A 229,033-nucleotide genomic window follows, 5' to 3' on the forward strand; every position below is an offset into this window, starting at 1 on the left:
CGGTGCTGGTCAGGGTGCCGCCGTTGCCGGCGTGGCTGCCGCTGGCACCGCCTCCGTAGGCGCCGTTGCCCGCCTTCGTGCTAGCGCTGGCACCGGCGCCGCCGGCGCCGCCGATGCCGAGGATGCCGTCACCGCCGCTGCCGCCCGCGCCGCCCGTGGCCGGGCCGCCGGTGCCGCCCGATCCGCCGATGCCCCCGAACGTGCCGCCGCCGGGCCCCCCGTTCGCGCCCGTCTGCGTGCCGCCAGCGCCGCCGTTGCCGCCCGAGGCATTGCCGCCGGCGCCGCCAAGGCCGCCGGCGCCGCCCGCGGACGCCGCCACGCTCGCGCCGCCCGCAGCGCCTGCGCCGCCTGCGCCGCCTGGGCCGCTGGCGGCACCGGCCGCGATGCCGCCCGAACCGCCGGCGCCGCCCGTCGCGAAGCCACCGAATGCCGGGCCGTTGCCGGCACTGCCGTTGGTCGCGTTGCCGCCCGCCGCGCCGGCCGCCCCGTTGGCGCCGGCGGCCGTGCCGCCGAAGCCGCCCACCGCGGTCACCGAGCCGCCGGTGCCGTTGCCGCCGTTGCCGCCCGTACCGGCCGCGCCGTCGGCGCTACCGATGTTGGCGGCCGAGTTGCCGACACCGAGGATGGTGTTGCCGCTGACGCTGCCGCTCAGCGAGCTGATGGCGTTGGCCGTCGAAATGTTCGTCGTGGTGTTCGTGGTCGAGGAGAAATGCAGGCTGTCGTCGTTTTGGGTGACGGTCGATGTGGAGTGGTCGTACGTCGTGTTCGTGCTCGTGTTGGGCCCGGCGTATGCGCTCAGGGAGAAGGCGAGCGACAGGGCGCTGGCAATCAAAGTCTTCTTCATTCGGTGTTCCTCTTTGGTTTTGGGTCGGTGACGTGCCGGTGTGTGGACCGGTACCCATCCATTCGCAGGAACGGTGCCAGGCCCCGGACTCGCGGCCTAAGCCATTGATTTTTGTTGGGCCTGTAGTAACTTTCTGAAGGGCTCATCGGAATCCTGGTCAGGGCGGCTGGCGCCGCCTGCCGATAGGCTGTGCCTCGTGCGTTACAGGTGCGTCACCCGACCGTTTGCCACGCACGAGGCCGTGTGGACACCGTCCTGCGCCGGCAGGGGCGCGGGCGCTCACCGCTGCATGCCGTGCTTGCTCAGGAGCCGGTACATGGTGGTCCGCGACACGCCCAGGTCGCGCGCGGCGCGGCTGACGTTCTGCCCGTTGCGCTGGAGGCATTCGCGCAGGGCCAGCCGTTCGGTACGGGCGCGCACGTCGTCGAGGGCGGCCGTCGCGGCGAGCGGCGCGTCGAGGCCGAGGTCCTGCGGGGTGATCAGGCGCCCGTCCGCCATCACGAGCGCGCGTCGCACCCGGTTGATGAGTTCGCGCACATTGCCCGGCCAGTCATGGTCGAGCAGGGCCGCGACGGCGCGGCTGGAAAACCCCGTCAGCCGCGGCGACCGCTCGTCGGCGTACAGGTGGTAGAAGTGCTCCGCCAGCGTGACGACGTCGTCGCGCCGTTCGCGCAGCGCCGGCACGGTCACGGGCAGCACGGCGAGCCGGTAGTACAGGTCTTCGCGGAAGGTGCCGGCGGCAACGGCACGCTGCAGTTGCACGTGCGACGCGGCGATCACGCGCACGTCGACGTGGATGTCGCGCGTGCTGCCCACGCGGCAGATCGTCTTTTCCTGCAAAAAGCGCAGCAGGTTCGCCTGCAGGTCGCGGGGCAGGTCGCCGATCTCGTCCAGGAATAGCGTGCCGCCGTGCGCCGATTCGATCAGGCCGGCTTTGGCGCGCGTGGCGCCCGTGAAGGCGCCCCGTTCATGACCGAACAGTTCGGACTGGATCAGGTTGGGCGGGATCGCGCCGCAATTGATCGGCACGAAACGCCGGCTCGCGCGCGGCGATTGCGCGTGAATGGACTGGGCCGTCAACTCCTTCCCGCTGCCGCTCTCGCCCCAGATCAGCACGGGCGCGTCGACCCGCGCCACGCGCCCGACCTGCGCGCGCAGGCGGACCATGGCGTCGGCCCGGCCGACCAGCAGGCTCGCGCCAGGTTCGGCGTCGGCGGGTGTGGCTGGACGGCGCAGCATTGCCCAGCCATGCGCGTGGCCGAGCGTGTACGCCAGCCGGCGCGGATCGACGGGGTCGGTGTGGTAGTCGCACAAGTGTTCCACGACGAGGTCGCGGCAGGCCCTGTTGTCGAGGTCGTGCGGGCGGAATACGCCGATCCATTGCGTGTCGCGGTGGCGGCGCAGGAAGCCGTCGAGATCGGTGGTCCGGTGCAGGGCCCGCGCCCGCATCAGGAGGCCGACCCGGTAGCCGCCGCTGCGCAGCTCGCGTGCCGCATCGCCGAGGCCGGACACGCAACAGAGCTCCCAGTCGCGCATCGCGTCGTTCATGAGCGCGACGGGATAGGCGTCGTCGGGGGCGATGCAAAGCAGGCGTTTGCGCATGTCCGTCTCCAGGAGGGAGTGGTCGCACGGCGCGCGAGCGGCGCGCCGCTCATGTCTCCTGTGCGGCATGTCGGTGTACTGCCGCCGCTGAACCCATCTTATCCGGACTGCCGCGCGCACCGCAGGCGGGCGCATCGCGGAAGCAACAATTCGTCAAAGCGGCTCAGCGGATGCGGCGGACCTTCGGCGATGCGTTGGTGCCCTCGATTTCCAGGAACATCGTGCCGAACAGATTGCGCACGATTCTCACCGGCGGATCGTTCACGGGCTGCAGGTCGGCCTGGCTGCCGTCGACGATTTTCCACACCTGGCCGTTGGCGAGCGTGACGAGCGTGGCCGGGCCCCAGCCGGAGAAGGTGCCGACGATGTTGCTCTGGACGGATGCGGGCGGCGCCTCCGGTTTCTTCTGCTCGAGACCGAAGGATTGCTCGCGCGCGCCGGCAGGAATCGCATCGTAGCAGGCCAGGCGGGCGGCGGATTCCGTCAGTGCGCGGCAGGCCAGCAGGGCGGCGTCGTCGGCCAGCGCGGCGCCTGCCGCGCCCAGCAGCAGCGCGGAAAGCAAGGTGGCGCGGACGGTCATCGGGTCAGGCGCGCGGACGCTGGCGGTGGAAGACCAGCGGGCTGTACGGAATGGCGGACGGCGGCGGCGAATTCAGGATGCCGGGCTTCATCGCGCCGATCACGTGCATCTCGCACGGCTTGCAGTCGAATTTCAGCGTGTAGCGTTCGTCGCCGCTGACGAGGGTCATCGGCTCGGCGCGGACCTGGCCCTGCACGCCCTGCACACCCTTCGCTTGTTTCGGACACAGGTTAAACGAGAAACGCAGACAGTGCTTGGTGATCATCAGCGACACTTCGCCCGGCTCTTCATGCGACTCGTACGCGGCCGCGATCAGTTGCACGCCATGCTTGTGATAGAACGCCCGCGCCTTGTCGTTGTAGACGTTCGCCAGGTAGCTGAGCTGCGTCTCCGGATACGCGGCCGGCGGTTCCACCGCTCGCGCGCGCTGCGGACGCTGCCAGGCGGCCAGGCGCGCCGCTTCCTGGGCGGCGACGGCGTCGCGGCGCAGGCCGTTGATCGCGCTGGCCGGCACGAACCACGGCTGCGACAGGGCGACGTCGATCGTGCCCGCCGCGAACATCGTGTTCCCGAGCTTGCCCAGGCTTGCGCGCAGGCCCGCGACCGCCTGCTCGGCTTGCTGGGCCGGCTGCAGGGCCAGCGCCGCCTCGGTCGTCGTCGTGATGCCGTCTTCGTCCGTGACGGTGAGGCGCAGGCCGCCTTCGACGTCTTCCAGGCGCAGGTCCGCGCGCACCTTGCGTTCAGACGATTTCTTCGTGAGCGCGGCTTCCCACTGGTGGTCGCGGTTGCGGTGGATGACGGTGCCGACTTTCAGGCCGGCCAGCGTGCCGACCGCCTCGTTCGGAAACACGCGCCAGCGCTGGCCGTCCGCGTCCTCGCCGAGCTTTTGCACGGTATTGGCCTGGATGCCGACCGTGTCGCGCTTGTGCATGTAGTTCAAGCCGTCGCCGTTGGCCATCGCGTCGTGCGTGAGGAGATCGAAATTGTCGCCGCCGATGCGCACGACCGTGCCCAGTTCCACGCCGACGTACTTCGGCGAGTCGAAGGCGCCGATGGTCTGCTGGCGGCCCTGGGCAAAATAATCCGTGTGGCCGCGGTGGAAATTCTTGTCGACGTCCGGCGTGAACATGATCTCGGTCCGGCCGCTCGACGCGCGCGCCAGTTCCGGACGGCGTTCCAGGATCTCGTCCAGCAGCAGGCGGTAGTGGGCCGTGATGTTCTTCACGTACCCCATGTCCTTGTAGCGGCCTTCGATCTTGAAGGAGCGGATGCCGGCGTCGACGAGCGCTTCCAGGTTCCGGCTCTGGTCGTTGTCCTTCATCGACAGCAGGTGCTTTTCGTAGGCGACGACGCGGCCCTGGCCGTCCGACAGCGTGTACGGCAGGCGGCATGCCTGCGAGCAGTCGCCGCGGTTGGCGCTGCGGCCCGTGTCCGCGTGCGAGATATAGCACTGGCCGGAGAACGCGACGCACAGCGCGCCGTGGACGAAGTATTCGAGCGGGGTGTCGACCTGGGCGCGGATCGCGCGGATCTGTTCGATGGTCAGCTCGCGCGCCAGCACCAACTGCGAAAAGCCCACCTGCGACAGGAATTTCGCCTTCGGGACCGTGCGGATGTCGCACTGCGTGCTGGCGTGCAGCTGGATCGGCGGCAGGTCCATTTCCAGCATCGCCATGTCCTGGACGATCAGCGCGTCGACGCCGGCGTCGTACAGTTGATGGATCTGGCTGCGGGCCGTTTCCAGCTCTGCGTCGTGCAGGATCGTGTTCATCGTCACGAAAATGCGCGCGCGGTAGCGGTGCGCGAATTCGACGAGGCCCGCGATGTCTTCCAGCGTATTGCTCGCGTTATGGCGCGCGCCGAACGCGGGGCCGCCGATGTAAACCGCGTCGGCGCCGTGCAGGATGGCTTCGCGGCCGATCTCGGCGGTTTTGGCGGGGGACAGCAGTTCGAGCTGGTGGGCGAGCAGTGACATGGCGGTAATTCCTGGCTGGCGAAGGAGGGCATGAGAAAACCGTCGCGAGCGCCAGCGCAACGCGCAGCAGGTATTCTCGTCCCCGAAAGGCCGAAATTATAGCCAGATCAAGGGTTTATGTCACCGCTCCGCGTACGCCTCGCCATGCAGGGCCGCTTCGACGGCGGCCCGCAGCGCGTCCGGCGCGACCGGTTTCGGCAGTACCGGGATGTCCTCCGGCAATCCCATCGCCCGGATCGTCGCCGGATCGAGTCCGCTGATCACGACGATGGCCATGTCCCGGTACGCCGGACTCGCGCGCAACGTGCGGATCATGCGCAGGCCGTCCACGCCTGGCATGCTGAGGTCGCCCACGAGCAGGTGCGGCCGCGTTTCGCCGATGCGGAGCAATGCCTCGAAGCCGTTGCCGGCCCGGACGACGTCGAGCGGCATGTCCCGGCCGGAGATCGCCGCCTCGTACAGCGCCAGCATCGCCGCGTCGTCGTCCACGAGCAACACCTTGTAGCGGGCCGGCGCCGCCCGGTTGACCATCGCCTGGTGGCGGCGCGCGATGTGGCGTTCGATCGACGCGAGGGCGATGCGGCGGTGTCCGCCGGCCGTTTTCCACGCCTCGAGCGTGCCGCTTTCCACCCACAGTTGCACGGTGCGGTGCGATACGCCGAGCAGGGCCGCCGCCTGCCGGGTGGAGCAGTATGCGGCGGCATCGAAATCCTGGTCGGCAAAGGTTGGGCTGTGGGGTGATGTCATGGCTGTCGTCACGTTGCGATGATTGATTCTCGTGATGCATGCAGGAATCTATCAAATAATCACAACGTGTGACAGCAATATTTACGAAACGCTATGTGATCAGTGCAGCGGCCGCTTCGGACCGCCCGTGCGTTCGATGCGGATGGCGATCGATTTCGCGGCCGGCACCTTGCTTTCCTTCGCGTAGTGCCACAGCGGGATCAGCGGATTGCACTCCGGGTAATAGCCCGCAACGCAGCCTTGCGGCACGCCGTATTCCATCACGGTCAAGCCCTCCACCTTGCGCTCGATGCCGTCGTCCACGGCCGTGCTGGCCGTCACGACGTCGCCGTCGGCGAGGCCCATGCGGGCCATGTCGGCGCCGGCCATCAGCAGGACCATGCGATCGCGCGTGCCGCGGAAGCGGTCTTCCAGACTGTAGATCGTCGTATTGAACTGGCCGTCGCTGCGTACCGTGAACAGGCGCAGGGCGTCGGCCGGGACGGGCATGTCCGGATCGGTCGACAAGGTGTCCGGCACCGTGAAATTGGCCTTGCCGGTCGGCGTCTTCCACTCGCGTTTCGATGCGGCCACGGGCTTGCGGAAGCCGCCCGGCGTCCACATGCGCGCATCGAAGTCGTGGAAGATCTCCGGGTACGTCGCGGCGATGGCCTCGCGCACCTTGGCGTAGTCGGCCACCCAGGCATCCCAGTCGACTTTCGGATTCGCATCCAGCGTCGCCTTGGCGATGCGGGCCACGATGGCCGGTTCCGACAGCAGCGTGTCCGCCGCCGGCTCCGCGCGCCCGCGCGAGCCGTGCATGCACCCGGTCGAATCCTCCATCGACACCGATTGCTCGCCGCTTGCCTGGCGGTCGATCTCGATGCGGCCCAGGCACGGCAGGATGTACGCCGTCCGGCCATGTACGAGATGGCTGCGGTTCAGCTTGGTCGAGATCTGGACGGTGAGAGGGATCTTGCGCCAAGCGGCGTCCATCAGGCCGTGTTCCGGCACGGCACGCACGAGATTGCCGCCAAGGCTGATCAGCGCCTGCACCTTGCCGTCGCGGATCGCCTCGCAGGCCTCGACCGTGTTCATGCCCTTGTCGCGCGGCGGCTCGAACCCGTACAACGCCTTCAGTTTGTCCAGCGGCGCCAGTTCCGGCTTTTCCGTGATGCCGACCGTGCGCTGGCCCTGCACGTTCGAGTGGCCGCGCACGGGACAGATGCCCGCGCCCGGCTTGCCGATATTCCCGCGCAGCAGGAGCAGGTTCACGAGCATCTGCACGTTCTGCACGCCGTTGCGGTGCTGCGTGAGGCCCATGCCGTACACGCCGATGACGGTCTTCGCGTGGATGTACGTGCCGGCCGCCTGTTCGATCTGGCCGCGCGTCAGGCCCGCTTCGCGCTCGATCTCGTCCCAGCCGCACGCGCGCACGGCGGCCGCGAATTCGTCGAAGCCGTGGCAGTGCTCGGCGATGAACGCGGCGTCGATCGCGCGCGGACCGCCTTCCTTGACGGCGCGGTCGTCCGCTTCTAGCACGGCCTTGCACAGGCCCATCAGCGCGGCCGTGTCGCCGCCGGCTTTGACCTGGTGGTACTGGGTGCTGATCACCGTCTCGTGGCCGCTCAGCATTTCGGTGGGCGATTGCGGGTTGACGAAGCTGACGAGGCCCCGCTCGCGCAGCGGATTGAACGTGACGATGGGCACGCCGCGCTTGCGCGCCTCCTGCAACTGGTGCAGCATGCGCGGGCTGTTCACGCCCACGTTCTGGCCGAAGAAGAACAGGCAGTCGGTCTGGTCGAAGTCGTCCAGCACGACGGTCCCGATCGGCACGCCGATGGTCTTGGGCAGCGCCACCGACGTGCTTTCGTGGCACATGTTCGAGCTGTCCGGCAGATTGTTGTTGCCATACATGCGCGCCAGCAACTGGTACATGTACGACGTCTCCAGCGAGGCCCGGCCGGAGCTGTAGAACACGACGCTTTTCGGGTCCATCTTGCGCAGCTCGGCACCGATTTCGGCGAAGGCACGGTCCCAGGTGATTTCCACGTAGCGGTCGAGGGCGCCGTCGTAGCGCATGGGGACGGTCAGCCGGCCCGCTTGTTCCAGTTCGTGGTCGTGCCAGCCCTCCAGCTCGCGCAAGGTGTGGCGCTTGAAGAAGTCCGCGCCGATCTGCTTGCTCGTCACTTCCCACGCCGTCGCCTTGGCGCCGCTCTCGCAGAACTCGGCCGGGTGCGGATGCGCGGGCTTGGCCCAGGAGCAGCTGACGCACATGAAACCGTCCGGCTTGTTCTGGTGCACCAGCAATTGCGCCCCCTCGAACGGGACACGTTCCTTGAGCAGGATCGTGCTGACCTCCTTCAGCGAGCCCCAGCCGCCGGCCGGGATCTGCGGTTCATTGGGTTCGCCGGTCTGGCCGGGGGCCTTGCCGCCTTGCTTGCTCATATCATGACTCCGTGTCGTTCAAGAGACGTATTGGCTCAATAGTTTTTAGCTTGATCCCGGCATGCGGCCGTGTCTGTTCGACAGCGCACACGCGGTTCCGGCAAATCCCGGCGGCTTGCAGGGTCTGATATGATCGGCCATCGCTTTTTCCGCATGGCTAGAATCGATGACCGCCCCAGATAGTCCGGACGACACCGTCTTACCCCCGCCGGCGCAAAGCCGCCACGTGCTGCGCATGCGCGCGGGCGCGCTCGCGCGGGTGGACGACATGCTCGTCGACGAGGTGCCGATCGCGCTCGTCTACAACGGCATCTCGCACGCCGTCATGATGGCCACGCCCACCCACCTGGAAGAATTCGCCCTCGGCTTTTCGCTGTCCGAAGGGATCATTACGGGACCGGCCCAATGCTACGGGATCGAAGCCGGGCGGGACGCCGGCGGCATCGCCGTCCAGATCGACATCGCGAGCGGCGCCTTCATGGCGCTCAAGGAGCGGCGCCGCAGCCTGGCCGGGCGCACGGGGTGCGGGCTGTGCGGCGTCGACAGCCTCGACCAGGTTTGCCGTCCCTTGCCGACGCTCGCGCCGGCGCAAGGTTTTCACGCGGCCGGCGTGCGCCGCGCGCTGGGTGCGATCGGCGCCGAACAGGCACTCACCCGCATGACGGGCGCCGCCCACGCGGCCGCCTGGTGCGGCATGGACGGGACCATCGCCATCGTGCGCGAGGACGTCGGCCGCCACAATGCGCTCGACAAGGTGGTCGGCGCGATGGCGCGCGGCGGGATCGACCCCGCCGCCGGCTTCCTCTTGATTACCAGCCGGGTCAGTTTCGAGATGGCGCAGAAGGCGGCAGTCGCCGGCGTGCCGGCGCTGGTCGGCATGTCGGCGCCGACCCTGGCGGCGGTCGACCTGGCCGAGCAGGCCGGCATGACCCTGCTCGCCTTCGCGCGCGGGCAGGACTTCGTCTGCTACACCCACGCCGACCGGCTGGAACTCGATTAGCCGGTGGATCAGCCGGAGACGAGCGCGAGCAGCGCCGCGCGGTCCGCCGCCTGCTGGCGCTGGGCCGTGACGCGGTCCCACAGCAGGAACATGCCGTACGCCCACTGCGTCACCAATTCCGCCTCCCCGGCCGGCCGCGCCGCGGCGCCGCCCAGCAGGCGTTCGATTTCCGCGCGGGCGAGCGCCGTCACCTGGTCATAGTTCCAGGCGCCTTTCGGCAACATCTTCTGGCGCGCACGGTAGCGGCGGGCCCGCTCCGCGTCGCTCATCTTGTCGTCCTTGGGCGGACGGCCGCGTTTTTTCGCCAGCGCCGCATCCAGCGGCAATTCGATCGTGCTGAGGTCTTCCGGTTGCTTCATGGTGCGGTCGAGAGTGGGCCTGCCGCCATTATTCGTGACGCATTTCAATAAAGCAATAGAAAGCAAATGCGATCCGATGCCGGCCCAGCCGGGAACCTGCCGGGCCGCCTCCTGCCTAAGGGTGCGGGAGGCATCAACGCGGCCGTCAAGGAGGTCATATGGCAACGAACCACATCGCAATCGCCTGCCAGGGCGGCGGCAGCCACGCCGCCTACACGGGCGGCGTCCTTCCCGTCCTGCTGGAAGAATTCGACAACCTGCCGCCGGCCCGTGCCGACGACGAGCTCGGCACCGACCGCAAGGCGCTGGTCGCCATCAGCGGGACGTCGGGCGGGGCCATCAGCGCGCTGCTCGGCTGGTATGGCTTCATCACGGGCGGCGCGCCCGAGGCCGGACGCCGGCTGGACGCCTTTTGGAAGGGCAATTCCGCGCTCGGCGTCGTCGAGGCGTCCGTCAACCAATTCTGCCGCGGCCTGGCCGACCTGGCATCGATGGGCGGCTGGGACATCAAGTCGAGCCCGTACGTGCTGCCGCTGGCCGGCATCGAATGGTGGAACGCGACCGTCTGGCCTGCCGTCGCCCGCCTGTTCGGGCCGGACAACGCATGGATGCGTCCCGATTTCTTTTCCCTGCCGGCGCAGCTCGCGCCCGGCGTGGACTGGCCGCTCGTCGCCTTGCTGGGCGAGTTCGCCAGCATCCCGCTCGAGGTCGAACGGTGGCTGCGCAGCGATCTGGAAGCGGCCATGTTCCCGCCCGGCGCGCCGTGCCAGGGGCGTTACCGCGCCGAGCGCGAGACCGTCGAAAGCCGGATCATGGACAAGCTCGGCGCCGCGGACCGCCTGCGCGCGCGCATGGCCAATCTGGGCATCGCCGAGGGCACGCTGCTGCACGCGGCGGTGGACGGCTGGCATCCGCCCGCCCTGCGCTTCGACGCGGACGCGCTGGGCCAGCTGGCCGACAGCGTGCGCCAGGCCTTGCGGCCGATTCCGCGCCTGTTGCTGGGTGCCGTGGAATTGCACGAGGGCGAATTCGTCGCGTTCAGCTCCGAGCGGGCGCCGGGCGACGGCGGCATTTCGATGGATGCCGTGCTGGCCTCGGCCGCCGTGCCCTGGCTGTTTCGCGCGCACGAGATGCGCGGCACCGACGAATCGACCTTGGCGCCGCGCCAACTGACCTTGTGGGACGGCCTGTTCTCGCAGAATCCGCCGATCCGTAACTTTCTGTCGGGCGTGACGGACGACGAGCGCAAGCCGGACGAGATCTGGGTCGTGCAGATCAATCCGACCCAGGCCAAGTCAGAGGCGGGCGGGCCGAACGCGCTGTCCCGCATCGCATTCTCGGGCAGCGACATCTGGGATTTGCGCAATGCGCTGGCGGGCAATCTCGCGCTGAACCAGGAACTGGGCTTCGTCGATGCGATCAACCGCCGCATGGAGACGGCGCGCGGCGGCGACGACGCGCCGGCCAGCGCGGCCGCCCAGCGGCGCGACAAGCTCGTCCAGGTCGACCGCATCGTCATGGACGGCAATGCCGTCGAGGCCGCGGCTCGCATGCCGCTGGGGGCGAATTCCAAGCTGGACCGCGACCCCGGCCTGCGCATCGCCCTGTGGGAGCACGGCGTCGTGCAGGCGCGCCGCTACCTGGCGCTGCGCCGCGACGTCGACAAGCTGTTCGCCGGCCTGGACGGTGCCTTGGCGGGCGCCTGCGCCTGTACCGGCGGACTGCCGCCGGACGACGCGGGTGGCGGTTTCCGGCCGGACGGCGCGGCCCGGCTCGGCGAACTCGTCGTCGATGGGGCCACCCTGCACGGCGTCTCGCCGTACGACCCGGGCGTGCCGCAGGCGCTCGTGCAATGGCGCTCGGCGCATACCCGCATCAACGGCCGGCCCGTGCGCATCGAAGGCCGGACGGAGCTCGCCATGGGCGACGGCGTTGATGCCGGCTGGCACTTGAAGGACGTGCAAATCACCGCTGTCGTGCCGACCGTGCCCGCGCAACCGGCGCCGACGCCGGCTCGCGTGCGGGCACGCCGCCAGGCCGGGCAGCCCGTGCCGGTGCGGCCGCCGTCGGAGGTGCGGCATTGAGCATGCATCGGTAGGCATGTCGCGACGATAGGGCTAGAATGACAAGATTGCGTCTTCGTTAATTCTTGCCGCGAGTCCGGAATCGTGGCGTTACCATTCAACAGGACGGCGGCGGCCATCGCCGCCGTCTGCTTGCTGGCGGGCGCCGCCTGCGTGGCGCAGGAGGCGGGTCCGCAGAGTATCGTCGTTACGGGCCAGCGCGGCACATCGTCGTGGATACGGGCCGAGAGCGCCCACGTGATCGTCCTGTCCGACGCGCCGCGCCAGGACGTCGGCCGGCTCGTCGAGCACCTCGAACGCCTCGACAACCTGCTGCGCGTCTACACCGACGATTATCGGGCGGCGGGCGCGGAATCGAAACTGCACCTGGTCTATCTGAACGATGTGCGCGACCTGGACCGCGTCGGCGCGGACCGGCCGGCGGACGGCATCGCGCTGTTCCGCGACTGCGCGGACGGCGGCCAGGGTTTCCTGGTGCGCACGGCGCCGCTGGCAGCCATCGAGGACGACACACTGGCCAAGGCGCCGTTGGACGAGGGCCTGTCGTACGTGTCCGAAGCCTACGCGCGCCACTTCCTGTACCGGCACACGGACGTCCGCGGTCCGTCGGCCTGGATCGAAGGCTTCGCGAATTATTTCGCGGGCGTGCGGTTCGGCGCCACGCAGATGGCAATCGGCCGTACGCCGCCCGGCGTCGGCCGTTACTTCGCCTACCTCGACCAGGGCCATCGCCACCACCTCGACTACAACGACGTCCTGGGACCGCGCCCGCTGGGGAATTTCTCCGGGTCGCGCGCCGTGGCGGCGGGCATGGAATTCCAGGCGCGCTCGTGGATCCTCGCGCACTACATTCTCGGTGCCGGTGAACGGCGCCAGCGGCTCGGGACGTTCCTGAACGCCGTGCACAAGGGGGGCGACCCCGCCGCCGCGCTGCACGACGTCTTCGGCCTGGACGCGGGCGAGGCGTCGATGGCGCTGTGGCGCTACCGGTTGCGCGCGGCCGAGGTCATGCGCGTGGAGCAGCCGCCGGGCCCGCGGCCGGAGATCGCCTTCACGACCATGTCCGCGACGTCCGGCGGCTTCCTGCTGGCCGACGCCACGCTCAAGGCCTGTCCCACGCGGGCCCAGGGGGAAGGGCTGCTGCGCACGTTGACCACGGAGGCCGGCGCGTTGCCGAACGTCGACGCCGCCCAACTGGCGCTGAGCCGCGCCCGCGTCGACTGGGGCGATCCGGCCGCCGCGCTGCCCTGGCTCGGGCGCGTGGCGCGCGGCGCGGACGCCGGCGCCGACGTGCTCCTGCTGCTGGCGCGGGCCAACCTGAAACTGGCCGCCCGGATGGATGCCGGCGCGCGCGGGCCTTACCTCGACGCCGCGCGCGCCAGCCTCGCGCGGGCGCGCGGGCGCGACCCCGGCTCGGGCGCCGTCGCGCTGGCGCAGCTCGACTTGTCCCTGCTGGCGGACGGCGCACCCAGCCGCGCCGCCCTGGACGACGTGCTGGCCGCCTGGCGCACGGCGCGCGATTCGGCGGCGCTGGCGCGGGCCGCGGTCCTGGCGTACTGCTACCTCGTCGATGCGCCTCACGCCGAACACATCCGCGCACGCTGGCGAACGATACCCGCGATCCGGCCACGGCCGCGTGGGCCGCGCAATTCCAGCGGCGCCTGGACCGCGGCCTCACGCTCGCCGACATCCAGGCGGAGATGCGCGTCGTCTCGTCCGGCGCCGGCGTCAGCGAATGGACGATGGACCAGCTGAGCGTGATGCGCGACGTCGAATACAATGCCGGGCTGGAGGACGCCCAGGGCATCATCAACGGGCTGATGCAGAATCCCGACGCGGCGAAGGCGCTGACGAATGCGCCTGTGCGCAGGTGACGGTGAAGAAGCTGGAACTTTAACGGGGTGTCGCGGGAATACCGGTGAAGCACCCGGCATTCACGACAACCCGATTCCACCGATGATTCTTACTACGTACGCCGCCCGCGATGCGCTGGCGCTGAAAGTCCTGCCCGCATTACTCCTGAGTTGTTTCGCCGCGCAGCCGCTGTTCGCGCAGACGGCCGCGCCTGCTCCCACGGACCGCCCGGCGGCGACAGGCGCCGGGGCCGGCGACGGCGTCGCGACCGTGGAAGTGGTCGCGTCTCGTCCGACCAACAAGGTCGACCGCGACGTGTACGATCTCAAGAACGACATCAGCGTCAGCAATGCGTCCGCCGCCGATATCTTGAACAACGTCCCGTCCGTCACCGTCGACCAGGACGGCAACGTGGCGCTGCGCGGCAACCAGAACGTGCAGATCATGGTCAACGGCAAGCGCGACGCGCAATTCCAGGGTCAGAACCGCGGCGACGCGTTGAACGCGTTCCCGGCGGAGGCCATCGAATCCGTCGAAGTGATCAACGTGCCGGGCGCCGAATTCGGCAACGAGGGCGGCAACGGCCCGATCATCAACCTGGTCCTCAAGCGCAACCGCAAGGCCGGTTCGCGCGCCAATCTCAGCGCCAACAAGGGAACGGAAGGGCGCGGCAACGCCTTCCTCAACGGCGAGCATGCGGAGGGCCCGTATTCAATCAGCGGCAACGTCGGCGTGGCCGAGCGGGTGCGCAACAGCGACAGCGAGTCGCGGCGCCAGGACCTCGACCCCGCGACGGGCGCCGTCAGGGACGCGCAGAACACGGTGGGCAACCGGCAGATCCGCTCGAAGTCGCTGAACATGTCGTCGACGTTCACGTACAACGTCGGCGAACGGGACCAGGCTGGCGCGACGGCCAGCTATTCGCGGATCAGGAACGAGACGGACGGTACCGCCTCGACGCAGCGCTACGCCGCGGACATGGCGCCGCTGGCCGATTACACGAGCCGCTCGCGCAGCCGGTCGCCGGCCGAGAACTTCGGCATCGGCGCGTCGTACGACCACAAGAGCGGCGCACCGGGCGAAGACCTCAAGTTCGACCTGCGCTACACGGGCCAGAACAGCAGTCCCGATTCCGACGTCGTCTACGATTACCGGCTGCGCCCGACGTCGTTCATCGCGAACAGCCGGCGCTCGTCCGACCCGCGCAACCGCATCCTCGACATCTCCGTCGACTATGAGCGCAATCTGTGGGACACCTGGCACCTGAAGGCCGGGGCCAAGGTCGCGGACAGCAAGAACAGCAACCCCACCGATTACCTCGCCCAGGACCCCGTGACCGGCGACTACGTGCCGGTGGCGAGCCGCATCAGCGATTTCGAGTCGAACGACCGCAACGCGGCCCTCTACGGCATCCTGAGCACCAAGCTGTTCACGAACCTCAGCCTGCAGGGCGGCCTGCGCGGCGAGTACACGGCGCTCGACGTGCGCCAGCCGCTGCTGAACGAGGACGACAAGTATCACTACATGAACTGGCTGCCGAGCTTTTACGCGACCCGCGACATCGGCAAGGACGGCATGCTGCAGCTGCGCGCGGCGCGGCGCATCGCGCGGCCGAACGAGCGCGACCTGAACCCGAACCTCGTCTACCTGAACGACGTCAGCGCGCGCCAGGGCAATCCGCATCTGCAGCCCGTGAACAACGACCTCGTCGAGCTGGCGTAACGCGACCGCCTCTTCGGCGTCGACAGCAGCTTCGTGCTGTTCAAGCGGCGCGAGTCGCCCGTGATCGGCAACCGCAGTTATGCGCTGGCTTCCGATCCGAACGTGATCGTCACGTCGCCCATCAACTTCGGCGCCAACGACTCGGTGGGCGTCGACCTGAATTTCAACGTGCGGCAGCTGTTCCTGCCCGGCCTGTCCGCGAATCTGGGCGCGACGCTCGCGAACGAACAACGCCAGCGCATCTCCAATTTCACGTCCGGCGCGACGGGCGTGCAATCGAACCACCGGGAAAACGTCAAATTGCGGCTCGCCTACCAGGTGGGCATGGAAGCGCTGCAGCTGAGCGTGAACCGCAACGGCGCGTCGTTGAACGGGCAGGGCATCAACAGCGCTGTCACGATGACGAATTTCACGTGGCGCCACAACATCAGCCAGCGCCTGTCGCTGAACCTGAACGTGAACAACGTGTTCCACACCGGGAATATGGAAAGCGACGTCGAGAACGAGGTGCTGCGCCTGCACACGCTGAACGCCGGCCAGCCGCGCGTCGTGCAGATCGGCCTGCGCTATCAATGGGGCGGCGTGACGGGCGACGACCGCATCCGCAACGGCGGGCGCGGCATGTTCCGCGGCGGCCAGGGCGAGCGGGGCGAAGGTGGCGGCGGCTTCGGCAATCGCGGAGGCGCGGGCGGCTTCTGATGTCATGCGCCGGCGCCATGCGGGGCGGCCGCCGCCGGGCGCGCCGCGAGCAGCATGTACGCGCCGGCGATGATGACGGCGCCCGCGACGTAGGGCGCGGCCGGATGGCGCTCGTACAGGTACGCGGCACACAGGGGCGCGAGCACGCGTCCGACGGCTTGCCGGCCCTGGTTCGCCCCTTGCACCTGTCCACGCTCCCGTTCGGGGGCAGCGTTTGCGATCATGCCGCTCATGGCGGGCTGGAACAGTCCATCGCCAAGCGTGAAGACCGCGATCGCGGCGAACAGGAAAGCGATGGACGGCACGAACGGAATGGCCGCGATCATCAGGAAGCCGCATGCGTTGAGCGCCAGGCCTGCGCGCGCGAGCCCGTGTTCGCCCATCCTTGGGAGCAGCAGGCGGGTGGCGATCCCCTGGCTCAGGACATCCATGACGCCGACCGCGAACAGCACCATGCCGATATGCGCCGGGTCGAATTGTTTGACGTCCTTGAGAAACACGGACACGTTCGCCTGCAGCATGGTGCCCGCAAGGTAGAACAGCAGCGTCGTGGCCAGCGCCCGGCGTAGCGCCGGGGCGCCGCGTGCACGCGGGGCGGATGCGGCGTGGCCGATGCCGCCGGCCTGGGGATCACGCGGTCTGCCTGCACCGCGACGACCACCCACGCCGCGTTCGTCAACGCCAGTGCGGCCGCGAGAAACAATGGCGCGCGCGGCGACCACGACGTGGCCGTGCCGCCGATGACGGGACCGAGCATGAAGCCCAGGCCGCCCGCCGCGCCGAGCAAGCCGTACACCCGGCTGCGCTCGCCCGGTGGCGTGACGTCGGCCGCATACGCGCACATCGTTCCGACGCCGCCCGCCGTCAGTCCGCCGAGGATTCGCCCGAGCCACAGTGTCGGCAACGAGTCGCCGAGCCCGACGACGAGATACCCGAGCGCGGCGCCCACCAGGGACGCCAGCAGGACGGGCCGCCGCCCGTAGCGGTCGCTCCACGCGCCGAGTACGGGAGCCGCCACGCATTCGCACAGCGAGTAGGCCGACATGATGAGACCAACGGCGAGGGCGACCCCGGCATCGCCCGTGTAGCGGCTGACGAGAAACGGCATGACCGGATCGATCAGGGTGAAGCCTGCGGCATTCAGGAAGACGGAAACGAACAGCCCGCCGATGCGGACATGCGATGACGTGAGAGGTGAGACGCGACGGCCCGTGGTATCCATGCGGTGGCTCCGATCCTTCAATGAGGATTCATCCGGAGCGGCGTTTTCACGAGCACCACGGACGAATCCAGACGCGATTGCGACGGAATCGTCGGGGGATCTCATGCATGGCACGGAACAGAACTTCCTGAGCGGAAGGGCTTGGGCCTACCCAGACCAAGCCTGCCTTTTTCGACCTGCGGAGTATGGAAGGGCGTCCTCGGGTTTGTCAAGGATGCTATGGCGACGGCCGCAGCGCGATGCCGTGTTCGAACAGGCAGCCACGCTTGTTCGAACAGCCGGCGAAAGCCGAGATTCGTCGGATGTATTTCGTTGGGCCAGTCACCTATTGTGCACTGGCCGGCATCACGGCGGCGCATCGATGTGCCACGAGCTTTTATTTTTGTGATGCGTCACGGGATCGATCCGACCAGCGCCAACGGCGACTATTTGTTGTATTAATGCGAATCATTCTCATTCTGATTTACGACAAAATTGACCTGCGGTAAGATTCGGGTTTTCTTTCTACTAACATTCAATGATGGTTTTCCGTAAGAAGACGGTTGTCCTCGCCGTAGGCATGTGTTTTGGCCTGTCGGTCGACGCGCAGGACATGGCCGAAAGCACCGCGACGCCCGCGATGACGGTGGGCGTGGTGAAGGTGGTGGGGCGGACGACGGGGCCGCTCGGCACGCGCAACGTGCTGACGTCGGTCGATGTCCTGGATGAGAGCAGGATCGCGACTCAGGCCGTGAACCACAACTGGCAGCTGTTCGGCCAGCTCCCTGGCGTCATGCTGACGCAATATGGTCAGGGCACGACGTCCGGCAAGATTTCGATCCGCGGCTTCACCGGCGAAGGCGAGATCAATGCCGTCAAGCTGTTGATCGACGGGGTGCCCAGCAACAGCAATGACGGGATGATGCCGTACCTCGACCTGGTGCCGCTGCTGGACATACGCGCCGTCGAGCTCGTACGCGGCACGAACGATCCGCGCTACGGCCTGCACAACATCGCCGGCAACGCGAACGTCATGACCAAGGTCGGCGGCAATTACGGGGCGGCCCGCTTCGGCTACGGCAGCTTCGACACGCGCGATGCACAGGCGGCGCTGGGTATCGACCGGAACGGCTTTTCCCAGAACTATGCCGTCGGCTATCAACAGACCGGGGGCTACCGCGCCCACTCGGATGCGGAGAAGTCCAGCTTCTCCGGGAAATGGTTTTATTCGCCCGACAATGGTACGAGCCGATACGGCTTGATCGTCCGGCATCATGAGGTCCGCGCCGACGAACCGGGCTTTCTGACGTATGCGCAAGCCCGCGCGAACCGGGAACAGTCGATGCCGCACAATGCCACCGACGGCGGCACCCGCCGGATGAACCAGGCCGCCTTGCAGGCCGAGACTGATCTCGGCAGCCAAGTGTTCTGGACCGCGCAGATCTATCGCAATGAACTGAACGACCACCGCTACGTGACGTTTTCCGCCGCGGTGCGCCAGCAGGAACGGACGATCGTGGAAAACCACACCGGCGCGTCCACGACATTGACGTGGCGTCCGGCGGCAACGCCGATCGGCCAGTTGAGAGTGGTAGGCGGATTGGACACGGAACGCCAGGACAACGCGAGCCAGCGCTACTTCACGTTGAACCGGGCGCGGCAATCGCAAACCCGGGACCAGCAATTCGACCTGAACACCGCAGGCGGCTTCGTCCAGGCGATCTACAAGCCGTTTGCCGACCTGACCATTACGCCGGCTTTACGCGTCGACAAGCTGTCCGGCAGCTACACCAACTTGCTGAACGGTCGTGTCTACGGCATCAATCATTACGGATTGATCCGGCAACCGAAACTGTCCGCCGTATATCGGCTCGACGACGCATACTCGGTTTATGGCAACTTCGGCCGCACGTTCCAGGTCGGTATCGGCACCGCGACCTATAAAGTCAACCAGAGCAGCGACCTCGCGCCCTCGATCAACGACGGCTGGGAGACTGGCGTCAAATTCCGGCCGGTGCACGGCATCGAAGGGCGCGTGGCGGTGTGGCAGCAGTATGCGTCGAACGAAGCCCGGCGAAAGATGAACGATCCGGGCAACGACGCGGAGAATATCGGAGAAACGCGGCGCCGCGGCGTGGACCTGCAAGTGAACATGCAGCCGACGTCGCGTCTGGGCGTCTGGATGGGCGCCGCCGTCCAACGCGCGCTCATCGTCAAGGCCGACGCCGCGTCGCTTGCCACGCAGGGGAACGAGATCGATCATACGCCCCATTTGTTGTACAACGTCGGCGCCGATTACACGGCCAGCGACGTGCTGCGGCTGTCCGGATCGATCAACGGCCAGAGCAGCTATTTTCTGGACCGGACCAACACGACCGGGAAGTTCGGCGCGCATTCGATCGTGAACGTCTCGGCCACGTACAGTGTCGGGAAACATCTGGATGTCGAGCTTCAGGTGCGCAACCTGGCGAACCGATACTACGAATACGTGTGGCACGACGGAACGCAGTCGCTTCATGCACCCGGCAATCCGCGTAGCGTCGACCTCATGCTGACCAGCCGCTTCTAGGCAGAGCATGCGCTCTCGGAAGTCATGTTGTTAGACGCGTACATGGGACCTCATCGGAGATGCAACGTCTAGGTGCGCTGCATCCAACGGTTTTACTTCCGGAATGTGTAAGCAAAACTGTCGGATGGCAGTCATTCAAGCGAATCTGTTACTTCGGTGGGGAAGGATGCACGTGGGACGGTGCCCGACCTTGGCGCGCACGCTGGCCATGGCCTTCTTCCTTCGGCGGACCCGAATCAAGCGCCGTTTCTATCGTGCAATCCATATCGATGGGATTTGATATCGTGCTCATCAGTACGCGGGAGGGTGAACCGGGCGGAACGGGTCTGCCTGGCCTGCCTGCGCGCCACAGGAGAAAACGTGATGAGAACGAAGTGGTCTGTTTTGCCGCTGACCCTGGCGGTGCTGTACTCCGGGCTGCCCGGCCTCGCCGGCGCGGCGACGCCGGCGGCGGGCACGGTCACCGACCGTAACACGTCGACGACGTACGCGGCCGGTCCTTTCCTGGTGCCGAATACCAGCGGTCTGGCCGGCCCCGTCACTTGCAACGCCGTCCTGCCTTGCGACGACTTCAAGCTGACGGTGGACGTCCCGGCCGCGTACGCGGCGGACCATAACCTGACCGTGCGCGTGCAATGGGCCAACAGCACCGCCGACTTCGATCTCTATGTGCTGGACGAGGGCGGCAACGTCGTCGGCTCGGCCGCGTCGTCGAGCGATCCCGAGGTGGCCGTGCTGCCCGCGATCGCCGGCACCTACACCGTGCGCGTGGTCCCGTACGCCCCTCTGGGCGACAGCATCGCCGCCGCCATCGAACTCACGCCGAAGCCCGTGCCGGCCACGCCGGGCAGCGGCACGCCTCCCAGCTATACGAGCTACCAGCCGCCGGCCGGCAGCGGCCTCGGAACGACGGCGGGCGAACCTTCCATCGGCGCGAACTGGAAGAGCGGCAAGGTGATGTTCCAGTCGAACACCCAGACCTTGCGCGTCACGTTCAACGATAGCGTCAGTCCGGCCAGCGCCGTCTGGGAAGCCAAGAGCGCCGCACCGCCCGCGTGCACGGCGGTCACCGGACTCGACCCGATCCTGTGGACGGACTCCAAGCTGGGACGCACCATCGAATCCCAGCTGCTGGCCAACCCGCTGGTCAACAGCCTGTCCTGCTATACCGACGACGACGCCGAAACATGGACCCCGACCCAGGGTGGCGGCGTGGGACAGGGCGTCGACCACCAGAGCATCGGCGGCGGCCCCTACGTGAGCGGCATGGCGCCGGTGCTGGCCACCTTCCCGCACGCGGTCTATTACTGCTCGCAAAGCATCGCGCTGGCGACCTGCGCGCGCAGCGACAACGGCGGCCTGACCTATGGTCCGTCGATGCCCGTCTACACGATCGAGCAATGCGGCGGCCTGCACGGCCACGTCAAGGTGGCGCCGGACGGCACGGTCTACCTGCCGAACAAGAGCTGCGGCGGGCGCCAGGGCGTCGCCGTGTCGACCGACAACGGCATGATCTGGACCCTGCGCACGATCCCGAACAGCACGGCGGGCGAAAGCGACCCATCGGTCGGCATCGGCAGTGACGGCACCGTTTATTTCGGCTACCAGAACGGCGACGGCCATCCGCGCGTCGCGGTGTCGCGCGACCGCGGTGCCACGTGGACGGACGACCAGGACATCAGCGCCCCATTCGGCGTGCAGAACGTCGCCTTCCCGGCCGTGGTGGCGGGCGACGGCGACCGCGCCGCGTTCGCCTACTTGGGCACCACGACCGCGGGCAATTACCAGGACGCCGGCTTCAGCGGTCTTTGGCACCTGTATGTCGCCCATACCTACGATGGCGGCAAGAGCTGGATCACCACGGACGCCACGCCATCCGATCCGGTGCAGGCGGGCTGCATTTGGCTGGGCGGCGGCTCGAACCCCTGCCGTAACCTGCTCGACTTCATGGACGCCACCGTGGACGCCCAGGGCAGGGTGCTGGTCGGCTATGCGGACGGCTGCACGCAGGCTTGCGCCACCAACCCGTCGCCCAACGACGATCCGGCGAACGGCTATCACTCGGAACTGGCCACGATCGCCCGCCAAGCGGACGGCAAGCGGATGTTCGCACGCTTCGACCAGCCCGACCTCGTCGTGACGAGCGTTCGGTCGAGCCAGCTGAACTCGAAGGCGATCCTGAGCGCGACCGTGGCCAACAAAGGCACGAGCGCGGCCAACGGCACCGTCGTGCAGTTCATGGAAGACACCTCGATCGTCGGCAGCAGTGCGCCGGTGAACCTGGAGCCTGGCGCCAGCACCGAGGTCAGCATCGTCTGGCCGACGACGCGCACCCGCGGCACCCACGTGATCACGGCGATCGCGGACCCGGGCAACACGGTGTCCGAGTCGGACGAGTCGAACAACAAGACCCAGGCCAGCGTCTACTTCAAGTAAGTGCCCGGGTGACGCCGCGGCCCTGCGCAAGCGCTGGCGGCATTCCGTGACGGGTCACGAAATGGCCGGCGCCGCCATGCGCGCGCCGGCCATTTTTTTTATTTCCGCTTGCAGTGGCAGCACGATCGGTGCGGGAGGCAGGTGATCACCTTGATCTCGAAGTCGCATCCGTAGAGCCATGTGACGCCGACCGCCGTGACGTTCGGGCAAGGCGCCTCACCCCAGTACTTCTGGGCCACGCTCGTCTCAGCCGCCAGGCGAGCGATGGAACGTAGGCCCATGGCGGGTAGATCGCGATCTGCGCAATGCCGACCGGACCTGCAGGGAAAACTGCGTGGCAAAGTTCATGGATGCCGCCGGCCTCAAGGTCAGGCATAACCGGCACCGCGCACCCGGGCAATTGGAGTGCGTGTCGTTTCGGCGCATGGAGTGACATCAAGCCTGCGCGGCGCTCGAGAGCTTACTGCGCTCGTCTGTATGCGAAAAACTGTTCCTCGTCGCTTACCTCCGTAGGCGGCTAAGTTTGGAACAAAATCACGCGTAGATCGTGTACGTAAATTTGTGTCCGAACCGACGGACCTCACCCTGGTGCACCAGCTGGACGCTTTCGCGTGAAGTCGCGCCGTGGATGAACCGTCACGACCGACCGCTTCGACCCCGGGCGGTCTGTCATGTGCATACGGTACTTGGGGGTAGCTTATGAAAACGGCCCGGTCCTCAGGGCGCTGCTACCAACTTGCCGTCCTTGACGATCTGTACGATCGCGCCGTAGTAGGGCTTGCGGTTGGTCTGGTTCCACAGGCCCGAGCCGCCGAGGATGGGCACGTCGCGCAGCTTGAAGTAGGCGTCACGAACCTTTTCGCGTGTCGGGTTTGGACCCGCTTCGCGCAAGGTGGCGAGGGCGACTTGCGCCAAAGTGTAGCCAGTCGCGGCCCACGAGTCAGGCTCGACGCCATAGCGGGCCTTGTAGGCTGCCTCGAACGATTTGTTCAGTGGGCGGTTGATTCCCGGCATATAGTCGCCGACAGTAATCGTGCCTTCAGCCGCCTTGCCGGCCAGGGAAATGAACTTAGGCGATGCCAGCGTGATGGTGCCGATGAAGCGCACCGATTCGGGAACGCCTGCCTGGCGCAGCTGCTGGATGATGTTGGCGGCCTGATCGGTATAGGTGCCCAGATAGACGGCATCCACTTGCTGCGCCTTGAGCTTGGTGGCCAGCGGCAGGAAGTTGGAGTCGCTGCTGACGACAGCCTCCTCGGAGGTGATGACGCCGCCGCCGGCCTTGAACGGGTCGCGGAAAAAGGTCTTGGACTCGATCAGAGCCTCGTTGGTGCGGTCGAAGACGATGGCTACCCGTTTGATGCGCGTCTTTTCCAGTACGTACTTGGCGATCAGCGGATTGATGACCGAAGGTGACTGCTGCATCTTGAGGGACCAGGGGCCAGCGTTGAGTACCGCATCCGAAGTGGCAAAGCTCAAGTTGGGTGTCTTCCGATCGTTAAAGATCGGCGCGCTCGCAACGGCATTGGCGGTGGAGGAGGGGCCAAGCACCAGTACCGCGCGATCGCGGTCGACAGCCTGGTTGGCAAGGTTGATCGTCTGGCCCTTGTCGCTCGCATCGTCGCGCTCCATCAGCTTGATTTTTTGGCCTTGGACGCCGCCCTTGGCGTTGAATTCATCCACTGCCAAGCGGATCGCGTTTTGATAAGCGACGCCGGAGAATGCCCCAACGCCGGTTGCGTGTTGAATGGACGAGACAGGAATGTCCTGCGCCTGGGCCTCGGTTCCAAGCGACAGAAGCATCGCTGCTAAAAAAACGAGGGGGTGTTTGATTAGTTTCATGGATGTCTCCCTTTAAGAATGAGTGGATCACGGCGCCTTGACGAGCGCGTCGTCGTTTATATAGACCACGAGTCCACCAACATTCGGACTGCGATCAGCGACTTTAAAGCTCGGTGCCAACGATAACTGGTAAGCCATGCAGCTTCTGGTGGGTGTCACGATCTTTTGCCCCGGGTCGCGCCCCCTCTTTGATTGTCGTAAGTGCCGCTTGGACCAGCGAGCGACGTTGGCGGTCGATAATCGGGATGATGTACGTAATGATCTTTTCTGGTTATGCGGAACAAATCAGCCCGCACGTATTCGGATAATCGCGGAAGGCCGCTTTGACTCGAATTCAAAACAGGAAAACGTTCCTGTCACCGGACTGGGCGCCCAACGTGCGGTAGGTCCGCTCGGTCTGTTCCAGCTTTCGGTGGTCGGTACACACCTTGTTCATTTCCGCGCCGTGGTCGGCTATGAAGGTGAACCGGATCTTGCCTTCGATGAAGGGCTTAATGTACTTTTCCTTTTGTGCTCGCGTGCCAAACTTGGCGATATTCATCGCAGTAAAAGTGGGGACAAGGATGGCAGCAGCAAAGTCGAAGCCAAACTTTCCCAAGCCTTCGGCCATCAGTGTGTAGTCAAAAATATTGCCGCCGGCGCCGCCTTCTTCTTCACTGAACAGCAGTCCCAACCAGCCTTGCTTGGCTATCTTTTCATAAGCTTCGTAAGGATAGTCGCGATTCATGTCGCATTTACGGATGTACTCGACGGTAATTTCGTTATCCATGTACCGGTTCACGCTATCGAGCCACATCTGCTGCGATTCATTCAGGAAATTTGCCATATTAGATTACTCCAGGTTGCGGTGAGTGCGCCTGTCAGTCGGCGCGTGTTGGATATCACAGGTTGGTAGATTATGGAAAGCCGATGCACAATCCAAGTCGGAAATTTCGAAATCCGAGTTCGAAGAAGGCGAAGTTCAGTCGTTCCCTATCCGATTCGGTGTTCGCGAATCCCGACTTCGGAAATTTGCAGCTAGACGTATTCAAGGGTCCGGTAAAATTGGGCGCAGGCGAATCGATGGCCGGCTTGATTGTCCGCGAGCTGAATTACACAAGTAGAGGTATTCCATGAGCGAAAAAGAAATCGCGGGCGAATCCACGCCGGAGAATGACAGTAAGACGTTCGACGGCGGAGTGACACGCGAAGAACTTCACGTCCGCCAAATCGAGTTCCGTGGCTTTCGACGCAGTGATGGCCTGTTTGAAATTGAGAGCCAACTGGCGGACCGCAAGACGCATGACTTCACCCCCCCAGCGGTGGGCGGTCGGTCGCGGCCGGCGCAGCTATCCATGACCTTGCCTTACGCGTGGTTTTTGATGACGCGATGATCATTCGCGCGATCCACACCAGCATTCGCGCATATCCGTATGCGCAGTGCGTGCGCGGCGGGGAGTCACTCCAGGCCTTGGTCGGTCTACGTATTGGCCCGGGCTGGAGCAGCGAACTGCGCAAGCGCCTCCCGCCGGGCGATACCTGCACCCATCTGAAAGAAGTGATGGTTCCCCTGGCGAGCGCCGCTTTTCAAACCGTATATTCCGTGAGCACACTGCGCGTAGCCGAGGTGGATGCGAGCGGCAAGCCGCGAAAGATCGATAGTTGCTACGCCTATGGCGCGTCGCGAGAATTGGTACGGATACACTGGCCGTCGTTCCATCGGCCGGAATAACATTCAATTAGGGGGAAGACATGCACGACAAGAAGCGGGGCCCCTTGGCCGGCGTTAAGATTGTTGAATTGGGCGGTATTGGCCCGGGACCGTTTTGTTGCATGCTGTTGGCGGATATGGGAGCGGAAATCATTCGCATCGATCGCCCGCCTGGGCACGATGGCGGCGCTCCGATCGATCCACGCTTTGAGCTGCTCAATCGCAGTCGCCAAAGCGCGATGATGGACCTGAAAAAGCCTGAGGCCGTTGCTGCCGTGTTGCGTCTGGTCGGGCAGGCTGACGCATTGATCGAAGGATTCCGGCCCGGCGTAACAGAGCGTCTCGGGCTGGGCCCGTTGGAGTGCATGGCAGTCAATCCGCGTCTGGTGTATGGCCGCATGACTGGCTGGGGCCAGACCGGGCCGTTGGCGCAAATGCCGGGACACGACATCAACTACATCTCACTTTCCGGTGTTCTCAATTCGGTAGGCCGCGCAGGTGAGGCGCCAGCCATTCCTCTGAACCTCGCCGGTGACTTTGGCGGCGGCTCGCTCTACCTCGCGCTCGGGGTCGTCAGCGCGATCCTGGAAGCACGTGGTAGCGGTCTGGGTCAGGTCGTGGATGCCGCCATGGTCGATGGCTCGGCTTCACTGATGACGCTGTTCTACGGTTTTCGCGCCGCCGGGTACTGGAACGATGCGCGTGGCACGAATCGCCTCGATTCCGGCGCGCCATGGTACAACGTCTATCCAACCAAAGACGGCAAATACATCAGCATTGCCGCCAATGAACGGCGTTTCTACCGTGCCGCGCTGGAAGTCATGGGGTTGCAGGCTGCTCCATTGACGGAACAGCATGACCAAAGTGGCTGGGTTGCCATGCGTGAGCAATTCGCCGCTGTATTTCGTACCCGAACGCGCGATGAATGGGTCGCGGCGGCGGCAAATACGGAATCTTGCATCACGCCGGTTCTTTCGATGAGCGAGGCCCCACAACATCCGCATTTGAAGGAACGCGATACTTTCGTGGAAATCGAAGGCGTTGTACAACCGGCACCGGCGCCACGTTTCAGCCGGACTCCTGCGGCTATTCAAAGTCCGGCGGCGCGGCCTGGTCAGCACACCCGCGAAGCCTTACGAAATTGGGGCTTTTCCGACGCCGATGTTAATGCCCTACATGCTGCAGGCGCGGCTCACTCCCCCGACGCTGCTTCATGACGCCGCCGGCTTCACGCAAGAGCGCGTCGGCGATGTGATGAACGATCGAGCCGACCCGCTGTATCGCGCGCGCTCGTCGAACGGCAGCGCGGCCGCAGCCTGATCGTCTACGACCCGAACGTGCGGCTGACGATCGAGCCCGACGTCGAGAAATGGCGCGATGCCCTGCGCTGGGTGCAGCGCCACAGCGACGGGCTCAAGGTCAGCGGGGAAGACATCCAGGCGCTGTATCCGGGCATGCGCGTCGACATGTTCATCGACGAGTCGCTGGAAGCGGGCGTGGCGCTGGTCGTCGTGACGTGGCGCGAGCGGGGCATGGGCGCGGTCACGCGGTCGCAGCTGGGGGTGGAAGTGCCGGCTGTTCCCGTCACGGTCGTGGACACGGTCGGCGCGGGCGCCACCTTCGAGGCCGGCTTAGCTGGCCTGGCCGCAGCGCGCCAGCAAGCTCACGCGGCACGCGGTGGAAGGCCTGGTCCAGGACGACCTGGTGGAGGCGTTGCGCTTCGCTGTGCGTGCACCGCCATCGCAGAAGGTCATCACACACAGCACAGTGCCCTGTGCAGAATGGCATGGTGCAGCGCGTGACCCGAACGCTGCAGGAGCAATGCGTGCATCGCCACCGCGTTGAGACCTTCGAACACGCCAGCCGGAATGTTGGCGGTTGGATTAGGTTTTACAACAACCAGCGTCCGCACCAAGCACTGGGCGGGGAACCACCCATTGAAGTGTCTAGATTTGCAGCCCAACTTGAGCAGGAATCGCTCCGTCAAGACATGCCGATAATGTCGCAGGCGACTTAGGCAATAGGCGAATCGAAACGAAGTCGATTTTTTCGAGGCAGGCTTTCTGTCTTGCGGGACAAGACGGCCATTTCATTTCACGAAATCCGAAGTGTTGATTCAAGGCTTTTCAGTTGATGCAGCGCTGACGCGTTCCTAATATATGCCGAATTGCTCTCCACCTGAAAGTCCGCTAACGGCCATTGATGCGCGCGACCGGCAACAGGAATACACACTTACTCGTGTCATCAAGTCAGGCGCTCAAGCGCATGGCTTGGTGTCGGCGCCATGGAAAGACCAAGCTACGTGTACAACTTACTTAATTACCTGCGCATCGTCGAATGCGCGTCTTTTATTGCTGGCCCCTCGTGTGCCCTTCATCTACATCAGTTCGGCGCCGAAGTGATCCGTATTGACCCGATTGGTGGCGGCCCCGACTTCAAGCGCTGGCCGCTCTCTCCAGAAGGAGACAGTTTTTATTGGGAAGGCCTGAACAAGGGAAAGCGCTCCGTAGCAATTGATCTCACCAAGCCGCAAGGCCGGGAGCTCGCTACGGAAATTATCACTGCTTCCGGGCCGGAACGCGGCTTGTTCGTCACGAATTTTCCAAAGAATGGATTCCTAGCGCACCATGCTTTGAGCAAGTTGCGTCCGGACCTGATCACCGTGCGCGTTGCCGGCTGGGCTGACGGTTCGTCGGCCCTGGATTACACAGTCAATGCGGCCATCGGCTTGCCTTATATGACGGGGCCAACGGAAACGCCGGATCAACCGGTGAACCACGTGCTTCCTGCCTGGGATCTGCTGACCGGCGCTTATGCCGCGTTCGCAACTCTGGCCGCCGAGCGGCATCGGCGCATGACCGGCATTGGTCAGGAAGTCACCGTGCCCTTGTCCAACATGGCGATGGCGTCGTTAGGTCACATGGGGCAGATTGCCGAGGTCCTGACCGGCGGCGACCGCCCCCGCATGGGGAATGCGCTGTTCGGTGCGTTTGGCCGCGATTTTGTAACCGCGGACGGCGAGCGCGTGATGGTCGTGGCGATCACCGCCAAACAGTGGTCCGGGCTACTGGAGGCGCTGCAACTGCACGCGCAAATCGCACAGATTGAAGCCACCTACAATGTATCGTTTGCACGCGATGAAGGCGTGCGCTTCAAGTTTCGTACCGTGCTGTTTCCTGTCTTTGAGCGCGCAATTGAGGTGCTGACGCTGCCGGCGTTGAAATCCGTATTTGAACCGAATGGCGTATGTTGGGGCGCTTACCAGTCGTTGAGCCGCAGTTTGCGGGAGGACCCGCGGCTTTCCTTGCAAAATCCGTTGTTCCAGATGCTCGACCATCCCAGCGGGCACGAATATCCTGCGCCAGGTGCGGCTGCGTCGCTGAACGGCTCGCAGCGCTGCGCCGTGCGGCGTGCACCGAGGCTGGGGGAACACACTGACGAAGTGCTGGCCGAAGTGCTGTCCATGAGTGATGCGCAAATCGGCGCATTGCACGACGCGGGTATTGTCGCCAATGCGTAACTTGGCAACATTGTGTGGGTGCGCGTTCCATTGGAAACGGTGATGAATACAATGGATAACGTGGTGGGGCGACAGCGGTTTTCTTGAGCGTATAGTGCTGGGTGGAAAGCGCTTCAAATGCAAGGTTTTCAAGGTTTGCGTCAAGGAAGGCTTTCCACAGGACAGTACCTCATGACCTTCAAGGACAACGTATCATGACTTTCAATCGCGTACACCTTATTCGGCAGGTAGACCTCTTTACACTCAGGCTTTACCTGTCTGCAGTGGAAGAACAGCAGATCGGTCGCGCGGCGATCCGCGAGAATATTGCCGCTTCCACGGCGACGAAGCGAATTCAGGATCTCGAGGAAATTGCCGGCATGCCCTTGCTGGCTCGCACGCCTAAAGGCGTGGCGCCGACACCGGCCGGTGAAGTACTGGCGCGCTATGTGCGCGCGATCCTTGGAAACCTCGATGATTTGCGTTCCGAGTTCGCAGAGTTCTCGGAGGGCATGCGGGGGGAATTGACCATTGCATCGGCCCGTTCAATCATCTCGCCATTCCTGGCGCGCGAGCTGGGAAGCTTCGCAGACGACTACCCATTGGTGGACCTGGTCGTGCGTGAGTTGGAAAACGCCGACATTGTCCCGGCGGTGGCGCAGGGCGAGGCGGATATCGGAGTATTTGCCGTGGCACGGGACATCGACCTGAGTGGAGTCGACACTGTCGCCTATCGCAATGACCGGATCGTTGCGCTGGTCCCAAACCGGCACCGCCTGAGCCAACGAGCCACTGTTTCTTTTGATGATCTGTTACCGGAAAACCTGATTGCCATTGGCTCTCTTAATGTCGTGTTGGCAAACGCCGCCAAAAAGCTCGGCAAGGACTATAAACCGAAATACAGCGTGCGGACTTCCGGTGTGGCCATCAGTCTCGTGCAGGCGGGCTTGGGGGTAACCGTTCAACCCGAGTGTCTGGTGGGGCGTGAGGTGCTTGATGATATTACGATGATAGAACTGACCGAATCGTGGGCCAATCGTGTGATTCAGATCGCCACGCCGCGTAATCGGGCCCCTTCGCCAGTGGCAAAGGCACTGATGAAACAGCTGTTGGAGCGTCCGGCAATGCAAGGGTTGCAGGCCTTCAAGGAAGCAAAGCAAGTCGATATGTGACGTTGGTTGAAATCCAAACGAACCTCAGACGGGCGCACACTGGACCATCACACGCGCCAGGGTATGCGCCAACAGGTGATCAAAGCGGCGCGTGACGGGCAAACGGCGGCCGATGTGGCCGCCGCGTTTGGCATGAATGTCAACATGATTCCGGTGGCTGGACCAATTTTCGCCTGATTGTCAGCCTGCTCCGCTGGCTAAGCTCGTTTCAGGGCCGTCCCCCAAGATCGGCGACGAGGAAATGCACTGGATTTCCAGGGGAGGCCAGACGGCGCAACAGTTCAATTTTCGATGTGGTGTGTGAACGTTGTCGGTGTTATACGAATTCTCATTAAGCAATAGCCTGCCAACCTCGACGGCCCACTCAAACTGCTCTGCCTGCTTCTCGACTTGCCGCATCTTAATCCTGCCGAACAGGTCAGAGTGCGGTGGAGCAGGAGGTCAGCAAGCAGTCTTTATAAATGAGCAAGACATGAAGTAACCGCACTTGGGGCTTGCGCCGTATTCAAAAACCGCCGGCGATGGTCAAGCCATTTTTTCGCCAACAAGGTCGTTGCTGCGCTGCTTAATTAATAGCTTCATTTTCTTGATGTTAGTGCCAAGGCAGTGAACTCGGACATCTTATCCCGGTTGCCTGATAGGGCGCTATTTGGACGCACGCTGATGGGGACCGGAGCAATTTTGACGGGCAGGGGGGATTCTTGTATATCGCGTTTCTGAGTTAATCTTATGAGTTTCTTGTCACTGGATTTGAACCTGTTGAAGGTGTTTGACGCGATTATGAGCGAGCAAAACCTCACCCGTGCTGCCGATCGTCTAAGCATGACACAGCCGGCAGCATCGAATGCGTTGCGCCGGCTGCGAGCCGCGTTGGATGATGAACTATTTATACGCGGTCAGCACGGCCTAAAGCCCACAACGTACGCGGAATTGCTGTGGCCCGCAGTGCGCCAGGCCTTGACTACCCTCGAAGTCGCACTGACACCACGACAATTATCTGCATCGGAAGCGCACGCAACATATCGCTTGATGATGGCTGATTCGGCCGCGGCGCTTTTGATGCCGCCATTAATGCACGCCATCCGGCAAGAGGCGCCGGGATTGGATGTTCGCATGTTGCCATTGACGACGCGCGATCCGCGGCCATTGTTATTGCAGAACGATATTGATATCGCTATCGGGTCGTATCCGGGTGTCGTTCTGCAACTGAACGTCGAACAAGGTGAGCTGTCGCCAATTCGTCATCAACAGTTGTATAGCGGGGAATATCGATGCATTATGCGGAAGAATCACCCGCTGGCTCGTGGCGAATTAACCCTGGACAGTTATTGCGATGCCCTGCATGTATTGATGAGTGTGTCCGGGCGCGCCCACGGTGCTGCCAATGTCGAGCTGGCGAAGCTCGGACGAACCCGGCGCGTTGCGCTGACGGTGAATCAGTTTTCAACCGTCGGTCGGATTGTCGCGCAAACAGACCTGATTTCCATTGTGCCACAGCATGTGATTGCGTCGATTGGCATGGCCGATGTGTTGGCAGTTAAAGCTGTGCCATTCGAATTGCCGACTGTGCAAGTGGATCTACTCTGGCACGATCGTGACCGGCGTAATCCATCGCATAGATGGATGCGTGAAACACTGAGCGTACTGTCCAACGAACAGTCACCCTCCGGCAACCACACGAAATCTTTGCACACCATGCCATTGTCGCCGGCACCGTAGTTTCGTAAATAGTGACTGTTCCTGGAACTCTCTCCTTTTGTAACGAGGTATTCGCGTGAGATTACCCGTTTCAACGCGCTGGCCTTGTCTTCGATCGATAGCATGTTCGCCCTCGTTCTCCAACGCCAGCTTCGACACCGAAATTCAGCAGCGTCGCGAACACCGGTCCGGTGTTCAAGGAGAACGGCGATAGACGATAAGGCCGACTAATCCTTGGAGCGCCTGCGAGGCGCCTGCACGGGCTCAAGGGAGTCAGAACAGTGAAAGTGACGCAAACCGGTTATTTGGCCGGCAGTGCGCCATTTGCATACAGGGCCATCGGACAAACAAGGCTAGGAACGAGCTGTTCAGAGCACGAAGCTATCGCTAAAAAGCGCAATTTGGCGCACGGGCTCTGTTAGAGCACTTGCTGAGCCGGTCCGCAGACGCGGAACCGGCAGGCTGAACAAGCTGCGGTATCCGCTCGGGCGCCGCCTGACTGCAGCAGATCTTCGATTTCGTCCTGGCCGAAACCATACTCACGCAGCAGCTCCTGCGTGTGCTCACCCAAGCGCGGGGCTGGGTGCCGCAGCGTGGCCGGGGTCTCGCTCCATTGCTGTGGGATGCCGATGGTGCGGATCGTGCCTTCGCTCGGGTGCTGCTGCTCGCTAAAGAAGCCCACGGCCCGCCAGCAGCAGCGAGGCATACGGGCCCATGAAGTTGGATGTCAGGTCGAGGATACGCAGGCCTGCGAGAGGGCCGTTCATGTGGTCTCCTGGTGTCAATGGATGGTGAGGCCGCCGGTTGGGCTGATGACAGTGCCGGTGAGGTAGGCCGCATCATCGGAGGCGAAGAATGCCACGACCTTGCCGATGTCCGCCGGACTGGCCACGCCCAGCGGGCTGCGCGCCACGATTTTTTCGTACTGCTTGCGGTGCATGTCCGAGACCGTGCTGTCGGGGGAGAACACCGCCTCCCACGAGGGGGTGTCGCGCACCACCGTCACGCAGACGCAGTTCACACGGATGCGCTCCCGCGCCAGGTCCTTGGCCAGCACCTTGCTCGCGGCGATCAGTCCACCTGAGAAACTGGCGATGGCCGTCTGCCCCGGTGTGGGGGTGCGTCCGCCCTCGGAGATGACGAACACCACGCTGCCGCCGCCACGCTCGCGCATCGCGGGCACGGCGGCCTGTACCACCAGCAGCTTGGCCGCGAGGGCTTGGTCGACGAAATGGGTCACGCGCTGCAGGTCGACGTCGGCGAACGGGCCGCGTACTTCGGGCGAGCGCGCCTCGTCGTCGTTGCCGCCCGCATTGGGCACGACGATATCCACACCGCCGAACTGGCGTACCGCCTCAGCCACCACGGCCTGCATGTCGGCGCGGGACCGCACATCGCCCGGGGCGAAGCACGCCTGGCTCCCGTCGGCGCGTATCTCGCCGAGCACGGCCTGGGCTTTGTCCGCGCTCCTGCCGTTGATGACGACATGCGCGCCGCGCGCGGCCAGGTGCAGCGCCACGCCCTTGCCGATGCCTCCCGTACCGCCAGTAACGATGGCGACCTTGCCATGCAATGAGTCGATGGCCGATAGTGTTGACATATTGCATTTCTCCTCTTGACATCGAATGCAGTGTAGGTGGCCCGCCATGTGGGCTCAAGTGCGGATTCTCGAAGAGCAGATTGCCGAAAACGAAAGCCAACTAATCGAGGAGAAAGGCAGCGCATCGCAATCTGCAAACCGAATTGCAGCGCCTGCTTCGACACTTGTTGCAAATAGAGCGCATCTGCGGTTGCGAAGAACTAGTTCGACAGATAGGAGACAAACATGCCGCAATTTTGTGGAAAGCATTTGGCATCGACCGCTCGATGACCAAGCTATTTGCGGCCGTCAGAAAGGCCAGTCGCGTCGATATCATTTATTATGAACGGAACCAAGCTCGGACTTGCTTTCGCATACGCCAGAGTTTCCCGAACGATGTCTCGCCGCGAACGGGCTGCGTGCCAGAGTGACGCCGGGGAAGGGCGCCTTTTCGGGGCAGCGAAAAAAATAAAATCGCAAAATGACCTGAATCGCCTATCTTGATTGGTTGTTGACGAGCTACGGAACAAACGGAAGCAGATAACGAAATTTCCGTGACGCGACGACAAATTCCACGGCGAGAAGCATGAGCGCTGTCGCCGAGTGGCCTACAGACGAGTGTCCCGGCATCTGGCCAATCTAACAAGGTACGCTCCTGGAAATCGAAATTACATGCATGGTTGCAACGACGCTTTATAGGCCGTTCGGAGCACGCAAGCTGAGTCAGCGTGCGTCGACGGAAAGGTAGCTCTGGAAATCGTCTAGCGGTCGTCACAACAGATTCGTTTGCTGTTAGCGCAGCTCAGACATTGAACGATGAGCGGTGCCGAAAAATGCGGTGTCGTAGGTGAGCACGGTTGCCTCATCGCCAGTGCCTCGATTTTTCGAGTCTGCTAACTACCGATGTACGGACGGATCGGCAAAGATAACAGTCGATCATGCAGACCTGCCGAATGAACTGCAGGTCGCAGCGGGCGAGACGGTGGCGGCGCTCTGGACGTCGGCGCAGACGAGGTCGTGGGACGCACTGACCGAACTCGGCATGGAATCAGTGGCGGCTGTGGACGCTGCAAAAGCTATCGAAACGCAGCGCCGAACTGCGTACGCGGCGCACTCGAAGATCTCAAGCAAGCCCGAGCGAGTAAATCAGGAGATCGTTGATCAAATGCGTCGCGAGCTTGTAGCTGCGATCGCGACAAATGTTGGCATTGAAGGCGATTGTATGACGTTCGGCAACAGTTTTACACAAACAATCTGCGCTTTTTCGTGACACGTTACACCAGCGATCCTCTTTCGCATAATTTATATTATGTCAAATACCATGTTTGTTGTCGGGCGGGCTCGTGCTTCCCTGGCGGGGTAAACGGTTAGCCGACCGTGTCGGCTTGTTTATCCCGGCCTTCTCCTGCGCCGCTGTTTCGACGCGCTGGCCTTTATCGCAACGCCGGGTTCGGTCCCGCGCCCAGGATGAGTCGGCAGTGTCCATGCAAGGCTGTAACGGTAGCCTCCCACGTCGCAGATCGCAAGCGCGAGGCGTGTCGACGCGAATCGGAGCATTCGTGCGCTGCCAGTCGTCCGGGCGTTCGTCGTCCGGTTGGCTGATCGATGCGCCAGCCGGGCCGCAGGCGGACGCGCACGGTCCTCGCCGCCTGCGACGCGGGCGGCTGCGTTCGTCGAGGACGTGTCGTTTGTCCGGGTTTTGTGGAAGCTACATTCGCCTGACGGACATCGCGCTCTTGCATTGGCTCGATATTGGGTCCAACCAGAGCCGGCCAATCCGTATTCAGATCGCCTGCGCCGCAGGCGTCATGCGTTCGTCGAAGACGTGCCGTTTGTCAGGGCTTTGTGGAAGCTACATTCACTTGACGAGCATCGCGCTCTTGCATTGGCTCGATATTGGGTCTACACAGAGCCGGCTAATCCGTATTCAGATCGCCGCGCCGCACGCGTGGCCGGTGCCATGCGTGCGGCGCGGACTTGCCGTCTGTCAGGGTTTTGTGGAAGCTATACTCGCCTGAAGAACAGCGTGCTCTTGCATTGGCTCGACATTGCGCTTGAACCGGAGCCGGCTAATCCGGATTCAGATTCAAATGGCCATCCTGGTGAAATTCCGGAATGGCGCGACAGAGAAGCTTATCCATAAAAAGAGGCTTATCCGTAAAATTCAAACACACCTTTTGGCCCCAGATAAACCACGCGGCGACGTTTTATAAACTCGACATTACACTTCATAATGTCGATTTAACTAAAATTCGGGCTTGGCGCCATAGTCCGCCAATAAAGATCCTCAGAATCGGCACGTTAGGAGCCGATCCGCCACGTTTTCACGCCCGAGTCTACAGGTTTTGCTAACAAAACGTCTCCATTTGCGCCCGCGAAATAGTCTTTCGCGTGCTTGCGCTACATCACGCCAACCCCTCCCTTTCAAAAACGGCGCTTTCCCTGCTGATTTCCCGCCCTGACCCCTGTCAAGAACGTCGAGCCCGTTTATAACGATAGTGGATGCGCGGAATTCAGAGCAGGACGATTGTTCCAGCGCCGCAAGCCATTTCAATGGAAAGGAAAAATGCCGTGAAACATTCTTCAATCGAAGTCGGGGCCCAGCTCGAGGCCGCGGCGCCGCAGTTCAGGACTGTGGAGACCATGCTGCAGGACATGCAAAACAACGTCTCACCTTCTCCCCGCGCTGTCGCGCAAGGAAAATCGAAGCCCTTCCTGCCCACCATGCCTGCCGATCAGTACGAAGAGCTCAAGACGCAATTGCGGGCGCAAGGTCCGGCCGCCGAAAAGCACGTCGCCGCCGAATTCGAGGCGGAAGCGCTGCCGCATGCGCCGGTCACCCTCACCGGGCCGAACGTTCCCGGCGCGACGGATGTGGATGGACTGATTCCGCCCGATACGCACGGCGCGGTGGGGCTCGATCATTTTGTCGAAGTCACCAATTCACACATCGACATTTTCGTCCGGACGAATCCGAGCCAACGCACCAGTATTTCGCTGGCGGCCTTTTTCGGCTATACGACGCGCGTACTGTTCGATCCACGCGCGGTCTATGACAGCGTCTGGAATCGCTGGGTCATCACCGCCGATGCGTTCCAGGAATCGACGACCCGCCAACTGTATTTCGTCGCCATTTCCACGACGTCGAACCCGCTCGGCGCGTATTTCATCTACGCGCTGAACGTCACCTTCAACGCCGGCGATTTCTGGGATTATCCGCAATTGGGAATGGACCAGGACTCGGTCATCTTCACAGCCAACGTGTTCACCTCGTCGGGCGGATTCCGCGGCGCCGATATGTTCGCAGTCGCAAAGGCGCGTCTGTACAACGGGCTCGGATTTTCCGTGCCGGTCTTCACGGGCCTGCGCGCGACGCTGGCCCCGCCGATCGTACTGGACCAGAACGCGCGGACGTTCCTGATCGCCGCGTCGGGCGGCAGCAGCCTGTCCCTTTACACGCTCACCAATTCGAGCCGGCCGAACGGCATCCAGCTGACGGGGCCGGTGAACGTCTCGGTGCCGTCGTACACCGCTCCGCCCGACGCCCCGCAGCCGGGCACCAATGCCGTGCTCGACACGCTCGACGGCCGCTTCGTCAACGCCAGCACGCAGACCGGCGACTTCCTGTGGCAGGTCCATACCGTGAATCTGGTCGGGTATGCGGCGCCGAAGTTCTACCAGATCAACACGGCCACCAATTCGCTCGTGCAGAGCGCATTCTTCTTCGGGACGTCGACGTCGTTCGATTTCAACGCGTCGATCGCGGCCAACAGCGCCAACGACATCTTCGTGACGTGGACGCTGACCGATCCGCCGCGCGGCACCAACGCCCAGGTGCGGTTCTCCGGCTTCGACCACAACGACGGTGCCAAGTATGTCCTGAGCCCGGGCATGGCGGCCTTCACGAGTCCGACGTGGTTCGGCGGCGGCCGCTGGGGCGATTACTCCGCGGTGACGGTGGATCCGAGGAACACCCGGCGCGCATGGCTGGTCAACGAGGATATCCTGTCGAACCACGACTGGGGCAGCCGGATCGTCGGCATCGGCTTCGCGTGATGCACCGGCGAAGGGCAGGCAAGCTTGACCGCCCTGCCCTGCGTCACGTTTAACGCATACCGCTGTCGTAGACGATATGGACCGGCGTGACGTGGTCTTTGACCACGGTCACCGTTTGCGGCGCAGCGTGCGGGTAAATGGCCTCCGATTGCGGATGCAGGACATAAGTGCCGGGCTCGAGAATGATCTCGAACCGGCCGTCCGGTCCGCTGCGCACTTCGGCGACGGCCTGCCCTGCTTGGTTCGTCACGCCGATCAACGCCTGATAAGGACGTTGGTTGATCGAGCCGGGCCGTTCGATCGGGCTGACCGGCCGTAGCACCACGTCCCCCGCTATGCCGCTGGCGATGTCGTGAGCTTGCATCATGATGTCACACGATCCCGCGCCGGTTCGCCGACGCCATGATTTCATCATAGCGCTCATTGTCCGTCTTGTGCAGGTAGGCCGCCGTTGTCGCGATGTTCGCGTGGCCGGCGGTGTCCTGCAGGGTCTTGAGCTGGACGCCGTTGTTCGCGTGGTTCGTCAGCATGCTGTGACGCAGCCAGTGGGCCGAGGCCTGGCGCAATGTGGCGGCCGTGTCGGTGTCGCCACGGGCCTCCGCGACGTGCGCGGCATCGGCGAAGACCGCCTTGATCGCTTCCGAGGCCGCTTCGTCGGTGATGCGCGCGAGACCGCGGCTGCGGCTCGACAGGACCAGCGGCGTGCGGTCGGTGCGGCTCGTCTGCGGCAGCAGTTCGAATGCCTGGCGGTAGCTGCGGAACGCATCCAGCATGTCGGGCGGAACCGGCAGGCGGCGCGGCTTGTTGCCTTTGCCGACGACGTCCAGCCACCAGCGGCCGTTGCCTTCCGTGTAGATGGAGCCCATTGCCGCGCCGACGATTTCATTCAGGCGTGCGCCCGTGTGCGCGAACGCGACGAGCAGGAAGCGGTCGCGCGCGCGCCGTTTGACCGCGGCCGGCGTGTCGGCCGGGCGCGCCGCGACGGTGTCCATGGCGAGCGCGATCGCGCCCTGGGTCAGGTAGCGCGTGATGCGGCTGGCCGACGGCGCCCGCACGTTGCGCACGAGCGCGGCCGGATTGCGGCGCAGATAGCCCGTCTGTTCCGCGAATCCCAGCAGCCCCTTCACGGCGATCATGGCCTGGCGCCGGCTCGGGTCGGACAGCGGGCCCGTGAACGGCCGGTAGCGCGGGTCGGTGCGCGGCCACTTCGTCGTGGACACCCATTCGGGTGGCGGATTCTTGAGGAATTCCTTGTACGCGTTCAGATCGGCGACGTTCAGCTGGCCCAGCGTCTTGCGGGCCTCCTCGCGGCACCAGGTCAGGAAGCGGAACAATTCCTTCTGCGTGTTCTGGATCGATTTTGCGCTGAGTTCGCCGTGCGCGATGAATTCGCGCGCCAGTTCGATGTCGGTCGTCGCCTCCGTGATCGCGTCGTCGGCCTGGCGGTACAACTTGACGTGCAGCCGGCCGCTCGCGCCGGTCGAGATCTCTTCCGGAAGGGCTGGACCAAGGTCGATGGGCGTAAAGTTCGGCATGGTGGGACTGATGTCACTGTGTTTTTATACAGTATATCATCCCGGCCGGTTCCCGGACCACCCTTTGCATCAATCCGTAAGCCCTTGCCGCGCCGCCGCCAGGATCTCGTCGCCGAGGGCCGCGTCGTCCACCGCGCGGGCGAGAACGACCGCCCCGACCATCGCGCTCAGCGCCAGCATGGCCTCCGCCCGCGCGTCCTTCGCCCCGCGGCGCTTGCCGGGCAGCGCATGCACGAGACGGTCGATCGCGCCCTTCACATGGGACGTGAACGCGGACCGGGTCGCCGGCTCCTTGCCGGCGTCGGGCGCGAGCGCCGTCATCAGGCAGCCGGCACCGGCGTGGTCGACGTGGCGCCGGCTCAGGTACAGGTCCAGGTAGGCGCCGATCCCCTCCTCCGCCACGATGCGGTCGAAATCAGCGTGCGTCTTGCGCGACAGGTCGGCCAAGGCCTCGGCCATCAGCGCTTCCTTCGACGCGAAATGGTTGTAGAACGGGCCGTGGGTGAGGCCGGTCGCCTTCATGATCTCGCTGACGCTCACGCCGGCGAAGCCGCGTTCGCGGAACAGCCGGCCCGCCTCTTCCAGGATACGGCGGTGCTTTTCGGCGGTCTCTTCAGGTGGATAGCGCATGACTATCGCCTCCTTAGAAATTGTTGGGTTGACGTCAAACATTATATCCATCATGCTTCTTGCGTCCAAACATGACATCCATCATGTTTGATGGCCAACCCCCACGACAACCATCAAGGAGCACATCATGAGCAAAGCACAGCAAGGCACCGCCATCGTCACGGGCGCCTCCGCAGGCCTCGGTAAGATCTATGCGGACCGCCTTGCGCGGCGCGGGTACGACCTCGTCCTCGTCGCCCGCCGCGGCGACAAACTGGCCGCGCTGGCCGATACGCTGCGCGCGACGTATGGCGTGCAGGCCCGGCCATTCGTCGCCGACCTGAGCCAGGCTGCCGACGTCGAGCGCCTGGCCGCCCTGATCCGCGAAGACGACGGCATCACGATGCTCGTCAACAATGCGGGCGTGTCCGTGATGGGCACGACGGCGACCGCCGACCCGGCGAAACTGGTGTGGCAGCAGGCGATCAACGTGGATGCCGTGACCAGGCTGAGTCTGGCGGCGCTGCCGACATTTATCGAACGCGATCGCGGCACGCTCGTGAACGTGTCGTCGGTACTGGGCTTCGGCTTCCTGCCGCCGAGCGCGTTCTACAGTGCCGGCAAGGGCCACGTGGCGAATCTCACGCGCGCCCTGCAGAACGAGGTACAGGGTACGAACGTGCGCGTGCAACTGGTGGCGCCGTCGGCGACGGCGACCGACATCTGGGACGCGGCAGGTATCCCGCTGAGCACGATGGATCCGCAGATCGTGATGAACGCCGAGGATTGCGTCGACGCGGCGCTGGCCGGCCTCGACCTGGGCGAACAGGTCACCTTCCCCTCCGTCGAGGACGGGCAGCTGTGGAAGAATTTCGAAGAGGCGGCCGCGAAACTGTTCCAGGGCGCGATGCGCGGCAAGCCGGCATCGCGCTACCGGGTCGGCTGATCCGGCGGGCGCGCCGCCGCGCACGCTTGAACCGTGTTTGCAGTGCGGCCGCGCCTACGGGACAATGGCCACAACGAACTGCCAACCGAAAGGAGCATGCATGAGCATCACCGTGAAAAACACGACGCCCGACACGACGAAGGTGACGCTGTTCGGCGAACTGCGCGACGGTAGTTTCGACGCGAAGATCATGGCCGAGACCGACGTGCCCTATACCCGCTGCTGGGATGACGAGATCGAGCAGCGCATCGTCTACATCCAGCCCGATCCGGAGCAATTGAAAGCCATCCTGGCCGCCCTCAACGAGCGCCGCCTGTCGATCGAACAGTTGCAGGAGTTCGGCAGCGTGAGCGGCGGCACGTCCGAGATCCCCATCTGACATCAGGAGACCACATGAACGCACAATCGACCAGCGCGGGCGGCAAAGGCCAGCAGAACGAGCAATCGTCCACCATCGGCGTCGGCAACCCCACGAGTGGCGAAGAAGGCAGTACGCTCACCCACGAGACGATGGCCGAGACGGGCGGTAGCGGCACGCAGCCGCGTGCCGAGGAAATCCCGCCGTCGCCGCGCCAAGCCGGCAAGGAAGGCAACCGTCAGGGACCGCTCGACGCCGACGCGGAAGGCGCCGACACGGCCGCGACGGCCATCAACCGCGGCTACCAGGATACGCGCAGCCGTCAGGCGAGCCCCGGCTCGACCGGGTTGGGTGCGCCGGAAACAGGCGGCAACCAGACCGAAGACGACCTGGCGCCGCCGCGGCGGGACTGACCGCTCAGGCGGCCATGCGCCGGCACGCGTCGGCGCACGCGCGGCAGGCCTGGGCGCATGCCTGGCAGTGGTCCATCGGATGTTTGCCGCACTCGTCGCCGCACGCGGTGCAGATGGTCGCGCACAACCGGCACAGGTCGCGGGCGACATCGCTGCCGCGCGCCATGAAGGCGGCTGCCGTCCGGCAGATCTGGGCGCAATCCATGTCCAGCGCGATGCAGCGCGCCATCATCTTGACGTCGTCTTCCTGCAGGCAGGCGGTCGAACAGCGGTCGCAGGCGGCCGCGCAGGCATGGCAGGCGTCGATACAGGCCGTGAAATCGTCGAAAGACATCGCGTTCCTCCCGGTGGATGTTACGTGCCCCCGGCGTTCCGCTGACGACCTGGCCGGGGCCGCCTAATTTGTCACCGTATTCCGGACGATGGCGCCACCCTTCATGACGAAGTTCACGCGGGTCAGTTCGGCCGGATCGGCCAACGGATCGCCGGCGACGGCCACCACGTCCGCGTACTTGCCCGGCGTGATCGAACCGACGCGGTCCTTCCACCCCAGCAGGTCGGCGCCGTTGATGGTGGCGGCCTGGATCGCCTGCATCGGTGTCATGCCGTATTTGACCATGTAGAAGAACTGCTTCGCGTTGTCGCCGTGCGGGTAGACGCCGGCATCGGTGCCGAACGCCATTTTCGCGCCGGCCTTGTATGCCTTGCGGAAGTTGTCGCGTTGCAGTTGCCCGACCATGCGTTCCTTCTCCAGCGATTCCGGCAGCATGCCGGCCTTGGCGCCTTCCTGCAGGATGAAGTCGTCGTTATAGATTTTACGGACAAACACTTCGCTGTGTCAGATGAAGCGTGTCGGCATTGCCTTAGCCGCATGCCCGTCAATGCCATTTTGCAAACCGTTTTTGCAGGGTTGAGTATTCTGAACGGTTATTCTTCCGCCGCACAGCTGGCGTAGCCACTCTCTTGGTAAACCGGTTTTGGATGTTTGGTTAGTCTGAGCCGTCACTCTTCAACCGCGCAGCTACTGTCCCTGTGATCCGGTTTTGGACGGTTTAACATCTTAAGCAGTCACTCTGGCCTTCCCCCATGGATACGGACACTTCCGTTAGGCGCATTGTAGATTTTCAAACTGTACTGGGCTAATGTAGGCGAGAGTGGAATGACGCCGGCGTGGATTGTAGAACCTTTCAATGTAGTCGAACACGTCGGCGCGTAAATCATCCCTGGTCCGATAATGCTTTTTGCTCAGGCGCTCAGTCTTGAGCGTCGAGAAGAAGCTCTCCATTGCAGCGTTGTCCCAGCAGTTGCCACGACGGCTCATGCTGCAAACGATGCCATGCGATTCGAGCAGGCGCTGAAAGTCCTCGCTCGTGTATTGCGAACCCTGGTCGGAGTGATGCAACACAGCGCGGGGCCGGCCACGACGGAAAATAGCCATCAATAGGGCATCCATGACGAGTTGCGCCGTCATCGTCGGTTGCATCGACCAGCCCACCACACGTCGTGAGTACAGGTCCAGGACGACAGCGACGAATAGCCAGCCTTCGCCGGTCCAAACGTAGGTAAAGTCCGCAGCCCATTTCTGATTCGGTCCTGTGGCTTCAAACTGCCGGTCCAGCAGATTCGGCGCGATCGCGTGGATTGGAGAGTCAAGCTGGCCTGGCGCCCGACGCCGCTTGTGACGGGCCTTGATGCCGGCTGCTTTCATCAATCGCGCTACGCGGTTCTCGCTGCAGGAAAAACCAGCGTCGATAAGGTCTCCCACTACGCGCGGCGAACCAAATGTGCCGTCGCTGGCTTCGTGGCTGTGCTTGATTGCCTTGAGGAGCTCGGCATTTTCGCGTTCGTGAGCACTCGCCGGCCGTCCAAGCCAATCATAAAAACCACTGCTCGATACGCCGAGTACACGGCACATCGTTCGCGTTGGTCAGATGGTTCGATATTTGGCGATGAAGCCGTATTTCACTTGAGGTCGGCTGCGAAGTAACCCAATCCGGACGTTCGCTGCAAACCACCTACCTTATCGTGCAGCGGTAAGCATTGCCACGCCTCAAGCATACTAACCGTGCGCCTTTGTTGTGCCTTTACCCATACCCTAATTGAGCAAAATGACGGGCCGTGCTCTGAGCCATAGATGCTACTTCTGGAAATTGTGCTATGCCGGCACTACCTTGTTCGATAACGCTTCGCTGCATTTCCGGGAAGAAGTTTTCTGGGCATAACGGAGCTATACCACTCTCAACAATTTAAAGGAACACAATGCGTATAAAATCGATTCTGTTGCCAGCAGGTGTGCTGCTTATGACGGCAGGCCTAGCGTACGCACAAACTAGCAAATCCCCGGAGCCACCAAAGGCTGACCCACAGATGCAAAAGGTGTTGGATGCGCTAAAGTCGCTCGGCGTCAAACCAATCGAGAAACTGTCTCCGGAGGAAGCACGCAAGCAGCCAACACCTGCAGACGCAGTCAAGAAAGTGCTCAAGGAGCAAGGCAAGAGCACTGAGCCCGATCCTGGCGTGACCGTAAAGGACATGAGCATACCTGGTCCGCATGGTGACATTCCAATCCATGTGTTCACGCCAGAGGGCAATGGTCCATTTCCTGTCATGTTGTATTACCACGGTGGTGGCTTTGTAATCGCCGATACAAAGACCTACGAAGCGTCTCCGCGTGCGCTGGCAAAAGGGGCCAAAGCGATTATGGTGTCGGTCGATTATCATCAAGCCCCAGAACATAAATTCCCTGCAGCTGCAGATGATGTGAACCGCCCCGGGTTTTGTAGAGGCTCCATTGTTTGAGAAAATGGAGCTATGAAGAAGCAACCCAAGTATTCCCCAGAAGTCATCGAGCGCGCCGTGCGCATGGTCAGCGAGGCCGCCAGCGAGTACAACTCGCAGTGGGCAGCCATCGAATCGATCGCAGCCAAGATCGGCTGCACACCTGAAACCCTACGTCGCTGGGTACGCCAGCAGGAGCGCGATACCGGCCAGCGTCCAGGGCCGACCACCGCCGAGGAGGAGCGCATCAAGGCGCTGGAGCGTGAAGTGCGCGAGCTGCGCAAGGCAAACGAGATCCTGCGTCTGGCGAGTGCGTTTTTCGCCCAGGCGGAGCTCGACCGCCGCTTCAAATCGTGAGGGCATTCATCGACCAGTACCGCCATGCTTACGGTGTCGAGCCGATCTGCCGGGTGATGCAGGTCGCGCCGTCGGGCTACTGGCGACACGCGGCGCAGCAGCGCAATCCGGCACTGCGCTGTTCACGAGTCCAGCGCGACGACGTGCTGAGCGTCGAGATCGAACGGGTCTGGCAGGCGAACCTGCAGGTCTACGGGGCCGACAAAGTGTGGCGCCAACTGCGGCGTGAGGGAACCGATGTGGCCCGCTGTACGGTGGAGCGCTTGATGCGCAAGGCCGGCCTGCGAGGCGTCATGCGCGGCAAGGTCGTGCGCACCACGGTAGCGGATGCGAAGGCGCCATGCCCGCTCGACCGGGTCAACCGCCAATTCAAGGCGCAGCGGCCGAACCAGCTGTGGGTCAGCGATTTCACTTATGTCTCGACCTGGCAGGGCTTCGTCTACGTAGCTTTCGTCATCGACGTCTTTGCCCGGCGCATCGTCGGCTGGCGTGTCAGCAGCTCGATGCGGACAGACTTCGTCCTCGACGCCTTGGAGCAGGCCTTGTACGCGCGTCAGCCGGAACGAAACGCGTTGGTACACCATAGCGACCGCGGCTCGCAATACGTGTCGATTCGGTACAGCGAGCGTCTGGCAGAAGCCGGCATTGAGCCGTCTGTGGGCAGCAAGGGCGACAGCTACGACAACGCTTTGGCCGAGACCATCAACGGACTCTACAAGGCTGAGTTGATCCACCGCCGCGCTCCTTGGAAGACGCGTGAGGCCGTCGAACTGGCCACGCTGGAATGGGTGTCCTGGTTTAACCACCACCGCCTGCTTGAGCCACTCGGCTATATACCGCCGGCCGAAGCTGAGGCAAACTATTACAAGCAACTGAGCAGTCAAGCCATCCCGGCCTGACTCACACTAACCGGCCTCCACGAAAGCCGGGGCGGTTCAATGCGTATACGGCGTATACATGGGTGCTCCAGCATGCAAGTGAAATCAATGGCGATCCGAAACGTGTCGCGGTTGGTGGTGAAAGCGCCGGCGGCAACTTAGCCGCAGTCGTATCGCAGATGGCTCGTGATAAGGGGGCTACCCTTCCGGTCCACCAGCTACTTGTCTACCCGATGGCCGGACACGACTTCAACACGCCCTCCTATAAACGCAATGCTGAAGCCAAGCCGCTGAACAAGCCGATGATGGAATGGTTTTATAAGCACTACCTCGGCAAGCCACAAGACGCGAACAATCCTTACGCGGTACCGCTGGCCGCTAAATCGCTTAAAGGCTTGCCGCCTGCCACCGTCATAGCTGCTGAAATCGATCCATTGCTATTCGAAGGCAAGACCTATGCTGACCGATTGAAAAACGATGGCGTCAAAGTAACTTACAAGGAATATCCTGGCGTCACGCACGAGTTCTTCGGCATGGGCAAAGTTGTCGATAAAGCAAAGGATGCCGAAGATCTGGCAGCACGCGAATTACGTCAAGCCTTTGGCAACCAATAAGCTGCTGGCGACCTGTCCGGCTGGCAGCGACCGGCCGGAATTAGAAGTGCTTGGGCCATGTGATCAGTCCGTCTGCGAACACGGCCGCCGTTTTAGTTTCAGAACTATGGTCGTGTACGTCACTATCGACCGATTGCAGACGTTCGGACTGGCGCAGTGTACGGGCACACGGCTCTCATAATTAAGATTCTGTTCGGCACTCTAAGCTGGATGTCGCGTCAGTTCGATGGCAAAAAAGTCAGAAACGATGTGCGAGTGTCAGTCGCAAAGATCGAGGCTCGACCGGATGAAAATGGATATCGTTTACGCCGTCCGGACCTTCGCCAGTCAAGCGCGACTGATAGTAGTAATCGATGTCGCTGGCCTTTTTGTCGAACAGGTTGAAGATGTCGAGGCTGAGACTGGTATTCCGTCTCAGCCGATAGCCCGCGCGTAGATTGACCAGCGTGGTCGAGGCGGACGAGACGCTGCCGTCTTCGATGAGCGGACGCGGGCCGAAATGCCGCAGCTCGACGGCGGCCAACCACGGCCCGGGCGCGTCCAGCGTCACGCCGAAGGACGCAACGCGGTCGAGGGAACCGGGAATGGCGTCGCCCGCCGGGTCAACCCGGGTGTAGCGGGCGCGTGAAGCGGCCAGGTCCAGGTCGAGCAGGAGTCCCGGCCTGACGATGTAGTGGTTGTTCCACTCGATGCCCGTGCGCCGGCTCGCGCGGCTCGGCGCCGTCTCGCCGGCGTCGCCGACGAACACCAGCTCCGAATCGATATCGAGACGCCACAGCGCGAGCGAGCTTTGCAGGCCCGGGATGGCTTCGCTGCGGACACCCAGCTCGCCGCCCCGGGTCGGCACCAGCGGCGTCACCGGCGAGGACGGGCCGCCGTCGGGCAGGCGCGTCTGGGTCGTCCCGCGCGCGTCGTTGCTGTGGAAGCCCCGCCCCACGTTGACAAAATATTCGGTCTTGTTCCAGGGGCCGAACACCAGCGACAGCTTGGGCGAGACGATATGGTCGCGCGCCCTGCCGCTGTCGCCGGCGATGCTGCTGGCGATGCGGAAGCGATAGGCGTCGTAGCGCACGCCCACGGCGCTGCGCAGCCAGGCATTCCAGCGCACCGCGCTCTCCGCGTACAAGCCGGCGCTCGCCTCGCGCACTTGGTCTTCGCGGACGGTGGCCGTGCGCGTGCGCGCGGCGGTGACGTGGATGGCGACCGGCGCCAGGCGGTCGTAGCGTGTCTGCAGGCCGACCTTGTTGCGCATCTCGAAGCCGCCCAGGGTCGCGCTCCAGGACTGCGCGGCATCCAGGCCTGCCATCGTGCGCCGTTCGCTCTGCTCGAACTGGTCGCCGCGCTCTGGGTCGGCGAGGAAGTAGGTGAAGTCGCTGAACAGGTCCAGCGTCGAATGCAGCACGTAGGCATTCAGCTCGAGCTGCCCGTCACCGTCGCGCTTGCGCATGCCGTAGGCCAGGCTGTAGCGCGCGCTGTCGCCGCCGTCGGTCGGATCGAGATTGCCGAAGCGGCCCACCTGCCCCGACTCGACCGCGCGCAGCGGGATCTGGTCGGTGGCGTTCCAGCGATTGCGATAGGCCATCGCGGTGAGGTCGAAGCCGTCGTCGCGCGATCCCTGGCTGTAGCGCAGTTCGCCGGCGTACTTGCGCACGCGCTCGGGCAAGTCCCACGGCCCATCGTTGCGGTTCAGTTCCAGACCGTACAGCAGGGTGCCGTTCGCGGCCTTGACCGAGTCGGCCAGGACGCCGCGCAGGTAGCCGTAGCTGCCCAGCGACAGGCTCGCCAGCCCTTGCGGCAGGCTGTTCGCCAGCCGGATGTGCGCCGCCCCGGCCGAGGCGAAGTCGCCCTCGTCGGCGAAATACGTCCCTTTCTTGTAATCGATGCGCTGCACCAGTTCCGGGATCAGGCAGTTCAGGTCGGAATAGCCCTGGCCATGCGCGTGCGTGCGCATGTTGACCGGAATGGCATCGACGTAAGTCGCGAAATCGGTGCCGTGGTCCAGGTTGAAGCCGCGCAGGAAATACTGGTTCGCCTTGCCGTCGCCGCTGTGCTGGGTGACGATCATGCCGGGCACGAATTCGAGGATCTCGCCGGTACGCAGCGCCGGGCGGTTGGCGATCAGGTCGGCCGTGATCGTGCCCTGGCTGGCGGCGTCGGAGGTGCCCACGGCGTTGTCGTAGTGGCCGCCGACCCTGACCACCGCGGCCTCCGGCACCTCGGGTTCCTCCGCGTGGCAGGGCCGCGCCAGCGCCAGCGCGCCCGCCAGCGCGGCCAGAATCGGCTTGACCCTCATGCCAGCAGCTTGATGTCCAGGCCGCGCTCGGCCAGCCAGACCAGCGCCAGCAAGGCGATGGCGAGCGAGCCAGCGCCGAGCACGCCCCTGCGATACACCATCGAATGACGCGCCAAAAAGGCCAGCGGCAGGAACAAGGCCACGATCGTGATCTGCCCGATCTCCACGCCGAGGTTGAAACCCAGCAGCGATAGCGCCAGCGCCGCCTTCGGCAGGCCGAGGTCGAGCAGCACGCTGGCGAAACCGAAGCCGTGGATCAGGCCGAAGGCGAAGGCCACCAGCGCGCGCCGGCCATGAAAGATCGGCCACAAGTTGTTCAGTGCCGCCAGCACGACCGAGGCCGCGATCGCCGATTCCACCAGGCGCGAGGGCAAGGCCACGACGCCGAGTGTGGCAAGGGTCAGCGTGATCGAGTGCGCCAGCGTGAACGCCGTGACGATCTTCAGCACGTCGAACGCGGCCGAGCGGAAGGTGGGACGGCTCTGCCAGGCGCGCGCGTGGTACACCAGCACCGCCGGCAGCAGCAGCGAGAGCAGGAACAGGATGTGGTCGAAGCCGATCCAGATATGCCAGATGCCGTGCCGCACGTAGTCGCCGAACTGCTGCCAGCCGGATGCGCCCTGTACGCGCACGCTTTGGTGCGCGCTGTCCGGCGCAAAAATCGCCGTGCTGACCTGGCCGTCGTGGCGCAGCTGCAGCAGGCCTTTGTGCTGGGGGTCGATGTCGAACAGCAGGCCGTAATCCAGGTCGAGCAGCGCAACGTCCGCGGCGCAATCGCCGCTCAGGCGCAGGACCGCGTAGGCGCCGTCGCTGTGGTCGTCCAGCAGCTGCCCGGTGACGCGCAGGGAACAAGGCTGGCCGCCGCTGGCGACCCGCAGCCGCGACAGCGCATAGGCCGCGATGGCCGGATGGCGGGCGCGCACCTCGTTCCAGGTCAGCTCGCCATTGCCATCCTGATCCAGGCCGATCGCCATGTCGAGGTCGCGCAACGCGATGTCCCACTGGCCGTCGATGTGCTTGCCGCGCACGTCGAGCGTCAGGTAGCTGTCGCTCGGCTTGTGCGCCCAGGCCGGGGCGACCGACAGCAGGGCCAGCGCCAGCAGGAAGACCACGCGTGCGATGCGCCTCATGCGGCCACCTTCAGTCTGGCCACGCTGGCGGCGATCGTCCTGTCTTCGATGTGCGAGCTGCGCAGCCAGTCGCGCACCAGCGCGGTGGCCTCGGCGTCGCCGCTGGCGGCCGCCGCTTCCGCCAGGATGCGCAGGTCGCCCGGTTCCTTCTGCACGGCCCAATTGGCCTTGGCCAGGCTGACCGCGGCCTTCGGGTTCTTGCGCAGGACGAGTTCGAAGCGCGCCTGCTCGCGCCGATGCACCGAATCGCCGCGCAGCATGGCGGCCTCGAAACGGTCGCGCAGTACGTCGGCCTCGGCGCCGGCTTCGGGCGAGCCGGTGGCCTGCAGCGCCAGGGCGTAGCGCAGCAGCAGCGCGTCGACCCGGGTCTTGTCCTTCAGCAGGCGCACGACTTCGGGCGCGCGTCCGTGGTCGAGCAGGAAGTCGGCATAGGCGCCCAGCAGGTAGCCATCCGGGTCGCCCAGCGCCAGCGCCTGGCGGAAATGGGACTCGGCCTCGGCGTCGGCGCCGGCGCGTGCGGCCATCTCGGCCAGCAGGGTCTCGACCCAGACCCGGACCGCCGGGTCGGCGAGCGGATGGCGCGCCTGCGCATCGAGCAGCTGGCGGTAGCTGGCCCCGAGCTGGCCGCTGACGCTGCCGACATTCGACAAACAGGTCTGCACGACGAGGACCGGCGCGCGCGAGTACAGGCGCACGCAGCTCGCGCGCGCGGCGGCGAAGTTGCCGGTGACCGTCTGCACGGTGGCGCGGGTCAGCCAGGCTTGCACGTTGTCGCTGTCGCGCTTGACCGCCTGGTCGAGGTCGGCCAGCGCGGCCGGGAACTGGTGCGTGCTCTGGCGCAGGGTGGCGCGCAGGACCAGCACCGGTTCGGGCGGCGCCGGCTGCTTCCACCAGGGCGCCAGCGCCGCCTCGGCGTAGCCCAGGTAGCGCGGGTCGCCCTCGATCCGCGCCCGCTCGATGTAGCGCCGCGCCAGGTCGCTGGCCAGGTTCAGGTCATTGGGCGCGGCGTTCAGCGCACCGCGCAAGCGCCGCAGGTCGCGCTGGACCGGATCGGCGCGGCTGGGCAGGCGCTCGACGACCTGGTTGCCGTCGGCCGGGATGTAGGGCGCCGCGCACGCCGGCCCTAGCCACGACAGGAGCGGCAGCGCGGCCGCGCACAGCCAGCGCATGGACACGATGCGCGCGGCCATCAGGGCCCGGTCAGCGCGATCGGCTCGACGTCTTCCGGCGTCGTCACGGTGACGCCGTCGGTCGCCGCCGGCTCCGTCGTATCGCTCTGGGTCGCCACCACCTGGCTCACGTAGCTGACGAAGGCATCGGTCACGGCCGGCGGCGGCGTGTTGCCGGTCGGCGGCGGCATGCTGCTGTTGTTGTTGTCGTCGTCATGATGATGACAGGCCGCCACCAGGGCCGCTGCCGCCAGGATGACGATCACGGACCGCTTTCGTGCAATGGAATAGGTCATGATATTCCCCCATGTTTATTGGTTGCCCGGCAGCGGCGTGTTCAGGTAGGGGAAGGCCGCCTTGAAGTCGTTCGCGGTCTTGCGCACGCCATCGGTCAGCTTGAGCCCGCCGGCCGGCGCATCGCTCGGCTTGCAACCCACGCCCAGGGCGTCGCCGGTGCCGGTCAACACGCACAGGGCGCCCATCGCCACCCGCAGCGACACGTCGACCACGTCGTCACCCGGCCGGCGGCCGTTCGGGAAGCCGGCGTTGTCGCCACCCGCCACGCCGAGAGGATTTTGCGAGGCTTGCGGCGTCGGCGGCGTGCTGGTGTTCAGGCGCAGCATTTCGGACGGCACCACGTTCTTCGGCTGGTTGACGCCCGGCAGACCCTTGAGGAAGACGGTGACCAGGTCGTTACGCGGGAAGTTGGTCGGCGCCTTGGCGGACGGGAACAGGGTCTCGACCACGGTCGGCAGGACCGGATTGGTCACGTAGTTGATGAATTGCGCGTCGTCTTTCGGCTTGGAGGTGTTGAAGCGGTCCTTGTCGTCCATGCCGATGACGACTTCGTTCACCAGCGGCATGCCGACGCGCGACACCTGCGCCCACGGGCCGCCTTCCTTGGTCGCGGTGTTGATGCCCGAGGCCGGCGCCGGGTTCAGCAACCGGCCCTGGCGCAGGCTGGCCGTCGCGTAGGCGCCGATGACCGGTTCGCCTGCCGCGGTCAGGCAGGCGATCGGCACTTCGAGCGCGATGCTGCTGACATTCTTGCCTTCCAGGTCGTTCTTGTTGCCGCTGACTTCAGGGCCGAGCGGGTCGAGGTTGAACAGGTCGAAGATCTTGCCGACCGCGATGTAGAAGGGTTCCTTGCGCTGGCCGACGAATACGCGCCCGGTACCGCAGCCTGGGATGTTGATGCTGTACATATGCTGGTTCGCATAGGTCTCGTAGCCGCTGGTGCCACCGAAGGTCTTGTCGCCGATGTTGTCGACCGGCTTGTCGAACGTAGTGTTGCCGTTTGCGGCGGCAAGGCGGGTCCGGGTACCTGCGCGGCGATCACCCTTGACCATGTCGATCGTGTAGGTCTCGCGCACGTTCAGCGAGGCAGGATTGACGCCTTGAATCGTCGAGGAATTGATCAAGGGGATCATCACCTGCTTGCCGCCTACGGTCAGCGCCGTATGTTTCGACGTGTTCGTGAAGCGAAACTGGAAGGTGATCTCTTCCTTGGCATCGCCATTGTTGTCGATGTGGATCTCGTAAAGCGCATTCTGGTCGAACTGGTAGAAGTTCGGGCCGCCTTGCGGATCCTGGAAGGGGATGAAGTTGGCGATAAGCGTCACATAATCCTGACGCCCAGATTCATAACTGCGGAACATGTAGAAGTCGGTACCGTCGACCTTCGGGTTATTGGTCAGGAATGGCGCTTCGCGGTGGCTGGATGCCTGGACCGGTCCGAAAGCTGCCGTAAGCACGAGCGCGGCTAGGCATACGGTTGGACGTAATGCTTTCTGCTTGTTAAACATAACTCTCCTCCTCCAAAATTGGTAGATTTGCTTACATTTGTATTTATTACACATAGATTGTGCGGCAATGCGCAGTCCGCACGATTGGATTTGACAGAAATATTTACAACGGCGGCGACGCGTTTGCCTGCGGCTTGTTCGCGTCGGCCTCCGCTACTCACCTCGGCATCAGTACCCGGTCGATGACTTGGATCACGCCGTTCGACTGGTACACGTGGCTCTGTTGCACAAATAAAGAAAAGGCGAGTTTGGTTGTCGGTCGACGCACTTATGGCATAGAGACCGTAACGGGCGTGCCGAGGCGCGTAAAGCGATTCAGCACTGCAGCGCGCACTTGCAGCTCAGCGACCTGACGATCGAAGTCTCGCGCCATGATGCGTTCACCGAGCAGCTTGAAGCAACGCATTTTGGTCTCAACCAAACTTCGTCGGTGGTAGCCGCTCCACTTTTTCCATATGGCCCGCCCAAGGCGACGCGTCGCCCGCAGGATCTCGTTTCGCGCCTCGGCACCGCGGCGGTTTGTCTTCCAGGGTTTGGCATTCCTCCTGGTCGGGATGACGGCCTGAGCCAAGCGCTCGGCAATGGCTTCATGACAGGCTTTGGTGTCGTACGCCCCGTCACCGCTGACGGCAGAGATCTGCTCGTCGATAGGGATCTGATCCAGTAGATCCGGCAGCACAGGCGCGTCGCCAATACTGTTGTCCGTCACTTCCATCGCCCGAATCTCGAGCGTGGCCGCATCAATCCCCAGATGCACCTTACGCCATTGGCGGCGATAGTCGGCGCCATGCTTCTTTGTCTTCCATTCGCCTTCGCCCAGCATCTTGATGCCTGTGCTGTCCACCAGCAGATGCAAGCCCGTTGTGGTCGGGGCGACTTCGATCGTCACCTGCAGCGTCTTCTGCCGACGGCTTACCGTGCTGTAGTCTGGCACCGGCCAGTCAAGCCCTGCCAGATGCAAAAGGCTTTCTGTCATCCCCATGGCCTGACGTAACGGTAAGTTGAACAAGCATTTGATGCTCAGACAGAATTGAATAGCTTGGTCACTGAAGGTCGGACTACGTCCACGCTTGCCACTTGCCTGGCCGTGCCAGTTCATCGTTGGGTCGAGCCAGATGAGTAGTGAGCCGCGTGACTTCAGCGCTGCGTTGTACGCCTTCCAGTTCGTTGTTCGGTACTTCCGAGGAGCGGGTTTCATGCACCAAGGCTACCTGACTCTCTGATGCCATGTCGTCTCACTGGATTTATGTAACAGAGCCCCGGCAAAGCGTAAACGATGTTTTCCGGTTGCGCTTAGCCTCCGAGACGACGCGAATTACGAACGTCTCATGCATTTCCCGATACTGTCGCAACGTTTTGCTGGCGTCAAACCTCAGTGCATCCTTCTCTTACCCGTTGGTGGCTCCCATATTCCGGCATTCCTGGGCGCAGCGGTGGCAAACCGACGCGCATTCCTGGCAGTGCTGTGCCTGGTGTTTGGCGCACTCGTCCGCGCAAGCTTCGCAGATCTCAGCGCACAGCTGGCAAATTTGCATGGCGTGCTCGCTGGACCGGCTCATGAGCTGGGCGGCCAGGCGGCATACTGCCGCGCATTCATCGTCCAGTTCAATGCAGCGCGCCATCATCTTCGGATCCGGCTCATGCAGGCAGGCTGCGACGCAGGTGTCGCAAGCCTGGGCACACTGGTAACAAGCCTGGATGCACGATTGGAACTGATTTTGATTCATGATCTTTCTCCTTGAAGGTTGGTTGACAGGTCACCTCATTCAGGACTTCGCACGCCTCGTGACGTGTCGCGTGTTTGCGGATGTCGATAGTGTCCGTAGGCGCCGCCGCGCTGCGGCGGCACCATTCGCGACGGACGATGCCGAGTACGGTCCATCCGTCGTGCCTGCGGCGCTTACTTCACCGCCGCAATAACGTACTTGCCATCTTGCTGCACGATCTCGACGTCGACTTTCTTGCCGACCGAAAGCTTGTCGAACAGAGCATTGTCTTTCACGGCAAAGCCCATCGTCATGGCCGGCCAGTTCAGGCTTTTGACCGGACCATGCGCGAGCGTCACAGTTCCCTCGGTCGGGTCGGCCGATTTCACCGTACCGATGGCCTCATGGCGGGTCGTCTTTGCATCGTTGGCTGCCTGCTGCGTGTTCATGCTCTTCATCATGTCCGGACACGACTTGGCATCCGTGTTGTGCATGTCCATGCCCTTCATATTCATGCCTTTCATGTCCATGCCCTTCATCATGTTATGGCACGATTTCTTGCTCATGCCGGTTTGGCTCGGCTGTGCTTGTGCTGCGCTTAGGCTAGATACGGAAACGGCGAGCATCGTCGCGATCAAGGTGTGATATTTCATCATATTTCCTTTCAAATATCAGTTGAGGTGAGAGTAAGGTCGCAGACCCAGCTGCGCAGATGCCGCATGCCCGCCGCACTATTTCGCATGAGTCGTTCGCTCCTCCGTTGCAGGTGCCTGGCGCCTCGCGTGCATGCGCCGTGCCTGGCGGCGGCGCAGCAGCAGGTAAGCCGCAGGCACCACGAACATCGACAACAGCGGTGCCGTCACCATACCGCCAACCATCGGCGCGGCGATTCGCTGCATGACTTCGGATCCGGTCCCGGCGCCGATCATGATCGGCACGAGACCCGCGACGATGACCGCGACCGTCATCGCCTTCGGCCGCACGCGCAGGACGGCGCCTTCGCGGATCGCGTCGACCAGGTCGGCTTCGCTGTCGCGTCCCGCCGCGACGCGTGCCTCCCACGCTTGCTTCAGGTACAGCAGCATGATTACGCCGAATTCGGCCGCCACGCCGGCCAGGGCAATGAAGCCGACGCCGCTTGGCACTGAAAGGTTGTGCCCGAGGAGCCACAGCAGCCACACGCCGCCGGCCAGCGCGAACGGCAGGGTGGCCATGATGAGAGCGGCTTCGTCGAAGCGATTAAAGGTGAAATAGAGCAGCACGAAGATGATCGCCAGCGTGACCGGAACCACGATCTTCAGCTTCGCCGTCGCGCGCTCCAGGTACTCGAACTGGCCGGACCACGATACCGAATAGCCGGGCGGCAGCTTGACTTCGCTGGCGACGACCTGTTGCATGTCGCGCACTGCGGAACTGAGGTCGCGGCCGCGAATGTCGACGTAGACCCAGCCCGACAGGCGCGCGTTCTCGCTCTTGAGCATCGGTGGTCCATCGTCGATCCGGATGGCCGCGACATCCCCGAGCCGGATCTGCGCGCCGCGTTCGGTCAGGACGGGCAGCTCGCGCAGCTTCTCGACCGAATCGCGCACCTCGCGCGGATATCGGACGCTGATCGGAAAACGCTGCAGACCCTCGACCGTCTCACCGATGTTGTCTCCGCCGATCGCGGACGACACAACGCTTTGGACGTCGGCGATGCTCAGGCCGTAGCGCGCGGCGGTCTCCCGGTCGATCTTCACGTCGATGTAGCGTCCTCCGTTAAGACGCTCGGCCAGTGCCGATGACACGCCCGGCACTTTTTTCACGGCACGCTCAATCTCGCCGGTGATGCGGTCGATGACTTTCAGATCGGTACCGGCAACTTTGACGCCGACTGGACTCTTGATGCCGGTGGCGAGCATGTCGATGCGATTGCGGATGGGCGGCACCCAGACATTCGACAGGCCCGGGACCTTGACGATGCTGTCCAGTTCCTCGACCAGCTTGTCAGGAGTGATGCCAGGGCGCCACTGGTCGCGTGGCTTGAGCTGTATCGTCGTCTCGAACATTTCCAGCGGCGCCGGATCGGTGGCCGATTCCGCGCGGCCGGCCTTGCCGAATACGCTCTGTACTTCGGGAACCGTCTTGATTAGGCGATCGGTCTGCTGCAAGAGTTCGGCCGCCTTGCCGATCCCGAGACCTGGCAGGGCCGAGGGCATGTACAGCAGGTCGCCTTCGTCGAGCGCCGGCATGAATTCGCCACCCAGGCGCGACAGCGGCCAGGCAGTCGCAGCAGCGATCAGACCCGCGACAACGAGGACGGTCTTCGGACGCCGCAAGACGCGTTCGAGCAGCGGACGATACAACCGGATCAGGCCGCGGTTGAGCGGATTGCTCTGCTCGTCCGGGATGCGGCCGCGGATCAAGTAGCCCATCAACACCGGAATCAGCGTCACGGCCAGGCCTGCTGCTGCGGCCATCGCATAGGTCTTGGTGAACGCCAGCGGCGAGAACAGCTTGCCTTCCTGCGCTTCGAGCGTGAACACCGGCACGAACGACAGCACGATGATCAGCAGCGAGAAGAACAATGCCGGACCGACCTCGGCCGCCGCATCGCCGATCACACGCCAGTGGTCGTCGCCGGCGAGCTTTTCGCCGGGATGGGCATGATTCCACGCTTCGATATGCTTGTGCGCATTTTCGATCATGACCACGGCCGCATCGACCATCGCGCCGATCGCGATCGCAATCCCGCCGAGCGACATGATGTTCGCATTCACATCCTGGTAGTACATGACGAGGTAAGACGCGAGGATGCCGATCGGCAGCGACACGATCGCCACCAGCGCCGACCGCAGATGAAACAGGAAGATCGCGCAGACCAGTGCGACCACGATGAATTCCTCGATCAGCTTGTGTTCGAGGTTGGCGACGGCGCGCTTGATGAGGCTCGACCGGTCGTAGGTCGGCACGATCTGGACACCCGGTGGCAGGCTCGACTTGAGTTTCTCGAGCTTCGCCTTGACCGCGTCGATTGTCTCGAGCGCATTCTTCCCGGAGCGCATGACGATCACTCCGCCTGCCACTTCGCCTTCGCCATTCAGTTCCGCGATGCCGCGCCGCATCTCCGGGCCGATCTGGATTCGGGCGACGTCACCGAGCCGTACCGGCACACCGGCCTCGCTGGTCCTCAGGGGAATCTTGCGAAAATCGTCGAGCGATTGCAGATAGCCGGACGCGCGCACCATGTATTCGGTTTCGCCCAGTTCCAGTACCGAGCCACCGGTTTCCTGGTTCGCCTTCTGCACGGCGTCGATGATCCTGGCGTGTGAAATATTGAAGGCGCGCATTTTGTCAGGATCGAGCTGGATTTGGTACTGCTTGACCATGCCGCCGATGCTGGCGACTTCCGACACGTTCGGCACCGCCTTCAGCTCGTATTTCAGGAACCAGTCCTGCAGGGCGCGTAATTCTGACAGGTCGAGCTTGCCGCTCTTGTCGACGAGTGCGTATTCGTACACCCAGCCCACCCCGGTGGCGTCCGGCCCGAGCGATGGTTTCGCTTGCGGCGGCAGGCGCGACTGCACCTGATTGAGGTATTCGAGAACCCGCGAACGCGCCCAGTAGGGATCGGTGCCGTCGTCGAACAGGATGTAGACGAACGAGTCGCCGAAAAAGGAATAGCCGCGTACCGTCTTCGCTCCCGGCACGGACAGCATGGTCGTCGTCAATGGATACGTGACCTGGTTCTCGACGATCTGCGGCGCCTGGCCCGGATAGGTGGTGCGGATGATCACCTGCGTATCCGACAAGTCCGGGATGGCGTCGAGTGGCGTTTTCGACAAGGCACAGACACCCCAGCCTGTCAGGCCGACAGTGGCAAGCAAGACCAGGAAGCGGTTGACGATGGACCAGCGGATTAATTTTTCAATCATTTGCCGTCTCCGCTACCAGCATGCTTGTAGGCTGGCGTGATCTTCACGATCTGGTAGTCTCCTGCCGGCGTCTGGCGAATCTCGAACGTGACTTGGCTGCCAACTGCGATATCGCGCGGCAAATCACCCCGCGGGAGCTTGAACGGCATCGTCATCGGTCCCCATTGCAGCGTCGGGATCGCCTCGTGCGACAGTGTGATACTGTCGGGATCGATCTTCTCGACGCGGCCGCGGCCGTGGTGCGTCGGGGCGGCAGCCGGTTTAGCGGCATCGGCGTCACCCGCATCACCCATGCGCGCGGTCGCGCCCTTGAGACTGGCTTCCGAGTCGACCAGGAACTGCCCGGATGCGACGACCTTCTGGCCGGACGACAGGCCACTGCGGATCTCGGTCTGGCCATTGGCTTCGCTTCCCGTTTCCACCTCGACCGGAGCGAACTTCCCATTCTCGCTCGCAACGAACACGACGCTGCGCGTGCCGGTCTGGATCACGGCCTCGCTCGGCACAAGCAAGACGGCCTTGCGCGCGGCCGGAGTCAGGCTCACGGTCGCGAACATGCCGGGCACCAGCCGGCCTTGCGGGTTGGCGAGCTCGATGCGCGCCTTCAATGTGCGCGTGGTCGGATCGATTTCAGGCAGGATCGCGCCGACCTTGCCTTGGAACGTCATACCCGGCCAGGCGGCGGCGCGTGCCTCGACGGCGCTGCCAGGACGTACCTGGGCGGCTGCGGCTTCAGGAATCTCGGCATTCACCCAGACGGTGGACAGACCATTGATGCGGTAGAGCGGAGCACCGGACATGATTGTCATGCCCTCGCGCACGGCAAGCTCGGCCACCACGCCGGACACTGGCGCTGTGATCGTCAAACGTGGATGTACCCTGCCACTTTTCTCGATTTGACGGATCTGCTCCTCCGTCATGCCGGCCAGGCGCATGCGCTGGCGCGCCGCGTCGGCCAGATCCGCCGACATGCGGCGCGCTGCCAGGTAATCTTCCTGCGCCGCCACCCAGTCTGGGACGTAGATATCGGCCAGCGCCTGGCCCTTGCGGACACGGTCGAGTGGCGCCCGTACGTAGAGGCGTTCGACATATCCGTTGGCACGGGTCTGCACAAGGTAGAGATCGCGTTCGTTCCAGGCCACGCTGCCCACCGATTCAACGGTAGTAGCAAGGCTGCCTTCCCTGACTTCGGCCGTCCGGATGCCGAGGTTTTGCTGTACGCGCGGACTGATTGCGACTTTGCCGTCGTCGCCGGCTTCGTCGGCATACACCGGCACGAGCTGCATGTCCATGAAGGGCGACTTGCCCGGCTTGTCGAATTTCTGGCCGGGCACCATCGGGTCGTGCCAGTACAGCACCTTCCTGCCGCCCTGCCCTGCCTGCACGCTGCCGCCACCGGCCGCAACGGATGCCGTGGACGACGCATTCCGACTGCCCCTGACCAACCCGACGCGATAGGTGCCGTAACCGACGACAGCGGCAAGTACGATCCCGCCGATCGCCGGCAACATCGTCTGGCGCCTCATTGCGCGCCCCCTTCCGGGTTCATCTGCACGGTCTGCTGGCTGGACGGATACAGGAAATTAAGTTGCGCCCACAGCCTGGCCGTGCTGGCTTCGAGCTGCAGTGCCTGCAAATGGACTTCCAGCTGGTTGCGGCGTGCCGCGAGAACCTCGCCGAGCGTCGCCTTGGCGCCGCGGTAGGCGGCCAGCGTTGCGGTACTTCTGTCGCCGGCAAGCGGCAACAGCTCGCGCCGGTAGCGCAGCAGCCGCTCGCGCCCGTTTTGCCACTCGTCGAGCATGACGCGGGTTTCGGCGACGTGTGCCCGCAGCATTTCCTCGCGGTCGTCGCGCGCTTGGTCGGCCAGTGCGAGCTTGGCGGCCAGCTCGCGGTCCTGCCGGTTCTTCCTGTCCCACTGCAGCGGGACCGATAGCCCGACCGATACCATGTCCGAAAAGGCCGGGCCGCGGTGCTGCAGCGCCACCTCGACAGTCCAGTCGGGCGTGCGGTTCGCCCGTGCCAACTGGGCCTCGGTGCGCGCGATGTCCTGTTGCCGGTCGAGCACGGCAATGTCCGGATGATGCGCCAGCATGGTGTCGAGCGTGGCGGGATCAAGCCGCACGTGATCGACGTCCGGCAAATCGCCCAGGGCCGCGCCCGCGACCGGGCCGGTCCAGCGGGCCAGCACCGTTTGCGCCGTGCTTACCCGCCGGTCGTAGTCGCTGGCCCGGTCCTGCGCGAGGGCGACCGCGCTGCGGGCTTCGAAGACATCGGCCTGGCTGCGCTTTCCACCCCGGTATGCCGCCTCGGCCGCCTGCAGGTCCAGTTCGGACAGGCCGATCTGGTCGTGCACGAGTTCCGCCATCCGCGACGCATAGTACAGGTCCAGCCAGGCCAGCGCGGTGTCGCGTTCGATCTGCGCGGTGGCGACGCGCTTATCCGCGGACGCCTTGTCCGCGGCGCGCTCGTACTGGGCGGCGCGCAGCCGCAGTTTGTCGGATCGGGTGAGCTCCTGCATCAGGCCGATCCTGCGCATGGTCATGAAATCGCTACCGATGTTGAAGCGCGCCGGCCCGGTGATCGGAAGACTGTCGACGCCTGCCTTCAGGACCGGGTCGGGACGTTGTCCGGCTGCGATCGCCATGTCGCGCGCGGCGGCGATTGCCGCGTCCTTCGACGGCAACTGGCGGGAACGGGCAAGCGCCCGGTGCTGCGCTTCGGCGAGAGACAGGCTGACTGGCTCCGCCTTGGCATTGGGGGCGAAGATTTGCAATGCGAGCAGCATTGCGAAAGCGAGTGAATAGCGGAATGGGTCGCCGAGGCGAACGCCATTCCTGCCACTATGGGGTAACGACTGCATGTAAGAGCTCCAGATTGCGATGAACGACGCCGGCGCGCGAAACACGCGGCGGCGCTATGACGAGGCAATCTGGATGGCTATAGACGGAAGCAGCAGTGGCGGATGGCGATTGGTGGGGCAGTGCCGGAGGCAAGCAGGAATGAGGCTGGAATACTGACGCTGGTGGGGATGGCTTCGTCTGACGCCTCGATCAAGGCGACGAGACTCATCGGCACGAAGGGCTGGACGGGCGGAGGTTCCGCCTTATCGAGCGACTGCGGCGTCTTGTCAGCGTGCGCTTGGCACAGGCTCGGGCTCTGCTTGTCGATTTCGGAACAATCTGCCATCGGCTGGCCCGACGCCTGCATCATCACGGCTGGCGGCTCGACCGGTGTCAGTTTCGGACAGGCATAGGACGCTACTGCCAGCTGCATGAACAGCAGGCTGAACATTGTGACGATTGCAGTCACGAATTTTGTGCGGCGCGGGTATCTCATCGGTGAGCCTGTTTTCCCACTTGATTATAGCGCAATCGCATCCGGCTCACCTCTGGCCCGCAGGCTGTCAGCGGCGGCTCCTCCGGATCACTGCGCCGGCGGTCAGGGCGACCGTACCCAGCGCCGCGACGGTACGCCATTTGGGGGGCAAGGGGCGGTACAAGTCCGCCAGCCATGCAATCGCGGCCATGGGCGGGGCGGCACGCCACAGGTCGCGCTTGGCGCGGGGGCCCGCGAGGTTCGTCATCTCTCCCATCTTCCCGATCCCCATGGCCATCGCTGAAAACCTGCTGCTGCTGTCTTGCCTCGGCGGCTTCACATCACGGACCGCCGCGTCCAGAGCCTGGACCAGTCCGCTTTCATCGCCCACCCATAAACCGCGGTAAACGATCATGCCGTCGCGGTCGGCAAGCCAGACCGCATTCGGCTTCTTGTCGAGGGCTCGGTGGACGCTGCCATCCACGTCATCGATGGCGATGGGGAAAGGCAGCCGGTCACGCGCCTGCAATGCCTTCGCGTGCTCCAGCTTTTGATCGTAGGTACGCGGCTGCTCGATGCGTTCGCCTGGATGGGCTTCGCGCACGATCACCATGACAAAATCGACGTCCTGGCCGAATTCCTCGTACATCTCCTTTATCATGGGGTTCGAACTAGCCGTCATCGGACAGGAAAGCGACCCCGTCATCAAGAGCAGTGGCTTACGTCTGGGGAACGCGGTCGAGCCGATCCGGCCTCCGTCCAGCAAGGGAAGGTCGAATTGCGGAATGCGCTCGCCAGGTCGGGGGGCGTCATCGCCGAACGCCATATCTTCCATCATGACTTTGGTCGTTACATGGTCGTACGTGTAATCACTCGGCGTGGTCATTGAACGTTCTCCTGGAGTGCGTGGTTGGATGCCTGTGCCAGCAGCTCATCGATAGCAGCCGCGACGATATCAGGGTAGTCCTCGGGGGTGAAATGCTTGCCGCCGGGGATCCTGTAGAGCGGCGCCTTGAGGTCGCGCGACAAGCGCTCGCCATACTCGATTTTTTGAAGCTGGTCAGCTTCTCCCCACACGACACGTACCGGTACGGTCAAACCGGACAACTGCCCGGCGACAGCAAGCGTATCGTGCGTATCGAGGGATTGGACCTGTCGGACAAATGCATCCGGCCCGAATCGTGAGGAATACATCGCCCAGTGCACACGGAGCGCTTCCAATGCTTTCTCCTTGGAGACATGCCCACGGAGAAACATCATGCGCAAAATCATCTTGAGCGCGGCTGGCGGCAGGTGGCGGACGAGACCGCCCGATGTCGCTAGCGCCTTCACGCTAGGAATCGGCCACGAGTCATAGGCAATCGCGTTGGTGAGCATCAGGCCGGCGCACAAGTCCGGGCGGCGCACGGCGAGGATCTGGACCACCCCCCCGCCCAGGTCATGTCCCGCGAACACGGCGCGCGAAATTCCGAGGGCATCCACGAATGCGGCAAGATAGTCTGCCTGCCTGGCCACGGAGATGTCGCGTCCCCTGCCCTGCACGCGCGACGAGCCGTAGCCCACCATTTCCCAGGCGATGCAACGCGCACCCGGCAGTCTTGGGGTTACGTGGCGCCACAATGCTGGCGAAGTCGGTATGCCATGGACCAGGACCACGGGGAATCCACTCCCGCTTTCGACCCACGACATACGCGTATTTTCCACAGTAATCGTCTGTTCCATGTAGTCCTTTCGGCAGCGTCATTTTCTGCGTGCACTTTTCAACAATTTTTCGTGTTTTTTTAAAGCTCAGCGATTATCCGTCACCGCATATAAATCCGGCGCCGCTATGGAGTCTTAGTGAGCAGAAGCAGTTCGCCCCTGGGACATGAGCAGCCTTCCGTACGTCCACCCCAGTACCGCGCCAAAAATCAGGTGTAACACCAGGGTCATCATCGGTGCCATGATCCCCATGTTCATTCCGAACAAGCCGGCGCCAGCCATCGGCATCAGTGCGACCATCATGATCAGCCACCCTATAAACGACAGAAGCAGACCTTGCGCAACGAGTGACTTGCCTGTCGTGGATCTCGCGATCAACGCCATCGCGAACCCGTAGCCAAGTGTTCCGATCATGAAGTGGACGATCCAGCCAATGATCGGGCTGTTGGGCGCACCCATCATCCCGGCGATCATTTTCGGCAAGTCGAGCTCCGGCATGATTCCCATGACCGACTTCATCACCATCAGGATCGACAGTACGACCGTTGCGGCAAGTCCAGCTTGAAATCCTTTTGCGATTTGCATGGTTCGGCTCCTTTTTGAACGCAGGCCGGCGAAATGCCAACCAAAGACAGATAGTCGGAACGACATCACGTTTTCTTACATGGCTCGTGTAAAAAAAATTCGGCTTGCCTGACATTGTGTTGACGCGAGAAAATAGTAGCCGCGATGTAAGAACTTCTATCGGATTCCGTCTTACCTCGGGGATGCGACATTTATGTCAAACGGTCGAGCGCCTTATCGACATCAAATATAATTTCACATGAGTATTCCTAGTCGACAAGTTCGGGTTACTTTGTTACTGCTGCCGGTCGTCTATCTGAGTGGTCTTGCCAAGGTGGCCGACTTCACTGGGGTGATTTATCTGCTGTTTCCAGAATTGGCAGCGCTTGCCTACGACATATTGTCCAGGCCGAATGGGACTTGGGCCAGATCGCCAGCCATGGTCGCGGTTACCCCTGTGTTCACCGCCATGTGTGGGATTGTAATTGCACGCCTGCTGCCCTACGGACCGTGGTCAGTTGCGCTGTGTATCGCAAGCGCGATCTTAACGATTCATGTGCTGCGATCCCCGGTTGCACCAGCGATCTCTGCAGCCCTGCTTCCCCTATCCTTGGGCGTGACGAGTTGGTGGTATCCGCCATCGATTGCCATGGGCACGGCCGGATTGGCCTGTCTGTCGATACTGACCAGGCGTATCGGGACAACCATGGCTGAAGCGACGCCGCCCACGCCATCTGACGAACTGGACGATGAAATGGAGGAACCGCCCCGGGACTATCGTTGGATGGGCGTCTTTGTCGCGTTCTTGGTAAGTGCCTACATGCTTGGACAAGTAACGGGCCTGCGGCTGATCCTATTTCCGCCTTTGATCGTGATTGCGTTCGAAATGTTGGCGCATGTCGATGGATGCCCTTGGGCACAGCGGCCGCTTGCGGTGCCACTCGCTTGCACGATCGCGGCGGCATCCGGAGTGGCCGCCTTGTGCCTGTCGGGACCCGGGCCGGTATCGGTTGCGCTCTCGATGGCGGCTGGCATTGCCGCGGTACGCGCGCTGCGCGTGCATGTCCCTCCTGCGCTTGCCGTCAGCCTGCTGCCGCAAGTAATCGACCAACCGGACTGGCGCTTCGTCCTGGCAGTTGCGATCGGCAGTACGCTGTTGACGACCATGTTTCTTGCTGTTCGGGTGGCCCGGCCGGTCATGATGCGGATGTCTAGCGTGCGGCTGCCATAGCCGCGCCTTGTCGAGGAGCGGAGCCATGCCGACCACGCTAGCGCCATGAGACGCCTGATACTGGCCGGCGCCGGCCACGCACATGCGCGTGTTCTACTGGAACTGGCCCTGCGCCCCGTTACCGACGTCGAGGTCATTCTTGTCTCGCCGGTCGCGCAAGCGCCCTATTCCGGAATGGTGCCGGGATGGATGGCGGGCCATTATCGTTGGGAAGAATGCTGTGTCGACTTCGAGCGCCTGTGCGAGCGCGCAGGGGCCAGGCTGTATGTGTCAAGCTTGACAGGAATCGACGTGATGCGCTCCCAGGTCGTGCTTGATGACGCAGAACAGCTTTCTTTCGACTGGCTATCGCTGGATATCGGCTCCACCTTGCAGCCGCCGGCAAGTAAGCGGCTCGATATCTTGCCTATGCGTCCACTGGCTACACTGAACACTCGCTGGAATGCATTGCTGGAGCGCGTGGCGCGCCTCGGCAACGGCAGCCGCTTCCGCGTGCTCATGGCGGGCGGTGGGGCAGCCGGCGTCGAAAGCGTTCTCGCTGCTTGGAAGGGGCTGAGGCAGGCTGCTCCGACAGTCAATTTTACGATGACGCTGGCGACGCAAGGCAGCAAGATCGTCCCGGCCATGGCGGCCGGAGCCAGCCATCGGCTCGAGCGTCATCTTTCCCGCAGGGGCATCGCGGTTGTCCGCAACTTTTCCGCGAGTCATATCGACGGCGATGCCGTGATGGCCGCCGACGGGCGACGTTTGCACGCCGACGTCGCGCTATGGGCGACCGGCGCCCAGGCCCATGCATGGCCGGCCCGGTCCGGACTTCCGGTCGACGAGCATGGCTTCATACGCATCGATCGGTGCCTGCGCGTGATCGGCATCGCAAACATCTTTGCCAGCGGAGATTGCGCATCGTGGCAGCCGCCCTTGCCAAAAGCGGGTGTCTTTGCGGTGCGGATGGGACCGGTGCTCGCGCATAATCTTCGCGCGCTCATCCAAGGCACAGCGTTACGCTCGTATCATCCGCAGCGGCGCCACCTGGTCCTGCTGGGAACCTGCAGCCGGCATGCGGTGGCGTCATGGGGCCCCCTGTCCTGCGAAGGCGACTGGGTCTGGGACTGGAAGGAGCGCATCGACCGACGTTTCCTTGCGCGCTACAACAGCACCTAGAGGGCGACCGCGCTCGCGACGCCAGCTTGCACTCTCACGCCGCGGCGTGGCCGCTTATCCGAACCGGCCAGCAAACACGGTAAACGCGAGAAGGAACACGATACCGATCATGCTGAAAAGCGCAGCGAAAAAGTAGCGTGTCGCCCGCTCGCTCAGGCGTCCTTGCAAGCGCGTTCCGATCGCAGCGCCGATGATCGCTCCGGGAACGCCCCACACGATCAAGTTCCATGGAATCGCTGCCCAGCCACCCTGCCGGCCGAGCAGGACGCCGTGCGCCAGGGACGCCGCCACCACCGTTCCTGCAACCACGAAGGTGGATGTTGCAGCGGCAACCGGTACTGGCACCCGTCCCTTGCGCACCAGCGCCGGCAAAGTCGCTTCACCTACCCCGGTCGAGATCAGCCCGGCGAGGAACGCGCCGATAACGGAGACAACCCGCTGCCCCTTCTCGAAATGCGCACACCAGTCATAGGTTTTCCCGTCTGCCGCGGCCAGATGACGCTGCCGTCCAGACGGGCAATGCTCGTCTTTCGACGAGCATTCGGATTCGCACACGATGCAGGGACAAGCGACTTCCGGTCGCCGGACCGGTGTATCGCCGCAGCGCCCCAGCATCCACGCCACGCCGAGCGTGGCCACACCGTAGACGATGTGCAGCAACGTCGCGGGCGCCTGGTGGGCCAGCAAGGCGCCGACGATGGCAGACGGCCCGGTGACGGCAATCAGCGAGCGGGCGCGAGGCGTATCGACGAGTCGCATCCGCAGGTAGTGGTATACGCCGGCGCCAAAACCGGCGGTTTCGAGGAACAGCGCCGCACCGATCGCCTGGACCGTGGTCATGCGCGGAACGTGCAGGAGTGGAAAAACAAGAAGGAACATTGGCGTCATGAGCGCTGCCCCGCTGATGCCGCTGAACGTGGCCGTCCCGGCAATGACGATACAAGCCGGCAGCATAAACCAGTACACAGTCCAATCCATGCTCGCTCCTCCACAACGATGACGGTATGATCTTGGGAACTCACTACTTCCGCCGCGTGTTTGAAACCTGGTCAGCGATCCTTGCGATGATCGAAGAAGAGGTATTTCACCAGGGCTGCCAGGAGGAGCACCAGGATCACAATTCCAAGCAACCAGCCCAGTCCCATCCAGATCATCATTTGATTCATCATGGCTTGCCTCCGCGAGCGATCAAAAAAGCCAGGTTGGCGGACGTCGGCCGGGCCGCCGTATGGATTTGTTTCACGCTGCCAGCCCGGGCACCAGCAAAAGATAAGCGTTTAGCATATACAGGCCGGTGAGCATGAGTAGTACGCCTCCAACCATTTCGAAAGCTTTGTGAAATCGCCTCAGCCCCGACAAATTTTCCAGCCATCCCACGGCAATCGCCCCAAGCAGGATCGGGATCGCACGCCCCGACGCGAAGGCCAGCAGGAGCAAGGTCCCGAACCCGGGCGAGCCAATGCCGGCGGTCACGCCCAGCAACACCACCAGCGCGGGCGTGCAGAATGGGCAAATCGCCACCGAGAACGGGATGCCCAGTGCAAAAGCACCCCACGCCCCTGTCACCGGCCTGGCCCTCGACTTCAATGCCGGTAGCGGCAAGCGCAGCCATCCAGGCCAGATCAGGCCGAGCAGGAACAGCAGCGGCCCGAGGACAAGGCCCCATGCACGGCCGAGCAGATGCTGGACCCACACGCCTCCCAGCCCTGCCACCAAGCCAAGAGCGACATGCGTCAGGATCATGCCGAGCACAAACAGCCCTCCGTAGCGAACGGCCTGGCGCGGACTGCGCGACCTCGTCACGTAGGCGAGCGACACGGGAATCGCCGCCAGCGCGACCGGATTGAAGCTGAACAAAAAACCGGTGATGAAACCGATCGACAGCGCCGCGAGGCCCGCTTGCTCAACCGCCATGCGCAGTGCTCCAACGTCCATTACGAATGCTCCAGGCTGCTCAACATCGCGCGGAACCGCTCAGGGGTCGGCAGCGACGAAAACTTCAGCTCGCCGTTCACGGCGATGGCGGGCATGCTCAGAACGCCCAGCGATACCGCGTAATCGAGCTCTTCGAGTACGTTGACCTCGCGCCAGACGACCGCATCCTCGCCGAGCATCGTGGTCGCGATCGCGTGCAACTTGGCTTGCGCAACAGCGCATTTGCCGCAACCCGGCGCGGCGATGAGTTCAATCCGGACGCTCATCTCGCCACCACGGAAAGGCCGTTTTCCAGCGCTGCCAGGATGGGACAATCCTCGGTCGCTGCTGCGCCTCCGGCGCAGCGCTCGATCAGTTCATCCAGCGCTTTCGACATCGCCTGCAGCGCCTGCAGCTTGTGCGCGATGCGCAGCTTCTTTTCGATGGCGACGCTGCGCACGTCGGCGCAGCAGGCGCTGTCGGCCTGCTTGAGCGTCATTAACTCGTGAATCTCCGCCAGCGCGAAGCCGCAGTGCTGCGCGGTCTTGATGAAATGGATCCGGCGCAGGGCCTCGTCATCGTACAGGCGGTAGCCCGCTCCGGTTTTCGACGCCGGCATGACCAGCCGTTCTTTCTCGTAGTAGCGCAGCGTATCGGGAGTGACTCCCGACAGCGCGGCCGCCTCACCTATCGTGTGCATGGTACTCCCCAGTCGATATCCGCAGAATAAACCCTGGAGCGAGCACCAAGGTCAATGGGGTAGGCAGAGAAGACGGAAAAAAATGCACGTTAAGCACTGGGTGAATGAAGAGGTTCCACATCATCACTGAGGGTGATGGGGCCTGGACATAATCGGTCTCATGGCTAATTTTAAGCGCGGTCTGTAATCTGTTTAGCGTACGATTTTTGCCGCGTTCTGTTGTTCTTATCGTAATTGCTCAAAAATCCGGTGCGTGCTACTGCACCCGGCCACCGCCTGCGCGATCGCTGCCTACCTTGAAGTGGCTGGCCACGGCGACGACAAGCCCGGACTGAATCGTCCCGTGAGCAAAAATGCGCGTGGCGCCCGTGCGATCACGCTCGACGGCGTCTACAAAGTACTTCTCGAATATGCTGTCACGGTCGGGATCGACGTCGAGGGCTTCGGGCCGCACGCGCTGCGCGCCACTGTCGCCACCGATGCGCTCGAACACGACGCCGACATGTACGACCGGCTTCAGACGCGCGCCGAGGACAGCCGGACGTTCAAGGTGGTTTATTGAAATTGAAGAGAGAAAACAGAAAAATCCAGATGCTAAGCTGACTGGCGAATTGCGTTTTCAAATCCTCGTCCAAGGGCGAGGGCGAGGTCCAGCGTGCGAAATGCGACTTTCACTCTGCGCTCTTCAAATAACGACTGCCACTGATGATCAAGACGGCGGCCAGCACACTGAACAAGGCGCCCGCATAGAACGTCGCCTCCGCACCAAATTGTTCCCAAAGTAGTCCGGCGACGACACTCGCCACAAGCATGGCCATGCCACTTACCAAATTGGAAAAGCCAAACGCCGTGCCTTTTAGGTTGGCCGGCGCCGTGTGCGCCACCATCACGGCCAACAAGCCCTGAGTCATGCCCATGTGCAGCCCCCATAGGCTTACCCCGAGCAGGACCGCCGGCCATGCACTGCTTTGCGCCAGCATCACGTCCGCGCAGACGAGAAACCCCAGCCCGATGACGAGCAGGCGCATATGGCTCATCGCGTCCGCGAGCTTCCCGAAGGGATAGGCGGACAACGTGTAGACCACGTTCATGGCCACCATCACGAGCGGCACTAGGGCCGGCTTCATGCCGCCCTGCATGGCGCGCAATACGAGAAAGGCTTCGCTGAACCACGCCAGCGTGAACACGGCGCCGATGGCGACGACCCACCAGTAGGATGCGGAAAGCTGGCGCAAGCTCTCCCGGCGAATAGGATTGACGCCTTTCGGAGACGACAAGTGTGCCGGCTCTTGTACCCCGAGCGCAAGCAGCAGAACGGCTAGTGTGCCAGGAACGAGGGCAATCCAGAAAATGCGCCGGTAGTCATTCGCCCACAAGAACATCAGTCCGACCGCGATCAAGGGGCCGGTGAATGCGCCGATCGTATCCAGCGACTGCCGCAAGCCAAACGCCGCGCCTCGATATTCTGCCGGAGCGATATCGGCAACCAGCGCGTCCCGTGGCGCGCCGCGTATGCCCTTGCCGATGCGGTCGGCAAAGCGCGCCGCCAGCACGACTTCCGCCGACGCCGCGATGGCGAAGAACGGCTTGCTTACCGCGCCCAGCGCATAGCCAGCCACGGCGAGCCATTTTCGGTTGCCCAGGTAGTCACTAAGACTGCCAGAGAAGACCTTGACGATCGGCGACGCCGCCTCGGCAATCCCTTCGATCAAGCCGACCGTCGCCACGCTCGCGCCCAAGCCGGAAACCAGGAACATCGGTAGGAGGCTGTGGACGATCTCGGAGGAGATATCCATCAGCATGCTCACGAAGCCCAGCACCCAAATCGCACGCGGGATCCGGCGCAGCGTAGAAAACCTCGCGTTGGTCATCTCTTTATCTCCTTATATTCTAGATGAGCGTGCCTGCGCGCGGCACGGTGCCCCCGATAGGTATGCAAGCCTGTCATGCAGAACGCCAGCCAGGTGACGCCCTCGGCCATGCCACCCAATACGTCGCTCAGGTAATGGACCCCCAGGGCCATCCGGCTGAACGCCACGGTCAGGACGATCGTCAGCGCGACAAGCAAGGCCGCGATGCGCCACGACCATGAGCTGATCTTGCCGACGACGATGCAGACCAGGACGCCGAAAAACAAGGTTGCCCCCGCAGCGTGCCCACTCGGGAAGCCATAGGTTGCCAGCGACAGCAGCGGATGCTCGAAGCTCGGACGCGCCCTGTGGAAAGCCAGCTGTATCAGGGTGTTGATGAGCATGCCGCTCGGAACAGTCAGCAGGAGCGCCGCGAGCCAGTGCCATTCGCGCCTGACCATCAGGTAGAGCGCCGTCATCAGGACATAAGCAGTAATCGCGAGCGGCCCGGTTGCCGTACCGATGCCGATCATGACATTTGCCATGCCTGGCGTGACCTGGGCGTGCAGCCAATGCGCAACCAGCACGTCGACTTTGGTGAGCGGGTCGTTGGTCGCGACGTCTTCTGCGATACCGCCGAACAGCCAGCCGGCAGCCAGCAGGAAAGCCGCACCAATGCTCAAGCTCAGGCCGAGATAGCTGTTGGGCGACAGCCTGGCTTGCAGGAAGGCGATTTGCGGCGCGAACTTCCCGCGAATCTTCGTGAACAGGGGACTGCCCAGAATGCGATGCCAACCTCGCTGGAGGTGCTGCTGATGCCCGCTGACGATCCGGTGCAACCACACCAACACGATGCAAAACACGATGAACCCGCCAAGGACCAGACTGGCCGCTCCCACCCACCGTGCGGCATGCTGCCAACTGGCGCCGAGAAAATAGCCGAGCAGGACCAGGACCGACGACCAGATACCCGCGCCCAGTACATTAAAGGGGAAAAAGACGCGGTAGCGCATTCGGGTCGATCCTGCCAGGAAGGGCACGATGGCCCGGGCGAAGCCAATGAATCGGCCAAGGAAAACAGATTTGCCACCGTGCCTTTGAAAGAAGGCGTCGGCCTTGTCAACACGCTCCTCCGTCAATCCCACATGGCGACCGTAGCGGATCAGGGTGGCGCGGTCGAGGCGCCGCCCGAGCTCATAGCCCAAGCTGTCGCCGGCAAAGGCGCCGAGCGTGATCGTCCAGATCGACACGTCGAGATCGAGCGTTCCTTGCGCGGCCAGGAAGCCGGTCACTAGTACCAGGCTTTCCCCCGGAATGAACAATCCCAGGAACGCCGCCGATTCGAGAGCCGCCGCCAGGAAGATGACCAGGTAGCCCCAGTGCCCCATTCGATTGATGACGCTGATCAGGTACTCGAGCATGTCAGCAGTCCGCCGATGGTTGGCGATAGATGAACGCCAGTCCGCTGGCGGCGTCGGACCGGATGTTGCGCAGGGTGACCGTCCCGCCGAGGCGCGCCGCCGCCGCGCGGACAATGGCCAAACCCAGGCCGCTGCCGGGCTGGCCGGATCCAGGAATCCTGAAGAATGGATCGAACACACGCGATAACTGCTCCGGTGGGATGCCCGGCCCCGTGTCGTCGACTTGGAACACGGCGTCATCGCCGTCTGGGTAGAGGCGCACATCGACCTTGCCGCCGGACGGCGTGTACAAGACTGCGTTTTCGATCGCGTTTCTCGCCAGTGCTCGGAAATCGTACTCGCTGCCCAGCAAGGTCAGTTCGTCACCAACGACGAGACCGAGGTCGACGCCTTTCGCATCGGCGACAGGAAAGACTTCGGCGATCGCCTCAACGACAACGGGGCGTCCGTCGAATCGCACAGGTGCATGCACAGAAGGAGCTTGCATGCCGGCGAGCGAGAGCAACTGTTCGACGACCATCCGCATGCGTTCCAGTCCTGCACCAATCGGAGAGAGGGTCGCCTGCAGGGCGGGAGAAGCTTCAGGGCCGCCCAAGGCATTTTCCAAGTGCAGTGTCATGGCCGTGACTGGCGAGCGCAATTCGTGCGCGGCTGAGGCGACAAATTGCCGGTGCTTCGACACCGCGCCGTCGACGCGTTCCAGCAGGCGGTTCGTCGCGGCGACGAAGGGAATGATTTCAGCCGGCACCGCCGTCATTTCCAGCGGCTCGAAATCGCCATTGCCCTTCTGGTCCACCTGGTGGGCGACCTCGCCGACCTTCTCCAGCAGCACCCGGACCAGGATCGCGGTCAGCAGCACGAGTATCGGAATCACGATGAGAAAAGGCACGAGGGTTCGCAAGGCACTGTCGCGCGCGATCTCGTCGCGCGCAGACGTACGCTGCGCCACCGCGAGGCCATGTTCACTGTCGATCGTCCTGGCGTACAAGCGCCAGGATTCCCCTCGCGACTGCACTGTGTGCAAGCCATCGGTCAGGCTGGCCGGCAGGGTCAGCACCAGGTCGGGCGTCCTGACCAGCGTCCCGCCCTTGAACGTGCGGATGACCCAGATCCGCATTTCCAGCTCATCGTTGGCCGAAGGCTGTGCCTCGGACGAAACGACGGTTCTGTTCTTCAGTTGGACGAGCTGGGCGATCTCCCGCAATTCGTCATCTTGTAAATCCTTGGCCTCGTCGAAAGCAAATTGGAACGACACGAAAGCGCCTATGATTCCGACCACGAGGATGGCGCTGCAGATGGACGCGGACAGCATCCAGCGCAGGGAGCGAGAGCGCGTCACGGTTCTTTTGGAATCATCCATCCTACCCCCTGACATTCTTGATGACGCTGCTGTCGAGTTTTCGGCGCAGGTTATGGATCAGGAATTCGATCGCATTGCTCTCGACTTCCTCGTTCCAGCCGTAGATCCGCTGTTCCAGCTCACCACGCGACAGAATCATGCCGGGCCGTCGCAGAAACTCGTGCAGGACGGCGAATTCGCGCGGTGACAGCTGGCGCGCTTCGCCGCCGTAGGTCACCTCGTAGCGGGACGGGTCCAACGTCAGGCGCCCGTTGCGCAATACCGTCTGGACGTCGGATCCCAGCCGGCGCACCTGCGCGCGCACGCGGGCGAGCAGTTCGCCCACATGGAAGGGTTTTACCAGATAGTCGTCGGCACCTGCATCAAGGCCGTCGATACGTTCCTCGACAGCGGCGCGGGCCGTCATCACCAGGACCGGCACCGCATTGCGGCTGGCTCGCAAGCCTCGCAATACGTCGAGTCCATCCCTACCGGGCAGGGTCAGGTCTAGCAGGATCAGCGCGTACTTCTCCACCGTAGCCGCCGTCAGTGCGGCATTGCCTTCCTGGACCCAGTCGACTGTATAGCCGGCATTGCACAGCGCCTTCTCGACGGCGCTACCGATGGACAGGTCATCTTCGACCAACAACACCCGCATATCGCTCCTTCTTGAATTTTGTCGGCCGAGATTGTCATTGCAGACTTAGTAAATACTTAGCGTGCTAAGGGTTTGCTAAGTCTGGGACGTTATTTTCTCGGCATCTCACGATTTCGATGCTCCATGCCAGAGACACCGCCATCTTCCCCCTGCCCGCGCAGCGTCATGCTGCCGCTCGTCCTATGCATGTTGCTTTCCGGATGCGCGGTCCAACGCTTCGTCGCAATGCCGTTGGACGCGGGGACGAGCGCTAAGGCACTGGCAAATCGCTCTCTGGACGCAGAAGACCTGCGGCAGTATATCCAGGCCGGGCATCAGGGCAGCCTGCCACTCGAATGGCCGCCGCGCCAGTGGACACTGGACCTGTTGACGCAGGTAGCCTTTCACTTCAATCCCGACCTGGAGGCGGCACGGGCTAAACTGGCCGCAGCGGAAGCGGCAGTGACCACGGCCAGACAGGTCCCCAATCCAACCTTGCAGGTGCCTCTGCAATATGCGCTGAACCCCAAGGATGGCGAATCGTCATGGACGTTGGGCCTGGCGTTGGATGTGCCGATCGAAACCCACGGCAAACGAGGGTTTCGTGAGGCCGTTGCGTCCCATCAAGCCACTGCCGCGCGCTTGCAGCTGGCAAGCACGGGATGGGATGTGCGCAGCCGCTTGCGGCAGCAGCTTCTGGTGTTGTGGGCGAGTACAGAGAAAGCGCGGCTGCTCCAACAGCAGGTCGAGCTAGACCAGTCGCTGGTTGCCCTGCTCCAGCGGCGGCTGCGCGAAGGATATATCTCGGCCCGTGAAGTGAACCAGCAGCAGCTCGCGCTGATCCAGTCGAACACCGACCTGCTGAACGCCCGCAAGGAAGCTCGCGGCGCACGCATCGAAGTGGCGGGCCTGCTCGGACTGAACTCGCATGCCCTGGATGGAATCGAGCTGGACCTGGACGAGTTCGTGCAGCCGGATCCTCCGCTTCCGGCTGCCGAACTAAAGACCCTGGCCTTGCAAAACCGTGCGGATGTGAGGGCGGCGCTGGAAGGCTACGAGGCGAGCCAGTCGGCCCTGCAGCTCGAAGTCGCCAAACAATACCCGGACATCCACCTCGGCCCTGGCTACACTTTCGACCAGGGAGTCAGGAAGCCCGGATTCGATTTTACCGGCCTTGAACTTCCGCTGTTCAACCGGAACGAAGGACCGATCGCGGAAGCCAGTGCACGACGGCAGGAAGCAGCGGCCGGCGTCCGGCAGGCGCAAACCAAGGCGTGGACCGAGCTGGATGGCGCTATGACGGCCTACCGCATCGCACGCGACGCCCTGCGCGAGGCCGACCAGCAATTCCTCGTCCAGCAGGACCAACTGGCAGGTACAAGACGCGCTTTCAAGTTGGGTGAGGACGATCGCGTATCGCTGGAAGCGAACCGAAAGACGGAACTCTCTGCCCGCCTTGCCTTGTTCGACGCATCCCTCCAGGTACAACAGGCGCTGGGGCGAATCGAAGATGCAATCCAACGTCCTCTGGCATCCGAATCGAAGAAATGACATATGCCCAAGATTAAACTCGCCAAGGTTTTGTTTTTGATATCGCCAACGATTCTGGCGCTCGCGCTAGTGTCAGCCCATTGGATCAGCAAGAAGGAGCGATCAAGCGAGGCCGAGCGCGAAGCACCGATCCACAAGACGTTCGCGATCGAGGTCGACGATGGATTGACGACGCTGACCGTGGACGAAGCTGCCCAGGCGCATAGCGGCATTCAGACGGCCGCGCTGGCGGCCGCGCAGGCGACGGACGGCCCCGTCCTCTACGGCACCGTGATCGACTTGCAGCCCCTGTTCGACCTCGCCACCCGCTATGCGGCCGGCGCGGCAGACTTGCGCGCGGCGCAGGCGGAACTCGCGCAACGCGAAGCGGAACTGAAACGCGTACAGGCCCTGTATGACGACAAGCAGAACGTCTCGCGCAAAGCCCTGGATGCGGCGCACGCCGATGCCGAGGCGTCGAAAGCTAAGGCCAGCGCTGCGCAGATCGCCGTCACTGCCGTAGGAACGGCCCTACGGCAGCAATTCGGGCCGCGCGTCGCCGCCTGGGCTATGGCGCCGGCATCGCTCGAGCTAACCACCTTAACGAACAGGACGGCGGTCCTGGTGCGTGTCGTGCTCTCGTCCCCAAAGGACGTAGCGCCACAGCGCTTGACGCTGTCGGTCGATATGAGCGCCCCAGTGGAAGCCCGCTTGATCTCCACATCGCCGCAGACGGATCCGGCCATGCAGGGCCAAGCCTGGCTGTATCGGGCGGATGCGCCATTGGCGGTCGGCGCCCGCCTGGCTGGCCGTAGCGGCGCGCAACAGCGGTCGGGCGTGCGAATTCCTAGTGAAGCGGTCGTGTGGTACGGCGGCCAGCCTTGGGCCTACGTGCGCAAGAGCGCGAAGGAGTTCGAGCGGCGTCCGATTGTCCAGGCGACGCCCTCGAGTGGCTCGCTCGTGGCTCTCAAGGGCTTCGATGCCGGCGAAGCAGTCGTGGTGCAGGGGGCGCAACTGTTGCTATCGGAAGAGAGCCGCGCCTTGCTCAGCAGCGACTGACAGGCGTCCCACTATGCTCACACCCATCATCGAATTTTCCGTACGCCTGCGCGGCGTGATCTTTACCCTGGCTTGCCTAGTCGCGGGCTACGGCGTATACGCGCTGTCCCAGTCGCGCCAGGACGTGTTCCCCGAGTTCGCGCCGCCGCTCGTCAGCATCCAGACCGAGGCCCCGGGTCTGTCGGCCGAGCAGGTCGAGCAACTGGTGACGCAGCGCGTCGAGAACGTGCTCGGCGGATCGATCGGCCTGCAATCGATGCGCTCGCAATCGATCCAGGGGGTCTCGGTGGTCAACCTCATCTTTGACGACACGGTCGACATCCAGCGCGCGCGCCAGACGGCGGCCGAACAAGTCTCAACGCTGGCCGGCAGCCTGCCCGCCGGCGTAGCGGTACCCAAGATGACGCCGCTGAGTTCCTCGACCAGCGTGACGCTGGCTATCGGGTTGACCTCGTCCAAGCGCTCGCTAATGGACCTACGCAGCTTTGCCGAATGGACCTTGAAACCAAGACTGCTGGCCAGTCCCGGCGTTTCCGACATCGGTATCTACGGCGGCGAGATTAAGCAGTATCAGATCCAGGCCGATCCGGCGAAGCTGGTGCGCTACGGGCTGTCTCTCCAGGACGTTATTGCCGCCGCCAGGCGGGCGACCGGCATCCTCGGTTCGGGCGTCATCGATACGGCCAACCAGCGCCTAGTGTTGGACACGGTAGGCCAGCTTACAAACGCGGAGCGACTGGGCCAGGTGGTCCTGTTGCAGAAGAACGGGGCCGTTGTGCGCCTGGCCGACGTCGGCAAGGTCGTGGCCGGGCAGGAAACGCCAGTCAGCGGCGCGACCATCCAGGGCCGGCCTGGCGTCATCCTCATGGTCAGCAACCAGTACGGCTCGGACATCGTCAGCGTCACTAGGAACGTAGAAAGCCGCCTGGCCGCCATGAAGCAAGTGTTCGCTTCCGAGGGCATTGACTTGCATCCCAGCCTGTTTCGTCCTGCCGATTTCATTGCCACATCGACCACCCACCTGCGCAATGCCTTGCTGGTCGGTGCGGCGCTAGTCGTCATCGTATTGTTCCTATTCCTGTTCAACGTGCGCACGGCGCTGATCTCGGTGACGGCCATTCCGTTGTCCCTCCTCACGGCGCTTATCGTGCTGTACCACTTCAAGGTACCGCTGAACACGATGACGTTGGGCGGCTTGGCTATCGCGCTGGGCGAGGTTGTCGACGACGCCATCATCGACGTGGAAAACATCTACCGCCGCCTACGGGAAAATCGCCATCTGCCGCAGCCACATCCAGTTGCCGACGTGGTCATCGCGGCGTCCACCGAAGTGCGCGGCGCCGTCATCTATGCCACGTTCACCGTGGCGGCAATCTTCCTACCAGTGCTGACCCTGTCTGGCGTGTCCGGCAAGCTGTTCGCGCCTCTCGGCATGGCCTATATCTTGGCTATCATGGCGTCGTTGCTGGTGGCACTGACGTTGACCCCAGCGCTGTGCTACGCGCTGCTTGCGGGACAGACCGAGGACAAGGCAGAGCCGCGCGCCTACCGCTGGCTGAGGACGCGCTACGTGACCGTCCTGGGCCAGGTCGAGGCCCATTGGGGCGTCGCCTTGACGGTGTTTGGTGGCTTCCTTCTCGCGGCGCTCATCGCTCTGCCATTCTTCACCCGCGAATACCTGCCGGAACTGCGTGAAGGTCATTTTATCCTGCACATGCAGGCAGCTCCGGGCACCTCGATTCGGGAATCGATGCGCGTGGGCGAACGCGTCAGCCATGCATTGCTGGCAGTGCCGAATGTCCGCACGGTGGCCCAGCGGGTCGGCAGGACCGCCCAAGGCATCGACGTATTTGGACCACAGTACAGCGAATTCGAGGTCGGCCTCGCTCAGGGGCTGGGCGCGGAAGAACAGGAACAGGCGCAGGCCGCCCTCCGCGCGAAGCTGGCGGATTTTCCCGGGCTCGTCTTCACCGTCGAGACCTTCCTGACCGAACGCGTGCAGGAAACGATCTCGGGATATACGGCGCCCGTCATCGTCAACATTTATGGTCCCGACCTGGACGTGCTGGACCGGCTGGGTGCACAGGTAACGAAAGCCTTGAACGCCGTGCCGGGTGCGGCGGGCGTGACCCTGCAGGCGCCGGCGGCCCTGCCGGCGCTATCCATCCGATTGCGTCACGACCAGCTCGCGCGCTGGGGACTAGCGCCCGTTGATGTGATGGAGGCCATCCAGACTGCCTACCAGGGGACCGAAGTCGCCCAGGTCTACGACGCCAACGCCGTGTATGGGGTCGTCGTTATCCTGGCAGACGAGGCGCGCCGCAGCCCTGCACAGATCGGCGAACTTCCGTTGAGGACGTCCGATGGGGTCGTCGTGCCGCTCGGTAGCCTGGCCGATATCCGCCAGACCGGCGGACGGTCACTGATCCTCCACGACAGCGCCCAGCGCCTGCAAACGGTCACTGCCCAGGTCAACGGCAAGCCGGTCGGCCAGTTCGTCGACGAGGCAAGGCGCAAGGTCGCTGCCGAGGTCAAGCTGCCCCAGGGTTACAGCACAGCCTTCGAGGGCGAGGCCCAGGCCCAGGCAAGCGCGCAGCGCGACCTCCTAATATACTTCGCGGTATCGGCGGTCGTCATTTGCCTGCTGGTCTTCCTCGCACTGCGTGATGCCCGTGGCCTCGTCCTCGTGATGACAAACCTGCCGTTCGCTCTTGTCGGCGGCGCGCTGACCGTGTTCGCGACCGGTGGCGTTATGACGCTCGGTTCGATGGTCGGGTTCGTAACGCTGTTCGGCATCACACTGCGCAACTCTATCATGCTGATCTCTCATTATCAGCACCTCGTGCACCAGGAAGGCCATCGGTGGAACGCGGAAACGGCGACGCTGGGCGCCTCGGAGCGCCTGGCCCCGATCCTGATGACAGCGCTGGTGACGGGCCTAGGCCTGTTGCCTCTGGCGATCATGAGCGGCGAGCCGGGCAACGAGATCGAAGGGCCGATGGCCGTGGTCATCCTGGGTGGACTGTTCACGTCGACGCTGCTCAACCTGCTCGTATTGCCAGCCCTTGCATTGCGGTTTGGCCGGTTCACGCCGCCAGCACAGACGGCACGCTAAATGCTCATCGAGCATAAGGCCAGTCTGAGGCCCTGGAGAAAAGGCTGATTCGTGCGCAAAAAAATGGAGTTGAGATGGAAAAGCCGTCAGGTGAAGAGAATTCACGTTATCAAGAACGCCGTAAAGGCGGCAAAACAGAGCAACGTAAGTCTGACAGAAAATGGTCAACTTTTTTAACTTGTGTCGTTGCCGTACTAATCACAATCTACGTGCTTGTTTACATTATTCAAATACACACATTTTTAGACTAATCCGCCCGAGACTGCCCCAGCATCAGCCAGCCGGATTCACTGCGGCATTGACGCGGTCGACAGCCGTACCTGCGTTAGGGCCGCACGGACCGGAAGGGAGTGAATAGGGAAACCGGAAAAAAATTGAGCGCTAAGCGGGCGTTGAAGCTGGCACCCAGCGATAGAGGGTAGGGATTGAGACGCCGAGATTTTTTGCCACGTCCCTTGGCGGCACCCCACTAGCGAGGAGTTTCTTGGCAGAGGCAATTTTGCTGTCGGTCATTTTCGGCTTGCGGCCGCCTTTGCGGCCAAGTTGTCTTGCGACTTCAAGTCCCGCACGTGTGCGCTCGACGGTCAGTTCGCGCTCCATCTCCGCCAGGCTTGCCATGACGTGAAAGAAAAAGCGACCGGACGGCGTGCCGGTGTCGATGGCGTCGGTCAGACTCCGGAAATGGACGCCTTGCTTGTGAAGCTCGCCGACCAGGTCGACCAGCTGCTTGACGCTGCGACCCAGACGATCCAGCTTCCACACCACAAGGGTATCGCCTTCGCGCAGCAATTCGAAAGCCTTCGCCAAGCCGGGGCGGTTGGCGCGCGAGCCGCTCACTTTGTCCTCGAAGATCTTTTGGCACCCGAGCTTGGCCAAGGCTTCGCGCTGAAGCTCCAGATTCTGATCCTGCGTCGAGACCCGGGCATATCCAATCAACATGGCTTGACTCACCGACGCTTGATTGCAACAACCTGTATCGCCGGCGCCCGCAACGCCTGCAACGACTGCCACAGCACACCGAAAGCGGAGTGCAGGAACAACACGGCGATGACGCTGCCGACAACGATGTCGGGCCAGCGAGAGGACCATAGGTAGCTGCTGCCGGCGGCGAGCAGAACCCCGAGGTTTGCGATCAGGTCGTTGCGCGAGCACAGCCAGGTCGAACTCATGTTGAGGTTATCGCTACGGTACCGGTACAGCAAGAAAAAGCATACGAGGTTAGCGCACAGTGCGAGAGTGCCGATAACACCCATCGTTGCAACGCCCGGCATCACTGGGGTAAGCATCTTATAAAATGCTTCCGCCAGCACGCCAAGTCCGAAGACCAGCATGAATACCCCTTTGGCCAGCGCGGCGCCGGCCTGCCATCGCGCGGAACGTGCAAGCACAAGAAGACTGAACCCATAAATGAGGGCATCACCGAACATATCAAGCGCATCGGCCAGCAGCGACGTGGAGTTGGCCAGAAGGCCGGCCACACCCTCGACCAGGAACATCGCGGCATTGATCACGAGCACGGCCCACAGTACGCGGCTGTGATTTGCGCGCATTGCCGTCACTTCGCAGCTCTTATTTTCACAGCACCCGGTCATGGCGTCATTCCATTGTCATCGCAGTTTTCGTCCACATCCCGACGTACGGCAGGCAGTTGTTGCAGCAACTGCGGCAGCCACTCTTGTACCGTCTCCCACACCACATCGAGGTTGATATCGAAATAGCCGTGGGCCATGCGATTGCGCATGTTGCGCATGCTGCGCCAAGGTACTTCCGGTTGCGCTTGGGTGAACTCGGCGTAACCATCCATCACTTTTGTGGCGGCTTCGCCAATGATGATGAGGCTCATGATAACGGCCTGCTGGGTGCGCTTATCGACCAGGAAGTCGGCCTTGGCCAAGCCGTCGACGAAGCTGCGCGCATCGGTGGCGGCCTGCTGTATGTGGTCGAGGTAATCGGGCAGTCGGTTTTCGCTCATACCGGTTGTGCCTCGGCGAGCACCTTGGCGCGGAACTTCGGGGGCAGATCACCAGGCGTCAGCAGATCAACGTCAACGCCGAGCAGCGATTTCAGCTCCTCCTCCAAATCGCCCAAGTCCAGCAACGTGGCACCGGGCAGCGCATCGACCAGCAGATCGAGGTCGCTGCCATCCCGGTCGGTGCCATGCAGCACCGAGCCGAAAACGCGCGGGTTAGCAGTGCGAAAGCGGCTCACCGCTTCACGGACGGCGCTCCGCTTCATGTCGAGCACAACGGAAGGTCGCATGGGTATCCCTTTTTATCGAAACTCGTTGAGATGGTATGCAATCAAGAATAGAATTTCAAGAACTATTTTCGAGAATCGCAACCCCTTGATTGCCGTGCCCATGCCGGTTGCCATGGCGAGCATTCATAAACCTACGTTTTCAAGAAGAAGGGAACGCATGCCCCGCCGTGTACTACTTTCCGAGACCGAACGAGACAGCTTGCTGATATTGCCAGAAAGCGAAGATGATCTGATTCAGCAGTACAGCTTCACGGACGCCGACCTGGCGTTGATCCGGCAACGCCGTGGCGCCGCAAACCGCCTCGGCTTCGCAGTGCAGATGTGCCTGCTACGCTACCCCGGCAACGCGCTGGCCAGCGACACCGTACTGCCAGATCCGGTGCTCCATTGGATTGCCAAACAGGTGCGCAGCGACGCCGGCGCCTGGCCCGAATACGGCGAGCGAGAGAAAACGCGCAACGAGCATCTGCATGAACTGCGTGCCTACTTGGGGTTGTCCGTGTTCGGCCTGCCTGATTTCCGCAAGTTGGTGCACAGCCTAGCCGACCTCGCCATGCAGACAGATAAGGCCATGATCCTTGCAGCGTACTCCCTCGATACGCTGCGCCAGAAGCGCATCATCCTTCCGGCGCTGACCGTCATCGAACGGGCCTGCGCCGAGGCCGTAATTAGGGCGAACCGGCGAATCTATCGCACGCTGATCGAGCCGCTGGAGTGCCACCACAGGCGCTCCCTGGACAACCTGCTCAACGTCGCGCCCGACATGAGCATCACTTGGCTCGTGTGGCTGCGTCAGTCGCCGCTCAAGCCCAATTCCCGCTACATGCGCGAGCACATCGAACGCCTCAAGGTGTTTCAGTCGCTCGCGCTGCCGGAGGGGCTGGGCCGCCAGATCCACCAGAACCGGCTGCTGAAGATGGCTCGCGAGGGTGCGCAAATGACGCCGCGCGACCTGGCCAAGTTCGAGGACGAGCGACGGTATGCCACCCTGGCGGCGCTGGCCATCGAAGGCATGGCCACCGTGACGGACGAATTGGTCGACCTGCACGACCGCATCATGATCAAGTTGTTTAGCGTCGCCAAGAACAAGCATCAACAGGACTTCCAGAAGCAGGGCAAGGCGATCAACGACAAGATGCGCCTGTATTCGAAGGTCGGCCGCGTGCTGGTCGAGGCCAAGGAATCGGGCGGCGACCCGTTCGCCGCGATCGAGGCAATCCTGCCATGGTCGGACTTCGCACAGAGCGTCACCGAGGCCGGGCAGCTGGCACAGCCCGAGTCGTTCGACCACCTGTCTCTGATCGGCGAACAATACAGCACGCTGCGCCGTTACACGCCCGAGTTCCTCGACGTGCTCAAGCTAAAGGCGGCGCCGGCCGCGCAAGCGGTCCTCGACGCGATCGACGTGCTGCGCGAAATGAACATGACCGGCGCGCGCAAGGTGCCCGACGACGCGCCAGTCGCTTTCGTCAAGGCGCGCTGGAAGCCGCTCGTCATCACCGACGAGGGGCTTGACCGCCGCTTCTACGAAATCTGCGTGCTGTCGGAGCTGAAGAATACGCTTCGGTCCGGCGATATCTGGGTGCAGGGATCGCGGCAGTTCCGCGACTTCGAAGAATACCTCCTGCCGGCGGCCAGATTCGGTGCGATGAAGACGGCGCGCGAGCTACCGATCGCGGTCAACCAGGACTGCGACCAATACCTGCATGACCGCTTGCTGCTGCTCGAACAGCAGCTGGCCAAAGTCAACCGCCTGGCGCTGACCAATGAACTGCCCGACGCGATCATCACCGAAACCGGGCTGAGGATCAGCCCGCAGGATGCCGTGGTGCCGGACGCGGCGCAGATGCTGATCGACCTTACCAGTGGCCTGCTACCCCGCATCAAAATCACGGAACTGCTGATGGACGTGGACGACTGGACCGGATTCACGCGCCATTTCGTCCACCTCAAACACGGCGAGGAGGCCAAGGACCGCACGCTATTACTATCGGCGATTCTAGCCGACGCGATCAACCTCGGGCTGACCAAGATGGCGGAATCGAGCCCCGGCGCCACCTACGCGAAACTGTCCTGGTTACAGGCTTGGCACATCCGGGACGAAACGTACTCGGCCGGCCTGGCCGAACTCGTCAACGCCCAGCTCACGCACTCGTTCGCGGGGCACTGGGGCGACGGCACCACATCGTCATCGGACGGCCAGCGCTTCCGCGCCGGCGGCCGGGCGGAGAGCACAGGGCATATCAACCCGAAATACGGCGCCGAGCCGGGCAAGCTGTTCTACACCCACATCTCCGACCAGTACGCACCGTTCAGCACCAAAGTCGTCAATGTCGGGGTGCGCGATTCAACCTACGTGCTGGACGGCCTGCTGTACCACGAATCGGACTTGCGCATCGAGGAGCACTACACCGACACGGCCGGCTTTACTGACCACGTGTTCGCGCTGATGCATCTGCTGGGGTTCCGGTTTGCGCCACGTATCCGCGACTTGGGCGACACCAAGCTGTACGTGCCCGGCAAGGTGGGGGACCACCCGGCGCTGCGATCGATGATCGGTGGCACCCTGAAAATAAAGCACCTGCGCGAGCACTGGGACGATGTTCTGCGCGTGGCTTCTTCCATCAAACACGGCACGGTCACCGCGTCCCTCATGCTCCGCAAGCTCAGCAGCTACCCGCGACAGAACGGCCTGGCCATCGCGCTGCGCGAGCTGGGCCGCATCGAGCGCACACTGTTCATCCTGGACTGGTTGCAAAACATTGAGCTGCGCCGGCGGGTGCACGCGGGGCTGAACAAGGGGGAAGCCCGAAACGCACTGGCCAGGGCGGTCTTCATCCACAGGCTGGGCGAGATCCGCGACCGGACGTTCGAGCAGCAGCGATACCGGGCCAGCGGTCTGAACCTGGTGACGGCCGCCATCGTCCTGTGGAACACCGTGTATCTGGAGCGCTCAACGCAAGCCCTGCGCAAGGCCGGCAAGCTGGTCAATGACGACATGCTGCAATTCCTGTCGCCGTTAGGATGGGAGCACATTAACCTGACCGGGGATTACGTCTGGCGGCAAAGCAGGAGGGTCGACGAGGGCAAATATCGGCCTCTGCGGGACTTCAAGGATCGGTAACAGGGCTTTAGCGCCCGATTTTTCCCGTTTTCCCTCTTCACCCCTCAATGGCTGATTCACAAATTTTGCTGACATGACCTCGACAGGAACCGCTTCCTGCCGAGGTCCTCGCTTACGCCTGGCCGAGTCCGGCAGTGCGCAGCGCCTGCTCATCGACGCCTGTGCCGCGACAGCACGATGCGAGCTGGCCGTTGATGGCGACCGCCGGTACGGTGCGCACGCCGAGATCACGGGCACGTTTCGCGACATTTATGTCGGTCATGTCGAGGATGGAAACATCGCATGAACCACATGCAATGCGATTGACGAGTTCGATGGCGTCCTGGCAGAGGGAACAGCCTGCGCTGAAGACTTCGACTTTACGTTTGGCATTCATGACGTTACTCCGGTTGGTAGGTAAAGGTAGTGGTGCGCGAGATGTTCGCCTCATCGGTTTTCCATCACACACATCGTTACGATAGACCCAGGACCCTGCTCCAAGGTCAAGTAATTTCTGCAGGGCCGTGCCGCATTGACTGCAGAGACTTCATCAGCCCGGCCGGGCCGGGATGGTCGTCATGCGCTCGGGAATACGTCCGAGGTGGCGTACAATCACTTCCGTAGCTAGGTACGGAGTGCTCGAATGAGAATGAACAGTGCAGGTAGCCTGACCATTGGCGCTTTCGCCAAGGCGGCCGAGGTGAATGTGGAAACGATCCGGTTCTATCAGCGCAAGGGATTGCTGCCTGAGCCCGACAAGCCGTACGGAAGCATTCGGCGCTATGGAGAACAGGATGTCGCTCGGGTAAAATTCATCAGGTCGGCCCAACGGCTCGGCTTCAGCCTGGACGAAATCGCTGAATTGCTCAGGCTGGAAGACGGAACCCATTGCGAAGAAGCCAGCAGCCTTGCCGAGCACAAGCTTCAGGACGTGCGCCAGAAATTGTCGGATCTGACACGCATCGAATCCGTGCTGTCGCGCCTGGTATGCGCCTGCCACACCCGGCACGGCCAAATTTCTTGTCCGCTGATTGCCTCCCTGCAAGCTGGCGAAGCAGTCGGGGAAGGAAGTTAGCCCGACGAAACCCGAAGCACTCATTGGATGTGCAAGTTAGCGCGCGGTCTTGAGCAGCCACTGAATCTGCCGATCGATGTCGATGTCAATGCTCGACAATATTTCGACCGACTCGTCCTCGAGCAATCCAGATGCAATGCGATCGCAGGCCAGCTCGAGCAGTCTCCGGTCACGTTCGATCAGCAACTGCTCGACCTGGGGCTGGAGCAAGTGCAAGAGCGCTTGCAGCCAGTTGGTGATAAGCCGATACCGCTCGGATCGTACGTGAAAACCGACAACCAGTCTTCGCGTCGCCGCAGCACTTGCAAGATGGTCACCGGTAACCCAGCGATTAACGGTAAAGAGCCTCTTTGGCAAACCTTTCGCATCGAGAGCGACACACAGCAGGTTAATGGTTCGGGCTTCTGCCGGTTCCTCGCCATTAAGCTGAGATAAAAAATCGGTTTCAGTATCGCTCTCGATTGCCTTCGCATGCACATCCGTACGCGCGAACACATGAAGATGCCCGTGCTCCATCAACGCATCCCAATCGCCCGGGGAATGGGAATGATAGTAAAACTGGTATCCACTGACGGCATCGACCACGTCGTCGTGTGGATAATGTTTCCACTAGCGAGGCGAGCTGCCGTCGAGTATTTCGGCAAGCACATGCGTGCCGGTAGCCGACAGTTCGACATAACACTGAAGTAGGCTTTCCGCTGCGTCCTCCATGCGTTCCAGGGTGGATGCGCTCATCCGGTTCATTATCGATGACGTGTTTGCGATATTCATTTCGAAGGCCGGGTTGAATCCACAAGCAATAGGCGAACGCCGGCCGGAGATCCCTGCCGGCGCCGCTCCCGGTTTATTTGTTATTCGGACCGCATTTCGGACCGCATTTCGGACCGCACTTCGCGCCGCACTACGCGGCGGCAAGGGCTCCGCTATTGGCACCGCATTTGGTCGATTTCTTGCTCGCTTTGGCAGTCTTCGCGGGCGCGCACTTCGCGCCGCACTGGCTGCCACTCGACGGTTCGTTCGCTGCTGCGGCCGGCAGGGCAAACGAGGCTGCGGTCAACGCAGCAACAGAGAAACTCAGAATGGATTTGTTCATGATGACTCTTTCAGGACGGATGGAAAAATTAATAAAAAGTAAAAACAACGCAAGCGGATAGCACCAGCTCTGCAGTGTGTACCGGCATTGCTGGGGATATAGTCGAGCGAAGCCATGGTTTTCTTACATGGCGCTAAAGAAATATTTTTTAAGCCCGCGTGCCACTCGCCCGAATGGCGCATTCCACTGGTTTTCACCTTCCCGTCGGTAAGATTTCGCGGTCCGGGTGTAAGAAATCGACGGCTCGTCCGACTATGCCAATACCAGGCGGTGCGAAGTTTTCAATTTTTACTGATCACGCCGTCTGTCGATCGGGAACGTCCGTTGGTCGTTTCCCTCTTATACAAACAGGAGATCCACATGAACCAGGTAACAACGATTCACCAAGCCACGGCAGCGGCACTTGCGCTCGCTTTCACCACGGCGCTCACGATGTCCACTCCTGCGGCAGCCGCGCCAGGCGACAACATGGATAATCAGGAAAAATGCTTCGGCGTTGCACTGAAGGGCAAGAACGATTGCAAGGCAGGGGCCGGCACTACCTGCGCCGGCACTTCGAAGATCGATGACCAGGGCAACGCCTGGAAAATGGTCCCGAAAGGCACTTGCGAGAAAACCGTGTCGAAGACCTCGCCGACCGGCTTCGGCCAGCTAAAGGCCTTCGAGGAAAAGAAAGCCTGATCGGCAGCGATAGGAAGCGGAGCGTCATTGTGAAGTCGACTGCATCTCCCGGGGCGCTGGACAGTGGCGTTTCCGCCCCTGCTCTAGCGCTTGCCTTGCCGCGCCGCGCCGGCATCGGATTGAAGCCCGAGCATTTCCAGCACATCCTCGCGATCCAGCCCGACATAGGTTTCTTTGAAATCCATGCCGAGAATTACATGGTCGATGGCGGACCTCTGCACCACTACCTGAGCCTTATCCGGGAGTGCTATCCGCTCTCGATCCACGGAGTCGGTTTATCGCTGGGGGGAGAAGCGCCGCCCGATGTCGCTCACCTGGACCGCCTGAAGATGCTGATCGAACGGTACGCTCCGCAATCCTTCTCGGAGCATCTGGCGTGGACCAGCCACGGCAATGTATTTTTCAACGACTTGCTGCCAGTCGCCTACGATCGGCAGACATTGCAGCGGGTATGCAGCCACATCGATCAGGTGCAGGCGCATCTCGATCGAAAAATTTTACTGGAAAATCCAGCCACCTATGTGGAGTTCGCCACATCGACAATGACGGAAGCCGAATTCATCGGCGAGATTCTGGTCCGCACCGGCTGCGGGCTGCTGTTGGATGTAAACAACCTGTACGTCTCGTCCATTAACCACGATTTCAACCCGTATGCGGCAGTCCGTGCCTTGCCGCTCGAGGAGGTGGGCGAAATCCATATTGCCGGATTCGAGCGCGACCTGGATGGCAACGGTGACGAGCTATTGATCGATAGCCATGGTGCACCTGTCACGCCGGCGGTCTGGCAGCTCTATAAGTACGTGCTTGATCGAGCCGGCCCGGTGCCCACCTTGCTGGAGCGCGACAACAATATCCCTTCTTTCGATGTTCTCCTCAACGAAAGCCGGATGGCAGAGCTGCTGCTGCTGGCCGCCGAACGGGTGAATCTCCACCAAGGGGCGGGAGCATGACGGGGCATCGAGAATTTTCAGCAGCCTTGCTCGATCCCGAACGGACCATCCCCGATGGGATCACGACCTGGAACGGATCGGATCCGGCGGCCCGGTTCGCGGTCCACCGGAACAACGTTGCCGCTTCGCTCGTCGACGCGCTTGCCGACACGTTCCCGGTCACCCAGGAACTGGTCGGGGAGGCTTTTTTCCGGGCCATGGCAGTGCTGTTCGTACGCAAGGAGCCGCCGCGTTCGTGCGTGCTTGCCCATTACGGCGCGTCATTCCCCTCGTTCATCGAGCATTTTCCACCAGCGGCATCGCTCCCTTACCTGGGTGATGTTGCTCGGCTCGAGATCTTACGGATAACTGCATTGCACGCACGCGATGCTGACGAACTACCGACGTGCGCCCTTGCATCCGCCATGGCGGATATCGACGTCCTTCCGGAGCTGCGGGTCCTGTTCAATCCCTCGGTCGGACTCTTGCGATCCAGGTATGCGGTCGCATCGCTCTGGGCGGCCCATCAGGGACTCGTCGATATCGCGACAGTCGATCCTTACGTTGCGCAGGATATGCTGGTCGTACGGCCCGATCTGGAGGTTGAGGTGATTCCTCTCTCGGATGGCGCCGCTGACTTCATTGATTACCTGTTGCAAGCGGGCAGCCTGGGCGGTGCGCTCGAACTGGCCAGCCGGGCACATCCCCGGTTCGACCTCGCCGGCATCCTGAGCCAGCTCGTCCGGGCACGCGCCATTTCATCCTTGACATCCCAAGCGAGTACATCTCATGAATTCGACCTATGACGTACCGTCCGCCGCTGCTGTGAGCACACGCAAGCCGATCCAGATTTTCCAGCGTCTTGGCTCGCTGTTCGGACGCATACCAGATTCCCTGATCGCGGCGCTTGGCCGGTTTTCGATTGCCGCCGTCTTCTGGAAATCCGGCCAGACCAAAGTCGAGGGTCTTGCGATCGACCTGATCGATGGCGAATTCCATCTCGGCTGGCCGCATTTGTCCGATACCGCCATTGCCTTGTTTCGCGGGGAATACCGCCTGCCCCTGATCCCGCCCGAATTGGCGGCGCCAATTGCGGCCTTTGCGGAACATGTCTTTCCGATCTTCCTATTGCTGGGCTTGGCAACCCGGTTCTCTGCGCTGGCCCTGCTCGGCATGACCCTGACGATCGAAATCTTCGTGTACCCGGACGCCTATCCAACGCATGGCGTGTGGGCGACCGTACTGTTATTCCTGATCGCCAAAGGCCCGGGAAAGTTATCGGTAGGTTATTGGCTTGCACCTCGGGCGGGTTTGCTGCCGCGGAGGATTTAGCCGCATCGACGCGCCGTCCGGGCCGGTGGCATCTCGCCACCGACCGGCGCCGGACTACAGCATGTATCCGATGTCCGACGCCCCGGTGGGATAGGCGAACATCGTTGTCTTGAGCTGTTCGGCCGTAAGATCATGGCGTATTGCGAGAGCAAAGATGTTGATCACCTCGTCAGCATGCGGACCCAGCAGATGTGCGCCGAGCACCCGGTCGGTTTCCTCGTCGACCATCACCTTGAATGCATAGGTCGGTTCCTCGGCCTGGCGCGCCGTAAACCAGTCGGATGCCTTTTCGCTCCGCACGCGGAACTTGTAGCCTTGCCGGTGCGCCTCGGCTTCACTCAGCCCCGCGGCGGCAAGCGGCGGGATCGTGAAGACGACGCTCGGCACCCCGGTGTAGTTCGGCTCCTGCTTGTTCCCGTTCAACAAATTCGACGCGACCACCTTTGCGTCATGGCTCGACACCGGCGTCAGCGGTGGCCCCATGAGCGCGGCATCGCCGGCTGCATACACCGCCGGATTGGAAGTGCTCTGCAGGAACTTGTTGAGCTTGAGCCGCCCGCGCTCGTGCGCCACCCCGGCTGCGTCCAGGTCGAGCGCGCCAAGCGCGGGCACGCGCCCTGCGCCGTGTACGACGAGGTCGGCCTTGAAGATTCCGGCATGGCCGTTCGCAGTTGCGTGAACGGTGAAGCCGTCACTGTCCCGCGCGATGGACTCGACGGCGGTTCCAGTGTGGATTTCAATGCCGAGATCGCGGGACTTCTCCGCCAGCCATTCGACAAGGTCCGGATCGAATGGTCCAAGCACGCGCTCGCCCTGCTCGAGTATCGTGACGTCGGCACCGGCGCGGCGCGCGACGTGTGCGAATTCAAAGGCGATGAAGCCCCCGCCAACGATGACGATCCGGCCCGGCAGTGCCTCCATTTCGAGGAATTCTTCGTGGGTGACCAGGTGCTCTTCACCCGCGATGCCGAGCTTCATCGACTCGGCGCCGGAAGCAATCAGGATGTGGTCGGCCTCCAGGGACTCGCCGTCGATATCCAGCGTTTGCCGGCCGACGAAGCGGGCCAGCCCATGAAAAGCATCGATGCCCTTCCCCATGTAACGCTGCTGGTTCTTTTCAGGAATCGGATCGGTGAAGGTCCGCTTGAAGGCGATCAGGGCGGGCCAATCGATATCCGTCTCGCCGACGATGCCTTTGCCGTGCATGCGCCGGGCGTGGTCGGCTGCGCTGGCGCCGCTTACGAGCATTTTCTTGGGATCGCAGCCGCGCAGCGCGCATGTGCCACCGAAGGGACGGTTGTCAATTACCGCAACAGTCCATCCGGCAGACCGTACGCGCATCGCGGCAACCATCGCTGCCGTCCCGGTGCCAATGATGGCGAGATTGTATCGTTTCATCATTACCTCCTGATTGGATGAGATATCTACTCCAGACCTTCTACCTGCATGGGGTTGGGCCACGAAGCTCGGTCACCCGGCACAGCACGACAGCTGTGCCACATCCTTGCTGAACGTCTGCGCGGCCAGTTTCAAGCCCTCCACCATCGTCAGATAGGGGAACAGCTGGTCCGCCAGTTCCTGCGCTGTCATCCTCGCCCGGATGGCGAGCGCGGCTGTTTGGATCAGTTCGCCTGCTTCCGGCGCCACGGCCTGGACCCCCATCAGCCGGCCGCTGCCCTGCTCGACGACCAGCTTGATGAAGCCGCGCGTGTCGAAATTGGCCAGCGCGCGCGGCACGTGCTCGAGCGCCAGGGTGCGGCTGTCCGTGTCGATACCGGCTCGCCGCGCATCGGCCTCGCTATGGCCCACGGTAGCCACCTGCGGATCGGTGAACACCACGCCAGGCATCGCGGTGAGGTCGAGCGCTGCTTCGCCGCCGGTCATATTGATGGCTGCGCGCGTACCGGCCGCTGCAGCCACATACACGAACTGCGGCTGGTCGGTGCAGTCGCCGGCCGCGTAGATGTGCCGGTTGCTCGTGCGCATGCCCTTATCGATGACGATCGCCCCTTGCGCCCCGAGCGCGACCCCTGCAGCCTGCAGGGCCAGGCCGCGCGTATTCGGAACCCGGCCGCTGGCGACCAGCAGCTGGTCGGCGTACAACTCGCCGTGCCGCGTGGTCAGCATAAATTCGCCACACAGATGGGCCACCTGGCTGACTTGCGTGTGTTCCCGTACCTCGATGCCTTCGACGAGGAAGACTGCCTTGATGGCTTCGCCGATGGCCGGGTCTTCATGTGAAAGCAGCGTGCTGCGCGCCAGGATCGTCACCTTGCTGCCGAGCCGCGCAAAGGCCTGCGCCAGTTCCAGCGCAACCACCGACGCGCCGATCACGGCCAGGCGTGCGGGAATCGTGTCGCTGGCCAGCGCTTCGGTGGAGTTCCAGTAGGGCGATCCGTGCAAGCCCGGAATCGGCGGCACGGCCGGGCTGGCGCCGGTGGCGACCAGGCAGCGGTCGAACGGCACGAGCCGCTCACCGCCACCGTTCAGCGAAACGAGGAGGCTCCTGCCGTCCTTGAAACGCGCTTCACCGCGCAGGACAGTGATGGCCGGATTACCATCCAGGCTGCTTTCGTACTTGGCGTGACGCAGCTCGTCGACGCGGGCTTGTTGCTGGGCAAGCAGCCTGCGGCGATCGATCGCGGGCCTGGCCGCCGCGATGCCATCGTCGAATGGGCTCGTCTGGCGAAGGTGCGCGACGTGGGCGGCGCGGATCATGATCTTGGACGGCACGCAGCCGACATTTACGCAGGTGCCGCCGATGGTGCCGCGCTCGATCAGCGTGACGTGAGCGCCCTGCTCGACCGCTTTCAGCATTGCCGCCATCGCGGCGCCACCGCTGCCAATGATGGCGATATGCAACCGGGTCCTGCTCTCGTTGCCTGCCGCGGTGTCACCGAAAGCGCCTCGATAGCCCAGGCCTGTGATCGCGGCCAGCATTTGACCACGGTCGGCATCCGCCTGCGCGAGTACCTGCGCCCGGTTCTCGGGATAGGAAACCGACACCTTGCTTACGCCGCGAACCTGTTCCAGGGCATTTTTGACATCCGTGGCGCATGACGTGCACGTCATGCCATCTATCTTGATCTCGATCATTTTCATTTTTCAGTTCTGGTCGGTTGGCAGCACGCGTCGGCTTTCTGCTTGCGCTGGATTGCATAGATGGTCAAGCCGATGAATACAAGGAGCGCAGGCAGCAGAACATAGTCCAGATAGCCGGTCAGGCCGGCCAGGCCGACCACGCCGAGCAGGACCACCAGGATCGGCGTAAAGCAGCACAGGGCTACCAGGACCGTGCCGATCAGGCCTGCCCTCAGCATCGTCTTCGGGTTCGCCACGTTCATTTCCTGGCCGACGATGGATAGCCGGCGTCCGTGGTCGCGCGGGTCAGCTGCTCCACGCTGGCCTTGGCATCGTCGAAGGTGACGACGGCCTGGCGCTTCTCGTAGCCCACCTCGACTTTGCTGACGCCTTCGACCTTGGAAAGCGCTTTCTTGACGGTAATTGGACATGCCGAGCAGGTCATTCCCGGCACCGAAAGAGTAACGGTCCGGGTAGCGGCCCACGCAGGGACCACAAGGGCGGAGACAGCGAGGAAGACGAACAGTCTTTTCATGGAGGACTCCTATGATCAATAAAAAAATGGCACGACATACGGAAATCCAAGCGCGACCAGTACTAGCACCCCGACGACCCAGAAAATGACCCTGTATGTCGTCTGTACATGAGGCATCGCACATACCTCGCCCGGCTTGCAGGCCGCGGCCCGGTGGAACAGACGATGCCATGCGAGCAACATCGCGATCAGTGCAACACCGATGAAAATCGGGCGATACGGCTCGAGCACGGTCAGGTTGCCGATCCAGGCGCCACTGAAGCCGAGGGCGACGAGCAACAGCGGTCCCAGACAGCACGCGGAAGCGAGGATCGCCGCCAGCCCGCCGGCCAGAAGCGCACCGCGCCCGTTCTGTGATTCAGACATGCAGTTCCTTTCAAGGTGGATTGGATGGCATCACTTTACTTCCGTAGTCATGTACGGAGTCAAGCGACTTGGGGCCGCAGCGGGTGCATGTGATTCTTTCGATAGCGCACGAGCCTGCCGCAGAGTGTGTCCCGGAGGCCCTGGGCAGTACGCCATCTTCCAGAGCTTGACCTTCCCACCGTAGGAACCCATATATTGGGCGCTCATTTCGCAAAGGAGAACGAACCATGTACGAACTACAAGTAGAAGGCATGACCTGTGGCGGCTGCGTCAAGAGCGTGACCAGATCTGTGCAGTTGGTCGACAGCAATGCCAGGGTCGATGTCGACTTGCCGGGCAAGCGCGTGCGCGTCGATACGCAGGCCAGCCTGGACGCCATCAAGTCGGCAATCAGCGACGCGGGTTATTCGGTCACCGCCAGCCAGTCCCAGCAATGATGACTAGGCAGAGCGGCCCTGCCGCTCTGCCTTATTTATCCGTTCACTCCCTCAAGCACCTATGCGCCGATCCCGGTGAGCGCAAGCTCGTCGAGAATCGGACATTCCGGGCGCTCGTTTCCTCCGCAGGTATCGGCGAGGTGCTGCAATTGATTTCGAATGGATTGCAGCCTCGCGATATCCGCGTCGAGCTCGGCAATATATTGGCGAGCCAGGGTCCGCACTTCCGAACTTCGTCGCCCACGGTCTTCCCATAGTTCGAGCAGCGTTTTGATACGCTCGATCGAAAATCCCAGCTCGCGTGCGCGCTTGATGAAGCGCAGCGTCTGCACGTCGACCCGGTCATACTGTCGGTATCCGGATCCGGTCCGGCTGGCGGCGCTAATCAATTCGATGCTTTCGTAGTACCGGATCATCTTTGCCGTCACGCCAGACGCTTCTGCTGCCTGTCCAATATTCACGACTGTCCTCCGTCCGCGTTTTCCGGCTTCCAGCGACGCAGCAGCAAGGCATTCGACACCACGCTGACGCTGCTGAAGGCCATCGCCGCACCCGCAATCACCGGATTCAGATAGCCGAGGGCCGCCAACGGAATCCCGATGACGTTGTAGAGGAACGCCCAGACAAGGTTCTGCTGGATCTTGCGGTAGGTCTTTTTCGAGATATCGATGGCGTCCGCCACCAGCGCCGGATCGCCACGCATCAAGGTAATGCCGGCGGTGTGCATGGCGACGTCCGTACCGGTGGACATCGCAATGCCGACGTCGGCTGCGGCGAGCGCCGGGGCGTCGTTGATACCATCCCCGACCATGGCCACTTTCCCGCCATGGCGTTTCAGCGAGGTCACGACGTTCGCTTTGTCGGCAGGAAGTACCTCGGCCTGGAAATCGCCGACACCGACGGCAGTGGCGACGGCCTGTGCGCTTCCCCGGTTGTCGCCTGTCAGCATCACCGAGTGCACGCCCATGTCTTCCAGGCGCGACACGGCTGCCTTCGCCGACGCCTTCAGCGTGTCGCCGAAGGCCAGCAACCCGGCAAGCCGGACACCGCTCCCGGTCTGGACCGCGAGCCAGGACACCGTCCGCCCCTGGTCTTCATGATTCCTGGCGACAGTTTCCATCGAAGTCACCGGAACACCGATTTCCTCCATCAGGCGCTTGTTCCCCAGGTAGACAGTGGTTCCCTGGACGTCGGCCTGGACGCCGCGGCCGGGCAGCGCCTTTGCAGCGGAGGCCGGGCGCAGTTCGGCCCCGATCGCCAACGCTGCAACTTCGACCGCTTTTGCGAGCGGGTGGTCACTGTACTGCTGAACGGCCCGGGCGAGCGCCAACAATTCGCTGTCTGGCCGGTCTGCCGCCTCGACCGCGACGACGGCCGGCTTGCCCTCGGTGAGCGTGCCGGTCTTGTCGAAGGCAACCGTCGTGACCGCATGAGCGGTTTCCAGCGCCTCGGCATCCTTGATGAGGATGCCATATTTTGCGGCCGCACCGGTACCGGCCATGATCGAAGTCGGCGTCGCCAGGCCAAGCGCGCACGGACAGGCGATGACCTGGACGGCAACCGCGTTCAGCAAGGCTTGCTGCCAGTCTCCCGTCCACAATCCCCAACCGAGCAGGGTCACCATCGAAATCAACAGGACGACGGGAACGAACACTGCGCTCACCTTGTCCACCAGGCGCTGGATGGGCGCCTTGACCGCTTGCGCATCTTCGACCAGCTTGATGATCTGCGAGAGCATGGTGGCCCCGCCCACCGCCGTGGCACGGAGCACGAGCAGGCCGTCGGCGTTCACCGCGCCTCCCGTCACCGGGTCGCCCACTGCCTTGGACACCGGCAGGCTCTCGCCCGTCAACAGCGACTCGTCCAGATGGCTATTTCCTTCGATGACGACGCCGTCGACCGGAACGCGGTCTCCCGGGCGGACGATCACCGTGTCGCCTACCCGGACGGTGGCGACCGGCACCTCGCTATCCCGGCCATCGCGGCGCACGATCGCCACGGTCGAACGCAGGGATTCCAGCGCACGCAAGGCGGTAACCGTCTGGTGCTTGGCCCGCGCTTCCAGCCATTTACCGAGCAGGATCAGCGTGATGACCACGGCGGACGATTCGAAATACAGGTGATGCGCAGCGCCATGGCCCGTCTGCATGACCAGCAGATACACCGACAGGCCATAGGCGGCGCTGGTTCCGATGGCAACGAGCAAGTCCATATTGCCCGATCCTGCCCGCAGCGCCTTCCAGCCAGCCTTGTAGAAGCGGGCACCAAGCCAGAACTGCACCGGCGTCGCCAGCAAGAGTTGCAGCCAACCGGGCAGCATCCAGTCGCTGCCGAACAGCATTCCGAGCATCGGCGCGACCAGCGGCACGCTGAGCAAGGCCGACACCGCCACCGGCCACCAGGTCGGCAGTCCCCTGGCGGCGGCGGGAACGGGTGCGCCTGCGACCACGACGTTCGCATCGTAGCCGGCTCTCTGGACGGCAGCGATAAGGACATCCACCGGCACCCCGCTCGCGCGAATCTGCGCCTTTTCGGTCGCGAGATTCACGCTCGCTTCGGTCACGCCCGGAACCTTTCCGAGGACCTTCTCCAGGCGCGCTACACAAGACGCGCAGGTCATGCCGGATATCGACAGGGAGATCTGCTCGCCCGGTACGTCATAACCGGCTTTTTCCACTGCTTGCGACAGGGCTTCGAAAGTCACGGTCGGCGCTGCATGCACGGTGGCCTTCTCGGTGGCCGGATTGACTGACGCACTCTCGACCCCGGGCACTGCATTGAGCGCTTTTTCCACGCGCGATACGCACGACGCGCAGGTCATGCCATCTACGTTGAAGCTCAGTTCAGCGGTGTCACTTTTTTCTTTAAAAGCAGTATCCATAAAACCTCCTGTCCATACCCCCAAGATAAAGCTTACAGCGATGGGAAGGTCAAGGGGAATTTGCGCTGCCCGTGATGCACTGAATGGCGTAGATCGGCCCGGCTACAACATGGAAGCGATGTCGGACGCACCCGTCGGATACGCAAACATGGTCGCCTTGAGTTGGTCGGCAGTCAGATCATGGCGGATCGCCAGGGAAAACAGATTGATCAGCTCATCTGCGTGTGGCCCTACGAGATGCGCTCCCAGGATCTTGCCTGTGTCTTTCTCGACTAGTATCTTGTAGCCGTATACCTGTTGCGCCTCTGCACGCGCGCTGAACCAGGCTGACGCGTCCTGGCAGCGGATGTCGAAGGCCAGCTGCAATTCACTTGCCTGATGCCCGCTCAATCCAACCGAAGCGATCGGTGGAATGGTAAAGGCGACGCTCGGCACCGCCCGGTAGTCGGGCTTCCTGTGATTCCCCTTAAGGATATTATCGGCGACGACAGCACCGTCATGGGCGGCGACGGGCGTCAGCGGCGGCCCCATGCCGGCGGCGTCGCCCGCAGCGTACACGGCCGTATTCGACGCGCTCTGCAGGTATTCGTTCAGCTTCAGCCGTCCGTGATCGAGGTCGATCCCGGCCGCCTGAAGGTTCATGCTGTCGAAATCGGGGCGGCGTCCGGCGCCGTGCACCACGGCGTCGACCTCGAAAGTGACCGACCTCTCCTTGTGCAGGGCGTGTACCAGCAGGGCTCGGTCTTGCCGTTCGATTCCGATCACTTGGGTAGCGGTATGGATCGCGATCCCGGCCGCGTCGAAAGCGTCCCGCAGCCACCCGACCAGTTCGGCCGCAAAATGCTCGAGAATGTGTTCGCCCTCATGCACGATGGTCACCTGGGCACCGGCCCGCGCCGCGATGTGGGAAAGTTCTGCCGCGATATAGCCTCCGCCGACGATAAGCATGCGGCGCGGCAGGAGGTCCAGGGCGAGAACACTCTCGATCGTCAGGACCATATCTTCGCCAGGAATGCCCAGCGGGACAGGCTCCGCGCCAGCCGCGATCAGGATCCGGTCCGCATCGATCTGGCGGCCGTCGACATCCAGCGATCGTTCGCCGATGAAGCTGGCGTGGCCGTGAATTGTAGCTATCCCCTGCTTCGCGAACAGTTCTTCCTTAGCCTGCGGAACCGGATCCGTGAATGTGCGCTTGAACGCGAGCAGGTCCGCCCAGTCGAGGCAAGCCTGGCCCTGAATACCTTTGCCGGTGGCACGCCTGACGTGGTCGAGCGCACCCGCGGTGGCAACCATGACTTTTTTCGGGTCGCAACCCCGTAGCGCGCAGGTACCGCCCAAGCGCCGGACATCGATGACGGTGACGCGCAGCCCGGCCTTCGCCACCGCCAGCGCGCAGGTCGTCGCGGCGGTACCGCTACCGATGATCGCAAGATCGTAATGTGTCCTCATGGTGGATTGCCTCCATCCGGTAGGTCGCGCGGCTTGATCTGCGTGTGGCTACCGAGGATGGGCAAGCGTCCGCCGTCCGCAGTCACGACCGAACCGCTGATGAACGCGGCCCGCGCACTGACTAGGAACAGCGCGATTTCGGCAATTTCTTCCGGTGTAGCGACTTCGGACCTTTCCACCTGTTCAGTGCCCGCTTTCACCTGTGGGTTGTCGCGCAACATATCCGTATCGACTGCGCCCAGCCGCAGTGCATTTACGCGGATCCGGCGCGGAAAACACTCGAGCGCGAGCGCGCGGGTGAACGTCTCGAGACCGCCCTTGCTGGTCGAGTACGCGGTACTGCAGGCATCGGTTGCGATCGAGTGCACCGACGAGATATTCAGGATGGCGCCATGCGCGGGCATCGAGGGAATGGCATGCTTGGACAGCAGGAACGGACCGCGCAGGTTGACCGCCATGGTCAGGTCCCAGTCCTCGTCCTCCATGTCCACGAGCGACGCCATTTTCATGACCGCGGCGTTATTGACGAGGATATGAATCTGGTGCCACTTCCCGACCACCGCCGCGATCGCATCGCGCACCTGCGTGCTATCGCTGACGTCGGCATGGAGGTACATGCACTCCGCGATGGCGTGCCGCTTGGCCAGATCCTGCAACTCGGCCTCGACTCTCCTGCCTTCGTCGTCGGCGTGGCCAAGCACGGCAACCTTCGCACCCTCCTGGACCAGACGAGTGGCTATCGCCTTGCCGATACCCGAGCTCCCCCCAGTCACGATCGCTACCCGATCCTGCAGTTCCATTCCCCCTCCTATCGCAGGCAATACAGGCCGTTACCGACCTTGCCCGACCATGCCTGAACCAAGTCACGATAGGCCTTCCCGACCGGTCGGATTTTCCGGTCGAGGTCGAACAGCCCGTAGTGATTGACCCTTTGATTGACTTCCGCGAGCGCGCTGTCCCAATCGACCTGGTCGAGCAGGCTGTACCACGTGAACCCGAGGATGGGCACGCCGTCCTGCTTCAACCTGAGCAGGTTCGACCATTGCTGTTCGAGCCATCGGCGCGGGTCCTTCTCCGCACTTCCCGCGTCGCGGTTATTGGTTTCCGTGTGCATCACCGGAAGCCGGTAACGGTCGTAATACTGCTTGGTGATGACGTAATAACCGAACATCTCGCAGATATACGTCTGCCCATCGGGATACACGATGTGCTCATTCGTCGCGTAGTAGTCATTCCCCATGATGCACAGCGATTTCACGTTGCGCTCAAGGAAAAAATGATACTCCTCGCGGGTCATGCCGTTATCCATCAGGTATTCGTACATCGTCGCGCAGACATCAAACCCGTAATTCAGGTCGAGCGCCAGGAAACGCAGCTGGTTCAGGTGGGACGCCAGTTTCATCGCTTCGGGGCCGACCGGGTGAAAATATTCGGACGACTCGCTCTGGACGAACTTGGCGCCAGGGTTCTGACTGGCGATCGCTTCGGTTGATCCGCTTGGATTCCCTGGACACTTTGAAGACAAAATTTTGGTCTGTTTGATCCGCTTGGATTCCCTGGACACTTTGAAGACAAAATTTTGGTCTGTTGAGATCCGTTTTTATGCACCTCCAGCCCCGGTCTCCCGGGCGAAAGCGGCCGGTGTCAGGTTTTTGAGAGCTGTGTGAGGACGGCTCTCATTGTAGTCCCGGCGCCAGGCTTCCACGACGGCCTGAGTCTCGGTCAGTGAAGCGAACCAATGAATGTTCAGGCATTCGTCGCGTAGCGATCCATTGAATGTCTCGATGAAACAGTTATCGGTTGGCTTGCCGGGCCGGCTGAAGTCGATTTTCGTCTGGTGGTGGTACGCCCATAGGTCGAGCAATTGTCCCGAGAACTCGCTGCCGTTGTCGACGAACAGACATTTCGGTGCCGGACGTCTTTCGGCAATGCGGTTAAGCGCCGCGACGACATCGTCGCCGCGCAGGCGATGACCGACGACGATCGCCAGCGATTCCCGACTGTAGATATCGATGATCGTCAGCAGCCGGATCTTTGTCCCGTCGGCCAATTGGTCGGCTACGAAGTCCATGCTCCAGGCGTCGTTGATGTGGAGCGCCTGCATGCGCGCCTGCCGGAGCATGGTCGTCTTGCTGCGCTTTTTGCGCCAGGACCGCAGTTGCAGCTCTTCAAGGCGATACCAGCGATAGGTCTGGTTGACACCAAGCTGGAAACCTTCGCGCTTCAGGAGGATGTGCAGGCGCCGGTAGCCCCACCTCAGGCGCACCTGTGCCAGCTCTTTCAAACGCTGCCGCAACGGCAGCTTCGGATCCTTCCGACTGTGCAGGTATTGTGTGCTGCGCACCTGTTTCATCAGTCTGCAGGCCCGCGCTAGCTTCAGGCCGTAGTGGCTCACGATGTACTTCACCACTTCCCTTTTCAGCGCGGGCCGTTCCACTTTTTTGAGGCGACGTCCTGCAGGATCGCCTTGTCCAGGCTCAGCTCGGCGACCAGCTTTTTCAACCGCGCGTTTTCTTCCTGCAGGATCTTCAGCTCGCGCACACCTTCGACCTGCATGCCCGCGTACTGCTTCTTCCAGCGATAGAACGTCTGCTCCGAAATGCCAAGCTGGCGCACGATATCACCTACTGCCATCCCCAGCTCTGCCTGCCGGAGAATCGAGACAATCTGCTCTGCTGAGTACCGTTTCCGTTTCATGGCCGCACTCCTTCTCGAAGGAAAAAGTTGGACCAAAACTCATCCAGGAAGTTGTCCAGTTTTGCCGGGGCAGATCACGGTCGCCAGAATGTTCGCCTTGACCAGGTGCTTGGTTGCGGTGACAAATGCGCGGTCCGACGCAAGCCGCTCGTTCCACAATCCGAGCTGGGCGGAAAATTTTGCGGCGACGTACATTTCGTTGACCGGCGTGTAGAACTCGACCCAGGGAAAACGTTGGGCAAACGCCTGTGCGTACTCGGCAAAGAAGGCCGGCAACTCTGGGTTCTGGAAACTCCCGAGCCAGTCAGGCACGCCAAAATGGCAGAGATCGACGATCGGCCTGATGCCCAGACGGCGTATTTCGTCGAATACCTGGTCGGTAAATTCCCAGTCGTAGCGCCCTGGTCCGGCATGTACACGGTAGTAAGGCGCCCCATAGCGCAGCACCTTGATCCCTAGCGTATCGAGCAATTGCAGATCGGTGCGCCAGTGCTGGTAGTGCCCGGTCAACTCCATTTCGTCGACGCGGTGCAGGCGACCGTCGGGCAAGGCGATTACCGGGTAACTGTTCTCGATCCCGGTGGCGAACAGGAAATCCTCCATGACGACCCCGATCCGGACCGTTCAAGTGGCCGCAGGCGCGGCGCCCAGCCTTCTTGCCAGGTCGCCCAGGTCGAGGGCTTCGATCTCGGGCGTCGGCGCGGGCGAAAAGGTCTGCACACCGACCCTGGCCAGGAAAGCTGCCCGCATACTGGCCCAAGCGGCGCCCGCGACGTCCCAGGGGTGCGCGGCCACGAGCATGCAGTCGGCCGGCTGCACCTGCATCTGTTCGGCGGCCCAGAGGTACACGTCCCTGTGGGGCTTGTACTTCTTGACCGTTTCCACGCTGAGCTGACGTTCGAAGAACCCTGCTATCCCCGCGCTATCGAGTTGGGCCTTCGAGCCCTCGCACGTCGAGTTGGTCAGGGTCGCCATCCGAAAACCCGCACCGCGCAACGCGGCAAGGGCTGCCGGTACATCGGCGTGCGCCGGTGCGCTCTTCATGGGTTCGAGGGCTTTGCTGGCATCCTCGTCGCTGAGCATGACGTCACGATTCCTGGCCATCATCTGCAGCACCGCGGCACCAATCTCGGGAAAGGGACGGTATTGGCCGCTCACGGTCAGCACCAGCGAATAGTGGAGCATATTGCTGAACCATAGTTTGGCAGCATTATTTTCCAACAGCACCTTATTCACGCTTTCTTCCACGGATGCGAGATTCAGCAAGGTTTCATTCACGTCGAACAGCAGAACTTTCGGGGCACTGATCGGTGGTACGCTCATCGTTTTTCTCCACGGCGCTAATTAATCGGATGATCCCGGGTCAGCTCATGATAGGGCGAGCCGAAAAACCGACGAGCACGGATCGCGTTCCGACCCGCCAAGTTCTCTAGGCCGGGTGTGCACCAGCCGACAAACAGGACATCGACTTTGATATTGAGTAGTCGGACTGACAGGGCGTTCCTTACATCCATCGCGGAAAATTTCTGCGTCAATTTATAATCACGCCGGTTTTAAGTAAAACCTTACAGACGCCGATCTGGTCGATATGTGTTATCTGAGGTCATGGACAATTTATCGCTGCTGCTGAACCGCTTCACCCTGAGTGCCGGTATCTTTTATACGGGAAACATCTGCGGCATGCACGACTTCCCGGAAGACGCGATGGAAGGACATTTGCATCTCGTCAAGCGGGGCCCGGTCGAGGTGACTGGCCTGCAGAAGGACGTGCTTCACATTACCAATCCGAGCTTGATGTTCCTCGCGAGACCGAAGGCCCACCGCCTGGTTGCCGACGAGCGCAACGGCGCGGATGTCATATGCGGTTCGGTTCGGTTCGGGGGTGGCGGAAGCAATCCGATTTCTGATTCGCTTCCGGACACGGTTTTGGTGACGCTCGCCAGCCTTCCCGGCGTGGAGGCCTTGTTGCAGCTTATGCTAGACGAAGCATTCTCCAGCCTGTATGGCGGCCAGGCTGCACTCGACCGGTTGTGCGAAGTCCTGATGATCCGCCTGCTCCGGCACTGCGTCGCGAGCGGCCTGACGCAGGGGGGGACGCTTGCGGGGCTGGCGGACGAGCGCCTGGCAAAAGCCCTGCTCGCAATCCACGAGGATCCGGCACGTGACTGGCAGCTTGCGGACATGGCAGCGCTGGCCGGCATGTCGCGCGCCCGCTTCGCCCTGCATTTCCGTGATACCGTCGGCACGCCCCCTGCAAGCTATCTTGCGTCGTGGCGGATCATGGCAGCGCAGCGGCTCTTGCGGCAGGGCTTGCAGCCAAAGCAGGTCGCCTATGACGTCGGTTATGGCAGCGCCAGCGCACTGAGCCGCGCCTTTGTTCGCCAGTTGGGCTGTCCTCCTTTGGAATGGCTGAATGGAACAGCAGGCGTAGAGATGAGCGAGACGTAGGCTGCGAGACGCCGGGACAGCGAAACGAGACGCCCGGTTCCCACCGACAATGAGGCGTGTTTAAGATTGCCACTCACGTAATGAGGCTGCGGGATCTTCCCGGCGGCACCAGCTCATTCGCTTATCAGGAGCAACGTTCATGGCAAACAAAATCATTCATCACATCCCCCCGGTCGATCACGCGACGGCCCAGGGCAAGCAAAAAGAGGTTCTGGACGTCGCGCTCAAGCAGGTCGGGTTCATTCCCAACATGTATGCCAACATGGCCAATGCACCCGGCGTACTGAGCACCTACCTGCACGGCTACGATTTGTTCCGCAAGGAGTCCGGACTATCACCGGCTGAGCAGGAAGTGGTATTCTTATCGATTAGCCAATATAATGGCTGCACCTACTGCACCGCGGCGCACAGCATGATCGCGGACAAGATGTCGCATGTACCGAAAGACGTCCTCCAGGCCATTCGTGCACGAGAACCCATCCCCGATGCCAAGCTCGCCGTGCTGGCAGCCATGGCGGTGGAGATGGTCGCAAAGCACGGCCAGCCTTCCCCCGACGTCGTCAAGCGCTTCCTCGACGCCGGCTACCGGGAGCGGGATCTGCTGTACATCGTGCTTGCGGCTGCCGTAAAAACGCTCAGCAACTACAGCAACCAGGCCTTCGGTACCGAGCTTGACGAGGCTTTTTCCGCCTATAGGGTGGGCTGACAGGATAGGCATACGAGGCGGGCCAGTGTGAGCCGTCACGCTCGCCTTCTGCCGGACACTTGGTGTAACGATCATCGAAAGATACCCGCCCCTTATGGCATCGACAATTTCTGGCCCCACTTCCGACGACCACGTTCCCCTGTGGGACGATGCCGGCCTGACGCAGCTGCGCCGCGATATGCTGCGTTTTGCCAGACTACAGCTCCGCAACCAGGAAATGGCCGAGGATGTGGTTCAGGAGGCTTTGGCGGCCGCATGTGCCGCCAGCGCACGGTTCGAGCACCGCGCCTCGGTCAAGACCTGGATGTTCACCATTCTGAAGAACAAGATCGTCGATTTGCTGCGCGACCGATGGCAAAAGAACCGGATCGACATCGGAGAGGCCTGCGACGAATCCGATCTCGACGTGCTGTTCAAGGCCAACGAACGTTGGCAGCGCGACGAACTGCCCTCGTCCTGGGGCGATCCGGAGCAAAGCTTTTCGAACCGGCAATTCTGGGATGTGTTCGAAGCCTGCATGCAGAACCTTCCCGATGCGACGGCGAGGGTATTCGCGATGCGTGAGTTTCTCGGCCTGGAGGCCGCCGACATTTGTAAGGAACTGGGCATCACCTCGTCTAATTGCTGGGTGATACTGCATCGTGCGCGGATGCAGTTGCGTATTTGCCTACAGCAGCGCTGGTTTGGAAAGGATGAGCTCACATGATGTCATGCAAACTGGCGACACATTTGTTGTCGCAACAACTGGATCGCAAGCTGAGCAGGCGCGAGACCATGTCACTGAATTTTCACTTGATGATGTGCAGGGGCTGCACCAACTTCAAGGAAAACATGGCCTTCTTGCGCGAGGCGTGCGAATTTGTCGCCGGCGAAGCCGCGATCGAGAAAATCTAGACGAAAGGTTCAATTATGCTGGCAATCATCGGCGGCACCGGCGTCTACCAACTCGACGGCATCGAAAGTTTGGAAACACTGCAGGTCACGACGCCGTTCGGGCCGCCCTCGTCCGCGATCCTGCGCGGGCGCTTCGGCCGGCACCCGGTCCTGTTTCTGGCTCGGCACGGCGAGCAACACCAACTCCTGCCCCATGAAGTGAACTATCGCGCGAACGTCTATGCGCTCAAGGCGCTTGGTGCGACGCAGATCGTCGGCATCTCCGCCGTCGGCAGCCTGCGCGAGGAGATCGCGCCCGGCGAGCTGGCGCTACCGGCCCAGTATTTCGACTGGACGCGCGGCCGCCGCGCTTCGACCTTTTTCGGAGAAGGCGTCGCCGCGCACGTGTCGACTGCCAACCCAGTGAGCGGTGAACTCGTCCGCTGGATAGCCGCGCACGCCCGGCGCCTCGGTATTTCGCTTCACACCGGCGCGACCTATGCCTGCGTCGAAGGGCCGCGCTTGGGTACCCGCGCCGAGAGCCAGTTCCTGCGTCAGGCGGGATGTGATCTCGTCGGCATGACGAACGTTCCGGAAGCCTTCCTCGCGCGCGAAGCCCAGATCTGCTACGCGACGATTGGCATCGCCACGGATTATGACTGCTGGATGGAGGATCCATCGAAGCACGTCACTGTCAGCGCCATTTTCACGCTGTACCGGGAAAGCCTAAAGAAAGTCAGGCTTCTGCTGGAATCGATGCTGGCCGACGAGCTGCCGGCGGAAGAACCGGAAATCCGCGGTGCGCTATCGCACGCCATGCTGACGCCGGAAGCGGCGCTGAGCGATGCGCACAAGGAGTGGCTGGAAGTCCTGAGGCGCTGAATGGGCGCTGTGCTTTTCTCTTTTCGTAATCCCGTGTAAGAAATTGGTGGCAGCTTTCGTCTAAGGATTACCCTTTGTTCAAGAGACAACGTCATGCATGCCACTCTACCCCTCCTGCGCGCAACGGACTTCCCTGCGCTTCGCCGGAAAACTCTCGACGCCCTGCAGGTCAACCTCGGTTACCGATGCAACCAGACTTGCCAGCACTGTCATGTCAACGCCGGTCCAAACCGCAAGGAAATGATGGACGGCGACACCGTCGACCTGGTGCTGCAGGTGTTGCGTGCACGTCGTTTGAGTACGCTCGACCTGACCGGCGGGGCGCCGGAAATGAACGAACATTTCCGGCGCCTGGTGCGCGGCGCGCGTGGACTCGGCGTTCGCGTGATCGACCGTTGCAACCTGACGATCCTGTCGGAGCCCGGACATGAGGACCTCGCGGAATTCCTGGCCGGGCAGCAAGTTGAGGTGACCGCGTCTCTACCCTGCTATTCGCAGGCCAACGTCGACAAACAGCGCGGCGATGGTGTCTTCGAGCGCAGTATCGGCGCCTTGCAGCGCCTGAACTCCCTGGGCTACGCACGTGCGGGAAGCGGCCTGATTCTCAACCTGGTCTATAACCCCCAGGGTCCGGCCCTGCCGCCGGGGCAGCACCAACTGGAAGCCGATTACAAGCGCGAGCTCGACAGTCATTTCGGGATCGAATTCAACCAGCTCTTTGTACTCGCCAACATGCCAATCCAGCGCTTCGGCAGCATGCTGATCTCGAAGGGCCAGTTTTCGGCCTACATGCGCCTGCTCAAGGACAACTACAGCGCGGCGAACGTGGGCGCGGTGATGTGCCGCACCCTCGTCAGCGTCGACTGGCAGGGCTACCTGTACGACTGCGATTTCAACCAGATGCTGAACCTGCCGCTCCGGCTCGACGACAGCATGCGCCCGCATCTGCGCGACCTGCTCGGGCACGATGTCGACGGCCAGCCCATCGTCGTTGCCGACCATTGCTACGGATGCACGGCCGGCCAGGGCAGCAGCTGCGGCGGCGCCCTGGCTGCCTGAGCGGCCAAAGCTCGCAAGGACGCCACAATGAAAACAAACAGGATCGCCATCCTGCTGCTGATCGCCGCGGCCGTTGCCGCCTATTTCATCTTCGATCTTGGGCGCTATGCCAACCTTGGTTTCCTGAAATCCAGCCAGGACGCCTTACGCGCCAGCTACGATGCCCATCCCATGCAGAGCATCGCGGCCTTTGCCGCGCTCTACATCCTCGCCACTGCCCTTTCCGTACCCGGTGCAGCGCTCATGACGCTGGCTGGCGGGGCCATTTTCGGCCTCGGTCTGGGTGCACTGATTGTCTCGTTCGCCGCCAGCATCGGCGCTACCCTCGCCTTCCTGGCGTCACGCCATCTGCTGCGTGACTGGGTTCGGGCCCGCTTTGGGCGCAAACTCGATACGATCGACCACGGTGTCGAGCGCGACGGCCCATTCTACCTGTTCACGCTGCGGCTGGTTCCGCTGTTCCCTTTCTTCGCGATCAACCTGCTGATGGGGCTGACGCCGCTTCGCACCTGGACCTATTATTGGGTCAGCCAACTTGGCATGCTGCCCGGCACGCTCCTTTACGTCAACGCCGGCACCCAGCTCGCTCGCGTGAGAAGCGTGCACGACATCCTGTCGCCCACGCTGCTTGGCTCTCTGGTGCTGATCGGATTGCTCCCGCTCATGGCAAATAAGGTCTTGCAAGCATCGAAAGCACGCAAAATCTACCGGAAATGGACCAGGCCACGCAGCTTCGACCGCAACCTGGTCGTGATCGGTGCCGGCGCGGCCGGCCTGGTGACAGCCTATATCGCGGCGGCGGTCAAGGCCAGGGTAACGCTGGTCGAAAGCGGCAAGATGGGCGGTGACTGCCTCAATTACGGCTGCGTCCCTTCAAAAGCCCTGATCCGTTCGGCCCGGTTCGTGCACCAGGCCCGGCAGGCGCCCTCGCTCGGTATCGCCAGCGCCGATCTCGAGGTCGATTTTGCGGACATCATGGCCCGCGTACAGCGCGTCATCCGGACGATAGCACCGCACGATTCGGTCGAGCGCTACCAACAGCTGGGCGTCGATGTCATGCGCGGCCACGCCAGGATCGTTTCGCCATGGGAAGTCGAGATTGACGGCAAGGTGCTGACGACCCGCGCCATCGTCATTGCTACTGGCGCGCGTCCCATTGTGCCGCCCATCCCCGGTCTAGACGACGTCGGCTACCTGACCTCGGACACGCTGTGGACCTTGACCACGCTGCCAAAACGCCTTGTCGTGCTTGGGGGCGGCCCGATCGGCTGCGAACTGGCGCAGGCATTCGCTCGCCTCGGAAGCCAGGTAACGCAAGTCGAAAAATCCGCTCGCTTGCTCGCGAGGGAAGATCCGGAAGTATCCGCACTGGTCGAGCGGGCGCTGACAGCCGACGGTGTCACGGTATTGACCGGCTACCAGGCCGTGCGGTGCCAGCGCGAGCCGGATGGCGGCAAGACGCTGCTTGTCGAGCGCGCGGACAGTGAAGGCAAGGGCGAGACGGCGACCGCAATCGGTTTCGACGTCCTGCTCTGCGCCGTGGGCCGCGTCGCCCGCACCGAAGGTTTCGGGCTGGAAGAACTGGGAATCCCGACCACGCAGAAGAAGACGATCGAGACCGACGCCTGGCTGCAGACCCTCTTCCCCAACATTTATGCCTGCGGCGACGTCGCCGGTCCCTACCAGTTCACCCACACAGCCGCGCATCAGGCCTGGTACGCGGCCGTCAACGCCCTGTTTGGCGGCATCAAGCGATTCAAGAGCGACTACTCGGTCATCCCATGGTGCACGTTCACCGATCCGGAAGTCGCACGCGTCGGCCTATCGGAAACCGAGGCGAGGGAGCAGCAGGTGGAGTACGAAGTCACCCGCTTCGATCTCGCTGAACTCGACCGCGCCGTCGCCGAGGAAGCGCCGCGCGGCTTTGTGAAGGTACTCACGGTGCCGGGCAAGGACAAGATTCTCGGCGCCACCATCGTTGGCGAACACGCAGGCGACCTGATGGCCGAATACGTTCTGGCGATGAAGCACGGTATCGGCCTGAACAAGATCCTCGGCACCATCCACATCTATCCGACCCTGGCCGAAGCGAACAATTATGCGGCGGGCGAATGGAAACGCGCCCACGCCCCCCAGCGGCTGCTTGCTTGGGCCGCCCGCTTCCATGCCTGGCGCCGCCGGGCCAACATGTCGCTCGAGAACCCATGAAACTGTCAATTATCGTTCCTGTCCTCGACGAGGCGCGCCAGATGCCTGCCTTGCTCGAGTCCCTGGCCCCGTTCCGGTCAAGGAACGTCCAGGTGGTACTCGTCGACGGCGGCAGCGCTGATGGCTCGGCCGAACTGGCCGAGCGCGCCGGTTTTCATGTCGTCCGCTCGGCCAAGGGGCGCGCCCTGCAGATGAATGCCGGTGCCGCTGCCGCAAGTGGCGACGTATTTTTGTTCCTGCATGCCGACACGCGCCTGCCGGCCTGCGCCGACGCGCTCGTCCTTAAGGCCATCATGGCATCCACCCGAGCTTGGGGGCGCTTCGACGTGCAGATCGACGGGCGCCCGGCGATGCTCGCGTTGGTCGGCTTCATGATGAACTGGCGCTCGCGCCTGACAGGCGTCGCTACCGGCGACCAGGCCATGTTCGTCCGGCGCGACACATTCCGCGAAGTAGGCGGATTTCCGCTGCAACCGCTGATGGAAGACATCGAGCTGTCGCGCCGTCTGAAGCGCATTTCCACGCCGCTGTGCCTGCGCGCGTGCGTAAAGACCTCGGGGCTGCGCTGGGAAACGCGCGGCGTCTGGCCGACCATCCTCCTGATGTGCACTTTGCGCCTGCGCTACTGGCTCGGGGCGCCAGCCGAACGGCTCGCGAAGGCATACCGATGAATTCCTCATGTGCATTGATCGTGTTCGCCAAGGCGCCGATTCCCGGATACGCGAAGACCCGACTGGCGCGCGTCATCGGCAACGAAGCGGCGGCACGCCTGGCGGGACGCATGCTTGTCGAAACCGTCAACAATGCGGTCGCGGCCGATGTCGGTCCGGTCGAGCTGTGCTGTGCGCCTGACGAGAGCCATCCAGCCTTTCTCGGCGCAGCCGCCACGCACGGCCTTGCATTGACGCCGCAAGGGACCGGCGACCTCGGCGTTCGCATGCACCGGGCGCTGGAGCGTACACTGCGCGCGTATCCGCGCGCGCTGCTGATCGGCACGGACGCCCCCGGACTGGGCCCACAGCAGTTGCGCGATGCGGCGCGACTGCTGCGGTCGCACCAAGCGGTGTTCGGGCCCGCGGCCGACGGCGGCTACGTGCTGGTCGGGCTGTCGGCGCCCCATCCGGGCCTGTTCGAAGAAATTGAGTGGAGCACGCCACGCGTAATGGCGCAGACCCGCGAGCGTGCAGCCCAGCTTGGCCTCGCATTGGGCGAGCTGCCGACCCTGGCCGATGTCGACGAACCGGCAGACCTGATTCACGTTCCAAAGGAATGGTTGGAATGAACACAATGTACAAGAACATCATCGTTGCCATCGGATTGTCCGTCGCCTCCGCTGCGGGGGCGTCCGGACTGGCACTTCCCGCTTTCTCGACGATGGCCGTGGGTGGCGCAATCGATGGCTGGCAACTGGTCAGGCCGGCGCCGAAGGCGAACGATACCCGCTACAGCTTGACATCGGACGCGGGCGTCGCTGTCTTGAAGGCCGAGGCCGACCACTCGATGTCCGGCCTGATCCATTCGGTGCGCGTCGACGTTCGCCAGACGCCGCTGCTGCGCTGGCGCTGGAAAATCGGCGCGCCGGTCAGGACCGCCGACATGCGCCAGAAAAACGGCGACGACTACGCGGCGCGGATCTATGTACTGTTCGACTACCCAGCCGAGAAGCTGCCGTTCGGCACGCGCGCGAAGCTGAAGCTGGCTGAAACATTGTATGGCCAGAAAATCCCGACCGCGGCCCTCAACTACGTTTGGGATAACCGCTATCCAGTCGGCACCATCCAACCAAACGCCTACACCGACCGGGCTCGCATGGTCGTGGTCGAGACCGGCAGTGCACGGGCCGGGGAGTGGATAACGGAAACGCGCGACTTGGCGGCCGACTTTCGCGCCGCGTTCGGCGAAGAGGCGCCGGACGTCGTCGCCATCGCGCTGGCCACCGATACCGACAACACCGGCGAAAGCGCAGTTGCCTGGTACGGGGACATCGAGCTCTTGCCGCGCAAATAATTGTAAGAAAGGCCTCATGCCGTTCGTCTACGGCAGGTAAAGCAAAGCCGCTTCCACCCACCGGAGATTTTTCGTCATGCACGACCTTGTCCAGGACTATTATGGCCGCCAACTGCAAAGCTCGGCCGACCTGAAGACCACCGCCTGCTGCGACATCAGCCAGGTTCCAGCCTGGCTGAAGCCGCTTCTTGCGCGCATCCACCCGGAAGTCCTGTCGCGATATTACGGCTGTGGCCTGGTGTGCCCTCCCCTCTTGCGGGGTTGTCGCGTGCTCGACCTCGGTTGCGGTTCTGGACGCGACGTGTATGCGCTGGCCCAACTGGTGGGGCCCGAGGGCGAAGTGGTCGGTGTCGACATGACGAAGGCCCAGCTCGAGGTCGCCGAGCGCCACCATGCACATCAACATGCCGCGTTTGGCTTCGACAACGTACGGTTCATTCACGGCTATATCGAACGGCTCGACGAACTTGGCCTGGAGCCGGGCAGCTTCGATGTGATCGTGTCGAACTGTGTCGTGAATTTGTCGCCGGACAAGGATGCGGTGTTTGCCGGGGTGCACCGCTTACTCAAGCAGGGAGGCGAATTCTATTTCTCGGATGTGTACGCGGACCGGCGCGTGCCACCTGCAGTGCGTAACGATCCGGTGCTGTATGGCGAATGCCTCGGCGGCGCACTGTACTGGAACGATTTCCTGCGCCTGGCGCAGTCCCATGGTTTAGCCGACCCGCGCCTGGTCGACGACCGTCCATTGGCAGTGGCCGATAGCGAGCTGGCTGCGCGGACCGGCAATATCCGATTCTTTTCTGCTACCTACCGGCTGTTCAAGCTGGACGGGCTGGAAAGCGCGTGCGAGGACTATGGCCAAGCCGTCGTCTACCGCGGCGGCATCCCCGATTACGAGCACCGCTTCGTGCTCGACAAGCACCACGACATCGAAGCTGGCCGCGTATTTCCCGTCTGCGGCAACACTTGGCGCATGCTGCATGACACGCGCTTTCGCGCCCATTTCGATTTCATCGGCGACTTCAGCCGCCATCACGGCTTGTTCACGGGCTGCGGCGGAGGCCAGCCATTCGACGACAGTGTCGCAAGCACATCCGGCGCCTGCTGTTGAGAAATAAGGAGCCCGGACGATGGCAATCATATTGATGGTCGCGCTGTGTTTGGCTTTCTGGAACGGCGCAAACGATAATTTCAAGGGCTTCGCGACGGCGTGGGGCTCGGAAACCCTGAGCTATCGTAAGGCCCTCCTCATGGCGACGCTTGCCACCGTGGGTGGCAGCCTGATGTCGATGGTGTTGGCGCATGAGCTTGCGCAGCAATTTTCGGGCAAGGGCCTGCTGCCGGATGCCATCGTTAGTGGCCCGCGATTTCTGTTGAGTGTCGGTATCGGCGCCGCTCTCACGGTCGTGATTGCCACGCGCGCCGGCCTGCCGATTTCGACCACACATGCGCTGATCGGGGGCCTGGTCGGCGCAGGACTAGCCGCAAGTCCCAATCAAGTGCAATTCGGCAGGCTGTGGAATACGTTTCTGCTGCCCTTGCTGTTCAGCCCGATCGTCGCGGCCTTGATGGGCATGCTTGCGTACCGCCTTATACTTAGGCCGCTTCAACAGGAGTGCGTTTGCGTGCAAATGCCGCAGCCTGAACTGAGCACCACCGGTGAGGCCGCGCTTAGCGTAACGGAGTCTTTCCTGGTCATCGACAAGGAAGTCGTCTGCGATGCCCTGCCTGCGCCGGTGATCAGGTGGTCGATTGCTCGATTTCTCGATCACCTGCACAGCGCGTCGGCAGCACTGATCTGTTTCGCGCGCGGCGTCAACGACACGCCCAAGCTTGCCGCGCTGCTCATCGCAGCAAACCTGTCCGGCGTCCGGCTTTCCGTGACCGCGATCGCAATCGCCATGGCGGTCGGCGGCCTGCTGTTCGCCAGGCGCGTGGCCGAAACGATGAGCCGCCGCGTCACGCGCATGAACCATACGCAGGGAGTCGCTGCGAACCTGATCACCGCTGTCCTGGTGCTCGGCGCGAGCCAGTTGGGCTGGCCGGTTTCGACAACTCACGTCTCGGTGGGTTCCATCGCTGGCGTGGGCGCCGGGGCGCATACCCTGAATTGGGAGACGCTACGCAACATTCTTTTGTCGTGGATCGCAACGTTGCCGCTGGCTGCGGGGACGGCCTGGGTTGCAATGACCTTGTTTTAGCACGGATTAGCTGCTTGCTGTCTGAGCGCTGGGCGCTCTGGATGTAGCCTCCAGACGAGCTGTTCGCGCACTTCTTTTGCTAGCACCGCAATTCCCGCGTAACGGGATTGAGCGGGCTTGGCTGTGTGCGAACGTTCGCTAGATTGAATCCTAGCACCTATAATTGGAAGGCTGCATGAAGCTCGTGACGGTCGCACCCGCGATGCTGGCAACGCGTTTACGGCAGTAGCTTTCCGGATTACATGCGGAGCTTCTACGGTTCGCGGGAGGCGTCGGCACCCCGCGCTCTGCATGAGCGAATGTACGTCCTATCGTGGTTTGAAAGCTTGCGGTCTCGGTGGCGCTTAAGCCGCCGCTAGGTGCGTGCGCCCGCGAGAATTTTCCCAGCATTCCCTACTACAGCTGCATAGAAACACACTCTTCGTCTGAAAGCGCGGCGCAAGACATTATTCCCATAATGTCGAATCGGCGGCGCGACGTTAGTTTGCTTGTGGCCTGACTAGTCGGTATCGCTGCAGGGCGATCCATGCAACATGCCCTATCAGTCCATGACCGACGCCCGCAGATGACCTGCGCCGCGAGTCTCAGGCCAGGCAAGGGCTCCAGTCCGTCCGAGATAAGCTGCTGACCGTGGGACCCGCGCGCAAAATACCGCCGGGTCCTGCTCGCTGCCCGAGCTTAGCAGCAGGAAGAAGACGGCGCCGCCGATGTAGGCGGCAATCGCCTTATTCGGGCCCAGCGGTCCACCAGGCAGCCTACCACCAGCGTGCCGACGGTGCCGCCGAGCTGGAACAGTGCGGTGATGCTCGCTACACGCTCGATCGACAGGCCGGCGTCCATGATCAGGATTGGCAGCCAACCGGAGAGCAGGTAGGTGACCATCAGGCCCATGAAGTAAGTCGCCCACAGCGACAGGTTAATCCCGCGGAAAGCCCGCGTCAGCGGGGTCTGCGCCTTGGTCTTGCTTTGCACTTTCTGCTCGCTGACCGTGTAACGGGTAGCTGCGCTGAAGGGTTCGTCGACGCCGACCACGCGCGACAGGGTCTTGGCGATGCGCCTAGCTGGATAGTCGTTCACCACCAGGAAGCGCACTGATCCCGGCACGAAGGCCAGATAAAACGGGGGTGTACCAGATTCTGTGTAAACGATTCTTCGTTTAAGTCTGCGGCACCCGGTCTTCAAACTGGATGGCGAAGCGGTTTAACGCAGCTTTCCAGTCCCGTATCGGCATCGTCCACTTCTTGCTGATGTTGTTCAGGGCAAGATAAAACAGCTTGCTGACAGCTTCATCGGTCGGAAAGGAACTGCGGGCCTTGGTCACTTTTCGCAGGCTCATGTTAATCGATTCAATAGCGTTCGTGGTGTATATCACCTTTCGGATTTCCGGCGGGTAGTCGAAGAACGGTATGACGCGCGCCCAGTTACGGCGCCAGGACTGACTTATCGGTTTATACTGTTTATCCCATTTATCTTCGAATTCGGCAAGCCTGAGTTCAGCCTCGTCGGTAGTGGCTGCACTGTAAATCAACTTCAGATCGGCGGCGACTTCCTTCTGCGCTTTCCAGGGCACGAAATTCAGGCTGTTGCGCACCATGTGAACGATGCACAGCTGAACCGAGGTCTGCGGGTAGACCGCCTCGATGGCGTCCGGGAAGCCTTTCAGGCCGTCGACGCAGGCGATGAATATGTCCTGCACGCCACGATTTTTTAGCTCGGTCACGACCTGCAGCCAGAACTTCGCGCCTTCAGTTTGGGAGATCCACAGGCCCAGCACCTCCTTGTGGCCATCCATGTTGACGCCGATGGCCAGGTAGACCGCCTTGGTACGCACCGCGCCGTTGTCGCGCACCTTGACGTGAATGCAGTCGAGATAGAGGATCGGGTACACGGCGTCGAGCGGGCGGGCCTGCCAGAGCTTCACATCCTCGCTGACAGCGTCCGTGACGTTGGAAATGAGGGTCGGTGACACCTCGGTGCCGTACATCTCTTCCAGATGGCTTTGGATCTCCCGCACGCTCAGGCCACGCGCGTAGAGCGAGATGATTTTGTCGTCGAAGCCGGTCCAGCGTGTCTGATGCTTGACGACGATCTGCGGCTCGAACGTGCCCTGGCGGTCGCGAGGAACGTCAAGCGGCAGCGCGCCGAAATCGCCCTTGAGCGTCTTGATGCTATGGCCGTTGCGGGTGTTGGCAGTGCTGTTGGTCACCTCGCCGCTTTTGTCGTGGCCCAGGTGGTCGGTCATCTCGACTTCCAGCGCGCGCTCGACCAGCATCTTGGTGAGCTGCTTGAGCAGCCCATTTTCGCCGATCAGGTCCTCGGGCTTCTGGTAGTTTGCCAGCAGGCCGTCGGCAAGTTTGAGCAGTTCCGGATCGGGCTTGGCCCGCTTGTTACGCTTTACAACGGTCATCGTTTCTCCTAATGGCGGCAGTGTCCTGCCAAATGACCGTTTACACAATATTATTTACACCCTCGATAAAACGGCATTAACCCTTCCACCTGTTCGCGCCGTCAGTCCACCCACCCACGAATGTGACACTTCTGGCAGATGCCCTGGTGCTCCTGCCCAGACTCTCGCTTGATTTGCGAGATCTCGTCACGCAGTGCACTGGCAAATGCGCGGTACATTACCCTTCTTGTCAGGTATAAACGCCGTACTCCAGCCTTATCAGAAGTTCCTGTACTAATGTCACGTCACCGCCCAATACTAAGTCGGCTGGACGCTTTCCGTTCAGCGCGAGAGCCGGGGTGACGTACCAGCTCCATGCAGCCGGACCATCATTGCCGAAAAGTCGAAGTAAGTTAGGTTTGATTAAATGCCAGTTTTTGGCATCTTCAGCAATGGCTATCTTTGCGGCCAGCGTATTCCGAGCAGATGACCGGAACAGTCGTCGATAAAGCATTTTTTTACGAGATCTCGCATCCATGCTCGTCATCCTCACCGTTGGGTCGCCAGCGAATTGAACGTGCGGCTCGAAAGCTTAGGTAGAGGCGGCCGGCGGCACCGGCCACCCCAGTATTTGACTCATCCTTCGGATCATCCACTTTGCCTCATCCTCGGAGAGCCATGACTTCCTAAAAATTCTGAGATGCTGTTCCAGCATCTCAGTTTCGGTCCTAAGCGTAACGTTAGCCGCCTTGTCTAGCCTTAATTCTGACGCAAATTGTCGCGCAAGTTCTTCGCAATTTTGCCACCGCTCGTAGATCTCAGGAGGCGTGCCTTCTGGTGGATAAAATTTGCCTTTATACTCAGTTACTATGATCTTGGGCTGAGCACCTGGCAGCGCTCCCAATGATGCTGGGCGAGGAAAGTCCGAGGGTATGTCTGCAAATTTACCTTCATTGCGTATTCCAGACCAAACTGGACACCCATTCCACGGCAAACTGGACACTGATTCCGCGGCAAACTGGACACCCGTTCCAGCGCAAACTGGACACTGATTCCGCTCCAAACTGGACAGTTTGAAGCGGGCCGAAGGGGCTGGCGGCAAGGGATAACTGTGGCACTCTCGCGGATTTTTCCGGGAGGGTTGCTTGACCAACAAAAGGTTATCCATGCGCAAAATCCATGAAGTCCTGCGGCTGCATTTCGAGCACGGCCGCTCCAAGCGGGAGATCGCCCGCATCATCAACGCCTCGCCGACCACCGTGTCGGACTACCTGGCCCGCGCCAAGGTGGCAGGCTTGCCGTATCCGATGCCGGCGGATCTTGACGACGCCGCGCTTGAGTGGCGGCTGTTTCCGCCGAGCGAGCCATCGTCAGTGAAGCGTCCGGCGCCGAACTGGCTGACGGTGCACAACGAGCTGCGCCGCAAGGGCGTCACGCTCGAGCTGCTGTGGCAGGAGTACAAGGTCGAGCAGGCCGACGGCCTGCAGTACAGCGCCTTCTGCGACCACTACCGCCGCTGGCGCCAGCAGCTGACGCTGTCGATGCGCCAGACCCACACGCCGGGCGAACGGCTGTTCGTCGACTATGCCGGCCAGACCGTCGGCGTCACCGACGGCGCCACCGGCGAAATCCGCGACGCGCAGATCTTTGTCGCCGTACTGGGCGCGTCGAACTACACCTATCTCGAAGCCACCTGGAGCCAGCAGCTGCCTGACTGGATTGGCAGCCACGTGCGCGCGCTCGAGTTCTTCGGCGGCTGCACGGAGCTGTGGGTACCGGACAACCTGCGCAGCGGCGTGACCAAGGCGTCGCGCTACGAGCCGGACCTCAACCCGACCTACCACGACCTGGCGGAGCACTACGGCGTGGCCGTGCTGCCGGCACGTGCCCGACGTCCGAAAGATAAAGCGAAGGTCGAGAACGGCGTGCTGGTGATCACCCGTTGGGTGCTGGCGCGGCTGCGCCACCAGCGCTTCTTCAGCCTCAACGAGCTCAATCGCGCACTGCGGACCCTGCTGGCCGATGTGAACCAGCGGCCCTTCAAGAAGCTGCCGGGCTGCCGCGCCAGCGCCTTTGCGGAGATGGACCAGCCGGCCCTGCGTCCGCTGCCGCAACGGCGCTACGAGTACGCCGAATGGAAGGTGGCCCGGGTGGGCATCGACTATCACGTCGAGATCGACGGGCACTACTACTCGGTACCATGCCAGCACGCGCGCGCCCAGGTGGACGTGCGCGTCACCAAGATGACCGTCGAAATCTTCCAGCGCGGCCAGCGCATCGCCAGCCACGCCTACTGCACCGTCAAGGGCCGCCATACGACGATCGACGCGCACATGCCCGCGGCGCACCGTGAAGTCGCCGGCTGGAACGCCACCACGCTGACGACGCGGGCCGCTGCGATCGGGCCGCGTTGCGCGGTGCTGGTTGAGCGGCTGCTGCATCAGCGGCGTCATCCCCAGCAGGCTTACCGCAGCTGCCTCGGCGTGCTGTCGTTGGGCCAGCGATATGGCGTCGAACGCCTGGAGGCGGCCTGCGCCCACGCCCTCAAGCACGGTGCGGTGAGCTGGAAGAGCGTGCAGGCCATCCTCAAGAACGGACTCGACCAGCAACCGCAGGGCGTGCAGCGCACGCTCGACTTGCCCGAGCACGAGAACCTGCGCGGCGCCGCCTACTACCAATCGCATCAGCTGCACTGACATCGCGAATAAACGATATAAACAATTTATGCATTGAACGCGGAAGCTGCGCCCCCCCGGGCGCGCTCTGCAACCATGAAAGGACGTACCATGTTGCATCATCCCACCCACGACAAACTGACGCGCCTGAAGCTGTTTGGAATGGCGCGCGCCTTTGCCGAGCAGAGCGCACTGGACCTGGACCATCTGACTTTCGAAGAGCGTCTCGGCCTGCTGGTAGACCATGAAGTGACCGAGCGCGACGGGAAGGCACTGGCCCTGCGCCTACAGCGCGCCAGGCTCAAACCCAACACAGCCGCCGAGGACATCGACTACCGCCACCCGCGTGGCCTCGACAAGGCGCTGTTTCAGCGCTTGCTGGCCGGGCAATGGCTGACTGACAGGCAGAACGTGCTGCTGACCGGCCCCACCGGCGTGGGCAAGACCTGGCTCGCATGCGCGCTGGCACACCAGGCCTGCCGCCAGGGCTACAGCGCGTACTACGTGCGCTTGCCGCGCCTGCTCGACGAACTGGGCATTGGCCGTGCCGACGGGCGCTATGGCAAGCTGCTCAAGCAACTGGCCAGGATCGACACGCTCGTGATCGACGACTGGGGCCTGGCTGTGCTCGACGATGCCCACCGGCGCGACCTGCTGGAAGTGCTCGACGACCGCCACGGAACCCGCTCGACCATCGTGACCAGCCAGCTGCCCATCGAGCACTGGCATCCCGCCATCGGCGACCCGACCCTGGCCGACGCCATCCTTGACCGGCTCGTCCACAACGCCCACCAGCTCAACTTGAAAGGAGATTCCCTGCGAAAAAAACGGGCCAATTTGACAAGACCAGCTCATCAGGAGTAAAACCCGAACCTCGACCCCGTGCCGTCACGCCCCGAGTGTCCAGTTTGGCCTGGAACAGGTGTCCAGTTTGCGCTGGAATGCGTGTCCAGTTTGCGGCGGAACGGGTGTCCAGTTTCGGCGGAATACGCACCTTCATCATCGTTAATCATCTTCATTTCCATTTTTTGGTATAAGAACATCCAATTTTCACTGAAGGCGCTTAACGCGCCCGACTCCTGCTTCAAGATCGCTGTGTCCGGCCGCCCAACTCATTGCCCGGCCACCTACTCCGTGCAGGACGTCGTCCACGACCGAACATTTGGCGTGTCTGGGCGGTACGGTTAGCTCACAAACAAGGTCTGCAGTCTGGCCGACGCAAGTCGCGCCTTGGGAATGGGCATCCCCCTCCGACGTACCATCGCTTTAGCGGTCGCCCTCATGTTGAGTGCCTACGGCGACCGCCGCTCCTCGCACCAACCGAAAACCCTCATGCTCGCACTACAGTATCTGTAAAAAAGGGCGCAGCGCTTCGATCCTCCTGTTGATATCGTATAAGGTATTTCCGCCAACTTTGGGATCACACGTTGATGTCTGGTTCCACCCAGAGCGAGGACGTTCGGACGATATCAGCCTGACTTAAATCGTTCAAACTGCCTATCTCAATCGAACCGTCGGAGCATGAAAATACGTACGCGACTTCGCCGTTGCTGGCAACTCCACGAGCGATTTCGATTACACGCTTGAGCTGGTAATCCCATTTATTCTTTCTTCGGGTCTGGACGTGGATCCGAAATTCTTGAATTTTTTCGAAGGCGGCAAATGCGAAAATATTTTCGACCCCGTCGAAAACAAACCGCTGCCACCTGCTTTGGTCGGCAACCGGCGCCACGTCAACATGAAACAGGTGAGTGTTCAGAGGAATTTCGACGAAAGTGTAACTATGCACCCCGGGATGCTGGGATACCGTTCGCAAGCGGTCTATCTCGTCGACATCCTCTGCATTTTCGTAAACGTGAAACATTGTTGGTCCTTGCGTGATCAAAACAAATGCGTCAGTCGACAAAACTCGAGCTGAACCAAGCAACCGCAAGATGTCGTAACCCATCGCACACTGCGTGGCGCGCTGCGTCAAACGTGGCAGCGCGCCACATATATGACGACTATACACGACATAGCTTTGAAGTGTATACCATACAAAGGTATGACGTGTATGGTATGTCGCACATCGGGCGCGCTACAGGCATCATTCGATACATGACACCCACGCCAGAACACGAGTCCACAACAAAAAATCCGGTTTTTACGTCGATCGGCCAAAATTTGAAGAAAATCCGCATTGCTGCCGGAATGAGTCAGGCTGAACTGGCGTTTGCGGCGGAGATCAACCGAACGTTTGTCTCGAGCATCGAACGTGGCCTATCCAATCCTTCCTTACTCACACTCGCCATCCTCTGCGATGTGCTTAAGGTGACGATGCCTGAACTCGTCACTGGGGTCCCGTCCTGTCCACCAGGTACGATCGAGGGTCGCAGAGGCAATGCGGCCAAGCCAAAACGGCCGACACTTAACAGACGGCTCCGATAGCCGAACACGAGGTATCATAGAATCACTGCGACACCGCGTGCGCAGGTACCAGACCTGTACCGCCGTGCCACTGACACGGCCCAAAACTACGTTGGGCTCGGCAGTTGTCTGTCCTCGAACCTGGTGGATGCGCTGCTTATTGTGTCGGCATTACTGCTCAAGAAATTGCAGAGTGGCTTAGCCACCCAACACTTTCAAGGATGTGAAAGGTGTGATCAGCGGTGGTCGATATCGACGAAGAGCCTGCGTGCACTACCTGGCCGGTCATGCTCCCAGCAAACGGGGCCTTTCATGCTTTACGCGATGGGCCGCGCAGGGCGCTATGGCTGGGCTGGCATCTTACGGATGGTCAGCCATCACGACTTATTGCCTGCTCTCCTAGGAAGCCCCCTTCCCAACAGAGTACCCGCCGCGTTGTCAGCGAAGCGCTCCGCCCTAGATGTACCCGTGAACGGTACCATCGTGACGCCAGCCGCCCTGCTTATTGATGTCTTGAAATTTTGCGCCAGCCCGACGCGCGCTGGTCGCCATTCCTCGGCGTAAAACTGTGGCTTTACAGCGAAAGGGCATACTCGAGCCCTGCCTCCCTAGCAGCGGACCCCAAATTTCGTTAACGCTCGCTGCATGAAGCCCCGCAGGGTGAATATGCCCCCAGCGTGAGGTAGAACGGAACGCCGCTCCCTCCGTCAGGACGGCGCCCTCGAGCCACAGCCGAAGTGCCGTTACAGGGCAACCCATTCCGCTACCATATGGCAGCGCTTTGATGATCCCCTCAGCAATCTGATCCGTTTAGGAACGCGGCAAAGTGATCGTGATCCCTCCTATTCCAACTGATCAACACATTGTAGAATCATGTCATGCCGCTGCGATATCGCTCGTGCCCGAATCTAATATCGTACGAAGTTTCAACGATACCTCTTGAATAACCTTTTTTGTCGCTAGCGGAGCCTTCTTTACATTTAGTTCACGTATCAATTCCAGTAATTCATCATGCAAGCGGTCGGCTGCATGCAACCGGTTAATTGCCTTATCCACTCCTCCCCAAACATCAATTTCCTCCCATGCTAAGTCGATATAATTCCACAAACTTGCAATAGAACCATGCCCCGTCTTAGATGCGATCCGCTTTAAGACAGATGCATTATCAGACTTGGTCATCATTTGTCGGCCTTTCCCGCTTCCTGCCATGAACTCTTTGAGATGTACAATGACCTCGTAAGTAATAAATCTGTGACGGAACATGCTTAGGCACGTCCGAATGCTATGAAACCCAGCGGCATGAACTAGACGAGAAAACTCTCGCTCCAATGATGACTTCTTGATCGCTTCACCTTTTACACCGACAAAGAGCGCATTTGGATTAGCAAGTTCCAACCCGTTTCGGTTTAACACCGCAACATATCTCATGCGTGCTGTCATATATCGATGAAAAACGGCCGCATCTTTCAGTGTTATTGGAAAACTTCTTACCGGTGCGGTTGTGCGTCTTCGCTTGCGGGTTGGAATTATAATTCGCTTAGATTGAAGGATATCAGCGTGCTGATCTAGATCAACATCGACCATTTCGCTAGGGCGTAATCCGGTTCTTTTCATTATCCAAATCATGAAGTGACGTCGACTACGAATATAGGCGAGTTGAGCTAACATAAGGTCTGGCTGATTTTGATATCGCCGAACGAAACCTCTAGATTGGACTTCAGCGTTTGCCAAAAGATCTATGGTGCTCTCGATACCCTCGATAACAGACAGAGCAATGGGGCGCTTCGCCTCCAGGCTTTCCGGTGGGGGCATCGATCTATGGGTGTAATAAAATTCACACCATCTCTTCGCGGGTCCGGCAGTCTTTCTACGCTGCACAATAATACTCGGTGAGGAATCAGCCTCTCCGATCAACGGACACGATAATGCCGATACAAATCTGGACTGATACCAAAAAGAAAATTAATAATGTAACTCAGTATCCTGCGAACTGTATTGTGATTTCTCTTGAACCGATCTAGGCCTGTGCCCGACTTTTCGTTCTGTAGCCTCTCCGAAATTTCAAGCATATCCGTATCCGTAAGGTCCGGGAAGCCGCAATTTTTATCCCAACAGTATCTGATCAGGTGGCTAAGAGTAGAAGCGATGGTTACTAGTGATCCGCCAGTGAGGGAGTCTGCTATGTTCAAGAAATACATATTCATAGCATCGCATGGCCTTCCCCCTGGCCAATATATAAAAGGAAACGATTCGATTGTTTGTGATGAAATTTGGGCCCCGTCGACGGAGTTCATTATTGAATATGGTATATCGACTGAGCGAACCTTGAATAATTGCGATGTCATCATGGAACTCCACGCAACGGTAAGTGAACTAGCACAGCGCCTCCGTCGGAAACGGTAGCGACACTTGGATTGAATAGGTGTCCATAAATCGCGTGATGATCGGAGAGTAGCTTCAGCAGCCGCAATTTTGTCTGATCTTCTATCTCCCCACCTTTAACAAGTTTTTCGATTTTGGAAAATATATCTAAATAAGCTTTAGAGCGCAGCACGTTCTGTAGTTCTACTGCATCAAGGCGGGCTGCAGCAGCGTTTGACTCTTGCTCGGATCTCTCAGCCTTTGCTTTGACGGACCTTCCGCTTGGAATAACCTCGACCAATCTGTTTAGACGGCCTCGCATCGCGTCCATGTAGGCGAACCCATCGCCGTTAGCCTCGGCTTCAGAAGAATACAGTTCGCGAGCAAGTGCTTTAAACGTGTTTAACGATATTGGTTCAATATCTGTGTTGGGTAGTGCCAACGAACAAAACATGCGCTGCCCACATAAAGTCTTTGCGATAGATTTCTTAATTGCTTCGGGTGACTTTAAGCCCTCATCTAGTAACGCGTAACGAGCCTTCAGGTTTCTAAGATTTCGCTCTTTTTTCTTGTAAGCGCCGCGATTGTTCACTGTCAATTTTCTCTCATAACGAAACTTATGTTAATTCCAACAACCTCGCTGGCATCTGTTTCGGAAAATATAGAATGCGGCTCCAACGAAAATCCTTCGCTCTCGCGCAGACTCATTACAAAATCTTCCCAGTCAGAATCGGGCACTAAAGAAAGCGCACTTGCCTTGAAATGGTTAAGGACGACATCATACAACTTGTCTAGACCGGACTCCGCTCTTACCTTGTCGCCGCCGGCAGCTTCTATTGCTCGCAAGCGATCGATGGCGTATTCGGCCTCTAATTTCGGCAGTTCCTCACCTGGGAATTCCTGTTCGATATACGCATACACATGTGAGGAATCGGTATGGCCTGCCATCCATCGGGCCGCGTCCAAGACGTCATACTTTCCCGACCAGAACAGTAGCAACAGGAACCATTTCCTCATTTCATGAATGCGGACATACCAACGTCGTCCTAGATAGTCGGTATCCAGGCCCACATAATCACAGAAAATGTCGAGATGACTATTCAAAAGTTTAGCAGCAGCTTTAAGCGCCCCATCACCACGCTCGTTGGGCAAATAAAACAAGTTGTCGGATATCTTTCGATTGTCCTTAAATATATCTACGAGCCCTAGCCCAAGTTTTTGCATAAGCTGAATCGCTTTTGCGGTGATTACCGGAATTGGTCGATCAAGTTCCTGGTAAGTCTCTCTTGCATTACTTTTTCCTAGCTTAAAGCGAAAATAAAATCCATCGCCATTATGTTGAAGACAATTGCGCTTTAGATGTGTCAGTTCGTCTTCCCTCGAAGGCTTCATCAACGCAATACACACGACGCAAGCTCCAATCAATACGCGTAATGCCTCGTCTAGGGTCGGGTTCATTCGCAGAAGGTCATAGTCAACAGACGAGCTAGCTCTGCGAAATTCACTGATTCCGAGGATAGATCCGATAGGCAATTCCTTTCCGTCGACAGACACCTTGAATTGTTGGAATAGCGAATTTCCGAGGAGCTCAGTCGGAATTGACGGGCAAACATTCGCTTGTCCGACTGCGGTTTTGTCAGCGAGGATCGTGAGATAACATTCTACAAGAGCGTCACCGTACTGATGCACGAAGCGCATCGCATTGTTTAAGTAAGCTAACCCAATCTCGATTGGGATGAACGGGTTGTGCCCGGAATGGCGTGTGAGTGTCAACGCACTCCTATACGCGTCGCGTATCGAAACTAAAGCAGGCTCTGGAACAAATTCGGGTGTGTGACGATGGGCCGACAGAATAGTACTCAGTCCGGCCGCGACAGAGTTGAGAGTATTTACCGCAGCGCCAGTCAACACAACTTCCTTTATTTCCTTCGTTCTATGATCTGGTTTTTCCGTATCCTGAAATATGCTACCAAGAAGCGTTCCGATTTGCAGGTCGGGCTCAAATTGTCGGCAAAAGGCGTTCAGTTTGGCACTTGTTTTCATAGACTCAGTGGTGCCCCCTATCTCCTCTGCCAGACGCTCTCTTTTCAAGTATGACTTTCCTTTATTCACCCCTCTCGCGACAGTCCCATAGAAGTCGTTATTGGTTAACCATGTCGAGATCTTGGCTAGTACCGGGCTTGGCAGACTATAAATCGCATCTCGAACAGTTTTCGGACACGATACATTTAATGCGTTCTCATAAAATTTAGCGAGAAGCCTATGCGGGATCTGCTGGGCCTCAGCCCAACCGCCTTGTGCTAAGGATCGCAGCAGGTGGTTTAGCGAAAATTGGTCTACCAGTTTATATCCGTATTCCTGTGGTTGAAACTGCGATTCGTGCAAAACAACCCAACGTGTAAATTGGAGCAAGACCGAAACAATCGCTTTCCAGGTCACCGGAGCAGTTATGTTGCTAACATGTCCAGAACGAATGAGAAATGCTATCTGCTTATTGAGCTTCAAAAGTTTCCGATACATTGGGTCCGTCAAACACCTGCCGTTTGGCAGCCGTATAGCCCAGTTGATATCGACCGTATTGCGCCAGACTCCATTTATCAATTCTTCCCGGCCGCGATTCGTTGTTTTCCACTCATTCGCGTCGAAATCAATGAGAAGCCAAGGCGCCTTGTATTCTCCACTGTATGGGCGTGCGCGCTGCTTCGCCGCCGAAATCGCGAGCAGCAAAGCATCCCTCTCGGACTCGCTAAAATATGTAGGAAATTCGGGAGTCCCCATATCATCGATCAATGTTGCCAACTTAGGCATCGGAACGCTCCCATTGTTTAACGATCGACAATTTCCCAAAACGGTCTGAAAGTGCTGCTTGCCTGACTAGGGCATCCTTATGCAGTTTACGTAGCCGGGAAAGGTCTAATATTTCACTTAGGTCGGGGGCTACCAGTTCGTTTTCGCAGGCATGTCGAATAAGCCGTGCGAGGTCCACAAACTGCGCAGGCGCTAAGTTTGACTGCGGATCGACCTGGGTAAGGGCCTCCTCAGTAAGTTCGTTCATTGCGAAATCACTAAAGGCATACAGATAGCTTAAGCTAGTCGGCGACAAGCGAATGTTTAGCAAACCGTCAGGTACGCCCATATCATCGCCGATACGACCTTCAAAAATCACAGATCCGAGACGCTCCTGTACTTCTTTTGCTAGCGGGCTTGAAGTGCCAGGGAACTCAATTACAAGCTGTGCAACGAAATGCTGCAGATCGGCGACCGATGTGAAATCGGTAACGTCGAGTAAGTAGTCCTCGTCGTGGGCAGCTAGAACAATGAGTGTGTTCTGGAAACGCCGAATAATGCGAGTGTTCCATGCATGTAAAAGCGCGGGTGGAAGGTAATGTTCGAGCACAACACGGGTAGTGTTGCCCAATCTCCGGCTCATTTCTCGGATTGAGCCAGTTTCAAACCATTTAAGAACACCCATCGTAGCTCTAATACGTCGGTAATCAAACGTGCCAGGTCCAAGATCGTAGTCACGCAACTTTGGGTATAAACGCGCAAGACTGTTCGTGTTATCCACATTATTTAAAAAACGACTGGTTGGCTCCAATAATCCTAACCGTCCCGCTCCTCCATAGCCTAAGAATAGATATCGATAGTTTTTGTCCCCTGCTCTCTTGAGTACTGCTCTGACAGGGGAAGTCATTGCAATAATTTCGCTTACTAGTTTTTGTGCGAGCGGTGTCAACGCAACGCTCTTTCGACTCCCAGCACGTGGCTTATCCAGACTAAGTATTGAAGACTCGTCGCTGTCTGTTAATAGTAAATAGGACTTGTCCCTTGAATTTAGCAACTTCGCACTTTGTAATGCGTCGGAAGTAAACTGCGGATGTTCGATAGTCAATAAACAACAAACAACCGCAGCGTCCAACGAAGACAAAATTCCCGCAAACCGGTAATATTGATCAAGCGAGGTAAGCTGCTCGAATGCTTCGATGGGCATTGCAGTGTGGTTCGCCAAGACCGAATAGTAACTCGCCCCACAAAAGGAGTTGTTTTTGAAGAAAGGCGATGACCGATGAGCGTGAGTTGAAACGCAATTTCGGTCAACGCCTGTTTGTAAAAAGTGTTTTGTAATTGCCAAGGCCCAGACGTGACCATTTGGATGGCGCGGACTAGCGAGTGGCGTGAGACTTCCGCCTCTAATCCGCTGAGCATATCGTCCAGATTCGACCGCGGCTGTGATATCAGAGGGGCACAGAGACGCCGAAAAAATTCTGCCTGTTTCGCAATCCGCCATCCGCGCATTCCAATGTGCTAAGCAAACCTCTTTTATTATATCGATTTTCATATGGCAGGCTTTCTCAATTTTTTCTAAATAATCCGCTTCACGATCGGCGAAATCAATGCTCACCAATATTTTTTGCGGAGGTTCCGCTATCCGTATTGGGGTAGGCTTACGTTCACCTAGCAGTTGCTGACTTTTTGCCTCGGACTGGACATTTTTCATTCGTATTGATGGGATGTTTACATCAGTGGGCAATATTTTCTCCTCGCCCCAAAATCGAAATATTGATGTGACTAATGTGTTCCAATTACTCATCCGAATGGTGGCGCTCGCTGCCGACCATGTCGTATCGCTCAAAAAAAACTGGAAGAAAAACAGAAGGAACACTTGCCACTCGTCCGACGTTCTTGGGAGCTCAGCCCCTGTCGATTGACAGTACGCGAGGAACGGTTTCAGGAAATAGTTTAAGTAGTTCCGCTGGGATCCCAAAGCATGTCCTCGACACTGTCGAGTAAGTGCAGTGCAAATCCGAGCAAGATCCATGTCGGTTAATGGTGTCCGAGCACACGAAATCATCGCTTGCGATGGCGCCTCTCTTTTAGGATTGTCGAGAAAAAATGTAATTGTGGGATGGGCGATTTCGTAGCGCATCAGATTACACGACCTATCAAGGCATTCTGTTCGATGATTTTTATTAAATCAGTATTCATTAACTTTCCTTCGCTCTCGAAATATACCGTTGCGACTCAGGCGGCAGTTTGCAAGCAGCCTATCACCAGAGAAAAGGAGTAGCAAGGCCGCAGGAATTCGTAAAACGAGTGTGGTTACCGGAAATTCTTAAAAAAATACACGCGATTTACAAAAAAAATGAATGTTTGAACGATCAAACGCTCAAGTGTTTAGAATTCAATATGGGTAGAATAGTATTGGATTAAGGCGAGCGACTATTAGTTTCTCGGCTATTTCAGCAGAAACCATTACATTAGTTGCTATTCTGAAATACTGGTGAGCTCTTCACGTTCGCGATCAACGACGCGTAAACTCCAAGGAAATGGCGTAGCGCGCAACGCATAATCGACGATATTTTATTTTCAGGCACATAATTCTATGCCGATAAATAAAACATATAACGCGAGCTGCAAGTTGAGATTAAGTGGTGTTGGGTCAGCGTTTACCGTCAACGCCACCCCAAGTGCGGGTGCACCGGCGCTTACCGTATCAATTGAATGAGATCAAGTGAGGTCAACTTGATCGATTAGCACTTGATGCTGTAATCAGCAGAGGGAGTGGACTTATATCGCCTAGCGACACATGAACCGTCGAACCCGGTATGGCACCAGAGGAGCAATGCCTGCACTTGCAAGTGCAGATAAGGAAGGCGCTCTCCGACGGATTGCCCGATGTAGGGACAAATGTGGTCGTTAGCCGCCTCGATTTGCTGCACTAATATTGGTTTGCCGTTCGACTTTTTAAGATAAGGCAGTAAGTCTCTGGGTCGCGATACATGCGGCGGGAACAGTTGGGACGGCGTACAAGTTGCTACTAGCTCGCCCCTAGATTGCGGAATTGCGCCGCGTACTAAAAATCCGTTGAAAGGCAGGTGTACTGCGAAGGGTCGAGCAGACCGTGGCAGTGTAGGCCACAGATGGTTGGCAGCCAGCATGATAGCTACCGAACAGTACCAGAACTATTTCAGTTTGACCGTAATCGATGAGATGTTGGAACCAAGCGTATTGGGCCGAAATGTCAACTGTTGGGTGTCACTTGAACTGCGTCAAATGGACTTTTTTAGTTCGATCATGTAGAGACGGAGCTCTTCATTCAAACAACTGACACTATTCTGTCAGTCCGCAAAATCGAAATGTCCATGACGAGGTACGTCCCTTTTTCGCGCGCCAGGCGGATGCCTTCGTCGTCGATCAGGCTCGCGTGCTCGACGGAGTCGACGCCGGCGAGGATCGCGTCGCGGATGCTGCTCGCGCCGTGCGCGTGGGCGGCCACGCGGCGTCCCAGCTTGTGCGCTTCCTCGACGATGGCCTTCATCTCTTCCAGCGTCAGTTGCTGGGCCCCGGCCTCGTCGCCTTTCGAAAGGACGCCGCCGGACGCGCAGATCTTGATGGTGTCGGCGCCGAATTTCGCCATCTCGCGGACTTTCGCGCGCGCGGCCCACGGACCGTCGGCCACGCCGTTTTCCGTGTAATGGAAATCGTGCGGCAGCAGGTTGTTGTCGCAGTGTCCGCCCTGGATGCCGATGGCGTAGCCCGCCACGCGCATGCGCGGGCCCGGCAGTTCGCCCTCGTTGATGGCGTCGCGCAGCGCCACGTCGCCGAAGCCGCTTGCCCCCACGTTGCGGACCGTCGTGAAGCCGGCGTCGAGCGTGCGGCGCGCCGCGTAGGCGCCGTACATGGCGGCGCGGATGTCGGACACGCCCAGCGAACGGTAACCATGCAGGTTTGGATCGCCCGTCAGGTGCACGTGCGCGTCGATCAGGCCCGGCAGCACCGTCTCGTGCGACAGGTCGATCACCTGGGCGCCGGCCGGCACGCTCGTCGTGGCGGTGGGCCCCACCGCGGTGATGCGTTCGCCGCTGACGAGGACGGTCTGGTCCTGCAGCACCTTCCCGCTCACGACGTCGACGAGCTTGCCGGCGCGGATGGCGACGACCTGTTCGGCGCCCGCGGCGGACAAGGTGAAGGCGAGCATGGCCAGCGCGGCCGCGAGCGGTTTCATATTCATGGTCGGGAACTTTCGGAAGACAAGGGAACGGATGGGGCGGCGGCCCGAGCATGTTTGGCGGACGCCGCCCGATGTTGCGCAACCAGTTTGTGCCAGGTGCGCCAGGAAACGATGGCATTGACCCAGAAGCCGGCGTACAGCACGGCGGTCAGGACGAGACCGCGGCTGAAATACAGCGGCGCGGCGATGGTGTTGACGAGCAGCCAGAAGGCCCAGTTCTCGACCCGGCGCTGCATCATGAGGATCTGGCCGATGATCGAAAAGACGAGCACGGCAGAATCGAGGAAAGGCGCGTAGGCGTTCGTCGTGAAGTGCAGCAGCGTGCCGTAGGCGGCCGTGGCGACGACGCCCAGCGGCACGGTCCACGCCAGGTTCGCGAGACTCACATGCGTGATCGGCAATGGTTCGCCGTGGTCGCCGCGCACCCATTTCCACCAGCCGACGACACTGGTGGCGACAAAGAAGGCCTGGAGCGCGACGTCGGCGTAGAGCCGGTTCTGCGCGAACAGGATGCCGAACAGCGTGCAGCCGACGATGCCCGTCCACCACGTATGGACGTTGTTGCGGCCGGCCAGCAGGATGGCCAGGGCGGTCAGGCCGTTCGCCGCCAATTCCAGCGGCGCTATCATGGCGCCGCGCCCTGCCCGTCCGGTTTCATCCACGCTCCTTCGAAGAAGCGTGTACTGTACGCCAGCCCCTCTGATTATTGCAAGAGAGGAATTCCGTGTGGCGCCACGATCTTACAGCTTCATCGTGCGGTGTTCCGCGTCCATGTCCGGCCGCGTACCGGTCATGGCCGCCTTGGCGATGGCGAACAGGCGCACCATCTTGCTGTCGTGGGAATCCCAGTACTCGGCCGAGTGCGGCTCGACGCGGATCAGCACGGCGTGTTCGTCGTCCGGACCGGCCGGGAACCATGCCTGGACGCCCGCATTCCACATCGCGCGGATGCGCTCGCGGTCGACCACCCGCTCCGCAAGACCGCTGACGGAGACGAACAGGCTGTCTTCCGGCTTCGCGAACGACAGGTTGACCTGCGGCCGGTGGCCGATGCAATCCCACAGGGCCGTCTGCGTGGAGGTGAAGAACCAGATGCCGCCGCCGTCGTCGACTTCTTCCTGCGTCATCGGCTGGCTCAGCAGATGGCCATGCTCGTCCTGCCACGTCAACATGGGGAAGCGGACTGCCCTGATCTTCGATTTCAGGTCGGCGATGTCTTTCGTGTCGTGTGTGCTCATGCTGAATCCTCGTGCGGATGGAAGCGCCATCCTAGCGTGCGCCCGGCCACCGTTCGGTGCGGCGGCGTACGGATGGCCCACCCGTGCCTGCGGTTGGACAGGCCCCGGCGCACCTTGCTGCACGTATCGGACGCTTTCTTGAGACGAGTCAATGGTGCCGGAAAGGGAAAAAAACGCCGCGTTGCAGCGCAATATAATGCGCTGAGCGCCGGTCGAAGGCACCGGGCGCGACCGTCAACGAGCGTGGAGCTGCCGCCATGAAGCATCCCGAGGGGGTGTCCCTGTGCGAGCCGGACGAGCGTCCGCGTCTCGTCGTCCACGTCGTCGACGCGCTCGACACGGCGCAGGCCGATCTCAGCCTGCTGAACCTGATCCGGCATTTGCCGCAGGAGCGCTACCGCCATGCCATCGTCTGCCTCGGCGACAGCGGTGGCTGCCAGGACGCGATGCACGACCACGGGGTCGACATCGTCCACCTGCACAAGCGCGCCGGGCGCGATCCGCTCCATTATCTGCGCATGTTCGGCGTGCTGCGGGCGCTGCGGCCCGATCTCATCCACACCCGCAACGCCACGAGCCTGCCGGCGCAGGTCGTCGCCGCCCTCGCCGGGGTCAAGTTGCGCGTGCACGCGGAACACGGGCACACGGTGGCGGGGGGCGGTCTGCTGTGCCGGATGCTGTGTCCGTTGATCGACCATTTCATCGCCGTCAGCAGCGACCTCGAACAATGGCTCGTCGAGTCGGTCGGTGCGGAACCGGCGCGCGTGTCGCACATCGCCAACGGCATCGACAGCGTGCAATTCCACCCCCGGCTGGGGCCGTCCGCCGCCGTCGGCCCGCCCGGTTTCATGGACGACGGCGTGTTCGTGGTGGGTTCCGCCGGCCGCATGGACGACGCGGGCAACCACACGACTCTGGTCGAGGCGTTCCTGCGCCTCATCGCGTCGCCGCATCCGGCCCACCGGCGGCTGCGGCTGCTGCTCGTGGGCGACGGGCCCGCGCGCGCGGAATGCCAGGCGCTGCTGCAACGGGCCGGCGCCGCCGCGCGCGCGTGGCTCCCGGGTGCCCGCGCCGACCTGCCGCAATTGCTGCGCGCGATGGACCTGTTCGTGCTGCCTTCGCTGGCCGAAGACCGCTCGAACACGATCCTGCAGGCGATGGCGACGGGTCTGCCGGTCGTGGCCTCCGCCGTGGGCGGGAACACGGAACTCGTTCACCCGGGTTTTACGGGCATCCTCGTGCCGCCGATGTCGACGGAGCTGCTGGCGTCCGCGATCGCCGATTACTGCCGCATCCCCGACATGGCGACACGCCACGGCGCGCGGGCGCGCAGCCAGGTCATCGCGCGCCACAGCATGCCGGCGATGGCGCGCGATTACCTGGCCGTCTACGATGCCCTCACGCGCAGCGACGCGGCGGACGGCCTGCGGCGGCTCCGCTGATGCGCGTCCTGCACGTGCTCGACGCGGCCTGCGCGCGGCCGACCGATTACGGCCGCCGCGCGCAGGCCCTGCTGACGGCGCTGCGGTCGCAGGGCGTACAGACGGTGCACCTGAGCGCGCCGGCCCCGCCCGGGGCGGACAGCCGCGATGACTGGCCTCACCACACGTGGCACCTGTACCGCACGCCGGCGCCCCGAACGCCGCGGTGGCTGCCGGAAGCCTGCCTGGGCGCGGCGCACACGGCGGCGCTGGCCCTGCGTCTGGGCCGGATCGCGCGCCTCACGCGGCCCGACCTGATTCACGTCCACACGCCCAGCGCGCACGCATCCGCCGCCTGGCCCGTGGCGCGTCTGGGACATTTGCCGCTCGTCGTCGATGCCGACCGCCGCGCCGCCGACCCGGGTGCATGCCGCCCATTCGAGCGCTTCGCCTGCGCGCGCGCCGATGCGCTGGCCGCGCCCAGTATCGAGATGCGGGCGGCGCTGCGGGCCGGCGGGATCCGGCCGCGCCGCATCGCCGTGCTGCCGCCGGCGGCCGACGTGCCGGCGGCGCCGTGCGCCAGGCCGCTCGATACGCTCGACGCGCCGCTGCTCGCCTATGCCGGCGACCTCGACGCCGCCGCCGGCCTCGACCTGCTGCTGGCCGCGCTGCGCGACCTGCGCCGCAGCCGCCGCACGCTGCGCCTGCTCGTCGCCGGCGGTGGTCCGCAAACGGAAGCGCTCGAAGCACGGATCGCGGCGGCGGGATTGAACGGCTATGTGCGCGTCACCGGGAGGCTGATGGGACGGCGTGCGGCCGACGTCCTGGCCCGGGCCGACGTCGCCGTCTTCCCGGCGCTGGCGGACGGCGGTCCGCTCGCGCCCTCGCGCCATCTGCTGAATGCGATGGCGCAGGGCTGCGCCGTCGTCGCGTCGGATCTCGCCTGCCACCGCGAACTGCTGGTGCATGGCCACACGGGGATGCTGTTCGAGGCGGGCAGCCGCAAGTCGCTCGTGGAGGTGCTGGCGCCATTGCTCGACCAGCCGTGGCGCCGGCGGCCGCTCGGACAGGCGGCCGTGCAGTGCATCGCCAGCGCGCATCACTGGACGGCGGCCGCCGCCGGCTATCGCCGGCTGTACGAATCCGTCCTCGCGGATGCCCGCGGCCGATGTTGAACAATCCCATCTCCGACAAAGCCGCGCTAAATCGTCTATAGTGATGCCTCTTTACAAAAGCAAAACCAAGAGAACGCGATGAAATTTGACGTAGCCATCGTCGGCAGCGGCCTGGCCGGCCTGTCGGTCGCCTTGCACCTGGCGCAGACGCGCAAGGTCGCCATCATCTCCAAGCGCGAACTGCTCGACGGCGCCAGCAACTGGGCCCAGGGCGGCATCGCGGCCGTGCTGGACTCCGGAGACAGTCACGACCAGCACATCGCCGACACCCTCGTCGCCGGCGCCGGCCTGTGCGACGAAGCGGCCACCCGCTACATCGTCGAGCATGGGCGCGAAGCGATCGAGTGGCTGATCGAGCAAGGCGTGCCCTTCACCCGCGACGAGACGGCGGAACTGGGCTTCCACCTGACCCGCGAAGGCGGCCATAGCCAGCGCCGCATCATCCACGCCGCCGACGCCACCGGCCACGCCGTGCAGGTGACGCTGGAGCAGAAGGTGCGCGCGCATCCGAACATCTCGCTGTTCGAGCATCATTGCGCGATCGACGTGATCACGTCCGACAAGCTGCAACCGGGCGGCGTGCATGCCGGTCCCGCGCTCGTCGGCCAGCCGCGCTGCCACGGCCTGTACGTGCAGGACGAAAAAAGCGGCAAGGTGCAGACGTTCGAGGCGGAGCACACGGTGCTGGCCACGGGCGGCGCCGGCAAGGTGTACCTGTACACGACGAATCCCGACACGGCGACGGGCGACGGCATCGCGATGGCGTGGCGCGCCGGGTGCCGCGTGTCGAACATGGAATTCATCCAGTTCCACCCGACCTGCCTGTACCACCCGTTCGCGAAATCGTTCCTGATCACCGAGGCCGTGCGCGGTGAAGGCGGCCTGCTGAAACTGCCGCCCGAAGCGGGCGCGGCGGCCGGCACCCGCTTCATGCCGGCGCACGACGAACGGGGCGAACTGGCCCCGCGCGACGTGGTGGCGCGCGCCATCGACTTCGAGATGAAGAAACGCGGCCTCGACTACGTCCACCTGGACATCACGCACCAGAGCCCGGAATTCATCAAGGAACACTTCCCGACGATCTACGCGCGCTGCCTCGAACTGGGCATCGACATCACGAAGGAACCCATCCCGGTCGTGCCGGCCGTGCACTTCACGTGCGGGGGCGTCGTGACGGACATGGCGGGACGCACCGACATCCCGGGCCTGTACGCGGTCGGCGAGACGGCTTACACGGGTCTGCACGGCGCGAACCGCCTGGCCAGCAACTCGCTGCTGGAATGCCTCGTGGTCGGCCGCGCCTGCGCGCACCAGATCGCCGCCGCGCCGCCCGTCGACCTGCCGGTACTGCCCGCGTGGGACGAGAGCCGCGTTACGAACGCGGACGAGGAAGTCGTTATCGCGCACAACTGGGACGAGCTGCGCCGCTTCATGTGGAACTACGTCGGCATCGTGCGCACCACCAAGCGCCTGGAACGCGCGAAGCACCGCATCAAGCTGCTGAAGGAAGAGATCGACGAGTACTACCGCAACTTCCGCGTCTCGAACGACCTGCTGGAGTTGCGCAACCTCGTCGAAGTGGCGGAGCTGATCGTGCGCAGCGCGCTGTCGCGCCGCGAAAGCCGGGGCCTGCATTACTCGCGCGATTATCCCGACACGCTGCCCAAGGCGCTCCCCAGCGTGCTGACGCCGCGCCGGCGCTGATCGGCACTTGCCGGTTCGATGAACCAGAAACTCACGCCCTCCACCGTCCTGCTGTTGACCGTCCCGCCGCTGCTGTGGGCCGGTAACGCCATCGTCGGACGGCTGGTGCGCACGGCCGTTCCGCCGATGACGCTGAACCTGCTGCGCTGGGCAATCGCACTGGCCGTGTTGCTGCCGCTGGGTTGGGCGACGCTGCGTAAGGCAGGCGTGCTGGATGCCATCCGCGTCCGCTGGCGCCGCTACGCCTTGCTGGGGCTGCTGGGCATCGGCATGTACAACTCGCTGCAATACCTGGCGCTGCAAAGCTCCACGCCCATCAACGTCACGCTCGTCGCCTCCGGCATGCCCGTGTGGATGATGCTCGTCGGCCGTCTGTTCTATGGCATGGCCGTGCGCACGCGCCAGGTGGTCGGGGCATTGCTGTCGATCGTCGGCGTGCTTGTCGTCCTGTGCCGCGGCGACGTCGACCAGTTGCTGGCCCTGCGCCTCGTCGCGGGCGACCTGTACATGATTCTCGCGACGATCGCGTGGTCGTTCTACAGCTGGATGCTGCTGCAGCCGCAGGACGACCCCGCGCTGCGTGCCGACTGGGCCGCGTTCCTCGGCACGCAGGTCGCGTACGGCCTGCTGTGGTCGGGCGCCTTTGCCGGCGTCGAATGGGCGGTGGGCGCGCCCGCCATCGCCTGGAGCTGGCCCGTCGCGGCCGCGCTGCTGTTCGTCGCCGTCGGCCCGGCCGTCCTCGCGTTCGCGCTGTGGGGCGCCGGCATCCGGCGCGCCGGGCCGGGCATCGGCGCGTTCTTCGTCAACCTGACGCCGCTGTTCACGGCGCTGCTGTCGTCCGCCTTCCTGGGCGAGCTGCCGCATGCGTATCACGTGCTGGCGTTCCTGTTGATCGTGGGCGGGATCGTCGTGTCCGCCAAGCGCTGATGCTGCGCGGCAGCGATGGCTGCCGGAATCGTGTTTCCGTGCGAGCATCGGGGATGTTACGATCCCAAGCGGAAGGAGCACATCGATGGCGGAAGCCTTTACCATCCACGACCACGCGGCGCGGATCGCCGCATTTCTGGATCGCCACCCGCGCGCCCTCGTGCTGACGGGCGCCGGCCTGTCGACCGCATCCGGCATTCCCGATTACCGCGATCGCGACGGCACCCGGTGCGGCAAGCCGCCCATCCACGGCCCGGATTTCCGCAAGTCCGAGGCCGTGCAGCGGCGTTATTGGGCGCGCAGCATGATCGGCTGGCCCGTGCTCGCGCAGGCCAGGCCCAACCGCGGTCATCAATCCATTGCCGGACTGGAGCGGATCGGACGCATCGGCTCCGTGCTGACGCAGAACGTCGACGGCCTACATGGCCAGGCCGGCAGCCATGGCGTGCTGGAGTTGCACGGCAATATCCATACGGTCGTGTGCCTGGAATGCTCGGCGGTCTTTCCGCGCGCGTTCGTGCAGGCCCAGCTGGAAGATTTCAATCCGCAGATGACGGGCGCGAACGCGACCCCGCTGCCCGATGGCGATGCGTCCATCGAGCCGGCGGAACTGGCTGCGTTCCGGCTGCCGTATTGCACGTGCTGCGGCGGCACCTTGATGCCGAACGTCGTCTTTTTCGGCGATAACGTCCCGCCGGCACGCACGGCCATCGCACTGGAACAGATGGAACGGGCGGATGCGCTGCTCGTGGTCGGATCGTCGCTGATGGTCTACTCGGGCTTCCGCTTTTGCCGCATGGCGCGGGCGGCCGGCAAGCCGATCGCTGCCATCAACCTCGGCCGCACGCGCGCCGACGACCTGCTCGACATCAAGATCGAGGAAACGGCCGAGCGCGTGCTGCCGCTCGCGCTGGAACTGCTCATGCAAGGTTCGGAACACACTGGAAGAGACACACCATCCATACCACTCGACGGGGGAATACTGTGACGAAAACCTTACGCAGCACCGGTGTCAAACCCTGGCAGGCCGGCGCGCTGGCCGCCGGCATCGGCCTCGCGGCCTCTTATTTTTATGTGCGTTCCAAGACGAAACAGGCCGAGGCGGACAACCCGCCCCAGGGCCGGTTCGTGAAAGTCGACGGCGTGCGCCTGCACTACCTGGAGCGCGGTACCGGTCCCGCACTCGTGCTGCTGCACGGGAATGGCGTGCTGGCCAGCGATTTCCAGACCAGCGGGCTGATGGACAAGGCGGCCGAGCACTATCGCGTGATCGCTTTCGACCGTCCCGGCTTCGGCTACAGCGAACGGCCGCGCAGCAAGGTGTGGACGCCGCAAGCCCAGGCGCGCCTGCTGCACCATGCGCTGCAGGAGATCGGTGTCGATTCGGCCATCGTGCTGGGGCACTCGTGGGGCACGCTCGTCGCGTTGTCGATGGCGCTGGAAGTCCCCGATTTCGTGCGCGGCCTCGTGCTGATGTCGGGCTATTACTACCCCAGCTTGCGGGCGGACGTGCCGTTGCTGTCCAGTCCCGCGATTCCGCTCGTGGGCGACTTGATGCGCTACACGGTGTCGCCGCTGATCACGCGCATGCTGTGGCGGCCGCTGACGAAGCGGGTGTTCTCGCCGCAGCCGGTCGATGCCCGCTTCCGCGAATTGCCGGTGTGGATGCTGCTGCGGCCGAGCCAGCTGCGCGCCAGCGCGGCGGAGACGGCGATGATGGTCCCGGCGGCGGTGGCGCTGGCCAAGCGTTATCCGGAACTGAAGGTGCCGGCCGTGATCATGGCCGGCACGCAGGACAAGATCGTCGACTTCGGCCACAACTCGGAGCGCCTGGGCGAGCGCTTGCCGGACAGCGAGCTGCGGTTGCAGCCCGGCGTCGGGCATATGACGCATTATGCGCATCCGGAGAAGGTCTTGGCCGCGATCGAGGAGATCGCGGGCCGGGTCGGAGAGTCCGTCTACCGCAGGAATCCGCAGGCGGAGGCGCTGGCCCGCGCCAGCGAGAGCGGCACGTAGAAAGAAGCGCGGAACGTAAAGATACCGTCGTTCCCGCGCAGGCGGAACAGCGCCACTGGCGCTATTCCCCTATTTTTGTGACGGATCACGTAAAACGTGGGTTCCCGCCTCCGCGGGAACGGCGTTCATAGGCGAGTTAGCCGACGATACGCAGCGAGTAATCGGTCGCCTTGACGTCCTTGGTCAGGCTGCCGATCGAGATGCGGTCGACACCCGTCTCCGCGATCGCCCGCACCGTCTGCATATTGATTCCGCCGGACGCTTCCAGCAACGCGCGTCCTTCGTTGATGCGGACCGCGTCGCGCATCATGCCCAGGTCAAAATTGTCGAGCAGGATAGACGTCGCACCGGCAGCCAGCGCCTCTTCCAGTTCGGCGATCGACTCGACCTCGATCTGGATCGACACGCCGGCATGCAGCGCGGTCGCCGCCTGCAGCGCCGGCGTGATGCCGCCCGCGGCCGCGATGTGGTTTTCCTTGATCAGGATGCCGTCGTACAGCGCCATGCGCTGGTTCGCGCCGCCGCCCACGCGCACGGCGTATTTCTGCGCCAGGCGCAGGCCCGGCAGCGTCTTGCGCGTGTCGAGGATCTTCCCCTTCGTGCCGGCGATGACGTCCACATAAGTGCGCGTGGCCGTCGCGACGCCGGACAGCAGTTGCAGGAAGTTCAGCGCCGCGCGCTCCGCCGTCAGCAGCGAACGGGGCGACCCTTCGATCGTGCAGACGATGCTGTCGGCCGCCATCACGTCGCCCTCGGCATACTTCCAGTCGATCTCGATGTCCTGGTCGACGGCCAGCATGACGCCTTCGAACCAGGGGGCGCCGCACAGGACGGCCTGCTCGCGCACGAGCACGCGTGCCTTCGCGCGGGGTTCTTCCGGTACGAGCTTGCCCGTGAGGTCGCCGCTGCCGACGTCTTCCAGCAGCGCGGCCAGCAGGTTCTGTTCGAAAGCGGCTTGCAGTTTCTCGTCGAACTGGCCTTCGGTGGCGAATGGGTTGCGCAGGTTGCTCATGCCGGTCCGATTCCTTTGAAGAGGTTGCCTTCCTGTTCCAGCGAGCCGGTCGGCAGCGCCTTCGCCTTCTTCGCGGCGGCGAAGTCGAGCATGCGGTCGATGGCGCGCTTGGCCTGCTTGCCGATCTCCGGATCGACGAAGATTTCGTTCTTGCCGTCGGTCGCTTCCAGCACGTCGGCCAGGTTCTGCAGGCCGTTCATGGCCATCCACGGGCAGTGCGCGCAGCTCTTGCAGGTGGCGCTGTTGCCGGCCGTCGGGGCTTCGATCAGCGTCTTGCCCGGCGCGGCCATGCGCATCTTGTGCAGGATGCCGTTGTCGGTCGCGACGATGAAATGCGTCGCATCTATCGTCTGGGCCGCATTGATCAGCTGCGTGGTCGAGCCGACGACGTCCGCCTGGGCGACGACGGCTTCCGGCGATTCCGGGTGCACGAGGACTTTCGCGTGCGGGTATTCGGCGCGCAGCAGGTCCAGTTCGATGCCCTTGAACTCATCGTGCACGAGGCAGGAACCCTGCCACAGCAGCATGTCCGCGCCCGTCTGCTTCTGGATGTACGAACCGAGGTGGCGGTCCGGCGCCCACAGGATCTTCTTGCCCTGGTCGTGCAGGTATTTGACGATGTCCAGGCCGATCGACGACGTGACCATCCAGTCCGCGCGCGCTTTCACGGCGGCGGACGTGTTCGCGTAGACGACGACCGTGCGGTCCGGGTGTTGATCGCAGAACGCGGCGAACTCGTCGGTCGGGCAGCCGAGGTCCAGCGAGCAGGTCGCGTCCAGGTCCGGCATCAGGATCGTCTTTTCCGGGCTCAGGATCTTCGCGGTCTCGCCCATGAAGCGCACGCCGGCCACGACGAGCGTCTTGGCCGGGTGATCGCGGCCGAAGCGCGCCATCTCCAGCGAGTCCGACACGCAGCCGCCCGTTTCCTCGGCGAGGTCCTGCAGGTCGGCATCGACATAGTAGTGGGCGACGAGAACGGCTTCGCGTTCCTTCAGCAGGCGGCGGATGCGGTCCTTCAGCGCGGTCTTTTCCGCGATTTCCAGCGGCGACGGGGTGCGCGCCCAGGCCTCGGCGGTCGAGCAGACGCCGCCGATGGGCCGGTCGTATTCGAAGATCTTAACGGGGGCAGTGGTATTCATAAGCAATATGATCGCACGGCGGGCGAAAACATGCCGACGCTCGGCCGGGATGCCGCCGATTGTATTCCTTTATAGAGTGTAGGGTGGTCACCCTGTGCCCACGGGTAACGTCAGCAAATTGCAAACGTCACACGTGGGCTCGGAGAGCCCACCCTACGAATCACGCGATATGACGTGTCGCGTCACGACATCAGATCAGTCGAGGCCTTGGCTCTTCAGGTAATCCTCGTAATTGCCCTGGAAGTCGATGACGCGGTCTTCCTTGATCTCGAGGATGCGGGTCGCCAGCGACGACACGAATTCGCGGTCGTGCGAGACGAAGATCAGCGTGCCGGCATATTTGTCCAGCGCGATGTTCAGCGACTCGATCGATTCCATGTCCATGTGGTTGGTCGGTTCGTCGAGCAGCAGCACGTTGTGACGGCCCAGCATCAGCTTGCCGTACATCATGCGACCCTTCTCGCCGCCGGACAGCACGCGCACGGACTTCTTGACCTCGTCGCCGCCGAACAGCAGGCGGCCCAGGATGGAGCGCACGGCCTGGTCGTCGTCGCCCTCTTTCGTCCACTGGCCCATCCAGTCGGTCAGGTTGAGGTCGGTAGCGAACTCTTCCGTCGGATCCTGCGGCATATAGCCCGGGTTGGCGTTCTCGGCCCACTTCACGCGGCCCGTGTCGGCGTCCAGCCCCGTGATCGGCGCGCTGCCGATGCAACGCAGCAAGGTGGTCTTGCCGGCACCGTTGGCGCCGATGATCGCGATGCGCTCGCCGGCCTCGACCATGATCGAGAAATCCTTGAACAGCTGGCGGTCGTAGGACTTCGACAAGCCTTCCGTCTCCACGGCCAGGCGGTGCAGCTTCTTTTCGCCTTCGAAGCGGACGAACGGATAGGCACGCGAGGACGGCTTGAATTCCTCGATCTTGATCTTTTCGATCTGCTTGGCGCGCGACGTGGCCTGGCGCGCCTTCGACTTGTTCGCCGAGAAGCGGCGCACGAAGTCCTGCAGCTCGGCGACCTTTTCTTTCGCTTTCGCGTTGTTGGCCAACTGCTGGTTGCGGGCCTGCGTCGACGCTTCCATGTAGTCGTCGTAATTGCCCGGGTAGACCTTCAGCGTGCCGTAGTCCATGTCGGCGACGTGCGTGCAGACCGAGTTCAGGAAGTGGCGGTCGTGCGAGATGATGATCATCGTCGAGTTGCGCTGGTTCAGCATGTCCGCCAGCCAGCTGATCGTGTGGATGTCCAGGTTGTTGGTCGGTTCGTCGAGGAGCAGGATGTCCGGATCCGAGAACAGGGCCTGCGCCAGCAGCACGCGCAGCTTCCAGCCCGGCGCCACGGCGCTCATCGGGCCCTGGTGCAGGGAGGTAGAGATGCCCAGGCCCAGCAGCAGTTCGCCGGCGCGCGCTTCGGCCGAGTAGCCGTCGTATTCGGCGACCTTGCCCTCCAGTTCGGCGGCTTTCATGTAATCCTCGTCGGTCGCTTCCGGATTCGCGTAGATGGCGTCGCGTTCCTGGATGGCGTTCCACAGTTCCGTGTGGCCCATCATGACGACGTCGAGCACGCGCACGTCTTCGTACGCGAACTGGTCCTGGCGGAGTTTGCCGAGGCGCTCGTTCGGGTCGAGGCTGACGTTGCCGGCGGACGGCTCGAGGTCGCCGCCGAGGATCTTCATGAAGGTCGACTTGCCGCAGCCGTTCGCGCCGATCAGGCCGTAACGGTTGCCGTCGCCGAACTTGACGGAAATGTTTTCGAACAGCGGCTTGGCGCCGAACTGCATCGTGATGTTGGCTGTACTGAGCACTGGGAAACCTTATTGCGTGGGTTTTCGATTAACCGCACATTTTACCACTGCGGGAGTGGCCGCGTCAGGCGCGCTGAAGTGTCGGGTACCCGGACATGGTCAGCGTCCACTGCTCGCCGTCGCACTCCAGGCGCCCCCGGGCACCGAACGGAATCGTCACCCGGCGCGGGATATGGCCGAACGCCAGCCCCGTCAGCACGGGCACGGGCAATGTCGCGCGCACATACGTCAGCATTTCGTCGAAGTTATAGCCGTTATCTGCGGGCGCAAGGCGGTAGCCGGAAAAATCGCCCAGGACCACGGCCCGCTGTTTCGCCAGGACGCCCGTATGCATCAGCTGCAGCAGCATGCGCTCGACCCGGTACGGGTGCTCGGCAATGTCTTCCAGGTACAGGATGCCCCCGCCGATGTGCGGGAAATACGGCGTGCCGACCACGGACATGATCATCGCGAGATTGCCGCCCCACACGGTGCCGGTCACATCCAGGCGCGGGTTCGCGGCGCCGTGGCCGGACACGGTGTGGACGGGGCCGGCCAGGCAGCGCCAGAAATCGTCCAGCGTGAAGTCGACCGGTTCGACGGCGCCGAAGTCGCCGGCGAACATCGGGCCCGCATAGCTCAGCGCGCCCGTCTTCGCGTACAGGCCCATCTGGAAGGCCGTGATGTCCGAGTAACCGACGAAGATCTTGCCGCTGGCCGCCATGCGTTCGAAGTCGATGTCGGGCAGCAGCCGGGTCATGCCGTACTGGCCGCGGATGGCCATCACGATCTGCACGTCCGGATCGGCCGCGGCCGCTTCCAGCTGGGCGAGGCGCTCGGCGTCCGTCGCGCCGAAGCGCTGGTGGCGTTCTTCGTGCTTGTAGTAATTGTGGACCAGGAAGCCCTGGGCTTCGAGACGCGCGATGCCGCGCGGGATGGCGTCCGGCTCGGGCGCATAGCCGCCCGGCGCGACGAGGGCAACGCCCGGTTTGGAAGTGATCACTGTTTGACGAAGAGCCTTGGAGTCGAGTCGGGCGCCATCTTACCGTGGGCATGGGCGTCGATCAAGGCGAGGAGCCGTTCCAGCAGCTGGGTAGGCAGGTCGTGGCCCATGCCTTCGATGACTTCGAGGCGGGCGCCGGGAATGGCCTGCGCGGTGTCGACGCCGCACGCGAGCGGCACGAGCGGATCGGCGGCGCCGTGGATCACGAGCGTGGGCGCGGCGATCGTCTGCAGCTGCGGGGTGCGGTCGCCGGAGGCCGTCACGGCCAGCATCTGCCGCACGACGCCGCCCGGGCAGCAGTTGCGGCGCAGCGCGCGGGCGACGCGGCGGCGCAGGTGTTTTTCCGGTGTCGGATACGCGGGGCTGCCGATCGCCTGCAGCAGTTGGACGTTGTAGTCGACGGCGCTGTCGATGTCGCCGGCGTTGTGCCAGCCGCGCGGGCGGCGCAGCAATGCGCGGCGGGCGGCCGGTGTCGGGCCCGGCAGGCCGCGGCGGCCGCTGGTGGACATGATCGAGGTCAGGCTGAGCACGCGCGATGGGAATTTGGCCGCCATCAGCTGGCCGATCATGGCGCCCAGCGACATCCCGACCACGTGCGCCCGCGCGACGCCCAGCGCGGACAGCACGCCGATGGCGTCGTCCGCCATGTCTTCCAGGCGGTATGGCGGATGCAAAGGCAGGCGCAGCGCCGATTTCAGCCACGCCAGCGTGAGGCTGGGCGTGCCCGCGTGCTCGAACTTGGTGGACAGGCCGCTGTCGCGATTATCGAAACGGATCACGTAAAAGCCCAGATCGGCGAGACCCTCGACGAATTCGTCGGGCCACGACGTCAGTTGCAGGCCGAGGCCGGCAATCAGCAGCAGGGGCACGGATTTCGGATCGCCCGCGGTGTCGAAGGCGATGCGGATCCCGTTGGCGTTCAGACTAGGCATGGCGTCGCCGGCACCGGGTCGACCGGATCAGGTAGGGGTGCCGAAATGTGATCATGTGGTCCAAGGAATACTCCACTGAGCTCCCCTGCGGTGCAGCAGAAGCAGCGTGAAACCAGCATACCATTTTCGGCAAAGCGGTGGCGTCGGCGAGACGCGCGGGATCAATCCGGGGCCGTCGGCGCGCGCCGGGCCGCGCGGCGTTCGGCGAAGAATGCCTTCAGCATCGCGCTCGCTTCCTCCGCCAGCACGCCGCCGACGACGTCGGTGTGGTGGTTCAGCCGGTCGAGCGCGAACAGGTCGAGGATGGAGCCGCACACGCCCGTCTTCGGGTCCGGCGCGGCATACACGACGCGCGCCAGGCGCGCATGCATCATCGCGCCCGAGCACATCGCGCACGGTTCGAGCGTCACAAACAGTTCGCAGCCCGGCAGCCGGTAGTTGCCGAGCTTTTCCGCAGCCGCGCGCAGGGCGACGATCTCGGCGTGCGCCGTCGGATCGTGGCGGCCGATGGGCTGGTTGAAGCCGGCGGCGACGACTTCGCCGTCGCGCACGACGACGGCGCCCACGGGCACCTCGCCCGCCGCCCAGGCCTTGCGCGCTTCCTGCAGCGCCAGACCCATATAGGTGGCGTCGGCGTCAGACATCCGTGATTTCGGCCCAGCAGTTCGGCGTTTCGTGCAGCACGAGTTTTTGCAGGCGCAGGCCGGTGCCGTAGCGGTCCTTGTAGGCGGCCTTGAGGATGTTCCACGCCACTTGCGCGAGGTTCTCGACGGTCGGGATGCGGTCGATCACGACGGTCTTGTGGTTCGGCAGGCTCGCCAGGAAGCCGCGTACCGCCTCGTCCTTCTCGTAGACCAGGAAGGCGTGGTCCCAGACATCGACGAGGTGCGCCTTGGCGAGCGCCTTGATGTCCGAGAAGTCCATGATCATCCCGTTGTCGGAATTGCCTTCGACGTCGATGACGGCGCCCGTCAGCGTGATTTCCAGGGTGTAGCGGTGGCCGTGCAGGTTACGGCACTGGCTTTTATGGTCGGGAATGCGGTGGCCGGCGTCGAATTCCAGCTTGCGGGTAATGGTCAGCATTGTGCTCAGGGGATATTCAGGAGTTTATGGGTCTGGAGGCTGAGCTTCCACTTCGGGTTGCGGCGGCAGGTATCGATGGCCAGTTGCGTGTTGAACTGGGCCAGCGGACCATCCATCGGCTGGACGAAGAAATTGTCGAAATCCAGGTGTTCATAGGCGGACAAGTCCTGGCCCGTCTGCGGAATGACGACCTTGATCTCGTTGCCTTTCCCGACTACCAGCGTCGATCCCATCTTGGGGCTCACGCAGATCCAGTCCACGCCGGGCGGGACGGGCAAGGTGCCGTTCGTTTCGATGGCGATCGTGAAGCCGGCCGCATGCATGGCATCGATCAGCGCCCCGTCCAGCTGCAGCAGCGGTTCGCCGCCGGTGAACACGACGTATTTGCTGGCCGGATAAGTGTCCGGCCACAAACCATCGATCTCGGCCGCCAGGCTGGCGGCGTCCTTGAACTTGCCGCCGCGTTCGCCATCCGTACCGACGAAATCCGTGTCGCAGAATTGGCAGACGGCCGTGGCACGGTCGCTTTCGCGTCCCGTCCACAGATTGCAGCCGGAAAAGCGGCAGAATACGGCCGGGCGGCCGGCATGGGCGCCCTCGCCCTGCAGGGTGTAGAAGATTTCTTTGATGCTGTAAGTCACGGTAAAGATCCGGGGAAGCTCGCGTCAACCTTCCATTATACCGCGACAAGCCAGGGCGGCAGAAGCGGCCCCGTTTTTGACCGCCGTGGCTGCAGAGACTGCAAAGTTGACCATGAGCAAAAACGCGTCGTTCAGAAAGTCGTACCTTTGAGTACGGAAAGTTCCTACCCGCGTCATCCTAGTCCTCGTCGAGGAGAACAACATGAAAACCGTGCTGCTCCAGTCGCTGCGCGCCTCGCTCGGTGCCTTGCTCTTGCTGGGACTGTGGATCGGCTTCTCCGACCACGCCCGCCTGCTCGCCCTGCCCGACCGGTTGCAGGTAGGCGTGCTGGTGCTCGTCACGATGGCGGTCACGTTCGCCACGCTGTTCCGGCGCGTGCGCAGCGAGGACCGGATCGCGCGCCTGGAGGCGGCCCTGTGCCGCGAACAAAAAGCGCGCAGCCAGGCCGACCAGGCGCTGGCCGAGTCGGACATGCTGCTGGGACGGCTGACGGTCGGCGCGGAAGGCCGCCGCGGCAGTCTCGACCCGCTCGCGCAGCTCGTCGCGATCCAATCCGAACTGCTGCAGGTGCGCCGCCAGTATGCCCTCGAAGATCCGTTGCTGGCCTCGCGCATCGATTTGTTGTGTACCCGTGTGGACCGGGTCGCCCAGGCCATCGTCGCCCCGCACGCTGCCGAGCCGGGGTGACCACCGCTCCTCTCTCTTGTTGAAGATCAATGGGCGCTATTGTCCGCGGCGCACAATCGATTCTCGTCAGCAAGTAATTGCTCAACAGAACCGAAGGACGGCTCATGACAAGCACAACAACAATACAGCGCCTCATCGATTCCTCGGGCGCGACCGGTTCGGATCGCGCCTTTTCCCACCAGCTGATGGAGACGCTGGCCATTCCCATCTTTGTCCTGGACACGACATCCCGCGTGATGCTGTGGAATCGCGCGTGCGAACGCCTGACGGGCGTGCCCGCCCGCGAGACCATCGGTACGCGCGACCATTGGCGCAGCTTTTTCGAGGAACGCCGCCCGACTCTCGCCGACTTGCTGATCGAGGACCGCGCCGGGGAAGCGGGCCGGATCCAGCCGCGCCAGGGACTGCCCGACGAGCAGCACCTGTCGGCCGAGAGTTGGTGCGACATGCCGCGCGTGGGCCGCCGGCGCTACCTCGCGGCGGACGCCAGCCCGATCTACGACGACCGGGGCCGGCTGGCGGCCGTCGTCGAGACGCTGCGCGACATGACGGACGAAAAGCTCGCGCAAATCGCCCTCGAGCAGCTGGCCACGCGCGACGGCCTGACGGGCCTGGCCAACCGCCGCTGCTTCGACGAGACCCTGCACGCAGAATGGACGCGCGCGTTGCGCCAGCGCCAGCCGCTGTCCCTGCTGATGGTGGACGTCGACAATTTCAAAGCATATAACGACGCGAACGGCCACCTGGGCGGCGACGAATGCCTCAAGCGCATCGCCACGGCCGTGGCCAGCGAAATGCGCGCGAACGACCTCGTCGCCCGCTACGGCGGCGAGGAATTCGCCGTCATCCTGCCGAACCAGTCCTTGAAAGGTGCGGCCAGCGTGGCCGAGCGCATCCGCACCCGCGTCGAACAGCTGCAGGTGCCGAACCGCCTGACGCCCGGCCAGCGCGTCACGGTGTCGATCGGCGCCGCCACCGCCATCGCCTCGCCGGACAACAGCGCCAGCGAACTGGTCGCCATCGCCGACGCGGCGTTGTACCGCGCCAAACACATGGGCAGGAACCGGATCAGCCTGCCGTTGACCGAGCTGGCCTGAATCCTCGTCGTCCTCGCGAAAGCGGAGGGGGCATACTGAGCTGGCCAGGACGCTCAGCACGGGCGGACAGCCCCGCGGGCTGCTCCGCCTGCGCGGGAACGACGTTGGTGCACTACAGCGTCGCCCGATCCCAGCCGTGGCGCACGGCCGCCTTCATCTTCTCCCAGGTCGACGCCCCATCCTTGCCGTAGCGCGCCTCCCAGTCGGCGCGCAGATCGTTCTCGACGTCGGACCAGTCGCGGTTGCGGTACCGGACGTCGCTGCGCATATGGGCGCCGTAGCGGTAGGCGGGTGCCGTCTCGTCGAAGCTCGTGCCGCTGGACGAATACGTGTTCGTCCAGTGGGTGCGGTAGTAGCTGTCGTCGTCCGTGGCGGAGGTCTCGCCCGTCATCTTGTCCCAGCCGTGACGGACGGCCGCCTTGATGCGTTCCCAGGCGGACGGCTCGTCATGCGCGCCGTACTTGCTGTGCCAGTCTTTCTTGAGGTCGCCCTCGACGTCGTCCCACGAGCGGTCGCGGTACGTGTCGCTATTGCGCATCTCGTTGCCGTAGCGGTAGGCCGGCGCCACGTCGTCGAAGTCCGCCCCGCTGCCGGCATAGGTCGATTCGTAGTGCTCGTGGTAATAGGTCGACTCGTCGACGTCCGGCGTGATCTTGTTCCAGCCATGGCGCACGGCGTCCTTGAATTTCTCCCACGTGGACGGGCCGGTCGTGTAGCGCGATTCCCAGTCGGCCTTGAGGTCGGACTCGGCATCGTCCCAATGGCGGCTGCGGTATTTCTGCAGGCGGCGCGCCTCGTCGCCGTAGCGGTAGGCCGGCAGATAGTCGTCGTAGCGGTCGTTCGCGTTCGAGTACTTCGCGTTCCAGTGGCTGCGGTAATAGCTGTCGTTGTCGATGTCCGGCGTGATCTTGTCCCAGCCGCGGCGTACGGCGGCCTTGAACTTGTCCCACGTCGATTCGCCCGGATGGCGGGCCTCCCAATCGGTGCGCAGGTCGGATTCGACCTCGTCCCACGAGCGGTCGCGGTATTTGGCGCTCGTGCGCACCTCGGTGCCGTAGCGGTAGGCCGGCTCGTAGTCGTCGTAGCTGCCGCCCAGGCTCGAATAGTTATCGTTCCAATGGCTGCGATAATGGTCGTCCGAGTCCGGCGTGATCTTGTCCCAGCCGCGGCGCACGGCGGCCTTGAACTTGTCCCACGTCGACTCGCCCGGATGGCGGGCCTCCCAATCGGTGCGCAGCGTCTGTTCGACGTCGGTCCAGTCACGGTCGCGGTATTTCTCGCCGCGCCGCATCTCGCTGCCGAAGCGGTAGGCCGGCGCATAGTCGTCGTAGCTGCCGCCCAGGCTGGCGTAATTCGTCTGCCAGTCGCTGCGGAAGTCGTCGTCGTACGTATCGCCCGTGCCGGCGTCATGCGAGAACACGCGCACATTGCCGCGCGAACCCAGGTCGCGCTGCTGCGAGCCCGACTGGCTCGTATCGCGCTGCAGCGAGCCGGACTGGTTGCCCATCCGCGCGGTGCCGCCCAGCGACGTGTCGTCCGAGCCGGGGATCGACGCCGTGCCTTGCAGCGTGGAGCCGCTCTGGTTCAGCGAGCCGGATTGCGACGACTGGAGCGACGAGCCCGTGGCCGGATTCTGCGCCGAGCTCTGCGTGCCGCTCAGCGTATTGCCGCCCGTGGCGCTGTCCATCGACCCGCCCGACTGTTCCGAGGCGCCCAGCGGTTCCTCGTAGGTCTGGCCCTTGGGGACCGGATCGTTGATGTTCTGCGTGCCGAAGAAGTTGCGGTCGTCGTGGCCCGTGAACTGCAGCGAGCCCGGCTCCGTCCCCGGCGGCGTGCCCTGGTACGAGCCACCGGACGACGACCCCGCGCCGGACGACGACCCCATGTCGCCGGATTGCGCCGACATGCTGCCCGACTGCTGCATGCCGGATGGCGAGGCGCCTGTGCCGAGCGTGCCCGCGCCGCGCGTCCATTCGTCGTGGCGTTCGTCGATGTCGACGGGGCCGAAGCGCTCGATGATGTCGGCGGCGCGCTCCACTTCCGGTTCCGACTCCGTGGTGAGGGTCAGGACGTGGTGGCCGCGCGTGACGGCATACGAGTACTTCATCGCGTGTTCGTTCGTGTCGGACCCGAACAGGCCCGTGAAGAAGTGCTTGATGGAGGCGCCGATGCCTTCCTCGTGCTCGCCCTCCAGCCGCTCGTTGCTGCCGGTGACGCTGTCGGACTGGCCGGTGGGATCGGCGCCGGAGAGGCTCGCATCGGTGCGCGAGAAGCCCGATGCCAGCAATTCGTCCAGGGCGTTCTGGGCATCGCTTCGGTTATCGAAGACTGCTATTAGGGTATGTCGCATGATGTTCCTCCGCTTGCGTCTATGGTAGGTTGCCGGCCCTGTCGAAGCGCGCCACGCCGATCTGCTCGCCGCCGAGCATGACGTTTTCCGCGTGGAGATCCTCGCGCCGGTACCAGTCGAGAGTACTCCAAAGCGGTTGCGTTGCGCGCACCATTGACCGGGTACAACTCATGCATTCCGCGCGAGCCGCGCACCCATGAAAAACGGGCCTCTCGGCCCGTGTGATCGATGCATCGGTGCGCGCGTTCCGGCTGCGGTCAGCCGAACGGATTGGCGACCTTGTGCACCTCCGGCGGCGGCAGGTGATCCGGCAAGTCCTTCGCTTCCAGGCCGGCGACGATGCGGCCCAGCAGGTCGTGCAGCAGGCGCGCCTTGGCCAGGCCGTCCTTGTCGGCCGTGAGGTCGACGTCGCCGGAGACGGTGATCCGGTCGAGCCGGTTCTCCAGCATCAGGTTGCCGACCTCGACGACGTCGGCCTCGTTGTCGTACGGGGCGAATTTCGGTGTGCTGCTCATGGTTTCCTCTTCAGTGGCGCTTGGTGGCTCAGTGGCGATTACGGCTGCGGGACGGCTTCTCATGGATCTCCGGCAGCGCCAGCACGCGCTCCTTCTCCGCGTCGGACAGCGCGGGCAGCAGGTTGATGCCGATGATGCGTTCGAGTTCCGGGATCGGGACCACGTTCGCCTTGGCGTCCGCCGTGTTCTCGACGAACCAGGCGGCGCCGGCGCGCTGGCGCGGGCTGTACACGAGTTTATACAAATGGGTCGGGACGAGCACGTTGCCGATCTTCTTCAGGTCCGAGCCGAGGAAGGCCGGCCCGGTCACGACGTACAGGTCGCCCTCCTTCTTCGCCATCCTGCGCACGGCGCCCTCGATGCCCGCCCACAGGTTGCGGTTGTTCTCGCCGTCCTGCGGCACGATGTTGGCGAGACTGAAGCTGTCGCGCTGGCTGTCGCGGTCCGGCATGTCGCCGTTCGGCGCCATGTGCCCGCGGTCGTAGCCGCTGCGCGCATAGTCCGCCAGTTCCGCGCGCTCGTTCGAGGGCAGGCGCGGCTCTGGATGGAAGGAGTTTTCGCGCGACAATTCCTGCGCCGCGGCGATATTCTGCGCCTGCAGGTGTTCGGCCGACCACAGCGGCGTGCGCGTAATGCCGGAGTGCAGCACGCTGAACACATTGAAGCACAGCGTTTCCGTGGCCTTGTCCAGCTTGGGATTCGTGATGCGCGGCGCCTGGCCGTCGACGAAATGGTCGGCGCACGATTGCGGCCGCGGCGCGCCGGCGCCGCTGGATGCTTCGGCATGCGGCTGCGCGGCCGGCGGGTTCGTGGATCCGCGCTGGCAGGCGCCCAGCGACAACAGGGACGCGAGCACAAGCGCTGGCGTGAACAACTTCTTGAACATGATGAGTCGGCGAGATCAAAGATTGCGACATTTTAGCCGACGCGCGCTTGCGCTTCCTCATGCGTTTTCATATTGCATACCCGCGCACGGTTGCACGCACGCGCATGCATTTCCTACTGGAATGCTATAGAATCCCGGTTTCAAAAAGTTAAGTACATTTGTCCAAATTAAATGGCGATGGATAAGCCCTCCATACCCGAGGACCTCCGGCGCTTTGTGCTGACCAGCATTCCCTCGGTCCCCTTCCTGGAAGCGCTGCTGCTGATGCGCGCCGATCCGGACCAGGCATGGCGCCGCGAGACGCTCGCGCGCCGGCTGTACGTGCGCGAAAAGACCGCGGAAGACCTGCTGGCCGAGCTGTGCACGGCAAGGATCGCCGTTGCCTGCCCCGCTGCCGGCGCCGGCGGCTACCGCTATGCGCCGGCCGACGCCGGCCTGCGCGACCGCATCGACCGACTGGCCGACCTGTATGCGACCCACCTGGTCGAAGTCACCCACCTGATCCACTCATCCCTCGACCGCAAGGCCCAGCAATTTGCGGACGCCTTCAAATGGCGAAAGGATTCATGATGGCGATTACCATTTATGCGCTGTGCACCCTGACGTCGCTCGCCTGCGCGTGGCTGCTGCTGGGCAGCTACCGGCGCACCGGGCACCGCCTCCTGTTCTGGAGCGGCGCCTCGTTCGTGGCGATGACCGTGAATAACGTGTTCCTGGTGCTGGACAAGGTCGTGTTCCCCGACGTCTACCTGTTGCCCGTGCGGCAGGTGTCGGCCCTCGTGTCCGTGCTGCTGCTGCTGTACGGCCTGATCTACGAGAAGGAATGATATGCAAAATGAATTGAGCGACCTGTTCGCCGGCGCCATCGCGATGGCCTCGTTCGTCATCGCGCTGTTCTTCCTGCGTTTCTGGCGCAGTTCGCGCGACCGCTTCTTCCTGTACTTCGCGCTGTCGTTCGGCATCGAAGGCGTGCACCGGATCGTGTCCGCGCTCACCTTCGACGACAACGAGGACTCGCCGCTGCACTACCTGGTGCGGTTGCTGGCCTATGGCCTCATCCTGTGGGCGATCCTGGAAAAGAACCTGCCGGCGCGCCGCGCGCAGGGCGCCGACGACCGTTAGCGTGCGCCTGGCCGCCCTGCCCTGCGCCATAATCGGCCGCCACACCACTATCGGGAGGACAGCATGACGGAACAGGACAAACGCAAGGACGAGGCGTCGCAGAACATCCAGCGCGCCGACCCGGGGCCTTCGCAGCGCGCGCACGACCGCTCGGAAAACCTGCTGCCGGACGACGACACCGAGGACGGCCGCTACGACGTGGCCGAGGAAGTGAACCTCGACCAGCAGTCGGATCAGCTGCGCCGCGTGGGCAAGGCGCCGAAGGACATCCCTAAGCCGTAACGCCCATGCGCAGGCCCTCGATCGTGTGGGCCTGCTCGATGTTTTCCAGCGCCGGCACGATGCGGCAGCGCAGGTGGTCACGCACCTCGGCCGGCAGCGCATCCCAGTAACCTTGCGTCACCTGCAGGTCGTGCTTCTCGGCGTTGCGGCCGTCCGGCGCGTCGACGCCCAGCACGAGCACGGGCCGCGATTGCCGGCTGCGGTTGGCCGTGCCGCGGTGGATCGTCAGGGCCGACCGCGCCGAGATGTCGCCCACTTGCGGCAGCTTGCGCTGGGCGCGCGCCTCGTAGCGCGGGTACAGCGATTTATCGGGGAACATCAGGTCGCCGCCGGTGAGATCGTCCCATTGCGTGCCCGGCGCGATCTCGAACGGGCCGATCTCTTCCGTCACATCGACCGTCGTGAGGTTGAAGGCGAGCGAATTCAGGCGGCGCCCGACGAGCGTCTCGGGCGGCGACGGGAAGTCGCGGTGCCACGGCTGGTGCATGGCGCCCGGGAACGGAATGTCGAAGCCCACTTCCACGATCTTGTAGTCCGGCCCCAGCACGGCCCGGCACACGGCGACGACCCACGGATGCGTCGCCAGGTCGACGAAGCCGCGCAGCCGCTCCGGATGCACCTCCACGTAGTAGCGGCACGGGCCGCGTTCCAGCGCCCCGTTCGGCCGCGCGCGCGCCTCGGCGAACAGGGTTTCGATGTCTTCCTTGACCTGCGCGACCCAGGCCGCGCTGAAGGCGCCCTTGCAGGCGATGATACCGTCGCCGTACAGGCCACCCATGATGGCGCCCACCTCGTAACCGGCGCCCTCGTTCGATACTTGCATGCTGTTCTCCTTGCGGGGTTTTTCCCGCCCTCGCGGGCACATCCTACCGATCTTCCACGGCGGGCGGCGCCCGGCTGTCCGCTGAGCAGTTGACAGCCGGGCGCGCAACTTCTACAGTCGAAGCACGATGAATTTACCATCTTGCGCATGCATTCCGCGGTGACGATGCAGGGACGGGTGCTGTTCCTGTGCGACCGTCCCGTGTCCGATCCCGCCGTCGGCACCGTGGCCGCCGAGATGGGCTATGACCTCGTGCGCGCCCGTACGCTCGACGAGGCGCTCGCGCATACCGGACATGGCGACGACGTACCGGGCTTCGCGCTCGTCCTGGCCGGTTATTCCGGCGATGCCGCGGCGCTGTTCGACAGCGTCCGCCGCCTGCGCGCCGCGCTGCCGCACACGCCCGTGATCGCGCACGGCATCCCCGCGGCGCCCACGTTCACGCTCGAGTCGCTGTACGATGCCGGCGCGCTCGCCGTGCTGCACGAGCCGGTCTCGATCCCGATCCTGAAGGCCAAGGCGCGCTTCTTCCTGGAAGCGTATGCGACGGCGGCCGAGCGGCGCCGGGCCGAAGCCGCGCTGCAGGATACCCGTGCGCGCCTCGAAGCCACCATCGCCGCCGCCGAGGTGGCCGTGTGGTCGCTCGACATCGCCAGCGGCCGGGTCAGCGCGGATGCCCGCATGATCGAGATGTTCGGACTGCGCCCCGAGGACGCGGCCGGCGTGGACCTGGCGGCGTACTTCGCCGTCATCCATCCGGACGACGTGCCGCCCACGCAGGCGCTGCTCGGCCGCGCGATGGAATCGGGGGCGCGGTACGAGGCCACGTTCCGCGTCCGCACGCCGGTCGGGGCCTGGCGCTGGGTCCTGGCGCGCGGCCAGCTGGACCGCGCCGCCGGCGCGCGCGGGATGATGCGGGGCGTCGTGATCGATGCCTCGCTGCGCAAACAAACCGAAGAGCAGCTGCAGGCCAGCGAGGAGCGTTACCGTACGCTGTTCGAGGCCATCGACCAGGGCGTGTGCGTCATCGAAATGCTGTACGACGCGGTTGGCCGCCCGTGCGACTACCGCTTCCTCGAGGTCAACCCGGCATTCGTCCGGGCCACCGGGCTCGAGGACGCCGTCGGGCGCACCATGCGGTCGATGGCGCCGGACCACCAGCCGCGCTGGCTCGAGGTCTACGGCAAGGTCGCGGCCACGGGCGAACCGGTCCATTTCGTCGACGAGGCCGCGCAGCTCGGGCGCTGGTACGACGTGGTCGCGGCGCGCGTCGGGCCCGTGGGCAGCCGCAAGGTGGTCGTACTGTTCACCGACATCACGCAGCGCCGCCGCACGGAAGTCGAATTGCGCCGCCTCGCCGACGACCTGGCCGCGCAGGACCGCCGCAAGACCGAATTCCTCGCCACGCTCGCGCACGAGCTGCGCAACCCGCTGGCGCCGATCCGCAGCGGCCTGCAGCTGATGCGCAGGGCGCGCTCCGATCCGGCCGCCCTGGCGCGCGTGCAGGACATCATGGACCGCCAGCTGGACCATCTCGTGCACCTCGTCGACGACCTGCTCGACGTGGCCCGCATCACGCGCGGCCAGGTCGAGCTCAAGCCGGCGCTGGTCGCGCTCGCCGACGTGCTGAACTCGGCGGTGGAGACGAGCCTGCCGCTGATCGAGGCCGCGCGCCACCGGCTCGACGTGCGCCTGCCGCACGAGCCCCTGACCTTGTACGCGGACGCCACGCGCATCACGCAGGTCGTCAGCAACCTGCTGAACAACGCGGCCAAGTACACCCCGCGCGGCGGTCACATCGTGCTGGCCGCGGAACGCGACGGCGACCAGGCGCTGATCGCGGTATCGGACAACGGCATCGGCATCCCGTCCGAATCGATTCACGAGGTCTTCCGGATGTTCACCCAGGCGGCCCACGCCGCGCGCCACGTGCCGGGCGGACTGGGCATCGGGCTGTCGCTCGTGAAGAGCCTCGTCGAACTGCACGGCGGGACGATCCAGGCGGCGAGCGCGGGGTCGGGTACGGGCAGCGTCTTCACAGTGCGCCTGCCGCTGGCCCGGCGCGGCGCGGACGAGAATGCCGCGCCGCAGGCGCTCGATCCCGACGCGGGCGCCATTGCCGCCCTGCGCCTGCTGGTCGTGGACGACAACCGCGACGCGGCCGATACGCTGGCCGCGCTGTTGTCCGTCATGGGCCACGACGTCGTGGTGGCGCACGACGGCCATCAGGCGCTGCGCATGCTGGACGGCCTGCATCCGAACGCCGTCTTCCTCGACATCGGCATGCGCGGCCTGTCCGGCTACGAAGTCGCCCGGGCCGTGCGCCAGGAACCGCGCCACGACGGCATCATGCTCGTCGCGCTCACCGGCTGGGGCGGCGCCGACGACCGGGCGCGCACCGCGCAGGCCGGATTCGATGCCCATCTCACCAAGCCGGCGACGATCGCGGCGATCGAATCGGTGCTGCGCGCCGTCGCGGTGCGCGGCGGGCGCTCACCAGCCGATCGCTAGCAGGCGCGCCGCCATGCGCGGCCAGCATAGCGTTGCGACCTCGTCGCGCGTGGCCCAGCGCCAGGCATCCATCTCGGGCGTCGGCGCGCCCGTGACGTGGTGGGCATACATGCTCGTGCAGTTCAGGTGGGTCAGGTCCGGCATGGACGCGCCCACGTCCACCCGGAACAGGTGCAGCGCCTTGTCGCGGCGGTAGTCGAAGCGGCCCAGGTCGCGGAACGCCTCCGGCGCGAACGCCAGCCCCGTCTCTTCCCGCAGCTCGCGCATGGCCGCTTCCAGCAGCAATTCCCCCGGGTCCTGCAAGCCTTTCGGGATGTCCCAGCGCGGCGTATGCGTCACGTGGCCCAGCAACAGGCGGCCCCCGGCGTCGACGACGAGGGTGCCGCAGGAGACGGCGACGGTCTTCATCGCAGCGTGCGCGCGGCCGCGGCCAGCGCCTGTTCCAGCGCCTCCAGGCTGACCGGCTTGGTCAAATGCTGGTCGAAGCCCGCCTCGTGCGACTGCGCCTGGTCGCTCTGGGCGCCCCACCCCGTCAGCGCGATGAGCACGATCTGGCGCACGCCCTGGCTCTTGCGGATCGCGCGCGCCACTTCATAACCGCTCATGCCGGGCAGGCCGATGTCGAGCAGCACGAGGTCCGGGTGCACGTCGAGCGCCGTCTGCAGGCCGCGCGGTCCGTCGCGCGCGACCCACGTCGTGTGGCCGAGCGCTTCCAGCAGCGCGACGAGGCTGTCGGCCGCATCGGCATTGTCGTCGACCACGAGCACGCGCAACGCCGTCGGCGCTTGCGGGGCGGCGGCGGCCGTGCCGGCCGGACGGGCGTGCGGCGAACCCGGATGCAGCGGCAGGCGTACGGTGAAAGTGCTGCCGTGGCCGCGTCCGGCGGAAAACGCGCTGACGCGGCCGCCGTGCAGTTCGACGAGGCGGCGCACGAGCGACAGCCCGATGCCCAGCCCACCCTGGGCCCGATCGAGGCTGCCGCGCACCTGCGTGAACATTTCGAAGACGGAACCGATCGCGTCAGGCGGGATGCCGATGCCCGTGTCGGACACGGCGACGGCGGCGTGCCCGTCCTCGCGCCACGCCGTCAGCAGGACGCGGCCGCCGGCCGGTGTGTACTTGGCGGCGTTGTTGAGGAGATTCGACAGCACCTGCACCATGCGCGTGACGTCCGCCTCCAGCGGCAGCGGCTCGGCCGGCAGGTCGACGTCGAGCCGGTGGCCGTGGCTCTCGATCAGCGCGGCGCTCGTCTCCAGCGCCATCTGCACGATCACCTTGAGGTCGACGGCTTCCCGTTTGAGTTCGATCTTGCCGCGCGTGATGCGGGCGATGTCCAGCAGGTCGTCGACGAGGTGGATCAGGTGCCCCAGCTGGCGGTCCATCATCGCGTGCACGCGCGCCGTGGCCTCCGCGTCGCGCGGCGCCATGCGCAGCAGGTCCAGGCCCGTCCGGATCGGCGCCAGCGGGTTGCGCAGCTCGTGCGCCAGCGTCGCGAGGAATTCGCTCTTGCGGTGGTCCGCTTCCGACAGGTCGGCCGCGACGCGGCGCAGCTCGTCCTCGGACCGCTTTTGCGCCGTGATGTCGCGCGTGATCGTCGCGAGGCCGATGTTGTGGCCGTCCGCGTCGCGCACCGCGAAGCCCTTGAAATAGACGGGGATCGGTTCGCGCCCGTCGGGCTGGTCGAGCCGCAGTTCGCCTTCCCACTGGGCCGCGCTCCCCGTGAGCGCCGCCATCACGTGGTCGCGCACGAACGGCCGGTCTTCGCGCGGAAAGAAGTCGATCATGCGCCAGGCCGCGATATTGGTGCGGGCGTCGAGGCCGGCCATGCGGCACCCTGCCGGGTTCAGATAGATGCCGCCGTCATCGGGCGTGAAGATGCCGATGAAGTCGGACGACTGCTCCGCCACCGCGGCCAGGCGGTGGATACCCTCCTCGGCCCGGCGGCGGTCGGTCTCGTCGCGGAAGTACAGCGCGAGCCCGCCGGCGTCGGCGCCCGACGCCTCCATCGGAAACGAGTTGATCTCGAACCAGCGGTTCTGGGCGTCGTCGTAGGCTTCGATGCGGCTGCGCGTGCGTTCTTGAGCCGTGCGCCGCAGCGCTTGCTCCTGCGGGGTGCCGCGCATGCGCGCGAACAGGTCCCAGAACTGCGCCCCGACCAGTTCCGCGCGCTGCCTTCCCGTGACGGCTTCCGCGGCGCCGTTCGCGTACGTGATGCGCCACGCCGGATCGAGGGCGATGAAGCCGTCGCTCATGCTCTCCAGGATCGCGCGCGAGCGGTGTTCGGCCGCCTGGCGTTCGGCGGCCTCGTGGCGCTGGCCGATCACGAGCGAGGCCGTGTTGGCGAGCAGCGCCAGCGCCGCTTCTTCCTGCGGGCCGGGCAGGCGCCGTTCGCGGTAGTACAGGGTGAACGTGCCGAGGACGGCCCCGGACGGGGCCAGTATCGGCAGCGCACGCGCCGCGCGCAGCCCGTGCGCCTGCGCGGGCGCCAGGTGCTGCCGCCACAGCGGGTCGGCGTCGATGTCGGCGCTGACGATCGGCTCGCCGCGCCACGCGGCACTGCCCGCCGCGCCGGCCACCGGGCCGATGGGCACCGCGTCGATCGCATGCTGGAAGTCGGCGGGCAGCGACGGCGCCGCCGCGTGGTGCAGGCGGCCGTCGGGCGCGGCCAGCTGCACGGACGCGAGGGCCGCACCGCCGCTGTAGTCTTCCGCCGTGCGCGCCAGCACGTCGAGCACGTCGCCCAGCGGCGCGTCGGTGACGGCCAGCTCCAGCGCGCCGCGCTGGCCGATGGCGAGCAGGTTGGCGCGCGTCCGCTCCGTCACGTCGACGCCGTGCAGCAGCACGCCCGAGATGCTGCCGTCCGGGTCGCGCAACGCCATGCAGACGAAGTCGAGGAAGTGCTCTTCCAGTCCGGGGTGCGCATCGTCGTCCCGGCCTTGCAGAAGCAGGCGGACATTATGGCCTTCGATAGCCTCGCCGCTGCCGTAGACGCGGTCGAGCACGTCGATGAAGCCCTGCCCCGCCAGTTCCGGCAGCGCGGCACGCACGGGCCGCTGCGCGAGCGGCCGGTTGGCGGCCAGTTCCAGGTAGCGCTGGTTGGCCATCTCGATCACGTGCTCCGGGCCGCTCATCACGCACATGATGGCGGGCGCGCGGTGGAAGATGTCGCGCATGCGGTCGCTGGCCGCCTGCAGCTCGCGCAGCAGGCGTTCGCGCTCGGCCTCGGCCTGGCGCCGGCTCTCTTCCAGCCGCTGCTCGCTCTCGGCCAGGCGCTCGGCAGCCAGCTTTTCCGTCGTGGCGTCGCGGATGATCTTGGCGAAGCCGACGTGGACGCCCGCCTCGTCGCGCAGCGGCACCATCACCCCGTCGGCGAAGAAGCGCGTGCCGTCGCGCCGCACGTGCCAGCGGCGGTCCTCGGCGCGGCCGTGGTCGAGGGCGCGCCGGGCCTCCTGCTCGGGCTGGCCGTGCGCCATGTCGTCCGGCGTGAACAGCAGGTCGGCGCTGCGGCCGATCACGCTGCCGGGGTCCCACCCCGTGATCGCGGCGGCGCCGCCTTCCCATTCGGTCACGACGCGGTCGACGTCGGTGCCGATGAAGGCATAGTCGCGGATGTTGTCGAGAATGAGGCGCAGCCTTGTGTCGCGCGAGCGCAGCTGGGCGCGGTGGCGTTCTTCCTCGATGCGCGCCAGTTCCGCGTTCTTGCGGTACAGGTCGATGAAGACGGCGACCTTGGCGCGCAGGACCACGGGATTGAAGGGTTTGGTGAGGTAGTCGACCGCGCCCAGCGCGTACGCGCGCTCGAGCGGGAATTCGTCGGCGTCGCCGGCGGTGAGAAAGATGATGGGCAGGCTGTGCGTTCGCGGATGCTCGCGGATCAGCTCGGCCAGCTCGAAACCGTTCATCGTCGGCATCCGCACGTCCAGCAGCACGACGGCGAAATCGCGGGCGAGCACTTCGCGCAAGGCGGCTTCGCCCGACGTCACCGACACGAGCGCCTGGCCCAGGTCCGCCAGGATGGCTTCCAGCACCGCCAGGTTGGCCGGCTGGTCATCGACGAGCAGGATCTTGGTGGTCTGGTCGGAGGCCATCAGTTGTCTGGCGAAAGAATTGATGCAAATAATGCAATGTATTCCGGCCCCTGCTGAAAGTCAATTGTGCGCGGCCTGACGCCGCCCGCCTCCAAACTAGCGGCTGGCTTTCGGCGGAACTGGAGTTTGTTTTGATGACGTTTCCCTTCCTGTCCCGGACAGGGCAGTTTTCCTTCCTTAACAATCCTTTCGAAGCATGGGCGGCGGCATTGGCGGTGACGGCCGGCACCGCCATCGGCATGGTGTTCGTGCGCGCCTTCGTGCTGCGCCGCATGGAGACACTGTCGCGCCGCACGGGCACCCGGCTGGACGACTTCGTCACGCGGATGTTGTCGCAAACCTATCTGTTGTTCATCGTCGTGTTCGCGATGTACTTCGGCAGCACCTTCCTCGACCTCACGGACAAGCAGGACAAGTTCGTCACGCGCATCGCGATCGCGTCGCTGCTGCTGCAGGCGGCCATCTGGGGCGACACGGGGCTGCGCGCCTGGCGCGACCAGTTCAGCATCGGTCCCGTCGACGGCGAACGGCGCGCGTCCAGCAGCGTGCTGTGCTTCATCTCGCGGCTGCTGCTGTGGGTGGTCGTCACCTTGATGATCCTCGACAATTTCGGGATCAATATCACGACGCTGGTCGCCAGCCTGGGCATCGGCGGCGTGGCCGTCGCGCTCGCGACGCAGAACATCCTGGGCGACCTGTTCGCGTCGCTCTCGATCATGCTGGACAAGCCGTTCGAGGTCGGCGATTTCATCATCGTCGGCGACGTGCTCGGCTCCGTCGAGCACATCGGCCTCAAGACGACGCGCGTGCGCGGGCTCGGCGGCGAACAGGTCGTGTTCTCGAACGGCGAACTGCTGAAAAGCCGCATCCACAACCACAAGCGCATGCAGACGCGGCGGGTGGCGTTCGTGCTGCGCGTGGCGTACGGCATGCCCGAGGAACTGCTGTGCCGCATCCCGCACATCATCCGCGACATCGTCGCGAGCAAACCGAATATCGATTTCGAACGGGCCCACTTCTTCAGCTGGGGGCAATGGTCGCTCGACTTCGAGGTCGTGTACCACTACCGGAGCCCCGACTACATCCTGCACATGGATGCGCAGCAGGACATCTTCTTGGAGATCTACCGGCGCTTCCAGCAGGAGGGCATCGAGTTCGCGCATCCGCTGTCGATCGTGCGCCTCGCCGATCCCAAGCTGGCCGACAGCTTCCGCCGTGGCGGCGACGCGGCTCCGCCGCCGGGGCCGTCCTTTCACTAGATTTGTTGCAATGCATTAGCCAGACTCATCCTACAAGCCAGCTATAACCAGTCCTATTCCTCATGCATAACGTGCGCCTTACCATGGTTTCACCTCTTCCCGATCGGACGTCGTGAGACGCTGATCCGGCAGGGGGATTACATTGCACGTAACCAACTCAAGGAGAACGATCATGGCATCGAACAACCAACAAGGCGGTAACAAGGGCAACAACCAGAGCGGCGACACCAGCAACCGCGGTTTCGCATCGATGGACCCGCAGAAGCAGCGCGAAATCGCCTCGGAAGGCGGCAAGGCTGCCCACGCTTCGGGCAACGCCCACGAGTTCACGTCGGAAGAGGCACGCCGTGCCGGCTCGATGAGCCACAAGAACGACGGCGGCAGCCAGCAGAGCCAGGGCGGCGGCAGCCAGCAGAGCGGCAACAGCACCCGCGGCGGCACGCCGGAGCAGCATGCCAAGGCCGGCTCGCAGAGTCACAAGAACGACAACAAACGCTGATCCAGGCGTCTTGTCGACCGCAAACCGCTGGCTACGGCCGGCGGTTTTTTTATTTTCGTGACGCGTCCTGAAAATCCGTTCGTGCGCTGCCGCCATCGCATTGACGAGTGCGCCTTATCTTCGTGCACATCCAATTGTGCGGGGCAAAACGGTCGAGGGGTGATATATTTTTGGCACTATATTTCACATTCCTATTGTTCTGTAACCGTAAGTCATTACGGCATTTACCGCGGAACTGTGGGTCCGCCGCGACGGCAGAGATCACTATCGAACAGGATTAACGAATGAAAAAAAATATCGCCATTGTCGGTGCTGGATTTTCCGGAGCTGTCATCGCCAACCAGTTGGCCCACGCAGGCTACAACGTCGAGATCTTCGAGGCGCGCGACCATATCGCGGGCAATTGCCATTCGGAACGTGACAGCGAAACCGGGGTCATGGTCCACGTCTATGGTCCGCACATTTTTCACACCGATAACGAACGGGCTTGGGAATTCGTGAACCGCTTCGCCGAGTTCAAGCCCTATGTGAATCGCGTGAAGGCGATCACGAACAATCGCGTGTTCACCCTGCCGATCAACCTGCTGACGATCAACCAGTTCTTCGGCAAGACGTTCCGCCCGGCGGAAGCGCAGGCATTCATCCAGTCGCTGGGCGACAAATCGATCGAGAACCCGACGACGTTCGAGGAACAGGCGCTGCGCTTCGTCGGCCGCGAGCTGTACGAAGCGTTCTTCAAGACCTATACCATGAAGCAGTGGGGCCTGCATCCGAGCGAACTGCCGGCGAGCATCCTGAAACGCCTGCCCGTGCGCTTCAATTACGACGACAACTACTTCAACCACAAATACCAGGGCATGCCCGCGGACGGCTATACGGCGCTGGTGGAAAACGTCCTCAAGGTACCGGGCATCACCGTGCACCTGAGCACGCGTTTCGATCCGGCGTCCAAGTCCGACTACGACCACGTGTTCTACAGCGGCCCGATCGACGCGTGGTTCAATCACGTGGAAGGCCGCCTGCCCTACCGCACGCTGGATTTCGAAGTGTTCCGCGACGTCGGCGATTATCAGGGCAATGCCGTCATCAATTACTGCGACGATTCGAAATCCTATACCCGCATCACCGAACACAAGCATTTTTCGCCGTGGGAACAGCACGAGCGCACGGTCTGCTACATGGAATACAGCCGCCAGTGCGAGGAAAACGATACGCCGTACTACCCGATCCGCCAGGCGCGCGAAAAGGCCCAGCTGGAAAAATACGTGAACCTGGCGCGCACCGAGACGAACGTCACGTTCGTGGGCCGTCTCGGCACGTACCGCTACCTCGACATGGACGTGACGATCCACGAGGCCCTGCAGACCTCGGACAAATTCCTCGAGGCCGCGCGCGAGAACGTGCCGATGCCCGCGTTCGCGATCGATCCGCTGGCTTGAATCAGCGTGGCTCGATGATCACCGCCGCGCCGCCCGCCGCCGCCAGTTGCAGCGTCAGGGCGTCGCGCGCCGTGACCTCTATGTCGCGCACCTTGACGTTGTTCGGCGTGGCGCCGTCTTCCCAGATCGTGGCCTTGTAACGGCCGGCCGGCAGGAAGCCCAGCCTGACCTGCTTCGTGGTCGCGGCGTCATCCGCCGACATCGCGCCGACATACCAGTCGTTGCCGAGGCGGCGTGCGAGCACGATGTCCCGGCCCGGTTCGCCGGACAGAAAACGCGTCTCGTCCCAGGCGGTCGGCACGCGGCGGATGAAATCGAAGCCTTCGGCATCGCGATACGCGTCCGGGTCGTCCGACACCATTTGCAGCGGACTGTCGTACACCACGTACTTCGCCAGCTCCTGGCTGCGGCTGTTCTGGGTGAACGGCAGCACGTCGCGCACCTGAAAGGTCGCGGGTGTGCCGTTGCGGAAACCGCCCGGCGTGTAATCGATCGGACCGGCCAGCATGCGCGTGTAGGGCAGCATCAGGTTGTGCTCGGGCGTGACCTTCTTCTGCATCTTGTTCCACTCGGCGCCCATCACACCTTCCTGCGTGATGAAGTTCGGATACGTGCGCTGCAGGCCGGCCGGGACGTAGGCGCCGTGCAGGTCCAGCAGCAGATGGCGCCGGGCCGTGGCGGCCGCGACACGGTGGTAGAAGTCGACGACCTCCTGGTCGTCGCGGTTCATGAAGTCGATCTTGACGCCCTTGATGCCCCAGCGCGCGTACGTGTCGAGCACCTCGTCCATGCGGTTCCGCACATGTTCCCAGTGGGCCCACAGGATCAGCCCGACGCCCTTCTCCGCCGCGTACTGCACCAGGGCGGGCATGTCGATGCCCTCGGCGGCGCGGGTGATGTCCGTCGTCGGCAGCGCCTCGCAGCACCCGCTGCTGCCCAGCGCCCAGCCGGCGTCGATCAGGTAATACGGGAACCCGGATGCGGCGGCGAAGTCGATGAAGCGGCGGTAGGCGGCCATGTCCGGCTTCATGCCGGCCAACGGGCCCGACCACCAGTCCCAGGCGGCCTTGCCGGGCTTGACCCAGCTGAAATCGCCCTGCGGCGGCGGGTTCAGGTTCCCGACCAGGTTCGATGCGATCAGGTCGCCGGCCCGGTTGCCCAGCATCACGACGCGCCAGGCCGTCCGCAGCCCGGCGCGCGACTCGTACACGGGCGCGGCGCGGCCCGCCGCGGCCTGCCCCGGCGCCCCGGACAGATGCACGCGCAGGCCAGTGCCTTCGCGCCACAGCGACGCGCCCGTGTACCCTTCGAGCTGCGACTGGGTGATCGCATAGGCGGTCCGGCCCGACGGCGTGGTGCATACGACCGGAACGTCGTAGCCCTGGTTATCGCGCAGCTGGGACACTTTCTGGCGCGTGAACGGCACTTCGTGCGCGCCATCCACGACCGAGATCAGGCAAACCGGATCGCCGGCCGGCACGAAGGCCGTCTTTTCGCCGCGCAGGCGGACCGGCGCGTCGCCATCGATGCGGTAGCGGAATGCGACGCCGTCGTCGTAGGCGCGCACGTCGACGAGCAGGCGGCGCGTGCGGTCGGCGCGGTCGCGGAACACCAGCGTCGCGGCGCGGTAATGGTCGCGCGCGGCGGACGTTTTCGTGGCAACCAGGGGAATCTCGCGGTCCGTGGCCGTCCGGGTGACTTTTTCCAATGCGAGGGCGCCGAACTCGGGCGCGCCGTCGAATTCGAGGCCCAGGGGCGAGGTTGCGATCACCGTTTCGGAGCCACGCGTCACGGCGTAGCTGCCGCCATCCCGTGCGATCCTGATCGCGGCCCGGCCGTCCGGCGACGTCACCGTGACTTGTCCCGCGGGCGCCGCGCACGCGGCCCCGCTCGAGGCGGCCAGCACCGCTGCCGCCAGCGTATGCAATCGTATGTTCATGTCAGAATCCGATCTTGAAGCTGGATGCGATTGCCGTCGGCAGGTTCGCCGGCAATTCGATCACGAGCGCGTCGTCCTGCTGCCTCCAGCGCACCGGCTCGCTTGCGCCCACGAGCGACACCGACTTGACGGGCCGCGTCTCCAGTCCGGCCTGCGCGCCGAGCGACGCGATGCGCACCTGCCCCTTCGGCTCGCCCAGCGTGATGGCGTACAGCGCCCCGCCCTTCGTGGTGAAGCGGATGTCGCTCGCCGTGTAGGCGGCGTTTTCCTTGAAGGCGCCGGCCTCGAGGTTGGTCGGGCCTTCGCCGAACGTCGTCCAGGGCCGCGTCCCGTAGATGGCTTCGCCGTTGACCTTGATCCAGGCCGCCATCTCGTCGAGGAATTGACGCGACTCGGGCGGCAGGCTGCCGTCCGGATACTGCACCACGTTGAGGAGCAGGTTGCCGTTCTTGCTGACGATGTCCGCCAGCATATACACGACGTCCCGCGTCGTCTTGTACTTGTAGCCCTCGCTGTAGAACCAGTCGCCCATCGAGGTATCGGTCTGCCACGGCAGCGGCTGGATACCCTTCATGACGCCGCGTTCGACGTCCTGCACGCCGGCCTTGCAGAGAAATTCGCCGGAGCCGATGTCCTTGTGGTTGTACACGGCTTCCAGCTTGCCGTGCGTCTTGATGTTCGCGTTGTAGAAATTGGCGACCATGGTCCTGCCCGTCGCACCGAACGGGATGCCGCCGTCGGTGTACAGCAGGTCCGGCTTGTAGCGCGTCACGAGGTCGGTCACGCGGTTGTACCATTCCTGGTGAAACGCGGTGTTCTTGGTGTACCACATCGGCCCGCCGCCGAAGAGCTCATCGTGTTTCGGGTGGTACAGGTCGGCGTACTGCGGATCGGCGCCGTCATAGGGCTTGCCAAGGTGCGGGAAGACCTCATCGTGCCCATGGCTCGTGCCGAACCAGCCGTAGCTCGCGCCCAGGTGCTCGGACACGCCGAAACGCAGGCCGGCCTTGACGGCCGCCTTCTGCCAGTCGCCGACGATGTCGCGGTGCGGTCCCATCTTGACGGCGTTCCAGCGGTGGTACTTCGAATCCCACAGGTCGAAATTGTCGTGGTGGACGCCCATGCTGACGAAATACTTCGCGCCGGCCTTGACGTACAGCGCCATCAACGCGTCCGGATCGAACTTCTCGGCCTTCCACAGCGGGATGATGTCCTTGTAGCCCGACTTGGTCGGGTGGCCGTACGTCTTGAGGTGATGCTCGTACTGCGGCGTGCCGTAGACGTACATATTGCGCGCGTACCAGTCGCCGGCACGCGGCACCGCCTGCGGTCCCCAGTGGGACCAGATGCCGAACTTGGCGTCGCGGAACCATTCCGGGGTCTCGTACTTCTCCAGCGAGGCCGGGTCCGCGCTGAACGGGCCCGCGACGCGGGTGAGTTTCACGGGCGCGCCGGCCGGCTCGGCCGCGGGTGCCAGCGAACAGGTGAACAGGCCGCACAGGGCCAACGTGGAAGTCAGGGTGTGACGCAACATCGGGTCTCCTCGGTTTTTAATCTATAATATACCCGCGAGATTATAGATAGGGCCAAAGAGCCCCGCAACAGATTTATTCCCGCCGCGTGACGAGATAGGTCTTGCCCCCTTCGAGCGGCAGCTCGTAGCGGCGTTCGCCCACCTTGCGGATCGTGCCGCCGTCGCTGCGCGGCGCGGTCGCGCTCGTGAACCGCAGCACGCCCTGGCCGAGGATGCCGGTCACCCGGATCGTCGCCGCGTCGGCATACACGGCGATGTCCCCGTGGGGCGTCGGCACCTTCCCGGTTATCCACTTCAAGCCGCCCAGGTCCGGCTCGACGACGTAGGCCGCGTAGCCGGGCTGCGTCGGTTTGACGCCCAGGTAGTATTTGCCGAGCAGGTACAGCGGACTTGCGCCCCAGGCGTGGCACAGGCTCATGCCGAACGGCTTGCCGTACATGGCGTAGCGCGCGGCGCCGTCCACGTTCGGGTCGTACTGCTCCCAGAAGCACGTGGCGCCCGCGCGCAGCATGCCGCCCCAGTAGTCCTTGATCTGTCCCGTGACGTAGCGCTGCTGCCCGCTTTCCGCCAGCGCCGCCAGTTCGTAGAACCGCATGTACGGCGTCGTGATCTTCGGCACCGCGTCGTTCGTGAGGACGTTGCGACGCACGGCGGCCGCCTGCGCGTCGTCGAGGTAGCCGAACATCAGCGCGAACATGTTCGGATGGCGCGTGACGAGCGGGTTCGTGTTGCCGTCCTTGCGACCGTGGATGAAGAGCTGGCGCTGCGGATCCCAGAAGGCCGCCATGATCCTCGTCTTCAGGTCCGCGCCCAGTTGGCGGTACGTGGCGGCCTTCGCGTCGTCGTGCGCGAGCGCCGCGCAGTCGGCCATCGCTTCCAGGCTGCGCGCGAACAGCAGCTGGATGACGGCCAGTTCGCCGTCCTTCGGCATGTCGGCCCAGTCGACGAACACCCAGTCGCCCGGCAAGCCTTCCAGCATGCCGTTGCCGTCGCGCCGCGCCAGCACGAAATCCATCAGCGACACCATGCGCGGGTAGACGCTTCTCACGAAGTCCGCGTCGCCCGTGTACTGGTAATAGTCGCGGATGCCGATGAACCAGTACAGGGAATAGTCCAGGATCGTGTTGATGTGCATGTCGACGGGGTCCGCGCCGCGCAGCGCCCACGTCGTGCGCTTGACCGCGTCGCCGTCGAAGAACGTGTAATAGTTCATCAGGTAGGTCTGGACGGCGTCGCCGGACCAGACCCAGTGGTCGCGCTTGGCGCCGTCGATGAAGAACTCGCGCGTGTTCAGTTCGAGCGTGCGCTGCGCGACGTCCCAGATCCGGTTCAACTCGTCGTCGGAGCTCTTGAACTCGCCGCGGTGCGCGACCGGGAGGTATTCGTACGCCAGCGCCACATCTCCGACACGCAGGCCGGCGTCGAAGCGGATGTTCACATAGCGCATGGCGCGCGACGTGAGTGCCATGTAGTCGCCATGGTGGCCGGCGAGCGTGAAGCGGTCGAGCGTCTCGGCACCCGCTTCGGACAGGGCTTCCTCTTTCGACTCGCCGTAGTACAGCGTGACTTGTCCGCTGCCCGCGAGATTCTTCAGCGTGACGAATCCCGTCGTCTCCCGGCCGAAATCCACGAGGACAGTGCCGTTGCCGCGCGTGACGGCGGCGGGCAGGATCTCGCGGGTCGGCAGGCGGAAGCGGGATGGCGGATTGTCCGGTGTGTCGAAGTTCCAATGGCCGGCCGCGCCGGCGGGCGCGCCCGGACGCGGGCCGGCCGTCCACGACGCATCGGACCGGATCGTCCGGCCCTGCACGAAAACGGCCGGCGGCGAGGCCGCGTTATAGACCTGGATGTTGAGCGTGTGCCTGCCGGCAGGGATGCGGATATGGCGCTGGTCGCCGTGCACGAACCGGCCGTCGATGGCGACGTTGTAGATGCCTTCGGCGGCGACGTCGATGTCTTCCGGCCCGGCCAGGTCGACCTGCCGCATGAAGTTCACCTGCGGCTGGTGGCCGTACAGGCGCCAGAACGGCGGCCAGGCGACGTCGCGCTCGACGCGCTGCGCCTGCATCCGGTTGCTCAGCCAGATCTCGAAATCGCCCGGCGACCAGATCCAGGTCGCCGTGCCCTGTGCGCCCGCCAGGCCGCACGCGAGCGCCAGCAGGAGGCCGATGAAGTAGGAATGTATTCGCATGCGCGAATTGTATTCATGAACTTCACCGACCTTGACCGCGTGCGCGAATCAATCGCCCGGTTGAGCGATTCCTGAATGACGCGCGTGACGCGTCACGGAAAGTGCGGTCAGCCCGCGGCCTTCGCCATGCCGTCCTTCGGCGTCATGCGCGCGGCCAGTGCGGCGATCGGCAGCGGATTGACGTTCTCGGCGTTGACCACGTCGTCGAAGTCCGCTTCTTCCGCGCGGGCGATGAAGCGCTGGGCCTTGTTGCTCGGGGCGGTCGTCTCGATCAGGTGGTGCATGCTGGCGGCCGTCTTGTCCCACGACGTGTTCGCGACGATGGCGCGCATGCGTTCCTTCAGTGCCGTCTGCTGCTCGTCGTTCATCGCGAGCATGCGCTCGCAGGCCGCGATGAATTTCTCCGGCGTGTCGGCGATGGCGACGACGTCGCCGTACGGCACCTTCACGTCCGTGATCGGGGTGCTGACGGACGGCAGTTCGGCCGCCATGTATTCCAGCACCTTGGTCGGGCTGATGAACTTGGTCGACTCGTTCAGCGCGAACGGCAGCAGGCAGACGTCCCAGCCAGCCAGGAACTGCGGCAGCTGGTCGTACGTGCGCTGGCCCATGTAATGGATGTTGTCGGCGCGCGGCAGGTTGGCCGGGTCGATCTTCACCACCGGACCCACGAGCACGATCTGCCATTCGGGATGGGCTTCGGCGACCTGGCGTACGAGGTCGGTGTCGAAGCGCTCGTCGATGACGCCGTAGAAGCCCAGGCGCGGACGCGCGACATGGGCCTGGTCGGGGTGGCTGTCGTTGCGGTCGAGCGCCTTCTGGAAGTGTTTCGCGTCGACGCTGCTCGAGAAGCAGTGCGCATTGGCGTGGCGCTCGCGCTTGGACTGGTACAGGCTCGGACCGCCCGTGAAGCACAGGTCGGCGATGTTCAGCAGCGCATTCTCGCGCTGCAGCAGTTGTTTCGGGGCGTTCTTGAAGGCGGCCAGTTCGTCCATGCAGTCGTAGATGACGAGTGCGGGATCGAAGCCTTGCAGCAGCGGCAGCGCCATCGGCGTGTAGAACCAGACGACGGGGCGCTCGCCTTCCGGGACGAGATCGGCCAGCAGCGTCTGCAGCGTGGGGATCTGGTCGTCGTGGAAGCCGGGCGCCTGGATGCCGGTATGCGGCTGGCACACCGTGATGTTCGGCGCGACGGCCGTCTTCTGCAGGTGCGCCTTGCCCTCGTCATACACCGGCTCCTCGACAAACAGGATTCGGTAGTGTTCCGCCAGGCGAGTCATGAGGTGCTGGGGGCGCTGAAAGACGAAGTCCCAGCGCAGATGGCAAAACACGATCAGGGTCGGCATGTTGATTTCCTTTCGCCTCGGGGCGTTCTAGTTGATCTGGATTCAAGGCCCGCCACTGATGCGTCGATGCTGTGAAAACACCGACAGATCAGGTGCCGGACCAGTGAATCGTATCATGCAACTTTCTTAATATTTTCATTTATGCATTGCAACATTTGCATCAGGAAACATGCGGAAAGCCGTCCCGACCCGGTCTCCCTGGGAGAGCTCGGCAGAGTGTCCAATCGTGTAGGTTCCCTCCTACGCAGACGCAGGAAAAAACACTACGAATTTGCATCATCTGCGCTTGCGGAACGACGAGTATCCGGGCGTTACGCGCCGCGAAAACAGGGGGTTTTCAGAGGGAGAAGACCGCGCCGGGCGGCGCGGCCGGGAAGATAAACGGGGAGGCGTCACGCCGGGACGGCCGTGCGGAACGGCTCAGGCCGAAAGATAGGGTTCCGCATCTTCCGGTTCGCCGGCGGCATCGAAGCCGCGCGCCAGCAGCACGCCGTCCAGGCCGATCGTGCCCAGTGCGTCGCACAGGTCCGCCAGCTCCGATTCGAGGTCGGCGGCCAGGTCCAGCGGCTTGTCGACGGTGGCCAGTGGCGCGCCGCCGCTCAGCGGGTAGAGATTGATGCGCAGGACCGGCTCGCCGTTCGCCTCGACGGGCGCGACGACGGCCTTGATGCGCTCCGGCGCGCGCTGTTGCTCGTCCAGGCGCTGGTTGACTTCGGCCAGGGTGGCCAGCATCGACAGCTCGGCCACGCCCTGCTCCTTGGCGCCGAAGAACAGGTCCTGGTAGAGGAAATTCAGCTCGAGCTCCGCCGGATGGCTGGACAGGCAGCGCTGCAGCAGCGGCGCGACGCTGCCCGCCCACATCCGGTAGCGGGCCATGCGGCCTTCGAAATACGCGTCCGCGGCCGCCTCGTCGGAAGGCACGTGGTAGAACGGGTCGTCGGCCGGCTTCAGCGCGAAACCGAGCAGGAAGCGCAGTTCCATCGCCTCGTCGTCCGGCTCGTAGTCGCCGCCGATCCAGGGCCGCATGCTGGCCTCGATGGCGGGCGTGGGCACGAGCTTGCGCGAGCGCAGCGCGTGCGCGGCTTCCCGCAGCATCTCCTGCAGGTCGCTGTAGCGGACGCGGTCCACGCCGTCCAGGTCGTACACATGGCGCACGAGGACGATGCGGGTGGCCGGGCTGGCGAGGCCGGACTTGCGGAAGCTGTCCATCAGGGCTTCGAAATCGGCGTCGTCGCGGAACACGTCGTCCTGCTTGAGCCCGCCGGTGCTGTGCACGAACAGCGGAATCATGAACGCGTCGATCTCGAGTTCCCCACCGTTGGTCTCATCCTTGTCGTCGCCGCGCACGTGCAACGTGGCCGCCTCTTCTTCGATGCGTTCGCGCAGCAGGCGGCAGCAGTCGGCATCGGTGTAGCGCGCCACTTCGATGGCGCCGACCAGCACGTCGTCGTGCTTGCGCCGCAGCAGCCGCCGGATCAGCACCGTCAGGTCTTGCCGCCGGGCGGCGAGCATGGCGGCGTCGGCGGACTCGCGCTCGGTGATCTCGAGCGCCAGGTCGACGAGGTTCTGGGCGAGCTCGTCGGGATCCGCTTCCACCGGTTTGACCGACTTGGTCGACTTTTTCGGCTTGGCCGATCCGCGGTTGGGTTGGGCCGACGGGCCCTTGGCCGGGCGCTTGTTGTTGGGCATGGCAGACTTCATAAGAGTGAACGAGTCGCCATGGTAGCAAATCGGTCGTCCGTCCAGGCGACACCTTAGCGCGCGGGCCGGGTGTCGAGGTGGGTCGTGAAGAATTCCGGCCGCAGCTTGCGGGTGATTTCCAGTACCGGCATCACGTGATCGAGGTGTTCGCGCATGGCGGCGACGGCGCGGGCCGGATCGCGCGCCTCGATGGCGTCGACGACGGCGCGGTGCTCTTCCAGCACCCCGGCCATGCGGCCTTCCAGCGGCAACGTCAGCTGGCGGTAGCGGTCCATCTGCGTCTTGGCCTGCTGGATGATGGGCCACACGCCCGGATAGCCGGACAGCTCGGCCAGCAGCGCGTGGAAGCGCTCGTCGGTGCGGTGGAAGGTGCCGAAATCGTTGGCCGTGATGGCTGCCTCCTGCTCGGCCAGGATGGCGCGCAGCCGCCCCGCGTCCTCGGGACCGACGCGCGCCGCCGCCTTTTCGATGATCGCCGTCTCCAGCGCGTGCCGCACGAGGTTGGCCTCTTCCAGGGCGTCGAGCGGAATGCGGGCGACGAAGGTGCCGGAACGCGGCACGATTTCGATCAGGCCCTCGTCGGCCAGGCGCTGCACGGCTTCGTGCACGGGCGTGCGGCTCGTGCCGAACTCCTCGGCGATGTCGCGCTCCACGACGCGCGCGCCCGGCAGCATCTTCATTTCGACGATGCGCCGGCGCAGGCACAGGTAGACGCGGCGCGACGCGCTCAGGCCGCTCTCGGCCTCGATCTCTTGAGTGGGTGGGACTGGGTTGTTCATGGTCGCAAGTGTAACGCCTCTTCAGCCGGCGGGCATCGCCTCGCGCGGGATGATCGCGCCGCGGTGGCGGATCACGGTCCCGGCCAGCCGGTGCCCGGCGCGCGCGGCGTCGTCCGGGCCCTTCCCGCTCAAACGGGCCGCCATGTACGCCGCGCCGAACGAATCGCCGGCGGCCGTCGTGTCGACCACGTCCTTCACCGGTTGCGGCGCCACTTCGTGCAGGCGCCCGTCGTGCCAGACGACGCACGGCGCGCCGCCGCATTTGACGACGACTTCGCCCACGCCCAGGGCGCGCGTGCGTTCGATGACGTCGGCCGCGTCGGCTTGGCCGTACAGCGCGACCTCGTCGTCCAGCGTGAGCAACGCGATGTCCGCATGCGCGAGCGCGCGGCCGTAGACGTCGCGCGCCGTCTCCGCGTCTTCCCACAGGCGTGGGCGGTAGTTGTTGTCGAACACGACGCTGCCGCCGGCCGCGCGGCACCGGGCCAGCGTGGCGATCAGCAGGTCGCGGTCGCTTGGCGCCAGGATCGCCAGGCTGATCCCCGACAGATAGACCATGCGCGCCGACGCCAGCGCCTCGAGCACCGTGCCCGCGCCGGGGGCCGCGAGCCAGTGCCGCGCGGCGGCATCCTTGCGCCAGTAATGGAAGCGGCGTTCGCCATCCGGATCCGTTTCGATCATGTAGAGGCCCGGCAGGCGGTCCGGCAGGCGCTGCACGCAGGACGTTTCGATGCCTTCGCGCTCCCACGCGGCCAGCATCTCGGCGGACATGCCGTCCGTGCCGAGACCCGTCACGTAGGCGACGTTCACATGCGCCGGGTCGAGCAGGCGCGCCATGTACACGGCCGTGTTCAGCGTGTCGCCGCCGAAGCGGTAATCCATCGTGCCACCCTGCCCGTGCACGCTCTTCTGCAGTTCGATCATGCATTCGCCGATCGCGTAGACGGTGTGTGCTGCCATCGTGTGTCCTCGTCGTCCTTGTGTGTTGTCGGGGCCGGAAAGTTTAACGGATGCCGGCCATGGCCGGGGCATCCGTTTTCAGGGGCGGCCGCGGACCGGTCTCGCGGACCAGCGTCCAGACGACGATCGCCGCCAGCACGTCGAACACGGCCAGCACGACGAACATCGGGCTGTAGCCCACGTGCGCGACCACGAGGCCGAACAACAGCGTGAACAAGGTCGCCCCCAGATAGCCCGACATGCCGGCCAGGCCCGTGGCGGTCGCCACCTCGTGCTTGCCGAAGACGTCGGACGTGATCGCATACAGCGCGCCGGACAGCGTCTGGTGCGCGAATCCGCCGATGCACAGCAGGAAGATCGCTGTGTACGGGCTCGCCACGAGGCCGATGCATCCCGGAGCGATCATGCACAGGGAGCCGAACGCCATCACCCATTTACGCGACGCGAACAAGGAGACCTTGAAGTGCCGGTGCACGAAGGGCTGCAGATAGCCGCCCAGCACGCAGCCGATGTCCGCGGCCAGGAACGGCAGCCACGCGAACGCGGCGATCTCCTTCAGGTCCATATGGCGTTCCGTCGCCATGTACAGCGGGATCCACGCGTTGAACGTCTGCCAGGCCGGCTCCGACAGGAAGCGCGGGATCGCGATGGACCAGAAATTCCGGCTGCGGCCGATCTCGCGCCACGACGCCCTCGACGTGCCGTCCTGGCGTTTCGCTTCCTGGCCCGACAGGATGCGGTCGCGCTCCGCGTCCGACAGCAGCTTCTGGTCGCGCGGGTGCTTGTAGAACACGGTCCACAGCAGGGTCCACGCGATGCCCAGCATGCCGACGATGACGAAGGCCCACTGCCAGCCCGCGTGCAGGATCGCCCACACGACGAGCGGCGGCGCGCACAGGGCGCCGATCGACGAACCGATGTTGAACCAGCCGATGGCGACCGAGCGCTCCTTCGCGGGGAACCATTCCGTCGTCGCCTTGATGCCGGCCGGGATGCCCGCCGCTTCCGTGAGGCCCAGCAGGCCGCGGAACAAGGCCATGCTCTGCCAGCCGGACGCCAGCGCCGCGCAGGCGCACGCCAGCGACCACGCGAACGCGAACACGGCGAAGCCGATCTTGGTGCCGATGGCGTCCAGCACGAAGCCGGCCACCGGTTGCATGACGGCGTAACAAACCTGCCACGCGACGACGATGTACGAATATTGCTTCGTATCGATGTGCAGGTCCGCCATCATGGTCGGCGCCGCGACGGACAGGGTGTTGCGGGCCAGGTAGTTGACGATCAGGCCGAGCGTGACCAGCCCCACCATCCACCAGCGCATGCCTCTCATTGTCTTCATGTTGTCTCCTCAGGCGCTTTCCATGTCAAAAAATGCGCGCAAGATCCCGGGCCGCCCGGCGCGGATGCGCCGGCGGTCTCTCTCGATCGGTTGTCGTTCGTGCTTACGCGAGCAGCGCGCGGATGCCCTGCTCTTCGATGTCTCGCAGGTTCGCGGCCAGTTGCGCCGCCAGCCCCGGAACGAGGTTCAAGTCCCTGCCCCACAGCGCGGCGTGCGCGAGCCAGCCATGGGCCAGGTCGTCCAGCGTCCACGCCTTGGCCGCCACCTTGTCCCAGCCGGCGCGGAACCACGCCAGGGTGGCCGCATCGTCGGCCAGGTCGATGACGCCGCCGCGGTACAGCACCATCGTCGCGGCCATCGCCAGCACCAGGCGGCGCGGCAGGCGGCCGTCGTTGAGGTCCGCGTAGCGCAGCAGTTGCGGCATCACGCGCGCGGCGAACTTGCTCCAGCTGTTCAACGCGATCGATGCGAGCCGGTGGTGGATCGCCGGGTTGCGGAAGCGGCGCAGCACGTCCTCCGCGAAGGCCTCCAGCTCGGCGCGGTCCATTTCCAGCGCCGGGATGATCTCTTCATCGATCGCCGCGCGCAGGAACGTTCCGACCTGCGCGTCGTCGACGGCCGGGCCGACCGCTTCCAGGCCGGCCAGCAGCGCGACCGGCACGAGGGTCGTGTGGCCGCCGTTCAGGATGCCCACCTTGCGCTTTTTGTACGGCGTGATGTCGTCGACGAGCTTCACGTTCAAGCCGCTGCCCGCCAGTTTCAGTTCCTCGCCCACCGAGGCCGGGCCCTGGATCACGAACAGGTAGTAGTATTCGGCGGCGACCAGGAACGGATCGGCGTACCCGAGTTCGCGTTCGATCTGTCCGGCGTCCGCGGCCGGATAGCCGGTGACGATGCGGTCAACGAGCGTATTGCAGAACGTGCAGGCGTCGCCGATCCAGGCCGCGAAGCCGGTCGGCAGCTGCCACAGGCGGGCATAGTGCAGCACGGCCTCCTTGAGCGCCGCGCCGTTCCTGTCGATCAGTTCGCACGGCAGCAGCACGAGGCCCTTGTCCTGTGCGCCTTCGAATGCGGTGTAGCGCGCGAACAGCAATTGCGTGAGCTTGGCCGGGAACGTGACGGGCGGCGCGTCGTCGAAGCGGTCGGTGTCGTTGACGGCGATGCCCGCTTCCGTCGTGTTGGAGACGACGAAGCGGAGAACCGGGTTCGCGGCCTGCGCCAGATAGTCGCCGTACATCGTGGCCGGGTCGATCTCGCGCTGCACGCATTCGACGGTACGATATTGCTTCACCGGCTGGCCGGCTTCATCGAGCCCGCGTACGAGGACGGTGAACAGGCCGTCCTGCACGTCCAGCAGCGGCACGTTCGAACCCCCGCGCGGGCGCACGACGACGACGCCGGCGTCGAGGCCCGTGCGTTCGTTGAGCAGGTCGACCTGCCAGTCGAAGAAGCCGCGCATGAAGTTCCCCTGGCCGAATTGCAGGATCTTGACGGGCAGCGCGAACGGGGCGGTGCGGCGGAGTGCGGTCATGGTCGGTTCCATTCAAAGCGAGATATCGCGTTTCCAGAAGATGAAGTCGTATTGCTGCAAGCGGTCGGCCTTGCACTTGTAGCGGCCACCCGCGGTGTCCACCACCATGTCGAACAGGCCCTTCGCCACGTCGGGCAGCGCCTTGCCTTCGATGATAGGACCGCAGTCGTAGTCGATCAGGTCCGCCAGTTTCGCGGCCACGCGGCTGTTGCTGGAGATTTTCAGCACGGGGACGATCGGATTGCCGGTCGGCGTGCCGAGGCCCGTCGAGAACAGCACGACGTTCGCACCCGACGCCACGATGCCCGTCACGGATTCGACGTCGCCGCCCGGGGTGCACAGCAGCGCGAGGCCCGGTTTGTCGGTCTGCTCGCCGTAGTCCAGCACGGAGACGATGGGCGACGTGCCGCCCTTCTTCGCGGCGCCGGCCGATTTCATCGCGTCCGTGATCAAGCCGTCGCGGATATTGCCGGGGCTCGGGTTGTCGGCGAAATGCGTGCCGACCGCGAGCGCGCGCTGTTCGAAGTCGCGCATCATGCCAAGGAAGCGGCGCTTGTCGTCGTCCTCGACGCAGCGCTCGATCAGGCTCGCTTCCACGCCGCACAGTTCCGGGAACTCGGCGAGGATCGACGAGCCGCCGACGGCGACCACCATGTCGGACACATAGCCCATCGCGGGATTGGCGGAGATGCCGGAAAAGCCGTCGGAGCCGCCGCACTTCACCCCGATCTTCAGGTGCGACAGCGGTACCGGTCGGCGCCGGACCTTGTTGGCTTCCTTCAGATGCGTGAGCGTATCCTGCAGCACCGCCTTCATCATTTTTTCTTCGCTGTCCCACTGCTGCTGTTCGTAGATCAGCACGGGCTTGTCGAAGTTCGGGTTCTGCTTCGCGAGGGCATCGTTGAACATGGCGATCTGCGCGTTCTGGCAGCCCAGGGAAAACACGGTGATGCCGGCCACGTTCGGGTGGTCGGCATACGCGGCCAGGATCTTGCACAGCGAGCGCGCGTCCGCGCGGGTGCCGCCGCAGCCGCCGTTGTGCGTGATGACGCGCACGCCGTCCACGTTCGGGAACGGCCGCACGACCGGCTTCGGCGCGTCCATGTCTTCGCCCAGCAGCTGGAACGTGAGCGAGGCGAGATCGTTGGTCGCGTAACCGAGCGGCCCTTCCAGCGCATTGCGCAGGTGCTCGACGTTGCGGTTTTCGCAGAACACGAGCGGGAAGATCAGCCAGTAGTTCGCCGTGCCCACGCGGCCGTCCGCGCGCACGACGCCGTCGAACGTCGCTTCTTTCAGGTCGCCGACGTCCGGCGGGGTCCACGTATAAGGCTCTGTTTTCCCGCCCTTGTCGCCGATTTCCACTTCCGACGCGTAGTGAGTAAGATTGTCGGTCGTGACGGCTTCGCCCTTGCGGATCGGCTGCGTGGCCTTGCCGACGACGACGCCGTACATGCTCAAGAGGTCGCCCTCGGCGAAGGCGCGGCGCGCCAGCTTGTGCTTGGTCCTGACCGGCGTCGATACGAGGATGTTCTCCCCGTTCCACGTCACGACGTCACCCGGCGCCAGGTCGGTCAGGGCGACCAGCATGCTGTCGTCCGGGTGAATGCAGATCACTTTTTGCATGGTTGCCCAATCAGAGCTTGAAATAGTTCTTGGCGTTTTCGTAGCAGATGCCGCGCACGATCGTGGCCAGCGCATCGTAGTCTTCCGGGTACTCGCCGGCCGCGACCCATTCGCCCAGCTGGCGGCACACGAGGCGGCGGAAGTAGTCGTGCCGCGGGTAGGACGCGAAGCTGCGCGAGTCCGTCACCATGCCCACAAAAATGCCCAGCACGGAGTGGTTGCCGAACGCGAGGATCTGGTTCAGGTTGCCGAGTTTGTGGTCGTTGAACCACCAGGCCGGGCCGAACTGCACCTTGCCGGCGACGCTGCCGTCCTGGAAGTTACCGATCATCGTCGACAGCACGTCGTTCATCGCCGGATTCAGGTTGAACAGCATTGTCTTCGGCAGCTGCTTGTGCGCGTCCAGCGCGGACAGCAGCGCGACGAGGCCGTTACTGGTCGTCATGTCCGAGATCGAATCGAAGCCGGTGTCCGGTCCCAGCGTCTCCAGCATACGCTGGTTATTGTTGCGCATGGCGCCGATGTGGAAGCACATCGTCCAGTCGAATTTCGCGTACACCGCGCCGATGGCGCCAAGCAGGCCGCGCAGGTACTGGCCCTGTTCGAGGTCGCCCAGCAGCTCGCCGCGCATGCGCTTGGCGAACAGGCTTTCCAGCTGTTCGGCCGTCGCGGCCACGGCCGGCAGCGGGATGTCGATGGCGTGGTCGGAAATGCGGCCGCCGCGCGCATGGAAGTATTCGACGCGGTTGGCCAGGGCGGCGATCATCGATGCGAACGAGTCGATCTTCACGCCGGCCACCTCGGACAGGCGCGCCACGTACTCATTGAAACCGGGGTGATTGATGCGCATGGCCTTGTCCGGACGGTAGGCCGGCAGCACGCGCGTCTTCAGCGCCGACTTCGCGATCTCGGCGTGCTGCAGCAGGTCGTCGGCCGGATCGTCCGTCGTGCAGGCGATTTCCACGTTGGCCTGTTCCAGGAACGTCCAGGTATCCATCGTCGCCAGCTTGGCGTTTGCCTGTTCCCAGATCGCCTCGGCGTTTTTTTCGTTGATGATCAGGTCGATGCCGAAGATGCGGCGCAGCTCCAGGTGGCTCCAGTGGTAGATCGGGTTGCCGATCGCGAGCGGCAGCACCTTGCAGAAGGCCAGGAATTTTTCCTTGTCCGGGCAGTCGCCCGTGCAGTATTCCTCGGGCACGCCCGCCGTGCGCATCAAGCGCCATTTGTAATGGTCGCCGCCCAGCCACAGTTCGGCGATGTTGCGGAAGGTCTTGCGCTCGGCGATCTCGCCCTGCTGCAGGTGCGAGTGGTAATCGATCACCGGCAGGTCGGCCGCGACCTCGTGGTACAGCTTGCGGGCCACGTCTGTCGTGAGGAGGAAATCCTGGTCCATGAAGGCGGTCATGTCGTGTAGCTCCTTGGGTGTCTGATCTGATATATCAGGATGGTATGCCTAATATATTACGGTGGCAAGCACTTTGTTGCCCGTTGTCCGGGTGTTATGCTTCGGTCATCGGACTTGCGATGCATATATGCAATAACCTGTCCGCAACCACCCTCCCCTGGAGACGACATGCTCGAACAATTATTCAAACTACGCCAGAGCGGCACCGACGTCCGGACGGAAGTCCTGGCAGGCCTGACCACCTTCCTGACGATGGCGTACATCATCTTTGTCAACCCGTCCATCCTCGGCGACGCCGGCATGCCCAAAGATGCCGTGTTCGTCGCCACCTGCCTCGTGGCCGCGCTGGGCAGCCTCGTCATGGGCCTGTACGCCAACTATCCGATCGCGATGGCGCCGGGCATGGGCCTGAACGCGTATTTCGCCTACGCCGTCGTGCTGGGCATGAAGGTGCCCTGGCAGGCGGCGCTGGGCGCCGTGTTCGTGTCGGGCTGCCTGTTCATCCTCGTGTCCGTGTTCGGACTGCGCGCGATGATCGTGAACGGCATCTCGCGCTCGCTGCGCGTCGCCATCACGGTGGGCCTGGGGATGTTTCTTGCCCTGATCGCGCTGAAGAGCGCCGGCATCGTCGTCGCCAGCCCGGCGACGCTCGTGCAGGCCGGCGACCTGCACAAGCCCGAGGCCATCATGGCCGTCGTCGGTTTCCTGCTGATCGTCACGCTGGACCGCCTGAAGGTGCGCGGCGCGATCCTGATCGGCATCGTCGTCGTGACGATCTTGAGCTTCTTCTTCGGCGGGAACACGTTCCACGGCCTCGTGTCGGCGCCGCCGTCGATCGCCCCCACGCTGCTGCACCTGGACGTCAAGGGTGCTTTAGGGGGCGGCATCCTGAACGTGGTCCTCGTGTTCTTCCTCGTGGAGTTGTTCGATGCGACCGGCACGCTGATGGGCGTCGCCAGCCGCGCGGGCTTGCTCGTGGAAGGCAAGATGGAACGCCTGAACAAGGCGCTGCTGGCCGACAGCGCGGCCATCGTGGCCGGCTCCGTGCTGGGCACGTCGAGCACGACCGCGTACATCGAAAGCGCGGCCGGCGTGCAGGCCGGCGGCCGCACGGGCCTGACCGCGCTGACGGTGGCCGTGCTGTTCCTCGCCTGCCTGTTCATCGCGCCGCTGGCCGGCGTGGTGCCCGCCTACGCGACGGCGCCCGCGCTGCTGTTCGTCGCCTGCCTGATGCTGCGCGACCTCGGCGACATCGAATGGAACGACACGACCGAGGCCGTGCCGGCCGCGATCACGGCCCTCGTGATCCCGTTCACGTATTCGATCGCCGAAGGCATCGCGTTCGGGTTCATCACGTATGCGGCGCTGAAGCTGACGACGGGCCGCGCGCGCGAAGTGAAGCCGATCATCTGGGTGATCGCCGCCCTATTCGCCTTCAAGATCGTCTACATCGGCACCTGACCGGCCGCCAGCATCGCCGCGAACTTCTCCGCCGGCACCGCAGGGCTGTACAGCCAGCCCTGCACGAGGTCGCACCCGAGCCCGGCCAGCAGATCGAACTGGCCCTGGGTTTCCACCCCTTCCGCCACGACCTGCAGCCGGAGGCCGTGGGCCATCGCGATGACGGCCCGCGCGATCGCCAGGTCGTCGGCGTCCGTCTCCAGGTCGTGCACGAACGTGCGGTCCAGTTTCAGGCAGTCGACGGGGAAGCGTTTGAGGTAGTTGAGGTTCGAATAGCCGGTGCCGAAATCGTCGATGGCGAGCCGGATCCCGATCTCCTTCAATTGGGCCAGCAGGGTGAAACTCTTGCCGGCGTCGGCCATCGAGGCACTCTCGGTCAACTCCAGCTCCAGCAGGCCCGGTTCCAGCGTGCTGTCTTCCAGCACGCGCCGCACGGTGCCGAGGATCTGTTCGTTGAACTGGTGCGCCGACAGGTTCACGGCCACCGGCACGACGGGCAGGCCCGCCTGGCGCCACGCGCTCAACTGGCGGCATACCTGTTGCAGCACCCATCGGCCGATTTCCAGGATCAGGCCCGACTCTTCCGCGAGCGGGATGAACAGGGACGGCGGGACGATGCCGCGCTCCGGATGGCGCCAGCGCAGCAGCGCCTCGGCGCTGGCGATGGCGCCGCCCTGCACGGCGATCTGCGGCTGGTAGTGCAGTTCCAGTTCGCCCCGCTCGAGGGCGCGGCGCAAGCCGTTTTCCAGCTTGAAGCGGTCGTTGGCGCCCTGGTTCAGCTCCGGGCGGTAGAACGCATAGCGCTGGCCGACGTTGTCCGCCGCCTGGCGCAGCGCCGTTTCCGCGCCTTTGGCCAGGGTTTCGTAGGTCACGCCGTCGTTCGGATAGATCGCGATGCCGAGCGCGGGATCGAGATGGAATTCCTCGTGCTCGAACTTGTACGGCGCGGCGAGGGCGGCCAGCACGCGGCGCGCGCCGGCCGCGAGTTCGTCGGCGTCCGCACGCACCAGGACCAGGCCGAACGCGCCTTCGGAAAAGCGCGCCACGAAGTCGTGCGCGCCCACGTCGCGCAGGCGCGCCGCCGCTTCCTGCAGGATCGCCTGTTCGGCGCCGGGGCCGAGCGCTTCGCGGATCAGCGCCATGCGCCCGAAACGCAGCAGCATGAAGCCGAGGACGCGGCCGTCGGCCTTGGCCTGCGCCTTCATCCGGCGCAGGCGCTCGCGCAGCAGGTCGCGGTTGGGCAGGCCCGTGGCGGCATCGTAGTTGCTGGCATAGTGCAGGCGCAGTTCGGCGCCGCGCAGTTCGGTGACGTCGATGCCGGTGGCGAGGACGAATTCCACGCTGCCGTCTTCGCGCCGCAGCAGGGTATGCGTCCAGACGATGCTGCGCGTGCGCCCGTCGGGCGTGCGCCAGTCGCCCTGCAGCCGCTGCGGCGGCGGAGCGCTGGCCAGGCCGGCGAACAGGTGGCGCACGATGTCCGGCTCGTCGGCCCCGCGCACCACTTCCCAGCAGCGCCGTCCAAGCGCTTGTTCGGCGCGCCAGCCCAGCGATTCCTCGCAGGCCCGGTTGAACGTCACGATGCGCCCGTCCGGGTCGGCCAGCAGCACGAGGGTGCCGGCCGTTTCGACGACGGCCGACAGCCGGTTGCGTTCCGAACGCAGGGCTTCGGTCCGTTCGACGACGAGCGCCTCGGCCTGCGTGTACAGGCGCGCGCGCTCGAGCGCGAGGGCGACCTGCCGCGCCACGCCCTCGAGCAGCTTGCGCTCCTCGTCGCCGAACGCGTCCGGCCGCGCGCGCGCATGCAGCAGCCCCACGCGGCGCTCGCCCGCGAGCAGCGGCACGCACACGGCCTCCGGGTCGTGCGGCACGCGGCCGTCGCCGCATGCGCAGACGGTGGCGTCGAGCGGCTCGCCGCGCTGCGCCAGCAGGGACACCGCGCCGTCGGGTGCGACGGTACTGATGGCGGCGCCCGCGAGCGCTGGGATGTGCAGCAGGTGGTCCAGCGCCGCCTCGGCCACGTCTGGCTCGCTGACGGCCTCGCTCAGCGCGGCGGCGATCCTGCCGAGCAGCCCCAGGGAATCGACCATCCGCGCGAGCTCGCGGCGCTGGGCCTCCAGCTCGGCGTTCAGGCTCAGGGCCTGGTCGTGGGTCGCGACCAGCAGTTCATAGATGTGCCGCCGTTCGTCCGCCATCACTTCCAGCGGCCGCGCGGTGTCGCCCGCGTCGCGTCCGGTCAGGATGCGGCGCACGCGCTCGCGCAACTGGCCGGCGTCGTGGGGCTTGCGCAGGAAGCCGTCGGCGCCCGCCTCCAGGCTCCGTACGATGTCCTGCAGACTGGTCAGCCGGGTCAGCAGCAGGACCGGAACCGCAGCCAGCGCCGGGTCGTCCTTGAGGGCGCGACACAGCGCGTAGCCGTCCATGCGGGGCATGGCGATGTCGCTGATGACCAGGTCGGGCGTCCGTGCGTGCGCGGCGTCCAGGGCGTCGCGGCCGTCGGCCGCCAGGCGCACGCGAAACTCGGGCTCCTGTTCCAGCAGCCGGGCAATGTGCTCGGCCTGAGTGGGGCTGTCCTCGGCCAGAAGGATGTCGTAGGACCGGCCGGACCGATCTCTCTCGTGCGTTGTTGTCATCGTGTCGTTGATCGAATGCAATCGGTGGCCGGTGCAGCGCACACCCCGGCCGTCAAATCTTGTCGTGATGGTAGCGAAGATGGCTAACCATTAACATTCGTCATTGACCGTGCGACAACATCCGGCCGTCTTTACTTCTGCAGAGCCCGCATGTAGTTTCACACGAAATTAACGGTTCCGGGGCCTTCACGCCCCGAGGAAGACACAATTCGAACGCAAAACACTGTCACGAATTTTATGACAGCCAATCTTTTACTTTGTTGCCGAAAGGTAACAACGTGTCCGGGCCCGCTCAACCGGCCAGGCCGTGTTGAAGCGCATAGCGGATCAGGGCCGCGTTCGTGGACAGGCCCATCTTGCGGAAGATGCGGGTGCGGTAGGTGTTGACGGAACTGATGCTGATCCCGAGCTTGGCCGCGACCTGTTTGATCTGCAATCCGGAGCCGATGAGCGCGACGATTTCCGCTTCGCGGGGCGTGAGGGTGTAATGCGGCGGCCGTCCGCCCGGGCGCGCCTCGTGCGCCAGCAGCATGCCGACGCGCGGCCCCAGCCAGGTACCGCCGTCCGCCGCGCGCCGTACGGCGTCGACCAGTTCGGACGATGCCATGGCCTTGGAAACATAGCCAAGCGCACCGGTCCGCAGCGCGGCCAGTGCGTAACGTTCCTCAGGATGCATGCTGAGGATCACGACCCGGAGATCGGGAAAATGACGCCGCAATTCGGCGAGGCCTTCGAGCCCGTCGTAATCGGGCAATGTCAAGTCCAGGATCACGACGTCTGGGTGAACCTGGGTGATGAGGGCGATCGCTTGCTTCAAGTCTGCGGCTTCACCGACGATTTTTAGGTCGGTGCAGGGCCGGACGATCTTTTTGATCCCTTCGCGGATCAATTCATGATCGTCGGCGATGACGAGCCTGATCACTATGCTTCCTTCAATACATTCACGCCGGTATGTCGGCAAAGCAAGCATTCTAGGCAACGTTGGCTCAGAATTGCAAACACAATCAATCGAAACTTAACAATTGCATATTATCTTTACACGTTTCTGGTAGCCAATATGTAAAATTTCCGCACGAAAGTATTTCGGCCGGCGCTTTCGGCTACAATGTCGCCTCCCGCCGCCGGGCTCGCCCCGGACGGACGATTCCGTGAACGACAGGCTGTGCATCGCTCCCGATGGCGACGGCAGGCAGCCGTACAGATGCCTATGAAATCTCTGATGCTTTGCGTGCTGGCGCTGTCCAGCGCGGGAGCGGCGATGGCCGCTCCGGACGACCTCGCCAGCAGCGTGCCGTCGCCCAGTTACTTCACCCAGGCGCCCACGACGGCGATACCGGAAGGCAGCAGCTGGTACACATCGGCCGAGCTTGGCGCCATCACGACGTCGGGCAATACCGAAGGGACTTCCGTGACCGGCAAGGTCGATGCCCGCCACGAAATGGCCAACTGGAGCAACGAATACATCGTCAGCGGTTATTTCAAGGAAGACGTCAACCACAACAGCAACGGCTCGACGACGCGCACCCGTTCGGCGGAGCGCTATTCGGTGTCGGCCAAGGCCGCGTTCAAGCTGCTGGAAGACGGCAACCGCGCCTTCCTGCTGGGCTCGCACGTGAACGATAAATTCGGCGCCTACACCCGCTATTCATCGGTCGGCGTCGGTTACGGCACCCAATTGCTCAAACGCGACAACGAGACGATCGACGTCGAGGTGGGTCCGGGTTATTTTCACGGCGAAAACGCGGCGGGCAGCAGCGAAGCGGGCGTGACCGTGCGCGGCGCGGCGCAGCTGCGCTGGCGCGTGAGCCCGTCCGCCGCCTTTTCGCAGAGCGTGAGCGTGGAACGGGGCACGTCGAACATGCACTCGATCGCCGAGACGGCGCTCTCCACCAAGATCAACGGGACGATGCAGATGAAGGCCGCGTTCAGCGCGCGCAACGACACGAACGTGCCGGTCAACAAGAAAAACACGGATACGCAGACGTCACTGACGCTCGTCTATTCGTTCTGAATCCGCATCGCAAAAACGGCCGGGATGTCCCGGCCGTTTTTTTTCGTGTGTACGGATTACTTCGCCAGGATCCGGCCCGACAGCTGGATCGTGCCCTGCCCCGTCACCATATCCTCGCTACCCGTCATATCGCCGCCGCCGGTCGCCTTGGCGTAGCGGCCCGTGCCGCCCGTGATCTGGAACGTGGCGCCCGAGAACACGTACTTCGCGCCTTCGCCCGTCGGCACGAACTGGCCGCTGTAGTTAGCGTAGATCAGTTCGCCTGTCAGGGTCGTGATCAGGAATTTACCGTCGCTGAAGGTGTAGGTGGCGCCGTTCGGCGTGATGCAGTCGGTGGCCAAGAACGTGACCTTGTCGCCGATTCCGGTGCTGGTGCCGAAACCAAGGATCGTGCCGCCGAAATTCGAAGCGCAGCGTGCGGACGGGCCGGGCATTTCCTGCAGCACGCCGGACACTTTGAAGTCCCTGTAGACGGCCGGGTCGGCTGAGGCGCACAGCGCGGCGGACATCAGGACGGCACCGGTGGCAAGACGCAGGACAGACTTGAACATGAAGTTCTCCGTGTAAATTGATAGAACTTCATTTTATAGTTTTGCTATCGTTTCGTGCGCACAATTGTGTAGTTTATTGTAATTGTTTGGCGAAAACGACAAAGTGTGTGTCATCCACGTCAAGATTCGGCGCCCTCATTGCGTGTGCGCGGATAACGTGGCAATGAATCCGCCAGGTGCAGCCAGCGGACCCGCTGCTCGTAATACGTGTGGTCGGCCGGCGGAAGCGCGTCGGGGTCGTCCAGGCTGCACGTGGTGACGTCGATCTCGTCCGGCCCGCTGTCGCTGTGCCACGTCAATTGTGTGCCGCAGCGGCCGCAGAACAGGCGTTCGACGCCGGGACTGGACGGATTGCGCGCGGGCGTGCCGCGGGTCCAGCGCAGCGCGGCCGTGCGTACGCTGAACCATGCGAGGGCAGGCGCACCGCTGGCGCGGCGGCAATCGACGCAGTGGCACAACGTCAGGTGGAACGGTTCTCCTGACGCCTCGTAGCGCACCGCGCCGCACATGCATCCGCCCTGCAATCCCATTGCATCTCCTCCGTCTCCTAACGCGCCGCGGCCGGCGTCGCGCGGGGCGCCGGCGCCGTCAACAGCAGTGCCACGAGGCTGATGATGGATGCCGCGCTCAGGTACCAGCCCACCGTCTGCAGGCCATAATGGGTCGCGAGCCATGTTGCCACATACGGCGCCAGCGAGGCGCCCAGGATGCCGGCCAGGTTGAAGGTGAGCGATGCGCCCGTGTAGCGCACCTCGGGCGGGAACATTTCCGACAGCAAGGTGCCTAGCGGTCCGTATGTCATGCCGATCAGGCACTGGCCCAGCGCGAGGAACAGCGCGACGAGCGTCAGGCTGCCGGACCCGAACAGCGGTCCGAACAGCAGACCGAACAGCGCGAGGCCGACGGACACGAGAATCATCGCCGCGCGCCGGCCGTAGCGGTCGGCCAGCACGGCGGCGACGGGAATCGTCAGGCCGAAGAAGACGATGGCGCCCAGCTGCAGCAGCAGGAAGGTCTGGCGCGAATAGCCCAGCGCGGATGTGCCCCAGCTGAGGGCGAACACGGTCATCAGGTAGAACACGACGAACGTCGCGAGCGCGGCCAGCGTGCCCAGCACGAGCGCGCGCGCGTGACTCGCGAACACGGCCGCGACGGGCAGCCGGACGCGCTCGTTGCGGTCGAGGACGGCCTGGAAGTCGGGCGTTTCCGTGATTTTCAGGCGCACGTACAGGCCCACGAGCACGAGCAGACTGCTGGCCAGGAATGGGATCCGCCAGCCGTAGCGCAGGAATTCGGCGTCGGAAAGCGTGCCCGACAGCAGCAGGAACACGCCGCTCGACAGGAAGAAACCGAGCGGTGCGCCCAGCTGCGGGAACATGCCGTACCAGGCGCGCTTGCCCGGCGGCGCGTTTTCCGTCGCCAGCAGCACGGCGCCGCCCCACTCCCCGCCCAGGCCGAGGCCCTGGCCGAAGCGGCACAGCGCGAGCAGCAGCGGGGCCAGCGTGCCGATGCTGGCATAGGTCGGCAGCAGGCCGATCACGACCGTCGACAGGCCCATCGTCAGCAGCGCGGCCACGAGCGTGGCTTTACGGCCGACGCGGTCGCCGAAGTGGCCGAACACGGCCGAGCCCACGGGCCGCGCGAAGAAGGCGATGGCAAACGTCGCCAGCGATTGCAGGGTGGCCGCGGCGGCGTCCCCGGCCGGGAAGAACAGCTTGGGAAACACGAGCACGGCGGCCGTGGCGTAGATGTAAAAGTCGAAGAACTCGATGGTCGTGCCGATGAGGCTCGCGAACAGGACGGTCGCCGGCCGGTTCAGCGGGGGACGGGTGGGCGTGGCGGTGCCGGTCATGCGGCACCGGCCTTCGACAGGGCGTCGGCCAGCTCGCGGCTGTCGACCGGACGCACGACGCGCGCGACTTCCTGGCCATCCTTGAGCACGACGACGGTGGGCCACAGCTTCACCTTGAACGAGCGGCCCAGTTTGCGGCCCGGGCCGTCCTCGACCTTGATGTGCTGCACGCCGGCATGCGGTGCCAGCGCCTCGTCGATGTGGCTGGCCGCGGCCTGGCAATAGCCGCACCAGTTCGTGCCGAAATCGAGGGCGACCACGCCGGGCAGCGCGTCGATGGCGCTGCGCTCGGGCTGCGCGGTGTCGTAAGGCTTCGTCATGCGAATCTCCTGGTTGTCAATCACGCTAGCCTACAACAAAATACCCTCCCGCCGTAAGTCCGCCCGCTTTTCAAGCGCCCGCAACGTGAAACACCGAACGGAATACGGCCGCGCCCGGTGGCATGCTGCGTTCATACCGACCGTTCAAGGAGACCGACATGTCCGATAATCTGCACAACCGCGGCCCGCAGGACCGTTCGCGCATCAATCTGCACGAGAAATGGGAAGTCCAGTACTGGACGAAGGAACTGGGCGTCACCGAGGATGAGCTGGCGCAGGCCGTCAAGGCGGCAGGCAGCAGCGCGCAAGCCGTGCGCGAGCACCTGAGCAGCACGCGTCACTGAGCCGTTCCCCCGGGCGGCGCCCGTCGCCCGCGCCATCCCTGCCGGCCAAGGGACGGGCCGTCGCGCCCGCCGCATCTTCCTCCCGCCTTCCCAACAAGGAGCCCAATGACTATCCGCGGCTATTTCTCCAATCTCGACATCGGCTGGGCCAACGCGGCCGTCGCTCTCGGCGCGGCCATCGTCAGCTTCGTCGCCATCCACGGCGCCGTGCACCTGTTCCGCAAACGCTTGGACCGGCTGGACGGCGAGCGCGCCCATAAGCCCATCGTGGAAGTGCTGCGCCACACGCTGGCCCGCACGAGCAATCTCGCCATCGTCGCCACGTCGCTGCTGATCGGCGCTTCGCTGCTCGACCTGCCGCCGCCCTGGGACCGGCGCATCGGCCACCTGTGGTTCATCACGCTGGGCGCCCAGCTGGCCGTATACCTGCACCACGCCATCGCCGTCACGGCGCGGCGCTATTTCCGCGTGCACGGCAAAGGCCTCGAAGACGACCAGGTGACCGTGGCGCACACGCTCGTGATCTGGGCGCTGCAATGGAGCGTGTGGACCGTGTTCCTGCTGGCGATGCTGTCCAACCTCGGCATCAACGTCACGACGTTCGTCGCGAGCCTCGGCATCGGCGGCGTGGCCGTCGCGCTGGCCGTGCAGAACATCCTGGGCGACCTGTTCGCGTCGCTGGCCATCGCCACCGACAAACCGTTCGAAGTGGGCGACGCGATTTCCGTGCCGGAATTCTTCGGCACCATCGAGCATGTGGGCCTCAAGACGACCCGCATCCGCTCGCTGTCCGGCGAGCAGATCGTCATCGCGAACGCCGAGCTGCTGCGCAAGACGGTGCACAATTTCAAGCGCCAGAACACGCGCCGCGTGCAGTACACCTTGCGCGTGAACCCGGCCACGCCGCCCGAGCTGGTGGCCAAGGTGCCGGAGCGGCTGGGCGCCATCATCGCCGCGAAGGAACAGGTGAAGCTGGACCACGTCAACCTGACGACGATGGACCAGAATTTCCTGGAGTTCGACATCGTGTACAACCTCGCCGCGGCCGACTACGGCCTGTATCTGCGCACCCAGCAGGCCGTGCTGCTGGAGACGATGCAGATGCTGCGCGAGCTGGGCATCTCAACGGCGCCGCGCGCGCAGGAGCTCCTGCTGCAGGAGCCGGCGGCGAACGACGCGGGCGCCGTACGCCGCCCCGACGGCCGGGGCACGCCGCAGGCGCGCCCTATCCATTGATCAGCGGAAGCGGACGCCGCGTCCGGGCGTGGACGCCTAGAATCCGAGCCTCCACGTTCGCAAGGAGGCCGCGATGCCCGACCAGAAGCAGCAGCACCAACCCGCGCAGCAACAGACCCCGCCCGGCCATGAAGCCCTGCTGGAACCCAAGGCCGACCACGGCGAGACGAGCTATGTCGGCCACGGCAGGCTCGCCGGCAAGGCGACCGTCATCACGGGCGGCGACAGCGGCATCGGCCGCGCCGTCGCCCTCGCCTATGCGCGCGAAGGCGCCGATGTACTGATCTCCTATCTCGATGAACACGACGACGCGCGCGAGACCGAGCGCCTCGTGCGCGACGCCGGCCGCAAGGCGGTGCTCGTGCCGGGCGACATCGCCGACCCGGCCCACTGCCGCGCCATCGTCGACCGCGCCGTCCGGGAGTTCGGCCGGATCGACGTGCTGGTCAATAATGCCGCGTTCCAGATGACGCGCGCCTCGCTGGAAGAGATCCCGGACGAGGAATGGGACCGCACGTTCGCCGTCAATATCTCGGCCATGTTCCACATCTGCAAGGCGGCCGTGAAGCACATGAAGCCGGGCGCCAGCATCATCAACACGTCGTCCGTCAATTCGGACAATCCCAAGCCCACCCTGCTGCCCTACGCCACCACGAAGGGCGCGATCGCCAACTTCTCGGCCGGCCTCGCGCAGCTGCTGGCGGACAAGGGCATCCGCGTGAACTCCGTGGCGCCGGGCCCGATCTGGACGCCGCTCATTCCGTCGACGATGCCGCCCGACCAGGTGGCGAGCTTCGGGCAGCAAGTGCCGATGAAGCGGCCGGGCCAGCCGGTGGAGGTGGCGCCCGTGTACGTGCTGCTGGCATCGGATGAAGCGAGCTACATCTCCGGGGCGCGCGTCGCCGTCACGGGCGGGACGCCGATTTTGTGATCACCCGTCGTTCGGCTGGACCGCCCCGCCCTCCGTGGGCTGGTCCGGTTGCGGCGGCGCGGGCGGTTCGTTGTCCGGCGGCTGCGGCGTGTCGGCCGGCGGGCCGCCTTCCTGCTGCATGTCGCCGCCCTCCTCCATGTCTTCCTCAGGCGGTTCCTCGTGGCGGATCACCGGTTCCGGCTTGTGTCCGCCCGGGAACAGTGCGTCGGCGCTGATCTTGCCGGAACCCAGCGCCGACTTGAAGAAGTCGCCCACGAGCAGGATCGCGCTGTGGCCGCCCTGCCCCCAGTAGTTCGAGCGCATCGTGACGCGGTTGTCGTTGAAGCCCACCCACGCGCCCGCGACGAGGTTCGGGTGCATCATGATGAACCAGGCGTCCGCATTGTTCTGCGTGGTGCCGGTCTTGCCCGCCACGTCGGCCGTGATGCCGAAGCGGTAGCGGATACCGGTGCCCGTGCCGCGGTTGATCACGCCGCGCATCATGTCGATGAGCGTGACGGCCGACTCCTGCGACAGCACGCGCTGCGGCGTCTGTGAGGCAAAATCGGCGATCACCTGGCCGTTGCGGTCGGTGATGCGGCGCACGAACACCGGCTTGCGGTACTCGCCCTGCGCGGCGATCGTGGAATAGGCGTTGACCATTTCGAGCAGCGTGACGGGGCTCGTGCCCAGCGCGATGGACGGCACCTGCGCCAGCTTGCTCGTGCGCACGCCCAGGTCCTGCGCGAGTTTCACCACGGGCGCCACGCCGATGTCGCGCACGACCTGCGCCGTGATCGTGTTCTTCGAGTAGACCAGGCCGTCGCGCAAGGTCAGCTGGCGGCCCGTCGTGCCGCTGTTGTCGGTCGGGCGCCAGACGGTGCCGTCGTTGAAGCGGATCGTCGTGACGGCGTCCAGGTACGGATGCTCGGGCGCGATGCCCTTTTCCAGCGCGGCCGCATACACGATCGGCTTGAACGTGGACCCGGGCTGGCGCGCGGCCTGCACGACGTGGTCGTACTGCTCGCGCTCGAAATCGCGGCTGCCGATCCACGCCTTGATCTCGCCCGTCGCCGGATCCATCGCGAGGAAGCCCGCTTCCAGGCGCGACTTTGCGGTCTTCAGCTGGCGCATGAAGTCGCGGTCCGCCTTGAGGCGCTTGAGGGCCGCGACCGGATTCTCGCCCCCATCCACGGCCTTGCGGTATTCAGGCGATTCGCGGATGAACGTCTCCAGCAGGTCGCCGTGCGATTGCCAGTAATATTCAAACGGGTTCACCCCGCTGCGCATGTCGACATAGGTCTGGGTCGACGTCGCGTTGACCGGCCAGGAATGGGCCCAGTCGACATCGGCGATGGCCTGCAGCGCGCCCGCCTCGCGCTGCACGGCCTGCAATGCGGCCTGCTGCAGGTCGTAGTCGAGCGTCGTCTGGACGACGAGGCCGTCCTGCTGCAGGTCGGCGTCGTTCTTGTCGGCCCAGTCCAGGAGCCAGCGCCGCACGTAGGCCGTGAAATGGTCGTCCTTGCCCGTGCGCTCGGCGAGCCGCGCGAAATGCACGCGCAGCGGACGTTTCACCAGCTGGCGGTACTTCGCCTCGTCGAACACGCCCGCCTTGAGCATCTGCCCCAGAACGACGTTGCGCCGGGCCAGCGAGCGCTCCGGATTCGTCACGGGATTGTAGTACGCGGTCCCTTTGAGCATGCCGACCAGCGTGGCGGCCTCCGTTTCGTTCAGCTGCGCGGCCGGCTTGTTGAAGTAGGTATGCGCCGCCGCCTCGATGCCGTAGGTGTTGTACAGGAACGGGACCGTGTTCAGGTACGCTTCCAGGATCTCCGGCTTGCTGTACGTGTTCTCGATCTTGAAGGCGGTGATGAGTTCCTTCAGCTTGCGGTTGATGTTGCGCGCGCGGCCGATCTCGTCGCGGAACATGTTGCGGGCCAGCTGCTGCGTGATCGTCGAGCCGCCTTGCGCGTCGCCCTTGAGATTGGCGACGAAGGCGCCGGCGATGCGCGTGAAATCGACGCCGTGGTGGTCGTAGAAACGGTGGTCTTCGGTCGCGATGAGGGCATTGACGACGTGCGGCGAGATCTGCGACAGCGGCACCTTCATCTGGATGCCCTGCTCGAAGCTCGCGAGCTGGCGGCCGTCGGCCGACACGACGACCGTGGGCCGCGCGACGCGCGCCTGCTTGACGTCCTCGATGCCGGGCGTGAGCGGGAACAGCAGCGCGACCCAGACGGCGAACAGGGCCACCATCAACAGCGCGGCGCCGGCCACGATGTACAACCAGCGCAGGTGCGGCGGCTTGGTCATCAGGTGGCCGTGCGCGCGCGCATAGGCTTCCCTGGCGCGGGCACCGGCGCGGTCGATCATCCTGCGTTCGCGTCCGTCCCAGCGCTTGCCGTCGTTATGGTCATCCACTTCGTTTCCTGTCAGCTTCCTCGTGATGGCCGCAAGTATAGCCGACGGCAAACGGAGTTTCGGTTAGCGCACGCTCATACGGTGGCGTTATGCGGCAGCATGTGCCGCCCCGTGCGCAGCAGGCGCTCGACGTCGGCGCCGGATGCCGCCTGTGCATACACATGGCCCTGTACCTCGTCGCAGCCGCGCCGGCGCAGGTAGTCGAGCTGCGCTTCCGTCTCCACGCCCTCGGCGATCACGCGCATGCGCAGGCCGCGCGCCAGTTCGATGATCGCGGCGACCAGGGCCGCGTCGTCCTCGTCGAACGGGATGTCGCGCACGAAGCTGCGGTCGATCTTGAGCACGTCGACCGGAAAGCGGCGCAGGTATGAGAGGCTCGAGTACCCGGTGCCGAAGTCGTCGATCGACAGCTGCACCCCCATCTGTTTCAGTTCGCGCATCGTGCGGATCGCGCTCTCGACGTCGCCCATCACGAGGCTTTCCGTGATCTCCACTTCCAGGCAGGCCGCGGACAGCCCCGTCTCTTCCAGCACGCGGGCGATCTCGCGCACGAGGTTCGGTTCGGCGAACTGGCGCGCCGACAGGTTCACGGCGATGCGCAGCGGACCGAGGCCGGCATGCTGCCACGCGCGGCTCTGGCGGCACGCCGTGCGCAGCACCCACGCGCCGATGGGGACGATGAGGCCGGTCTCCTCGGCCAGGTTGATGAAGCGGTCGGGACGCACCATGCCCATGCTCGGGTGGCGCCAGCGGATCAGCGCTTCCAGCCCGACGACGTGGCCCGATTCCAGGTCGACCTGCGGCTGGTAATACAACTCGAACTCGTCGTGCGTCAGCGCGCTGCGCAGCGCGCCCTCCAGCGCGAGCCGTTCGCGGGCCCGCGCGTTCATCGTCGGCATGTAGAACTGCACCATGTTGCGGCCCAGTTCCTTGGAGCGGTACATTGCCACTTCCGCGTGCTGGATGAGCGTCGCGGCGTCGCTGCCGTCGACCGGATACGCGGCGAGGCCCGCGCTGCCCGTCAGCACGAGTTCCTGGCCGTTCAGCGCGAGCGGATGCGCGAGCGCCTCCAGCACGGCGCGGACGGTGGCCGCCGCTTCCGACTCGTTGTCGCGGCCCGGCAGCACCAGTACGAACTCGTCGCCGCCGGTGCGGGCCACCGTGTCCGACCGTTCGACGGCGGTGCTGATGCGCTGCGCGGCCGCCTTCAGCAACTCGTCGCCGGCGTCGTGGCCGAGGGTGTCGTTGACGAACTTGAAGTGGTCGAGGTCGAGCGCCGCCACCCACACGGCGCCGCGTCCGGCCGCGAGGTTGATCGCGTTCTCGATGCGGTCGTGCAGCAGCGCGCGGTTGGCCAGGCCCGTGAGCGTGTCGAAGCGCGTGCGCGCCTCCAGTTCGGCCTCGTAGCGCTTGGCCATCGTCACGTCGTATTGCGTCATCACGAAGTGCGTCGTCACGCCGTCCTCGTTGTTGACGGGGGCGATGTAGACCTCGGCGTACATCTCGCGGCCGTCGCCGCAGTTCAGGCGCATCGACACATGTCCTTCGCGCCGTTCGCGGATGGCGGCGCGCAATTCGGCTACCGCGGCCTGGTCCGGCTCACGCGAGCCGACGTCCAGCAGGCCGCGCCCGACCGCCTGCGCCCGCGTGTAGCCGCGGATGCGCTCGAACGCGGGGTTCACGTATTCGATCGGGTAGCCGGGCCGCGTCGCGCTGACGAGGATGATGGCGTTCGCGCTGGCGTCGATGGCGCGCCGGTACAGCCGCAGCGAATCCAGGGCTTCGTGCAGGTCGGCCGTGCGGCTCTCGACGAGCGCCTCGATGCGGCGCGTGCGTTTCACGCGGGTTTGCACGTAGGCGGACGTGGCCAGGCTCACGAGGCAGCCGAGGACGAACGCGACGAGCGGCCCGGCGCCGGCCGCCATCGCGCTCGCGCGTCCGGTGATGCGCAGCTCCCAGGGCATGCCGGCCACGTCGAATGCATGGCGGTTCGTGAACAACGCATCCCCGAGCCACGCGTGCCAGGACGGCACGGTCGCGCGGTCCAGCGTGTCGTAGAAATAGGCGCGCTGCGGTCCGTCCAGGCCCGGGCCGAACAACTCGATCCTGAGGCCGTTGCGCATCAACAGATTCGACTTCGCGAGGTTCGAGCCGACGAGCGCGTTCACGTCGATGACGACGGCGGTGTCGCCGAGCGCGGCGGCGCTGCGTGCGGCCGCGTTGTCGAGCGGCGCGTCGCGCCGGTACACGGGCTGGATCATGACGAAGCCGGGGCGGTCGTCGCGCTGCAGCAGCGGCAGCAGGAAGCTGGATGCGACCTGGCCCGTGTCGATGGCGCGCATGAACGTCGAGCCTTGCGGCGGAAAGGAAAACGCATCGTAGCCGAGCGTGACTTCATTGCCGGCCAGCGGCTCGACATAGTCCGTGACGAGGTAGCGCGGCCGCTTTGCCGCGCGCACCAGCGCGACCGTATTGCCCGTCACCCGCCGCTCGCGGATCTCGAAGCCGGGACGGTAGCGCTGGTTCTCGGCCTCGAACGCCGCACGCTCGGCGCTGTTCACCATGCGGTGGAACACGACGGCCTGCAGATACGGATGGCTGGCCAGCAGCGGCCTGGCGAAGGCGCCGAACTCGTCGCGCGTGGCGATGCCGACGGAGGCGAACAGCGCGTTCGCGGCCTGCAGCACGTCGAGCGCGTCACCGAAGCTGCGGGTCACGGTCGCGTTGCGGATTTCGGCGCGCTGCAGGAATTCGGAGCGGGCCCGCTCGCGCTCGGCGTCGACCAGGCCGACGGCCATCGCGGCAGTAAGACCCAGCCCCGCCAGCAGTGTGAGCACCGCGGCAGGGGTCGGAGACCGCGCGGGGGCGCGGCCGAGGCGCACTTTCCGTGTCAGCATGCCCCATCCTAGCAAATTTGCACACACCGGGACCAGAAGTTGCCGTACCGCTTCAGTCTGTCGTCGGGGGTTGTGCCCGCGCCACGGTCGGCGCGGGGATCCGTTCCAGTTGCAGCTTCGCGAGGGTCGGATACAGCGCCGGACTGATGAGGCGGGCGACGGCGAACGCGATCAGGGCGCAGGCCATCAGGCTCAGCACCATCACATGGCCGTCGACCATTTCCATCACGATGATGAAGGCCGTCAGCGGCGCCTGCGTCGCGGCGGCAAGAAAACCCACCATGCCCAGCGCGATGAGGGCCGGAACCTGCGCGCCGTACAACAGCAAGGCGACGTCGTTGCCGAACGCGGCGCCGATGGCGAGGGACGGCGCGAAGATCCCGGCCGGTACGCCGGACCACGACGTCAGCCACGTCGCGAGGAATTTGAAGGGGGCGTAAGCGAACGGCATCGCGGCGCTGCCGTCCACCATGTGGCGCGTGCTCGCATAGCCGGAGCCGAACGCGGCGCCGCCCGTCGCGACGCCGATCAGCGCGACGCCGAGCCCGCACGCGGCCGCGAACAGCACGGGCCGGCGCGCGCGCCAGCGGGTCGCACGGTCGGGGCTCGTGCCGGACAGCGATGCGATCGTCAGCCGGGAGAACAGGCCGCCGGCCAGCCCCGACAGGATCGCGACGAGCAGGCCCGGCAACAGCAGATGCAGACCGATCGCGGGCGCGTGGATGACGCCGAAGTAGGCGCTGTCGCCGTGCGCGGACACGCCGACGAGGCCGGCCAGCACGATGCCGGCGATGAGCAGGCCGCTGGAGCGCTGTTCCGGCGCGCGCGCCAGCTCTTCGATGGCGAACATCACGCCGCCCAGCGGCGTGTTGAACGCGGCCGCGATGCCGGCCGCGCCGCCGGCGACGAGCAGCCCATGGATGCCGACCGCGCTGCCGGCCGGGATCAGCCGGCGCGCCTGCAGCATCACGCCGGCCGCGATCTGTACGGACGGCCCCTCGCGTCCCAGCGACAGGCCGCCCAGCAGGCCGCCGGCCGTCAGCAGGATCTTGGCGATCGACAGGCGCAGCGACACGAACAACCCGCGCTCGGCCTCGCCGACCGTCGTGTCGAGGGTGGCCATCACCTGCGGAATGCCGGAACCGGCCGCGCCCGGCGCGAAGCGGCGCGTGCACCAGACGACGAATGCCGTGCAGGCCGGGGTCCAGATCAGGGGGCTCCACCAGGCGAGGCCGCGCAGCGCGGCGAAGCGGTCGTAGGCCACATCGGCCAGCCACGAGAAGCCGACGACCGTGAGGCCGGCCAGCGCGGAGAGAAGGATGACGATGGCGCGCACGGTCCACACGCGCCAGTCGCCCAGTTCGCGGCGCAGATCGGGGGCCGGTGTCATGCGAATCGTTTCCTGAATGACATTATTCGACGCCGTGCCGGTATTTCCGCTATCATTCTTGCATGTCCTCGTCTTCTCAATCCAACGCGGCCAACGAGCCGTCCACGCCGCTGGCGCCATCCACTCGTGTGCTGCGCCAGTTCCGCGTCGTTTTCAATTCTGTCAAAACCCATTTCCGGCAGGTCGAGCGCGAAGCCGGCGTCGGCGGCGCCCAGTTGTGGGCCTTGTCCGTCATCGACCGCCGTCCCGGCATTGGCGTGACGGAGCTCGCGCGCGAACTGGATATCCACCAGTCGACGGCCAGCAACCTGATCAAGAGCCTCGTGGAACGCGGCCTCGTCGCGACGAGCCGCGAAGGCACCGACCGCCGCAGCGTGTCGCTGCGCATCCAGCCGGCCGGCGCCGACGTCTTGCGCACCGCGCCCCTGCCCTTTGCCGGCGTGCTGCCGGATGCGCTGTCCGCGCTGGACGCGGACACATTGGAGCGCCTGGAACAAGACCTTGCAAAATTGATCGCCCTGCTCGAGGCGGACGAAGCCAGTGGCAATGTGCTGCTGGCCCAGATGTAACACGCTACCGGCCTGGAAAAAAGCTCCCGGCGGGCCGGGAGCACAAGCGATACAAGGTATCCTCATCGTTGCTCGCGAGACGGCGGAACGCTGCCCCGCTCACATGTTTATTGTGTCACAGGACATGTGTGGGAAGCAATCACTTTTGTGCCAATATATTTCTGATGCTTCAGACCTGGGGCACTGCACAGGTCGAACGGCGGCCTTGCACGGTGCAGGTATTGCGCGTCTTGCCGTCGCGGTCGTGGACGACGACGTGCCACGTGTCCGGCCCGGTGCGCTCCATCGTCATGAAGCCGAAACCATCGATCCATGAACTCATCGCGTCCAGCGTGGCGCCCGGCGCGGGCGACTGGCCGGCGGGTGGCGTTTTCGGCAGCGGTACGATGTCTTCCGCCGTGCCGGCGAAGCCCGCCACGAACTGGGTCGGGTGATCCGTCGCGAAGCTGGTCTGCTCCCACAAGTGCACGTGGCCGGACAACAGCATGTCGACCGTGGACGGCAGCAGGCGCGGGTCGAGCGCGCCGAATACCTGCGTCAGGCCGGCGTCGCCGCCGAACAGCGTGACGGCGCCCGTCTGCGCGTCCCGGGTGGCGCCGAACGCGTACAGCGGATGATGGTCGACGGCGATGTTGTAGCGCTGCCGGCGCGCGAGCAGGTCGATCTTGCGCCATGTGTCGGCGTAGCGTTCGACGCGCACGTCGCCCGGCTTGAAACCCTTCCAGTTCGTGTTCGCGCTGTCGAACACGATCAGCTGCGCATCGCCGCCCAGCGGCACCGCATACGGGTCGGTATAGTCCGCGCGCTCGTCCGCGGAGGGGTCGTCGCAGTTCGCGGCCGGGTCGTAGCGATGGGCGTCGAGGAAGCGCCACCAGCCCTGCCCGCCGCGCGCGCACGTTTCGTGGTTGCCGCGCGCGAGGACCCACGGCGCGGCCGCGAGCAACGCTTGCCCGGGCGCGAAGAAATCGGCGTTCCACGCATCCCAGCCGTAGCCGTACGGACTGCCGGCGCAGCCCGGGCGGTCGGCCGGGCATGGATCTTCGCGGTAGTGGAAGTCGCCCACGTGCACGACGAGGTCCGGTTTCCATGCGGCCGCGCTGGCGGCCACGCGCGCGAACGGGTACGCCTGCGGGTCGTTACAGTCCTGGAATTCCTTGCCCTTCAGGCGGCAGCCCGTGTCGCCGATCACGACGATGCGCTTCACGTCGGCCCTGGGCAGCGGCAGTGGCCGGCCCGCGACGTCGACCCGCGTGCTGCCCGCGGGGAGCGCCGTCTCGCACGACAGCACCGGGGTCGACTTCGCGTCCGGATGATAGCCGGCACTGTGGTCCTTGCCGCGCAGCGGAATCGCGCCGAACGGCGCCCGTACGGCCATCGTCGTCGTGCGGCCGTCGATGGTGATCGATGGGCAGGCGGGCGCCGTCGTGATGGCGCGCGCCGCAGGTGCCCCGTCCTCGCCCAGCACGACGAAGGCGGCGGCGGGCGGACGCTGGGGCCCGAGGCTGGCGCAGCCTGCCAGCAGGATCGTCGATACGAGCGCGCCGGCGCGGGTCTGCAGATGCGGATGGGTCATGGGTCTTCCGGGCAAAGTCGCGAATCTACCACACGCTGACCCCCCTTTAACCACCGCGTGCGCTTCGTTCAACGCGAGCGATTTGATTAATCTCAAGCTTTGCACATTAGCCGTTTGCGAAAAGCCATTCGCTTGGCTAGCATGAAGATCAGATTGCTCGCGGTCAATTAAATTCTGGCAAAAACCAGGCCATGACTTCGCCGGGTCGACGGGGAGGAGACGCTGCCATGTACCTCATCAGCAGGATAGCAAAAAGTCCGATGTCCGTAGCCGCGGCGGCGGCAGGCATCTGGATCCGCGCCCCGTTCCGCTGCGACGAAACGGAGACGCGAATGTGGTACGGCCTCCTGGCGACCGCGCCGGCCTATCGGTCGGCGCAACGCGCTCTGCATTCCGCCGACAGATTGTGGCTGATGCAGTACTGAATCATGTCGCTCAGGCTTTTACATCGCAGCTTGACCATGGCCCGGGCCTTATGGGTGCTGATCGTCTTGATGCTCAAGTGGAGCGCTGCCGCGATGGAAGTGACGCTCCGGCCGCACACCAGCATGGCAAACACGAGATATTCGCGGTCGCTGAGCGTTTCATGCAGGGACATCGCCTTTCCCTCCCACGTGTTGAGCGCGACCTCCTCGGCAAGCGCTTCGCTCATATGGACTTTGCCCGCGCTGACCCGGCTGGCCGCGGCCAATAGCTCATCCGCCGGACGGCTTTTCATGACATAGCCTTTCGCGCCGCACCGGATGGCGCGCATGCCGAAATGCAGTTCGTCGAGCTCGGTATAGACCAGGACATTCGAGCGCGGCGCGGTTGCCCGGATCTGGCGCAGGAAATTTTCTTCGTGTCCCGCCGCCAGCACCGGGTCGACGAGGATCAGGTTGTAGTGGTCGACTTCGAGTTTGGCGATGACGTCGGCGCGGTTGGCCGCCTCTTGTATCACGACATTCCCGGGATGTTTATTGAAGAGCGCGCAGACGCCAAGCCGCATCGTCTCACTTCGGTCCGCAACCATCATCTGGATCATGCTGCCTCCTATTGTTGAGGGTGTTGGGAAGTAGAAAAGTCCCAAATGATACGGTTGACTTTAACTTTTAGTCACTTGTTTTCAAATTAATTGGTGTAAATCCAACACTCACATAATTTCACTGTTGTGTGTTTGCTGCGCCGCCGCGAGCTTATTCATGCAATTCGGGTAATCACTGGGCGAGTTTGAGGAAAATCAACTGCTGCGTTGCACCACGAGACTAAGCTCAGCTTGTCCGGTTTCAAACATCAACTGCAAGGTTCTTGCGCTATGTCAAGACATCCACTCCCTCGCTCGGCTACCGATCATCCTGAAGTGATCGCAATCGGGCTGGAAGTCACGCTCGACCCCAGCCGCCGCCGCCATTACTCGGCGCTGGTCCTGGCGCTCGCGGATGCCGCGATGCGGAATTTGCTCGATAAAGTCGCGGCTGCGGGCGCGTATATTCCGCCGGCGGAGCCGGACGCGAAGGACGTTTAGCTGTCACAAATCGACTTTTGGTTACAGACAACGGTTCTGTCCGCTGTGAAAGTATCGTCACCGATCTGCTGCGCCGCCCACGCGCAGTCCCACGCGCAGGAGATAACCGCAAATGATGTCCTGGCTCTGGAATGCATTCGTCCGGAATGCGGAACGTTTATCTGCATCGCCCCTCACGCATTCCGTTTTCTTCTTGAGGACGCCGAAGACCATGACCCATCATGACGGCCTCCGTCGCGACATGATCGAGCGGCGAATGGACGCGACGAGCGCGGATATCGTGCAAGTCGGGGTCTATTTCATGCGCGTGTTCGGGCGCAACAACGCGGAAGCGTATTTTCATTGCACGGAGATCGATCCCGCCGTGTATCGCCGGGTGATCTCGGGCCGGTTCCGCACGCCGTCATCGGGACGCGGCCCCGAATCGGAACCGGTGCCGGCCTGATGCCGGGGCCCGACACTCGGCGCGCCGGCGGAAATGTCAGGGAACGACGACGAACTGCGGCATTTCCTCGGCGTCGATCGCCGCAAGGATCACGCCACGGCCGACCTGATCGAGGTCGGGCTCGTCTTCATGCGGGTATTCGGCCGCGAGAAAGGATGGGCGTTTTTCAGCGGTACGGTCATCGAACCGGAAGTCTGCTGGCGGGTCATCCGGGACAGAACGCGCGGATCGCCGCCCGACGTGAATCCGGAGCAAACGGGAGATTTGCACCGCAGTCCGCGCTGACGCGGTGCCGACCCCATGCGTGGGGAAACCGGGCGGATGCGCGTGCCGGCGCCGCGCCGGCCAGCCTGGACGCTTGATCACTTCACGCGCTGCTTTTCCAGCTTGCGCGCCAGCGTGCGCCGGTGCATGCCGAGCCGGCGCGCCGCTTCCGAGATATTGAAATCGGTCTCGGCCAGCACGGCGTGGATGCGCTCCCATTCCAGCGTCTTGATCGACGTGGAGCGGTTCGTCAGCTCCAGGTCGGTGTTACCGGCGACGTGGCCGAAGGCGGCCTCGATGTCGTCCGTGTTCGACGGCTTGGCGAGGTATTGGCAGGCGCCCAGCTTGATCGCTTCGACGGCCGTGCCGATGCTGGCGAAGCCCGTCAGCACGACGATCTGCATGTCCGGGTCGTGCGCATGCAGCATCTGCACGCAGGCCAGGCCCGAGCTGTTCCCCTTGAGTTTCAGGTCGACGACGGCATAGCCCGGCGAGTGTTCCTTCAGGAGTTCCTGCGCCTCGTCCAGGCCGGGCGCCTGCAGCACCTGGTAGCCGCGCCGTTCGAACGAGCGGCCCAGCGTGCGGGCGAAGGCGTCGTCGTCTTCGATGATCAAGAGGAGGCGGTGCATTTCGTCTTTCTTGTCGTCTTCAGTGGACATGCAGGGGTTCCTTGTCGAGCGCGATCGCGGACAGCGGCAGCGTCAGCGTGACGGCGGCGCCGCCGCCCGTCCGGTTCACCGCCTGCACCGTGCCGCCCAGCGTGCGGGCCACGTTCACGACGAGGAACAGGCCCAGGCCGCCGCCGGGACGGCCCTTGCTGGACTGGTACGGCTTGCCGAACTGCGCCAGCATCCCCGGGGCGAAGCCGGGGCCGTGATCGAGCACGGTCAGCACGAGCGTGCCGTCCTCGACGCCGGCTTCGACGCCGACCCAGTCCGGCGAGGCTTCGAGGGCGTTGTCCAGCACGTTGTCGATCATCTGTTTGAGGGCGGAATCGAAGGCGACCGGCAGGTCGTGTTCGATCCGGTTGCGGTAGTCCACCTCGCGCACGGGGCGGCTGAGCTTCCACTCGTCGACGAGCTTGTCCAGGAAGCCGCGGATCGTCGTGCGCGCGGCCGATTCGCCGCGCGCCTCGCCGGCCGACAGCAGGATGCCGCTGACGATGGCCTTGCAGCGCTTGAGCTGCGTCTCCATCTCCGTGATCTCTTCCAGCAGGTCCGGGTTGGCCTTGAATTCGCGCATGCGCTTCCAGTCGCCGAGGATCACGGACAAGGTCGCGAGCGGCGTCCCCAGCTCGTGCGCCGCGCCCGACGCGAGTAGGCCCATGCGCACGATGTGCTCTTCCTCGGCCGCGCGCTGGCGCAGGTCCGCGAGCTGGGCCGCCTTGGCCTTCAGCGTGTTCGTGATGCGCATGATGAACACGACGAGCAGCGCCGCGTTCAGGACGAAGCAGATCAGCATGCCCTGCACGTACAGGCTCGAGATGCCGCGCGCATGGTCGAACGGCAGTGCGAGCGGCTTGGCGAACACGGACAGGCCCGCGAGGCAGGCGAGCGTGATGGCGACGATGGTCCACGTCGACCACGCTTCCAGCAGCACGGCCGACAGGATCACCTGCAGCAGGTAGAGGAAGGCGAACGGGTTCGTCGTGCCGCCCGACAGGTACAGCTGCATCGTGAGGCTGGCCACGTCGACGAGGAGCGCGAGAAACAGTTCGCTGTTGGTGACGGGCCGGTGTTCGTGCCAGCGCAGGTGGCTGGCGATGTTGAAGGCGATCAGGCAGGCCAGCACCTCGAGCATCTGCACGAGCGGCAGGCGCACGTCGAACACGAGGATCGCGCCGGCGATCGTCGTGATCTGGCCGATGACGGCGATCCAGCGCAGCTCGATCAGCTGCAGCATGTTCTTGTGGCCGGCCACGTATTCGACGGCGGCGACATTGTCGGCGCCCCGCTCGAATACGCGTTTCAGCAAATCAGTCGTGTCGTTCATCGTCGTCATGGTCCTGGCCGCGGCGGGCCACCCACCACCAGGCGCCGGCCACCATCAAGGCAAGAGCATACCAAGTGATCGCATACACGAGGTGGCTGTTCGGGAATGTCACGACCGTCAGGCCGCCGACCGGCCGGTCGGGACTGCCGGGCGGGTTCTGGTTCGCGGCGGCGTCGACGAAGAACGGCGCCGTCGTCAGGCCGCGCGCGGCGGCGATGGCGGCCACGTCGCGGGTATACCAGCGGCCTGCGCCCGGATCGTTGGTGCGCGTAAAAGCGCCCTGATGCTCGCTCGTGCGCAGCAGCCCGGTGACGTCGACCGCGGGACCGGCGCCGGCGCACGGATCGCCCGCCGCGCGCCGCGGCGCGTAGCGCGTGCGTGCGCCGAGTTCGGCCGGAATGAAGCCGCGGTTGACGAGAATGATGCCGTCCTGCGTGCACAGCGGCGTGAGCAGCCAGTAGCCGCTACCCTCTTCCGTGAGAGCCTGGACGGGCGTGGTGAGATCGTAGAGATACGTGCCGTGCAGTGTGACGCGGCGGTACTCGTCGGAGCCGGGGGTGATGCCGGCCCAGCGCGCGCGCGGTGGCGGCGGTGCCGGGGCGGCGTGCACGCGTGCATCCACGCGTGCGATGAGGTCCAGTTTCCATTGCAGGCGATAGACCTGCCAGGTGCCCAGACCGGCGAACAGGACGATCAGCAACAGCGCCGCGCTCGCCAGCAGCGGGGAAAAACCCCGGCGGCCGGGAACGGGCGAGGCTGCGCGATCGTCTCTCGCCATTACTGCATGTCGTGCATGCCGTGTACCGAACTGCCGTCATTGCCCATATTGGGCATCATGTTGGCGTTCATGTGGTACATGACCCAGATGGAGCCGGTCAGCACGATGAACAGCAGGATGATGGTCAGCAGCATGGCCATCATGTTCCAGCCGCCTTCCGACTTCGAGTTCATGTGCAGGAAATACACCATGTGCACGACGAACTGCACGGCGGCGAAACCGATGATCAGGGCTTTGGTCGCGCCCGGCGCCACCTGGTGCGTCATCACCAGCCAGAACGGGATGGCCGTCAGGATCACGGACAGGATGAAGCCGATCGTGTAATCCTTGAAGCTGCCGTGGGCATGCAGGTGGTCATCGTCGTGATGACCGTGGCCGTGGTCGTGGCCATGGCCGTGGGCGTGATGCAGGTCGCTCATGGCAGGACTCCCATCAGATAGACAAAGGTGAACACGCCGATCCAGACGACGTCCAGGAAGTGCCAGAACATCGACAGGCAGGCGAGGCGGCGGTAGTTGGCGGCGTTGATGCCGTGCTTACCGAGCTGGAACATCAGCGTGACGAGCCACACGATACCGAAGGTCACGTGCAGGCCGTGCGTCCCGACCAGCGAGAAGAACGAGGTCAGGAAGCCCGAACGCCACGGGCCGTTGCCTTCGTGGATCAGCGTCGCGAATTCCTGCAGTTCCAGGAACAGGAAGCAGGCGCCCAGGATGCCCGTGATGGCCAGCCAGATCTGCGTGCCCTTCACGTTCTTCTTCTGGGCGGTCAGCATGGCGAAGCCGTACGTGATCGACGACACCAGCAGGAACGCCGTGTTCAGCGCGACGGTCGGCAGCTCGAAGATCTCGGCGCCCGACGGGCCGCCCGCGTAGTTGCGGCCCAGGACTGCATAGGCGGCGAACAGGCAGGCGAAGATGAGGCAGTCGCTCATCAGGTAGATCCAGAAACCGAGCAGCGTGCCGTTTTCCGGATGGTGCTCGCGCACGTAGTAGCGCGAGCTCGGGTCGGCGCTCGCGGCGCCGGCGTGGGTTACGTTAATTTCAGACATGGGCTTCCAGCAGACGGGTGCGCTCTTCTTCCGTGCGGGTCACTTCGTCCGCCGGGATGTAGAAGTCGCGTTTGTAATCGAACGTGTGGTAGATGGCGACGGCGATCATGCCGAGGAACGTCACGCCGACCAGCAGCCACATGTGCCAGATGATGCCGAACGCCATCAGGAACGAGATGCCCGGGATGACCGGACCGGCCCACGTGTTCTTCGGCATGTGGATCGCGACGAAGTCCCTCAGCGGACGCTTGTAGCCGTGCTTCTTCATGTCGGCCCAGGCGTCGTTATCGTGCACGACCGGGGTGAACGCGAAGTTGTAGTCCGGCGGCGGCGACGAGGTGGCCCACTCCAGGGTACGGCCGTTCCACGGGTCGCCGGTGACGTCGGCCAGTTCCTTGCGGTTGATGATCGAGACGGCGATCTGCATCAGCATGCAGCCGATGCCGGCGGCGATCATCAGCGTGCCGAGCAGCGACACCTGGAACAGCCAGTGGATCGACGGGTCGTCGAAGTGGCTCATGCGGCGGGTCACGCCCATGAAGCCCAGGATGTACGGCGGGGTGAAGGCGACCCAGAAGCCGATCGACCACAGCCAGAACGAGTACACGCCCCACTTGCGGTTCAGGCGGAAGCCGAACATCTTCGGCCACCAGTAGTTGACGCCCGCGAACAGGCCGAACAGCACGCCGCCGATGATGACGTTGTGGAAGTGGGCGATCAGGAACAGCGAGTTGTGCAGCACGAAGTCGGCCGACGGCACCGCCAGCATCACGCCGGTCATGCCGCCGATGATGAAGGTGATCATGAACGACACGGTCCACATCATCGGCAGTTCATAGCGGATGCGGCCTTTGTACATGGTGAACAGCCAGTTGAAGATCTTGGCGCCGGTCGGGATCGAGATGATCATCGTGGTGATGCCGAAGAACGAGTTCACGCTCGCGCCCGAACCCATCGTGAAGAAGTGGTGCAGCCACACGAGGTAGGACAGGACCATGATCACGACGGTCGCATAGACCATCGACGAGTAGCCGAACAGGCGCTTGTTGCAGAACGTCGCGACGACTTCCGAATAGATGCCGAAGGCCGGCAGTACCAGGATGTAGACCTCGGGGTGGCCCCAGATCCAGATCAGGTTCACGTACATCATGGCGTTGCCGCCCAGTTCGTTCGTGAAGAAGTGGGTGTCGAACAGACGGTCCAGGCCCAGCATCGCCAGGGTGACGGTCAGGATCGGGAAGGCCATCACGATCAGGATGTTGGTGCACAGGGCGGTCCAGGTGAACACCGGCATCTTCATCAGGTCCATGCCCGGGGCGCGCATCTTGATGATGGTGACGACCAGGTTCACGCCTGACAGCAATGTGCCGACACCCGCCACCTGCAATGACCAGATGTAGTAGTCGACGCCGACGTCCGGGCTCGCCAGGATGCCGGACAGCGGCGGATACGCCAGCCAGCCGGTACGGGCGAATTCACCGACGAACAGCGAGGCCATCACGAGGATCGCGCCGGCGGTCGTCATCCAGAACGAGAAGTTGTTCAGGAACGGGAACGCCACGTCGCGCGCGCCGATCTGCAGGGGCACGACGTAGTTCATCAGGCCAGTCACGAACGGCATCGCCACGAAGAAGATCATGATCACGCCGTGGGCGGTGAAGACCTGGTCGTAGTGGTGCGGCGGCAGGAAGCCGTGCGAATCGCCGAACGAGAATGCCTGCTGGGCGCGCATCATCAGCGCGTCGGCGAAGCCGCGCAAGAACATGATCAGACCGAGGATCATGTACATGATGCCGATCTTCTTGTGGTCGATACTGGTGAACCACTCGTTCCAGAGATAGCCCCACAGTTTGAACTTGGTGAGGACGGCCAGGAGAGCCAGGCCGCCCAGCGCCACCATGATAAAGGTACCGATCAGGATCGGCTCGTGGTAGGGAATCGCTTCCCAGCTGAGCCGACCGAAGATCAACTTCGCTAAGTCAAATTGCTCGTGCATGATTACTTCTTCTTCACAGGATCGTTGGGCGTGGTGCAGACCTCGCCGTTGGCCTGGGCCAGGCGGGTCGCTGCCGCTTGTTGTGGCATGTTACGCATAGCCATTTCGCGGGCCTTCTTGGCGTCCTCGTTCATCATCTTGTCCTGGCAGACGACGCCGTCGGCGACGCAGCGGTTCAGGACGCGGTAGAACAGGTCGTTGTCGACGGCCGCATAGCGGTGCACCGGTTCCTTGATGCTCGGCTTTTCGAGCGTCAGGTAGTTCGCGCGGTCGAGCTTGGCCTCGCCGGCGGACTTGACCGACTGGACCCAGGCATCGAAGTCGCCCTGCGGCACGCCGCGGTAGCCGAAGCGCATGTCCGAGTAACCCGCGCCGCTGTAGTTGGAGGAGAAGCCCACCGACTGGATCGGCTTGTTCTGGACGGCGTTCAGCGTCGTTTCCATGGCCGGCATCGCGTAGACCATGCCCGCCAGCTCAGGAACGTAGAACGCATTCATGACCGACGTCGCGCTGATCTTGAAGCGCACCGGCACGTCGACCGGGACGACCAGTTCGTTGACGGTCGCGATGCCCTGCTCCGGATAGATGAACAGCCATTTCCAGTCCATCGCCACGGCCTGGATGACCAGCGGCTTGGCCGTCGCGGGCACCGGACGGCCCTCGGCGATGCGGTCCAGCGGGCGGTACGGGTCGAGCTTGTGCGTCGAGATCCAGGTCACGAGGCCCAGGACGATGATGATCAGGAGGGGGGCGCCCCAGATGACCAGTTCCAGCTTGGTCGAGTGGTCCCAGTCCGGCTCGTAGGCCGCCTCGGTATTGCTCGCCCGGTATTTGCGGGCGAACCAGATGATCAGGATCATCACGGGAACGATAATCAGCAGCATCAGGATCACCGAAACGACGATCAGATCCGCCTCTTGCTTGGCTATGTCACCGGTAGGGTTCATCACCACCGTATTGCAGCCCGCGAGGGCCGCCATCAGGGGGGAGAGGAACACTCCGCGACGGAGGGTCTTTGGAATCATGCTTGTGTTTTACGTTACATGGGAAAAATAACATGCTAATGTAACGCCAACGGCGTGCGTTTGGCGATTGGACGTTTTGTCCTACCCTTTTCCGTTCTGCAGCATTTGAGGGTCCCGCGGGCCGTTGGATGACATAAGGAGACGAAGACATGCAAGGCACCCCGAATACGTACGGCGGCGCAGGAGCCGCTCCCATCACAGCACCCCACTCCGGGGCCCGGAACATCAACACCCGCGACACGAAAATTGCCCCGGGCGAGATCGCGGTCGGCGTCGTCATCGGCCGCGCTTCCGAATACTTCGACTTCTTCGTTTACGCGATCGCTTCGGTGCTCGTCTTTCCCGCCGTGTTCTTCCCGTTCGCCGACCGGCTGGAAGGCACGCTCTACTCGTTCGCCATCTTCGCGCTGGCCTATGTGGCACGGCCCATCGCGTCACTCTTCTTCATGATCATCCAGCGGCATTTCAGCCGGGAGATCAAACTGACCATCGCCCTGTTCCTGATGGGCTCCGCGACGGTCGCCATCTCGATGCTGCCCACCTATTCCCGTTGGGGCGAGTGGTCGATCGTGTCCCTTGCCATCCTGCGCATCGGCCAGGGCGTCGCCCAGGGCGGGTCGTGGGACGGGCTGCCTTCGCTGCTCGCGCTCAACGCCCCCGAGAACAAGCGAGGATGGTACGCCATGTTGGGACAACTTGGCGCACCGACGGGATTCATCATCGCGGCCGGCTTGTTTTCGTATCTGATGGCCCAGCTGTCGCAGGACGATTTCCTCGTATGGGGCTGGCGTTATCCGTTCTATGTCGCCTTCGCAATCAACGTCGTCGCGCTGTTCGCCCGCCTGCGCCTCGTGTCGACCCCGGACTATACCCACCTGCTCGACGAGCATGAGCTCGACCCGGCTCCGGCGCGCGAAGTGATCGGCAAGCAGGGCACGAACATCGTCATCGGCGCCCTCGCCGCCCTGTGCAGCTATGCGCTGTTCCACCTGGTGACCGTGTTCCCGCTGTCGTGGATCCAGCTGTACGACACCCGCTCGATGTCCGAATTCCTCCAGATCCAGATGATGGGCGCGGGCCTCGGCATCGTCGGCGTGCTGGCCTCGGGCCTCATCGCGGACAAATTCGGCCGCCGCAACACGCTGGGCACGCTGGCCGCGCTGATCGCCCTGTTCTCCGGCTTCATCCCGACCTTGATGGACGGCGGCGTGACCGGCCAGAACACGTTCATCCTCGTCGGCTTCCTGCTGCTGGGCCTGTCGTACGGCCAGGCCGCCGGCGCCGTGACGTCGAACTTCCTGCCGCAGTACCGCTACACGGGTGCCGCCCTCACCTCCGACCTCGCCTGGCTCGTCGGCGCCGCCTTCGCCCCGCTCGTCGCGCTGGGCCTGGCCGCCAACTTCGGCCTCGGCTACGTCAGCCTGTACCTGCTGTCCGGCGCCGTCGGCTCGCTGGCCGCGCTGAGCCTCAACCGGGCGCTGGAAATCAGGAACTGAGTCTTCAAGAGCAGAGCTTAGGCCCCGGTCCCGCCGGGGCATTTTTTTTGCCAAGCAATCCGTGGCCGGAGCGCATTTTCGATCAACATCTCAACATGCATCGACATCTCTCCATACCGGACGCATGACGTGGTCATGGCCTCGCGCGGATGAGCGGACCGGCCGGGCAAGCCGCAAAGCCCGCGTTGACGATCATGCCTGCTTTGAAGATCATGGCCGAAAAAGTGCTCCGGCCCGAATCGTCACCGTCCGGGTCCCAGCCCCAGCGCGCGACGAGGCGCGTCGGGCGCGTCCGGGGCCTGCGGAGCCGCGGCCGACGCGAGCGGCAGGTCGACGACGAACGTGCTGCCGCGGCCCGGGCCCGGACTGTCCGCGGCGACGGTCCCGCCGTGCAGCGCCGTCATCTGGCGCACGAGATGCAGGCCGATGCCCAGGCCGCCCGATTCCTGCTCGCGATGGCGTCCCACCTGCGCGAACATGTCGAAGATCCGCGCCAGCGATTCGCGCGGAATGCCGATGCCGCTGTCGGCGACCTCGACGCGCACCCGGTCGCCGTTGCGCCGCACGCCCAGGCCGATGCTGCCGCCTTCCGGCGTGTACTTGGCCGCGTTGGTCAACAGATTGCCGACGACCTGCGCGAGCCGCGTCGCGTCCGCGAGCACGTGCAGCGGGTCGTCGCCCACGTCGACATGGAAGTCGTGGCGCTTGGCCTCGATCACGGGCAGCGTCATTTCGATGGCGCGCAGCACGATGTCCTTCAGCGGCACGACGGTCATCTTCAGTTCCACCTTGCCGCTGCTGATGCGGGCGACGTCGAGCAGGTCGTCGACGAGGTGCACGAGGTGGTTGACCTGGCGTTCCATCATCGGCCGCACACGGGCCAGCACGTCCGGCTTGTCGGCCCCGATGCGCAGCAGGTCGAGACCCGTGCGCACGGGGGCCAGCGGATTGCGCAGCTCGTGCGCCAGGGTGGCGAGGAATTCGGACTGGCGCCGGTTCGCTTCCCCGAGCGTGTCGGCCAGCTCGCGCAAGGTCTCGCGGCGCGCCCGCTCCTCGGTGATATCGCGCAGGAACACGGCCACGTGGTGGCTGTCATCGTCGCCCAGCCGGGCCGCGTACACGTCCAGCCAGCGCCCGAGGTTCGCCGCGTGCTGCTCGATGCGCACGGGCAGGCCCGTCTTTGCCACGCGGCCGTAGATGCGCGACCAGCGCACATCGTGTTCCGGCACGAGTTCGCGGATCCGCTTTCCCGCCGCGTCCGCGAGGCCCGTGTGGCGCACGAAGGCCGGGTTGGTTTCGACGATGCGGTAGTCGTACGGTTCGCCGGCGGCATCGAAGATCATCTCGATGATGCAGAAGCCCACGTCGATGGATTTCAATACCGTGTGGTAACGCTGCTCGCCCGCGCGCCGCGCCGATTCGCTGGACCGCAGCCGCGCTTCCGCCGCGGCCTGGCGCGAGATGTCGAACACGACGCCCGACATGCGCACGGGCGTGCCGGCGGCATCGAGCTCGACCCGGCCGCGCGTGTGGACCGTCCGTTCGACGCCGGCGCGGTCGCGCACGCGGTACGCGAGCTGGTGGGGCTCGCCGTTCGCCAGCGCGCGGTCCAGGCTGGCGCGCACGGCTGCCGTATCGTCCGGGTGGATCGCACGGACATAATCGTCCAGCGCGATGCCGCCGTCGCCGCCGGCCGCCACGCCGAACATGGCGGCGACATTGGCGTCCGCGTGGACGCGGCCGGCCGCGATGTCCCACGTCCACGTGCCGATCTCGCCCGCTTCGAGAATCGTTTCGAGGCGCGCACGCGAGGCCCGCGCCGCGTTTTCCGTGTGCAGCTGACGCGTGACGTCGATGATTGCCGTGACGGAGCCGGCGACGGCGCCGCCCGCATCGAGCACGGGCGCCGCGCGGATGATCACGGTGCGGCGCCGGCCCGGCGTGTGGAACGGCTCGATGTCGATCACGTCGCCGTCGGCGTGTTCCCCGCGCAGCGCCCGCGCCTGCGCCCATTCGTCCGGTGCGACGGGACGGCCGTGGCGTTCCGAGTGATCGGCCCACCACCCTTTCCATTCGGCGTAGTCGGCCACGCTGGACGTGCGCGGATATTCGCCCCACAGCCGTTCCAGCTCGTCGTTGCACATGACGAGTTTGCCGGTGCGGTCGGCGTAGCTGATGCCCACCGGCGCCGCGGCCAGCAAGGCGTCGAGGCGGCTGCGCAGGCCGCGCGCCAGCTCGCGGGCCTCGTCCAGTTCCGCGCGGGTGCGGCGCAGCGCCTGTTCGGCCGCATGCCGTTCGCGCTCGGCGCGGCGCAGTTCCAGCAGGGTCATGACCTGGTCGCCGAGCGTGCGCAGCGCGAGCCGCTGCTGCACGCTGATGCCTTGCGGGCGCGCGCGCAGGTCGAGGACGCACAAGGTGCCGAGCGCGATCCCTTCGGGCGTGCGCAGCAGCGCGCCGGCATAAAAGCGCAGGCCGGGCGCGCCCGTGACGAGGGGATTGCAGGCGAAGCGGACGTCGCTGGCCGTGTCCGGCACGACCATCAGACTCTCTTCCAACAGCGCGTGCTTGCAGATGGAATCGTCGAGCGGCATCTGGCGCACGCCGAGGCCGATCTCGGACTTGAACCACTGGCGACCGCCGGCAATCAGGTTGACCGCGGCGATCGGCGCGTCCAGCAGGTCGGCCACCAGGCGTACGATGGCGTCGAAGGCCGCTTCCGTCGGGGTGTCGAGGATGCCGTAGCGGTCGAGCGCGGCGAGGCGCGCCGCCTCGGTCCAGGCGGCGGATTGAAGGTGTGCTGTGGTCATGTAGGTGCCATGCGGGTTGACAAGAATGTACCACAGCGGCGACGGCGCACGTCATACATATGCGCCCTCTTCCCTCTCGTTTACCTGCCGGCGACTCCTGCGGATTGCTGCACGGGCGTGATGGCGATTTCGGAATCGGAATCAGGAGAGGCGTCGTTCCCGCGCGGGCGGGAACGACGGGTCGGCGCCTCAGTGCAGCTTCGGCGCCCCGGGGCTGGGCTGCGCACCCGGGCTCACGGTCATGCCGTCAGCCAGCGTCTGGTTCCCCATGCCCAGTTCGGCACCGGTCGGCGGGTCGATGGACGGGTCGGACATCGTGCGGTCGGCCATCTGCTTCAGGAGGTCGATGTCCTTGGCCGCCAGCTTGACTTCCGCCTCGCCCGAGCCGCCGTCGACGGCCATCTGCTTCTCGCGGTCGGAGATGAAGTCCCAGTTCTCGCCCTGGTTCCAGGGGCCGCGCACCTCACCCGCGCCCTGCGACATATTGAAATAAGTGTTGGCGAAGCGCGGGTCGCCGGGCATTTTTCCCGGAGGGAAGTTCGGTGCGATCGTGTACAGCGCCTTTTCGAACGACTTCTGGTGCGCGATCTCCCGCGTCATCAGGAAACCCAACGCCTCCTTCACGCCCGGGTCGTCCGTCAGCGCAATCAGGCGCTCGTACACGATTTTCGCACGCGCTTCGGCGGCGATGTTGGAGCGCAGGTCGGCGGTCGGCTCGCCGATCGTGTCGATATAGGCCGCGGTCCACGGCACGCCGGCCGAGTTGACGAGCGCCGGACCGCCGCCGTACAACACCTGCGTGACGTGGCTGTCGTTGCCGGCGCCCTGGATCTTGCGGTACAGCTCGGCCTCGCTGTCGACGGCTTCCGCCAGCTCGCCCTTCGCCCCCTTGTTGAGCATGGCGACGATGTGGCCGATGACCTCGAGGTGGCTCAGCTCCTCGGTGGCGATGTCGAACAACATGTCCTTCCGGCCCGCATCGTCCTCGCCGACGGCCTGGGTGAAGTAGCGCATGGCCGCGGCCAGCTCGCCCTGCGGGCCGCCGAACTGTTCGAGCATCAGGTTGGCCAGCCCCGGATTCGGTTCACTGACGCGCACGGTGTACTGCAAGCGCTTGTTGTGTGCAAACATGCGATTCCTCCAGTGTGTGATTGGATGGCCCGCGCGGAACGCGACCTGCGTTACCGTGCGGACAAACGGATGCGCCGAAGCGCATCCGGTTGTCCCATCTTCGCAGCGTTGCAGTGAACGGCAATCGGAAACGAAGCCGTGTCTGTGTAGGAATCGAAGCGACAGTCTGTCGCGTCCGTATCGTGCGTCATCGTAAAACCGTGTCACGCTAATATTTAACAAAAACCGGAGCAACGATGCATATGGCAACCCTCGCGACGGGCACCGCAGCTGGCGGCGCACCCGGCGGCGCTGCCGAGGCCTGCCTGGACCGGCCGCTGCGCCTGCTGCTACTCGACGATTCCCATTTCGACACGGTGTTGCTGGAAGATAGGCTGCAACGCGACGGCCTGTGCTATGCATTGCGCCGCGTCTGGGACGAACCCGGCTTCCGCCGGGCGCTGGCCGACCCCTGGGACGTCGTCCTGTCGGACCTGGACCTGCACCAGATCGACGCGCGGGCGGCGCTGGCCATCCTCGCGCAGGTCGCGCCGGACACGCCGCTGATCATCCTCACCGCCAATGCCGACGAGCACGCGCTGCGCGCGGCGCTGGCGGCCGGCGCCGTCGACTACATCTTGAAATCGCGGCTGGGACGGCTCACCCAGGCGCTGCGTCTCGTCGTCGAACGCGCGGGCCTGATCTGCAGGTTGGAAAGGAAGCGGGTCGTCATGGCGCGCCTCTCGCTGGATCTCGTCAACGCGCAGGAGGCGGAACGCCGCTCCCTCGCGCGCGAGTTGCACGACGAGCTGGGCCAGCGCCTCACCGCCCTGAACCTGTTGCTGCACCGCGCCCTGCCATGGCTCGGGGACGAGGAAGGCCTGGCGTTGTGGCGCACGGCCGAGCACGAGATGACCCAGCTGGTCGGGATGGTGCGCGACCTGTCGACGTCGCTGCGGCCGCCGGGTCTCGACCTGTTCGGTCTCGAGGCGACGCTCAGGCAGTTGCTCGCGCACCGGTTCGAGGACGGCCCGACGTGGGTGTTCGAGTACGCGGGCCTGCCGCTGCGCCTCGCACCCGTCGTCGAGATCAGCGTGTACCGCATCGTCCAGGAGAGCGTCACCAACATCATGCGCCATGCGCACGCGCGCCACGTCGTCGTCGAGATCAACGGCGGCGCCCAGGGCGACGAGCTGGAGCTGATCGTCCGCGACGACGGCGTCGGCTTCGACGCCCCGCACTGGCGGGAACATGCGGCCTCCTCGCGGCGCGTCGGCCTGGCCGGCATGGCCGAGCGCGTCCAGCTGCTGGGCGGTACGTTCGACATCCACAGCAGTCCCGGCCGCGGCACGCGCGTCACGGCGGTGATTCCCTTACAGCCCGAGGAGCCACACCATGAACGTCGTCCTGGTGGATGATCACGCGCTGGTCCGCGCCGGGATCCGCACCCTGATCGACCAGATCGCGGACTTCGTCGTCGTCGGCGAGGCGAGCGACGTGGTCGACGCGATGGAACTCGTGCGGCAGGTGCGGCCGCACATCGTCGTCACCGACATCGGGCTGGGCGAGGAAAACGGGCTCGAGCTGGTGCCGCGCATCCGTGCCGAAAGCCCGCGCTCGCGCGTCGTCATCCTCAGCATGCATGCGTCGGAGGAACTCGTGGCGGAAGCGCTGCGCTTGGGCGCCTCGGCCTATCTCCTCAAGGAATCCGCACCGAACGAGCTGGAGATTGCAATGCGCGCCGTGGCGCGTGACGAAAATTACCTGAGCCCGTCCGTGTCCAAAAAAATGATCGACCGCTTCGTGCGCCCGGCCGCTGTCGCGGACAAGCAACTGGACATATTGACGCCCAGGCAACAACAAATCCTCGCGTTGTTCGCCAGCCGCAAGTCGACTAAGGAAATTGCCTACGAACTCGACCTGAGCGAAAAGACCATCGCCGCGCACCGCGCGCAGATCATGGAACGTACGGGCGTGAGGGATCTGGTGGGTCTCGTGTTGTGGGCAATGAAACACGGTCTCGTCAAACCGGCCGACTGAACGACCGTTCGCACTCGGTACGCCTAGGAAATCGCCTAGGCTCATCTAAGAAACACTCTCATGTCGGCTTATGTTGCCTCGTGGATACACTGCGCTGTCCGTAATTACGGCCCAGTGAACAATCTTTCAGGAGGCGCAGATGGCGCTCGTCAAGAACATCACCAACACCCCTTACGACAACGGCGCCAACGCCAAGGTCGCGTCGTCGGCCACCCGCCTGGCCGATGTCCAGCGTAAGAAGGCCCGCACGCTCGCCAAGCAGCAGCAGGCCGCCGAACGCATCGCCGCCGCCGCCGCCCAGCTGGCGGCGGGCATCAACGAAGCGGCGTCCGCCGCCGAGGAACTGAAGCGCGCCTCCGACCAGATCGCGACGGGCGCCCAGCAGGCGTCGTCGGCGTCGCAGGAATCGCTGGCCGCGTTCCAGCAGGTGGAGGTCGCCATCGGCCGCCAGCTCGAGAATGCCGATGCCAGCCAGGCCCGCATGGACGCGGCCCAGAACCTGGTCGCCCGCACGGGCGCCGAGATCGCCGCGCTGGTCGGCAACGTGAGCGTGGCCGCCGAACGCCAGGCCGCCTCCGTCACGATGGTCGCGGAGCTGGAAAAGCAGGCCGCCAACATCGGCGACATCGTCAAGGCCGTGGCCCGCATCGCCGACCAGACCAACCTGCTCGCGCTGAACGCCGCCATCGAGGCGGCACGCGCGGGCAAGCACGGCAAGGGCTTTGCCGTCGTCGCGGACGAAGTGCGCACGCTGGCCGAGACGTCGGAGAAGAGCGCGAAGCAGATCCAGGAGCTCGTCGGCCAGATCCAGGGCGAAGTGAAGGTCGTGGCGGAAGGCATCGGCGCGTCCGCCCGCACCGTGCTGGGCGAAGTCGAGAACGGCAAGACCATCTCGGCACAGCTGGAGCAGATCCGCCTGGATGCGGCCGAGATCGTCGCCGGCGTGCGCGAGATCGCCGTGGGCGCGCAGCAGTCGGCCGCCGCCGCACAGCAGGCCCTGAAGGGCTCGCAGGAAATCGCCGCCGCGGCCGAGGAGCAGTCGGCCGCCGCCGAGGAGTCGGCCAAGACCGTCGCCGAGCAGAGCCAGGCGCTTGCCGAATGCGAGGCCGCGTCGGCGTCGCTGTCCGAACTGGCCGAGGACCTCAAGAATTCCACCGACGTCGCCAAAAGCGCCGAGGAAGTGGCATCCTCCGCCGAGGAACTCTCGTCGGCCGTGCAGGAAATCAGCCGCGCCGGCGGCCAGATCATGTCCGCCATCGAGCAGATCCGCAAGGGCGCGCAGGTCCAGTCGGTCGCCAGCGAGGAATCGTCCGCCGCCATCAACCAGATCGAAAAAGGCCTGCAGATCGCGCAGGCCCGCGCCACCGCGAGCGGCGACAAGGTAGGTGTCATCCGTACCGTCCTGGGCCGCAACAAGGACGCCGTCGACAGCCTCGTCAGGGGGATCTCGACGTCGGTCGAAGCGTCGCGCGCCTCGCTCCGCCAGATCAAGGAACTGGCCCTCGTGTCGCGCCGCATCGACAAGATCGTCGATGCGATCACGACCGTTTCGATCCAGACCAACATGCTCGCGGTGAACGGTTCGATCGAAGCGGCGCGCGCCGGCGAGTTCGGCAAGGGCTTCGTCGTCGTCGCGACGGACATCCGCAACCTCGCGCACGATTCGGCCGAAAACGCCGACAACATCAAGGACCTCGTCAAGAACGTGCAGGACCAGATCGCCGTCGTCGGCCGCGACCTCGACGAGATCGCCGCCACCGCGCTGGCCGAAGCCGAGAAGGCGAAGGCCATCACCACCGCGCTCGTGACAATCGAGAGCGACATCGGCGTCGTCGACAAGGGCACGAACGAGATCCTCGCCGCCGCCAACGACATCTCGGCCGCCATCGTGCAGGTCAAGACGGCGACCGACCAGATCGCGGCCGCCGCCCAGGAAGCGGAAAAGGCGTCGGCCGAGGCGGCGGCCGCGGCGAAGCAGCAATCGCAGGAGGCGGACGAGCTGGCCAGTGCCGTCGAGGAAGTGGCGTCGCTGGCCGACGAACTGCAGAGCGCGTAACGGTCCCGGAGAACCCATGAGAGACGACTCCAATCCGGCCGACCTGGCCGCCGACACCGACGTCCGCCAGTTCGTGACCTTCGTCGCGGGCGACGAGGTGTTCGCGGTCGACATGGCGCCGGTCCAGGAAATCATCCGCGTGCCCGACGTCGTGCGCGTGCCGCTGGCCCCGGCCACGCTGGAAGGCCTGGCCAACCTGCGCGGCAAGGTCCTGCCCATCATCAGCCTGCGCCGTGTGTTCGGCTACCCCGAACGGGCCCACGACGACGCCAGCCGCGCCGTCGTGATCGACCTCGGGCAGCCCCTCGGCTTCGTCGTGGACCGCGTCGCGAGCGTCGTCGGCGTGGACGTGCGCCAGATCGAGGACGCGTCCTGCATCGCCGCGACCGCGCGCAGCGACCTCGTGTCCGGCCTGCTGAAGAACGTGGGCGGCTACGCGATGATCATGGTGCTCGATTTCGAACGCCTGATCGCTAGCGAATTTGCCCAGGTGGCGGCCGGCGTCCGCGCCGGCGGCCACTCGTTCGCGGCCGCCGGACACGACACCGAGGAAGAGACCGCGAGCGACGAACTGCAGCTGGTGAGCTTCGACGTCGCCGCGCAGGAGTACGCGGTCGCCATCGAAGACGTGCAGGAAATCGTGCAGATGCCGGACGAGGTCGTCCAGGTGCCGCACGCGGAAGCGCACGTGCTCGGGCTCATGACGCTGCGCCAGCGCCTGCTGCCGCTCGTGTCGCTGCGCCGCATGTTCGGGTTGCCGGCGCGCGCCGCGGACGAGCAGAGCCGCATCGTCGTCGTGTCGCCGGGCGCCGGGCGCACGGTCGGCGTTGTCATGGACAGCGTGAACGAAGTGCTGCGCGTGGCCCGGACCGAAGTGGAGCCCGTGCCGCCGCTGCTGGCGCGCGACCAGGCCGGCATGGCCGACATCGCGCACATCTGCCGCCTGGACGGCGGGCGCCGGCTCGTGTCGATCATCGACGCGGCCAGCCTGTTCCACCAGCCGGCCGTCAAGGACATTCTGGAGAGCACGGACATGATGCAGGCGACCGACAACGACGCCGACGACGCCCTGGACAACGGCGGCGACGAGGAGGAACAGCTGGTCGTGTTCCGTCTCGGCCAGGAAGAATTCGGCGTGCCTATCGACAGCGTACAGGAAATCGTGCGCGTACCGGAGCTGCTCACGCACGTACCGAAGGCCCCCGCCTTTGTCGAAGGCGTGATCAACCTGCGCGGCAGCGTGCTGCCGGTGATCGACCTGCGCCGCCGGCTCGGCCTGGACGCCGCCGCGCGCAGCGACCGCGAGCGCATCATGGTGTTCCTGATCGAGCGCGTGTGCACCGGCTTCATCGTCGATTCCGTCGCCGAAGTGCTGAAGGTGGAGCGCCGCGCGATCGAACCGGCGCCGCGCCTGTCCGGCGAGCAGTCGCTGCTGCTGGCCCGCATGGCCAACCTGGAGAAGCAGAAGCGCATGGTGCAACTGCTGGATCCGCGCCACCTCGTGGCCGAGGGCGACCTCGCGCGGCTGTCGGAACTGGCGGACTGAGGGCGGCATGAAACTGTTGATCGTGGACGACTCGGCGCTGATGCGGCGCCAGCTCGGCAGCCTGTTCGAGGAGGCGGGCGGATTCCAGCTCGCCTTCGCACGCAATGGGCGCGAGGCATTGGCCATGAACGTCGAGTTTCAGCCGGACGTGGTCACCCTTGACGTCAACATGCCGGAGATGGACGGCCTGTCCGCCCTCGCGCAAATGATGATCGAGCGGCCTGTCCCCACCGTCATGCTGTCGTCGCTGACGGAACGCGGCGCCCTTGCCACGTTCGAGGCGCTCAACCTGGGCGCCGTCGACTACGTGGCCAAGCCCGGCGGGACGATCTCGCTGGGCCTGGACGCCATCCGCGCCGATCTGCTCGCGAAGGTACGCGGCGCGGCGCGGGCGCGTGTGCGCCGTGCGCCGGCCGCCGCTGTCCAAGCGCCGGCGCCCGCGGCGGACATCCCGGCGCGGCCCCCGGCGGCCGCGGCGCCGGCCCGCGCGCGCGGCATCGTGCTGGTCGGCGTATCCACCGGCGGCCCGCGCACGCTGGAACGCATCCTGCCGCAACTGCCGGCCGCCTTCCCGTGGCCGGTCGTCGTAGCCCAGCACATGCCGGCCACATTCACGGCGCCGTTCGCGGCACGCATGGACAGCCTGTGCGCGCTGCGCGTCGTCGAGGCGGCGCGGCCGATGCCGCTGGAACCCGGCACGGCCTATATCTGCAAGGGCGGCGCGGACGTGCTCGTGGTTGCGCGCGGCGGCGCGCCCGCGCTCGTGGCCCGGCCCGAGAGCGCGGGCCACCTGTGGCACCCGTCCGTGGAATTGCTGGGCCGCAGCGCGCTGGAGCACTACGCACCTTCCGATATCGTGGCCGTGATGCTGACGGGCATGGGCCACGACGGCGCCGACGCCTTCGCGGAGATCGCCCTGCGCGGCGGCCGCACGATCGCGGAGAGCCAGGACTCGGCCGTCGTCTTCGGCATGCCCGCCGAGCTCATCCGCCGCGGCGGCGCCCGCCAGGTGCTGGCCGCGGATCAAGTGGCGGCGCAACTCGTCGACTGGGTCGCGCCGCCGCTCCGCAACTAGAACAGGAAACCTATGCCCTTCGTAAAAAACCGACCCGCCGGCGCCGCCGGATACCTAGATGCTCCCACGGCCGCCAGGTGCCTGCGCGACGCCAACGCGGCCGTGCGCCGCGCCGCCGCCCAGGCGCTGGCGAGCGTACCGGACGCGTCCCGGGCCTGCTGGCCGCGCTCGACGCGGAAACCGACCTCGCCGCGCGCAGCGCGATCCTCGGCACGCTGGCCGCGATCGGCAGCGAGGAAGCCGTCGCGGGCCTGGCCGACTGCATGCGCAGCGAGGATGCGGGCTTGCGCAACGCCGCCATCGACGTGCTGCGTGGCCTGCCGGCGCAGGTCGCGCCCGTGCTCGCGCACCTGATCGTCGACCCGGACCGCGACGTGCGCGTTCTCGCCGTCGGCATCCTCGAGGCACTACGCCATCCGCAGGTCGAGGAATGGCTGCTGCACCTGATCGAGGCCGATTCCGACATGAACGTGTGCGGCGCGGCGCTCGACGTGCTGGCCGATATCGCGACGCCGGTCGCCGCCGGTCCTGTCGAGCGCCTGCTCGCCCGGTTCGAGGACGAGCCCTACATCTGGTTCGCGGGACGGTTCGTGCTGTCGCGCATCGCGCAAGGCTGAATGATGCTTGACACGACCATCAGCGCCGACGACTTCCAGCGCTTCCGCGAGTACTTTTATCGCAAGACCGGCATCCAGTTCGAGCCGTCCAAGCGCTATTTCGTCGACAAGCGCCTGGTCGAGCGCATCCAGGCCACGGGCTGCACCGGATTCCCCGACTATTTCGCCATGCTGCGCTTCGGCGCCGCCGGCCGCGAATGGCAGCAGCTCGTCAACGACATGACCGTCAACGAGACGTACTTCATGCGCGAGGATTACCAGTTCGGCTGCCTCGTGCAGTCGCTGCTGCCGGAGCTCGTGAAGACCAAGCCGCGCGGCGAGCCGCTGCGCATCTGGGTGATGCCGTCGTCCTCGGGCGAGGAAGCGTACACGATCGCGATGTTCCTGCTGGAGCGCTGGCCGCAGCTGGCGCATTGGGACGTGGAGATCGTGTCGTCCGATATCGACACGCGCATCCTGCACCGGGCCCAGGAAGGACTGTACGGCAAGCGCGCCGTGCAGCACCTGCCGGCCGCCTGGCTGCAAAAGTACTTCACGCGCGAAGGCGAGGAGTGGCGCATCAGCAGCGCCCTGCGCGATGCCGTCGCGTTCACGCGCGTGAACCTGAACGACCGCGCCGAGGTGGCGGCCTACCGCGACTTCGACGTCGTGTTCTGCCGCAACCTGCTGATCTACTTCGACGACGCGTCGCGCCGCCAGGCGGCCGAGTCGTTCTACGACGTGCTGCGCCCGGGCGGATTCATCTGCCTGGGCCACTCGGAGTCGATGAGCCGGATCTCGGCCCTTTTCAAGATACGCAAATTCCCGCAGGCGATCGTATACCAGAAGCCGCAGGAGGAACAATGAAACAGATACTCATCGTGGACGATGCCGCCACCGTGCGCATGTACCACCGCGCCATCGTCGAGGGCGCGGGCTACGGCGTTACGGAAGCCGTGAACGGCGTCGAGGCGCTGGAGCGGGCACTGGACGCGGCGTTCGACCTGTACATCGTCGACGTCAACATGCCGCAGATGGACGGCTACGCATTCCTGCGCGCGCTGCGCGGGCAGGACATGCCGCAGGCCCCGGCCATCATGGTCAGCACCGAAGGCGAGGACGGCGACCGCCGGCAGGCGCTCGCGGCCGGCGCCAACCTGTACCTCGTCAAGCCGGCGCGCCCGGAAGGCCTGCTGCGCCACGTCCGCCTGCTGCTGGGAGAGCCCGCATGACGACGCTCGCATCGAATCCCGTGCTGCAGCAATTCCTGCAGGAGTCGCGCGAGGGCCTGGAGGGCATCGCCGCCAGCCTGCTCGCTCTGGAACGTGCGCCGGACGACGGCGCGCGCATGGACGAGTTGTTCCGCGTCGTGCACACCCTCAAGGGGAACTGCGGCCTGTTCGACTTTCCGGACATGTTCCGCGTGATCCACGCGGCCGAAGATCTCATGAGTGCGGTGCGCGCGGGCCAGATCGCGTTCGGCGGCGGCATGGCCGACGCGCTGCTCGACGCGATGGACTTCGTCGCCCAGCAGATGGACGACATCGACGTGGCCGGCCGGCCGGGCAACGGCCACACGGCGGCGGCGGCATTGACGGCGCGGCTGCGCGCCCTCGTGCCCGCGGCAGCCGCCGGCGCGGGCGACATGCGTACTCCCGTCGAGGCCGCAGCCCCGCAATCGGCCCGCATGGCGGCGGCGCTCACGCTCGCCGAGCCGGCGGTGCGCGCCGCCTGCGCCGATCCGGCTGCCGCGGGCGCCGCACCGCTGTGGGTGGAATATGCGCCGGAACCGGAATGCTTCTTCAAGGGCGAGGACCCGCTCTATCAGGCGCTGCAGCTGCCCGGCGTCGTGTGGCGCCGCGTGACCACGGCCGACGCCTGGCCCGCGGCGGCGCAACTGGACCCCTATCGCTGCAACCTGCTGTTCCAGGCCGTGACCACCGCGCCGCGGGCGGCCGTGGAGGAACATTTCCGCTATGTGCCGGAACAGGTGTGGATCGCACCGGTGGAGCCGCCTGCCGCACCGTGCGCCGATCCGGAACGCGCGGCCGAGGCATTCGCCATCGTGCGCGCGCAGGGCGAGGCATTGGCGCCGGACGATGGCGCGCCGTGGGTCCCGGGACGCGTGCTCGCGGCGCTGGCCACGATCCGCGGCTGCCTGCGTGCGATCGGCCGCGCGGACCTGCTCGACGACCTGGAGGTCTGCGTCGCCGCGGCGCTGGAAGACGCCGCGGCGACGCCGCTGCTCGCGTGGATCGAACGCCATACGCAGGGCGCGGCCGCAGCGCCGCCGCCGCCGGTGCCGGTCGCGCAGCCCGAGGCGGAGCCGAAGTTCGGCCGCCGCGCCGACGACCAGCCCGCCGGCCGGATCCTGAAGGTCGAGCAGGCGAAGGTGGACCGGCTGATGAACCTGATCGGCGAAATGGTCGTCGCCCGCAATGGCCTGCCCTACCTCGCCGGCCGCGCGGAAAACCAGTATGGCGCGCGCGAACTGGCGCGCGAGATCAAGGCGCAGCATGCCGTCATCAACCGCATCGTGGATGAGATGCAGGACGCGATCATGCAGGTGCGGATGACGCCGATGTCGTTCGTGTTCCAGCGCTTCCCGCGCCTCGTGCGCGACATCGCGCGCCGCCTCGGCAAGGAGGTCGAGCTGGTGCTCGAAGGCGAAACGACGGAGGCGGACAAGAACGTCATCGAGGCGCTCGCCGACCCGCTGGTCCACATCGTGCGCAATGCGCTCGACCACGGCATGGAGCAGCCGGACGAGCGCCGCGCCGCCGGCAAGCCGGCCGCCGGCCGCCTCGTCCTGGCCGCGCGCCAGGAAGCGGACCGGGTCGTCATCGAAGTGGCCGACGACGGCCGCGGCATCGACCCGGCGCGCATCCGGCAGAAGGCGCACGCCAAAGGTCTCGTCGACGAGGCCCAGCTGGGGCGGATGTCCGACCAGGAAGCCGTCAACCTCGTGTTCCTGCCGGGTTTTTCCACGGCGGAAGCGGTGTCGGACCTTTCCGGCCGCGGCGTCGGCATGGACGCCGTGCGCAGCGCGGTCGACGGCCTCAACGGTACCGTGCAGTTGACGAGCGTGGCCGGCCGAGGCACCCGCCTGCAGCTAACGCTGCCGCTGTCGATGGCCGTGTCGAGCGTGATGATCGTCGAATCGGGCGGCGCGCGCTACGGCGTGCCGATGGACCTCGTCGTCGAGACGGTCCGCGTCCCGGCCGGCGCGGTGCACGCCATCGGGCAGCGCGAGGCGGCGGTGCTGCGCGGCCGCATCGTACCGCTGCGCGGGCTGAACGAGTTGCTGTTGCTGCCCGACACGCAGCGCCGCAACGACGCGGACGAACTGGCCGTGCTCGTGCTGCGCGTGCAAGGCCAGAATCTCGGCCTCGTGATCGACGACTTCTGCGGCGTGATGGAAGTCATCCTGAAGCCGATGGCCGGGATCCTCGGCAGCCTGGCCACGTACGCCGGCTCCGCCCTGCTGGGCGACGGGTCCGTCCTCATGGTCATCAACCCCAAGGAGCTGCTGCAATGACGCACACATTCGACGAGGGCGTCCTCGTCTGCGCCGGCACGCTGGCGGTCGACGACGCCGAACCGCTGTTGCAGGCGCTGGCGGACCGGCCCGGCGCGGCCGTCGACCTCGCGGGCTGCGGGCACGTGCATGGCGCCTGCCTGCAGGTGCTGATGGCCACGCGCGTCGACGTCCGCGCCTGGCCCTCCGGGCCGCAACTGGCGGCGTGGCTGCGCGCGGCGCTCGCCCCCCAACAAGACTAACCCAACCGAAAGAGAGAACGACATGGCAAAAACCATCCTCGTCGTGGACGATTCCGGCACCATGGTGCTGAGCCTGAAAAACAACCTGGAGATCGCGGGCTTTTCCGTCCTCACGGCCGGCGACGGCGTGAAGGGCCTGGAGCGCTTGAAAGACGGGCCGAAGCCGGACCTGATCATCACCGACATCAACATGCCGAACATGGGCGGCATCGAATTCATCGGCAAGGCGCGCGCCACGCCGGGCTTCCGCTTCACGCCCATCCTCGTGCTCACGACGGAAAGCCAGCAGGCGCGCCGCGACGAAGCCAAACGGGCCGGCGCCACGGGCTGGATGGTCAAGCCCGTCGGCGGCGCCGACCTGCTGAAGATCGTCCGGCAAGTCCTGCCGGGAGCGTGACCGTGCGCGTGCTGCGTTCCCTGGCCACCCGCGTGGCCCGCGCATTCGGCACACCGGCCGCCCCGCCCGATTACGGTGCCGCCGTCGCCGCCAGCCTCCGCCTCGACCACGAGGTGGGGGTGAAGCTCAACGACGCCGTCGGACGCACGGAAGCGTCCGCGCTGGCCATCATGGAACAGGTGCGCGGCCTGTGCGACCGCTCGGCCGCCCTTTCCGTGCGGCTGCACGACGCCTCCGCCCAGGCGGACGCGTTCGAGACCGACGCGCAGGCGCACACGGGCGACCTGGTCGCCATGGCGGACTTCCTCGCACGCCTGCCGGAACGGCTGGAGCGCGACCGCGCCAGTATCCGCCGCATCGAAGCCGAGATCCGCGGCCTGTCCGATCTCGCGGCAAGCGTGCAGGGCATCAGCATTCAGTCGCACATGCTGTCCATTAATGCAGCGATCGAGGCGAGCCGTGCCGGGCAGCACGGACAGTCGTTCAAGGTGGTGGCCGAGGAGATGCGGGCCCTCGCCGCGAATTCCCACGGTGCCGCGGCCCGTATCGGCAAGAGTCTCGGCGCCATCCGGGGCATGCTGAGCGAAGGCCTGCAACGGAATGCCGAGCGCTCGTCCGAAGATGTCGCCCGCATCGCCGAGACCGCCGAGGCCGTGAGCCGGCTGCAGGGGAGCTTCGAACGCGTACGCGGCACCTACCGCGCCGGGTTCGCGGAAATGCTGGCGCATGGCGAGGCGTTGTCGGCCGGCACGGCCGAGGTGCTCGGCCAACTGCAATACCAGGACGTCGTGCGCCAATGCGTCGAACGGCTGCGGCAGGCGGTCGACCGCCGCAACGGCGTGCTGGAACGGGAAATGGCGACGGCGCTGCCGGCGCCGGATCGCCTGGCGGCCCTCATCGGGGACATCGTCGAGGACTACCTCGCGGCAGAGTCGCTGCATGGCGGCGGCGCCGACGAGTCGGGCATGCAGATGATCGAATTGTTCTGAGCACAAGGTTGGCAAAATGCCAGCCTGGACCGGGCGTCCCGTGCGACATCGGCCGACATGACCGTGCGGCGCCCTCCTACGTGGCTGCTCTAGCGGCGGCACTAACATGCATCTACCAATCCTACTGTCCACAGGAGAAGATCATGTTTTCCCTGAAAAAACTCAGTCCGTCCATCACCGACATGATCCGCTTCGATCACTCGCACGTGTTGGTGACGTTTCACCAATACACCCGCGACAAGCGTCCGAGCGTCAAGAAGGCACTGGCGGAAACGATCTGTGACGCGCTGGAAATCCACGCGACGCTCGAGGAAGAAGTCTTTTATCCCGTCATGCGCCCGCGCGCCCGCGACCAGAAGGTCATGGACAAGAGCGAGCCGGAACACGACGAGATGCGCGCCGTCATCGCCGAACTGCGCCGCACCGACCCGAAATCGCCGCGCCACGACGACCTCGTGTTCCAGCTGATGCGCGACGTCCAGCACCATGTGGCCGACGAGGAAACCGTGCTGCTGCCCGAGGCCGAGGAGTTGCTGAGCCGCGACCGCCTGTCCGAACTGGGCGCCCAGATGACCAAGCGGCGCCTGGAACTGGTGACGCCGAAAGCCGGCAAGATCGCCGCCAACACGGCCATCGGCTTTTCCGGCAGCACGGCCGCCATCGTCGTCGGCGTCGCGAGCGCACTGTTCGCGGCCCGCGCCATCACGCGCAAGCCGGTCTGACACCGTGGTTTTCCGCAGCGGCGCCAGCCGCCTGCGCTCCCCCGGCATGGCGTGACCTCGCGCCTGCCACCCGCCCGCAATCGCGTCCGCACGCGGTTGCGGGCTTCTTATTGTCCCATCCAGCCGAGCAGCAGCGGCACGAGCCACGGCGCCAGTAACGCCGTCAGCACGCCGTTCATCCCCATTCCCAGACCGGCGTACGCGCCCATCTCGGGACTGACCTGGAACGCGCGCGCCGTGCCGATGCCGTGCGACGCGACGCCCAGCGCGAGGCCGCGCGCGGCATGCGACTCGATGCGCAGGGCGTTCATCAGGAAGCGCGCCGTGACGGCGCCGAAGATGCCCGTGCAGATCACGAGGACGGCCGTCAGCGCGGGTACGCCGCCCAGGTGTTCGGACACGG

General features: G+C 64.0%; 204 protein-coding genes, 5 pseudogenes and 1 other annotated feature (2 of these 210 only partly in view). Of the genes and pseudogenes, 90 read left to right on the forward strand and 119 right to left on the reverse strand.

Going from position 1 to position 229,033, the window contains the following annotated elements:
• From BVG12_RS33815 to BVG12_RS03750, 6 genes are all read right to left on the reverse strand, one after another.
• Positions 1–844: the 5' portion of a hypothetical protein gene (locus BVG12_RS33815; RefSeq protein WP_075791237.1), read on the reverse strand. The gene continues 503 nt to the left of window position 1, outside the view; 844 of the gene's 1,347 nt are visible here — the first part of the coding sequence; the start codon lies at positions 842–844; its stop codon lies off the left edge, out of view.
• A gap of 279 nt (positions 845–1,123) precedes the next feature.
• Complete coding sequence (locus BVG12_RS03730; RefSeq protein WP_083684501.1) at positions 1,124–2,446, reverse strand: sigma-54 dependent transcriptional regulator; 1,323 nt, start codon at positions 2,444–2,446, stop codon at positions 1,124–1,126.
• A 163-nt stretch (positions 2,447–2,609) separates the two neighbouring features.
• Entirely contained in the window at positions 2,610–3,026 is a 417-nt protein-coding gene (locus BVG12_RS03735) for a hypothetical protein (protein ID WP_075791238.1), read from the reverse strand.
• 4 nt (positions 3,027–3,030) lie between these two features.
• Positions 3,031–5,001, reverse strand: coding sequence for a peptidase U32 family protein (locus tag BVG12_RS03740; protein ID WP_075791239.1), 1,971 nt, complete (start codon positions 4,999–5,001; stop codon positions 3,031–3,033).
• 120 nt (positions 5,002–5,121) lie between these two features.
• Positions 5,122–5,748: a response regulator gene (locus tag BVG12_RS03745; protein ID WP_075791240.1), complete on the reverse strand. Its 627-nt coding sequence runs from the start codon at positions 5,746–5,748 to the stop codon at positions 5,122–5,124.
• 99 nt (positions 5,749–5,847) lie between these two features.
• Positions 5,848–8,175: an FdhF/YdeP family oxidoreductase gene (locus BVG12_RS03750; protein WP_083684504.1), complete on the reverse strand. Its 2,328-nt coding sequence runs from the start codon at positions 8,173–8,175 to the stop codon at positions 5,848–5,850.
• A gap of 166 nt (positions 8,176–8,341) precedes the next feature.
• On the opposite strand from BVG12_RS03750, the gene fdhD reads away from it, so the two are divergent.
• Positions 8,342–9,175, forward strand: coding sequence for a formate dehydrogenase accessory sulfurtransferase FdhD (gene fdhD / locus BVG12_RS03755; RefSeq protein ID WP_075791241.1), 834 nt, complete (start codon positions 8,342–8,344; stop codon positions 9,173–9,175).
• 8 nt (positions 9,176–9,183) lie between these two features.
• Here the strand turns inward: fdhD and BVG12_RS03760 are convergent, their stop codons facing one another.
• A complete protein-coding gene (locus BVG12_RS03760) occupies positions 9,184–9,534 on the reverse strand; it encodes a hypothetical protein (protein WP_075791242.1) in 351 nt (116 codons plus the stop codon).
• 158 nt (positions 9,535–9,692) lie between these two features.
• On the opposite strand from BVG12_RS03760, the gene BVG12_RS03765 reads away from it, so the two are divergent.
• The 4 genes and pseudogenes from BVG12_RS03765 (at position 9,693) to BVG12_RS03775 (ending at position 15,893) form a co-directional block, all read left to right on the forward strand.
• Positions 9,693–11,618, forward strand: coding sequence for a patatin-like phospholipase family protein (locus tag BVG12_RS03765; protein ID WP_075791243.1), 1,926 nt, complete (start codon positions 9,693–9,695; stop codon positions 11,616–11,618).
• Between the two features lie 84 nt (positions 11,619–11,702).
• Positions 11,703–13,373, forward strand: a complete 1,671-nt coding sequence (locus BVG12_RS03770; protein ID WP_075791244.1) for a hypothetical protein — start codon at positions 11,703–11,705, stop codon at positions 13,371–13,373.
• Positions 13,361–13,492 carry a hypothetical protein gene (locus BVG12_RS35490; RefSeq protein ID WP_267877476.1) on the forward strand — a complete coding sequence of 44 codons (132 nt, stop codon included), beginning with the start codon at positions 13,361–13,363 and terminating at the stop codon, positions 13,490–13,492. Before BVG12_RS03770 ends, BVG12_RS35490 begins: the two co-directional genes overlap by 13 nt.
• 82 nt (positions 13,493–13,574) lie before the next feature.
• Positions 13,575–15,893: pseudogene (locus BVG12_RS03775) on the forward strand (outer membrane beta-barrel protein).
• 2 nt (positions 15,894–15,895) lie between these two features.
• Here the strand turns inward: BVG12_RS03775 and BVG12_RS34485 are convergent.
• Complete coding sequence (locus BVG12_RS34485; RefSeq protein ID WP_169926791.1) at positions 15,896–16,414, reverse strand: MFS transporter; 519 nt, start codon at positions 16,412–16,414, stop codon at positions 15,896–15,898.
• Positions 16,312–17,136 carry an MFS transporter gene (locus BVG12_RS34490; RefSeq protein ID WP_169926792.1) on the reverse strand — a complete coding sequence of 275 codons (825 nt, stop codon included), beginning with the start codon at positions 17,134–17,136 and terminating at the stop codon, positions 16,312–16,314. The genes BVG12_RS34485 and BVG12_RS34490 overlap by 103 nt, the downstream gene beginning before the upstream one ends.
• Positions 17,137–17,707: 571 nt before the next feature.
• Between BVG12_RS34490 and BVG12_RS03790 the strand changes: the two genes are divergently transcribed.
• Together BVG12_RS03790 and BVG12_RS03795 are read left to right on the forward strand one after the other, a co-directional pair.
• Complete coding sequence (locus BVG12_RS03790) at positions 17,708–19,663, forward strand: TonB-dependent receptor (RefSeq protein ID WP_229503793.1); 1,956 nt, start codon at positions 17,708–17,710, stop codon at positions 19,661–19,663.
• A gap of 363 nt (positions 19,664–20,026) precedes the next feature.
• A complete protein-coding gene (locus tag BVG12_RS03795; RefSeq protein WP_083684510.1) occupies positions 20,027–22,099 on the forward strand; it encodes a CARDB domain-containing protein in 2,073 nt (690 codons plus the stop codon).
• A 717-nt stretch (positions 22,100–22,816) separates the two neighbouring features.
• Here BVG12_RS03795 and BVG12_RS03805 read toward each other — a convergent pair.
• Complete coding sequence (locus BVG12_RS03805; RefSeq protein ID WP_075791250.1) at positions 22,817–23,941, reverse strand: ABC transporter substrate-binding protein; 1,125 nt, start codon at positions 23,939–23,941, stop codon at positions 22,817–22,819.
• Between the two features lie 334 nt (positions 23,942–24,275).
• On the reverse strand, positions 24,276–24,767 hold the full coding sequence (locus tag BVG12_RS03810) for an acyl-CoA dehydrogenase family protein (protein ID WP_229503794.1): 492 nt from the start codon (positions 24,765–24,767) through the stop codon (positions 24,276–24,278).
• A gap of 286 nt (positions 24,768–25,053) precedes the next feature.
• Here BVG12_RS03810 and BVG12_RS03815 point away from each other — a divergent pair.
• The 8 genes and pseudogenes from BVG12_RS03815 (at position 25,054) to BVG12_RS03845 (ending at position 32,021) form a co-directional block, all read left to right on the forward strand.
• Positions 25,054–25,652: pseudogene (locus BVG12_RS03815) on the forward strand (DUF2889 domain-containing protein).
• A gap of 20 nt (positions 25,653–25,672) precedes the next feature.
• Entirely contained in the window at positions 25,673–26,848 is a 1,176-nt protein-coding gene (locus BVG12_RS03820) for a CaiB/BaiF CoA transferase family protein (protein WP_075791251.1), read from the forward strand.
• A gap of 120 nt (positions 26,849–26,968) precedes the next feature.
• Positions 26,969–27,433, forward strand: coding sequence for a PfkB family carbohydrate kinase (locus BVG12_RS03825; protein ID WP_075791252.1), 465 nt, complete (start codon positions 26,969–26,971; stop codon positions 27,431–27,433).
• On the forward strand, positions 27,418–27,648 hold the full coding sequence (locus BVG12_RS34785; protein WP_075791253.1) for an integrase core domain-containing protein: 231 nt from the start codon (positions 27,418–27,420) through the stop codon (positions 27,646–27,648). The genes BVG12_RS03825 and BVG12_RS34785 overlap by 16 nt, the downstream gene beginning before the upstream one ends.
• 267 nt (positions 27,649–27,915) lie before the next feature.
• Complete coding sequence (locus tag BVG12_RS03835) at positions 27,916–29,151, forward strand: CoA transferase (protein ID WP_229503795.1); 1,236 nt, start codon at positions 27,916–27,918, stop codon at positions 29,149–29,151.
• A gap of 194 nt (positions 29,152–29,345) precedes the next feature.
• Complete coding sequence (locus BVG12_RS03840; protein ID WP_075791255.1) at positions 29,346–30,302, forward strand: LysR family transcriptional regulator; 957 nt, start codon at positions 29,346–29,348, stop codon at positions 30,300–30,302.
• Positions 30,303–30,308: 6 nt separating this feature from the next.
• Positions 30,309–30,479 carry a hypothetical protein gene (locus BVG12_RS33830; RefSeq protein WP_156895528.1) on the forward strand — a complete coding sequence of 57 codons (171 nt, stop codon included), beginning with the start codon at positions 30,309–30,311 and terminating at the stop codon, positions 30,477–30,479.
• 552 nt (positions 30,480–31,031) lie between these two features.
• On the forward strand, positions 31,032–32,021 hold the full coding sequence (locus BVG12_RS03845) for a LysR family transcriptional regulator (RefSeq protein ID WP_075791256.1): 990 nt from the start codon (positions 31,032–31,034) through the stop codon (positions 32,019–32,021).
• A gap of 397 nt (positions 32,022–32,418) precedes the next feature.
• Here the strand turns inward: BVG12_RS03845 and BVG12_RS03850 are convergent, their stop codons facing one another.
• Both BVG12_RS03850 and BVG12_RS03855 read right to left on the reverse strand, forming a co-directional pair.
• A complete protein-coding gene (locus BVG12_RS03850; RefSeq protein ID WP_229503796.1) occupies positions 32,419–32,682 on the reverse strand; it encodes a CoA transferase in 264 nt (87 codons plus the stop codon).
• Positions 32,683–32,781: 99 nt separating this feature from the next.
• Entirely contained in the window at positions 32,782–33,600 is an 819-nt protein-coding gene (locus BVG12_RS03855; RefSeq protein ID WP_075791257.1) for an SDR family NAD(P)-dependent oxidoreductase, read from the reverse strand.
• Positions 33,601–34,426: 826 nt separating this feature from the next.
• Between BVG12_RS03855 and BVG12_RS03860 the strand changes: the two genes are divergently transcribed.
• Both BVG12_RS03860 and BVG12_RS03865 read left to right on the forward strand, forming a co-directional pair.
• Positions 34,427–34,849 carry a hypothetical protein gene (locus tag BVG12_RS03860; protein WP_156895529.1) on the forward strand — a complete coding sequence of 141 codons (423 nt, stop codon included), beginning with the start codon at positions 34,427–34,429 and terminating at the stop codon, positions 34,847–34,849.
• A gap of 1,301 nt (positions 34,850–36,150) precedes the next feature.
• Entirely contained in the window at positions 36,151–37,635 is a 1,485-nt protein-coding gene (locus BVG12_RS03865) for a hypothetical protein (protein WP_156895530.1), read from the forward strand.
• 49 nt (positions 37,636–37,684) lie between these two features.
• Here BVG12_RS03865 and BVG12_RS03870 read toward each other — a convergent pair whose 3' ends face one another.
• From BVG12_RS03870 to BVG12_RS03880, 3 genes are all read right to left on the reverse strand, one after another.
• Positions 37,685–38,002: a carboxypeptidase regulatory-like domain-containing protein gene (locus BVG12_RS03870; RefSeq protein ID WP_075791260.1), complete on the reverse strand. Its 318-nt coding sequence runs from the start codon at positions 38,000–38,002 to the stop codon at positions 37,685–37,687.
• Between the two features lie 4 nt (positions 38,003–38,006).
• Positions 38,007–39,170, reverse strand: coding sequence for a tyrosine-type recombinase/integrase (locus tag BVG12_RS03875; RefSeq protein ID WP_075791261.1), 1,164 nt, complete (start codon positions 39,168–39,170; stop codon positions 38,007–38,009).
• A gap of 69 nt (positions 39,171–39,239) precedes the next feature.
• A complete protein-coding gene (locus tag BVG12_RS03880) occupies positions 39,240–39,800 on the reverse strand; it encodes a TetR/AcrR family transcriptional regulator (RefSeq protein ID WP_075791262.1) in 561 nt (186 codons plus the stop codon).
• 127 nt (positions 39,801–39,927) lie between these two features.
• Here BVG12_RS03880 and BVG12_RS03885 point away from each other — a divergent pair, with 127 nt between their 5' ends.
• The 3 genes from BVG12_RS03885 (at position 39,928) to BVG12_RS03895 (ending at position 41,496) form a co-directional block, all read left to right on the forward strand.
• Positions 39,928–40,725: an SDR family NAD(P)-dependent oxidoreductase gene (locus BVG12_RS03885; RefSeq protein ID WP_156895531.1), complete on the forward strand. Its 798-nt coding sequence runs from the start codon at positions 39,928–39,930 to the stop codon at positions 40,723–40,725.
• 100 nt (positions 40,726–40,825) lie between these two features.
• A complete protein-coding gene (locus BVG12_RS03890) occupies positions 40,826–41,104 on the forward strand; it encodes a hypothetical protein (RefSeq protein ID WP_075791264.1) in 279 nt (92 codons plus the stop codon).
• Positions 41,105–41,118: 14 nt separating this feature from the next.
• The gene (locus BVG12_RS03895; RefSeq protein ID WP_075791265.1) at positions 41,119–41,496 is read left to right on the forward strand and encodes a hypothetical protein; all 378 of its coding nucleotides are present in this window, start codon (positions 41,119–41,121) and stop codon (positions 41,494–41,496) included.
• A gap of 4 nt (positions 41,497–41,500) precedes the next feature.
• Here the strand turns inward: BVG12_RS03895 and BVG12_RS03900 are convergent, their stop codons facing one another.
• From BVG12_RS03900 to BVG12_RS03910, 3 genes and pseudogenes are all read right to left on the reverse strand, one after another.
• On the reverse strand, positions 41,501–41,830 hold the full coding sequence (locus tag BVG12_RS03900) for a four-helix bundle copper-binding protein (RefSeq protein ID WP_075791266.1): 330 nt from the start codon (positions 41,828–41,830) through the stop codon (positions 41,501–41,503).
• A 63-nt stretch (positions 41,831–41,893) separates the two neighbouring features.
• Entirely contained in the window at positions 41,894–42,325 is a 432-nt protein-coding gene (locus tag BVG12_RS03905) for an amidohydrolase family protein (protein ID WP_075791267.1), read from the reverse strand.
• A 276-nt stretch (positions 42,326–42,601) separates the two neighbouring features.
• Positions 42,602–43,483, reverse strand: a pseudogene (locus tag BVG12_RS03910) (IS3 family transposase); the annotation flags it as partial.
• 380 nt (positions 43,484–43,863) lie between these two features.
• On the opposite strand from BVG12_RS03910, the gene BVG12_RS03915 reads away from it, so the two are divergent.
• The 3 genes from BVG12_RS03915 to BVG12_RS03930 all read left to right on the forward strand — a co-directional run bounded on the left by BVG12_RS03915 (position 43,864) and on the right by BVG12_RS03930 (position 46,123).
• Complete coding sequence (locus BVG12_RS03915) at positions 43,864–44,295, forward strand: alpha/beta hydrolase (protein ID WP_083684517.1); 432 nt, start codon at positions 43,864–43,866, stop codon at positions 44,293–44,295.
• Between the two features lie 12 nt (positions 44,296–44,307).
• Positions 44,308–45,530, forward strand: a protein-coding gene (locus BVG12_RS03925; RefSeq protein ID WP_156895495.1) for an IS3 family transposase whose coding sequence is annotated in 2 segments (ribosomal slippage) — positions 44,308–44,596 and positions 44,596–45,530 — 1,224 coding nt in all. Because the reading frame shifts where the segments join, the coding sequence is not laid out codon by codon here.
• Positions 44,586–44,702: a sequence feature (AL1L pseudoknot), on the forward strand. (Overlaps the previous gene by 117 nt.)
• Positions 45,527–46,123: an alpha/beta hydrolase gene (locus BVG12_RS03930; protein WP_083684520.1), complete on the forward strand. Its 597-nt coding sequence runs from the start codon at positions 45,527–45,529 to the stop codon at positions 46,121–46,123. The genes BVG12_RS03925 and BVG12_RS03930 overlap by 4 nt, the downstream gene beginning before the upstream one ends.
• Positions 46,124–46,361: 238 nt before the next feature.
• On the opposite strand, the gene BVG12_RS03935 is transcribed toward BVG12_RS03930, so the two are convergent.
• The 15 genes from BVG12_RS03935 to BVG12_RS04005 all read right to left on the reverse strand — a co-directional run bounded on the left by BVG12_RS03935 (position 46,362) and on the right by BVG12_RS04005 (position 63,741).
• Positions 46,362–48,416: a TonB-dependent receptor gene (locus BVG12_RS03935; protein ID WP_075791269.1), complete on the reverse strand. Its 2,055-nt coding sequence runs from the start codon at positions 48,414–48,416 to the stop codon at positions 46,362–46,364.
• Positions 48,413–49,546: a HupE/UreJ family protein gene (locus BVG12_RS03940; RefSeq protein WP_075791270.1), complete on the reverse strand. Its 1,134-nt coding sequence runs from the start codon at positions 49,544–49,546 to the stop codon at positions 48,413–48,415. Before BVG12_RS03940 ends, BVG12_RS03935 begins: the two co-directional genes overlap by 4 nt.
• A complete protein-coding gene (locus BVG12_RS03945) occupies positions 49,543–50,736 on the reverse strand; it encodes a hypothetical protein (RefSeq protein ID WP_229503797.1) in 1,194 nt (397 codons plus the stop codon). Before BVG12_RS03945 ends, BVG12_RS03940 begins: the two co-directional genes overlap by 4 nt.
• A complete protein-coding gene (locus tag BVG12_RS03950) occupies positions 50,736–51,011 on the reverse strand; it encodes a hypothetical protein (RefSeq protein ID WP_156895532.1) in 276 nt (91 codons plus the stop codon). Before BVG12_RS03950 ends, BVG12_RS03945 begins: the two co-directional genes overlap by 1 nt.
• A gap of 15 nt (positions 51,012–51,026) precedes the next feature.
• Positions 51,027–52,520, reverse strand: a complete 1,494-nt coding sequence (locus BVG12_RS03955) for a DUF4331 domain-containing protein (protein ID WP_075791272.1) — start codon at positions 52,518–52,520, stop codon at positions 51,027–51,029.
• A 268-nt stretch (positions 52,521–52,788) separates the two neighbouring features.
• Positions 52,789–53,718, reverse strand: coding sequence for an IS5 family transposase (locus tag BVG12_RS03960; RefSeq protein WP_083684523.1), 930 nt, complete (start codon positions 53,716–53,718; stop codon positions 52,789–52,791).
• A gap of 190 nt (positions 53,719–53,908) precedes the next feature.
• Complete coding sequence (locus BVG12_RS03965; RefSeq protein WP_075791273.1) at positions 53,909–54,247, reverse strand: four-helix bundle copper-binding protein; 339 nt, start codon at positions 54,245–54,247, stop codon at positions 53,909–53,911.
• A 173-nt stretch (positions 54,248–54,420) separates the two neighbouring features.
• Complete coding sequence (locus BVG12_RS03970; RefSeq protein ID WP_075791274.1) at positions 54,421–54,879, reverse strand: copper-binding protein; 459 nt, start codon at positions 54,877–54,879, stop codon at positions 54,421–54,423.
• 78 nt (positions 54,880–54,957) lie between these two features.
• A complete protein-coding gene (locus BVG12_RS03975) occupies positions 54,958–58,140 on the reverse strand; it encodes an efflux RND transporter permease subunit (protein ID WP_075791275.1) in 3,183 nt (1,060 codons plus the stop codon).
• A complete protein-coding gene (locus tag BVG12_RS03980) occupies positions 58,137–59,651 on the reverse strand; it encodes an efflux RND transporter periplasmic adaptor subunit (RefSeq protein WP_229503798.1) in 1,515 nt (504 codons plus the stop codon). Before BVG12_RS03980 ends, BVG12_RS03975 begins: the two co-directional genes overlap by 4 nt.
• A gap of 11 nt (positions 59,652–59,662) precedes the next feature.
• Positions 59,663–60,925, reverse strand: a complete 1,263-nt coding sequence (locus BVG12_RS03985) for a TolC family protein (RefSeq protein WP_156895533.1) — start codon at positions 60,923–60,925, stop codon at positions 59,663–59,665.
• Positions 60,926–61,077: 152 nt separating this feature from the next.
• Positions 61,078–61,449 (reverse strand): hypothetical protein, encoded by a 372-nt coding sequence (locus BVG12_RS03990; protein WP_156895534.1) that lies wholly within the window; start codon positions 61,447–61,449, stop codon positions 61,078–61,080.
• Positions 61,450–61,543: 94 nt separating this feature from the next.
• The gene (locus BVG12_RS03995; protein ID WP_075791279.1) at positions 61,544–62,341 is read right to left on the reverse strand and encodes a TlpA family protein disulfide reductase; all 798 of its coding nucleotides are present in this window, start codon (positions 62,339–62,341) and stop codon (positions 61,544–61,546) included.
• Positions 62,338–63,177 carry an alpha/beta fold hydrolase gene (locus BVG12_RS04000; protein ID WP_075791280.1) on the reverse strand — a complete coding sequence of 280 codons (840 nt, stop codon included), beginning with the start codon at positions 63,175–63,177 and terminating at the stop codon, positions 62,338–62,340. The genes BVG12_RS03995 and BVG12_RS04000 overlap by 4 nt, the downstream gene beginning before the upstream one ends.
• Before the next feature lie 114 nt (positions 63,178–63,291).
• A complete protein-coding gene (locus BVG12_RS04005; protein WP_075791281.1) occupies positions 63,292–63,741 on the reverse strand; it encodes a DUF6789 family protein in 450 nt (149 codons plus the stop codon).
• Positions 63,742–63,979: 238 nt separating this feature from the next.
• On the opposite strand from BVG12_RS04005, the gene BVG12_RS04010 reads away from it, so the two are divergent.
• The gene (locus BVG12_RS04010) at positions 63,980–64,951 is read left to right on the forward strand and encodes an HPP family protein (RefSeq protein ID WP_075791282.1); all 972 of its coding nucleotides are present in this window, start codon (positions 63,980–63,982) and stop codon (positions 64,949–64,951) included.
• A 45-nt stretch (positions 64,952–64,996) separates the two neighbouring features.
• Complete coding sequence (locus tag BVG12_RS04015) at positions 64,997–66,112, forward strand: FAD-dependent oxidoreductase (RefSeq protein WP_075791283.1); 1,116 nt, start codon at positions 64,997–64,999, stop codon at positions 66,110–66,112.
• Between the two features lie 54 nt (positions 66,113–66,166).
• Here the strand turns inward: BVG12_RS04015 and BVG12_RS04020 are convergent, their stop codons facing one another.
• From BVG12_RS04020 to BVG12_RS04035, 4 genes are all read right to left on the reverse strand, one after another.
• The gene (locus BVG12_RS04020) at positions 66,167–67,090 is read right to left on the reverse strand and encodes a sulfite exporter TauE/SafE family protein (protein WP_075791284.1); all 924 of its coding nucleotides are present in this window, start codon (positions 67,088–67,090) and stop codon (positions 66,167–66,169) included.
• Positions 67,091–67,351: 261 nt separating this feature from the next.
• On the reverse strand, positions 67,352–68,026 hold the full coding sequence (locus tag BVG12_RS04025; RefSeq protein WP_229503799.1) for a cytochrome c biogenesis CcdA family protein: 675 nt from the start codon (positions 68,024–68,026) through the stop codon (positions 67,352–67,354).
• 20 nt (positions 68,027–68,046) lie between these two features.
• Positions 68,047–68,313 (reverse strand): thioredoxin family protein, encoded by a 267-nt coding sequence (locus tag BVG12_RS04030; RefSeq protein WP_075791286.1) that lies wholly within the window; start codon positions 68,311–68,313, stop codon positions 68,047–68,049.
• On the reverse strand, positions 68,310–68,726 hold the full coding sequence (locus BVG12_RS04035) for a heavy metal-responsive transcriptional regulator (RefSeq protein ID WP_075791287.1): 417 nt from the start codon (positions 68,724–68,726) through the stop codon (positions 68,310–68,312). The genes BVG12_RS04030 and BVG12_RS04035 overlap by 4 nt, the downstream gene beginning before the upstream one ends.
• A 253-nt stretch (positions 68,727–68,979) precedes the next feature.
• Here BVG12_RS04035 and BVG12_RS34950 point away from each other — a divergent pair, with 253 nt between their 5' ends.
• A complete protein-coding gene (locus tag BVG12_RS34950; RefSeq protein ID WP_156895535.1) occupies positions 68,980–69,288 on the forward strand; it encodes a site-specific integrase in 309 nt (102 codons plus the stop codon).
• Between the two features lie 109 nt (positions 69,289–69,397).
• Here BVG12_RS34950 and BVG12_RS04045 read toward each other — a convergent pair whose 3' ends face one another.
• From BVG12_RS04045 to BVG12_RS04060, 4 genes and pseudogenes are all read right to left on the reverse strand, one after another.
• Positions 69,398–70,597: an MFS transporter gene (locus BVG12_RS04045; RefSeq protein ID WP_075791289.1), complete on the reverse strand. Its 1,200-nt coding sequence runs from the start codon at positions 70,595–70,597 to the stop codon at positions 69,398–69,400.
• Entirely contained in the window at positions 70,594–71,997 is a 1,404-nt protein-coding gene (locus BVG12_RS04050) for a bifunctional DedA family/phosphatase PAP2 family protein (protein WP_075791290.1), read from the reverse strand. The genes BVG12_RS04045 and BVG12_RS04050 overlap by 4 nt, the downstream gene beginning before the upstream one ends.
• A gap of 1 nt (position 71,998) precedes the next feature.
• On the reverse strand, positions 71,999–73,357 hold the full coding sequence (locus BVG12_RS04055; protein ID WP_075791291.1) for an ATP-binding protein: 1,359 nt from the start codon (positions 73,355–73,357) through the stop codon (positions 71,999–72,001).
• Positions 73,333–73,994, reverse strand: a pseudogene (locus BVG12_RS04060) (response regulator transcription factor). Before BVG12_RS04060 ends, BVG12_RS04055 begins: the two are co-directional and overlap by 25 nt.
• Positions 73,995–74,159: 165 nt before the next feature.
• Here BVG12_RS04060 and BVG12_RS04065 point away from each other — a divergent pair.
• The 3 genes from BVG12_RS04065 to BVG12_RS04075 are packed head-to-tail and all read left to right on the forward strand — an operon-like array spanning position 74,160 to position 79,677.
• Positions 74,160–75,524 (forward strand): TolC family protein, encoded by a 1,365-nt coding sequence (locus BVG12_RS04065; protein WP_169926793.1) that lies wholly within the window; start codon positions 74,160–74,162, stop codon positions 75,522–75,524.
• 3 nt (positions 75,525–75,527) lie between these two features.
• Complete coding sequence (locus BVG12_RS04070) at positions 75,528–76,562, forward strand: efflux RND transporter periplasmic adaptor subunit (RefSeq protein WP_083684529.1); 1,035 nt, start codon at positions 75,528–75,530, stop codon at positions 76,560–76,562.
• A gap of 13 nt (positions 76,563–76,575) precedes the next feature.
• Complete coding sequence (locus BVG12_RS04075; RefSeq protein WP_075791294.1) at positions 76,576–79,677, forward strand: efflux RND transporter permease subunit; 3,102 nt, start codon at positions 76,576–76,578, stop codon at positions 79,675–79,677.
• 381 nt (positions 79,678–80,058) lie between these two features.
• Here BVG12_RS04075 and BVG12_RS04080 read toward each other — a convergent pair whose 3' ends face one another.
• From BVG12_RS04080 to BVG12_RS04095, 4 genes are read right to left on the reverse strand one after another with little or no spacing between them, the layout of a single operon-like run.
• Positions 80,059–80,616, reverse strand: a complete 558-nt coding sequence (locus BVG12_RS04080) for a recombinase family protein (protein ID WP_075791295.1) — start codon at positions 80,614–80,616, stop codon at positions 80,059–80,061.
• Positions 80,617–80,624: 8 nt separating this feature from the next.
• Positions 80,625–81,269, reverse strand: coding sequence for a cation diffusion facilitator family transporter (locus BVG12_RS04085; protein ID WP_075791296.1), 645 nt, complete (start codon positions 81,267–81,269; stop codon positions 80,625–80,627).
• Complete coding sequence (locus BVG12_RS04090) at positions 81,266–81,649, reverse strand: HepT-like ribonuclease domain-containing protein (protein ID WP_075791297.1); 384 nt, start codon at positions 81,647–81,649, stop codon at positions 81,266–81,268. Before BVG12_RS04090 ends, BVG12_RS04085 begins: the two co-directional genes overlap by 4 nt.
• Positions 81,646–81,936: a nucleotidyltransferase family protein gene (locus BVG12_RS04095; RefSeq protein WP_075791298.1), complete on the reverse strand. Its 291-nt coding sequence runs from the start codon at positions 81,934–81,936 to the stop codon at positions 81,646–81,648. The genes BVG12_RS04090 and BVG12_RS04095 overlap by 4 nt, the downstream gene beginning before the upstream one ends.
• Positions 81,937–82,093: 157 nt before the next feature.
• On the opposite strand from BVG12_RS04095, the gene BVG12_RS04100 reads away from it, so the two are divergent.
• Positions 82,094–85,060: a Tn3 family transposase gene (locus BVG12_RS04100; RefSeq protein WP_075791299.1), complete on the forward strand. Its 2,967-nt coding sequence runs from the start codon at positions 82,094–82,096 to the stop codon at positions 85,058–85,060.
• Positions 85,061–85,172: 112 nt separating this feature from the next.
• Here the strand turns inward: BVG12_RS04100 and BVG12_RS04105 are convergent, their stop codons facing one another.
• Entirely contained in the window at positions 85,173–85,436 is a 264-nt protein-coding gene (locus BVG12_RS04105; RefSeq protein ID WP_075791300.1) for a thioredoxin family protein, read from the reverse strand.
• A 252-nt stretch (positions 85,437–85,688) separates the two neighbouring features.
• Between BVG12_RS04105 and merR the strand changes: the two genes are divergently transcribed.
• Complete coding sequence (gene merR / locus BVG12_RS04110; protein WP_229503800.1) at positions 85,689–86,114, forward strand: mercury resistance transcriptional regulator MerR; 426 nt, start codon at positions 85,689–85,691, stop codon at positions 86,112–86,114.
• 36 nt (positions 86,115–86,150) lie between these two features.
• Here the strand turns inward: merR and BVG12_RS04115 are convergent.
• A pseudogene (locus tag BVG12_RS04115) lies at positions 86,151–86,711 on the reverse strand (DUF6969 family protein); the annotation flags it as partial.
• Positions 86,712–87,015: 304 nt separating this feature from the next.
• Positions 87,016–87,207, reverse strand: coding sequence for a hypothetical protein (locus tag BVG12_RS33835; RefSeq protein ID WP_156895537.1), 192 nt, complete (start codon positions 87,205–87,207; stop codon positions 87,016–87,018).
• A gap of 360 nt (positions 87,208–87,567) precedes the next feature.
• Here BVG12_RS33835 and BVG12_RS04125 point away from each other — a divergent pair, with 360 nt between their 5' ends.
• From BVG12_RS04125 to BVG12_RS04140, 4 genes are read left to right on the forward strand one after another with little or no spacing between them, the layout of a single operon-like run.
• Positions 87,568–87,888, forward strand: coding sequence for a BufA1 family periplasmic bufferin-type metallophore (locus tag BVG12_RS04125; protein ID WP_075791304.1), 321 nt, complete (start codon positions 87,568–87,570; stop codon positions 87,886–87,888).
• Positions 87,889–87,917: 29 nt separating this feature from the next.
• The gene (gene bufB, locus BVG12_RS04130) at positions 87,918–88,838 is read left to right on the forward strand and encodes an MNIO family bufferin maturase (protein ID WP_083684531.1); all 921 of its coding nucleotides are present in this window, start codon (positions 87,918–87,920) and stop codon (positions 88,836–88,838) included.
• Positions 88,835–89,623 (forward strand): HvfC/BufC N-terminal domain-containing protein, encoded by a 789-nt coding sequence (locus BVG12_RS04135; protein WP_075791305.1) that lies wholly within the window; start codon positions 88,835–88,837, stop codon positions 89,621–89,623. Before bufB ends, BVG12_RS04135 begins: the two co-directional genes overlap by 4 nt.
• On the forward strand, positions 89,607–90,149 hold the full coding sequence (locus tag BVG12_RS04140) for a DoxX family protein (protein ID WP_083684533.1): 543 nt from the start codon (positions 89,607–89,609) through the stop codon (positions 90,147–90,149). Before BVG12_RS04135 ends, BVG12_RS04140 begins: the two co-directional genes overlap by 17 nt.
• A 54-nt stretch (positions 90,150–90,203) precedes the next feature.
• On the opposite strand, the gene BVG12_RS04145 is transcribed toward BVG12_RS04140, so the two are convergent.
• From BVG12_RS04145 to merT, 5 genes are all read right to left on the reverse strand, one after another.
• A complete protein-coding gene (locus BVG12_RS04145) occupies positions 90,204–91,550 on the reverse strand; it encodes a dihydrolipoyl dehydrogenase family protein (protein ID WP_075791306.1) in 1,347 nt (448 codons plus the stop codon).
• Positions 91,551–91,619: 69 nt separating this feature from the next.
• The gene (merA, locus tag BVG12_RS04150; protein ID WP_075791307.1) at positions 91,620–93,245 is read right to left on the reverse strand and encodes a mercury(II) reductase; all 1,626 of its coding nucleotides are present in this window, start codon (positions 93,243–93,245) and stop codon (positions 91,620–91,622) included.
• Between the two features lie 2 nt (positions 93,246–93,247).
• Positions 93,248–93,487 carry a mercury resistance system transport protein MerF gene (gene merF / locus BVG12_RS04155; RefSeq protein WP_075796189.1) on the reverse strand — a complete coding sequence of 80 codons (240 nt, stop codon included), beginning with the start codon at positions 93,485–93,487 and terminating at the stop codon, positions 93,248–93,250.
• Between the two features lie 2 nt (positions 93,488–93,489).
• Positions 93,490–93,765 (reverse strand): mercury resistance system periplasmic binding protein MerP, encoded by a 276-nt coding sequence (gene merP / locus BVG12_RS04160; RefSeq protein ID WP_075791308.1) that lies wholly within the window; start codon positions 93,763–93,765, stop codon positions 93,490–93,492.
• A 15-nt stretch (positions 93,766–93,780) separates the two neighbouring features.
• A complete protein-coding gene (gene merT, locus BVG12_RS04165) occupies positions 93,781–94,131 on the reverse strand; it encodes a mercuric ion transporter MerT (protein WP_075791309.1) in 351 nt (116 codons plus the stop codon).
• A 227-nt stretch (positions 94,132–94,358) separates the two neighbouring features.
• Here merT and BVG12_RS04170 point away from each other — a divergent pair, with 227 nt between their 5' ends.
• Positions 94,359–94,568, forward strand: a complete 210-nt coding sequence (locus tag BVG12_RS04170) for a heavy-metal-associated domain-containing protein (protein WP_075791310.1) — start codon at positions 94,359–94,361, stop codon at positions 94,566–94,568.
• A gap of 59 nt (positions 94,569–94,627) precedes the next feature.
• Here BVG12_RS04170 and cueR read toward each other — a convergent pair whose 3' ends face one another.
• The 8 genes from cueR to BVG12_RS04215 all read right to left on the reverse strand — a co-directional run bounded on the left by cueR (position 94,628) and on the right by BVG12_RS04215 (position 102,918).
• A complete protein-coding gene (cueR, locus tag BVG12_RS04175; protein WP_075791311.1) occupies positions 94,628–95,029 on the reverse strand; it encodes a Cu(I)-responsive transcriptional regulator in 402 nt (133 codons plus the stop codon).
• Positions 95,026–97,449, reverse strand: a complete 2,424-nt coding sequence (locus BVG12_RS04180; protein WP_075791312.1) for a heavy metal translocating P-type ATPase — start codon at positions 97,447–97,449, stop codon at positions 95,026–95,028. The genes cueR and BVG12_RS04180 overlap by 4 nt, the downstream gene beginning before the upstream one ends.
• Before the next feature lie 102 nt (positions 97,450–97,551).
• Positions 97,552–98,898 carry a dihydrolipoyl dehydrogenase family protein gene (locus tag BVG12_RS04185; protein ID WP_075791313.1) on the reverse strand — a complete coding sequence of 449 codons (1,347 nt, stop codon included), beginning with the start codon at positions 98,896–98,898 and terminating at the stop codon, positions 97,552–97,554.
• Positions 98,895–99,698 carry an SDR family NAD(P)-dependent oxidoreductase gene (locus tag BVG12_RS04190; RefSeq protein ID WP_075791314.1) on the reverse strand — a complete coding sequence of 268 codons (804 nt, stop codon included), beginning with the start codon at positions 99,696–99,698 and terminating at the stop codon, positions 98,895–98,897. Before BVG12_RS04190 ends, BVG12_RS04185 begins: the two co-directional genes overlap by 4 nt.
• An 8-nt stretch (positions 99,699–99,706) precedes the next feature.
• A complete protein-coding gene (locus BVG12_RS04195) occupies positions 99,707–100,462 on the reverse strand; it encodes a glycoside hydrolase family 1 protein (RefSeq protein ID WP_156895538.1) in 756 nt (251 codons plus the stop codon).
• 36 nt (positions 100,463–100,498) lie between these two features.
• Positions 100,499–101,595 (reverse strand): IS3 family transposase gene (locus BVG12_RS04200; RefSeq protein ID WP_156895539.1). Its coding sequence is split into 2 segments (ribosomal slippage): positions 100,499–101,343 and positions 101,343–101,595, totalling 1,098 coding nucleotides; the frame shifts between segments, so codons are not numbered across the junction.
• Positions 101,596–101,634: 39 nt separating this feature from the next.
• Complete coding sequence (locus BVG12_RS04210; protein WP_075791318.1) at positions 101,635–102,198, reverse strand: family 1 glycosylhydrolase; 564 nt, start codon at positions 102,196–102,198, stop codon at positions 101,635–101,637.
• A gap of 21 nt (positions 102,199–102,219) precedes the next feature.
• Positions 102,220–102,918, reverse strand: a complete 699-nt coding sequence (locus tag BVG12_RS04215) for a haloacid dehalogenase type II (protein WP_075791319.1) — start codon at positions 102,916–102,918, stop codon at positions 102,220–102,222.
• Positions 102,919–103,200: 282 nt separating this feature from the next.
• Here BVG12_RS04215 and BVG12_RS04220 point away from each other — a divergent pair, with 282 nt between their 5' ends.
• The 12 genes from BVG12_RS04220 (at position 103,201) to BVG12_RS04275 (ending at position 113,982) form a co-directional block, all read left to right on the forward strand.
• Complete coding sequence (locus tag BVG12_RS04220; RefSeq protein ID WP_075791320.1) at positions 103,201–104,043, forward strand: AraC family transcriptional regulator; 843 nt, start codon at positions 103,201–103,203, stop codon at positions 104,041–104,043.
• Between the two features lie 139 nt (positions 104,044–104,182).
• Positions 104,183–104,749, forward strand: a complete 567-nt coding sequence (locus tag BVG12_RS04225) for a carboxymuconolactone decarboxylase family protein (protein ID WP_075791321.1) — start codon at positions 104,183–104,185, stop codon at positions 104,747–104,749.
• A gap of 94 nt (positions 104,750–104,843) precedes the next feature.
• Entirely contained in the window at positions 104,844–105,455 is a 612-nt protein-coding gene (locus tag BVG12_RS04230; protein WP_075791322.1) for a sigma-70 family RNA polymerase sigma factor, read from the forward strand.
• Entirely contained in the window at positions 105,452–105,643 is a 192-nt protein-coding gene (locus BVG12_RS04235) for a zf-HC2 domain-containing protein (RefSeq protein ID WP_075791323.1), read from the forward strand. The genes BVG12_RS04230 and BVG12_RS04235 overlap by 4 nt, the downstream gene beginning before the upstream one ends.
• A 15-nt stretch (positions 105,644–105,658) precedes the next feature.
• A complete protein-coding gene (gene mtnP / locus BVG12_RS04240) occupies positions 105,659–106,504 on the forward strand; it encodes an S-methyl-5'-thioadenosine phosphorylase (RefSeq protein ID WP_075791324.1) in 846 nt (281 codons plus the stop codon).
• A gap of 93 nt (positions 106,505–106,597) precedes the next feature.
• A complete protein-coding gene (arsS, locus tag BVG12_RS04245; protein WP_075791325.1) occupies positions 106,598–107,563 on the forward strand; it encodes an arsenosugar biosynthesis radical SAM (seleno)protein ArsS in 966 nt (321 codons plus the stop codon).
• Positions 107,564–107,590: 27 nt separating this feature from the next.
• Positions 107,591–109,771: a dihydrolipoyl dehydrogenase family protein gene (locus BVG12_RS04250; RefSeq protein ID WP_075791326.1), complete on the forward strand. Its 2,181-nt coding sequence runs from the start codon at positions 107,591–107,593 to the stop codon at positions 109,769–109,771.
• A complete protein-coding gene (locus BVG12_RS04255) occupies positions 109,768–110,442 on the forward strand; it encodes a TIGR04283 family arsenosugar biosynthesis glycosyltransferase (RefSeq protein ID WP_075791327.1) in 675 nt (224 codons plus the stop codon). Before BVG12_RS04250 ends, BVG12_RS04255 begins: the two co-directional genes overlap by 4 nt.
• Positions 110,439–111,053 (forward strand): TIGR04282 family arsenosugar biosynthesis glycosyltransferase, encoded by a 615-nt coding sequence (locus BVG12_RS04260; RefSeq protein ID WP_075791328.1) that lies wholly within the window; start codon positions 110,439–110,441, stop codon positions 111,051–111,053. Before BVG12_RS04255 ends, BVG12_RS04260 begins: the two co-directional genes overlap by 4 nt.
• 5 nt (positions 111,054–111,058) lie before the next feature.
• Entirely contained in the window at positions 111,059–111,778 is a 720-nt protein-coding gene (locus tag BVG12_RS04265) for a DUF3047 domain-containing protein (protein WP_169926794.1), read from the forward strand.
• A 76-nt stretch (positions 111,779–111,854) separates the two neighbouring features.
• Positions 111,855–112,892 (forward strand): methyltransferase domain-containing protein, encoded by a 1,038-nt coding sequence (locus BVG12_RS04270; protein ID WP_075791330.1) that lies wholly within the window; start codon positions 111,855–111,857, stop codon positions 112,890–112,892.
• A 19-nt stretch (positions 112,893–112,911) separates the two neighbouring features.
• On the forward strand, positions 112,912–113,982 hold the full coding sequence (locus tag BVG12_RS04275) for an inorganic phosphate transporter (protein WP_075791331.1): 1,071 nt from the start codon (positions 112,912–112,914) through the stop codon (positions 113,980–113,982).
• A gap of 678 nt (positions 113,983–114,660) precedes the next feature.
• Here the strand turns inward: BVG12_RS04275 and BVG12_RS04280 are convergent.
• The 3 genes from BVG12_RS04280 to BVG12_RS04290 all read right to left on the reverse strand — a co-directional run bounded on the left by BVG12_RS04280 (position 114,661) and on the right by BVG12_RS04290 (position 116,906).
• Positions 114,661–115,074: an MFS transporter gene (locus tag BVG12_RS04280; RefSeq protein WP_075791332.1), complete on the reverse strand. Its 414-nt coding sequence runs from the start codon at positions 115,072–115,074 to the stop codon at positions 114,661–114,663.
• Positions 115,075–115,138: 64 nt separating this feature from the next.
• Entirely contained in the window at positions 115,139–116,389 is a 1,251-nt protein-coding gene (locus tag BVG12_RS04285; RefSeq protein ID WP_075791135.1) for an IS256 family transposase, read from the reverse strand.
• A gap of 229 nt (positions 116,390–116,618) precedes the next feature.
• Positions 116,619–116,906, reverse strand: coding sequence for an MbcA/ParS/Xre antitoxin family protein (locus BVG12_RS04290; protein ID WP_169926795.1), 288 nt, complete (start codon positions 116,904–116,906; stop codon positions 116,619–116,621).
• A gap of 628 nt (positions 116,907–117,534) precedes the next feature.
• Here BVG12_RS04290 and istA point away from each other — a divergent pair.
• Together istA and istB are read left to right on the forward strand one after the other, a co-directional pair.
• The gene (gene istA, locus BVG12_RS04295) at positions 117,535–119,064 is read left to right on the forward strand and encodes an IS21 family transposase (protein ID WP_075791334.1); all 1,530 of its coding nucleotides are present in this window, start codon (positions 117,535–117,537) and stop codon (positions 119,062–119,064) included.
• A gap of 90 nt (positions 119,065–119,154) precedes the next feature.
• Positions 119,155–119,907 carry an IS21-like element helper ATPase IstB gene (istB, locus tag BVG12_RS04300; RefSeq protein WP_075791335.1) on the forward strand — a complete coding sequence of 251 codons (753 nt, stop codon included), beginning with the start codon at positions 119,155–119,157 and terminating at the stop codon, positions 119,905–119,907.
• 556 nt (positions 119,908–120,463) lie between these two features.
• On the opposite strand, the gene BVG12_RS04305 is transcribed toward istB, so the two are convergent.
• The gene (locus tag BVG12_RS04305) at positions 120,464–120,991 is read right to left on the reverse strand and encodes a hypothetical protein (protein ID WP_156895541.1); all 528 of its coding nucleotides are present in this window, start codon (positions 120,989–120,991) and stop codon (positions 120,464–120,466) included.
• A gap of 149 nt (positions 120,992–121,140) precedes the next feature.
• Between BVG12_RS04305 and BVG12_RS04310 the strand changes: the two genes are divergently transcribed.
• Complete coding sequence (locus tag BVG12_RS04310) at positions 121,141–121,470, forward strand: helix-turn-helix domain-containing protein (protein ID WP_075796190.1); 330 nt, start codon at positions 121,141–121,143, stop codon at positions 121,468–121,470.
• A gap of 855 nt (positions 121,471–122,325) precedes the next feature.
• Here the strand turns inward: BVG12_RS04310 and BVG12_RS04315 are convergent.
• The 7 genes from BVG12_RS04315 to BVG12_RS04335 all read right to left on the reverse strand — a co-directional run bounded on the left by BVG12_RS04315 (position 122,326) and on the right by BVG12_RS04335 (position 132,060).
• A complete protein-coding gene (locus tag BVG12_RS04315) occupies positions 122,326–123,117 on the reverse strand; it encodes a site-specific integrase (RefSeq protein WP_075791337.1) in 792 nt (263 codons plus the stop codon).
• Positions 123,118–123,793: 676 nt separating this feature from the next.
• Positions 123,794–124,402 (reverse strand): hypothetical protein, encoded by a 609-nt coding sequence (locus tag BVG12_RS33840; protein WP_156895542.1) that lies wholly within the window; start codon positions 124,400–124,402, stop codon positions 123,794–123,796.
• A gap of 2 nt (positions 124,403–124,404) precedes the next feature.
• A complete protein-coding gene (locus BVG12_RS33845) occupies positions 124,405–126,618 on the reverse strand; it encodes a hypothetical protein (RefSeq protein WP_156895543.1) in 2,214 nt (737 codons plus the stop codon).
• The gene (locus BVG12_RS33850) at positions 126,611–128,473 is read right to left on the reverse strand and encodes a hypothetical protein (RefSeq protein WP_156895544.1); all 1,863 of its coding nucleotides are present in this window, start codon (positions 128,471–128,473) and stop codon (positions 126,611–126,613) included. Before BVG12_RS33850 ends, BVG12_RS33845 begins: the two co-directional genes overlap by 8 nt.
• A gap of 1,434 nt (positions 128,474–129,907) precedes the next feature.
• Positions 129,908–130,822 carry a metal-dependent hydrolase family protein gene (locus BVG12_RS04325; RefSeq protein WP_083684545.1) on the reverse strand — a complete coding sequence of 305 codons (915 nt, stop codon included), beginning with the start codon at positions 130,820–130,822 and terminating at the stop codon, positions 129,908–129,910.
• Entirely contained in the window at positions 130,819–131,451 is a 633-nt protein-coding gene (pnuC, locus tag BVG12_RS04330; RefSeq protein ID WP_075791339.1) for a nicotinamide riboside transporter PnuC, read from the reverse strand. The genes BVG12_RS04325 and pnuC overlap by 4 nt, the downstream gene beginning before the upstream one ends.
• Positions 131,452–131,562: 111 nt before the next feature.
• Positions 131,563–132,060, reverse strand: a complete 498-nt coding sequence (locus BVG12_RS04335; RefSeq protein ID WP_075791340.1) for a pyridoxamine 5'-phosphate oxidase family protein — start codon at positions 132,058–132,060, stop codon at positions 131,563–131,565.
• Between the two features lie 257 nt (positions 132,061–132,317).
• Here BVG12_RS04335 and BVG12_RS04340 point away from each other — a divergent pair, with 257 nt between their 5' ends.
• From BVG12_RS04340 to BVG12_RS04365, 6 genes are all read left to right on the forward strand, one after another.
• Positions 132,318–133,502 (forward strand): glycosyltransferase, encoded by a 1,185-nt coding sequence (locus BVG12_RS04340; RefSeq protein ID WP_075791341.1) that lies wholly within the window; start codon positions 132,318–132,320, stop codon positions 133,500–133,502.
• Positions 133,502–134,656, forward strand: a complete 1,155-nt coding sequence (locus tag BVG12_RS04345) for a glycosyltransferase family 4 protein (RefSeq protein ID WP_075791342.1) — start codon at positions 133,502–133,504, stop codon at positions 134,654–134,656. The genes BVG12_RS04340 and BVG12_RS04345 overlap by 1 nt, the downstream gene beginning before the upstream one ends.
• Before the next feature lie 30 nt (positions 134,657–134,686).
• A complete protein-coding gene (gene nadB, locus BVG12_RS04350; protein WP_267877500.1) occupies positions 134,687–136,360 on the forward strand; it encodes an L-aspartate oxidase in 1,674 nt (557 codons plus the stop codon).
• An 18-nt stretch (positions 136,361–136,378) separates the two neighbouring features.
• A complete protein-coding gene (locus BVG12_RS04355) occupies positions 136,379–137,287 on the forward strand; it encodes a DMT family transporter (RefSeq protein ID WP_075791344.1) in 909 nt (302 codons plus the stop codon).
• An 85-nt stretch (positions 137,288–137,372) separates the two neighbouring features.
• The gene (locus BVG12_RS04360) at positions 137,373–138,275 is read left to right on the forward strand and encodes an NAD-dependent protein deacetylase (RefSeq protein ID WP_083684548.1); all 903 of its coding nucleotides are present in this window, start codon (positions 137,373–137,375) and stop codon (positions 138,273–138,275) included.
• Positions 138,272–139,303, forward strand: a complete 1,032-nt coding sequence (locus BVG12_RS04365) for an alpha/beta fold hydrolase (RefSeq protein WP_075791345.1) — start codon at positions 138,272–138,274, stop codon at positions 139,301–139,303. The genes BVG12_RS04360 and BVG12_RS04365 overlap by 4 nt, the downstream gene beginning before the upstream one ends.
• A gap of 136 nt (positions 139,304–139,439) precedes the next feature.
• Here the strand turns inward: BVG12_RS04365 and nadC are convergent, their stop codons facing one another.
• The 8 genes from nadC to queE all read right to left on the reverse strand — a co-directional run bounded on the left by nadC (position 139,440) and on the right by queE (position 146,889).
• A complete protein-coding gene (gene nadC / locus BVG12_RS04370; RefSeq protein ID WP_075791346.1) occupies positions 139,440–140,315 on the reverse strand; it encodes a carboxylating nicotinate-nucleotide diphosphorylase in 876 nt (291 codons plus the stop codon).
• Positions 140,312–141,454, reverse strand: a complete 1,143-nt coding sequence (gene nadA / locus BVG12_RS04375; RefSeq protein ID WP_075791347.1) for a quinolinate synthase NadA — start codon at positions 141,452–141,454, stop codon at positions 140,312–140,314. The genes nadC and nadA overlap by 4 nt, the downstream gene beginning before the upstream one ends.
• Before the next feature lie 195 nt (positions 141,455–141,649).
• Positions 141,650–143,251, reverse strand: coding sequence for an ABC-F family ATPase (locus BVG12_RS04380; RefSeq protein WP_075791348.1), 1,602 nt, complete (start codon positions 143,249–143,251; stop codon positions 141,650–141,652).
• 64 nt (positions 143,252–143,315) lie between these two features.
• Entirely contained in the window at positions 143,316–144,233 is a 918-nt protein-coding gene (gene ldcA, locus BVG12_RS04385) for a muramoyltetrapeptide carboxypeptidase (RefSeq protein ID WP_075791349.1), read from the reverse strand.
• Positions 144,230–145,165 carry an alpha/beta fold hydrolase gene (locus BVG12_RS04390; protein ID WP_075791350.1) on the reverse strand — a complete coding sequence of 312 codons (936 nt, stop codon included), beginning with the start codon at positions 145,163–145,165 and terminating at the stop codon, positions 144,230–144,232. The genes ldcA and BVG12_RS04390 overlap by 4 nt, the downstream gene beginning before the upstream one ends.
• A gap of 161 nt (positions 145,166–145,326) precedes the next feature.
• A complete protein-coding gene (gene tadA / locus BVG12_RS04395; protein ID WP_075791351.1) occupies positions 145,327–145,809 on the reverse strand; it encodes a tRNA adenosine(34) deaminase TadA in 483 nt (160 codons plus the stop codon).
• Positions 145,802–146,248, reverse strand: a complete 447-nt coding sequence (queD, locus tag BVG12_RS04400) for a 6-carboxytetrahydropterin synthase QueD (RefSeq protein WP_075791352.1) — start codon at positions 146,246–146,248, stop codon at positions 145,802–145,804. The genes tadA and queD overlap by 8 nt, the downstream gene beginning before the upstream one ends.
• Positions 146,249–146,253: 5 nt before the next feature.
• Complete coding sequence (gene queE / locus BVG12_RS04405; protein WP_075791353.1) at positions 146,254–146,889, reverse strand: 7-carboxy-7-deazaguanine synthase; 636 nt, start codon at positions 146,887–146,889, stop codon at positions 146,254–146,256.
• A 202-nt stretch (positions 146,890–147,091) separates the two neighbouring features.
• Between queE and BVG12_RS04415 the strand changes: the two genes are divergently transcribed.
• Together BVG12_RS04415 and BVG12_RS04420 are read left to right on the forward strand one after the other, a co-directional pair.
• A complete protein-coding gene (locus tag BVG12_RS04415; RefSeq protein WP_075791355.1) occupies positions 147,092–147,577 on the forward strand; it encodes a hypothetical protein in 486 nt (161 codons plus the stop codon).
• A gap of 185 nt (positions 147,578–147,762) precedes the next feature.
• Positions 147,763–148,674 (forward strand): GGDEF domain-containing protein, encoded by a 912-nt coding sequence (locus BVG12_RS04420; protein ID WP_083684551.1) that lies wholly within the window; start codon positions 147,763–147,765, stop codon positions 148,672–148,674.
• A gap of 112 nt (positions 148,675–148,786) precedes the next feature.
• Here BVG12_RS04420 and BVG12_RS04425 read toward each other — a convergent pair whose 3' ends face one another.
• The 3 genes from BVG12_RS04425 to BVG12_RS04435 form a co-directional block, all read right to left on the reverse strand.
• On the reverse strand, positions 148,787–151,024 hold the full coding sequence (locus BVG12_RS04425; protein ID WP_156895545.1) for a general stress protein: 2,238 nt from the start codon (positions 151,022–151,024) through the stop codon (positions 148,787–148,789).
• A 257-nt stretch (positions 151,025–151,281) separates the two neighbouring features.
• Positions 151,282–151,539, reverse strand: coding sequence for a hypothetical protein (locus BVG12_RS04430; protein ID WP_075791358.1), 258 nt, complete (start codon positions 151,537–151,539; stop codon positions 151,282–151,284).
• A gap of 28 nt (positions 151,540–151,567) precedes the next feature.
• Positions 151,568–152,425 carry a DNA/RNA non-specific endonuclease gene (locus tag BVG12_RS04435; RefSeq protein WP_075791359.1) on the reverse strand — a complete coding sequence of 286 codons (858 nt, stop codon included), beginning with the start codon at positions 152,423–152,425 and terminating at the stop codon, positions 151,568–151,570.
• Positions 152,426–152,602: 177 nt separating this feature from the next.
• Between BVG12_RS04435 and BVG12_RS04440 the strand changes: the two genes are divergently transcribed.
• The 4 genes from BVG12_RS04440 to BVG12_RS04455 all read left to right on the forward strand — a co-directional run bounded on the left by BVG12_RS04440 (position 152,603) and on the right by BVG12_RS04455 (position 153,829).
• Positions 152,603–152,995, forward strand: a complete 393-nt coding sequence (locus tag BVG12_RS04440) for a hypothetical protein (protein ID WP_075791360.1) — start codon at positions 152,603–152,605, stop codon at positions 152,993–152,995.
• Positions 152,992–153,252: a DUF5985 family protein gene (locus BVG12_RS04445; protein ID WP_229503801.1), complete on the forward strand. Its 261-nt coding sequence runs from the start codon at positions 152,992–152,994 to the stop codon at positions 153,250–153,252. The genes BVG12_RS04440 and BVG12_RS04445 overlap by 4 nt, the downstream gene beginning before the upstream one ends.
• Position 153,253: 1 nt before the next feature.
• Positions 153,254–153,547 (forward strand): DUF5985 family protein, encoded by a 294-nt coding sequence (locus BVG12_RS04450; protein WP_075791362.1) that lies wholly within the window; start codon positions 153,254–153,256, stop codon positions 153,545–153,547.
• 63 nt (positions 153,548–153,610) lie between these two features.
• Positions 153,611–153,829, forward strand: coding sequence for a hypothetical protein (locus BVG12_RS04455; RefSeq protein ID WP_075791363.1), 219 nt, complete (start codon positions 153,611–153,613; stop codon positions 153,827–153,829).
• Here the strand turns inward: BVG12_RS04455 and BVG12_RS04460 are convergent.
• Positions 153,819–154,652 (reverse strand): phytanoyl-CoA dioxygenase family protein, encoded by an 834-nt coding sequence (locus tag BVG12_RS04460; protein WP_075791364.1) that lies wholly within the window; start codon positions 154,650–154,652, stop codon positions 153,819–153,821. The two genes, BVG12_RS04455 and BVG12_RS04460, sit on opposite strands and share 11 nt — an antisense overlap.
• Before the next feature lie 147 nt (positions 154,653–154,799).
• Between BVG12_RS04460 and BVG12_RS04465 the strand changes: the two genes are divergently transcribed.
• Complete coding sequence (locus BVG12_RS04465; RefSeq protein WP_229503971.1) at positions 154,800–157,163, forward strand: PAS domain-containing hybrid sensor histidine kinase/response regulator; 2,364 nt, start codon at positions 154,800–154,802, stop codon at positions 157,161–157,163.
• Here BVG12_RS04465 and BVG12_RS04470 read toward each other — a convergent pair.
• On the reverse strand, positions 157,146–157,571 hold the full coding sequence (locus BVG12_RS04470; RefSeq protein WP_075791365.1) for an NUDIX hydrolase: 426 nt from the start codon (positions 157,569–157,571) through the stop codon (positions 157,146–157,148). The genes BVG12_RS04465 and BVG12_RS04470 overlap by 18 nt on opposite strands.
• Positions 157,568–161,251 carry a response regulator gene (locus BVG12_RS33375; RefSeq protein WP_083684554.1) on the reverse strand — a complete coding sequence of 1,228 codons (3,684 nt, stop codon included), beginning with the start codon at positions 161,249–161,251 and terminating at the stop codon, positions 157,568–157,570. Before BVG12_RS33375 ends, BVG12_RS04470 begins: the two co-directional genes overlap by 4 nt.
• Positions 161,252–161,385: 134 nt before the next feature.
• Here BVG12_RS33375 and BVG12_RS04500 point away from each other — a divergent pair, with 134 nt between their 5' ends.
• The 3 genes from BVG12_RS04500 to glf all read left to right on the forward strand — a co-directional run bounded on the left by BVG12_RS04500 (position 161,386) and on the right by glf (position 164,448).
• Positions 161,386–162,510, forward strand: coding sequence for a mechanosensitive ion channel family protein (locus BVG12_RS04500; protein ID WP_075791366.1), 1,125 nt, complete (start codon positions 161,386–161,388; stop codon positions 162,508–162,510).
• Between the two features lie 172 nt (positions 162,511–162,682).
• On the forward strand, positions 162,683–163,009 hold the full coding sequence (locus BVG12_RS04505) for a KGG domain-containing protein (RefSeq protein ID WP_075791367.1): 327 nt from the start codon (positions 162,683–162,685) through the stop codon (positions 163,007–163,009).
• Between the two features lie 284 nt (positions 163,010–163,293).
• Positions 163,294–164,448 carry a UDP-galactopyranose mutase gene (gene glf / locus BVG12_RS04510; protein WP_075791368.1) on the forward strand — a complete coding sequence of 385 codons (1,155 nt, stop codon included), beginning with the start codon at positions 163,294–163,296 and terminating at the stop codon, positions 164,446–164,448.
• A gap of 1 nt (position 164,449) precedes the next feature.
• Here glf and BVG12_RS04515 read toward each other — a convergent pair whose 3' ends face one another.
• The 11 genes from BVG12_RS04515 to uxaC form a co-directional block, all read right to left on the reverse strand.
• Positions 164,450–166,387: a glycoside hydrolase family 97 protein gene (locus BVG12_RS04515; protein ID WP_083684557.1), complete on the reverse strand. Its 1,938-nt coding sequence runs from the start codon at positions 166,385–166,387 to the stop codon at positions 164,450–164,452.
• A gap of 1 nt (position 166,388) precedes the next feature.
• The gene (locus tag BVG12_RS04520) at positions 166,389–167,921 is read right to left on the reverse strand and encodes an alpha-L-fucosidase (RefSeq protein WP_083684560.1); all 1,533 of its coding nucleotides are present in this window, start codon (positions 167,919–167,921) and stop codon (positions 166,389–166,391) included.
• 73 nt (positions 167,922–167,994) lie between these two features.
• Positions 167,995–170,112, reverse strand: a complete 2,118-nt coding sequence (locus BVG12_RS04525) for an alpha-L-rhamnosidase-related protein (protein ID WP_075791369.1) — start codon at positions 170,110–170,112, stop codon at positions 167,995–167,997.
• Positions 170,113–170,219: 107 nt separating this feature from the next.
• Positions 170,220–171,458, reverse strand: coding sequence for a glycosyltransferase family 1 protein (locus BVG12_RS04530; RefSeq protein WP_075791370.1), 1,239 nt, complete (start codon positions 171,456–171,458; stop codon positions 170,220–170,222).
• 420 nt (positions 171,459–171,878) lie between these two features.
• Entirely contained in the window at positions 171,879–173,147 is a 1,269-nt protein-coding gene (locus BVG12_RS04535) for a hypothetical protein (protein ID WP_075791371.1), read from the reverse strand.
• A gap of 65 nt (positions 173,148–173,212) precedes the next feature.
• A complete protein-coding gene (locus tag BVG12_RS04540) occupies positions 173,213–173,938 on the reverse strand; it encodes a GntR family transcriptional regulator (RefSeq protein ID WP_229503802.1) in 726 nt (241 codons plus the stop codon).
• A gap of 21 nt (positions 173,939–173,959) precedes the next feature.
• Positions 173,960–174,898: a 2-dehydro-3-deoxygluconokinase gene (kdgK, locus tag BVG12_RS04545; protein WP_075791372.1), complete on the reverse strand. Its 939-nt coding sequence runs from the start codon at positions 174,896–174,898 to the stop codon at positions 173,960–173,962.
• Positions 174,899–174,941: 43 nt separating this feature from the next.
• The gene (locus tag BVG12_RS04550) at positions 174,942–176,237 is read right to left on the reverse strand and encodes an MFS transporter (protein WP_075791373.1); all 1,296 of its coding nucleotides are present in this window, start codon (positions 176,235–176,237) and stop codon (positions 174,942–174,944) included.
• A gap of 103 nt (positions 176,238–176,340) precedes the next feature.
• Complete coding sequence (locus tag BVG12_RS04555) at positions 176,341–177,768, reverse strand: tagaturonate reductase (RefSeq protein ID WP_075796196.1); 1,428 nt, start codon at positions 177,766–177,768, stop codon at positions 176,341–176,343.
• 12 nt (positions 177,769–177,780) lie between these two features.
• Entirely contained in the window at positions 177,781–179,391 is a 1,611-nt protein-coding gene (locus tag BVG12_RS04560; protein WP_075791374.1) for a UxaA family hydrolase, read from the reverse strand.
• A 10-nt stretch (positions 179,392–179,401) separates the two neighbouring features.
• Positions 179,402–180,796, reverse strand: a complete 1,395-nt coding sequence (uxaC, locus tag BVG12_RS04565; RefSeq protein ID WP_075791375.1) for a glucuronate isomerase — start codon at positions 180,794–180,796, stop codon at positions 179,402–179,404.
• Positions 180,797–180,964: 168 nt separating this feature from the next.
• On the opposite strand from uxaC, the gene BVG12_RS04570 reads away from it, so the two are divergent.
• Positions 180,965–182,257 (forward strand): NCS2 family permease, encoded by a 1,293-nt coding sequence (locus BVG12_RS04570; RefSeq protein ID WP_179966252.1) that lies wholly within the window; start codon positions 180,965–180,967, stop codon positions 182,255–182,257.
• Here the strand turns inward: BVG12_RS04570 and BVG12_RS04575 are convergent.
• Together BVG12_RS04575 and BVG12_RS04580 are read right to left on the reverse strand one after the other, a co-directional pair.
• Entirely contained in the window at positions 182,242–184,887 is a 2,646-nt protein-coding gene (locus BVG12_RS04575; protein WP_156895546.1) for a GGDEF/EAL domain-containing response regulator, read from the reverse strand. The genes BVG12_RS04570 and BVG12_RS04575 overlap by 16 nt on opposite strands.
• Positions 184,888–185,179: 292 nt before the next feature.
• Entirely contained in the window at positions 185,180–185,857 is a 678-nt protein-coding gene (locus BVG12_RS04580) for a response regulator transcription factor (protein ID WP_083684563.1), read from the reverse strand.
• 237 nt (positions 185,858–186,094) lie between these two features.
• Between BVG12_RS04580 and BVG12_RS04585 the strand changes: the two genes are divergently transcribed.
• A complete protein-coding gene (locus BVG12_RS04585) occupies positions 186,095–186,898 on the forward strand; it encodes a DUF481 domain-containing protein (RefSeq protein WP_307189103.1) in 804 nt (267 codons plus the stop codon).
• A gap of 56 nt (positions 186,899–186,954) precedes the next feature.
• On the opposite strand, the gene BVG12_RS04590 is transcribed toward BVG12_RS04585, so the two are convergent.
• From BVG12_RS04590 to BVG12_RS04605, 4 genes are all read right to left on the reverse strand, one after another.
• Entirely contained in the window at positions 186,955–187,449 is a 495-nt protein-coding gene (locus BVG12_RS04590; protein ID WP_075791380.1) for a hypothetical protein, read from the reverse strand.
• Between the two features lie 119 nt (positions 187,450–187,568).
• Entirely contained in the window at positions 187,569–187,979 is a 411-nt protein-coding gene (locus BVG12_RS04595; protein WP_075791381.1) for a GFA family protein, read from the reverse strand.
• A 17-nt stretch (positions 187,980–187,996) separates the two neighbouring features.
• The gene (locus BVG12_RS04600) at positions 187,997–189,301 is read right to left on the reverse strand and encodes an MFS transporter (RefSeq protein WP_075791382.1); all 1,305 of its coding nucleotides are present in this window, start codon (positions 189,299–189,301) and stop codon (positions 187,997–187,999) included.
• Positions 189,298–189,621, reverse strand: coding sequence for a thioredoxin family protein (locus BVG12_RS04605; protein ID WP_075791383.1), 324 nt, complete (start codon positions 189,619–189,621; stop codon positions 189,298–189,300). The genes BVG12_RS04600 and BVG12_RS04605 overlap by 4 nt, the downstream gene beginning before the upstream one ends.
• A gap of 158 nt (positions 189,622–189,779) precedes the next feature.
• Here BVG12_RS04605 and BVG12_RS04610 point away from each other — a divergent pair, with 158 nt between their 5' ends.
• From BVG12_RS04610 to BVG12_RS04620, 3 genes are all read left to right on the forward strand, one after another.
• The gene (locus BVG12_RS04610) at positions 189,780–189,965 is read left to right on the forward strand and encodes a DUF3606 domain-containing protein (RefSeq protein ID WP_075796197.1); all 186 of its coding nucleotides are present in this window, start codon (positions 189,780–189,782) and stop codon (positions 189,963–189,965) included.
• 105 nt (positions 189,966–190,070) lie between these two features.
• Positions 190,071–191,201: a mechanosensitive ion channel family protein gene (locus tag BVG12_RS04615; RefSeq protein ID WP_075791384.1), complete on the forward strand. Its 1,131-nt coding sequence runs from the start codon at positions 190,071–190,073 to the stop codon at positions 191,199–191,201.
• A 73-nt stretch (positions 191,202–191,274) separates the two neighbouring features.
• Positions 191,275–192,132 (forward strand): glucose 1-dehydrogenase, encoded by an 858-nt coding sequence (locus tag BVG12_RS04620; RefSeq protein WP_075791385.1) that lies wholly within the window; start codon positions 191,275–191,277, stop codon positions 192,130–192,132.
• On the opposite strand, the gene BVG12_RS04625 is transcribed toward BVG12_RS04620, so the two are convergent.
• The 3 genes from BVG12_RS04625 to BVG12_RS04635 form a co-directional block, all read right to left on the reverse strand.
• Complete coding sequence (locus BVG12_RS04625; protein ID WP_229503803.1) at positions 192,133–194,532, reverse strand: penicillin-binding protein 1A; 2,400 nt, start codon at positions 194,530–194,532, stop codon at positions 192,133–192,135. It abuts the gene before it with no gap.
• 74 nt (positions 194,533–194,606) lie between these two features.
• Positions 194,607–197,429 carry a bifunctional diguanylate cyclase/phosphodiesterase gene (locus BVG12_RS04630; protein WP_075791386.1) on the reverse strand — a complete coding sequence of 941 codons (2,823 nt, stop codon included), beginning with the start codon at positions 197,427–197,429 and terminating at the stop codon, positions 194,607–194,609.
• 52 nt (positions 197,430–197,481) lie between these two features.
• Positions 197,482–198,819, reverse strand: a complete 1,338-nt coding sequence (locus tag BVG12_RS04635; protein ID WP_075791387.1) for a chloride channel protein — start codon at positions 198,817–198,819, stop codon at positions 197,482–197,484.
• Positions 198,820–198,881: 62 nt separating this feature from the next.
• Here BVG12_RS04635 and BVG12_RS04640 point away from each other — a divergent pair, with 62 nt between their 5' ends.
• Positions 198,882–199,388, forward strand: coding sequence for a MarR family winged helix-turn-helix transcriptional regulator (locus BVG12_RS04640; protein WP_075791388.1), 507 nt, complete (start codon positions 198,882–198,884; stop codon positions 199,386–199,388).
• Positions 199,389–199,557: 169 nt separating this feature from the next.
• On the opposite strand, the gene BVG12_RS04645 is transcribed toward BVG12_RS04640, so the two are convergent.
• Together BVG12_RS04645 and BVG12_RS04650 are read right to left on the reverse strand one after the other, a co-directional pair.
• A complete protein-coding gene (locus BVG12_RS04645) occupies positions 199,558–200,961 on the reverse strand; it encodes a metallophosphoesterase family protein (protein WP_075791389.1) in 1,404 nt (467 codons plus the stop codon).
• Between the two features lie 364 nt (positions 200,962–201,325).
• Positions 201,326–201,985, reverse strand: coding sequence for a response regulator transcription factor (locus BVG12_RS04650; RefSeq protein WP_075791390.1), 660 nt, complete (start codon positions 201,983–201,985; stop codon positions 201,326–201,328).
• A 315-nt stretch (positions 201,986–202,300) separates the two neighbouring features.
• Between BVG12_RS04650 and BVG12_RS33855 the strand changes: the two genes are divergently transcribed.
• The 3 genes from BVG12_RS33855 (at position 202,301) to BVG12_RS04660 (ending at position 203,195) form a co-directional block, all read left to right on the forward strand.
• Complete coding sequence (locus BVG12_RS33855; RefSeq protein WP_156895547.1) at positions 202,301–202,465, forward strand: hypothetical protein; 165 nt, start codon at positions 202,301–202,303, stop codon at positions 202,463–202,465.
• 211 nt (positions 202,466–202,676) lie between these two features.
• Positions 202,677–202,910 carry a hypothetical protein gene (locus BVG12_RS04655; RefSeq protein WP_156895548.1) on the forward strand — a complete coding sequence of 78 codons (234 nt, stop codon included), beginning with the start codon at positions 202,677–202,679 and terminating at the stop codon, positions 202,908–202,910.
• Positions 202,911–202,943: 33 nt separating this feature from the next.
• Positions 202,944–203,195 carry a hypothetical protein gene (locus BVG12_RS04660; RefSeq protein WP_075791392.1) on the forward strand — a complete coding sequence of 84 codons (252 nt, stop codon included), beginning with the start codon at positions 202,944–202,946 and terminating at the stop codon, positions 203,193–203,195.
• A gap of 77 nt (positions 203,196–203,272) precedes the next feature.
• Here the strand turns inward: BVG12_RS04660 and BVG12_RS04665 are convergent, their stop codons facing one another.
• From BVG12_RS04665 to cyoA, 7 genes are read right to left on the reverse strand one after another with little or no spacing between them, the layout of a single operon-like run.
• Positions 203,273–203,833, reverse strand: coding sequence for a response regulator transcription factor (locus BVG12_RS04665; protein WP_075791393.1), 561 nt, complete (start codon positions 203,831–203,833; stop codon positions 203,273–203,275).
• Positions 203,823–205,166 carry an ATP-binding protein gene (locus BVG12_RS04670; RefSeq protein ID WP_075796199.1) on the reverse strand — a complete coding sequence of 448 codons (1,344 nt, stop codon included), beginning with the start codon at positions 205,164–205,166 and terminating at the stop codon, positions 203,823–203,825. Before BVG12_RS04670 ends, BVG12_RS04665 begins: the two co-directional genes overlap by 11 nt.
• Positions 205,150–205,944: an SURF1 family protein gene (locus tag BVG12_RS04675; protein WP_075791394.1), complete on the reverse strand. Its 795-nt coding sequence runs from the start codon at positions 205,942–205,944 to the stop codon at positions 205,150–205,152. Before BVG12_RS04675 ends, BVG12_RS04670 begins: the two co-directional genes overlap by 17 nt.
• Positions 205,944–206,363, reverse strand: a complete 420-nt coding sequence (cyoD, locus tag BVG12_RS04680) for a cytochrome o ubiquinol oxidase subunit IV (protein WP_075791395.1) — start codon at positions 206,361–206,363, stop codon at positions 205,944–205,946. The genes BVG12_RS04675 and cyoD overlap by 1 nt, the downstream gene beginning before the upstream one ends.
• Complete coding sequence (cyoC, locus tag BVG12_RS04685; RefSeq protein WP_075791396.1) at positions 206,360–206,995, reverse strand: cytochrome o ubiquinol oxidase subunit III; 636 nt, start codon at positions 206,993–206,995, stop codon at positions 206,360–206,362. Before cyoC ends, cyoD begins: the two co-directional genes overlap by 4 nt.
• The gene (cyoB, locus tag BVG12_RS04690; protein WP_075791397.1) at positions 206,988–208,991 is read right to left on the reverse strand and encodes a cytochrome o ubiquinol oxidase subunit I; all 2,004 of its coding nucleotides are present in this window, start codon (positions 208,989–208,991) and stop codon (positions 206,988–206,990) included. The genes cyoC and cyoB overlap by 8 nt, the downstream gene beginning before the upstream one ends.
• A 2-nt stretch (positions 208,992–208,993) precedes the next feature.
• Complete coding sequence (gene cyoA, locus BVG12_RS04695) at positions 208,994–210,016, reverse strand: ubiquinol oxidase subunit II (protein WP_075791398.1); 1,023 nt, start codon at positions 210,014–210,016, stop codon at positions 208,994–208,996.
• A gap of 149 nt (positions 210,017–210,165) precedes the next feature.
• Between cyoA and BVG12_RS04700 the strand changes: the two genes are divergently transcribed.
• Entirely contained in the window at positions 210,166–211,512 is a 1,347-nt protein-coding gene (locus tag BVG12_RS04700; RefSeq protein ID WP_075791399.1) for an MFS transporter, read from the forward strand.
• A 242-nt stretch (positions 211,513–211,754) separates the two neighbouring features.
• On the opposite strand, the gene BVG12_RS04705 is transcribed toward BVG12_RS04700, so the two are convergent.
• The gene (locus BVG12_RS04705; RefSeq protein WP_075791400.1) at positions 211,755–214,319 is read right to left on the reverse strand and encodes an ATP-binding protein; all 2,565 of its coding nucleotides are present in this window, start codon (positions 214,317–214,319) and stop codon (positions 211,755–211,757) included.
• 189 nt (positions 214,320–214,508) lie between these two features.
• The gene (locus BVG12_RS04710; RefSeq protein ID WP_075791401.1) at positions 214,509–215,450 is read right to left on the reverse strand and encodes a manganese catalase family protein; all 942 of its coding nucleotides are present in this window, start codon (positions 215,448–215,450) and stop codon (positions 214,509–214,511) included.
• A 236-nt stretch (positions 215,451–215,686) separates the two neighbouring features.
• Between BVG12_RS04710 and BVG12_RS04715 the strand changes: the two genes are divergently transcribed.
• From BVG12_RS04715 to BVG12_RS04775, 13 genes are all read left to right on the forward strand, one after another.
• Entirely contained in the window at positions 215,687–216,847 is a 1,161-nt protein-coding gene (locus BVG12_RS04715) for an ATP-binding response regulator (RefSeq protein WP_083684569.1), read from the forward strand.
• Positions 216,825–217,469, forward strand: a complete 645-nt coding sequence (locus tag BVG12_RS04720) for a response regulator transcription factor (protein WP_075791403.1) — start codon at positions 216,825–216,827, stop codon at positions 217,467–217,469. Before BVG12_RS04715 ends, BVG12_RS04720 begins: the two co-directional genes overlap by 23 nt.
• 139 nt (positions 217,470–217,608) lie before the next feature.
• Positions 217,609–219,525: a methyl-accepting chemotaxis protein gene (locus BVG12_RS04725; RefSeq protein WP_075791404.1), complete on the forward strand. Its 1,917-nt coding sequence runs from the start codon at positions 217,609–217,611 to the stop codon at positions 219,523–219,525.
• A gap of 16 nt (positions 219,526–219,541) precedes the next feature.
• On the forward strand, positions 219,542–221,071 hold the full coding sequence (locus BVG12_RS04730) for a chemotaxis protein CheW (protein ID WP_075791405.1): 1,530 nt from the start codon (positions 219,542–219,544) through the stop codon (positions 221,069–221,071).
• A 7-nt stretch (positions 221,072–221,078) separates the two neighbouring features.
• A complete protein-coding gene (gene cheB, locus BVG12_RS04735; protein ID WP_075791406.1) occupies positions 221,079–222,146 on the forward strand; it encodes a chemotaxis-specific protein-glutamate methyltransferase CheB in 1,068 nt (355 codons plus the stop codon).
• Between the two features lie 77 nt (positions 222,147–222,223).
• Positions 222,224–222,763, forward strand: a complete 540-nt coding sequence (locus tag BVG12_RS04740) for a HEAT repeat domain-containing protein (protein ID WP_075791407.1) — start codon at positions 222,224–222,226, stop codon at positions 222,761–222,763.
• Positions 222,764–223,609 (forward strand): CheR family methyltransferase, encoded by an 846-nt coding sequence (locus BVG12_RS04745; RefSeq protein WP_307189104.1) that lies wholly within the window; start codon positions 222,764–222,766, stop codon positions 223,607–223,609.
• Positions 223,606–223,974: a response regulator gene (locus BVG12_RS04750; RefSeq protein ID WP_075791408.1), complete on the forward strand. Its 369-nt coding sequence runs from the start codon at positions 223,606–223,608 to the stop codon at positions 223,972–223,974. The genes BVG12_RS04745 and BVG12_RS04750 overlap by 4 nt, the downstream gene beginning before the upstream one ends.
• Positions 223,971–226,280, forward strand: a complete 2,310-nt coding sequence (locus BVG12_RS04755; RefSeq protein ID WP_075791409.1) for a chemotaxis protein CheA — start codon at positions 223,971–223,973, stop codon at positions 226,278–226,280. The genes BVG12_RS04750 and BVG12_RS04755 overlap by 4 nt, the downstream gene beginning before the upstream one ends.
• Positions 226,277–226,522, forward strand: coding sequence for a hypothetical protein (locus BVG12_RS04760; protein WP_075791410.1), 246 nt, complete (start codon positions 226,277–226,279; stop codon positions 226,520–226,522). Before BVG12_RS04755 ends, BVG12_RS04760 begins: the two co-directional genes overlap by 4 nt.
• A gap of 22 nt (positions 226,523–226,544) precedes the next feature.
• Positions 226,545–226,919 (forward strand): response regulator, encoded by a 375-nt coding sequence (locus tag BVG12_RS04765; protein WP_075791411.1) that lies wholly within the window; start codon positions 226,545–226,547, stop codon positions 226,917–226,919.
• A 2-nt stretch (positions 226,920–226,921) separates the two neighbouring features.
• Positions 226,922–227,908 carry a methyl-accepting chemotaxis protein gene (locus BVG12_RS04770; protein WP_156895549.1) on the forward strand — a complete coding sequence of 329 codons (987 nt, stop codon included), beginning with the start codon at positions 226,922–226,924 and terminating at the stop codon, positions 227,906–227,908.
• 143 nt (positions 227,909–228,051) lie between these two features.
• Complete coding sequence (locus BVG12_RS04775; protein ID WP_075791413.1) at positions 228,052–228,630, forward strand: hemerythrin domain-containing protein; 579 nt, start codon at positions 228,052–228,054, stop codon at positions 228,628–228,630.
• A gap of 107 nt (positions 228,631–228,737) precedes the next feature.
• Here BVG12_RS04775 and BVG12_RS04780 read toward each other — a convergent pair whose 3' ends face one another.
• A protein-coding gene (locus BVG12_RS04780; RefSeq protein ID WP_075791414.1) for an LrgB family protein crosses the window boundary here: on the reverse strand, positions 228,738–229,033 show its 3' end. The gene runs 445 nt beyond the window's last position; 296 of the gene's 741 nt are visible here — the last part of the coding sequence; its start codon lies beyond the right edge, outside the window; its stop codon occupies positions 228,738–228,740.

Source organism: Massilia putida (assembly GCF_001941825.1).
Classification (GTDB): Bacteria; Pseudomonadota; Gammaproteobacteria; order Burkholderiales; family Burkholderiaceae_D; genus Telluria; species Telluria putida.

Coding starts and splice junctions, on each gene's coding strand:
- BVG12_RS03730 (WP_083684501.1), bottom strand. CDS start 2,446: ATGCGCAAACGCCTGCTTTGCATCGCCCCCGACGACGCCTATCCCGTC.
- BVG12_RS03735 (WP_075791238.1), bottom strand. CDS start 3,026: ATGACCGTCCGCGCCACCTTGCTTTCCGCGCTGCTGCTGGGCGCGGCA.
- BVG12_RS03740 (WP_075791239.1), bottom strand. CDS start 5,001: ATGTCACTGCTCGCCCACCAGCTCGAACTGCTGTCCCCCGCCAAAACC.
- BVG12_RS03745 (WP_075791240.1), bottom strand. CDS start 5,748: ATGACATCACCCCACAGCCCAACCTTTGCCGACCAGGATTTCGATGCC.
- BVG12_RS03750 (WP_083684504.1), bottom strand. CDS start 8,175: ATGAGCAAGCAAGGCGGCAAGGCCCCCGGCCAGACCGGCGAACCCAAT.
- fdhD (WP_075791241.1), top strand. CDS start 8,342: ATGACCGCCCCAGATAGTCCGGACGACACCGTCTTACCCCCGCCGGCG.
- BVG12_RS03760 (WP_075791242.1), bottom strand. CDS start 9,534: ATGAAGCAACCGGAAGACCTCAGCACGATCGAATTGCCGCTGGATGCG.
- BVG12_RS03765 (WP_075791243.1), top strand. CDS start 9,693: ATGGCAACGAACCACATCGCAATCGCCTGCCAGGGCGGCGGCAGCCAC.
- BVG12_RS35490 (WP_267877476.1), top strand. CDS start 13,361: ATGGACCAGCTGAGCGTGATGCGCGACGTCGAATACAATGCCGGGCTG.
- BVG12_RS34485 (WP_169926791.1), bottom strand. CDS start 16,414: ATGCTGCAGGCGAACGTGTCCGTGTTTCTCAAGGACGTCAAACAATTC.
- BVG12_RS03790 (WP_229503793.1), top strand. CDS start 17,708: ATGGCCGAAAGCACCGCGACGCCCGCGATGACGGTGGGCGTGGTGAAG.
- BVG12_RS03795 (WP_083684510.1), top strand. CDS start 20,027: ATGAGAACGAAGTGGTCTGTTTTGCCGCTGACCCTGGCGGTGCTGTAC.
- BVG12_RS03805 (WP_075791250.1), bottom strand. CDS start 23,941: ATGAAACTAATCAAACACCCCCTCGTTTTTTTAGCAGCGATGCTTCTG.
- BVG12_RS03810 (WP_229503794.1), bottom strand. CDS start 24,767: ATGGCAAATTTCCTGAATGAATCGCAGCAGATGTGGCTCGATAGCGTG.
- BVG12_RS03820 (WP_075791251.1), top strand. CDS start 25,673: ATGCACGACAAGAAGCGGGGCCCCTTGGCCGGCGTTAAGATTGTTGAA.
- BVG12_RS34785 (WP_075791253.1), top strand. CDS start 27,418: ATGGTGCAGCGCGTGACCCGAACGCTGCAGGAGCAATGCGTGCATCGC.
- BVG12_RS03835 (WP_229503795.1), top strand. CDS start 27,916: ATGGAAAGACCAAGCTACGTGTACAACTTACTTAATTACCTGCGCATC.
- BVG12_RS03840 (WP_075791255.1), top strand. CDS start 29,346: ATGACTTTCAATCGCGTACACCTTATTCGGCAGGTAGACCTCTTTACA.
- BVG12_RS03845 (WP_075791256.1), top strand. CDS start 31,032: ATGAGTTTCTTGTCACTGGATTTGAACCTGTTGAAGGTGTTTGACGCG.
- BVG12_RS03855 (WP_075791257.1), bottom strand. CDS start 33,600: ATGTCAACACTATCGGCCATCGACTCATTGCATGGCAAGGTCGCCATC.
- BVG12_RS03870 (WP_075791260.1), bottom strand. CDS start 38,002: ATGATGCAAGCTCACGACATCGCCAGCGGCATAGCGGGGGACGTGGTG.
- BVG12_RS03875 (WP_075791261.1), bottom strand. CDS start 39,170: ATGCCGAACTTTACGCCCATCGACCTTGGTCCAGCCCTTCCGGAAGAG.
- BVG12_RS03880 (WP_075791262.1), bottom strand. CDS start 39,800: ATGCGCTATCCACCTGAAGAGACCGCCGAAAAGCACCGCCGTATCCTG.
- BVG12_RS03885 (WP_156895531.1), top strand. CDS start 39,928: ATGAGCAAAGCACAGCAAGGCACCGCCATCGTCACGGGCGCCTCCGCA.
- BVG12_RS03890 (WP_075791264.1), top strand. CDS start 40,826: ATGAGCATCACCGTGAAAAACACGACGCCCGACACGACGAAGGTGACG.
- BVG12_RS03895 (WP_075791265.1), top strand. CDS start 41,119: ATGAACGCACAATCGACCAGCGCGGGCGGCAAAGGCCAGCAGAACGAG.
- BVG12_RS03900 (WP_075791266.1), bottom strand. CDS start 41,830: ATGTCTTTCGACGATTTCACGGCCTGTATCGACGCCTGCCATGCCTGC.
- BVG12_RS03915 (WP_083684517.1), top strand. CDS start 43,864: ATGCAAAAGGTGTTGGATGCGCTAAAGTCGCTCGGCGTCAAACCAATC.
- BVG12_RS03935 (WP_075791269.1), bottom strand. CDS start 48,416: ATGAGGGTCAAGCCGATTCTGGCCGCGCTGGCGGGCGCGCTGGCGCTG.
- BVG12_RS03940 (WP_075791270.1), bottom strand. CDS start 49,546: ATGAGGCGCATCGCACGCGTGGTCTTCCTGCTGGCGCTGGCCCTGCTG.
- BVG12_RS03945 (WP_229503797.1), bottom strand. CDS start 50,736: ATGGCCGCGCGCATCGTGTCCATGCGCTGGCTGTGCGCGGCCGCGCTG.
- BVG12_RS03950 (WP_156895532.1), bottom strand. CDS start 51,011: ATGACCTATTCCATTGCACGAAAGCGGTCCGTGATCGTCATCCTGGCG.
- BVG12_RS03955 (WP_075791272.1), bottom strand. CDS start 52,520: ATGTTTAACAAGCAGAAAGCATTACGTCCAACCGTATGCCTAGCCGCG.
- BVG12_RS03960 (WP_083684523.1), bottom strand. CDS start 53,718: ATGAAACCCGCTCCTCGGAAGTACCGAACAACGAACTGGAAGGCGTAC.
- BVG12_RS03965 (WP_075791273.1), bottom strand. CDS start 54,247: ATGAATCAAAATCAGTTCCAATCGTGCATCCAGGCTTGTTACCAGTGT.
- BVG12_RS03970 (WP_075791274.1), bottom strand. CDS start 54,879: ATGAAATATCACACCTTGATCGCGACGATGCTCGCCGTTTCCGTATCT.
- BVG12_RS03975 (WP_075791275.1), bottom strand. CDS start 58,140: ATGATTGAAAAATTAATCCGCTGGTCCATCGTCAACCGCTTCCTGGTC.
- BVG12_RS03980 (WP_229503798.1), bottom strand. CDS start 59,651: ATGTTGCCGGCGATCGGCGGGATCGTACTTGCCGCTGTCGTCGGTTAC.
- BVG12_RS03985 (WP_156895533.1), bottom strand. CDS start 60,925: ATGCTGCTCGCATTGCAAATCTTCGCCCCCAATGCCAAGGCGGAGCCA.
- BVG12_RS03995 (WP_075791279.1), bottom strand. CDS start 62,341: ATGACCACGCCGAGTGATTACACGTACGACCATGTAACGACCAAAGTC.
- BVG12_RS04000 (WP_075791280.1), bottom strand. CDS start 63,177: ATGGAACAGACGATTACTGTGGAAAATACGCGTATGTCGTGGGTCGAA.
- BVG12_RS04005 (WP_075791281.1), bottom strand. CDS start 63,741: ATGCAAATCGCAAAAGGATTTCAAGCTGGACTTGCCGCAACGGTCGTA.
- BVG12_RS04010 (WP_075791282.1), top strand. CDS start 63,980: ATGAGTATTCCTAGTCGACAAGTTCGGGTTACTTTGTTACTGCTGCCG.
- BVG12_RS04015 (WP_075791283.1), top strand. CDS start 64,997: ATGAGACGCCTGATACTGGCCGGCGCCGGCCACGCACATGCGCGTGTT.
- BVG12_RS04020 (WP_075791284.1), bottom strand. CDS start 67,090: ATGGATTGGACTGTGTACTGGTTTATGCTGCCGGCTTGTATCGTCATT.
- BVG12_RS04025 (WP_229503799.1), bottom strand. CDS start 68,026: ATGGCGGTTGAGCAAGCGGGCCTCGCGGCGCTGTCGATCGGTTTCATC.
- BVG12_RS04030 (WP_075791286.1), bottom strand. CDS start 68,313: ATGAGCGTCCGGATTGAACTCATCGCCGCGCCGGGTTGCGGCAAATGC.
- BVG12_RS04035 (WP_075791287.1), bottom strand. CDS start 68,726: ATGCACACGATAGGTGAGGCGGCCGCGCTGTCGGGAGTCACTCCCGAT.
- BVG12_RS04045 (WP_075791289.1), bottom strand. CDS start 70,597: ATGACCAACGCGAGGTTTTCTACGCTGCGCCGGATCCCGCGTGCGATT.
- BVG12_RS04050 (WP_075791290.1), bottom strand. CDS start 71,997: ATGCTCGAGTACCTGATCAGCGTCATCAATCGAATGGGGCACTGGGGC.
- BVG12_RS04055 (WP_075791291.1), bottom strand. CDS start 73,357: ATGGATGATTCCAAAAGAACCGTGACGCGCTCTCGCTCCCTGCGCTGG.
- BVG12_RS04065 (WP_169926793.1), top strand. CDS start 74,160: ATGCTGCCGCTCGTCCTATGCATGTTGCTTTCCGGATGCGCGGTCCAA.
- BVG12_RS04070 (WP_083684529.1), top strand. CDS start 75,528: ATGCCCAAGATTAAACTCGCCAAGGTTTTGTTTTTGATATCGCCAACG.
- BVG12_RS04075 (WP_075791294.1), top strand. CDS start 76,576: ATGCTCACACCCATCATCGAATTTTCCGTACGCCTGCGCGGCGTGATC.
- BVG12_RS04080 (WP_075791295.1), bottom strand. CDS start 80,616: ATGTTGATTGGATATGCCCGGGTCTCGACGCAGGATCAGAATCTGGAG.
- BVG12_RS04085 (WP_075791296.1), bottom strand. CDS start 81,269: ATGACCGGGTGCTGTGAAAATAAGAGCTGCGAAGTGACGGCAATGCGC.
- BVG12_RS04090 (WP_075791297.1), bottom strand. CDS start 81,649: ATGAGCGAAAACCGACTGCCCGATTACCTCGACCACATACAGCAGGCC.
- BVG12_RS04095 (WP_075791298.1), bottom strand. CDS start 81,936: ATGCGACCTTCCGTTGTGCTCGACATGAAGCGGAGCGCCGTCCGTGAA.
- BVG12_RS04100 (WP_075791299.1), top strand. CDS start 82,094: ATGCCCCGCCGTGTACTACTTTCCGAGACCGAACGAGACAGCTTGCTG.
- BVG12_RS04105 (WP_075791300.1), bottom strand. CDS start 85,436: ATGAATGCCAAACGTAAAGTCGAAGTCTTCAGCGCAGGCTGTTCCCTC.
- merR (WP_229503800.1), top strand. CDS start 85,689: ATGAACAGTGCAGGTAGCCTGACCATTGGCGCTTTCGCCAAGGCGGCC.
- BVG12_RS33835 (WP_156895537.1), bottom strand. CDS start 87,207: ATGAACAAATCCATTCTGAGTTTCTCTGTTGCTGCGTTGACCGCAGCC.
- BVG12_RS04125 (WP_075791304.1), top strand. CDS start 87,568: ATGAACCAGGTAACAACGATTCACCAAGCCACGGCAGCGGCACTTGCG.
- BVG12_RS04135 (WP_075791305.1), top strand. CDS start 88,835: ATGACGGGGCATCGAGAATTTTCAGCAGCCTTGCTCGATCCCGAACGG.
- BVG12_RS04140 (WP_083684533.1), top strand. CDS start 89,607: ATGAATTCGACCTATGACGTACCGTCCGCCGCTGCTGTGAGCACACGC.
- BVG12_RS04145 (WP_075791306.1), bottom strand. CDS start 91,550: ATGATGAAACGATACAATCTCGCCATCATTGGCACCGGGACGGCAGCG.
- merA (WP_075791307.1), bottom strand. CDS start 93,245: ATGATCGAGATCAAGATAGATGGCATGACGTGCACGTCATGCGCCACG.
- merP (WP_075791308.1), bottom strand. CDS start 93,765: ATGAAAAGACTGTTCGTCTTCCTCGCTGTCTCCGCCCTTGTGGTCCCT.
- merT (WP_075791309.1), bottom strand. CDS start 94,131: ATGTCTGAATCACAGAACGGGCGCGGTGCGCTTCTGGCCGGCGGGCTG.
- BVG12_RS04170 (WP_075791310.1), top strand. CDS start 94,359: ATGTACGAACTACAAGTAGAAGGCATGACCTGTGGCGGCTGCGTCAAG.
- BVG12_RS04180 (WP_075791312.1), bottom strand. CDS start 97,449: ATGGATACTGCTTTTAAAGAAAAAAGTGACACCGCTGAACTGAGCTTC.
- BVG12_RS04185 (WP_075791313.1), bottom strand. CDS start 98,898: ATGAGGACACATTACGATCTTGCGATCATCGGTAGCGGTACCGCCGCG.
- BVG12_RS04190 (WP_075791314.1), bottom strand. CDS start 99,698: ATGGAACTGCAGGATCGGGTAGCGATCGTGACTGGGGGGAGCTCGGGT.
- BVG12_RS04210 (WP_075791318.1), bottom strand. CDS start 102,198: ATGGAGGATTTCCTGTTCGCCACCGGGATCGAGAACAGTTACCCGGTA.
- BVG12_RS04215 (WP_075791319.1), bottom strand. CDS start 102,918: ATGAGCGTACCACCGATCAGTGCCCCGAAAGTTCTGCTGTTCGACGTG.
- BVG12_RS04220 (WP_075791320.1), top strand. CDS start 103,201: ATGGACAATTTATCGCTGCTGCTGAACCGCTTCACCCTGAGTGCCGGT.
- BVG12_RS04225 (WP_075791321.1), top strand. CDS start 104,183: ATGGCAAACAAAATCATTCATCACATCCCCCCGGTCGATCACGCGACG.
- BVG12_RS04230 (WP_075791322.1), top strand. CDS start 104,844: ATGGCATCGACAATTTCTGGCCCCACTTCCGACGACCACGTTCCCCTG.
- BVG12_RS04235 (WP_075791323.1), top strand. CDS start 105,452: ATGATGTCATGCAAACTGGCGACACATTTGTTGTCGCAACAACTGGAT.
- mtnP (WP_075791324.1), top strand. CDS start 105,659: ATGCTGGCAATCATCGGCGGCACCGGCGTCTACCAACTCGACGGCATC.
- arsS (WP_075791325.1), top strand. CDS start 106,598: ATGCATGCCACTCTACCCCTCCTGCGCGCAACGGACTTCCCTGCGCTT.
- BVG12_RS04250 (WP_075791326.1), top strand. CDS start 107,591: ATGAAAACAAACAGGATCGCCATCCTGCTGCTGATCGCCGCGGCCGTT.
- BVG12_RS04255 (WP_075791327.1), top strand. CDS start 109,768: ATGAAACTGTCAATTATCGTTCCTGTCCTCGACGAGGCGCGCCAGATG.
- BVG12_RS04260 (WP_075791328.1), top strand. CDS start 110,439: ATGAATTCCTCATGTGCATTGATCGTGTTCGCCAAGGCGCCGATTCCC.
- BVG12_RS04265 (WP_169926794.1), top strand. CDS start 111,059: ATGTACAAGAACATCATCGTTGCCATCGGATTGTCCGTCGCCTCCGCT.
- BVG12_RS04270 (WP_075791330.1), top strand. CDS start 111,855: ATGCACGACCTTGTCCAGGACTATTATGGCCGCCAACTGCAAAGCTCG.
- BVG12_RS04275 (WP_075791331.1), top strand. CDS start 112,912: ATGGCAATCATATTGATGGTCGCGCTGTGTTTGGCTTTCTGGAACGGC.
- BVG12_RS04285 (WP_075791135.1), bottom strand. CDS start 116,389: ATGACCGTTGTAAAGCGTAACAAGCGGGCCAAGCCCGATCCGGAACTG.
- BVG12_RS04290 (WP_169926795.1), bottom strand. CDS start 116,906: ATGGATGCGAGATCTCGTAAAAAAATGCTTTATCGACGACTGTTCCGG.
- istA (WP_075791334.1), top strand. CDS start 117,535: ATGCGCAAAATCCATGAAGTCCTGCGGCTGCATTTCGAGCACGGCCGC.
- istB (WP_075791335.1), top strand. CDS start 119,155: ATGTTGCATCATCCCACCCACGACAAACTGACGCGCCTGAAGCTGTTT.
- BVG12_RS04305 (WP_156895541.1), bottom strand. CDS start 120,991: ATGGGTTACGACATCTTGCGGTTGCTTGGTTCAGCTCGAGTTTTGTCG.
- BVG12_RS04310 (WP_075796190.1), top strand. CDS start 121,141: ATGACACCCACGCCAGAACACGAGTCCACAACAAAAAATCCGGTTTTT.
- BVG12_RS04315 (WP_075791337.1), bottom strand. CDS start 123,117: ATGTTAGCTCAACTCGCCTATATTCGTAGTCGACGTCACTTCATGATT.
- BVG12_RS33845 (WP_156895543.1), bottom strand. CDS start 126,618: ATGCCTAAGTTGGCAACATTGATCGATGATATGGGGACTCCCGAATTT.
- BVG12_RS04325 (WP_083684545.1), bottom strand. CDS start 130,822: ATGAATATGAAACCGCTCGCGGCCGCGCTGGCCATGCTCGCCTTCACC.
- pnuC (WP_075791339.1), bottom strand. CDS start 131,451: ATGATAGCGCCGCTGGAATTGGCGGCGAACGGCCTGACCGCCCTGGCC.
- BVG12_RS04335 (WP_075791340.1), bottom strand. CDS start 132,060: ATGAGCACACACGACACGAAAGACATCGCCGACCTGAAATCGAAGATC.
- BVG12_RS04340 (WP_075791341.1), top strand. CDS start 132,318: ATGAAGCATCCCGAGGGGGTGTCCCTGTGCGAGCCGGACGAGCGTCCG.
- BVG12_RS04345 (WP_075791342.1), top strand. CDS start 133,502: ATGCGCGTCCTGCACGTGCTCGACGCGGCCTGCGCGCGGCCGACCGAT.
- BVG12_RS04355 (WP_075791344.1), top strand. CDS start 136,379: ATGAACCAGAAACTCACGCCCTCCACCGTCCTGCTGTTGACCGTCCCG.
- BVG12_RS04360 (WP_083684548.1), top strand. CDS start 137,373: ATGGCGGAAGCCTTTACCATCCACGACCACGCGGCGCGGATCGCCGCA.
- nadC (WP_075791346.1), bottom strand. CDS start 140,315: ATGAGCAACCTGCGCAACCCATTCGCCACCGAAGGCCAGTTCGACGAG.
- nadA (WP_075791347.1), bottom strand. CDS start 141,454: ATGAATACCACTGCCCCCGTTAAGATCTTCGAATACGACCGGCCCATC.
- BVG12_RS04390 (WP_075791350.1), bottom strand. CDS start 145,165: ATGCCTAGTCTGAACGCCAACGGGATCCGCATCGCCTTCGACACCGCG.
- tadA (WP_075791351.1), bottom strand. CDS start 145,809: ATGTCTGACGCCGACGCCACCTATATGGGTCTGGCGCTGCAGGAAGCG.
- queD (WP_075791352.1), bottom strand. CDS start 146,248: ATGCTGACCATTACCCGCAAGCTGGAATTCGACGCCGGCCACCGCATT.
- BVG12_RS04415 (WP_075791355.1), top strand. CDS start 147,092: ATGAAAACCGTGCTGCTCCAGTCGCTGCGCGCCTCGCTCGGTGCCTTG.
- BVG12_RS04420 (WP_083684551.1), top strand. CDS start 147,763: ATGGAGACGCTGGCCATTCCCATCTTTGTCCTGGACACGACATCCCGC.
- BVG12_RS04425 (WP_156895545.1), bottom strand. CDS start 151,024: ATGCGACATACCCTAATAGCAGTCTTCGATAACCGAAGCGATGCCCAG.
- BVG12_RS04430 (WP_075791358.1), bottom strand. CDS start 151,539: ATGAGCAGCACACCGAAATTCGCCCCGTACGACAACGAGGCCGACGTC.
- BVG12_RS04435 (WP_075791359.1), bottom strand. CDS start 152,425: ATGTTCAAGAAGTTGTTCACGCCAGCGCTTGTGCTCGCGTCCCTGTTG.
- BVG12_RS04440 (WP_075791360.1), top strand. CDS start 152,603: ATGGATAAGCCCTCCATACCCGAGGACCTCCGGCGCTTTGTGCTGACC.
- BVG12_RS04445 (WP_229503801.1), top strand. CDS start 152,992: ATGATGGCGATTACCATTTATGCGCTGTGCACCCTGACGTCGCTCGCC.
- BVG12_RS04450 (WP_075791362.1), top strand. CDS start 153,254: ATGCAAAATGAATTGAGCGACCTGTTCGCCGGCGCCATCGCGATGGCC.
- BVG12_RS04455 (WP_075791363.1), top strand. CDS start 153,611: ATGACGGAACAGGACAAACGCAAGGACGAGGCGTCGCAGAACATCCAG.
- BVG12_RS04460 (WP_075791364.1), bottom strand. CDS start 154,652: ATGCAAGTATCGAACGAGGGCGCCGGTTACGAGGTGGGCGCCATCATG.
- BVG12_RS04465 (WP_229503971.1), top strand. CDS start 154,800: ATGCATTCCGCGGTGACGATGCAGGGACGGGTGCTGTTCCTGTGCGAC.
- BVG12_RS04470 (WP_075791365.1), bottom strand. CDS start 157,571: ATGAAGACCGTCGCCGTCTCCTGCGGCACCCTCGTCGTCGACGCCGGG.
- BVG12_RS33375 (WP_083684554.1), bottom strand. CDS start 161,251: ATGGCCTCCGACCAGACCACCAAGATCCTGCTCGTCGATGACCAGCCG.
- BVG12_RS04500 (WP_075791366.1), top strand. CDS start 161,386: ATGACGTTTCCCTTCCTGTCCCGGACAGGGCAGTTTTCCTTCCTTAAC.
- BVG12_RS04505 (WP_075791367.1), top strand. CDS start 162,683: ATGGCATCGAACAACCAACAAGGCGGTAACAAGGGCAACAACCAGAGC.
- glf (WP_075791368.1), top strand. CDS start 163,294: ATGAAAAAAAATATCGCCATTGTCGGTGCTGGATTTTCCGGAGCTGTC.
- BVG12_RS04515 (WP_083684557.1), bottom strand. CDS start 166,387: ATGAACATACGATTGCATACGCTGGCGGCAGCGGTGCTGGCCGCCTCG.
- BVG12_RS04520 (WP_083684560.1), bottom strand. CDS start 167,921: ATGTTGCGTCACACCCTGACTTCCACGTTGGCCCTGTGCGGCCTGTTC.
- BVG12_RS04525 (WP_075791369.1), bottom strand. CDS start 170,112: ATGCGAATACATTCCTACTTCATCGGCCTCCTGCTGGCGCTCGCGTGC.
- BVG12_RS04530 (WP_075791370.1), bottom strand. CDS start 171,458: ATGCCGACCCTGATCGTGTTTTGCCATCTGCGCTGGGACTTCGTCTTT.
- BVG12_RS04535 (WP_075791371.1), bottom strand. CDS start 173,147: ATGCCCAACAACAAGCGCCCGGCCAAGGGCCCGTCGGCCCAACCCAAC.
- BVG12_RS04540 (WP_229503802.1), bottom strand. CDS start 173,938: ATGAACAACCCAGTCCCACCCACTCAAGAGATCGAGGCCGAGAGCGGC.
- kdgK (WP_075791372.1), bottom strand. CDS start 174,898: ATGGCAGCACACACCGTCTACGCGATCGGCGAATGCATGATCGAACTG.
- BVG12_RS04550 (WP_075791373.1), bottom strand. CDS start 176,237: ATGAAGACAATGAGAGGCATGCGCTGGTGGATGGTGGGGCTGGTCACG.
- BVG12_RS04555 (WP_075796196.1), bottom strand. CDS start 177,768: ATGACCGCACTCCGCCGCACCGCCCCGTTCGCGCTGCCCGTCAAGATC.
- BVG12_RS04560 (WP_075791374.1), bottom strand. CDS start 179,391: ATGCAAAAAGTGATCTGCATTCACCCGGACGACAGCATGCTGGTCGCC.
- uxaC (WP_075791375.1), bottom strand. CDS start 180,796: ATGACCGCCTTCATGGACCAGGATTTCCTCCTCACGACAGACGTGGCC.
- BVG12_RS04570 (WP_179966252.1), top strand. CDS start 180,965: ATGCTCGAACAATTATTCAAACTACGCCAGAGCGGCACCGACGTCCGG.
- BVG12_RS04575 (WP_156895546.1), bottom strand. CDS start 184,887: ATGACAACAACGCACGAGAGAGATCGGTCCGGCCGGTCCTACGACATC.
- BVG12_RS04580 (WP_083684563.1), bottom strand. CDS start 185,857: ATGCTTGCTTTGCCGACATACCGGCGTGAATGTATTGAAGGAAGCATA.
- BVG12_RS04585 (WP_307189103.1), top strand. CDS start 186,095: ATGAAATCTCTGATGCTTTGCGTGCTGGCGCTGTCCAGCGCGGGAGCG.
- BVG12_RS04590 (WP_075791380.1), bottom strand. CDS start 187,449: ATGTTCAAGTCTGTCCTGCGTCTTGCCACCGGTGCCGTCCTGATGTCC.
- BVG12_RS04595 (WP_075791381.1), bottom strand. CDS start 187,979: ATGGGATTGCAGGGCGGATGCATGTGCGGCGCGGTGCGCTACGAGGCG.
- BVG12_RS04600 (WP_075791382.1), bottom strand. CDS start 189,301: ATGACCGGCACCGCCACGCCCACCCGTCCCCCGCTGAACCGGCCGGCG.
- BVG12_RS04605 (WP_075791383.1), bottom strand. CDS start 189,621: ATGACGAAGCCTTACGACACCGCGCAGCCCGAGCGCAGCGCCATCGAC.
- BVG12_RS04610 (WP_075796197.1), top strand. CDS start 189,780: ATGTCCGATAATCTGCACAACCGCGGCCCGCAGGACCGTTCGCGCATC.
- BVG12_RS04615 (WP_075791384.1), top strand. CDS start 190,071: ATGACTATCCGCGGCTATTTCTCCAATCTCGACATCGGCTGGGCCAAC.
- BVG12_RS04620 (WP_075791385.1), top strand. CDS start 191,275: ATGCCCGACCAGAAGCAGCAGCACCAACCCGCGCAGCAACAGACCCCG.
- BVG12_RS04630 (WP_075791386.1), bottom strand. CDS start 197,429: ATGCTGACACGGAAAGTGCGCCTCGGCCGCGCCCCCGCGCGGTCTCCG.
- BVG12_RS04635 (WP_075791387.1), bottom strand. CDS start 198,819: ATGACACCGGCCCCCGATCTGCGCCGCGAACTGGGCGACTGGCGCGTG.
- BVG12_RS04640 (WP_075791388.1), top strand. CDS start 198,882: ATGTCCTCGTCTTCTCAATCCAACGCGGCCAACGAGCCGTCCACGCCG.
- BVG12_RS04645 (WP_075791389.1), bottom strand. CDS start 200,961: ATGACCCATCCGCATCTGCAGACCCGCGCCGGCGCGCTCGTATCGACG.
- BVG12_RS04650 (WP_075791390.1), bottom strand. CDS start 201,985: ATGATCCAGATGATGGTTGCGGACCGAAGTGAGACGATGCGGCTTGGC.
- BVG12_RS04655 (WP_156895548.1), top strand. CDS start 202,677: ATGACCCATCATGACGGCCTCCGTCGCGACATGATCGAGCGGCGAATG.
- BVG12_RS04660 (WP_075791392.1), top strand. CDS start 202,944: ATGTCAGGGAACGACGACGAACTGCGGCATTTCCTCGGCGTCGATCGC.
- BVG12_RS04665 (WP_075791393.1), bottom strand. CDS start 203,833: ATGTCCACTGAAGACGACAAGAAAGACGAAATGCACCGCCTCCTCTTG.
- BVG12_RS04670 (WP_075796199.1), bottom strand. CDS start 205,166: ATGAACGACACGACTGATTTGCTGAAACGCGTATTCGAGCGGGGCGCC.
- BVG12_RS04675 (WP_075791394.1), bottom strand. CDS start 205,944: ATGGCGAGAGACGATCGCGCAGCCTCGCCCGTTCCCGGCCGCCGGGGT.
- cyoD (WP_075791395.1), bottom strand. CDS start 206,363: ATGAGCGACCTGCATCACGCCCACGGCCATGGCCACGACCACGGCCAC.
- cyoC (WP_075791396.1), bottom strand. CDS start 206,995: ATGTCTGAAATTAACGTAACCCACGCCGGCGCCGCGAGCGCCGACCCG.
- cyoB (WP_075791397.1), bottom strand. CDS start 208,991: ATGCACGAGCAATTTGACTTAGCGAAGTTGATCTTCGGTCGGCTCAGC.
- cyoA (WP_075791398.1), bottom strand. CDS start 210,016: ATGATTCCAAAGACCCTCCGTCGCGGAGTGTTCCTCTCCCCCCTGATG.
- BVG12_RS04700 (WP_075791399.1), top strand. CDS start 210,166: ATGCAAGGCACCCCGAATACGTACGGCGGCGCAGGAGCCGCTCCCATC.
- BVG12_RS04705 (WP_075791400.1), bottom strand. CDS start 214,319: ATGACCACAGCACACCTTCAATCCGCCGCCTGGACCGAGGCGGCGCGC.
- BVG12_RS04710 (WP_075791401.1), bottom strand. CDS start 215,450: ATGTTTGCACACAACAAGCGCTTGCAGTACACCGTGCGCGTCAGTGAA.
- BVG12_RS04715 (WP_083684569.1), top strand. CDS start 215,687: ATGCATATGGCAACCCTCGCGACGGGCACCGCAGCTGGCGGCGCACCC.
- BVG12_RS04720 (WP_075791403.1), top strand. CDS start 216,825: ATGAACGTCGTCCTGGTGGATGATCACGCGCTGGTCCGCGCCGGGATC.
- BVG12_RS04725 (WP_075791404.1), top strand. CDS start 217,609: ATGGCGCTCGTCAAGAACATCACCAACACCCCTTACGACAACGGCGCC.
- BVG12_RS04730 (WP_075791405.1), top strand. CDS start 219,542: ATGAGAGACGACTCCAATCCGGCCGACCTGGCCGCCGACACCGACGTC.
- cheB (WP_075791406.1), top strand. CDS start 221,079: ATGAAACTGTTGATCGTGGACGACTCGGCGCTGATGCGGCGCCAGCTC.
- BVG12_RS04745 (WP_307189104.1), top strand. CDS start 222,764: ATGATGCTTGACACGACCATCAGCGCCGACGACTTCCAGCGCTTCCGC.
- BVG12_RS04750 (WP_075791408.1), top strand. CDS start 223,606: ATGAAACAGATACTCATCGTGGACGATGCCGCCACCGTGCGCATGTAC.
- BVG12_RS04755 (WP_075791409.1), top strand. CDS start 223,971: ATGACGACGCTCGCATCGAATCCCGTGCTGCAGCAATTCCTGCAGGAG.
- BVG12_RS04760 (WP_075791410.1), top strand. CDS start 226,277: ATGACGCACACATTCGACGAGGGCGTCCTCGTCTGCGCCGGCACGCTG.
- BVG12_RS04765 (WP_075791411.1), top strand. CDS start 226,545: ATGGCAAAAACCATCCTCGTCGTGGACGATTCCGGCACCATGGTGCTG.
- BVG12_RS04775 (WP_075791413.1), top strand. CDS start 228,052: ATGTTTTCCCTGAAAAAACTCAGTCCGTCCATCACCGACATGATCCGC.